Source organism: Nevskia soli DSM 19509, from assembly GCF_000711955.1.
GTDB lineage: Bacteria > Pseudomonadota > Gammaproteobacteria > Nevskiales > Nevskiaceae > Nevskia > Nevskia soli.
In genome coordinates, this window is sequence record NZ_JONR01000006.1 from 1 (window position 1) to 225,524 (window position 225,524).

General features: G+C 65.9%; 221 protein-coding genes and 3 tRNA genes (1 of these 224 running past the window's edge). 73 read left to right on the top strand and 151 right to left on the bottom strand.

Translation table 11 applies throughout. From position 1 onward, the window contains the following. Window positions 1–184 (bottom strand): hypothetical protein (locus tag BP26_RS30265; RefSeq protein ID WP_211254805.1); only part of this gene is annotated, 184 nt, incomplete at its 3' end. A 173-nt stretch (window positions 185–357) separates the two neighbouring features. Between BP26_RS30265 and BP26_RS0102060 the strand changes: the two genes are divergently transcribed. Beyond that, window positions 358–762, top strand: a complete 405-nt coding sequence (locus tag BP26_RS0102060) for a DUF3052 family protein (RefSeq protein ID WP_029918918.1) — start codon at window positions 358–360, stop codon at window positions 760–762. A gap of 40 nt (window positions 763–802) precedes the next feature. Further along, window positions 803–1,291: a GNAT family N-acetyltransferase gene (locus BP26_RS27240; protein ID WP_051748097.1), complete on the top strand. Its 489-nt coding sequence runs from the start codon at window positions 803–805 to the stop codon at window positions 1,289–1,291. Window positions 1,292–1,388: 97 nt separating this feature from the next. On the opposite strand, the gene BP26_RS0102070 is transcribed toward BP26_RS27240, so the two are convergent. From BP26_RS0102070 to BP26_RS0102100, 7 genes are all read right to left on the bottom strand, one after another. Next, window positions 1,389–2,021 (bottom strand): MarC family protein, encoded by a 633-nt coding sequence (locus tag BP26_RS0102070; protein WP_029918920.1) that lies wholly within the window; start codon window positions 2,019–2,021, stop codon window positions 1,389–1,391. A gap of 202 nt (window positions 2,022–2,223) precedes the next feature. Next, window positions 2,224–2,454: a formate dehydrogenase subunit delta gene (locus BP26_RS0102075; protein ID WP_029918921.1), complete on the bottom strand. Its 231-nt coding sequence runs from the start codon at window positions 2,452–2,454 to the stop codon at window positions 2,224–2,226. After that, window positions 2,451–3,347 (bottom strand): formate dehydrogenase accessory sulfurtransferase FdhD, encoded by an 897-nt coding sequence (gene fdhD, locus BP26_RS0102080; protein ID WP_084182711.1) that lies wholly within the window; start codon window positions 3,345–3,347, stop codon window positions 2,451–2,453. The genes BP26_RS0102075 and fdhD overlap by 4 nt, the downstream gene beginning before the upstream one ends. After that, window positions 3,328–6,186: a formate dehydrogenase subunit alpha gene (gene fdhF / locus BP26_RS0102085; protein WP_029918923.1), complete on the bottom strand. Its 2,859-nt coding sequence runs from the start codon at window positions 6,184–6,186 to the stop codon at window positions 3,328–3,330. Before fdhF ends, fdhD begins: the two co-directional genes overlap by 20 nt. Before the next feature lie 12 nt (window positions 6,187–6,198). Then, window positions 6,199–7,752, bottom strand: a complete 1,554-nt coding sequence (locus BP26_RS0102090; protein ID WP_029918924.1) for a formate dehydrogenase beta subunit — start codon at window positions 7,750–7,752, stop codon at window positions 6,199–6,201. Continuing rightward, window positions 7,749–8,264 (bottom strand): formate dehydrogenase subunit gamma, encoded by a 516-nt coding sequence (locus BP26_RS0102095; protein ID WP_084182712.1) that lies wholly within the window; start codon window positions 8,262–8,264, stop codon window positions 7,749–7,751. Before BP26_RS0102095 ends, BP26_RS0102090 begins: the two co-directional genes overlap by 4 nt. 48 nt (window positions 8,265–8,312) lie before the next feature. Continuing rightward, a complete protein-coding gene (locus tag BP26_RS0102100; RefSeq protein ID WP_051748101.1) occupies window positions 8,313–9,971 on the bottom strand; it encodes an OFA family MFS transporter in 1,659 nt (552 codons plus the stop codon). 196 nt (window positions 9,972–10,167) lie between these two features. On the opposite strand from BP26_RS0102100, the gene BP26_RS0102105 reads away from it, so the two are divergent. Together BP26_RS0102105 and BP26_RS0102110 are read left to right on the top strand one after the other, a co-directional pair. Then, window positions 10,168–11,283 (top strand): substrate-binding domain-containing protein, encoded by a 1,116-nt coding sequence (locus BP26_RS0102105; protein ID WP_245611680.1) that lies wholly within the window; start codon window positions 10,168–10,170, stop codon window positions 11,281–11,283. Window positions 11,284–11,426: 143 nt separating this feature from the next. Then, complete coding sequence (locus BP26_RS0102110) at window positions 11,427–11,771, top strand: hypothetical protein (protein ID WP_157572317.1); 345 nt, start codon at window positions 11,427–11,429, stop codon at window positions 11,769–11,771. A gap of 9 nt (window positions 11,772–11,780) precedes the next feature. On the opposite strand, the gene BP26_RS0102115 is transcribed toward BP26_RS0102110, so the two are convergent. Then, a complete protein-coding gene (locus BP26_RS0102115; RefSeq protein WP_051748104.1) occupies window positions 11,781–12,671 on the bottom strand; it encodes an alpha/beta fold hydrolase in 891 nt (296 codons plus the stop codon). Window positions 12,672–12,826: 155 nt separating this feature from the next. Here BP26_RS0102115 and BP26_RS0102120 point away from each other — a divergent pair, with 155 nt between their 5' ends. Further along, window positions 12,827–13,768: a DUF2167 domain-containing protein gene (locus tag BP26_RS0102120; protein WP_029918930.1), complete on the top strand. Its 942-nt coding sequence runs from the start codon at window positions 12,827–12,829 to the stop codon at window positions 13,766–13,768. A 25-nt stretch (window positions 13,769–13,793) separates the two neighbouring features. Further along, window positions 13,794–13,967: a hypothetical protein gene (locus BP26_RS29145; RefSeq protein WP_157572318.1), complete on the top strand. Its 174-nt coding sequence runs from the start codon at window positions 13,794–13,796 to the stop codon at window positions 13,965–13,967. Between the two features lie 64 nt (window positions 13,968–14,031). Here the strand turns inward: BP26_RS29145 and BP26_RS0102130 are convergent, their stop codons facing one another. Further along, complete coding sequence (locus BP26_RS0102130; RefSeq protein WP_029918931.1) at window positions 14,032–14,235, bottom strand: hypothetical protein; 204 nt, start codon at window positions 14,233–14,235, stop codon at window positions 14,032–14,034. 235 nt (window positions 14,236–14,470) lie between these two features. Continuing rightward, window positions 14,471–15,682 (bottom strand): argininosuccinate synthase, encoded by a 1,212-nt coding sequence (locus tag BP26_RS0102135; RefSeq protein ID WP_029918932.1) that lies wholly within the window; start codon window positions 15,680–15,682, stop codon window positions 14,471–14,473. Window positions 15,683–15,881: 199 nt separating this feature from the next. On the opposite strand from BP26_RS0102135, the gene rnt reads away from it, so the two are divergent. The 7 genes from rnt (at window position 15,882) to BP26_RS0102170 (ending at window position 24,159) form a co-directional block, all read left to right on the top strand. Then, a complete protein-coding gene (gene rnt, locus BP26_RS0102140; protein WP_051748106.1) occupies window positions 15,882–16,538 on the top strand; it encodes a ribonuclease T in 657 nt (218 codons plus the stop codon). A gap of 81 nt (window positions 16,539–16,619) precedes the next feature. Next, the gene (locus tag BP26_RS0102145; RefSeq protein ID WP_029918934.1) at window positions 16,620–18,152 is read left to right on the top strand and encodes a glucan biosynthesis protein G; all 1,533 of its coding nucleotides are present in this window, start codon (window positions 16,620–16,622) and stop codon (window positions 18,150–18,152) included. Between the two features lie 273 nt (window positions 18,153–18,425). Continuing rightward, window positions 18,426–20,924 carry a glucans biosynthesis glucosyltransferase MdoH gene (mdoH, locus tag BP26_RS0102150; RefSeq protein ID WP_029918935.1) on the top strand — a complete coding sequence of 833 codons (2,499 nt, stop codon included), beginning with the start codon at window positions 18,426–18,428 and terminating at the stop codon, window positions 20,922–20,924. Window positions 20,925–21,008: 84 nt separating this feature from the next. Further along, window positions 21,009–21,815 carry a GNAT family N-acetyltransferase gene (locus BP26_RS0102155; RefSeq protein WP_051748108.1) on the top strand — a complete coding sequence of 269 codons (807 nt, stop codon included), beginning with the start codon at window positions 21,009–21,011 and terminating at the stop codon, window positions 21,813–21,815. A gap of 34 nt (window positions 21,816–21,849) precedes the next feature. Further along, window positions 21,850–22,626 (top strand): lysophospholipid acyltransferase family protein, encoded by a 777-nt coding sequence (locus BP26_RS0102160; protein ID WP_051748111.1) that lies wholly within the window; start codon window positions 21,850–21,852, stop codon window positions 22,624–22,626. 68 nt (window positions 22,627–22,694) lie between these two features. Next, window positions 22,695–23,696 carry a lipoyl synthase gene (gene lipA / locus BP26_RS0102165; RefSeq protein WP_084182714.1) on the top strand — a complete coding sequence of 334 codons (1,002 nt, stop codon included), beginning with the start codon at window positions 22,695–22,697 and terminating at the stop codon, window positions 23,694–23,696. Continuing rightward, window positions 23,677–24,159: a GDP-mannose mannosyl hydrolase gene (locus tag BP26_RS0102170; RefSeq protein WP_051748113.1), complete on the top strand. Its 483-nt coding sequence runs from the start codon at window positions 23,677–23,679 to the stop codon at window positions 24,157–24,159. Before lipA ends, BP26_RS0102170 begins: the two co-directional genes overlap by 20 nt. A 186-nt stretch (window positions 24,160–24,345) precedes the next feature. Here the strand turns inward: BP26_RS0102170 and BP26_RS26340 are convergent, their stop codons facing one another. Genes BP26_RS26340 through BP26_RS30475 form a run of 3 tightly spaced genes read right to left on the bottom strand, consistent with a single transcriptional unit; the run spans window position 24,346 to window position 26,448 of the window. After that, window positions 24,346–24,738, bottom strand: coding sequence for an OsmC family protein (locus tag BP26_RS26340; RefSeq protein ID WP_036515949.1), 393 nt, complete (start codon window positions 24,736–24,738; stop codon window positions 24,346–24,348). Next, a complete protein-coding gene (gene murU / locus BP26_RS0102180; protein ID WP_029918941.1) occupies window positions 24,735–25,415 on the bottom strand; it encodes an N-acetylmuramate alpha-1-phosphate uridylyltransferase MurU in 681 nt (226 codons plus the stop codon). The genes BP26_RS26340 and murU overlap by 4 nt, the downstream gene beginning before the upstream one ends. A gap of 13 nt (window positions 25,416–25,428) precedes the next feature. After that, window positions 25,429–26,448 (bottom strand): aminoglycoside phosphotransferase family protein, encoded by a 1,020-nt coding sequence (locus BP26_RS30475; RefSeq protein ID WP_051748116.1) that lies wholly within the window; start codon window positions 26,446–26,448, stop codon window positions 25,429–25,431. Window positions 26,449–26,615: 167 nt separating this feature from the next. On the opposite strand from BP26_RS30475, the gene BP26_RS0102190 reads away from it, so the two are divergent. The 4 genes from BP26_RS0102190 (at window position 26,616) to rsmA (ending at window position 32,175) form a co-directional block, all read left to right on the top strand. Next, complete coding sequence (locus BP26_RS0102190) at window positions 26,616–28,862, top strand: LPS-assembly protein LptD (protein WP_051748117.1); 2,247 nt, start codon at window positions 26,616–26,618, stop codon at window positions 28,860–28,862. Window positions 28,863–29,045: 183 nt separating this feature from the next. Next, complete coding sequence (locus BP26_RS0102195) at window positions 29,046–30,383, top strand: peptidylprolyl isomerase (protein ID WP_245611681.1); 1,338 nt, start codon at window positions 29,046–29,048, stop codon at window positions 30,381–30,383. A 20-nt stretch (window positions 30,384–30,403) separates the two neighbouring features. After that, window positions 30,404–31,387 carry a 4-hydroxythreonine-4-phosphate dehydrogenase PdxA gene (pdxA, locus tag BP26_RS0102200; protein ID WP_029918945.1) on the top strand — a complete coding sequence of 328 codons (984 nt, stop codon included), beginning with the start codon at window positions 30,404–30,406 and terminating at the stop codon, window positions 31,385–31,387. After that, a complete protein-coding gene (gene rsmA / locus BP26_RS0102205; RefSeq protein ID WP_029918946.1) occupies window positions 31,384–32,175 on the top strand; it encodes a 16S rRNA (adenine(1518)-N(6)/adenine(1519)-N(6))-dimethyltransferase RsmA in 792 nt (263 codons plus the stop codon). Before pdxA ends, rsmA begins: the two co-directional genes overlap by 4 nt. 115 nt (window positions 32,176–32,290) lie before the next feature. Here the strand turns inward: rsmA and BP26_RS28210 are convergent, their stop codons facing one another. From BP26_RS28210 to BP26_RS28215, 11 genes are all read right to left on the bottom strand, one after another. Further along, entirely contained in the window at window positions 32,291–32,641 is a 351-nt protein-coding gene (locus tag BP26_RS28210) for a DUF3613 domain-containing protein (RefSeq protein ID WP_084182716.1), read from the bottom strand. A 17-nt stretch (window positions 32,642–32,658) separates the two neighbouring features. Next, a complete protein-coding gene (locus tag BP26_RS0102215) occupies window positions 32,659–33,321 on the bottom strand; it encodes a tetratricopeptide repeat protein (RefSeq protein WP_169740627.1) in 663 nt (220 codons plus the stop codon). A gap of 23 nt (window positions 33,322–33,344) precedes the next feature. Further along, window positions 33,345–34,286: a type II secretion system F family protein gene (locus tag BP26_RS0102220; protein ID WP_029918949.1), complete on the bottom strand. Its 942-nt coding sequence runs from the start codon at window positions 34,284–34,286 to the stop codon at window positions 33,345–33,347. Beyond that, entirely contained in the window at window positions 34,286–35,212 is a 927-nt protein-coding gene (locus BP26_RS0102225) for a type II secretion system F family protein (protein WP_029918950.1), read from the bottom strand. Before BP26_RS0102225 ends, BP26_RS0102220 begins: the two co-directional genes overlap by 1 nt. Continuing rightward, on the bottom strand, window positions 35,209–36,426 hold the full coding sequence (locus BP26_RS0102230; RefSeq protein ID WP_029918951.1) for a TadA family conjugal transfer-associated ATPase: 1,218 nt from the start codon (window positions 36,424–36,426) through the stop codon (window positions 35,209–35,211). The genes BP26_RS0102225 and BP26_RS0102230 overlap by 4 nt, the downstream gene beginning before the upstream one ends. 10 nt (window positions 36,427–36,436) lie before the next feature. After that, window positions 36,437–37,636 carry a CpaE/TadZ family protein gene (locus BP26_RS0102235; RefSeq protein ID WP_029918952.1) on the bottom strand — a complete coding sequence of 400 codons (1,200 nt, stop codon included), beginning with the start codon at window positions 37,634–37,636 and terminating at the stop codon, window positions 36,437–36,439. 29 nt (window positions 37,637–37,665) lie between these two features. After that, entirely contained in the window at window positions 37,666–38,955 is a 1,290-nt protein-coding gene (locus BP26_RS0102240) for a type II and III secretion system protein family protein (RefSeq protein WP_036515953.1), read from the bottom strand. A gap of 158 nt (window positions 38,956–39,113) precedes the next feature. After that, on the bottom strand, window positions 39,114–40,106 hold the full coding sequence (gene cpaB / locus BP26_RS0102245) for a Flp pilus assembly protein CpaB (RefSeq protein WP_084182718.1): 993 nt from the start codon (window positions 40,104–40,106) through the stop codon (window positions 39,114–39,116). A 100-nt stretch (window positions 40,107–40,206) separates the two neighbouring features. Next, window positions 40,207–40,686 (bottom strand): TadE/TadG family type IV pilus assembly protein, encoded by a 480-nt coding sequence (locus tag BP26_RS27245; RefSeq protein WP_084182719.1) that lies wholly within the window; start codon window positions 40,684–40,686, stop codon window positions 40,207–40,209. Further along, entirely contained in the window at window positions 40,683–41,147 is a 465-nt protein-coding gene (locus BP26_RS27250; protein ID WP_051748128.1) for a prepilin peptidase, read from the bottom strand. The genes BP26_RS27245 and BP26_RS27250 overlap by 4 nt, the downstream gene beginning before the upstream one ends. Window positions 41,148–41,176: 29 nt before the next feature. Then, on the bottom strand, window positions 41,177–41,338 hold the full coding sequence (locus BP26_RS28215) for a Flp family type IVb pilin (RefSeq protein WP_084182721.1): 162 nt from the start codon (window positions 41,336–41,338) through the stop codon (window positions 41,177–41,179). Window positions 41,339–41,487: 149 nt separating this feature from the next. Here BP26_RS28215 and BP26_RS0102265 point away from each other — a divergent pair, with 149 nt between their 5' ends. Beyond that, entirely contained in the window at window positions 41,488–42,315 is an 828-nt protein-coding gene (locus tag BP26_RS0102265; RefSeq protein WP_029918957.1) for a symmetrical bis(5'-nucleosyl)-tetraphosphatase, read from the top strand. On the opposite strand, the gene BP26_RS0102270 is transcribed toward BP26_RS0102265, so the two are convergent. Continuing rightward, the gene (locus BP26_RS0102270) at window positions 42,271–43,560 is read right to left on the bottom strand and encodes a glycosyltransferase family 87 protein (protein ID WP_169740628.1); all 1,290 of its coding nucleotides are present in this window, start codon (window positions 43,558–43,560) and stop codon (window positions 42,271–42,273) included. The two genes, BP26_RS0102265 and BP26_RS0102270, sit on opposite strands and share 45 nt — an antisense overlap. A gap of 183 nt (window positions 43,561–43,743) precedes the next feature. Here BP26_RS0102270 and BP26_RS0102275 point away from each other — a divergent pair, with 183 nt between their 5' ends. Then, window positions 43,744–44,913: a glycosyltransferase family 87 protein gene (locus BP26_RS0102275; protein ID WP_029918959.1), complete on the top strand. Its 1,170-nt coding sequence runs from the start codon at window positions 43,744–43,746 to the stop codon at window positions 44,911–44,913. Here the strand turns inward: BP26_RS0102275 and BP26_RS0102280 are convergent. The 6 genes from BP26_RS0102280 to rluD all read right to left on the bottom strand — a co-directional run bounded on the left by BP26_RS0102280 (window position 44,910) and on the right by rluD (window position 53,735). Beyond that, window positions 44,910–46,166, bottom strand: coding sequence for a glycosyltransferase family 87 protein (locus tag BP26_RS0102280; protein WP_051748131.1), 1,257 nt, complete (start codon window positions 46,164–46,166; stop codon window positions 44,910–44,912). The two genes, BP26_RS0102275 and BP26_RS0102280, sit on opposite strands and share 4 nt — an antisense overlap. Before the next feature lie 54 nt (window positions 46,167–46,220). After that, the gene (locus tag BP26_RS0102285; protein WP_051748133.1) at window positions 46,221–47,570 is read right to left on the bottom strand and encodes a glycosyltransferase family 87 protein; all 1,350 of its coding nucleotides are present in this window, start codon (window positions 47,568–47,570) and stop codon (window positions 46,221–46,223) included. 199 nt (window positions 47,571–47,769) lie between these two features. Beyond that, a complete protein-coding gene (locus BP26_RS0102290; RefSeq protein ID WP_029918962.1) occupies window positions 47,770–50,655 on the bottom strand; it encodes an efflux RND transporter permease subunit in 2,886 nt (961 codons plus the stop codon). 40 nt (window positions 50,656–50,695) lie between these two features. Then, window positions 50,696–51,712, bottom strand: a complete 1,017-nt coding sequence (locus BP26_RS0102295) for a WD40/YVTN/BNR-like repeat-containing protein (protein WP_051748135.1) — start codon at window positions 51,710–51,712, stop codon at window positions 50,696–50,698. Between the two features lie 290 nt (window positions 51,713–52,002). After that, window positions 52,003–52,770, bottom strand: coding sequence for a peptidoglycan editing factor PgeF (pgeF, locus tag BP26_RS0102300; RefSeq protein ID WP_029918964.1), 768 nt, complete (start codon window positions 52,768–52,770; stop codon window positions 52,003–52,005). Continuing rightward, the gene (gene rluD, locus BP26_RS0102305; RefSeq protein ID WP_029918965.1) at window positions 52,767–53,735 is read right to left on the bottom strand and encodes a 23S rRNA pseudouridine(1911/1915/1917) synthase RluD; all 969 of its coding nucleotides are present in this window, start codon (window positions 53,733–53,735) and stop codon (window positions 52,767–52,769) included. The genes pgeF and rluD overlap by 4 nt, the downstream gene beginning before the upstream one ends. A gap of 131 nt (window positions 53,736–53,866) precedes the next feature. Between rluD and BP26_RS27255 the strand changes: the two genes are divergently transcribed. Continuing rightward, window positions 53,867–55,222 (top strand): outer membrane protein assembly factor BamD, encoded by a 1,356-nt coding sequence (locus BP26_RS27255; protein WP_051748137.1) that lies wholly within the window; start codon window positions 53,867–53,869, stop codon window positions 55,220–55,222. Window positions 55,223–55,288: 66 nt separating this feature from the next. Here BP26_RS27255 and BP26_RS0102315 read toward each other — a convergent pair whose 3' ends face one another. The 3 genes from BP26_RS0102315 to sucC all read right to left on the bottom strand — a co-directional run bounded on the left by BP26_RS0102315 (window position 55,289) and on the right by sucC (window position 59,035). After that, a complete protein-coding gene (locus tag BP26_RS0102315; RefSeq protein WP_029918967.1) occupies window positions 55,289–56,911 on the bottom strand; it encodes an NAD+ synthase in 1,623 nt (540 codons plus the stop codon). A 64-nt stretch (window positions 56,912–56,975) separates the two neighbouring features. Further along, on the bottom strand, window positions 56,976–57,854 hold the full coding sequence (gene sucD, locus BP26_RS0102320; RefSeq protein ID WP_029918968.1) for a succinate--CoA ligase subunit alpha: 879 nt from the start codon (window positions 57,852–57,854) through the stop codon (window positions 56,976–56,978). Window positions 57,855–57,868: 14 nt separating this feature from the next. Then, window positions 57,869–59,035: an ADP-forming succinate--CoA ligase subunit beta gene (gene sucC, locus BP26_RS0102325; RefSeq protein ID WP_029918969.1), complete on the bottom strand. Its 1,167-nt coding sequence runs from the start codon at window positions 59,033–59,035 to the stop codon at window positions 57,869–57,871. A gap of 209 nt (window positions 59,036–59,244) precedes the next feature. On the opposite strand from sucC, the gene BP26_RS0102330 reads away from it, so the two are divergent. Genes BP26_RS0102330 through BP26_RS0102340 form a run of 3 tightly spaced genes read left to right on the top strand, consistent with a single transcriptional unit; the run spans window position 59,245 to window position 62,458 of the window. Continuing rightward, window positions 59,245–59,463, top strand: a complete 219-nt coding sequence (locus tag BP26_RS0102330; RefSeq protein ID WP_029918970.1) for a hypothetical protein — start codon at window positions 59,245–59,247, stop codon at window positions 59,461–59,463. Next, the gene (locus tag BP26_RS0102335) at window positions 59,463–61,079 is read left to right on the top strand and encodes a sensor histidine kinase (RefSeq protein WP_051748139.1); all 1,617 of its coding nucleotides are present in this window, start codon (window positions 59,463–59,465) and stop codon (window positions 61,077–61,079) included. Before BP26_RS0102330 ends, BP26_RS0102335 begins: the two co-directional genes overlap by 1 nt. Beyond that, window positions 61,076–62,458, top strand: a complete 1,383-nt coding sequence (locus tag BP26_RS0102340) for a sigma-54-dependent transcriptional regulator (protein WP_029918972.1) — start codon at window positions 61,076–61,078, stop codon at window positions 62,456–62,458. The genes BP26_RS0102335 and BP26_RS0102340 overlap by 4 nt, the downstream gene beginning before the upstream one ends. 119 nt (window positions 62,459–62,577) lie before the next feature. Here BP26_RS0102340 and BP26_RS0102345 read toward each other — a convergent pair whose 3' ends face one another. From BP26_RS0102345 to uvrA, 4 genes are all read right to left on the bottom strand, one after another. Continuing rightward, a complete protein-coding gene (locus BP26_RS0102345; RefSeq protein ID WP_084182724.1) occupies window positions 62,578–64,209 on the bottom strand; it encodes a S53 family peptidase in 1,632 nt (543 codons plus the stop codon). Window positions 64,210–64,367: 158 nt separating this feature from the next. Beyond that, window positions 64,368–65,234: a bifunctional transcriptional activator/DNA repair enzyme AdaA gene (locus BP26_RS0102350; protein WP_051748143.1), complete on the bottom strand. Its 867-nt coding sequence runs from the start codon at window positions 65,232–65,234 to the stop codon at window positions 64,368–64,370. A 19-nt stretch (window positions 65,235–65,253) separates the two neighbouring features. Further along, window positions 65,254–65,895, bottom strand: a complete 642-nt coding sequence (locus BP26_RS0102355) for a glutathione S-transferase family protein (protein ID WP_029918975.1) — start codon at window positions 65,893–65,895, stop codon at window positions 65,254–65,256. 588 nt (window positions 65,896–66,483) lie between these two features. Further along, on the bottom strand, window positions 66,484–69,345 hold the full coding sequence (gene uvrA, locus BP26_RS0102360) for an excinuclease ABC subunit UvrA (protein WP_029918976.1): 2,862 nt from the start codon (window positions 69,343–69,345) through the stop codon (window positions 66,484–66,486). A 314-nt stretch (window positions 69,346–69,659) separates the two neighbouring features. On the opposite strand from uvrA, the gene BP26_RS0102365 reads away from it, so the two are divergent. The 3 genes from BP26_RS0102365 (at window position 69,660) to ssb (ending at window position 72,039) form a co-directional block, all read left to right on the top strand. Continuing rightward, on the top strand, window positions 69,660–70,850 hold the full coding sequence (locus tag BP26_RS0102365; RefSeq protein ID WP_051748145.1) for an MFS transporter: 1,191 nt from the start codon (window positions 69,660–69,662) through the stop codon (window positions 70,848–70,850). A 156-nt stretch (window positions 70,851–71,006) separates the two neighbouring features. Then, window positions 71,007–71,246 (top strand): antitoxin, encoded by a 240-nt coding sequence (locus tag BP26_RS29150; RefSeq protein ID WP_157572320.1) that lies wholly within the window; start codon window positions 71,007–71,009, stop codon window positions 71,244–71,246. 289 nt (window positions 71,247–71,535) lie between these two features. Continuing rightward, complete coding sequence (gene ssb, locus BP26_RS0102370; RefSeq protein WP_029918978.1) at window positions 71,536–72,039, top strand: single-stranded DNA-binding protein; 504 nt, start codon at window positions 71,536–71,538, stop codon at window positions 72,037–72,039. A gap of 71 nt (window positions 72,040–72,110) precedes the next feature. Here ssb and BP26_RS0102375 read toward each other — a convergent pair whose 3' ends face one another. The 12 genes from BP26_RS0102375 to BP26_RS0102420 all read right to left on the bottom strand — a co-directional run bounded on the left by BP26_RS0102375 (window position 72,111) and on the right by BP26_RS0102420 (window position 85,674). Further along, on the bottom strand, window positions 72,111–72,482 hold the full coding sequence (locus BP26_RS0102375; protein ID WP_029918979.1) for a response regulator transcription factor: 372 nt from the start codon (window positions 72,480–72,482) through the stop codon (window positions 72,111–72,113). Between the two features lie 181 nt (window positions 72,483–72,663). Beyond that, the gene (locus tag BP26_RS0102380) at window positions 72,664–74,154 is read right to left on the bottom strand and encodes a PAS domain S-box protein (RefSeq protein ID WP_084182725.1); all 1,491 of its coding nucleotides are present in this window, start codon (window positions 74,152–74,154) and stop codon (window positions 72,664–72,666) included. Between the two features lie 243 nt (window positions 74,155–74,397). Beyond that, a complete protein-coding gene (locus BP26_RS0102385; RefSeq protein ID WP_084182726.1) occupies window positions 74,398–76,323 on the bottom strand; it encodes an AI-2E family transporter in 1,926 nt (641 codons plus the stop codon). Between the two features lie 310 nt (window positions 76,324–76,633). Further along, the gene (locus BP26_RS28220) at window positions 76,634–77,290 is read right to left on the bottom strand and encodes a uracil-DNA glycosylase (RefSeq protein ID WP_084182727.1); all 657 of its coding nucleotides are present in this window, start codon (window positions 77,288–77,290) and stop codon (window positions 76,634–76,636) included. Continuing rightward, window positions 77,287–78,426, bottom strand: coding sequence for a nucleoside triphosphate pyrophosphohydrolase family protein (locus tag BP26_RS0102390; protein ID WP_245611683.1), 1,140 nt, complete (start codon window positions 78,424–78,426; stop codon window positions 77,287–77,289). The genes BP26_RS28220 and BP26_RS0102390 overlap by 4 nt, the downstream gene beginning before the upstream one ends. Continuing rightward, the gene (locus tag BP26_RS30035) at window positions 78,398–79,045 is read right to left on the bottom strand and encodes an Nmad2 family putative nucleotide modification protein (RefSeq protein WP_084182728.1); all 648 of its coding nucleotides are present in this window, start codon (window positions 79,043–79,045) and stop codon (window positions 78,398–78,400) included. The genes BP26_RS0102390 and BP26_RS30035 overlap by 29 nt, the downstream gene beginning before the upstream one ends. Beyond that, the gene (locus BP26_RS28230) at window positions 79,045–79,512 is read right to left on the bottom strand and encodes a TIR domain-containing protein (RefSeq protein ID WP_084182729.1); all 468 of its coding nucleotides are present in this window, start codon (window positions 79,510–79,512) and stop codon (window positions 79,045–79,047) included. The genes BP26_RS30035 and BP26_RS28230 overlap by 1 nt, the downstream gene beginning before the upstream one ends. A gap of 95 nt (window positions 79,513–79,607) precedes the next feature. Further along, complete coding sequence (locus BP26_RS28235) at window positions 79,608–80,156, bottom strand: toll/interleukin-1 receptor domain-containing protein (protein WP_084182730.1); 549 nt, start codon at window positions 80,154–80,156, stop codon at window positions 79,608–79,610. A gap of 11 nt (window positions 80,157–80,167) precedes the next feature. After that, window positions 80,168–81,613, bottom strand: a complete 1,446-nt coding sequence (locus BP26_RS28240; protein ID WP_084182731.1) for an SIR2 family protein — start codon at window positions 81,611–81,613, stop codon at window positions 80,168–80,170. A 320-nt stretch (window positions 81,614–81,933) separates the two neighbouring features. Next, window positions 81,934–82,830 (bottom strand): LysR family transcriptional regulator, encoded by an 897-nt coding sequence (locus BP26_RS0102410; protein ID WP_029918983.1) that lies wholly within the window; start codon window positions 82,828–82,830, stop codon window positions 81,934–81,936. A 98-nt stretch (window positions 82,831–82,928) separates the two neighbouring features. Further along, window positions 82,929–85,001 (bottom strand): pyridoxamine 5'-phosphate oxidase family protein, encoded by a 2,073-nt coding sequence (locus BP26_RS30820; protein WP_029918984.1) that lies wholly within the window; start codon window positions 84,999–85,001, stop codon window positions 82,929–82,931. Window positions 85,002–85,056: 55 nt separating this feature from the next. Beyond that, window positions 85,057–85,674 (bottom strand): glutathione S-transferase family protein, encoded by a 618-nt coding sequence (locus BP26_RS0102420; RefSeq protein WP_029918985.1) that lies wholly within the window; start codon window positions 85,672–85,674, stop codon window positions 85,057–85,059. Between the two features lie 220 nt (window positions 85,675–85,894). Here BP26_RS0102420 and BP26_RS28245 point away from each other — a divergent pair, with 220 nt between their 5' ends. Both BP26_RS28245 and BP26_RS0102425 read left to right on the top strand, forming a co-directional pair. Then, window positions 85,895–86,185, top strand: a complete 291-nt coding sequence (locus BP26_RS28245; RefSeq protein WP_084182758.1) for a YlcI/YnfO family protein — start codon at window positions 85,895–85,897, stop codon at window positions 86,183–86,185. Window positions 86,186–86,338: 153 nt separating this feature from the next. Then, complete coding sequence (locus BP26_RS0102425; RefSeq protein ID WP_036515957.1) at window positions 86,339–87,262, top strand: DMT family transporter; 924 nt, start codon at window positions 86,339–86,341, stop codon at window positions 87,260–87,262. Between the two features lie 136 nt (window positions 87,263–87,398). Here the strand turns inward: BP26_RS0102425 and BP26_RS0102430 are convergent, their stop codons facing one another. The 7 genes from BP26_RS0102430 to BP26_RS0102460 are packed head-to-tail and all read right to left on the bottom strand — an operon-like array spanning window position 87,399 to window position 94,484. Further along, window positions 87,399–89,144 (bottom strand): BatD family protein, encoded by a 1,746-nt coding sequence (locus tag BP26_RS0102430; RefSeq protein ID WP_051748152.1) that lies wholly within the window; start codon window positions 89,142–89,144, stop codon window positions 87,399–87,401. After that, a complete protein-coding gene (locus tag BP26_RS30270; protein WP_157572321.1) occupies window positions 89,141–90,118 on the bottom strand; it encodes a tetratricopeptide repeat protein in 978 nt (325 codons plus the stop codon). The genes BP26_RS0102430 and BP26_RS30270 overlap by 4 nt, the downstream gene beginning before the upstream one ends. Next, on the bottom strand, window positions 90,115–91,119 hold the full coding sequence (locus BP26_RS0102440; protein WP_029918989.1) for a vWA domain-containing protein: 1,005 nt from the start codon (window positions 91,117–91,119) through the stop codon (window positions 90,115–90,117). Before BP26_RS0102440 ends, BP26_RS30270 begins: the two co-directional genes overlap by 4 nt. Continuing rightward, window positions 91,110–92,126 carry a VWA domain-containing protein gene (locus tag BP26_RS0102445; RefSeq protein WP_029918990.1) on the bottom strand — a complete coding sequence of 339 codons (1,017 nt, stop codon included), beginning with the start codon at window positions 92,124–92,126 and terminating at the stop codon, window positions 91,110–91,112. The genes BP26_RS0102440 and BP26_RS0102445 overlap by 10 nt, the downstream gene beginning before the upstream one ends. Then, window positions 92,123–92,602, bottom strand: a complete 480-nt coding sequence (locus BP26_RS0102450; protein WP_029918991.1) for a DUF4381 domain-containing protein — start codon at window positions 92,600–92,602, stop codon at window positions 92,123–92,125. Before BP26_RS0102450 ends, BP26_RS0102445 begins: the two co-directional genes overlap by 4 nt. Beyond that, window positions 92,590–93,489: a DUF58 domain-containing protein gene (locus BP26_RS0102455; RefSeq protein ID WP_029918992.1), complete on the bottom strand. Its 900-nt coding sequence runs from the start codon at window positions 93,487–93,489 to the stop codon at window positions 92,590–92,592. Before BP26_RS0102455 ends, BP26_RS0102450 begins: the two co-directional genes overlap by 13 nt. Next, on the bottom strand, window positions 93,486–94,484 hold the full coding sequence (locus BP26_RS0102460) for an AAA family ATPase (RefSeq protein WP_029918993.1): 999 nt from the start codon (window positions 94,482–94,484) through the stop codon (window positions 93,486–93,488). The genes BP26_RS0102455 and BP26_RS0102460 overlap by 4 nt, the downstream gene beginning before the upstream one ends. 304 nt (window positions 94,485–94,788) lie before the next feature. Here BP26_RS0102460 and ahpC point away from each other — a divergent pair, with 304 nt between their 5' ends. Beyond that, on the top strand, window positions 94,789–95,352 hold the full coding sequence (gene ahpC / locus BP26_RS0102465; protein ID WP_029918994.1) for an alkyl hydroperoxide reductase subunit C: 564 nt from the start codon (window positions 94,789–94,791) through the stop codon (window positions 95,350–95,352). Between the two features lie 118 nt (window positions 95,353–95,470). Next, complete coding sequence (gene ahpF, locus BP26_RS0102470; RefSeq protein WP_029918995.1) at window positions 95,471–97,054, top strand: alkyl hydroperoxide reductase subunit F; 1,584 nt, start codon at window positions 95,471–95,473, stop codon at window positions 97,052–97,054. Window positions 97,055–97,160: 106 nt separating this feature from the next. On the opposite strand, the gene BP26_RS0102475 is transcribed toward ahpF, so the two are convergent. Further along, entirely contained in the window at window positions 97,161–98,423 is a 1,263-nt protein-coding gene (locus tag BP26_RS0102475; protein WP_029918996.1) for an NADH:flavin oxidoreductase/NADH oxidase family protein, read from the bottom strand. 113 nt (window positions 98,424–98,536) lie between these two features. Between BP26_RS0102475 and BP26_RS0102480 the strand changes: the two genes are divergently transcribed. The 5 genes from BP26_RS0102480 (at window position 98,537) to BP26_RS0102500 (ending at window position 103,293) form a co-directional block, all read left to right on the top strand. Then, window positions 98,537–98,848: an ArsR/SmtB family transcription factor gene (locus BP26_RS0102480; protein ID WP_029918997.1), complete on the top strand. Its 312-nt coding sequence runs from the start codon at window positions 98,537–98,539 to the stop codon at window positions 98,846–98,848. Between the two features lie 164 nt (window positions 98,849–99,012). Then, window positions 99,013–99,297, top strand: a complete 285-nt coding sequence (locus BP26_RS30040) for a hypothetical protein (RefSeq protein WP_029918998.1) — start codon at window positions 99,013–99,015, stop codon at window positions 99,295–99,297. Between the two features lie 73 nt (window positions 99,298–99,370). Continuing rightward, complete coding sequence (locus BP26_RS0102490; RefSeq protein ID WP_084182759.1) at window positions 99,371–101,932, top strand: TonB-dependent receptor; 2,562 nt, start codon at window positions 99,371–99,373, stop codon at window positions 101,930–101,932. A gap of 20 nt (window positions 101,933–101,952) precedes the next feature. Next, window positions 101,953–102,579 carry a M23 family metallopeptidase gene (locus BP26_RS0102495; protein ID WP_029919000.1) on the top strand — a complete coding sequence of 209 codons (627 nt, stop codon included), beginning with the start codon at window positions 101,953–101,955 and terminating at the stop codon, window positions 102,577–102,579. 48 nt (window positions 102,580–102,627) lie between these two features. Continuing rightward, a complete protein-coding gene (locus tag BP26_RS0102500; protein ID WP_157572323.1) occupies window positions 102,628–103,293 on the top strand; it encodes a hypothetical protein in 666 nt (221 codons plus the stop codon). Between the two features lie 47 nt (window positions 103,294–103,340). Here the strand turns inward: BP26_RS0102500 and BP26_RS0102505 are convergent, their stop codons facing one another. The 10 genes from BP26_RS0102505 to BP26_RS0102550 are packed head-to-tail and all read right to left on the bottom strand — an operon-like array spanning window position 103,341 to window position 112,690. Then, window positions 103,341–104,018, bottom strand: coding sequence for a 4'-phosphopantetheinyl transferase family protein (locus BP26_RS0102505; RefSeq protein WP_051748158.1), 678 nt, complete (start codon window positions 104,016–104,018; stop codon window positions 103,341–103,343). A gap of 2 nt (window positions 104,019–104,020) precedes the next feature. Further along, entirely contained in the window at window positions 104,021–104,764 is a 744-nt protein-coding gene (fabG, locus tag BP26_RS0102510; RefSeq protein ID WP_029919003.1) for a 3-oxoacyl-ACP reductase FabG, read from the bottom strand. Continuing rightward, window positions 104,761–105,318 (bottom strand): DUF3261 domain-containing protein, encoded by a 558-nt coding sequence (locus BP26_RS0102515; RefSeq protein WP_029919004.1) that lies wholly within the window; start codon window positions 105,316–105,318, stop codon window positions 104,761–104,763. Before BP26_RS0102515 ends, fabG begins: the two co-directional genes overlap by 4 nt. Beyond that, complete coding sequence (locus tag BP26_RS0102520; protein WP_051748160.1) at window positions 105,293–106,561, bottom strand: NAD(P)/FAD-dependent oxidoreductase; 1,269 nt, start codon at window positions 106,559–106,561, stop codon at window positions 105,293–105,295. The genes BP26_RS0102515 and BP26_RS0102520 overlap by 26 nt, the downstream gene beginning before the upstream one ends. A gap of 13 nt (window positions 106,562–106,574) precedes the next feature. Next, on the bottom strand, window positions 106,575–108,950 hold the full coding sequence (locus BP26_RS30485; RefSeq protein ID WP_029919006.1) for an MMPL family transporter: 2,376 nt from the start codon (window positions 108,948–108,950) through the stop codon (window positions 106,575–106,577). Next, window positions 108,947–109,615: an outer membrane lipoprotein carrier protein LolA gene (locus BP26_RS0102530; protein WP_051748162.1), complete on the bottom strand. Its 669-nt coding sequence runs from the start codon at window positions 109,613–109,615 to the stop codon at window positions 108,947–108,949. The genes BP26_RS30485 and BP26_RS0102530 overlap by 4 nt, the downstream gene beginning before the upstream one ends. After that, on the bottom strand, window positions 109,615–110,076 hold the full coding sequence (locus tag BP26_RS0102535; RefSeq protein ID WP_051748164.1) for an acyl-CoA thioesterase: 462 nt from the start codon (window positions 110,074–110,076) through the stop codon (window positions 109,615–109,617). The genes BP26_RS0102530 and BP26_RS0102535 overlap by 1 nt, the downstream gene beginning before the upstream one ends. Continuing rightward, window positions 110,073–110,837, bottom strand: a complete 765-nt coding sequence (locus BP26_RS0102540) for a glycosyltransferase family 2 protein (protein ID WP_029919009.1) — start codon at window positions 110,835–110,837, stop codon at window positions 110,073–110,075. The genes BP26_RS0102535 and BP26_RS0102540 overlap by 4 nt, the downstream gene beginning before the upstream one ends. Before the next feature lie 21 nt (window positions 110,838–110,858). Continuing rightward, window positions 110,859–111,656 (bottom strand): lysophospholipid acyltransferase family protein, encoded by a 798-nt coding sequence (locus BP26_RS0102545; RefSeq protein WP_051748166.1) that lies wholly within the window; start codon window positions 111,654–111,656, stop codon window positions 110,859–110,861. Further along, entirely contained in the window at window positions 111,653–112,690 is a 1,038-nt protein-coding gene (locus BP26_RS0102550; RefSeq protein WP_051748168.1) for a chorismate transformation FkbO/Hyg5 family protein, read from the bottom strand. Before BP26_RS0102550 ends, BP26_RS0102545 begins: the two co-directional genes overlap by 4 nt. 244 nt (window positions 112,691–112,934) lie before the next feature. On the opposite strand from BP26_RS0102550, the gene BP26_RS0102555 reads away from it, so the two are divergent. The 10 genes from BP26_RS0102555 (at window position 112,935) to BP26_RS0102600 (ending at window position 120,575) form a co-directional block, all read left to right on the top strand. After that, the gene (locus BP26_RS0102555) at window positions 112,935–113,705 is read left to right on the top strand and encodes a class I SAM-dependent methyltransferase (protein ID WP_211254807.1); all 771 of its coding nucleotides are present in this window, start codon (window positions 112,935–112,937) and stop codon (window positions 113,703–113,705) included. Continuing rightward, the gene (locus BP26_RS0102560; protein ID WP_029919013.1) at window positions 113,702–113,974 is read left to right on the top strand and encodes a phosphopantetheine-binding protein; all 273 of its coding nucleotides are present in this window, start codon (window positions 113,702–113,704) and stop codon (window positions 113,972–113,974) included. The genes BP26_RS0102555 and BP26_RS0102560 overlap by 4 nt, the downstream gene beginning before the upstream one ends. Before the next feature lie 16 nt (window positions 113,975–113,990). Beyond that, complete coding sequence (locus tag BP26_RS30045; RefSeq protein WP_029919014.1) at window positions 113,991–114,587, top strand: COG4648 family protein; 597 nt, start codon at window positions 113,991–113,993, stop codon at window positions 114,585–114,587. Continuing rightward, complete coding sequence (locus tag BP26_RS0102570) at window positions 114,584–115,891, top strand: AMP-binding protein (protein ID WP_029919015.1); 1,308 nt, start codon at window positions 114,584–114,586, stop codon at window positions 115,889–115,891. The genes BP26_RS30045 and BP26_RS0102570 overlap by 4 nt, the downstream gene beginning before the upstream one ends. 7 nt (window positions 115,892–115,898) lie before the next feature. Beyond that, a complete protein-coding gene (locus BP26_RS0102575; RefSeq protein ID WP_157572325.1) occupies window positions 115,899–116,189 on the top strand; it encodes an ApeI family dehydratase in 291 nt (96 codons plus the stop codon). A gap of 2 nt (window positions 116,190–116,191) precedes the next feature. Continuing rightward, the gene (locus tag BP26_RS0102580) at window positions 116,192–117,112 is read left to right on the top strand and encodes a lysophospholipid acyltransferase family protein (RefSeq protein ID WP_029919017.1); all 921 of its coding nucleotides are present in this window, start codon (window positions 116,192–116,194) and stop codon (window positions 117,110–117,112) included. A gap of 7 nt (window positions 117,113–117,119) precedes the next feature. Further along, entirely contained in the window at window positions 117,120–118,265 is a 1,146-nt protein-coding gene (locus BP26_RS0102585; RefSeq protein WP_245611684.1) for a beta-ketoacyl-[acyl-carrier-protein] synthase family protein, read from the top strand. Further along, window positions 118,262–119,056, top strand: a complete 795-nt coding sequence (locus tag BP26_RS0102590; RefSeq protein ID WP_029919019.1) for a beta-ketoacyl synthase chain length factor — start codon at window positions 118,262–118,264, stop codon at window positions 119,054–119,056. The genes BP26_RS0102585 and BP26_RS0102590 overlap by 4 nt, the downstream gene beginning before the upstream one ends. Next, window positions 119,053–119,490, top strand: coding sequence for a hotdog family protein (locus BP26_RS0102595; RefSeq protein ID WP_029919020.1), 438 nt, complete (start codon window positions 119,053–119,055; stop codon window positions 119,488–119,490). The genes BP26_RS0102590 and BP26_RS0102595 overlap by 4 nt, the downstream gene beginning before the upstream one ends. A gap of 110 nt (window positions 119,491–119,600) precedes the next feature. Further along, complete coding sequence (locus BP26_RS0102600) at window positions 119,601–120,575, top strand: NADPH:quinone oxidoreductase family protein (RefSeq protein ID WP_029919021.1); 975 nt, start codon at window positions 119,601–119,603, stop codon at window positions 120,573–120,575. 83 nt (window positions 120,576–120,658) lie between these two features. On the opposite strand, the gene BP26_RS0102605 is transcribed toward BP26_RS0102600, so the two are convergent. Beyond that, window positions 120,659–120,880: a hypothetical protein gene (locus BP26_RS0102605; protein WP_157572326.1), complete on the bottom strand. Its 222-nt coding sequence runs from the start codon at window positions 120,878–120,880 to the stop codon at window positions 120,659–120,661. A 199-nt stretch (window positions 120,881–121,079) separates the two neighbouring features. On the opposite strand from BP26_RS0102605, the gene miaB reads away from it, so the two are divergent. The 6 genes from miaB (at window position 121,080) to BP26_RS0102635 (ending at window position 126,870) form a co-directional block, all read left to right on the top strand. Continuing rightward, window positions 121,080–122,411 (top strand): tRNA (N6-isopentenyl adenosine(37)-C2)-methylthiotransferase MiaB, encoded by a 1,332-nt coding sequence (miaB, locus tag BP26_RS0102610; RefSeq protein WP_036515962.1) that lies wholly within the window; start codon window positions 121,080–121,082, stop codon window positions 122,409–122,411. Further along, a complete protein-coding gene (locus BP26_RS0102615; protein ID WP_029919024.1) occupies window positions 122,408–123,409 on the top strand; it encodes a PhoH family protein in 1,002 nt (333 codons plus the stop codon). Before miaB ends, BP26_RS0102615 begins: the two co-directional genes overlap by 4 nt. Before the next feature lie 9 nt (window positions 123,410–123,418). Continuing rightward, window positions 123,419–123,865, top strand: coding sequence for an rRNA maturation RNase YbeY (gene ybeY / locus BP26_RS0102620; RefSeq protein ID WP_036515965.1), 447 nt, complete (start codon window positions 123,419–123,421; stop codon window positions 123,863–123,865). Between the two features lie 174 nt (window positions 123,866–124,039). Continuing rightward, window positions 124,040–124,909, top strand: coding sequence for a CorC family transporter (locus tag BP26_RS0102625; protein ID WP_029919026.1), 870 nt, complete (start codon window positions 124,040–124,042; stop codon window positions 124,907–124,909). Between the two features lie 293 nt (window positions 124,910–125,202). Beyond that, window positions 125,203–126,438 carry an Lnb N-terminal periplasmic domain-containing protein gene (locus BP26_RS0102630; RefSeq protein WP_169740630.1) on the top strand — a complete coding sequence of 412 codons (1,236 nt, stop codon included), beginning with the start codon at window positions 125,203–125,205 and terminating at the stop codon, window positions 126,436–126,438. Between the two features lie 51 nt (window positions 126,439–126,489). After that, window positions 126,490–126,870, top strand: a complete 381-nt coding sequence (locus BP26_RS0102635; RefSeq protein WP_051748171.1) for an MmcQ/YjbR family DNA-binding protein — start codon at window positions 126,490–126,492, stop codon at window positions 126,868–126,870. Between the two features lie 151 nt (window positions 126,871–127,021). On the opposite strand, the gene BP26_RS0102640 is transcribed toward BP26_RS0102635, so the two are convergent. The 7 genes from BP26_RS0102640 to BP26_RS0102670 form a co-directional block, all read right to left on the bottom strand. Beyond that, window positions 127,022–128,878: an alkaline phosphatase family protein gene (locus BP26_RS0102640; protein WP_051748173.1), complete on the bottom strand. Its 1,857-nt coding sequence runs from the start codon at window positions 128,876–128,878 to the stop codon at window positions 127,022–127,024. 94 nt (window positions 128,879–128,972) lie between these two features. Beyond that, window positions 128,973–129,542 carry a histidine phosphatase family protein gene (locus tag BP26_RS0102645; RefSeq protein ID WP_029919030.1) on the bottom strand — a complete coding sequence of 190 codons (570 nt, stop codon included), beginning with the start codon at window positions 129,540–129,542 and terminating at the stop codon, window positions 128,973–128,975. Between the two features lie 76 nt (window positions 129,543–129,618). Next, window positions 129,619–130,905: a hypothetical protein gene (locus BP26_RS0102650; protein WP_157572327.1), complete on the bottom strand. Its 1,287-nt coding sequence runs from the start codon at window positions 130,903–130,905 to the stop codon at window positions 129,619–129,621. Window positions 130,906–131,061: 156 nt separating this feature from the next. Then, the gene (locus tag BP26_RS0102655; RefSeq protein WP_029919032.1) at window positions 131,062–132,549 is read right to left on the bottom strand and encodes an efflux transporter outer membrane subunit; all 1,488 of its coding nucleotides are present in this window, start codon (window positions 132,547–132,549) and stop codon (window positions 131,062–131,064) included. Window positions 132,550–132,557: 8 nt separating this feature from the next. Continuing rightward, on the bottom strand, window positions 132,558–135,707 hold the full coding sequence (locus BP26_RS0102660; RefSeq protein WP_051748175.1) for an efflux RND transporter permease subunit: 3,150 nt from the start codon (window positions 135,705–135,707) through the stop codon (window positions 132,558–132,560). 9 nt (window positions 135,708–135,716) lie between these two features. Next, the gene (locus tag BP26_RS0102665; protein ID WP_084182739.1) at window positions 135,717–136,877 is read right to left on the bottom strand and encodes an efflux RND transporter periplasmic adaptor subunit; all 1,161 of its coding nucleotides are present in this window, start codon (window positions 136,875–136,877) and stop codon (window positions 135,717–135,719) included. Between the two features lie 176 nt (window positions 136,878–137,053). Continuing rightward, a complete protein-coding gene (locus BP26_RS0102670) occupies window positions 137,054–137,683 on the bottom strand; it encodes a TetR/AcrR family transcriptional regulator (protein ID WP_169740631.1) in 630 nt (209 codons plus the stop codon). Window positions 137,684–138,017: 334 nt separating this feature from the next. Between BP26_RS0102670 and BP26_RS0102675 the strand changes: the two genes are divergently transcribed. The 6 genes from BP26_RS0102675 to BP26_RS0102700 all read left to right on the top strand — a co-directional run bounded on the left by BP26_RS0102675 (window position 138,018) and on the right by BP26_RS0102700 (window position 143,557). Further along, the gene (locus BP26_RS0102675) at window positions 138,018–140,246 is read left to right on the top strand and encodes a TonB-dependent receptor (RefSeq protein ID WP_029919036.1); all 2,229 of its coding nucleotides are present in this window, start codon (window positions 138,018–138,020) and stop codon (window positions 140,244–140,246) included. Between the two features lie 16 nt (window positions 140,247–140,262). Continuing rightward, entirely contained in the window at window positions 140,263–140,949 is a 687-nt protein-coding gene (locus tag BP26_RS0102680; RefSeq protein ID WP_029919037.1) for a Fe2+-dependent dioxygenase, read from the top strand. A gap of 81 nt (window positions 140,950–141,030) precedes the next feature. Next, complete coding sequence (locus BP26_RS0102685) at window positions 141,031–141,708, top strand: PepSY-associated TM helix domain-containing protein (protein ID WP_084182740.1); 678 nt, start codon at window positions 141,031–141,033, stop codon at window positions 141,706–141,708. An 11-nt stretch (window positions 141,709–141,719) separates the two neighbouring features. Continuing rightward, window positions 141,720–142,400 carry an energy transducer TonB gene (locus BP26_RS0102690; protein ID WP_051748177.1) on the top strand — a complete coding sequence of 227 codons (681 nt, stop codon included), beginning with the start codon at window positions 141,720–141,722 and terminating at the stop codon, window positions 142,398–142,400. A 2-nt stretch (window positions 142,401–142,402) separates the two neighbouring features. Next, window positions 142,403–143,134, top strand: a complete 732-nt coding sequence (locus tag BP26_RS0102695; RefSeq protein WP_036515968.1) for a MotA/TolQ/ExbB proton channel family protein — start codon at window positions 142,403–142,405, stop codon at window positions 143,132–143,134. A 3-nt stretch (window positions 143,135–143,137) separates the two neighbouring features. Beyond that, entirely contained in the window at window positions 143,138–143,557 is a 420-nt protein-coding gene (locus BP26_RS0102700) for an ExbD/TolR family protein (RefSeq protein WP_029919041.1), read from the top strand. 681 nt (window positions 143,558–144,238) lie between these two features. Here BP26_RS0102700 and BP26_RS0102705 read toward each other — a convergent pair. From BP26_RS0102705 to BP26_RS0102715, 3 genes are read right to left on the bottom strand one after another with little or no spacing between them, the layout of a single operon-like run. After that, complete coding sequence (locus BP26_RS0102705; protein WP_029919042.1) at window positions 144,239–146,116, bottom strand: MFS transporter; 1,878 nt, start codon at window positions 146,114–146,116, stop codon at window positions 144,239–144,241. Between the two features lie 28 nt (window positions 146,117–146,144). Further along, window positions 146,145–147,068 (bottom strand): alpha/beta fold hydrolase, encoded by a 924-nt coding sequence (locus BP26_RS0102710; protein WP_029919043.1) that lies wholly within the window; start codon window positions 147,066–147,068, stop codon window positions 146,145–146,147. Between the two features lie 46 nt (window positions 147,069–147,114). Next, a complete protein-coding gene (locus BP26_RS0102715) occupies window positions 147,115–148,017 on the bottom strand; it encodes an alpha/beta fold hydrolase (RefSeq protein ID WP_029919044.1) in 903 nt (300 codons plus the stop codon). A gap of 61 nt (window positions 148,018–148,078) precedes the next feature. On the opposite strand from BP26_RS0102715, the gene BP26_RS0102720 reads away from it, so the two are divergent. Beyond that, window positions 148,079–148,819 carry a DUF2461 domain-containing protein gene (locus BP26_RS0102720; protein WP_029919045.1) on the top strand — a complete coding sequence of 247 codons (741 nt, stop codon included), beginning with the start codon at window positions 148,079–148,081 and terminating at the stop codon, window positions 148,817–148,819. A gap of 52 nt (window positions 148,820–148,871) precedes the next feature. Here the strand turns inward: BP26_RS0102720 and BP26_RS0102725 are convergent, their stop codons facing one another. After that, entirely contained in the window at window positions 148,872–149,378 is a 507-nt protein-coding gene (locus BP26_RS0102725; protein WP_029919046.1) for a DUF1993 domain-containing protein, read from the bottom strand. 114 nt (window positions 149,379–149,492) lie between these two features. Between BP26_RS0102725 and BP26_RS0102730 the strand changes: the two genes are divergently transcribed. After that, window positions 149,493–149,912 (top strand): winged helix-turn-helix transcriptional regulator, encoded by a 420-nt coding sequence (locus tag BP26_RS0102730; protein WP_036515971.1) that lies wholly within the window; start codon window positions 149,493–149,495, stop codon window positions 149,910–149,912. A gap of 191 nt (window positions 149,913–150,103) precedes the next feature. Here the strand turns inward: BP26_RS0102730 and BP26_RS0102735 are convergent, their stop codons facing one another. Beyond that, window positions 150,104–151,408 carry an MFS transporter gene (locus tag BP26_RS0102735; protein WP_051748179.1) on the bottom strand — a complete coding sequence of 435 codons (1,305 nt, stop codon included), beginning with the start codon at window positions 151,406–151,408 and terminating at the stop codon, window positions 150,104–150,106. Window positions 151,409–151,429: 21 nt separating this feature from the next. After that, window positions 151,430–152,353 (bottom strand): 16S rRNA (cytidine(1402)-2'-O)-methyltransferase, encoded by a 924-nt coding sequence (gene rsmI / locus BP26_RS0102740; RefSeq protein WP_084182742.1) that lies wholly within the window; start codon window positions 152,351–152,353, stop codon window positions 151,430–151,432. 15 nt (window positions 152,354–152,368) lie between these two features. On the opposite strand from rsmI, the gene BP26_RS0102745 reads away from it, so the two are divergent. The 3 genes from BP26_RS0102745 (at window position 152,369) to BP26_RS0102755 (ending at window position 155,499) form a co-directional block, all read left to right on the top strand. After that, entirely contained in the window at window positions 152,369–154,282 is a 1,914-nt protein-coding gene (locus tag BP26_RS0102745) for a penicillin-binding protein activator (protein WP_084182743.1), read from the top strand. Between the two features lie 2 nt (window positions 154,283–154,284). After that, window positions 154,285–154,641 (top strand): YraN family protein, encoded by a 357-nt coding sequence (locus BP26_RS0102750; RefSeq protein ID WP_029919051.1) that lies wholly within the window; start codon window positions 154,285–154,287, stop codon window positions 154,639–154,641. A 276-nt stretch (window positions 154,642–154,917) separates the two neighbouring features. Continuing rightward, the gene (locus tag BP26_RS0102755) at window positions 154,918–155,499 is read left to right on the top strand and encodes a phosphoheptose isomerase (RefSeq protein ID WP_366518031.1); all 582 of its coding nucleotides are present in this window, start codon (window positions 154,918–154,920) and stop codon (window positions 155,497–155,499) included. Between the two features lie 149 nt (window positions 155,500–155,648). On the opposite strand, the gene BP26_RS0102760 is transcribed toward BP26_RS0102755, so the two are convergent. From BP26_RS0102760 to BP26_RS0103035, 55 genes are all read right to left on the bottom strand, one after another. Beyond that, window positions 155,649–156,068 (bottom strand): ClpXP protease specificity-enhancing factor, encoded by a 420-nt coding sequence (locus BP26_RS0102760; RefSeq protein ID WP_029919053.1) that lies wholly within the window; start codon window positions 156,066–156,068, stop codon window positions 155,649–155,651. 4 nt (window positions 156,069–156,072) lie between these two features. Beyond that, a complete protein-coding gene (locus BP26_RS0102765) occupies window positions 156,073–156,735 on the bottom strand; it encodes a glutathione S-transferase N-terminal domain-containing protein (RefSeq protein ID WP_051748180.1) in 663 nt (220 codons plus the stop codon). 16 nt (window positions 156,736–156,751) lie between these two features. Continuing rightward, the gene (locus tag BP26_RS0102770; protein WP_245611685.1) at window positions 156,752–157,507 is read right to left on the bottom strand and encodes a cytochrome c1; all 756 of its coding nucleotides are present in this window, start codon (window positions 157,505–157,507) and stop codon (window positions 156,752–156,754) included. After that, a complete protein-coding gene (locus BP26_RS0102775; protein ID WP_029919056.1) occupies window positions 157,504–158,757 on the bottom strand; it encodes a cytochrome b in 1,254 nt (417 codons plus the stop codon). Before BP26_RS0102775 ends, BP26_RS0102770 begins: the two co-directional genes overlap by 4 nt. Window positions 158,758–158,767: 10 nt before the next feature. Next, window positions 158,768–159,358, bottom strand: a complete 591-nt coding sequence (gene petA, locus BP26_RS0102780; RefSeq protein WP_029919057.1) for a ubiquinol-cytochrome c reductase iron-sulfur subunit — start codon at window positions 159,356–159,358, stop codon at window positions 158,768–158,770. A 177-nt stretch (window positions 159,359–159,535) separates the two neighbouring features. Further along, entirely contained in the window at window positions 159,536–162,181 is a 2,646-nt protein-coding gene (locus BP26_RS0102785; RefSeq protein WP_169740632.1) for a DUF1302 domain-containing protein, read from the bottom strand. Between the two features lie 223 nt (window positions 162,182–162,404). Further along, on the bottom strand, window positions 162,405–164,831 hold the full coding sequence (locus BP26_RS0102790; RefSeq protein WP_051748183.1) for a DUF1302 domain-containing protein: 2,427 nt from the start codon (window positions 164,829–164,831) through the stop codon (window positions 162,405–162,407). Window positions 164,832–164,970: 139 nt separating this feature from the next. Then, window positions 164,971–165,942, bottom strand: a complete 972-nt coding sequence (locus BP26_RS0102795) for an ABC transporter ATP-binding protein (RefSeq protein WP_051748186.1) — start codon at window positions 165,940–165,942, stop codon at window positions 164,971–164,973. Between the two features lies 1 nt (window position 165,943). Beyond that, entirely contained in the window at window positions 165,944–166,789 is an 846-nt protein-coding gene (locus BP26_RS0102800) for an ABC transporter permease subunit (protein ID WP_051748187.1), read from the bottom strand. Between the two features lie 3 nt (window positions 166,790–166,792). Next, the gene (locus BP26_RS0102805) at window positions 166,793–167,206 is read right to left on the bottom strand and encodes an endonuclease domain-containing protein (protein ID WP_245611686.1); all 414 of its coding nucleotides are present in this window, start codon (window positions 167,204–167,206) and stop codon (window positions 166,793–166,795) included. A 38-nt stretch (window positions 167,207–167,244) separates the two neighbouring features. Continuing rightward, window positions 167,245–168,168: an oligopeptide ABC transporter permease OppB gene (gene oppB / locus BP26_RS0102810; RefSeq protein WP_029919063.1), complete on the bottom strand. Its 924-nt coding sequence runs from the start codon at window positions 168,166–168,168 to the stop codon at window positions 167,245–167,247. Window positions 168,169–168,175: 7 nt separating this feature from the next. Further along, window positions 168,176–169,801 (bottom strand): peptide ABC transporter substrate-binding protein, encoded by a 1,626-nt coding sequence (locus BP26_RS0102815; RefSeq protein ID WP_029919064.1) that lies wholly within the window; start codon window positions 169,799–169,801, stop codon window positions 168,176–168,178. Between the two features lie 183 nt (window positions 169,802–169,984). After that, window positions 169,985–170,272 carry a hypothetical protein gene (locus BP26_RS0102820; RefSeq protein ID WP_157572329.1) on the bottom strand — a complete coding sequence of 96 codons (288 nt, stop codon included), beginning with the start codon at window positions 170,270–170,272 and terminating at the stop codon, window positions 169,985–169,987. A 112-nt stretch (window positions 170,273–170,384) separates the two neighbouring features. Continuing rightward, complete coding sequence (locus tag BP26_RS27260; RefSeq protein ID WP_051748189.1) at window positions 170,385–172,271, bottom strand: sulfotransferase; 1,887 nt, start codon at window positions 172,269–172,271, stop codon at window positions 170,385–170,387. A gap of 26 nt (window positions 172,272–172,297) precedes the next feature. Beyond that, entirely contained in the window at window positions 172,298–172,915 is a 618-nt protein-coding gene (locus BP26_RS30490; RefSeq protein WP_245611687.1) for a hypothetical protein, read from the bottom strand. A 21-nt stretch (window positions 172,916–172,936) separates the two neighbouring features. Continuing rightward, window positions 172,937–174,130 (bottom strand): aspartyl/asparaginyl beta-hydroxylase domain-containing protein, encoded by a 1,194-nt coding sequence (locus tag BP26_RS0102840; RefSeq protein ID WP_029919067.1) that lies wholly within the window; start codon window positions 174,128–174,130, stop codon window positions 172,937–172,939. A 49-nt stretch (window positions 174,131–174,179) separates the two neighbouring features. Further along, entirely contained in the window at window positions 174,180–175,259 is a 1,080-nt protein-coding gene (locus BP26_RS0102845) for a 2OG-Fe(II) oxygenase (protein WP_029919068.1), read from the bottom strand. Window positions 175,260–175,461: 202 nt separating this feature from the next. Beyond that, the gene (locus BP26_RS0102850; RefSeq protein WP_084182748.1) at window positions 175,462–176,652 is read right to left on the bottom strand and encodes an aspartyl/asparaginyl beta-hydroxylase domain-containing protein; all 1,191 of its coding nucleotides are present in this window, start codon (window positions 176,650–176,652) and stop codon (window positions 175,462–175,464) included. A gap of 47 nt (window positions 176,653–176,699) precedes the next feature. Then, entirely contained in the window at window positions 176,700–178,415 is a 1,716-nt protein-coding gene (locus BP26_RS27265) for a tetratricopeptide repeat protein (RefSeq protein ID WP_169740633.1), read from the bottom strand. A gap of 378 nt (window positions 178,416–178,793) precedes the next feature. Then, window positions 178,794–181,871 carry a TonB-dependent receptor domain-containing protein gene (locus tag BP26_RS0102860; RefSeq protein WP_084182749.1) on the bottom strand — a complete coding sequence of 1,026 codons (3,078 nt, stop codon included), beginning with the start codon at window positions 181,869–181,871 and terminating at the stop codon, window positions 178,794–178,796. A gap of 325 nt (window positions 181,872–182,196) precedes the next feature. Further along, window positions 182,197–183,597: a TIGR03032 family protein gene (locus BP26_RS0102865; RefSeq protein WP_157572330.1), complete on the bottom strand. Its 1,401-nt coding sequence runs from the start codon at window positions 183,595–183,597 to the stop codon at window positions 182,197–182,199. Continuing rightward, window positions 183,594–184,361: a hypothetical protein gene (locus tag BP26_RS0102870; protein ID WP_029919073.1), complete on the bottom strand. Its 768-nt coding sequence runs from the start codon at window positions 184,359–184,361 to the stop codon at window positions 183,594–183,596. The genes BP26_RS0102865 and BP26_RS0102870 overlap by 4 nt, the downstream gene beginning before the upstream one ends. Next, window positions 184,358–185,002 carry an aspartyl/asparaginyl beta-hydroxylase domain-containing protein gene (locus BP26_RS0102875; protein WP_029919074.1) on the bottom strand — a complete coding sequence of 215 codons (645 nt, stop codon included), beginning with the start codon at window positions 185,000–185,002 and terminating at the stop codon, window positions 184,358–184,360. Before BP26_RS0102875 ends, BP26_RS0102870 begins: the two co-directional genes overlap by 4 nt. A 204-nt stretch (window positions 185,003–185,206) precedes the next feature. Then, window positions 185,207–185,596 carry a 50S ribosomal protein L17 gene (gene rplQ / locus BP26_RS0102880; protein ID WP_029919075.1) on the bottom strand — a complete coding sequence of 130 codons (390 nt, stop codon included), beginning with the start codon at window positions 185,594–185,596 and terminating at the stop codon, window positions 185,207–185,209. Between the two features lie 21 nt (window positions 185,597–185,617). Next, complete coding sequence (locus tag BP26_RS0102885; protein ID WP_029919076.1) at window positions 185,618–186,601, bottom strand: DNA-directed RNA polymerase subunit alpha; 984 nt, start codon at window positions 186,599–186,601, stop codon at window positions 185,618–185,620. 109 nt (window positions 186,602–186,710) lie between these two features. Beyond that, entirely contained in the window at window positions 186,711–187,331 is a 621-nt protein-coding gene (rpsD, locus tag BP26_RS0102890) for a 30S ribosomal protein S4 (protein ID WP_029919077.1), read from the bottom strand. Between the two features lie 17 nt (window positions 187,332–187,348). Then, window positions 187,349–187,744 carry a 30S ribosomal protein S11 gene (gene rpsK / locus BP26_RS0102895; protein ID WP_029919078.1) on the bottom strand — a complete coding sequence of 132 codons (396 nt, stop codon included), beginning with the start codon at window positions 187,742–187,744 and terminating at the stop codon, window positions 187,349–187,351. 22 nt (window positions 187,745–187,766) lie between these two features. Continuing rightward, window positions 187,767–188,126: a 30S ribosomal protein S13 gene (rpsM, locus tag BP26_RS0102900; protein ID WP_029919079.1), complete on the bottom strand. Its 360-nt coding sequence runs from the start codon at window positions 188,124–188,126 to the stop codon at window positions 187,767–187,769. A 128-nt stretch (window positions 188,127–188,254) separates the two neighbouring features. Further along, window positions 188,255–188,368, bottom strand: a complete 114-nt coding sequence (gene rpmJ / locus BP26_RS0102905; protein WP_029919080.1) for a 50S ribosomal protein L36 — start codon at window positions 188,366–188,368, stop codon at window positions 188,255–188,257. Window positions 188,369–188,415: 47 nt separating this feature from the next. Further along, window positions 188,416–189,759 carry a preprotein translocase subunit SecY gene (gene secY / locus BP26_RS0102910; protein WP_029919081.1) on the bottom strand — a complete coding sequence of 448 codons (1,344 nt, stop codon included), beginning with the start codon at window positions 189,757–189,759 and terminating at the stop codon, window positions 188,416–188,418. A gap of 33 nt (window positions 189,760–189,792) precedes the next feature. Further along, the gene (gene rplO / locus BP26_RS0102915; protein WP_029919082.1) at window positions 189,793–190,236 is read right to left on the bottom strand and encodes a 50S ribosomal protein L15; all 444 of its coding nucleotides are present in this window, start codon (window positions 190,234–190,236) and stop codon (window positions 189,793–189,795) included. Window positions 190,237–190,241: 5 nt separating this feature from the next. Beyond that, the gene (gene rpmD / locus BP26_RS0102920) at window positions 190,242–190,436 is read right to left on the bottom strand and encodes a 50S ribosomal protein L30 (protein WP_029919083.1); all 195 of its coding nucleotides are present in this window, start codon (window positions 190,434–190,436) and stop codon (window positions 190,242–190,244) included. A gap of 14 nt (window positions 190,437–190,450) precedes the next feature. Beyond that, window positions 190,451–190,969 (bottom strand): 30S ribosomal protein S5, encoded by a 519-nt coding sequence (gene rpsE / locus BP26_RS0102925; RefSeq protein WP_029919084.1) that lies wholly within the window; start codon window positions 190,967–190,969, stop codon window positions 190,451–190,453. A gap of 3 nt (window positions 190,970–190,972) precedes the next feature. Then, the gene (rplR, locus tag BP26_RS0102930) at window positions 190,973–191,329 is read right to left on the bottom strand and encodes a 50S ribosomal protein L18 (protein ID WP_029919085.1); all 357 of its coding nucleotides are present in this window, start codon (window positions 191,327–191,329) and stop codon (window positions 190,973–190,975) included. A gap of 4 nt (window positions 191,330–191,333) precedes the next feature. Beyond that, entirely contained in the window at window positions 191,334–191,864 is a 531-nt protein-coding gene (rplF, locus tag BP26_RS0102935) for a 50S ribosomal protein L6 (protein ID WP_029919086.1), read from the bottom strand. A gap of 10 nt (window positions 191,865–191,874) precedes the next feature. Beyond that, a complete protein-coding gene (gene rpsH / locus BP26_RS0102940) occupies window positions 191,875–192,270 on the bottom strand; it encodes a 30S ribosomal protein S8 (RefSeq protein ID WP_029919087.1) in 396 nt (131 codons plus the stop codon). 61 nt (window positions 192,271–192,331) lie between these two features. Then, entirely contained in the window at window positions 192,332–192,637 is a 306-nt protein-coding gene (gene rpsN, locus BP26_RS0102945) for a 30S ribosomal protein S14 (protein ID WP_029919088.1), read from the bottom strand. A gap of 12 nt (window positions 192,638–192,649) precedes the next feature. Beyond that, window positions 192,650–193,189 carry a 50S ribosomal protein L5 gene (gene rplE, locus BP26_RS0102950; RefSeq protein ID WP_029919089.1) on the bottom strand — a complete coding sequence of 180 codons (540 nt, stop codon included), beginning with the start codon at window positions 193,187–193,189 and terminating at the stop codon, window positions 192,650–192,652. A 13-nt stretch (window positions 193,190–193,202) separates the two neighbouring features. Next, window positions 193,203–193,529: a 50S ribosomal protein L24 gene (rplX, locus tag BP26_RS0102955; protein ID WP_029919090.1), complete on the bottom strand. Its 327-nt coding sequence runs from the start codon at window positions 193,527–193,529 to the stop codon at window positions 193,203–193,205. 12 nt (window positions 193,530–193,541) lie between these two features. Beyond that, window positions 193,542–193,907: a 50S ribosomal protein L14 gene (gene rplN, locus BP26_RS0102960; RefSeq protein WP_029919091.1), complete on the bottom strand. Its 366-nt coding sequence runs from the start codon at window positions 193,905–193,907 to the stop codon at window positions 193,542–193,544. 4 nt (window positions 193,908–193,911) lie between these two features. Beyond that, the gene (rpsQ, locus tag BP26_RS0102965; protein WP_029919092.1) at window positions 193,912–194,202 is read right to left on the bottom strand and encodes a 30S ribosomal protein S17; all 291 of its coding nucleotides are present in this window, start codon (window positions 194,200–194,202) and stop codon (window positions 193,912–193,914) included. Next, the gene (gene rpmC, locus BP26_RS0102970; RefSeq protein ID WP_029919093.1) at window positions 194,199–194,414 is read right to left on the bottom strand and encodes a 50S ribosomal protein L29; all 216 of its coding nucleotides are present in this window, start codon (window positions 194,412–194,414) and stop codon (window positions 194,199–194,201) included. Before rpmC ends, rpsQ begins: the two co-directional genes overlap by 4 nt. Next, window positions 194,414–194,827 (bottom strand): 50S ribosomal protein L16, encoded by a 414-nt coding sequence (gene rplP, locus BP26_RS0102975; protein WP_029919094.1) that lies wholly within the window; start codon window positions 194,825–194,827, stop codon window positions 194,414–194,416. The genes rpmC and rplP overlap by 1 nt, the downstream gene beginning before the upstream one ends. Before the next feature lie 50 nt (window positions 194,828–194,877). Next, a complete protein-coding gene (rpsC, locus tag BP26_RS0102980; protein WP_029919095.1) occupies window positions 194,878–195,567 on the bottom strand; it encodes a 30S ribosomal protein S3 in 690 nt (229 codons plus the stop codon). Between the two features lie 12 nt (window positions 195,568–195,579). Then, entirely contained in the window at window positions 195,580–195,933 is a 354-nt protein-coding gene (gene rplV / locus BP26_RS0102985; RefSeq protein WP_029919096.1) for a 50S ribosomal protein L22, read from the bottom strand. Between the two features lie 12 nt (window positions 195,934–195,945). Beyond that, window positions 195,946–196,245, bottom strand: a complete 300-nt coding sequence (gene rpsS / locus BP26_RS0102990; RefSeq protein WP_029919097.1) for a 30S ribosomal protein S19 — start codon at window positions 196,243–196,245, stop codon at window positions 195,946–195,948. Window positions 196,246–196,260: 15 nt separating this feature from the next. After that, entirely contained in the window at window positions 196,261–197,091 is an 831-nt protein-coding gene (rplB, locus tag BP26_RS0102995) for a 50S ribosomal protein L2 (RefSeq protein ID WP_029919098.1), read from the bottom strand. Between the two features lie 15 nt (window positions 197,092–197,106). Next, window positions 197,107–197,424 carry a 50S ribosomal protein L23 gene (gene rplW, locus BP26_RS0103000; RefSeq protein ID WP_029919099.1) on the bottom strand — a complete coding sequence of 106 codons (318 nt, stop codon included), beginning with the start codon at window positions 197,422–197,424 and terminating at the stop codon, window positions 197,107–197,109. Continuing rightward, window positions 197,421–198,026 (bottom strand): 50S ribosomal protein L4, encoded by a 606-nt coding sequence (gene rplD, locus BP26_RS0103005; RefSeq protein ID WP_029919100.1) that lies wholly within the window; start codon window positions 198,024–198,026, stop codon window positions 197,421–197,423. Before rplD ends, rplW begins: the two co-directional genes overlap by 4 nt. An 11-nt stretch (window positions 198,027–198,037) precedes the next feature. Next, entirely contained in the window at window positions 198,038–198,673 is a 636-nt protein-coding gene (gene rplC / locus BP26_RS0103010) for a 50S ribosomal protein L3 (RefSeq protein ID WP_029919101.1), read from the bottom strand. A gap of 20 nt (window positions 198,674–198,693) precedes the next feature. Beyond that, on the bottom strand, window positions 198,694–199,011 hold the full coding sequence (gene rpsJ, locus BP26_RS0103015; RefSeq protein ID WP_029919102.1) for a 30S ribosomal protein S10: 318 nt from the start codon (window positions 199,009–199,011) through the stop codon (window positions 198,694–198,696). A gap of 160 nt (window positions 199,012–199,171) precedes the next feature. After that, window positions 199,172–200,371 (bottom strand): elongation factor Tu, encoded by a 1,200-nt coding sequence (gene tuf / locus BP26_RS0103020; protein WP_029919103.1) that lies wholly within the window; start codon window positions 200,369–200,371, stop codon window positions 199,172–199,174. 257 nt (window positions 200,372–200,628) lie between these two features. Then, window positions 200,629–200,704: transfer RNA gene (locus tag BP26_RS0103025), tRNA-Thr, on the bottom strand. Window positions 200,705–200,776: 72 nt separating this feature from the next. Next, window positions 200,777–200,850 (bottom strand) — tRNA-Gly (locus tag BP26_RS0103030). Between the two features lie 39 nt (window positions 200,851–200,889). Then, window positions 200,890–200,975, bottom strand: a tRNA-Tyr gene (locus BP26_RS0103035). Between the two features lie 210 nt (window positions 200,976–201,185). Here BP26_RS0103035 and BP26_RS0103040 point away from each other — a divergent pair. Together BP26_RS0103040 and BP26_RS0103045 are read left to right on the top strand one after the other, a co-directional pair. After that, on the top strand, window positions 201,186–202,343 hold the full coding sequence (locus BP26_RS0103040) for an alkaline phosphatase family protein (RefSeq protein WP_084182750.1): 1,158 nt from the start codon (window positions 201,186–201,188) through the stop codon (window positions 202,341–202,343). Window positions 202,344–202,436: 93 nt separating this feature from the next. Then, a complete protein-coding gene (locus BP26_RS0103045; RefSeq protein WP_084182751.1) occupies window positions 202,437–204,074 on the top strand; it encodes an Aq_1262 family (lipo)protein in 1,638 nt (545 codons plus the stop codon). A 37-nt stretch (window positions 204,075–204,111) separates the two neighbouring features. Here BP26_RS0103045 and BP26_RS0103050 read toward each other — a convergent pair whose 3' ends face one another. From BP26_RS0103050 to BP26_RS0103080, 7 genes are all read right to left on the bottom strand, one after another. Next, window positions 204,112–205,476: a glycosyltransferase 87 family protein gene (locus BP26_RS0103050; RefSeq protein WP_029919106.1), complete on the bottom strand. Its 1,365-nt coding sequence runs from the start codon at window positions 205,474–205,476 to the stop codon at window positions 204,112–204,114. Between the two features lie 62 nt (window positions 205,477–205,538). Continuing rightward, complete coding sequence (locus BP26_RS0103055) at window positions 205,539–206,069, bottom strand: hypothetical protein (protein ID WP_029919107.1); 531 nt, start codon at window positions 206,067–206,069, stop codon at window positions 205,539–205,541. Continuing rightward, window positions 206,066–206,851: a fatty acid desaturase family protein gene (locus BP26_RS0103060; protein WP_029919108.1), complete on the bottom strand. Its 786-nt coding sequence runs from the start codon at window positions 206,849–206,851 to the stop codon at window positions 206,066–206,068. Before BP26_RS0103060 ends, BP26_RS0103055 begins: the two co-directional genes overlap by 4 nt. A gap of 53 nt (window positions 206,852–206,904) precedes the next feature. Further along, a complete protein-coding gene (locus BP26_RS0103065; protein ID WP_029919109.1) occupies window positions 206,905–207,267 on the bottom strand; it encodes a hypothetical protein in 363 nt (120 codons plus the stop codon). Window positions 207,268–207,351: 84 nt separating this feature from the next. Next, window positions 207,352–207,882 carry a GbsR/MarR family transcriptional regulator gene (locus BP26_RS0103070; RefSeq protein WP_029919110.1) on the bottom strand — a complete coding sequence of 177 codons (531 nt, stop codon included), beginning with the start codon at window positions 207,880–207,882 and terminating at the stop codon, window positions 207,352–207,354. Window positions 207,883–207,943: 61 nt separating this feature from the next. Then, window positions 207,944–210,502, bottom strand: a complete 2,559-nt coding sequence (gene hrpB, locus BP26_RS0103075; protein WP_157572331.1) for an ATP-dependent helicase HrpB — start codon at window positions 210,500–210,502, stop codon at window positions 207,944–207,946. Between the two features lie 121 nt (window positions 210,503–210,623). Continuing rightward, a complete protein-coding gene (locus tag BP26_RS0103080) occupies window positions 210,624–211,310 on the bottom strand; it encodes an MOSC domain-containing protein (protein WP_029919112.1) in 687 nt (228 codons plus the stop codon). Window positions 211,311–211,360: 50 nt separating this feature from the next. Between BP26_RS0103080 and BP26_RS0103085 the strand changes: the two genes are divergently transcribed. Further along, a complete protein-coding gene (locus BP26_RS0103085) occupies window positions 211,361–212,962 on the top strand; it encodes an OpgD/OpgG family glucan biosynthesis protein (protein ID WP_029919113.1) in 1,602 nt (533 codons plus the stop codon). 90 nt (window positions 212,963–213,052) lie between these two features. On the opposite strand, the gene BP26_RS0103090 is transcribed toward BP26_RS0103085, so the two are convergent. After that, the gene (locus BP26_RS0103090; RefSeq protein ID WP_029919114.1) at window positions 213,053–214,648 is read right to left on the bottom strand and encodes a GMC family oxidoreductase; all 1,596 of its coding nucleotides are present in this window, start codon (window positions 214,646–214,648) and stop codon (window positions 213,053–213,055) included. Between the two features lie 8 nt (window positions 214,649–214,656). Next, complete coding sequence (locus BP26_RS0103095; protein ID WP_036515984.1) at window positions 214,657–215,253, bottom strand: hypothetical protein; 597 nt, start codon at window positions 215,251–215,253, stop codon at window positions 214,657–214,659. Window positions 215,254–215,398: 145 nt separating this feature from the next. Between BP26_RS0103095 and BP26_RS0103100 the strand changes: the two genes are divergently transcribed. From BP26_RS0103100 to BP26_RS28250, 4 genes are all read left to right on the top strand, one after another. Beyond that, window positions 215,399–216,274 (top strand): acyl-CoA thioesterase, encoded by an 876-nt coding sequence (locus tag BP26_RS0103100; RefSeq protein ID WP_029919116.1) that lies wholly within the window; start codon window positions 215,399–215,401, stop codon window positions 216,272–216,274. Window positions 216,275–216,434: 160 nt separating this feature from the next. Continuing rightward, window positions 216,435–217,373 carry an alpha/beta fold hydrolase gene (locus BP26_RS0103105; RefSeq protein ID WP_029919117.1) on the top strand — a complete coding sequence of 313 codons (939 nt, stop codon included), beginning with the start codon at window positions 216,435–216,437 and terminating at the stop codon, window positions 217,371–217,373. A gap of 98 nt (window positions 217,374–217,471) precedes the next feature. Beyond that, the gene (locus BP26_RS0103110; RefSeq protein WP_029919118.1) at window positions 217,472–219,355 is read left to right on the top strand and encodes an ATP-binding cassette domain-containing protein; all 1,884 of its coding nucleotides are present in this window, start codon (window positions 217,472–217,474) and stop codon (window positions 219,353–219,355) included. A gap of 132 nt (window positions 219,356–219,487) precedes the next feature. Further along, window positions 219,488–219,838: an endonuclease domain-containing protein gene (locus BP26_RS28250; protein WP_084182762.1), complete on the top strand. Its 351-nt coding sequence runs from the start codon at window positions 219,488–219,490 to the stop codon at window positions 219,836–219,838. Between the two features lie 52 nt (window positions 219,839–219,890). On the opposite strand, the gene BP26_RS0103115 is transcribed toward BP26_RS28250, so the two are convergent. Both BP26_RS0103115 and BP26_RS0103120 read right to left on the bottom strand, forming a co-directional pair. Continuing rightward, window positions 219,891–220,163 carry a YkgJ family cysteine cluster protein gene (locus BP26_RS0103115; protein ID WP_157572332.1) on the bottom strand — a complete coding sequence of 91 codons (273 nt, stop codon included), beginning with the start codon at window positions 220,161–220,163 and terminating at the stop codon, window positions 219,891–219,893. Next, window positions 220,163–221,155, bottom strand: coding sequence for a LysR family transcriptional regulator (locus BP26_RS0103120; RefSeq protein ID WP_084182752.1), 993 nt, complete (start codon window positions 221,153–221,155; stop codon window positions 220,163–220,165). Before BP26_RS0103120 ends, BP26_RS0103115 begins: the two co-directional genes overlap by 1 nt. 120 nt (window positions 221,156–221,275) lie before the next feature. Between BP26_RS0103120 and BP26_RS0103125 the strand changes: the two genes are divergently transcribed. The 3 genes from BP26_RS0103125 to BP26_RS0103135 all read left to right on the top strand — a co-directional run bounded on the left by BP26_RS0103125 (window position 221,276) and on the right by BP26_RS0103135 (window position 223,339). Further along, window positions 221,276–221,881: an FMN-dependent NADH-azoreductase gene (locus tag BP26_RS0103125; protein ID WP_029919121.1), complete on the top strand. Its 606-nt coding sequence runs from the start codon at window positions 221,276–221,278 to the stop codon at window positions 221,879–221,881. A 105-nt stretch (window positions 221,882–221,986) separates the two neighbouring features. Next, a complete protein-coding gene (locus BP26_RS0103130) occupies window positions 221,987–222,385 on the top strand; it encodes a DoxX family protein (RefSeq protein WP_029919122.1) in 399 nt (132 codons plus the stop codon). A gap of 69 nt (window positions 222,386–222,454) precedes the next feature. Continuing rightward, window positions 222,455–223,339 (top strand): pirin family protein, encoded by an 885-nt coding sequence (locus BP26_RS0103135; protein ID WP_051748196.1) that lies wholly within the window; start codon window positions 222,455–222,457, stop codon window positions 223,337–223,339. Window positions 223,340–223,394: 55 nt separating this feature from the next. On the opposite strand, the gene BP26_RS0103140 is transcribed toward BP26_RS0103135, so the two are convergent. Then, window positions 223,395–223,982, bottom strand: coding sequence for a ferritin-like domain-containing protein (locus BP26_RS0103140; RefSeq protein ID WP_029919124.1), 588 nt, complete (start codon window positions 223,980–223,982; stop codon window positions 223,395–223,397). 215 nt (window positions 223,983–224,197) lie between these two features. Here BP26_RS0103140 and BP26_RS0103145 point away from each other — a divergent pair, with 215 nt between their 5' ends. Continuing rightward, the gene (locus BP26_RS0103145) at window positions 224,198–224,992 is read left to right on the top strand and encodes an SDR family NAD(P)-dependent oxidoreductase (protein WP_029919125.1); all 795 of its coding nucleotides are present in this window, start codon (window positions 224,198–224,200) and stop codon (window positions 224,990–224,992) included. A 69-nt stretch (window positions 224,993–225,061) separates the two neighbouring features. Here the strand turns inward: BP26_RS0103145 and BP26_RS0103150 are convergent, their stop codons facing one another. Then, window positions 225,062–225,524, bottom strand: partial view of an MBL fold metallo-hydrolase gene (locus BP26_RS0103150; RefSeq protein WP_029919126.1) — the 3' portion only. The gene runs 191 nt beyond the window's last position; 463 of the gene's 654 nt are visible here — the last part of the coding sequence; its start codon lies beyond the right edge, outside the window; the stop codon is at window positions 225,062–225,064.

Here is a 225,524-nt window from a genome sequence, read left to right on the forward strand (position 1 = left end):
ACCGGCCGCCAGCCTTGGCGGCCTGAACACTCAAACCATTTTCCAGGAGGCTCACCACAGGCAACGCGAAGCGCATGACGCGGCAGGGACCAATGGTCAGACCTGCGCCGGAGAATTCCGAGTAGCCCGATGGCGAGGATTTACGCCTCTCATCCGACAGAGAACCCGGCGCGCGCGAAGTCACCCTGCGGGCCCGAGAGCAAGTCAGCACGCTCTCACCAGAGGCCGGATATACGGATGCAACCTTGCTTCCCCTACCACCGCGCCAGCGCTTGCACTTTGGGAGGAGTCCATATACGGGCTACACTCCCTGGAAAGCTTGCCATCTCGTTCCCCGGCAACCGGAACATTGACTGTATGGCCGGATATTCAGGCACACCACTGGCGAAAAAACTGGGCATCAAACCCGGCAACAAGGTATTGCTCGTCGGTGCGCCGGAAGGCTATCGGTCCCTGCTCGATCCGCTACCGCAGGACGTGGAGTTCGTCGCCCGCCTGAGCGGGGCAACCGACCTCATCCATGTCTTCACCGCCAGCAAGGCCGAGCTGCGGGAACTGCTGAAGAAATATCGCGTCGGATTGAAGCCGGACGGCGTGGTCTGGGTGTCCTGGCCGAAAAAAGCGGCAAAGGTGCCGACGGACATCACGGAAGATACAATCCGGGAGGTGGCGCTTCCCATGGGTTTCGTGGACATCAAGGTATGCGCGGTGAACGGGATATGGTCGGGGCTGAAGCTGGTGGTGCGCAAAGAACTGCGCTGACCACGCGGCGGCCTGCGCCATCCGGCATGAACCACGCATCATGATCACCGACCACAACATCGCCCTCGCCCGCTCCACCGACGCCTCGGCGATCTCCGCCATGTCGCGCGACTACATCGAGCGCGGGCTGGGCTGGGACTGGACGCCGACGCGGGTGCTGCGCAGCATCCGCGACCGCTCGACCAATGTGGCGGTGATGCGCGACGGCGGCCCGCTGCTCGGCTTCGGCATCATGAAGTACGGCGACGACACGGCCCATCTGCACCTGCTGGCGGTGCACCGCTCGATGCGGCGCAAGGGCGTGGGCACTGCGCTGCTGCTGTGGCTGGAACAGACGGCGCGCGCCGCGGCGATCGAGCGGGTGCGGCTGGAAGCGCGCGCCAGCAACGACCTCGCCCGCGCCTTCTACCGCAGCCGCGGCTACCACGAGACGGAACGGCTCAGCGGCTACTACCGCGGCGCGGAAGACGCGGTGCGGCTGGAGAAGCTGCTGTGGACGGATACGGGCACGGGGTTGGTGCCGGAATAGATCGGCTGCAGCGGGAGGAGCTGGGAAAAGCCCCTCTCCCCTGCCCCTCTCCCGCAAGCGGGAGAGGGGAACTGTAGGCCACTACCGCAATTTTTTGCTAGCCGGTCTGGGGGCCCAGACCCGGCAGCAGTGCCTTCAGGCCATTCACGATGAACTCCACCGCCAGGGCCGAGAGGATCAGGCCCATCAGGCGCGTGGTGATGTTGATGCCGGTGCGGCCGATCCAGTTGGCGATGGGATCGGCCAGGCTCAGGGCGATCAAGGTGACCACGCCCAGCGCCGCGCCGATGCCGATCAGGGCGCCGATATCGATCCAGCCGCTGACCTTGCCGGCGTAGATGATCATGGCGCTGATGGTGCCGGGGCCGGCCATCAGGGGAATGGCCAGGGGCACCACGGCGATGTTGTCCTTGGATTCGGCCTCGTCCCTTTCCTCCGTGGTGGAGCGGGTGTTGCCGGCCTGGGCGTTGACCATGGCGATGGCCATCAACAGCATGACGATGCCGCCGCCGACCTGGAGCGAGCCGACGCTGATGCCGAAGAAGTGGATGATGCGCTCGCCGGCGGTGGCCGCGACCGCCAGCACCACGGCCACCGAGAGCGAGGCGACGCGGATGGTGCGGCGCTTCTCCACCCGGCTCTGCGAGGCGGTCAGCCCGAGGAAGAAGGGGATGGCGCCGATGGGGTTGAGCAGCGCCAGCAGCGAAACGAATTCCTTGACCAGGTCCACCGGTGCGCCCTTGGGTGCGAGAGTATGGGGACAGGTTAGCGCAAAATCGCTGGGGGCTATTGTGCTTTGTCATCCCAAGCGCAGCGAAGGATCCGGCCAGATCCTTCGCTACGCTCAGGATGACAAGTAGTTGTAGGGCGGCCTGTGGCCGCTGCTGCCGCGCTGTATGGGAGTGTGCACGGCGGCCATAGGCCACCCCGCCCTACTGTTTCGCTTCCGCGCTCTCCGCCATGCTCTGGACGGCCTGCCGCGGCAGTTCTTCCAGCCCTTCGCCGCCCTCGCGCAGGTGTTCGATGATCTGCGCGCGCATGCGCGGGGTCCAGAATTTCTGGATGTGGTTGACCATGCCCTTGATGCCTTCCTCGCGTACCGGTTCGGCGTGGAAGAAGGCGCCGATGTCGTTGGCCATGTTGGTCAGGTGTTCGATGCTCATGCTGCGCTTCCTTCGGTGCCGGCGCTGCGCGGCCCCACGTCGAGGACGCGGGCGGGGCAGGCGTAGATGACGAAACTGTCGCCGCGGGCGAAGCCGATCAGGGTCAGGCCGGCTTCCTCGGCCACGCGGATGGCGTAGGCGGTGGGTGCGGAGATGGCGGCGAGCAGGGGGATGCCGGCCATGGCCGCCTTCAGCGCCATCTCGTAGCTGGCGCGGCTGGTGACGACGGCGAAGCCGCGGGTGGTGTCGCGGCGTTCGCGCAGCAGGGCGCCGATCAGCTTGTCCAGGGCGTTGTGGCGGCCCACGTCCTCGCGCACCAGCTGCACCGCGCCGTCCGGCGCGGCCCAGGCGGCGGCGTGGGTGGCGCCGGTGAGGCCGTTGAGCGTCTGGCGACGGCGCAGTTCGTCCTGGGCACGGCGCAGGGCGGCGACGGCCACCGGCACGCCGGCGCCGACCCGGCGCGGGCTGCGGATGGCGTCGGCGATGGTCTCGGCGCCGCACAGGCCGCAGCCGGTGCGGCCGTGCAGGTTGCGGCGCCGGCCCAGCAGGACTTCGTGGCGCTGCGCCGGGATGCGCATGCGGATCTCGTAGCTGGGACCGTTCGCGCCCTCGTGCCGGAACACCTCCAGCGACTGCATCTCGGCGGCGTCGGCGATCACGTCCTCGCTGAAGGAGAAGCCCAGGGCGAAGTCTTCCAGGTCGGAGGGCGTGGCCATCATCACCACGTGCGGCTCGCCGTTGTAGACCAGGGCCACCGGGGTTTCCTCGGCGACGCAGTCCTCCACCGCGCTGAGCCTGCCGTCGCGCCAGGCGCGCACCGGCAGGCGCGCGTAGCCGGCGACGTCCGCGTCGCCGGGCTGCGCGCCCATGGGCTTATTTGACGGCAAGGACATCGCTGCCCTGCTTGAGCAGTTCCTGCTGCCGCTCGGAGAACTTGCGGTAGCGCTTCTGCCATTCCGAGGGCTGGCTGACCCGCACCACCTGCACCGCGGTGACCTTGTACTCGGGGCAGTTGGTGGCCCAGTCCGAGTTGTCGGTGGTGATGACGTTGGCGCCGGAGTCCGGGAAGTGGAAGGTGGTGTAGACCAGGCCCGGCTGCACGCGCGGCGTGACCAGGGCGCGCATCACCGTTTCGCCGGCGCGGCTGTGCACGCCGACCCAGTCGCCGTCCTTCACGCCGCGCTCTTCCGCATCGTGCGGATGCAGTTCCAGCCGGTCCTCGTCGTGCCAGGTGTTGTTGGCGGTGCGGCGAGTCTGCGCGCCGACGTTGTATTGCGACAGGATGCGGCCGGTGGTGAGGATCAGCGGATATTTGCCGTTGACCTTCTCGCGCGTCGGCACGTATTCGGTGAGCATGAACCTGCCCTTGCCGCGCACGAATTCGTCGATGTGCATGATCGGCGTGCCTTGCGGCGCGTGGTCGTTGCACGGCCACTGGATGCTGCCCAGCTGGTCCAGGCGCTCGTAGCTGACACCGGTGAAGGTGGGCGTGAGGCTGGCGATCTCGTCCATGATCTCGGACGGATGGCTGTACTTCATCTCGTAGCCCAGCGCCTTGGACAGCAGCATGGTGATTTCCCAGTCGGCGTAGCCGGCCGGCGCCTGGCTCACCTTGCGCACGCGCGAGATGCGGCGCTCGGCGTTGGTGAAGGTGCCGTCCTTCTCCAGGAAGGAGGAGCCGGGCAGGAAGACGTGGGCGAACTTGGCGGTCTCGTTGAGGAACAGGTCCTGCACCACGATGCACTCCATCGCGCTCAGCGCGGCGGTGACGTGCTGGGTGTTGGGATCGGACTGCGCGATGTCCTCGCCCTCGCAGTACAGGCCGAGGAATTCGCCGTCGAGCGCGGACTCGAACATGTTGGGAATGCGCAGGCCCGGATCGGACTGCAGGCTCACGCCCCAGGTCTGCTCGAACAGATGGCGGGTGACGTCGTCGCTGACATGGCGGTAGCCGGGAAACTCGTGCGGGAAGGAGCCCATGTCGCAGGAGCCCTGCACATTGTTCTGGCCGCGCAGCGGGTTCACACCCACGCCTAGCCGGCCGATGTTGCCGGTAGCCATGGCCAGGTTGGCGATGGCCATCACCGTGGTGGAACCCTGGCTGTGCTCGGTGACGCCCAGGCCGTAGTAGATGGCGGCGTTGCCGCCGGTGGCGTAAAGCCGCGCGGCCGCGCGCACTTCGCTGGCCGGCACGCCGGTATCGGCCTCCAGCGCTTCCGGCGAATGGCGCGCCTCGGCGACGAAGGTCTTCCACTTGGCGAAGGCCTCCGGCTCGCAGCGCTCGGCGGCGAAAGCCTCGTTGACCAAACCCTCGGTGACGACGACGTGGGCCAGGCTGTTGAGCAGGGCGACGTTGGTGCCGGGGCGCAACTGGAGGTGATGCTGCGCCTGGATATGCGGCATCCGCACCAGGTCGATGCGGCGCGGGTCGGCGATGATCAGCTTGGCGCCTTCACGCAGGCGCCGCTTCATCTGCGAGCCGAACACCGGATGCGCGTCGGTGGGGTTGGCGCCGATGATGAAGATGACGTCGGCTTCCATTACCGAGTCGAAGGTCTGCGTGCCGGCGGATTCGCCCAGGGTCTGCTTCAGGCCGTAGCCGGTGGGCGAATGGCAGACGCGGGCGCAGGTGTCGACGTTGTTGTTGCCGAAGGCGGCGCGCACCAGCTTCTGCACCAGGTAGGTTTCCTCGTTGGTGCAGCGCGAGGAGGTGATGGCGCCGACGGCGCCCTTGCCGTGCCTGGCCTGGATGCGCTTGAACTCGGAGGCGGCGTAGCCGATGGCTTCTTCCCAGCTCACCTCGCGCCAGGGATCGGTGATCTTGGCGCGGATCATCGGCTTGGTGATGCGGTCCGGATGGGTGGTGTAGCCGATGGCGAAGCGGCCCTTGACGCAGGAGTGGCCGTGGTTGGCGTGGCCATCCTGGTTCGGCACCATGCGCACCAGCTCCTGGCCCTTCATCTCGGCGCGGAAGGAGCAACCCACGCCGCAGTAGGCGCAGGTGGTGATGGTGCTGTGCTCGGCCTGGCCCTTGTCGATCAGGGTCTTTTCCGACAGTGTCGCCGTCGGGCAGGCCTGCACGCAGGCACCGCAGGAGACGCACTCGGAATCGAGGAAGGAATCGTCCTGGCTGGCGGCGATCTTGGAGTCGAAGCCGCGGCCCTGCACGGTCAGGGCCAGTGTGCCCTGCACTTCATCGCAGGCGCGCACGCAGCGCGAGCAGAGAATGCACTTGCTGGCGTCGAAGGTGAAGTACGGATTGCTCTCGTCCTTTTCCAGCTTGAGATGGTTCTCGCCCTCGTAACCGTAGCGCACCTCGCGCAGGCCGACGGCGCCGGCCATGTCCTGCAATTCGCAGTGGCCGTTGGCGGGACAGGTCAGGCAGTCCAGCGGATGATCGGAGATGTACAGCTCCATCACACCGCGGCGCAGTTCGCCGATCTTCTGGTTCTGCGTGGTGACCTTCATGCCGGGCGCCACCAGGGTGGTGCAGGAGGCGGGATAACCCTTCATGCCCTCGATCTGCACCAGACACAGGCGGCAGGAGCCGAAGGCCTCGAGCTGCTCGGTGGCGCAGAGCTTGGGCACGGCGATGCCGCCCAGCGCCGCGGCGCGCATCACCGAGGTGCCGGCCGGCACCGAGACCTCGAAGCCGTCGATGCTCAGCGTGACCAGCTGCTCCGACGGCGCGGGAGCCGGGGTTCCAAAATCCTTTTCTGCGATCGACAGCATGACATGTCTCTCCTAAGCCGCCGCGACGACGCGGGGCCTCTTGAAATCTTCGGGGAAATGATTGAGGGCGCTGAGCACCGGGCTGGGGGTGAGCCCGCCCAGTGCACACAGGGAACCGTGGGTCATGGTCTCGCACAGGTCGCGCAACACGGCTTCCTGCTTCACCGGCTGCTGGCCGGCGACGAGCCGGTCGATGACCTCCACGCCACGGGTGGAGCCGATGCGGCAGGGTGTGCACTTGCCGCAGGATTCGGTGGCGCAGAATTCCATGGCATAGCGCGCCTGCGCCGCCATGTCGACGGTGTCGTCGAACACCACGATGCCGCCGTGGCCGACCATGCCGCCGATCTTGGCGAATTCCTCGTAATCCATCGGCGCGTCGAATTGCGCAGCCGGAATGTAGGCGCCGAGGGGCCCGCCGACCTGCACGGCGCGGATCGGCCGGCCGCTGTAGCTGCCGCCGCCGTAGTCGTAGAGCAGCTCGCGCAAGGTGATGCCGAAGGCCTTCTCGACCAGGCCGCCGTGCTTGATGTTGCCGGTGAGCTGGAACGGCAGGGTGCCGCGCGAGCGGCCGGTACCGTATTCCTTGTAGAACGCCGCGCCGCGATCCATGACGATGGGGACGGAGGCGAAGGTGATGACGTTGTTGATCACCGTGGGCTGACCGAACAGGCCCTTGATCGCCGGCAACGGCGGCTTGGGGCGGATCTGGCCGCGCTTGCCTTCCAGGCTTTCCAGCAGCGAGGTCTCCTCGCCGCAGATGTAAGCGCCGGCGCCGAGCCGCACTTCCAGGTCGAAGCGGCGGCCGCTGCCGAGCACGTCGGCGCCGAGGTGCTTGCTCTCATAAGCGGCGGCGATGGCGGCGTTGAGGGTGCGGTGCGCATGCGGGTATTCGCAGCGCAGGTAGATGTAGCCCTGGGTGGCGCCCACCGCCATGCCGGCGATGGTCATGCCCTCGATCAGGACGAAGGGATCGCCCTCCATGATCATGCGGTCGGAGAAGGTGCCGGAGTCGCCTTCATCCGCATTGCAGACGATGTACTTTTGCGCCGACTCGGTGGCATGCACCGTCTTCCACTTGATGCCGGCCGGGAAGGCCGCGCCACCGCGGCCGCGCAGGCCGGAGTCGGTCACCGCCTGCACGATCTCGGCGCCGGACAGGGCCAGCGCGTTCTTCAGGCCGCGGTAGCCCTCGTGGGCCAGATAATCGTCGAGACTGAGCGGATCGGTGATGCCGACGCGGGCGAAGGTGAGCCGTTCCTGCTGCTTGAGGTAGGGGATTTCGGCGGTGAGGCCGTGACCCAGGGCATGCTTCCCGCCATCGAGGAAGCCGGCGTCGAACAGGCCCGGAATATCCCGGGCCTTGACCGGGCCATAGGCGACGCGGCCGCCCGCTGTTTCCACCTCGACCAGCGGCTCCAGCGAAAACACGCCGCGCGAACCATTGCGCACCAGCTGGATCTGCACGCCGCGGCGTTCCGCTTCCGCGACGATGGCCTTGGCCACCGCGCCTGCGCCGAGGGACAGGGCGATGGCATCCTGCGGCACATAGATGCGCACGCTCATGAGGCGCCTCCCACCAGCTCGTCGAAGCTCTCCGCATCGACACGGCCGTGCAGTTCGCCATCCAGCATCAGCGAGGGGCCGCAGGCGCAGTTGCCCAGGCAGTACACCGGCTCCAGCGTGTAGCGGCCATCCGCGGTGGTGCCATGGAAGTCCACGCCAAGCTTCTGTTTGACGTGCGCCTCCAGCGCGGTGGCGCCGAGCGACTGGCAGGCCTCGGCGCGGCAGAGCTGCAGAACCTGCTTGCCCGGCTTGGTCGAGCGGAAGTAGTGATAGAAGGTGATGACGCCGTGCACCTCGGCGCGCGTCAGGTTCAGTTCCGAGGCGATCAGCGTGACCGCGCCGGGCGGCACATAGCCCAGCGCATCCTGCACGCCGTGCAGCACCGGCAGCAGCGCGCCGGGCAGCGCGCGCAGCCGCACGATCACTTCCAGCACCTTGGCCCGCTCCGCCGCGGCCAGCGGCCTGGCGGCCGGCATGGGACGCAACGGTTGTTCCTGCACCTGCCCTTTCATCACTGACCTCGTCTTCCGTTCATGCCGCCCTTCCACATATCAATCGAATCAATGCACCAGCACCGCGGCCTTCTGCAGCGCGGTCCACAAACCCCAGATGAAGGGGATGCCGACCGCCAGCCAGGCCAGCGCCGTGCCGATGCCAGCGGATCCGCGAGCCGCGGTGTCGGCCCGCGGATCCGCCGTCATCTCGTGGGCGAGGCTGCGTTCGGCCTGCAACTCCGCGTCCGTCATCTGGTATTTCTCCGCCACCGGCTTGACCAGGAAATTGCAGATCAGGCCGCCGAGCAGGAGCAGCGCCAGGATGTACAGCGTGACGTCGTAGACCAGGTTGCCGGGCACGCCCTGCGCCTTCTCGAAATCGCGCAGATTGGCGATCAGCAGGGGACCGATGACGCCGGCGGCGGACCAGGCGGTGAGCAGCCGGCCGTGGATGGCGCCGACCATCTGCGTGCCGAAGATGTCCGCCAGATAGGCCGGCACGGTGGCAAAGCCGCCGCCGTACATCGACAGGATCAGGCAGGCGGTGGCGACGAACAGCAGCACGGCGCCGAGATGGCCGAAGGTGGGCAGCAGGCAATACAGCACGATGCCGAGCAGGAAGAACACGTAGTAGGTGTTCTTGCGGCCGAGCTTGTCGGACAGCGAGGCCCAGAACAGGCGGCCGAGGCTGTTGAACAGGCTGAGCAGACCGACCAGGCCGGCGGCGATCGCCGCGATGGTGACCTTCTGCTCCGGCGTCAGGCCGGCACTGGCGGTATCCACGCCGAGCAGCTTGCCGCCGAACACTTCCTGGAACATCGGCGAGGCCATCGCCAGCACGCCGATGCCGGCGCTGACGTTGAGGCACAGCACGCCCCAGATGGCCCAGAACTGCGGCGTCTTCCAGGCCTTGCTCAGGTGCACGTGGCGGCGCGTGATCATGGCGCTGCCGGCGCTGGTAGGCGGATTCCAGCCGGCCGGCTTCCAGCCGTTGGGCGGCACGCGGTAGCCGAAGGCGCCGCCCATCATGAAGACGAAGTACAGCGCCGCCAGCACCAGGAAGGTCTGCCACACGCCGGGATCGCCGTCGGCGGCGAAGTGCTTCATCAGCATCGCCGCCAGTGGCGCGCCGATCATGGCGCCGCCGCCGAAGCCCATGATGGCGAAGCCGGTGGCCATGCCGCGACGATCAGGGAACCACTTGATCAGGGTCGATACCGGCGAGATGTAGCCCAGGCCCAGGCCGATGCCGCCGAGCACGCCGGTGCCCAGCCAGACGATCCACAGCTGGTGCAGATGTACGCCGATGGCGCCCAGGACGAGGCCGCCGCACCAGCACAGGGCCGAGACCACGCCGGCCTTGCGCGGGCCGGCGCGTTCCAGCCAGCCGCCCCAGAGGGCCGCGGCCAGGCCAAGGCAGACGATGAACAGGGTGAAGGTGAAGGTTTCCGAAGCCACCGACCAGTTGCAGGTGCTGGTGAACAGGTCCGCGGTCCAGCTGCTGCTCTTGGGGCAGGCCGCGTCAGGGGTGGCCAGCAGCTTGGACATCGGCAGCCAGAACACGGAAAAGCCGTAGGCCATGCCGATGCACAGGTGTATGGCCAGCGCGGCCGGCGGCACCAGCCAGCGGTTGAAACCCGGGCCCGCCACGGTCCGCTCTTTATCCAGTATCCCCGTGTCCCGGCCCAGGGCGGGCGGCGGAACAGTGCTTCCAATCGTCGACATATTTTGTGTTCTCCTCGGTTTTCCGCTTTAGTTATATATGCCTAATAGATCATATGAAGGTCAATCACACTATCCGACCATGGTTCAAGCTACCATCATTATTGTCTGCTATAAATAGGATGTCTGATTCCACTTCAATAGGCTTTTTTTAGCCTATTCTCAGGAAGAGCGAAAAGGTAAGGCACGCATGCTCAAGATGTCGATCAAACCGCAGTGGCAGCTGGAACGCGACGACGGGCGCCAGCTCATGCCGCACCTGGTCAGTCTGCTGGCCAAGGTGCACGAAACCCACACCCTGGTCGAAGCCTCGGCGCAGATGGGGCTGTCCTATCGCTACGCCTGGGGCTTGTTGCAGGAGGGCCAGCGCGCCTTCGGCGTGCCGCTGGTGAAGATGGTGCGCGGCCGCGGCGCCATGCTGACGCCGCTGGGCGAGAAGCTGGTGTGGGCCGACCGCCGCATCGCCGCGCGCCTGTCGCCGCTGCTGGACAGCCTGGCCTCCGAACTGGAAGTGGAAGTGGAGCGGGCCCTGTCGCACGCGCAGAGCATCCTGCGCCTGCACGCCAGCCACGGCTTCGCGGTGCAGACCCTGCGCCAGACGCTGCTGCACGAGCAGGTGCCGATCGAGCTCAAATACCGCAACGTGCAGGAGGCGCTGAGTTCCCTCAACGGCGGCGGCTGCGACCTCGCCGGCTTCCATGTGCCCCTGGGCGAGCTGCAGCAACCCGCCCTGCAGCATTACCTGGACGCGCTGCAACCGGACAAGCACCGCCTGCTGCACCTGGCGACGCGGCGCCAGGGCCTGATGGTGGCGCCGCACAACCCCAGGAACATCATGGGCGTGGCCGACCTGGCGCGGCCCGGCGTGAGCTACGTCAACCGCCACGAGGGCTCCGGTACGCGCCTGCTGCTGGACCTGCTGCTGCAGCGGGAGCAGCTCGACGGCCACGCCATCCAGGGCTACGACAACTGCGAATTCACCCACGCCGCGGTGGCGGCCTATGTCGCCAGCGGCATGGCCGACGCGGGCCTCGGCGTGGAACCGGCGGCGCGGCGCTTCGAACTGGATTTCCTGCCGGTGGCGAGCGAGCGCTACTTCCTGATCTGCAACGCCAAGGTGCTCGACACGCCGATGATGCAGCGCATCCTCGACATCCTGCGCAGCCGTGAATTCCAGCGCGCGGTGAACGCCCTGCCCGGCTACGACAGCGACGGTTGCGGCACGGTGCTGAGCGTGGCCGAAGCCTTCGACCTGGCGCCGGCCGTGCCGCGCAAGAAGACCGTCGCCGTTGCCGCGAGTGCATTGAATTATTGATCGCCGCGGCGGCCAGCCGGGGCGCAACATGAGGACCGAACCAGGAACATGATCGGCGGCCGGATTTCCCGGACAATCGGGAACTTTTGCCGCGTTGCACAGGCCTAGAGTGTAAGCGTCGTAGTCTCCAGAGGAGGCTTGCGGTGCAGACGATGGGCAACAAGAAGCACTGTTTGATGGTGATGGTGCGCGAAGGCGAAAGCATCGTGGTATTCGCCTGCGCCGCCCTGCTCACCGCCTGCGCCACCGAGCAGCCGCAGTGGCTGGATCACACCGCGCTGGTGCTCCGTCCCTCCCATCGCCAGGCCATGGTCGCCTTCTCCTTCGGCGCCGAAGCGCCGCCCGAACCAGGCGCACGACTCGCGCCCCGCAACGTCTCCGCCGTCATCGCCGCCGCAGTGGTGGTGCAGGACGATGCGGTGCCGAAGCTGGAGACGGTGGACTTCAAGGGCGGCCGCCTGTTCATCCATTCGCCGCGGACGCGGTGAGTCGCGGCCTCAGCTCGCGGCTTTGAGGAAGCCGATCACCTGTTCAGCGAAGGCATCCGGCGCTTCCAGGTGCATGAAGTGTCCGGCCTTGGGGATCCCGACCAGTTCGTACTTGTCGCCGAACAGGTGTTCCTGGTCGAGGAAGGTCGAGGGCAGGATGCAGGCGTCGTTCTCGCCGTAGATGACCCGCGCCGGCACGTAGATCGGCTTGAGCAGGAACTGCCAGGCCTCACGCTGCAATAACGACAGCGGCAGCGCGCGGTAATAACCCAGCGCCGCCTTCAGCCGTGCCGGATCGGAGAACGCCGCCTTGACCGGGCCGAAGTAGTCCTCGCTCGGCTCCCAGCCGGGCGACCAGCTCCGTGCCAGGTCACGCAGCCAGGCGAAATCGTTTTCGCGGATGCGCCGCTCCGGCCAGCCCGGCAACTGGAACTTGAACATGTAATGCGAGGCGCGCAATTGCTCGCGCGAAGGGCGCAGCAGGAAGCGGCGCGGATGCGGCACGGCGGCGGTCACGATGCGCTTGATGCGGTCCGGCCGCAGCGCGGCGGCGCTGTACGCCGCGAACGCACCCCAGTCGTGCCCGACCACCATCGCGCTCTGGGCGCCGAAATGCTCGGCCAGGGCGATGACGTCGCGGCCCAGGGCCAGGCCGGAGTAGTCGCGGTCTTCCGGCAGCGCGCCGGGCGGGTAGCCGCGCATGAACGGCGCCACGGCGCGGAAGCCGGCGGCGGAGAGCTTGCGCAGCAGCCCCACCATGCTCCAGGCGGTATCCGGGAAGCCGTGCAGGCACAGCACCAGGGGCCCTTCGCCCGCCCCGCCGTCCGCTTCCAGGTAGGCGAACTCCATGCCGTTGGCGCGGATGTAGCGGGGCTGCAGGTCATCGGTATGGGTCATCATGTCCTCGGGAGGGGGGCGTCCTGGTGGGCTCGATTTTATCTCCGCCAGCCGGCCTGTGACGGACTTCACAGAGTCATATGCCGCGGCTGGCGATGATACGGCGCCTGCGGCTATGCTGCCGCCCCTCGATTATCAGAAATTAAAGGGATTTTTCGATGAAATACCCGCGCCTCTGGCTGGCGGCGCTGGCGCTGTGCGCCGCGAACGCCCTGGCCGACCCGGTCCCCGCCACCGACCCCGCGCCGCCGACACCCGAGCAGAGACAGCAGAAAGCCGAGCAGCTGCTGGCCTCGCTCAAGCCGCAGCACGGCACGGTCAAGCTGCCCAACGACATCGCCACGCTGCAGCTCAACGACGATTTCTACTACCTGGCGCCGACCGACGCCGACCGCCTGCTCACCGAGGGCTGGGGCAATCCGCCCGGCTTCAAGACGCTCGGCATGATCCTGCCGCAGTCGATCAGCCCGCTGGCGCGCAACGGCTGGGGCGTGGTCGTGACCTACAACGACGACGGCCACGTCTCGGACGACGACGCCGCCAAAATCGACTACACCGAACTGCTGCAGAAGATGCAGAAAGAGGACGTGGAGATCAACGAGGAGCGCAAGAAGCAGGGCTACGCCGGCCTGCACCTGCTGGGCTGGGCCGAGCCGCCGCATTACGACGCGGCGACCCACAAGATGTACTGGGCAAAGGAGCTGAAGGCCGATGATGCCGACGCCAACACGCTCAACTACAGCATCCGCGTGCTCGGCCGCAAAGGCGTGCTGGAGCTGAACGCGGTGGCCGCGATGAGCGACCTGCCGACCATCAAGCAGGAACTGCCCAAGGTGCTGGCCTTCACCAACTTCAGCGACGGCAACAAGTACACCGACTTCAACGCCAGCACCGACAAGGTCGCCGCCTACGGCCTCGCCGCGCTCGTCGCCGGCGGCATCGCCGCCAAGGCCGGCCTGTTCGCCAAGCTGGGCCTGCTGCTGCTCGCCGCCAAGAAATTCATCATCATCGGGGTGGTGGCCGTGGCCGGCTTCTTCCGCAAGATCTTCGGCGGCAAGCCCAAGGCGCCGCCGCCCGGCCCCATGCCGCCCGCGGCATAACGCTCAGCTCCCGGGAGAAGCCGGCATGTGGAACATCTTGATCGGCATCGTCTTCATCGTCGGCGGCCTCAGCGGCAAGCTGGCGCTGATCGGCACCAATAGCGGCGAGGCCCTGGCCGCGCTCGGTGCCGGCCTGCTGATCTGGGGTGTGGTGCAGATCGTGCGCGCCAGGAAGGCACAGGCGCAGACAGCGAAGTAAGCCCCCCGCTGGGGAATCGGCAAAAGCCGGCAGCGCGTATTCCGCCTGCCGGCTTTTGCCGTTTTCAGCCGGCGGCGACGCCGGCCTGCACATCCGTATGCAGCGCGCAGACCTGTCCGCCGCAAGCCCCTTGATCCAGATACCAGCGCTGGATGTAGGCGGTCAGACGCAAGCGGTATTCCTCCGGCACGTCATAACCCTGGAAAATCTTCGACACGTCGTCCTGCGCCGCGGCCAGGCTGGCTTCGATCCTGCTGTTGTCCTTCATCTCTCATCCCTCGACACTGCCTGCATTCCGTGCAGGCCATCGGCATATGAGACACGAAGCGCTGCAGGCAAACCGCGATGTGGCTCTCAGATCGGCGTCGCCGCGGTGCGTCCAGCGTGGACTGGATCACGTAACGACGGCCGCCAGCCGTAGGGCGGGTCTGCGACCCGCCGTTCACCGCGGCGTGCGAGTGATGCCCGAGACAGGCGGGTCAAAGACCCGCCCTACGGGAATGTCAGCGCTTGTCGCGCTTGGCACCCGTTCTGAGACGCAGGCCGTTGAGGCGGATGAAGCCTTCCGCGTCCTTCTGGTTGTACGCGCCGCGGTCGTCCTCGAAGGTCGACAGGCGCGCGTCGAACAGCGAATCCGGCGAGCGGCGGCCGGCGTTGTAGACGCTGCCCTTGTACAGCTTGAGGCGCACTTCGCCGTTGACGCGGTGCTGGCTGTCGTCGATCAGGGCCTGCAGCATGCGGCGCTCCGGGCTCCACCAGTAGCCGTTGTAGATCAGGCTGGCGTAGCGCGGCATCACCTCGTCTTTCAGGTGGGCTTCTTCGCGGTCCAGGCACAGGCTCTCGATGGCGCGGTGCGCCTTGAGCATGATGGTGCCGCCCGGGGTTTCGTAGCAGCCGCGCGACTTCATGCCGACATAGCGGTTTTCCACGATGTCGAGACGGCCGATGCCGTGCTTGCCGCCGAGCTGGTTGAGACGCTCCAGCATCTGGTAGGGGCTGAGCTTCTCGCCGTCGATGGAGACCGGGTCGCCCTTCTCGTAGCCGATGGTGATGAACTCGGGCTCGTTCGGCGCGTCTTCCGGGTTCCTGGTCCAGCGCCAGATGGAGTCGTCCGGCGTCCACCAGGGATCTTCCAGGCCGCCGCCCTCGTAGCTGATGTGGAGGGCGTTGGCGTCCATCGAATAAGGGCTGCCGCCGTCCTTCTTCTTGGCGATGGGGATGTTGTGCTTGGCGGCGTATGCCAGCAGGGTTTCGCGCGAGGTCAGGTCCCACTCGCGCCAGGGGGCGATGACCTTGGCTTCCGGCCACAGCGCGTAGGCGCCGAGCTCGAAGCGCACCTGGTCGTTGCCCTTGCCGGTGGCGCCGTGGGCGATGGCGTCGCAGCCGGTCTCGCGGGCGCGCTGCACCAGCTGCTTGGCGATCAGCGGACGGGCGATGCTGGTGCCGAGCAGGTATTCGCCTTCGTAGATGGCGTTGGCGCGGAACATGGGGAAGACGAAGTCGCGCGCGAACTCCTCGCGCAGGTCGTCGATGAAGATTTCCTTGACGCCGAGTGCCTGGGCCTTCGGCCGCACCGGCTCCAGCTCCTCGCCCTGGCCGATGTCGGCGGTGAAGGTCACCACTTCGCAGTGGTAGGTGTCCTGCAGCCACTTGAGGATGACTGAGGTATCCAGCCCGCCGGAGTAGGCGAGCGCGACTTTGCGGACTTGGGTCATGGGGGTCTGGAAAGCGAATGGGGCGGGAGGCGGAAAAGCGCGCGAATTATAGCTTTTCGGGAGGCGAGAGGCGGGAGGGGAGTGGCGCAAAAAAACCAATCGGCCACGCGGCGGCGACACACTGCTTTCCACCCCTCTCGCCTCCCGCCTCTCGCCTCCCCCGATGTTATAGTGCTGGACCTCCCGCCGCCGCCTCTCCATGGACCTTCTCCCCCACCCGCCCCGCATGGGCCAGCGTTTTCGCGGCTTTCTGCCCGTGGTGGTGGACGTGGAGACCGGTGGCTTCAATTCCACCACCGACGCGCTGCTGGAAATCGCCGCGGTGCTGATCGGCGTGGACGAGGAGGGCAATCTGGTACGCGGCGAAACCCATGCTGCCCATGTCGAGCCCTTTCCCGGCGCCAATATCGAGCGGGCTTCGCTGGAAGTGAACGGCATCGACCCCTATCACCCCTTGCGCCTGGCCATGCCGGAGCGCGAGGCGCTGGCCAAGGTGTTCAAGCCGGTGCGCCAGGCGGTGTCGGAGCAGGGCTGCACCCGCGCCATCCTGGTCGGCCACAACGCCCATTTCGACCTCGGCTTCCTCAACGCCGCGGTGGCGCGGGCCGACGTCAAACGCAACCCGTTCCATCCGTTTTCGGCCTTCGACACGGTGACGCTGGGTGGTGCCGTGCTGGGCCAGACGGTGCTGGCCCGCGCGCTGGAAGCGGCGGGACTGCCGTTCGACGCCAAGGAGGCCCACTCGGCGATCTACGACGCCGAGCGCACCGCGGACCTGTTCTGCCTGCTGGTGAACCGCATGCGTTCGATCCACGCCAGCTTCACCGGCACCGGCAGCGGCAATGCGGTTGTTTAGTGACAGCCGCATGAATACGGCCACAAATCCGGCTCAGACTGTAAAATCGGGTGTTTACGCCCCGTTTTCCGTGCATTAACAATGAATTTTGAACCCAGAATCAGGCTGGGACGCTGCATCGCGGCCCTTGCGCTGGCCCTCGCCGGCCTGCTGCCGGCCGGCGCCCAGGCTTTCAGCTTCAATGACGTGGCGCAGCGCGCCAAGCAGTTGGCCGCCCAGCCCTATCAGCGGCCGGACACGCGCCTGCCGCAGCAGCTGCAGGATCTGGGCTACGACAAGTACAACGCCATCCATTTCAAGCCGGAGAAGGCCTTCTGGGCCAAGGACAAGCTGCCGTTCGAACTGCAGTTTTTCCATGAAGGCGAGTACTACAACCAGCCGGTGAAGATCAACGAGATCGCGCCCTACGGCGTGCGCGAGATCCACTACAACCCCAATGACTTCGATTTCGGGGGCGCGCAGATCGATCCGGAACAGTTCAAGGGCTTGGGTTTCTCCGGCTTCCGCGTGCACTACGCGCTGAATACGCCGAAGCAGAAGGACGAGATGCTGGTGTTCCGCGGCGCCAGCTACTTCCGCGGCGTCGGCAAGGGCGAGCGTTACGGCCTCTCCGCCCGCGGCCTGGCGCTGGATACCGGCCTGATGTCCGGCGAGGAATTCCCGCGCTTCAGCGAGTTCTGGATCGAGCGGCCCAAGCCGGGCGACAAGGAACTGACCATCTACGCCCTGCTCGACTCGCGGCGCGTCACCGGCGCCTACCGCTTCGTGGTCAAGCCGGGCGACGAAACGGCGATGGAAGTGAAGTCGCGCGTGTTCATGCGCGAGAACGTGAGCAAGCTGGGCCTGGCGCCGCTGACCAGCATGTATCTGTTCGGGGAGAACCAGCATCCGGCCACCGACGATTACCGCAACGAGGTGCACGACAGCGACGGTCTGTCGATGCATTCCGGCACCGGCGAGTGGATCTGGCGGCCGATGATCAACCCGAAGCGCCTGCAGGTCACCTCCTTCGGCATGACCAATCCGCAGGGTTTCGGCCTGATGCAGCGCGACCGCTATTTCCACGACTACGAGGACATCGACCTGCGCTACGAGCTGCGGCCGAGCCTGTGGGTGGAACCGCAGGGCCAGTGGGGCGCCGGCCGGGTCGAGTTGGTCAACATCCCCTCGCCCGACGAAACCAACGACAACGTCGTGGCCTATTGGGTGCCGGACAATACGCCGCAGGGCGGCCAGTCGATCGACCTCGACTACATCCTGCATTGGCAGGGCGAGAAGGACACCAAGCCGCCGCTGTCCTGGGTGATGCAGACGCGCCGCGGCCGCGGCTTCACCCGCAACCCGGACAACAGCATCAGCTACGTCATCGACTTCGTCGGCCCGGCGCTGGACAAGCTCAAGGCCGACGCCAAGGTGGAAGGCATCGTGTCGCTCGGCCCCAACGGCGAGCTGCTGGAGCGCAACACCGTGCATAACGAGGTCACCAACGGCTGGCGCCTGACCCTGCGCTTCCGCCGCATCGACGACGACAAGCCGCTGGAACTGCGCGCCTACCTGCGCAGCGAGGACAGCACCCTGTCGGAAACCTGGAGCTACATCCTGGCACCGGGGTGAGGGGTTGCGCGAGTGGCGTTCGGCATAACGCATAACGGGGACTGACATTGAGCCAGTCCCCGCCGAGGGCCAAACGCTGTCACTCGCGTGACCCCGAACGCCCGGCCATGGATGGCCGGGCGTTCCCAATGCGACCAAGTCGCGCCATGGACGGCAAAGTGAACGACACGACCGAGACCTGTCGGACAAGCAGTACGAACCCTGGCCAGCGGTTGTGGCGGCAACCGCTGACAAGGTGCCAATCGAAGCCGCGATGCCCCTTACAATAAGCTTATGGATCAGCCCGCAGCCCCTCGCCCCGCCCTCGACGCCTACCTCGGCCAGCTGCCGCTGCCGCCGGAGCGGCGCGAGCAATTGGAGCAGACCGCGGCCGGCAGCCTGGAACGCCTGCAGCAGTCGCTGGCGGCGACCGCGCCGCCGGGCAGCGGCGAGGCCGCGGTCGATCCCGGCAACCCGGCCTACAGCTCGATCCTGGCGCGCCTGAAGCTGGCGTTCGCGCCGCCGCCGCGGCGCGGCGATGCGGCCGCCGACAGCATCCACACCACCGACCTGCGCGGCGAAACCCGCCTGGTCACCACGCCGCCCTTGAAGCGTGCCTCGATGGTGCCGCTGCCATGGGAAACCAATCCCCTGCGGCGCCTGTTCCGCCGCATGAGCCTGGCGGGCGGCCACACGCCGCTGGCGCCGACCGGCGAGGACGATGCGGTGAAGCCGGACTCGCCTGACTCGCTGGGCAGCTGGCACGGCGTCGCGTTCCTGCGGCGCATGGTGCTGCTCGGCCTGACCGTGGCGCAAACCATCGTCGCCACCTATTACATGACGGCGGTGCTGCCCTACCACGGCCGGCACATCCTGGAGATGGCCATCCTGGTGCTGTACGTGATCCTGTTCGGCTGGGTCTCGATGGGCTTCTGGACCGCGATGATGGGCTTCATGGTGCTGCTGACCCGCGGCGACCGCTACGCCATCTCCGCCACCGCCGCGGCGGACGCGCCGATCGAGGACAAGGCGCGCACCGCCATCCTGATGCCGATCTGCAACGAGAACGTGCCGCGCGTCCTCGCCGGGCTGCGCGCCACCTACGAGTCGGTGGCCAAGGCGGGGCAGCTGCACTTGTTCGATTTCTACCTGCTCAGCGACAGCGGCGACCCCGATGTGCGCGTGGCGGAACTGGACGGCTGGCTCAAGCTGTGCCGCGAGGTGGACGGCTTCGGCCGCATCTTCTACCGCCGCCGCATCCACCGCATCAAGCGCAAGAGCGGCAACATCGCCGACTTCTGCCGCCGCTGGGGCAGCAATTACCGCTACATGGTGATCCTGGATGCCGACAGCGTGATGTCCGGGACCTGCCTGAAGCGGCTGGTGCAGCTGATGGAGGCCAACCCGAACGCCGGCATCATCCAGAGCGCGCCCAAGGCCGCCGGCCGCGAGACCCTGTATGCGCGCATGCAGCAGTTCGCCACCCGCGTCTACGGCCCGCTGTTCACCGCCGGCCTGCATTTCTGGCAGCTGGGCGAATCGCACTACTGGGGCCACAACGCCATCATCCGCGTGGCGCCCTTCATCCGGCACTGCGCCCTCGGCCGCCTGCCCGGCAAGGGCGCGCTGGCCGGCGAGATCCTGTCGCATGACTTCGTCGAGGCGGCGCTGATGCGCCGCGCCGGCTGGGCGGTGTGGATCGCCTACGACCTGCCCGGCAGCTACGAGGAGATGCCGCCCAACCTGCTCGACGAGCTCAAGCGCGACCGCCGCTGGTGCCAGGGCAACCTGATGAATTTCCGGCTGTTCCTGGCCCAGGGCCTGCACCCGGCGCACCGCGCGGTGTTCATGACCGGAGTGATGGCCTACCTGTCGGCGCCGCTGTGGTTCATCTCGCTGCTGCTCTCCACCGGCCTGCTGGCGGTGCAGACGCTGAAGGAGCCGCAATACTTCCTGGAGCCGTATCAGCTGTTCCCGGTATGGCCGGAGTGGCACCCGGAATGGGCCCTGGCCCTGTTCAGCGCCACCGCCACCCTGCTGTTCCTGCCCAAGATCCTCAGCGTGGTGCTGATCTGGGTGCAGGGCGCCAAGAGCTACGGCGGCGGTTTCCACCTGTTGCTGAGCATGCTGGCCGAGCTGGTGTTCTCGGCCATGCTGGCGCCGATCCGCATGCTGTTCCATACCCAGTTCGTCATCAGCCCCCTGCTCGGGTTGGGCACCAGCTGGAAGTCGCCGCCGCGCGAGGACTCGCAGACCGGCTGGGGCGAGGCCCTGCTGCGCCATGGCTTCCAGACCGTGCTGGGCACCGTGTGGGCGGCCGGCGTGTACTGGCTCAACCCGGCTTTCCTGTGGTGGCTGCTGCCGGTGGTGGGGGCGCTGATGCTGTCGATCCCGCTGTCGGTCTATTCCAGCCGGGTTTCCATCGGGCAGACCATGCGCAAATGGCGCTACTTCCTGATCCCGGAAGAAGCCATCCCGCCGCGCGAGCTGCGCAGCACCCAGGCCGGCTTCCGCCGCGCCAAGACGCCCCCCGGCTTCGTCCAGGCAGTGACCCATCCGGTGACCAATGCCCTGGCCTGCGCCGCCGGTGTGGCGCGCCCGCGCCAGTCGGAAGAGACCCGCAAATCACGCCTCAATTTGGTGCATGACGCCCTGGTCCAGGGGCCCGAAACCCTGACGCCGATCCAGAAAAATACCCTGTTAGGCGATCCTATCCTATTGTCCCAGCTGCATTTTCAGGTGTGGAACTCGAACCAGGCGAGTGCCGGCTGGGACCTGCCGACCCAGTCATAAATCTTTCATCACGAAGTCATCACCTTTCAACGGTGCTTTCATAGAGTGTTACCATGTCATCTGGAGCTACAAGTGCCCGCGAACATGGATAAGAACTCGCCCCGGCCGGCCCCGCGTTTCGAGGTCCGCTTTGCTGAGAGTCCCGCGGAAATTCTCGAAACCCAACGTCTGCGCTACCGGATTTTCGCAGGCGAACTGGGTGCCACCATCGACGGTGGCGACGCGCAGATCGACGCCGACCAATACGATGCCTACTGTCGCCACTTAACAGTGCGCGAGGCAGGCACCGGCAGACTGGTGGCCTGCACCCGCATCCTTACCGACGATCAGGCTGCCCTGGCGGGCGGCTTCTACTCGTCCGGCGAATTCGACCTGAAAATGATCGATTCGCTGCCCGGCCGCGTCATGGAAGTGGGCCGCACCTGTGTCGATGCCGAATACCGCAGCGGCGCGGTCATCGCCGTGCTGTGGTCCGGCCTGGCCGATTTCATCATCAGCCAGGGCTTCGATTACCTGTTCGGCTGCGCCAGCATCGGCCTGGAAGACGGCGGCGCCACCGCCCACGCCCTGCTGGAGCAGGTCAAGGCCAAGCATCTCGCCCCGCACTGGCAACATGTGCGTCCACTGATTCCGCTGCCGGCCGCCGATGCCCGCCCGACGCAGAAGGTGCGCATGCCGCCCCTGCTCAAGGCCTATTTCAGCCTCGGCGCCAAGGCCTGCGGCGAGCCTTATTGGGACCGCGATTTCAACTGTGCCGACGTGTTCGTGCTGGTCAACGTCAGCGACATGCATTCGCGTTACGCCCGCCACTTCATGGCCAGCCGCCCGAGCGAAACGGAAGCGGCGGACAGCCAGGCCATCCTGGTCGCCCACCCGCCCAAGCCGGCCTGATCGCCCGCCAACCGCCCCCTCCCGGAGACCGCTCTTGCGAGCCATTTTCAGAGGTGCGCGGCTGATTTCGCATCTTTTCACCGGGATCGCACTGGTCCTGCTGGTCACCCTGGACCCCACCCGACGCATTGCGCGGGAGCCGCTGACGCGCTGGTGGAACAGCCGCCTGCTGAAAATCCTCAACATCCGGCTGCGCGTGCACGGCCAACGCCTGGACGGGGCGCAGCTGATCGTCTGCAACCACATTTCCTGGGTCGACATCCCCGTGATCGCCGCCAGCGAGCTGACCCGCTTCGTCTCCAAGGTGGAAGTCGCCAGCTGGCCGATCGCCGGCTGGCTGTCCAATGCCGCGGGCTCGTTCTACATCCGTCGCGGCGCCGGCGGCACCAAGCAGCTGATCCAGGCCCTGGCCGCGCATCTTCGCGGCGGCGGCTCGGCCACGGTATTCCCGGAAGGCACCACCACCGAGGGCGACCGCATGCTCAAGTTCCAGCCGCGCCTGTTCGCAGCCGCCATCGACAGCGGCTGCCCGGTGCAGCCGATCGCCCTGTGCTACAGCCGCGCCGCCAATGGCGAAAACATCGCCGCCTTCGTCGGCGAGCAGACCCTGACCAACAATCTGAACCGCCTGCTGAAAGAGCGCGAGATGACGGTGGAGTTGATCTACTGCGCGCCGATCCGGCCCCAGGCGGGCCAGGATCGCGCGGCGCTGGCCCAGGCTGCGCATGCCGCCATCTGCGCCGTGGTCGCTCCAGACAGCTTGCCGTCGTCGCAGCAGGAAGCCGAACAGCGCGAATCCCTGGCGGCGTAGAGGAGGCTGTCCAGGTCGTTTCAGGGGGCAATCAGCCAGGGAGGCGGGCAAAGGCGTAAAATACGCCCATGTCCGAGCCAACCTCCGCTGTAGCGTCCGCTCCCGTCGTCCCTGCCGCCTCGCCGGCCCCGGTCACCAGCGGCGTCAAGCTGCGCGGCGCCGAGAAGATGGCGCGCATCCCGATCAAGATCGAAGCCACCACCGAGCCGCTGCGCAAGCCGAGCTGGATCCGCGCCAAGACCCAGGGCACGCCGGAAGTGGCGCGCATCAAGGCGGCGCTGCGGGCCAACAACCTGCACACGGTCTGCGAGGAAGCCGCCTGCCCCAATCTGGGTGAATGCTTCGGCAAGGGCACCGCCACCTTCATGATCATGGGCGACATCTGCACCCGCCGTTGCCCCTTCTGCGACGTCGCCCACGGCCGCCCCAAGCCGCTGGATGCGAACGAGCCGGCCAACCTGGCCCGCACCATCCGCGACATGGCGCTGCGTTACGTGGTCATCACCTCGGTCGACCGCGATGACCTGCGCGACGGCGGCGCCACCCACTTCGCCGCCTGCATCAGCGAATCGCGCGCCCTGTCGCCGAAGCTGACCATCGAAGTGCTGGTGCCGGATTTCCGCGGCCGCATGGACCCGGCGCTGACCATCTTCAAAGACAACCCGCCGGACGTGTTCAACCACAACCTGGAAACGGTGCCGCGCCTGTACAAGCAGGCCCGCCCGGGTTCGGACTACGACTGGAGCCTGGACCTGCTGGAGCGCTTCAAGGCCATGCACCCCGAGGTCCCGACCAAGTCCGGCCTGATGCTCGGCCTGGGCGAGGAGATCGAGGAAATCGAGCAGGTGATGCGCGACCTGCGCGCACACAACGTCAACATGCTGACCCTGGGCCAGTACCTGCAGCCGAGCCGGCACCACCTGCCGGTGGCGCGTTACGTCCACCCGGACGAGTTCGAGCGCCTGCGCGTGATCGGCGAGCAGATGGGCTTTTCGCATGTGGCCAGCGGGCCGATGGTGCGTTCCAGCTATCACGCCGACCAGCAGGCGCATGGCGTCCTCGGCGGCTGAGGGCCCGCCGGCGGCGCGACTGCCGCTCCACGAATTCCTGGAGGTCGTCGTCCGGGTACCGCTGGTATCGATCGACCTGATCGTGCGCGATACCGAGGGCCGCGTCCTGCTCGGCCTGCGGCGCAATGCCCCGGCGCGCGGTTACTGGTTCATTCCGGGCGGCTGCATTCGCAAAAACGAAACGCTGGACGTTGCCTTTGGCCGCATCAGCCTGGATGAGTTGGGCGTGACGGTGCAACGGGGCGATGCCCGCCTGCTCGGAGTTTTTGATCATCTCTACGACGAGAATGCGGGCGACCTGCCCGGCTTTGGGACGCACTACGTGGTGCTGGCCCACGTACTCCCCGAAGGCATCGCCGTTACACCGCCGCCGGAACAGCACAGCGAATACCAGTGGCTGTCAGTTGAGGCCCTGTTGGCGAATCCGCAAGTGCATGAGTACACGAAGGCTTACTTTCGCTGAGCGCCCCTCTCTGAAACCTTGGCGTACGCGCCTGCTGCAGCTTCAAAATAATCCCGGTCGGATCTTCCGCGGCCCCGGCAGCGAATCCAGGGCAATTGCATCTGCAATCCAGCGCCGATCTTTTACCGGCGCCAGCTGGAGACAGCCATCGATGTTCCTGAGACCCGCCGGCCCAGGTCAGGCCGCTCACGCCACCAGCGAACTCTCGACCTCGAACTTCTTGTGTAGCGCCTTGTGAATCGGGCACTTGTTGGCGATGCCCATCAGGTAGGTCCGCTGCTCCTCGGTCAGCGCGCCGACCAGCTCGATCTTGCGCAGCATCTTGTAGTTGGCCTCGTCTTCCTCGTGGGTGATCTCCACCCGCACATCTTGCAGCGGCCACTGCTTGCGCTGCGCCACCATCATCACCGTCATGGCGGTGCAGACACCCAGGGAGGCATCGAGCAGATCGTGGGGATTGGGCCCTTCGCCGTTGCCGATCGGCTCGGGCTCGTCGGCGAAAAAGGAATTGGCGTTGACCTGGACCAGCTGCTTGATCTTGCCCTCGGCCTTGCGCACCTTGATGACGTTGCTGCTCATGTTTTCTCCAGGCTTTGTTCCAATGTCTGCAAGCGCTGCGGCGTACCCACATCCGACCAGCGCCCGTCGTAAACCTCGCCGCTCACCTGACCACGAATCGATGCCTCACGCAACAGCGGCCACAGCGGGAAGGCGCCGCCTTCCGCCTGGGCAAACAGTGAGGGCCGCAGCACCGACAGGCCGCCGAAGGTATGCGTCTCGGCGCAGGCCGGCACCACGCGGCCGCCGGCCAGGGTGCAGTCGCCGCGCGGGTGATGGGGTGGATTGGGCACCAGCACCATGTGCGCCAGGTCATGCTCCGGCAACTCCGCGGCGCGCCGGACCAGATCGGGCAACGGATAGTCGGTCCAGACGTCGGCATTGAGCAGCAGGAACGGCGCTGGCCCGAGCAGAGGCAAGGCATGGAATACACCACCGCCGGTCTCCAGACAGGGCCAGCCTTCGCGCGACCAGGCAATGGTCACGCCATAGCGCGCACCGTCGCCAAGCCGGGCTTCGATGCTGCCGCCGAGCCAACCCAGGTTGATCACCGCCTGCGTGACGCCAGCGGCAGCGAGGCGCCGCAGGTGCCGCTCGATCAGTACTTCGCCACGCACCGGGATCAGGGGCTTGGGCAGGGTGTCGGTGAGCGGGCGGAAGCGCTCGCCGCGCCCGGCGGCCAGAATCATGGCCTTCATGGAAACGCGCCCGTCATGCGCCGGCGTCGACCCGCGGCACGACATGCCGCTCGAACAGCTCGGCCAGCGGTTTCAGTTCCACGTGATAAGGCAACACATCCATCACGTAGCGAACGAAGCGCGGCGTGTCGGCGAGATACTTGGGCTTGCCGTCGCGCAGGGTCAGGCGGGCAAAGATGCCGAGGATCTTGAGGTGACGCTGCAGCCCGATCCAGTCGCAGTCGCGGCGGAACTGCGGCCAAGGCGGCACCGGCAGGCCGGCCACTTCGGCGCGGGTGTGATAGGTCCGCAGGCCCCATTCCACCCGCGAGGCTGGCCAGCTGAGGAAGGCGTCCTTGAACAGGCTGATGGGGTCGTAGGCCAGCGGGCCGTAGACGGCGTCCTGGAAGTCCAGCACACCCGGGTTGGGGCGGCTGAACATCAGGTTGCGCGGCATGTAGTCGCGGTGCACGTAGACCGCGGGCTGCGCCAGCGCGCCTTCGACCAGTTGCCGGAATACACCATCCAGGGCCTCACGCTCCGCCGCGTCCAGGGCCACGCCGAGGTGCCGGCCGAGATACCAGTCCGGAAACAGGTTGAGTTCGCGCAGCAGCAGAGTCTCGTCGTACGGCGGCAGCACTTGCGGCCGGCTGGCGCGCTGCCAGACGATGAGGGCGTCGATGGCGTCGCCGAACAGGGCGTCGGCATTGCCCTCGTCGATGACGTCGAGCAGGGTCTGCGTGCCGAGGTCGGACAACAGCAGGAAGCCGTTGTCGAAATCCTGCGCCAGGATCGCCGGCACATGCACTCCGGCGTCCTGCAACAGGCCGGCGATGCGCACGAACGGGCGACAGTCCTCGTGCTGCGGCGGAGCGTCCATCACGATCCAGCTCTGCGCGCCGGCGCGGATGCGGAAATAGCGGCGGAAGCTGGCGTCGGCGGAGGCCGGCGCGAACGAGGCCTGGGCCAGGCCGAGCACGCCGCAGGCCCAGGCATGGGCCTGGGTGGCGCGCGGATCGGCGTCGGCGGAAGACTGTAAGGAGGAGCCGGTCAAAATGGTTTTGGACTTATGGGTTGGCGGTTCGCTAGGATAACCTAGGGTTTGTTCGCCGTAAGTCGACCGGGATGGTCGGCAGGCGGAAAACCCGGGGTGGAATGTTTCGCCATTTGCACCGCTCCGGCGCAAAAACCATACTTGCACGAATGCTCCGGAAACTCCGCTTGCGCCCTGCCCTTTCGTCGACTCTGCGCCTGACCCTGGCTGCCCTGGGTGTGTGCTGCTGCGCGCCGGCACTGGCCCAGTACACCCGCACCACGCCGGCATCCTGCCCGCAGATCGATTACTCGCGCGAGCTGCCGCCGATCGCGGCGGACTCGCGGCTGGTGCTCAATGCCGATCACGTGGAACTGAAGCAGGAGGGGCTGTCGCGCCTGACCGGCTCGGTGCTGATCAGCCAGAATGCGCGTGAATTCTCGGCGCAGCAGGTGGACTACAGTGATGCGGATAAGCGCCTGCATGTCAATTCGCAGTCCCTGTTCCGCGATCCCAGCCTGATCATCAAAAGCCAGAGCCTGGATTACGACCTGACTGCCGAGCAGGGCATCTTCAATCAGGCCAGCTACACCCTGATTCCCCTGGCGGCCCGCGGTCAGTCCGACCGCATCGAGGTGGCGCGGGAAGGCTGGGCCACGCTGGATCACGTGAGCTATACCACCTGCGCGCCGGACGCCGAATCCTGGCTGCTCAAGGCGAGAGCGCTGCGGCTGGACCAGGATACCGGCATGGGCTATGCGCACGACGCCACGCTGTGGTTCCAGCATGTGCCGGTGCTGTGGCTGCCCTACTTCCAGTTCCCCATCGACGGCGAGCGTCACACCGGCTTCCTGCCGCCGATCATCGGCCGCTCGGACAATACCGGCTTCGACTTCCGCGTCCCGTTCTATCTCAACCTGGCGCCGAACGTCGACGCCACCCTGATCCCGCGCGAGATGACCGAGCGCGGCCCCCAGCTCGGGGCCAAACTGCGCTATCTGTTTCCCAGGGCGCAGGGCACGCTGTACGGCGAATACATGAGCTATGACGAGGACACCCGCTCTTCGCGCAGCTACGTCAACTTCTCCCACGAGGGCCTGATCAACCAGCGGCTCGGCGTGGAGGCCCAGTACGCCGAGGTCAGCGACCGCAACTACTTCGAGGATCTGGGCGGCAACGTCGACCTCACGTCCACGTCGTTCCTGGCACAGGGCGCCAAGCTGACCTACGCCTCGCCGGCCTCCTACACCATCACCGCGCTGGTGCAGGGTTACCAGCCGGTGGCCACCCCCATCACCACCAACGACAACCCATACCAGCGACTGCCGCAGGTCAATCTGGACGCGCTCAGCCGCAACAGCTACCTCGACACCAAGGTCGGTTTCCAGGGTCAGATCACCAACTTCGCGCGCGCCAATTCGGTGGAAGGCCAGCGCCTGATCACCCAGCCCTATCTGCGCTGGGAGCAGGACCACAGCGCCTGGTACAGCGCTGCCCAGACCGACCTCAATTACACCTACTACAACCTGACCGGCACCGCCCCGGGCCAGCCGGCGCAGCAGCAACGCACCCTGCCGGTGACCAGCCTGGAAAGCGGCCTGCATTTCGAACGCATCACCGACGGCGGCAAGCTGCAGACCCTGGAGCCCAAGCTGTTCTACCTGTACGTGCCCTTCCACGCCCAGGATCGCCTGCCCTTGTTCGACTCGAGCCAGCCGGACTTCGATTTTCCGGAACTGTTCGCACGCAACCGCTACACCGGCGCGGATCGCATCGCCGATGCCAACCAGCTGACCACCGCGATGACCACGCGCCTGATCGACCCGGAAGCGGGGCTGGTACGGCTCACCGCCAGCCTCGGCGAAATCTACCGTTTCACCCCTCCACGGGTGCAGCTGCCCGGCCTGGACAATCCCAGTGTCGGCAGCTCGGACTACATCGGTTCGGTCGAATACCAGCTGACCCAGCGCTGGGCGGCTGCGGCCATCGCCGAGTGGACCGCCGAATTCGACCGCTTCCAGCGCACCGAGGTGGACCTGCGCTATCGCGAACCGGAAAACGGCTTGTACGGCCGCCGCCTGGATCTCGCGTACCGCTTCTTCGACGGCATCCTGCAGCAGGCCGACGTGTCCTTTTCCACCCCCATCGTCGACCGCTGGCGTGCGGCGGCGCGGATGCGCTACTCCCTGCAGACCGACCAGGTGCAGGAATCCTTCCTGGGCCTGGAATACCAGACCTGCTGCTGGGCGGTGCGCGGCACCTTCCGCCGTTACATTTCCGGCACCAACGGCAGTTTCAACACCGGCGTCTACTTCCAGATCGACCTGAAGGGCTTCAGCCAGCTCGGCACCGGCTTCGACGAGCTGCTGCCGGCAAGCGATCCGAATGCCCCGATTCGCGGGCGCAATGCGGCGTCCACGCCTGCATTGCCCTGAAGGGCGGCCTCCGGCGGGTTAAAGTGCCGGAGCCCCGGCCGGCAGCGCATCCTGGCCGGCAAGCCCCCTGCCGGCCGCCCGTCCGGCAAGCCGCATGGTTACGCTTCGCAAACGCCTGGCCGAGCCATGCCCGGGCGTTCGGTGGTACCCTAGGGGCTTCGTAGACTGCATAAGCAAATCCCGATGAAGCTGCTGTCCCGGCTGGCCTTTGCCGCCCTGCTGTTTTCCCTCTCCTTCGCCGCCGGTGCCGCCGCATCTTCCGGCACGAGCCAATCCCTCGATCGCATCATCGCGGTGGTGAACGACAACGTCATCCTGCAAAGCGAGCTGGAACAGGCGATCGCGATCGCCCAGGGCGAGATGAAGGATCGCGGCATCACGCCGCCGCCGTTGGACGCCGTGCGCAGCCAGGTGCTGGAGCGCCTGATCCTGATGCGGCTGCAGACCGACCGCGCCAAGGAAGCCGGCATCAAGGTCGACGACCGCGAGTTGAACGACGTCATCAACAATATCGCCGCGCAGAACAAGATGAGCGTGAGCCAGTTCGCCGCCCAGGTGAAGTCCGAAGGCCTGGACTTCACCGCACTGCGCGAACAGATTCGCGAACAGGTGCTGGCCAACCGCGTGCGGCAGAAGGAAGTGGACGCGCGCATCGTGGTCACCGACCAGGATATCGACCAGTACCTCGCCGCCAACGGCAGCGAGGATCAGAGCGAATATCACCTGGCTCATATCCTGGTGGCGATTCCCGATGCGGCCACGCCGGAAGTGCGTGAGAAAGCCCATGCCAAGGCCGAGGGCGTGCTCAAGCGCCTGCGCGCCGGCGAGGACTTCGCCCAGCTGGCGATCGCCAATTCGGATAGCCCGCAGGCCCTGCAGGGCGGCGATCTGGGCTGGCGCAAGAACGGCACGCTGCCCACCGTCTTCGCCAACATCGTACCCAAGCTGGCAGTGGGCGATGTCAGCAATGTGATCGAGGCCAGCAACGGCTACAACATCATCAAACTGGTCGAAAAGCGCGATGCCGGCGGCCGCCAGACCGTGGATGAAACCAAGGCCCGCCACATCCTGCTGACGCCCAACGCCATCCGCAACGAGGACGCCACCCGCGCCCAGGCCTACGAGCTCTACGAACGCCTGAAGAAAGGCGGCGACTTCGCCGAACTGGCGAAGAAGTATTCCGATGACCCGGGATCCAAGAACAGCGGGGGCGATCTGGGCTGGCAGCCGCCGGGCGTCTTCGCCCCCGAATTCCAGCAGCAGATCGATACGCTCAAGGTTGGCGATATGAGCCAGCCCTTCCACAGCCAGTTCGGCTGGCACATCGCCCGGGTCGAGGAACGCCGTACGCGCGACATCACCAATGAGGCGCGCCGCGGCCGTGCCCGCCAGTCGATCATGCAGCGCAAGGATGCCGAGGAATACGAGGCCTGGCTGCGCCGCCTGCGCCAGGAAGCCTACGTCGAATACCGCCTCGGTGGCGACGGCTCATCCGCCAGCAAGGCGCCTTCGGCATCCTGAGCACCGTTCCCGGTGGCACCATGCCGCGCCTGCTGCTGACGCCGGGCGAGCCGGCGGGCATCGGCCCGGACCTCGCCATCGTCCTGGCGCAGCAGCCGCTGCAGGCGGCGCTTGCCGCCGTCGCCGATCCCGCGCTGCTGCTGGCGCGGGCGCGCCAGCTCGGCCTGCCGCTGCGCATCCGCACGCTTGCTCCCGGCGCATCGCCGCAGCCGCACCAAGCCGGTGAACTGCAAGTGCTGCCGGTGGAACTGTCCGCGGCGGTGACCGCAGGGCAGCTCGACCCGCGCAACGCCCCCTATGTGCTGGAAACATTGCGCCTGGCGGCGACGCAGGTATTGGCCGGCAGCGCGGACGCGCTGGTGACGGCACCGGTGCACAAGGGTGTGATCAACGATGCGGGCGTACCTTTTACCGGCCACACGGAGTTCCTTGCGGAACTGTGCGGCGCGCCGACCCCGGTGATGATGCTGGTTGCGAACAGTTTGCGCGTGGCTCTCGCCACCACCCACCTGGCCTTGCGCGACGTGCCTGCTGCCATCACCCGCGACGGCCTGGAAGCGGTGCTGCGGGTACTGCATCACGATCTGCGGGAGCGCTTCGCCCTCGCCGTCCCACGCATCCTGGTGTGCGGCCTCAACCCCCACGCCGGCGAAGGCGGGCACCTGGGCCGGGAGGAGATCGAAGTGATCGGGCCGGTGCTCGACCGCCTGCGCGCCGAAGGCATGCACCTGACCGGCCCGTTGCCGGCGGATACGCTGTTCACCCCCCGGCAGCTTGCCGAGGGCGATGCGGTACTGGCCATGTATCACGACCAGGGACTGCCGGTGCTCAAGCACGCCGGCTTCGGCGAGGCGGTGAACGTCACCCTGGGCCTGCCCATCATCCGTACCTCGGTGGACCATGGCACCGCGCTGGACCTGGCCGGCAGCGGCCGCGCCGAAGCGGGCAGCCTGGAAGCCGCCGTGCAACTGGCGCTGCAGCTGGCGCGCGGAGCCGGCGCATGAGCCAGGATCACAACGCCAAGAAACGCTTCGGCCAGCATTTTCTGCACGATCCACAGGTGATCGATCGCATCGTGCGCAGCATCAACCCGCAGCCGGGCGAGGTGGTGGTGGAAATCGGCCCCGGCCTGGGCGCCCTGACGGTACCTTTGCTGCGGCGGCTGGAGCGGCTGCACGTGGTGGAGATCGACCGCGACGTGGTGCCGCATCTGCTCGCCGTGTGCGGCGAAGCACCGGGCCTGCAATTGCACATGGCCGATGCGCTGAAATTCGACTACGGCAGCCTGGCCCCGGCGGGCACGCAGTTACGGCTGGTCGGCAACCTGCCCTACAACATCTCTACGCCGCTGCTGTTCCACCTGCTGCAATTCGCACCGCAGGTGCGCGACATGCACTTCATGCTGCAGAAGGAAGTGGTGGACCGCCTCACTGCCGTGCCCGATACGGACGACTACGGCCGCCTCACCGTCACCGTGGCGGCACGGGCCCAGGCCGACTACCTGTTCGGCGTCGGCCCCGGCGCCTTCAATCCACCGCCCCGGGTGGACTCGGCCGTGGTACGCATCACCCCGCGTCCGCCGCCGTTCGCCATCGACGACCTGCGCTGCTACGACGAACTGGTCACCGCCTCGTTCTCGGCACGGCGCAAGACCCTGGCCAACGGCCTGCGCAGACTGCTGCCGGCCGAGGAAATCAGCGCCTTGGGGATCGACCCGCGGATCCGCGGGGAAACACTCTCGCCGGCGCAGTTCGCGCTGCTGGCCAATCGCTGCCACGCACTGCGCGGCTAGAACGCTGCGCCGCAGCCGATCGAAGAACTGCTCGCCGACAAGAAATAAGCACCCAAACAAAAGCCCGCACAGCAGTGCTGTGCGGGCTTCCTGGACCTGATCGAACCGCTTGTCGTTATTTGCTGGTGCCGCCGCCGCCACCGGAGACGCTGAAGCTGTCCGATTCGTACCGCTCCGGAATCGGATGGGTGAAACTGGTCAGGTAGCGCTGATAGACCAAGGTGGCAGCCTCGCCCGGCATCGGCCGTTCTTCGGTGACCGCAGACACGCCGCTGGTCTGGGTGGCAAGCCAGAAACGGGTTTGCGAACCGAAACCCTGTCCTTGCACCGGTGCCGCCGCGGACGTGGCAGCGGGAGCAGGCGCCGAGGTGTCGGCAGAAGGCGTAGTGGCCTCGGACTGGGCCGAGGCAGAAAATGACGCCGCGAACGGCAAAGTGCAGGCTGCAACCATCATCCATCCACGCATATCGCTCTCCTTTCCCTCTAGCCGGCAGCCTTGGCTGCCTTGGCATTCTGTTTGGCCCGAATCGACTGCGCGGAATCGCGCAACTGCTGCATCTTTTCCGGCGTCACGCCCGTTTTCTGCCTCAACCGCTCTGCCGCCCCCTCATTGCCCATCAGCATCATCAGCTCGATGAGGTTGTAGCGACTCTTCAACTGAGTCGGCGCCAATTCGGCAGCTGTGGACAGCTGCGGCACAGCTTCAGTATAGCGTCCCGCCTCCATCAAGGCATAGCCTAGATCGTTACGGAAATCAACATCGGTCGGGGCCCGCTCAACGGCACTGCGCAGGTTACGGATGGCGCCGTCCAAGTCGGTCGCCACGTACAGCAGGCCCAGCCCGTGGTAAGCCTGCCCGGCATAGCGGGTGTTCAGCAGCTTGCGATACAGCGCGTCCGCCTGGGGCTGCTGCCCCAGGTGGCTGCGGGCGTCCGCCTCCAGCAGGCTCAGTTCATCGTTGGTGCCGCTGCGCTTCTGGTCCTCGATATGCGCGAGAGCCGCGTAATACTGCCCCTTGTCCAACATCTGCTTGATCAGGTCCGCGTGGATCGCGTTTTGATCGAGATGGGGCGCTTCCTGGTTGTCCAGCTTGTCCGCCGAGGCGGAGCCGCCGTGGACCGTAGTGCAGGCCGCCAGCAAGAACACCGGCGGCAGAACCCAGAAACACCTCATAATCCCTTGAGGGCCTTGATGATCGAAACGAAGGCCGGCCCGGCGACGAACAGCATCAAGCCCGGGAAGAAGAACGTGATCATCACTACGGTCATGCGCCCCGAAAGAATATTGACCCGCTCGCGCAGATCCAGCGCCTGCCGTTCTTCGATCACCTTCAGCGCATCGTGCAGGGGTTCGCGGATTTCACCGCCGTAACGATCCACCTGGCGCATCACGCCGAGGATGGAGGTAAGGTCATCCACCTTCAGCGTTTCACTGAGCGTATGGAGGGATTCGGAACTGTCGGCTCCCGCCTCGATTTGCCGCAGGACCACCTGGACCTCGCGCCCAAGCTCCGGCAATACACCTCCGCCCTCGCGTACCAGGCTGGCGAATGCCTGACGAGTGGAGAGACCAGCGTCGTAGAGCATGACCAGCAAGTGCACGAACAAGGGCACTTCCTTGCGGATGCGCTGGCAGCGTGCGTTCGCGATGCTGCGCAATATCATGCGCGGGATCAGCATCGACAGCACCACGGCGCCGGCGATTACGACGTAAACCCAGGGCGGCTCGAAATATTCATTCTTGACGAACAGCCAACCGGCAATCGCCAACCCGACCAATACCACAGGCACCAGCGCCTGCAGCACGTAGTAACCCACACGCGATTGCGTATCCCGCCAACCGGCCTGGATCAACAGGCGGGTGGATTCGCTGCCCTCGCTGTCCACGAACTGATCGATCGCCCGCCCGCGCCGGGCGATGCCCTGCAGCACGGGCCGGGTGCCGGCATTGGCGAAGTCATCCTCCGCCGGCGAGACGTCGCCGCCTTCGAGGCGGCGCTGGATGCGGCGCTCGCTCTGCGAGGAGAAAATCAGCAGGATCACGCCCAGTACGGCAATGATGCCGAGAAAAATTGCGAGCGCCACTACCGTGGCGTAGACATTGGCACTCATCAGTCGTCATCTCCGATCGAGTTGACCATGCGCCACAGGACGATCATGCCTATGACCACCCAGATGACGCCGCCGATCAGCACTTTCTTGCCGGTCGCATCGTGCCACATCGCATCGTAGAACTGCGGATTGGTCAGGTAGATATACGTCGTCAGGCCCACCGGCACGAAGGCCAGCACCATTGCCGAAAAGCGGGTTTCGGCGGTCAGGGCACGCAGTTCCCTGGCCGCGGTGCCGCGCTGGCGGATCGCGAGGATCAGGCTCTTCAGCACGCCGCGCAGGCTGCCGCCGTAGCGACGATTGACGCTCGCGGCGAGCGACAGCACCTTGACGTCGCGCAGGTTGTACAGTCCGCCCGCTTCGGCCAGCACCTGGTCCACCGGCGCACCGAGCTTGATCTGCCGGCCGACACTGACGAACAGCGGGCGCAGGGGATCGTCACTCTCGCGCGCCGCGAGAACCAGCGCTTCTTCCAGGGAGTTACCGGCTGACATGACGCGGATCATGTTTTCCAGAAATCCGGGCAACTGCTCGATGATCTTGGAGCGCCGCCGGGCCGCACGCTGCACCAGCACCAGATAGATCACCAGCAGCGTGCCGATGTTGATCGGCAAGCCCACAACAGGGCCAGCGACCATGAAGACAAGCACCAGGAATACGAGCAATCCGAGCAGCACCAGGACTATTCCACGGGGCTGGATCTCGGAACCGCCGCGCCACAGCAAACGACTGACCCAGCGCACGCCGGGGATGGCCATTTCGGGGCTGTCGCCGGCGGAAAGTGTCGTCGGCCGCTCGGTGCCCGCCTGCAAACGGGTCAGTACTTCTTCCGAACGCTCCTGGCCCCGCGCCATGGAAAAAAGCCAGGTTGCCACGCCGAGAAAGGCCAGCGCCACCGCCACCACGACGATCAAACTGATACTCATGCGGCCTCCCGGAGATCGACATGCCGACCGCTGTCCGCTTCATAGCGGAACAGGTCGCGCATCACCAGCTCGCGCCCCTGTAGTCCCAGCACTTCGGTGATTGAAAGAACCTTGCGCTGCCCGCTCGGCAGGCGCGATACCTGCACCATCAGATGGATGGCGGCGGCAATCTGTCCGCGCAACGTGGTTTCGCCGCCGGTATAGCCGGCGAACCCGGCCAGCAGCTCGATACGATGCATGGCGTCGCGCACGCTATTGGCATGCAGCGTGGTCATGGAACCGTCATGGCCGGTATTCATCGCCTGGAGCATGTCCAGCACTTCATCGCCGCGCACTTCGCCGACGATGATGCGGTCCGGTCGCATTCGCAGGGCGTTGCGTACCAGGTCGCGGGCGCTGACGGCGCGCTGCCCCTCCAGATTGGGAGGCCGGGTTTCCAGGCGCACCACGTGGCCATGCTGCAAGCGCAACTCCGCTGCGTCCTCCACCGTGACGATGCGTTCGCCCTGCGGAATCCATTGACTGAGAAGGTTGAGAAAGGTGGTCTTGCCCGAACCGGTGCCGCCGACCACGATGAGGTTGGTCCGCCCTTCCACCCGCTTGCGCAGGTACTCCAGTTCGACCGCGGTAATGGTGCCCATTTTGAGCATGTCATCCGCGGTCAACGGAATCTTGCGGAATTTGCGAATCGATAGGCAGGGGCCATCCAGCGCGATGGGCGGGATGATGGCGTTCACACGCGAACCATCCGGCAGTCGCGCATCGACCATGGGGGTCGATTCGTCGACGCGGCGCCCCAACGGCGCCAGGATGCGTTGGATGACACGGATGACGTGATTGTCGTCGTTGAACCGCACCGGCGCCGAATACAGCTTGCCGGCACGCTCGATGAAGATGTTCTGTGGGCCGTTGACCACGATATCGTTGACGCTATCGTCCTCGATCAGTTGCTGGATCGGCCCATACCCCATCAATTCATTGCGGGCATCGGCCACCAGGGCCTCGGTCTCGCGCTGACTCACCGGCAGCCGCTCGTCGATGACGAAGCGCTTGACCTGTTCCGCAACGAAACGGTCCAGCCTGTCCGCCGGCCAGGTATAGATATCGAGGTTTCGTTCCTCGATCTGGACGATCAGATGCCGATGCACGCTGGACTTCAGCGTCTGATACTGGTCGGAAAGCCGGAAACGCTCGATTTGATCGGAGTTGCTCATGCGCGAGGCCCTAGCCGCCTCTCAACCGGTCCAGGAAACCCTGCTGGGGCACCGCGATCGGCTGGCCCGAAAGCACGGAAGCCGCCAGCTTTTTCACACCGACGGCATAGGGATCCTTGCGCGCCAGTGTAAAAAGAGGCTCGCCTGAATTCATCGACACGGCGCGATTGGACGGATCGCTTTGCAGCGCCGCAAACAGCGGCAATTCGAACAACTCGGCCAGATTCGTCGGTTCGAGGCCGAGGCGACGACGGTAATCGTCGACGACCAGGCCGGCACGGTCCAGCGAACAGCCTTCAAGGCGCAATGCGCGCAACAGATGCTTGTTGTGCCGGGAGCGGAGAATCGATTGATCCGAAAGCAACAGCAGGCGTTCGGCGTCATTGGCCACACCGACCAAGGCCGACAGCGGCAGATGCCCATCGATCGCCACCACGACATGGCTGAACAGGCTGCGGAACACCTGCAGCAATTTGAGCAACTCGCCGGAATCGATGCTGGGCTGGCCGAGGAGATCCTCGGGCATGCTCAATACATACAGGCCGCTGCTGTGCTTGGCGAAAGCCGTGTCCACCAGGCTCTGATCGCAACGATAGGCATCGTTGATGGCCTCGAGGGCGCTGTATGTCGCGTTGATGTTGAGGAAGATCGCCGCCGCACCGGCCGGGGCCGCGATATCGAACAGCAGCACCCGCTCGGTCGGCCCCACCAGTTCGAGCATGGCCAGCGCCAGATGCTCGGCCAGGAAGGCGATGCTCTCGCCGGGATGGGCCGACAGCACACCGTACAGTTTCCCGGTTTTCTGCACTGCCGCCTGATTGGCCGCGCCGGGCACGCTGCTGCGCCGCAGCAGACGTCCGATCTGCACGCTCAGGGTGGCATCGTCCCGACGCAGGACGAAGAAGTCTCGCGCGCCGGACCGCATCGCCGCCAGGACCCATTGCGGATTATCGTCCGCGCCCAGACCGACCACCGGAATTTGCCAGTGCCGTTCGAGAAAGCGCTCGACCAGGGCGGCGCGCTGCGCAACCTCCTGGCTGTCGAACTCGACGAAAAGTACGTCGACGCGCCCGCGCGCTTCGATCAGCGCCACCACGTCCTGGCCACCGGTGGGCGACAGCAGCGCCACATCCATGGTGGCACCTGCTGCGTTCTGCAACCAGACCTGGTAGACCGGATCGCTGGATACGACGACCGCTTGCGTTTTCATCGCGGCTCCCCGCGTCGTCGTAGGGGCAATCAGCGGCTATACCCCTGGATGGTGTCGGGCTGCCCGAACTTGCCGGTCTCCATGAACATGGTGTGTGCGAAGCTGGGGTTGTACTGCTCCAGAGAGGTGCCCGGAAGCTCCGGCAGCGGGGCATCCTTGACCATCGGACGAACCAGATGCGGCGTGACCACCATGATCAATTCGCGATCGTTGCGGCTGACGCTGGTGTTGCGGAAGAAGGCGCCGATGACCGGCACGTCGCCGATCCAGGGAACCTTGCTGACGCTGTTCTTCAGCGTATTGCTGACCAGGCCGCTGATGACGAAGGTCTCGCCGTCGCCCAGTTCAACCATGGTATCGGTACGCCGCACATTCAGGCCGGGGACGGTGATGCCGTTGATGCTGATGCCGTTGGTGTAGTCCAGTTCGCTGACTTCAGGCGCGACTTTCAGGGCGATGCGGTTGCGCGCCAGCACGGTCGGCGTCAGGTTCAGCCGAATGCCGAATTCCTTGAAGATGATGGTGATGGAGTTGCCGCCGGTGCCACCGCCGTTCTGCACGGTAGGGAACGGAAATTCGCCGCCGGCCAGGAAACTGGCTGTCTGCCCGCTCATTGCGGTCAGGCTGGGCTCGGCCAACGTGCGCGCCAGGCCTTTGCTCTCCAGAACGCTGATGGCGCCGAGATACTGGTTGCTGGCATAGACGAAGTTGAATGCGCTGGCGATGGGCAGAAAGCCAGTCCCACTGACGATCTGGTTTCCCGAGGTTGAGGAGTTACCACTGGCGGCCGATCCAATGCTGCTCAGGCCGCCAGGTGTGAATGCGCCCATGACTCCGGTCGAATTGGCATGCGCGAAGTTGATGCCGAACTCCTGCAGCGCGGTGCGGCTGATATCGACAATCTTGACCTGGCTCAACACCTGGGTGTCCACCGCCACCGTAGTGTGATCCGCCACCACCTGCGCAGTTCCCTTGCCGTCACCGGAAGTAGTGGTGCCGACTCCTGCCGCCAGCACCGCATCGCGATGCGCCAGCAGATCCGCGGTGCTGCCGCTGATGCTGCGGCTGGAAACCTGCACCTTATAGGTGAGCGGCTGCGCCTTGGCATCGCGACTCCAGATGATCAGGCTGGTGACGCCATTGACCTTGCCGTTGAGCAACAGCTCGCGGCTGTTGATGACGCTGACATCGGCGATTTCCGGATTGGCCACGGCCACACGCCGGATCGGCTGCTTTTGACGCAGCAGCTGCTGCGTCCCCACATCGATCACCACGGTGTTCTCAACCGTCTGGGCCGCCGGAGTCTGGGCCGAAGCCATTCCCGGGGTGCCACAAATCGTTACCGTCAGGGCCAGGAGCCCTGCCTTGAAGACGTATCCGACGCTTTGCGGCAATCGCATTATCGTTTCCCTTTGCTGCGTCTGTTTCCGGGCTTCGCCTACCGACACACCGCACTCCCCGACATAGGCTTTGGCTTTCATGGGTACACCGTCGAGGCTTTCGAGCCGTGATAGATCACGATGCCCTGCGGAGCGCCCTTGGCGGGATGCGGCGGCTTGAGCCGCGCCAATTCGGCCGAGGTATAGGGTTGGTCCGGCAGCGGCTGGTCAATACCCGGTTTGACCGCGGCCACCGCGGCAGGCGCCGCTTGCGGCAGGCTGCCCCCGGAAACCGGCGTCGGTGCCGCGGCGGTGGTATCGGGTTGCGGCCCCGCCGGCGCTTGCGCGGCGGCGGCCTGGGTCTGCTCCGTAACCTGGCCGTGCAAGGCCAGGCGCACTTCGCCCATGCTCGCACCCAGCATGACGCGCGTCACTTCCTGGTCCGGCACGGCCACTACCACCGTACGCTCGCGGCGCTGCTGTTGTTGCTGTTGCTGCTGCTGGCTCTTGGTGTCCGCGCCCGCCGGGGGCGTCACGATATGGTCGTCGGAAGCCAGCACCAGGGCATCCTTGAGCAGGATGCGCGCCTGCGCCGGGTCGACCTTGTTGCTTTGATCGTTGCGCAGGTAGATCAGCACGTCGACGATATCGCCCGGCCGCACAAAACCACCGACGCCGATGACATCGCTGAGTACCAGCGACACTGCCTTGGAGCCAGCCGGGACGATCTTCGCCAATTGATTGTTTTCTTTGAACAATCTTGGAGTGATTGGCGTGCCGGCGTCGATGTCGATCAGGGGTGTGCGCCCTGCCACGTCGTCGAGGTTGGCGTAATAATCCTTGGGTGCCACGTCCGCGCTCACCACCTTCAGCGAGCCCCGATCGATCGGCAACCCGGCCAGCAGGGGCTGCGTGGCAACCACGACCTGGATTTGGGGGTTGACGGCCCCCTGCACCTGGGCCTGGACCTGCTGGGTCGCCTTGTTGGCGCTATCCGCATACTCGTGGCTCATGCGGTAACCGACGATAGCCAGGATGACCGCCAATACGACAAAGACGGCCGCTATGATTTTAATCAGATTACTGCTCATCCCCTAGCTTCTCCCTTACCCTTAAACCACAAGACCGCGTGTAATTAACTGTAATTACATCGATTTAAGCACACATGTTCAACTGAAGCCACGCAATTACTTACGTATATGCCACAGCGCAGGCGAGCAGGGCCGGCGGCATGTAGGGAAAACTCGGCAGGCCGGGCAAGTTGAGCGCCGCAAAAAGACCTGCAGTGGTGAAATTGACCTGCACCGCGAAAGTCCCTGCGGGAACGACGCATCCCGGGGCGGCGCTCGGAATGCTGAGACGCCCCTTCTGCGCCGGCGGCAACCAGCCCAGAGCGTTATTGACTGCCAGTGTGGCATTGGCCAACTTCGCCGCGGTGGTTGCCCCCGCCGGGTCGGTTCCGGTGGTGATCGGAATCGTCGCCACAGCGGCTTGCGCACCCTGCTGCGCGGCGAAATTGAGCGATTGCTGCAGGACGTAAATATAGGAATAAACGATGCCGCCATAAACGATGGCGAGCATGATCGGAAACACCAAAGCGAATTCGACAGCGGCCGCACCGCTTTGCCCGGAAAACGGGCGAGTCAAACGTAACCCCGAAAACCTGTTCATAAGCCCCAGCCCGGCAATAGGTAACTACCTGAGATCACCCAGAGGAATCCTACAACAAGCGCAACTGCTGCGGGAAGGCGTGAAGCGTGAACCGGGTCTGATTTGCGCAACGCGAACAGCGCTGCGATCAGTCCCAAGGCAAACGCCCCGACCACAAATGCCTTGAAAGCGCCTCCAGCTCCCAGCAAGAAACCCAGCAGCCCCGACAGCTTGACGTCTCCTGCCCCTACCTTGCCGAGCATGTACCCCGGCAGATAAGGCAGGGCGCCGATACCGAACCCGATCAGACTTTGTTCGATACCGACGCCCAGCAAACCATGCCGAACCACTGGAAACACCATGATCGCCGGCACAGCCACCAACACCAGGAGCGTATTGGGAACGCGCCGTTGCCTCAAATCAAAAGCGGCAACGGCGAGTGCCCAGACCGCGAGCAGACCTGCGATCCAAGGCTCTATCAAGATGGATCGCTTGGCCTGTTACGGGGGTATTAGACGTCCGCGCCGACGGAGGTGAACAGGGCGCTCAGATCGCTGCCGAGCAGCTTGGCGCCGACGACCATGATCAGTGCAACGAAGACGATAATGAGGGCATACTCGGTGGCAGAAACACCCTCTTCCTTACGCAGAAACGAAACCATTTTGTTCAGCATGACAAGCACTCCTGATTAGTGAAAACGAGTCCGCACGACTCGTGAATTAAAGTATGTCACCCCAGGGTGGGTGTCAAAGTGACTCGCAGGTGCCATTTGTACCGCTCGTCGGTTTATGCAACCTGATTCACCATTACCGGAAATGCAGCATGTCCACCTACGTGATCGGCGACCTGCAAGGTTGCTACGACCCTCTGCGCCGCCTTCTCGATCTCTTGCATTTCAACCCCGCGGAGGATCGCCTGTGGTTCGCCGGCGATCTGGTCAACCGGGGCCCCCAATCGCTGTTGACCCTGCGCTACGTCCGCGGACTCGGATCCGCCGCACTGACGGTTCTCGGCAATCACGATCTGCACCTGCTGGCGGTAGCCAATGGCGGCCGCAAAGGCAAACGCGACACGCTCGAAGAGGTGCTGACAGCGCCGGATCGCGACGAGCTGCTCGATTGGCTGCGCCGGCAGCCCTTGCTGCAGGAAAGCGGGGATGGAAACACGGCATTGCTGCACGCCGGACTTCCCCCGCAATGGGATCTGGCCACGGCGCGTGCCTGCGCGCGCGAAGTCGAAGCCGTGCTGCGCAGCGACGATTATCTCGAACTTCTCAAGCACATGTATGGCGACGAGCCGCTCACGTGGGACGCGAGCCTGAGCGGGATCCGGCGCCTGCGGTTCATCGTCAACTGCTACACCCGGCTCCGTTACTGCGATCGGGAGGGTCGTGCCGATTTCGGCCCCAAGGGCGCTCCAGGAACCCAGGGCGAGGGCCTGTTACCGTGGTTCGCGATACCGCAACGCCGCAGCCGCGGCACCACGCTGCTGTTCGGCCACTGGTCGACGCTGGGGCGCATATATTGGCCTGACGACGATGTCTATGGCCTGGATACCGGCGCAGTCTGGGGAGGAAAGCTCACTGCGCTGCGTCTGGAGGATCGCTCACTGTCCGCCGTCGAGTCTCCCCGTTACAGCGATATCGAGTGAGCCGGAAGGGGCAGATGCGCCTGTTTCCGCGTGCACCCTGCGTAGCAACATGAGCAGGAAGGCCAGCATGATGAAGGGAGCAAACTGCAGCCCCAGGATCGAATGAATCGGCACCAGCAGGATCGGTAGCAGCCAGAGCAGCACCAGGGTTTCGCGCTCCCATGCACGCCAGCCATGACGGGCCGCGTAGCCGCAAAACCAGGCCAGCGCCAGCGCCAGCCAGGCCAGATCGTAGTCCACGATATAAGGGCTGATGAGCAGCGAGCCCACAACCAGCACTGCCGCGCGCAGCGAAAATTCTCCGCATTTCCGCCAGGTCCAGACAACCGAAGCCGCCACCGCCAATGCTGCCAATCCATGCAGTGCAAGGGCCGGAGCGTACGGCACTCCCAGCAACCGCAGGAAAGAGAAGATGGTAGGCGTTACCGTCAACAGATCCGTAGCCTGCGCAGCCCAGGCCGAGAACACAGGCAAGCCATGTAGGAAAGCCCGTAGCGAGTCGATGCCCAAGACAGCCGTGCTCAGGCCCAGGAAAACGATCGCCGTGACGGTTGCCGCGCCCAAGGCGCGCCATTCGCGACCGCAAATCAGGGCAATCGGCAACAACACGCCGAGCTGGGGCTTGATGGTCAGCAAGCCCACGAACATCCCTGCCCACAGCGGACGCCGCTGCTGCAGGAGCAGTAATGCGGCGCCCATGAGGGCAACCGTCAGCAATCCGTTCTGTCCCTTGAACAGATTCACCGCCACCGCGGGAAATCCCAGCAAGAGCAGCCAACTGCCCGGCGTGACAAGGCGTTGCGTCAGCAATATTCCATGAACCGCGGTGAGATAGCCGAGCAAGGTCACGGCCATGAACAGCAGATAGGACGGCAACAGAGACAGCAGCGCCAGCGGCAACACCAGCAGATAAAAAGTCGGAGGGTAAATCCATCGGCATACCCCCTTGTATCCAGGCAAAGCCGTGCGCTCTGCTTCCACGATGGATTCCAGTTCATAGGCCTTCGCTGCGTCTCCCGTCAGCGCTATATGCGAAGCTCCCCAGAAGGCTAGGAAATCAGGGCGCAGCGAATGCCCCGTGGAATCGGTGCCATGAGGGTAATGCACCACCGCGAACACACCGAGCATCAGGTAGATCGCCAGGAAAGCTGCGGCATACAGGCTCAGCCGCGCCGGCCGCAGCCAATGACTTTGCCCGGCCCATCCGCTACCCTGCTGATCGTTGTTTTTCAGTTTGGTGGCCATGGGTCCCATCACGTTTCAATCCAAGCGAAACCGGCAACGATGATCCGAAGCAAAATCATTGCTTCATTCCCGAATGACATCGACGCTCACGCAGGCACTCCGCAGCCAATAGTTACTGCCAGACTAGCACGCCTCCACTTGAACACAGTCCACACAAAACCATAACGCGGACCGGAACCCGGCATGGCCCCGCAAACACGCCCTCTGATCATCTTGTCCGGTATCGTCCTTGCGCTGTCCGCCGCAATGTCGGGGGCATATCTCTATTTTCTGGCCCACGCTGGCAATACCTTCAACGACTTCTTCGTATTCTGGGCAGCGGCCCGACAACTGCAGCAAGGCACCTTACCGGATGTATACAACGCCTTCGGCTTCCAGACCTTCATGCAGAGCCTGACCCCGGAGACATTGACACCCCACCCGTTCGTCTATCCTCCCTATACGGCACTGCTGTTTTGGCCATTCGCGGTGTTGCCGTTTCATACCGGCCTGCTTGTCTGGAACGGGCTTTCACTTTTGCTTTACCTGCTCGCGGTGCGGCATGCGTTACGGCCGCAAACAGCCTTCGCCTGGGCCGTGCTGATCGCCCCCGCAACCATGGTCAATCTGACCTTCGGCCAGACCGGCCTGCTGACCAGCGCCCTGACCATTTTCGGATTCAGCCTGCTGAACCGGCGTCCTGCAATTGCAGGCTGTGCATTGGGCCTGCTGGCGATCAAACCACAACTTGCGTTTCTACCGCTGCTCGTACTCCTCACTACGCGCAACCGCAAGGCCGTTACCATCGCTGCCATTACCGTATCGCTCATGACAGCCGCAAGCCTCGCCGTCTTCGGAACGGAGGCCTGGTCGGCATGGCTGCTGTCGCTGGACAGGTTCTCCGGCAACCTCCCCGACTCAAGCAGTCATCACCAGAATGGCGTGACCATTTATTTTGCACTGATCACCCTGGGGACAAACCGGCATGTAGCCATGGCTGGACAGGTTGCCGTCCTTGCAGCGGTGCTGTGGGCCGTGACTCGCGCGCTGCGAAAGACTCCCAATGATCCCGCTGCTACGATGGCCGCATTGATCAGCCCTTTATTGGCCACACCCTACGCCCTGATTTACGACCTACCCGTACTCAGCGTCGTGTGTCTCATGCTCATTCGCGAAAGGCCGGGCGCTGGATTCAGCAACTGCCAACTGCTGGCCATGACAGCCGCGTGGTGTCTTCCATTGGTCGTGTTCGTAGCCCGCACCCAGGCCGGAATTGTCGCCCCCGCGGTAATGGCCACCCTGTTCGTTCTTGTCTTGAATACCCTTCGCACGAATTCAAAACCAAGGCTCGAAGAGAATCCGAAGAATATTTAATCCCCAGCCGCTACCTGGGTCGGGGGCACGCATGCCGCATGGGCGAAGACCCTGCGCAGAATCGTCAAAAACAGGCCCAGCAAAAGAAATGCAGCCAGCTGCACATGGCAAAGCCTGTAAACCGCAACCAGACACATCGGCAACAACCAGGCTGCCACGAGCATTTCCCGCTCTCCACGCAACCAGCCGTATCGCAAGCCATGTACAGCCATCCAAGTGATCGGCAAAGCCAGCCATACCAGATCGTAGTCCAGCAAATAGGGACTGGCCAGCAGGGAGCCGGTCACCAGCGCTGCCGAGCGCAACCCCTGATCGGGGCACCGCAACCATATCCAGCCCACAGCCACAGCAACACCGGCGGCCACCGTTCCGTGCACGGCATAGGCAATCCAGGCCGGCGCGCCGAGCAGATGAGCAAGGGAAAAGAAGCTGGGGATCTTGATCATCAGATCAGGGTCCCCGACTGCCAGATCTGAAAACCTCTGCATGCCTGCAAGAAAAGCACTCAGGGTGTCGGTGCCAAGTACTGCAACGCTAACTGCCAGCAACAACAGCGAAGTCAAAGTCGCATAACACAGGACCCGCCAGTGGCGTCCGCAGATCAACGCTATCGGCAGCAACAAACCCAGATGTGGTTTGATGGTCAGCAATCCAATCAATACTCCCGCCCAAACAGGGCGCGAAGTCAGCAGCAGCAGGGCTCCTCCGATCAACGCGGCTGTCAAAAAGCCATTTTGGCCCTGTACGAAATTGATGAACCCACCTGGAAAGGCCAGCAACAACGCCAGACTGCCGGGTACGGCGATGATCTTGCGCACCACACCGATATAAGCCGCGAAAGTCGCCCCGAGGAATGCGAAATAAGACAGGAAGTACGGGAGTAGCGACAGCGGAAGGATCAGCAGATAAAACGTCGGAGGATACAGCCAGGGATTCACCGAACGGATTCCCGGCATGACCGCCCGCTCTTCCCGCACGATCGAAGGCAGGTCATAGGCAGCAGCCGGATCTCCGGAAAGCGCCAGATGCGAAGCCGACCAGAAGGTGATGAAATCGTAACCCAGGGGTTTCCGGTAGTGGTCTATCCCATTGTGGGACATGGACACCCATATGACTGCACCGATCAGATACAGCGCGATGAATATGCGCGGGTAGGCGGCAAGTCGACCCTTGTTCAGCCAATGCTGCTGCACGGCAACCTCGCAGAGGAAATCACAGTCCTGGATGCCCGGCCGGATTTCACCGGCATGCAACTCGATGGCATATGCCCTGGGTGCGAGCCGACAACAAGCATGAGGACGGACGGCTCAGTCACGTCGCGCCCAGGCTACCGGGTGGAGAACGGCGCGGCGACACCCCCGAAAACACGATACGGCATCGGCATATCGTCGCGCCTGAAAGCGAACAGACTGGGCGGGAAAGCGCCACTCAAACTCTGCCGGACCGCCTTCACCTCGCCAATGGTCATACCTAAGATCTTCGCGGCCCCTGCGCAACAGCAATAGGAAAAATGCCAGTAACAGTAACGGGGCAAACTGCTGGTGAGACAGATAATGTAGGGGAATCATCGCCCCGGGCAAGAGCCAGACCGCGACCGCGAGTTCTCTTTCTCCACGTCGCCAGCCCCGCTGCAAGGTGTAATCGACGAACCAGGCCAGCGCCGGCACCAGCCACATGAGGTCGTAGTCGAACAGGTATGGACTCATTAACAGAGTCCCCACGAGCGCGGCGGCAGCGCACAGGGCCGGATTCGCGCGCCGCCACCACATCCAGGCCACGGCCGCCGCCACGGCAACAGCTACCGCACCATGCGCAACATAGGCAAGCGACTGAGGAACGCCCAGCGTGAAGAAAAAAGCGTAGAACGTAGGCATCTTGTGCAAAGGCAGAGACCCATTGCCCAGTCCAGCCGCGACCACCGGCAATCTCGCCAGAAAAGCCGGCAGCGTGTCGAAACCAAGCACGGCCAGACTGAGGCCGAGAAACAGGACCGCAGTGAGGACGGCAAAGAACAACGCGCGCCAATGCCGCCCACACAGCAGGATCACCGGCATCAACAGGCCCAGGTGCGGCTTGATGGTCAGCAAGCCGATCAACACGCCGGCCAGCGCCGGGCGTCGCCTCAATTGCAGCAGGGCACCGGTGGCCAGGGCGGCTGTCAGAAAGCCGTTCTGCCCCCCGCCCACGTTGACGAAAACACCGGGAAAGGCCAGCAACGGCAGCAAGGCCTCTCGTCGATGCAGAATCTGCCCGACAAATCCCAGGTAAAGCCCGAATGTAGCGATCAGGAACACAGCGAGAGAGAGGAAATAAGGCAGCAGCGCCAGTGGCAGTATCAGTAGGAAGAACGTGGGCGGATATACCCAGGGGCTAGGCGCTGAAAAGCCGGAATCCGGCAACGCGGCTTTTTCGGCCTGGAAGTTCAGAAGTGGATCGTAGGCGTCGACCGCGTGGCCGGAAAGGGCCAGATGGGAAGCGCCCCAGTACTGCATGAAATCACAGCCGAAGGGAAAACCCCGAGGGTCGATGCCGTGGGGCATCTTGAATACCACATAGATTCCCAGGAACAGGTACACCACCAGCAGGGCCGTAGAGTAAACAACCAGCCTTTTTCCGTTCAGCCAATGTCGTTCCATAAATCCCTGGACCCGCAGCATCGGATAAGGCCGCAGCTCAATCGCAACATGGGAACCATGCCGTGAGCTTCGGCCGCCACCACAACATGGCGGCCGAATATGCACAACATCGCTCGCAGGACAGTTCGGTCTGGAACATCCCTTACCGCATCATTGGCCGACCACCATCCGGACCGAAGAGTGCCGCGCGATCACCGGTCCGGACTGCCGCATGCCTAACCTAGTGCCGCGACACCATCACCGGCTTCTCCCCCGGCGCCAGCTTGCGCGGCGTCAGCAGGAACGAGGCAATGGCAGGCAGGATCAGGATCGCGCCGAACATGTTGGCGGTGAACATGAATACCAGCAGTTTGCCCATGTCGCGCTGGAACTGCAGGCCGGAGAACAGCCAGGTGGCGACGCCGAAGCCCAGGGTGATGCCGGTGAACACCACCGCCTTGCCGGTCATCTTCAGGGTCTTGAAGTAGCCTTCCTTGAGCGAGTAGCCGCCAGCGCAGGCATCGGCCAGCGTGGCGTAGACGTAAATGCCGTAGTCCACGCCGATACCCACCGCGAGGGCCACAACCGGCAGGGTGGCGATCTTCATGCCGATGCCGAGCACCGCCATCACCGCGTAGGCCAGCCAGGACACCAGGGCCAGCGGCAGCATGATGCTGACCAGGCTCTGCCACTCGAAGAACGACAGGTAGACGCAGACGATGATGGCGAGGTAGACGTAGAGCAGGATGCGCTTCTCCAGCTGCTCCACCAGCTCGTTGGTCGCCGCCATCACGCCGACGTTGCCGCTGGCCAGGGCGAAGTTGACCGGGCACTCCTTGTCCATGCCCTTGAGCTTGTCGTCGGCGTCGCTCAACTTCTTCTGCTGGTCGGCGATGCCCGAGTCGGCATTGACCTGTTCGTCGCCCAGGCCCCTCTTGTGCAGCAGCTCGGTCATGTGCTGCAGCTTCATCTTCTGCGTGCCCAGGTCGCGGCGGGCCTCGTTCTTGGCGTCGCAGTACTTGGCGTCGACGTCCTTGTGCGTCTCGAAGAACTCCTTCGAATTTTCCGCGTTGAACGCCGTCACCTGGTCCACCACCCGGTTGATGGTGGTGGCGCGGTGATCGCCCAAGAAGGTCCAGATCGGCATCGCCGAGCAGGACTCGTTGAGCATGCCGGTGGGCGGCGAGATCGGCTTGATCGCCTGCCCCAGCGCGTCCTTGTTGCGCGCCAGCACGTAGAACTTGGGACTGCCCTCGACGAAGATGCTGTAGACCAGCCGCGACAGTTCCGGCAGCGACAGGGTCGACTGCACGCCCTGGGTGTTGTCCAGCTTCCACGACAGGCCGTAGATCTGGTCCATCACGTCGGCCTTGATGCAGGCGTCGGCATCGGTCTCGGCGATGACCTTGATCAGGTCGGTGCCCAGCGCGAAGTTGGAGACGATGGCGGCATTGTCGTTGTTGTAGCGCGAATCCGGCACCAGTTCCGGCACGCCTTTCTGGCTGTCGCCGATCTGCAGGTCCTTGCCCTTCCACAGGCCCCAGCCCAGCAGCACGGCGCAGATCACCAGCGCGGTGACGGCCGGCTTCGGATTGGTCATGTTCGAAAGCAGGCGCCAGAAGCCGTCGAAAATGCTGTCGCGACGGTCCTGCTTGGCCTTGAACGCCTTGGGATCGCCGACGCCGACCCAGGTCAGCCAGATCGGCATCATCACCTTGTTGGTGATGATGATGGCGGCCATGCCGAGGCAGGCGTTGAGCGCCATCTCCTGGATGATGCCCACCGGGATCAGGCCGATCATGGCGAAGCCCGCCACGTCGGTCATGATCGCCATGGTGCCGTAGATGGCCAGGCGCCGCCAGGTGAACAGCGAGGCGTCGAAACTGTTGCGGCCGTTGTCGGCGATCTCGCCGACCCAGGCGTTGACGTACTGCACGCCGTGCGACACCGACACCGCCAGGATCAGGAACGGCACCAGGATGGCGAACGGATCCAGGCCCTTGCCGAGGAGGTGCAGCAGGCCGAATTCCCAGATCACCGCGGTGATCGAGCACACCAGCGGCAGCACTGCCAGCTTGAAGTTGCCGACGTACAGCCACAGCAGGATCATGGTCATCACCAGCGTCAGCAGGAAGAACAGCACCACTTCCTGCGTCGCGTCGATGACGTCGCCCACCACCTTGGCGAAGCCGACGATGTGGATCTCGATGTCCGGCGTGTAATCGTCGTTCTTCACCTGCTCCACGTCGAGCAGGCGGCCGTGGATCTGCACGTCCACGGCGGAGCCGTCGTCCAGGTGCTTGGCCGCGGTGAAATCGGTGATCCAGCGCTTGTATCCCGAATACGGCACGTAGCCTTCGGTGACCACCTCGCCCTGCTTGAACAGCACATCGCCGTCCTTGAACGGGCTGTTCACTTTGCGCTTGTAGTCGCTGCCGACGACGATGTCGTGCTTGGCCTTGTAGATGAACTTGTCGGGGCTGGCGAAATGCCCGCGCACCTTGTCCTCGATCAGATTGGCCACCTGGCCGTAGTCCAGCTTCTCGCCGGTGACCGGGTCGATTTCCAGCAGGTCGGCCTGGACGATGGCGCCGTGCTGGTTGTTGGAAACCAGGCGGCCGATGATGTTGGCCTTGCCGACATGGTCCTTGACCTTGGCCAGCATCTCCGGCGTGGCGTCGGCTTCCGCCGGGTAATCCGCCGGAATCACGTTGGTGCCGAAGAAGCCGCCCTCGACCACTTCGATATAGGTGACGTTGGGAGTGAACAGCGACTGCACCTGCGAACGGTCGATATGCGGCAGGAAGAACACCGCGTCGGTGACCTGCTTCAGGCGGTGCAGGAACTTGCTGTTGTAGATGTCCCCGTCCTTCTGCATCAGCGCCACCAGGATGGTGTTGGCGCCGCCGAACGACTCCTGGTACTGCTTGTACACCTGCATGTAGGGATGCTTCAGCGGGATCGACTTGTCGAACCCGGCGTCCGGCTGGATCAGCGCCGCTTCCCACAGGAAGAAGGCGGTGATCACCAGCAGGATGCCCATGGTGAGCTTGCGCCGCGCATAGATCAGCGGCTCGATGGCGCGCAGGATCTTGTGGGCGCGGGACTCGGGTGCGGAATCGCTCATAGGTGGGTCTCCCCGGCTTCCAGTTGGTCTTGTTATGGGCTTATTGCAGGCTGTCGAGGTGCTGGATGCCGGATTCGCCCACCAGCACCAGTCCGCCCTTGAACGGCACCACGTCGGAGTAAGGGGTGTCGCCCGGGCTCTTCAGGTTGCGCGCCTTGCCGGTGGCGGTATCGACGATCTGGATGATGCCGTTGAGGCCCACCATCGCCACCGTGGTGGCGTCCACCGATTCGCAGCCGAACAGCGAGGTCTGCGCGGTGGTGTCGATCTTCTGCCACTTGCCGCCGCGCACGTCGGTCGTGAGGTAGGCATTGCCGCGCAGGCCGCACAACAGCGCGCCCTTGGGCCCCACCGGCACCGCGCCGAAGAAGGTGCCCTCGTAGGGCGACTTGGGCTTGGTCCAGGTCTTGCCGCCGTCGGTGGACAGGCCCAGCATGCCCTGCTCGCCGACGACGAACAGGTCGCCGTTATTGAGCTTGCGGATGCTGTACAGGTGCAGTTCGTCGCCGCGCACCGCCGGCGCCGTCACTTCACCCCAGGTGCCGCCGCCGTCCTCGGTCTTGTAAAACAGGCCGTAGGCGCCGACCGCGTAAGCGTGGTCCTTGTCGATGGCCAGCACGCTGAGGAAGGGCTTCTCCAGTTCGGGCTGGAAGTTCTGCAGGGTCCAGGTCTTGCCGCCGTCGCCCGTGTGCAGCACCACCGCATCGTGGCCCACCACCCAGCCGTTCTGCTTGTCGGCGAAGGACACCGCGCTCAGCGGCGAGCGCACCGGCACCTCCAGCTGCGCCCAGTTGCGGCCGTCGTTGGAGGCGAGGATCTCGCCGTGGTCGCCCACCGCGATCAGGTGCTCGCCGGTGTTGGCCACGCCCATGATCAGGGCCTGCGCGGCGCGGGGCATGATCTCCGCCGGCCGCGGCTTCACCGACACCGGCACCGTGGCGGGGGCATCGGCGGCGGCACCCTGGCCGGCAGGCTTGTCCTGCGCCGACGCGGCAAGGGTGAACGCCGCGCATGCGGCAAAGCCCAACGCGCCCAGCAAGCTGGTCTCGGTTTTCATTCTTCTCGCACCTCTAGGGCCAGTGGTCAGTCCGGTCTTTTGACGTCCCCGCCGCACTGCAAGGTGCGGCGTGCGCGGGTTGGCGCCAGACGATGCACTCATTGCCGGACGCTGAGCGCAATCGCGCAGATGTATCAAACCCATCTGCACCCGGCAAGGGAAACATCAGGAAAATCGGCTGCGGCACCACGCGCGCTAATGGTGATCACGTTCGATTATTGGCCGGCAATAGTCAATGGCCGCGATGATAAATATTGCCCGATCCCGCGCCTGATTACCCGCCGGAAGCGTCATGAAGGCGCGCCCGGTTCCAGCCAGATCAATGCCGCCATGCGGCCGGTGACCCCGTCGCGGCGATACGAGTAGAAGCGCGCCGGATCGGCGTGCGTGCTGAGGCCGCCGCCGGAGACCTGGCTCACCCCGACTTGCGCCAGGCGCATCCGCGCCAGCGCGAAGAGGTCGGCGTAGTGCTTCCCCGCCACGGCGCCCGCGCGGAATGCTCCGGCCGCCGCGGCATCGGCCGTGACGAAAGCCTCGCGCACTTCCTCGCCCACCTCGAACGCCTCCGGTCCGATCGCCGGGCCGAGCCAGGCCAGCAACTGTCCCGGCGGAACGCCCATGGCGGCCACGGTGCGCTCCAGCACGCCGCCGGCCAATCCGCGCCAGCCGGCATGGGCCGCGGCCACCACCGTGCCGGCGCGATCGCAGAACAGCACCGGCATGCAGTCCGCCGCCTGCACCGCGCAGACCACACCGGGCTCGAAGGTAAAGCTGGCGTCGGCCTCCGGATCCGGCGCCGCTTGCGGCATCTGCACCGCCCGCACGCCGTGCACCTGCCGGATCCAGCAGGGCTCCGCCGGCAGGCCCAGGGCCTGGCGCACACGGCGGCGGTTCTCGCTCACCGCGGCGGAGTCGTCGCCGCTGCGTCCCAGGTTGAGACTGGCGTAGACGCCCTGGCTGACGCCACCCAGGCGCGTGGTGCAGGCCGCGCGCACCCGCGCCGGCGCGGGCCACTCGGGAAACAGCAGGTCGAGTGAACCGGCCGCTGGATCGCTCATGGCTTGCGCTCGGCGGCGCGCAGGCGCGCCAGCAATTCCTGTATGTCCGCCGGCGGCTCCGCCAGGAAGTGCCGCTCGCTGCCGTCTTCCGGATGCTGCAGGGTCAGCTCTCGCGCATGCAGGGCCTGGCGCGGGAACACGCGCAGCGCGGCGCGCAGTCCTTCATCCATGCCGACGCCGCGCACCACCTGGCCGCCGTAGACGCTGTCGCCGACCACCGGGTGGCGCAGGCTCGCCATGTGCACGCGGATCTGATGGGTGCGCCCGGTTTCCAGCCGCACCCGCAGCAGGGTGTGGAAGCGGAAACGCTCCTGCACCCGGTAATGGGTGACGGCGCGGCGGCCATCGTCGACCACCGCCATGCGCACCCGGTTGTGCGGATCGCGGCCGATGGGGGCGTCGACGGTGGCGCCGGAGACCACTTCGCCGTTGACCAGGGCGTCGTACTCCCGCTTGATCTGGCGTGCCGCCATCGCCGCCACCAGGCGGGTATGCGCCGGCAGGGTCAGCGCCACCACCAGCAGGCCGGAAGTGTCCTTGTCGAGACGGTGCACCAGCCCGGCGCGTGGCACCGTGGCGGTCTGCGGAAAACGGTGCAGCAGGGCGTTCTGCAAGGTGCCGTCCGGCGCCCCGGCGCCGGGGTGTGCGATCAGGCCCGGGGGCTTGTTGATGATCGCCAGCGCCGCATCGGCGTAGACGACATCCAGGGTGATTGCCTGCGCTTCCGCGGATCCATTGGCGTCCGGCGCTATCGGCCTCAGCTGCAGCTGGTCGCCGCCGCGCACCAGTTCACGCGTACGCGCCGCAACGGCGCCGTTGCGGGTCAGCAGGCCCTGCTCGATCCAGCCCTGCAGGCGCCCCCGCGAATACAGCGGAAACAGCTTGGCGGCCGCGGCGTCGAGGCGCGCGCCGTCCAGTTCCGCCGGTACTTCGGCGTTCTGCGGGGCACTTTCCCGATCGGCAATGGTCACAAATCAATTCGCCTTAACAGAAAGGGGCCGAAACCTTGGGCTATACTCGGGATTGCTTTCACCGCTTGCTCTTATCCATCAGAATGACAATCCTTCTTTCCTCGCCCTCTTTTGGGCGGCTGGCGTTGCTGGCCGCGATTGGCCTGTTCGTCGCCGGCTGCAGCTCCAATCCCGACAAATCCGACCGTCCGGAAAATCCGTTCAAGACGGCCCAGGAAGGTCCCGGCGGGACGAAATCGCCGCTGTCCGACCGCGAACTGCGGCAGCAGGCGGAGGAATTGTATCGTCATGCGCGCGAAGCCCTGAACAATTCGGACTACGGCATCGCCATCACGCGCTACGACGCGCTGATCGCACGCTACCCCTTCTCCGACTATTCCACCCAGGCGGAGATGGAGAAGATTTACGCGCAGTACAAGAGCTACAAGTCGGATGAGGCCATCACCGCGGCGGACCGTTTCCTGCGTGCGCATCCGCGCCATCCGTCCGCCGACTACATCATGTACCTGAAGGGCGTCACCGATTTCGAGCGCGACCAGAGCGTGCTCGAAAACCTGATGCCGAACAGCTCCAAGCGCGACATCGGCAACGAGCGCCGCGCCTTCGAGGATTTCGCCCTGCTCGTGCAGCGCTACCCCAACAGCAAATACATCGGCGATGCCCGCCGCCGCATGATGTATTCGCGCAACCGCATCGCCGACCATGAGCTGTCGGTGGCGGAATTCTATGTCACCCGCGGCGCCTATGTCGCCGCCGCCAAGCGCGCCACCGACATCATCACCGAGTATCCCGGCGCTCCGGCCACCGCCGATGCCCTGAAGATCCTGCAGCGCAGCTACGCCAGGATCGGCCTGGACCAGGAAGCCAAGGACACCGCCGCCGTCATCGCGATGAATTCGGACAAGGTGGATTTCACCAACGCGCCGAAACCCGGCACCGTAACCGCAGTTGAAGCGCCGGCGCCCAAGGCCCAGAGCGCCGGCCAGGCCGGTGTTGCAGCGGACGATCAGCAGCCGGCCCCCAGCCACGGCTTCATGTCCCGCTTCGCCAGCATCTTCGGCATCCTCGATACCACCAAGCCGGAACACCAGCGCACCTATGTCATCGGCGGCGATACCGCCGCCGCGCCGGCCGATGCGAACGCTGCGGCCGGCGGCACAACTGCGGCGGGTACCGCGGCGGCAGGCACGGCCGCCGCCGCCAAGCCGACCACCATCACCAGCAACGTCAGCCTGACCGTCGAATATCCTCCGGCGGCGACCGACGACACGACCCAGGCCAAGCCCAAGGATGCGCCCGCCAAACCGGCCGAGCAGGCCCAGCAGGCGGCCCCGCAGCAGGAAAAGCCGGGCTTCCTCACCTGGTTCGCCGGCCTGTTCTCCTTCCTGGATTTCGGCAAGCACGACGAACCCGCGCCCGCGCCGCAGCAGCCGACCGACGCCAAGTCCGGCGCCACCACCAACGCCGACACCGGCAAGTGATTAGTGGCTAGTGGCTAGTGGCTGGTAAAAGCCTTCCAACCAGCCACTGAACACTAATCACTGCTTCTAGAGGTCGCCGTAGACGGCGGTGAGCGGATACCGCCGCTCGCGGCCGAAGGCGCGCCGGGTCACCTTGGGGCCCGGCGGCGCCTGGCGGCGCTTGTACTCCGAACGCCGCACCAGGGCCGCGACCCGCTGCACCGTGGCTTGGTCATAGCCCATCGCCACGATCTCGGCGATCGAGCGGCTGTCCTCGACATAGGCTTCGAGGATCGGGTCCAGCACCTCGTAAGGCGGCAATGAGTCGGAATCCTTCTGATCCGGCCGCAACTCGGCCGAAGGCGGCCGCGTGATCACCCGCTCCGGAATCACTTCGCCGTCGCCCAGGGAATTACGGTAGCGCGCGAGGCGGTAGACCAGGGTCTTGTACACATCCTTGATCGGCGCGAAACCACCGCACATATCGCCATAGAGCGTGGCGTAACCCACCGCCATCTCGCTCTTGTTGCCGGTGGTCAGCACCACCTGGCCGAACTTGTTGGACAGCGCCATCAGCAGCACGCCGCGGCAGCGCGACTGCAGGTTTTCCTCGGTGATATCGGCCTCGCGCCCGGCGAAGGTGTCCGCCAGGGTCTGATTGAACGCACTGAACGCAGTCTCGATCGGCAGCACCGAATAGCGCAAGCCCAGGCGCTCGGCCTGGAGACGCGCGTCGGTATTCGACATGTCGGCGGTGTAGCGCGAGGGCAGCGATACCGTCCAGACCTTTTCCGGCCCAAGTGCGTCGGCGGCGATCGCCGCCACCAGCGCGGAATCGATGCCGCCGGACAGGCCGATCAGCGCACCGGGAAAGCCATTGCGCTGGACATAGTCGCGGGTGGCCCGCACCAGCCCCTTGTAGACCGCCGCCTCTTCCGGCTCTTCCGCGGCGATCTGCCCGACGAAGCGGCCGTTGAAGCCGGCGACGTAGACGCCGTCCTCGAACACCGGGGCGCGGAACGCGACGGCGCCGTCGCCGTTGACGCCGAGCGAGCCACCGTCGAACACCAGGTCGTCCTGGCCGCCAACCATGTTGACGTAGAGGATCGGCAGGCCGGTTTCGGCCGCGCGCGCGCGCAGCACTTCGACGCGATCCCGGTGCTTGGACAGGTCGTAGGGGGAGGCGTTGATGTTGATCAGCAGCCTGGCGCCGGCCGCCTTGGCCGCAGCGGCCGGTTCCGGGCCCCACACGTCCTCGCAGACGCAGACGCCGACCGGCACGCCGCGCAGGTCGAACACGGCCGCGGTGCCGTCGCCGGCGAGGAAGTGGCGCTTCTCGTCGAACACGCCGTAATTGGGCAACAACTGTTTGCGATAGCGCGCGATGACGGCGCCGTCGCGGATCACCCAGGCGGCGTTGTAGCGCCCCTCGGGTGCGAATTCAGGGAGACCCACCACCAGGGTGATGCCATGCACTTCGCGCAGCAGCCGTGCCACGCCGTCCTCGATGGCGCGCGGCAGCGCCGTGCGCAGCAGCAGGTCGTCGGGGGGATAACCGAGCATCGACAGCTCGGGACAGGCGACCAGATCGGCCTTCAGCTCGTCGCGGGCATGCCGCGCGGCCTCGATGATCCTGCCGACATTGCCTTCGATGTCGCCGACCCAGAGGTTGATCTGGGCGGCGGCGAGGCGCAGGGGAGCGAATGTCACGTCGATCTCATGCGAACCGGCGCGGCACTGCGTGAACCGCAGCGCCGCGCCAGGCTTTGCATCATCAGAGCTTCAGCGCCTTCAGCATGGCGGCGCCGAGGTCGGCCGGCGAACGCACCGTGACCACGCCCGCCGCTTCCAGCGCGGCGAACTTCTCGTCCGCCGTGCCCTTGCCGCCGGAGATGATGGCGCCGGCATGGCCCATGCGCTTGCCCGCCGGAGCGGTGACGCCGGCGATGTAGGCGATGACCGGCTTCTTCACGTGGTGCTTGATGTAGTCGGCCGCCTCTTCCTCGGAGGAGCCGCCGATCTCGCCGACCATGATGATGCCTTCGGTCTGCGGGTCCTTCTCGAACAGCGCCAGGGTGTCGATGAAGCCGTAACCGCGCACCGGGTCGCCGCCGATGCCGACGCAGGTGCTCTGGCCCAGGCCGTTGGCCGTGGTCTGGTGCACCGTTTCGTAAGTCAGCGTGCCGGAGCGCGAGATGATGCCGATCTTGCCGGCCTTGTGGATGTGGCCCGGCATGATGCCGATCTTGCACTCGCCCGGGGTGATCACGCCGGGGCAGTTCGGGCCGACCAGCACGGTGTCCGGGTAGTTGGCGCGCAGCGTCGCCTTGACCTTGACCATGTCGTTGACCGGGATGCCCTCGGTGATGCAGATCACCACCTTGACGCCGGCATCGGCAGCTTCCAGCACCGCGTCGGCGGCGAACGGCGCCGGCACGTAGATCATGGTGGCTTCGGCGCCGGTGGCCTTCACCGCGTCGTGGCAGGTGTCGAACACCGGCAGGTTGAGGTGCGAGGAGCCGCCGCGGCCCGGGGTGACGCCGCCGACCATGCGGGTGCCGTACGCGATGCACTGCTCGGAATGGAAGGTGCCCTGCTTGCCGGTGAAGCCCTGGCAGATGACCTTGGTGGCCTTGTTGATGAGGATGCTCATGATTGTTCCGTTCCTTATTTCGACTTGGCGGCGGCGACGACAGCCTTGGCCGCTTCGGTAAGATCGGACACCGGAGTGATCTTGAGGCCGGAGGACTTCAGCATTTCCTGGCCCTTCTCCATGTTGGTGCCCTGCAGGCGCGCCACCACCGGCACCTTGAGGCCGACCTGCTTCACCGCCTCGATGATGCCCTCGGCGATGAGGTCGCAGCGGACGATGCCGCCGAAGATGTTGACCAGGATCGCCTTCACGTCCGGGCTGGAGGTGATCAGCTTGAACGCGTTGGTGACGCGCTCCGCCGTGGCGCCGCCGCCGACGTCGAGGAAGTTGGCCGGCTGGCCGCCATGCAGCTTGATGATGTCCATGGTCGCCATGGCCAGGCCCGCGCCGTTGACCATGCAGCCGATGTCGCCTTCGAGGCTGACGTAGTTGAGGTCGTACTGCAGGGCGACGCGCTCGCGCTCGTCTTCCTGGGTCGGATCGCGCATGTCGGCGATCGCCTTCTGGCGGTACAGGGCGTTGTCGTCGAAGTTGAGCTTGGCGTCGAGCGCGAAGACATTGCCTTCGGCGGTGACGATCAGCGGGTTGATCTCGATCAGGCTGGCGTCCAGATCGGTGCAGATACGGTACAGGCCCATCATGATCTTGGTGAACTGGTCGACCTGTTCCTTGGTCAGGCCCATGAAGAAGCCCAGCTCGCGCGCCTGGTAGGGCTGCAGGCCGCAGGACGGGTTGACCGTCACGCTCTTGATCTTCTCCGGGGTGTGCTCGGCGACTTCCTCGATGTCCATGCCGCCGGCGGGGGAGGCCATGAACACCAGGCGCTCGCGCGAACGGTCGACCACGGCGGAGACGTACAGCTCGCGCGCGATGGCGGAGGGCTTTTCGACCCAGACCGAATTCACCGGCAGGCCCTTGGCGTCGGTCTGCTTGGTCACCAGGCGGGTGCCGAGCATTTTCTTGGCTGCTTCCTCGACCGCTTCGTATCCCTCGACCAGCTTGACGCCGCCGACTTTGCCGCGGCCGCCGGCGTGGACCTGCGCCTTGACCACGAACTTGTCGCCGCCAATCTGCTTGGCCGCCGCGCGGGCCGCTTCAGGGCTCGCCGCAAGGGCGCCCTGGGGCACCGGGATACCGTAACGGGCGAAGATCTCCTTCGCCTGATATTCATGGAGATTCATGCGTCCCTCGGAGGGTTGGAAAAATTTCAATTACTGGAGCGGCGGGCATTCTCACCTAAACGCGCCGCTCAGGCAAAAAAAACGCGCGTAAAGTGCATTGGCCGCGGCGACAACATCCGCACCAAAAGCGGTCGGGGCGGGTAAACTTCCCGTCACGACAGGGCCGGCAGCCGGCCCCTCCCGAACGCCGCGCGAGCCTGCAACCTGCAATGAACCTGTTCCGCCTTGTCATCCTGGGCCTGTTGGCCTGGTTCGTCTACAAAGTCCTGCGCAGCTGGAGCAGCGACGGCGCCCCCACCAAGCCGCGCCCGCGCAGCACCCCGGAACAGTTCGAAATGATGGCGCGCTGCCTGCGCTGCGGCGTATTCGTGCCGCGCGACTCGCTCAGCGACCGCGGCCGCTGCCGCAACTGCGAGAAAAGCGCCTGATGGAGCGGGCGGTCGGCGGCGCCAACGTCGAAGAGGTGACGCCGGAAGACTGGCGCCTGCTGCGCACCCTGTCCTACTACCGCCTGCTGCTGGTGGTCGGGCTGGCGATCCTCTGCGCCAAGGGCTACGGCCCCTTCATGTTCGAGCGCATCGACCGCATCGCCTTCTACCGGGCCACCCTCGCCTACGGCATCGCCGCGCTGCTGCTGCTGCCCGCCGTGTGGTACCGCAAGCCCGGACTGGTAACCCAGTCCCTGCTGCACTTCTTCGTCGACGGCGCCGGCATCTGCCTGCTGGTCTACAACGCCCACGGCCTGGCCAGCGGCCTGGGCGTGCTGCTGCTGACGCCGGCGGTGGGCTGCAGCTCGGTGCTGGGCACGCGCATGGCGCTGCTGCTGGCCTCGATCGGCACCCTGTTCGTGTTCGGCGAAGAGATCTTCCGGCTGTCGGAAAGCGACCTGCCGCTGAGCAACATGTCCGGCGCCGGCCTGCTCGGCCTGATCCTGTTCGGCACCACCATCGCCGCCAGTACCGTGGCGCAGCGCGCGCGGCGCAGCGAGGCCCTGGCGGCGCAGGTCGGCAGCGATTTCGCCAGCCTGTCGCAGCTCAATGACCGCATCATCGACAACATGGGCACCGGGGTGCTGGTGGTCGATGCCGACCAGCGCGTGCGCCTGCTCAACGCCGCTGCGCAGCGCCTGCTCGGCACCGGCCCACTGGCGGAAGGCAGCTCGCTGGTGGAGCAGGTGCCGGAACTGGCGGCGGCGCTGCAGAACTGGCAGCGCCATCCCGGCCGCGAGGCCGCGCCGGTGGCGCTGTGGTCCAGCACCGCCGAGGTGGCGCCGCGCTTCATGAGCCTGGGCGGCGGTCCCGCGGCGCAGGTGCTGATCCTGCTCGACGACGCGGTGCGCCTGCGCGAACAGGCGCAGCAGATGAAGCTGGCCGCACTTGGGCGTCTCTCCGCCAGCATCGCCCACGAGATCCGCAACCCGCTGTCGGCGATCCACCACGCCGGCCAGCTGCTGGCAGAATCGCCGCGCCAGGACCCGGAGGAGCGGCGACTGCTGGACATGATCCAGCGCCACACCACGCGCATCGACAAGATCGTCAGCGACGTGCTCAACCTGTCGCGCCGCGAGGCTGCGACGCCGAGCACGATCACCCTGCGGCCCTTCCTGGAGCGAACCGTCGCCATCTACCGCGAAGGCCACCCCAAGCGGGCCTGCCATATCGACCTGGACGGCGTGGCAGCGGACCTGACGGTGCGCTTCGATCCCAACCACCTGCAGCAGATCCTGCTCAACCTGTGGGACAACAGCTTCGAGCACGGCGCCGCCGGCGCCGGCGGCCGCGAGGCGGTGCGCATCACCTTGAGCAGCGGCCACCAGGCGGCGCTGGGACACAGCTTCCTGGACGTCGCCGACAACGGCGGCGGCATCGCCGCGGAGATGCGCGACCGCGTGTTCGAACCGTTCTTCACCACCGCCCACAAGGGCACCGGCCTGGGGCTGTACCTGGCGCGCGAGATGTGCGAATACAATCAGGCGCGGCTGTTGCTGCTGCACAGCGAACCGGGCGTATGTTTCCGCCTGATTTTCCAGGAACAGGGAACATGACCAAGGCCCACGCCCTCATCGTCGACGACGAAGCCGACATCCGCGAACTGCTGGAGATCACGCTCTCCCGCATGGGCCTGCGCACCCACGGCGCCAGTACCGTGGCCGAGGCGCGGCAGCTGCTGGGCGAGCACCAGTTCGACCTGTGCTTCACCGACATGCGCCTGCCGGACGGCGACGGCATCGCCATCCTGCAGCACATCCAGCGCGAGCAGCCGGGCCTGCCGGTGGCGGTGATCACCGCCTATGGCAACGCCCAGGGCGCGGTGGAGAGCCTCAAGGCCGGCGCCTTCGACTTCGTCTCCAAGCCGGTCGACCTGCAGGCGCTGCGCAAGCTGGTGGACGCGGCGCTGAAGCTGCGCAACCCCGCCGCCGAGCCGGCGCCGGACGATGGCGGCCTGCTCGGCCAGGCGCCCGGCATCGACGATCTGCGCGCCATGATCGAGCGCCTGGCGCGCAGCCAGGCGCCGGTGCACATCGCCGGCGAGTCCGGCACCGGCAAGGAACTGGTGGCGCGCCTGATCCACAGCCGCAGCCCGCGCAGCGCGGCGCCGTTCGTGCCGGTGAACTGCGGCGCCATTCCCTCGGAACTGATGGAAAGCGAATTCTTCGGCCACCTGCGCGGCAGCTTCACCGGCGCCAGCCGCGACAAGATCGGCCTGTTCCAGGCGGCCGAGGGCGGCACCCTGTTCCTCGACGAGGTGGGCGACCTGCCGCTGCACATGCAGGTCAAGATGCTGCGCGCCCTGCAGGAACGCGCGGTGCGGCCGGTGGGCGGCGAAACCGAAATCCCGGTCAACGTGCGCGTCATCTCCGCCACCCACAAGGACCTGGGCAAGCTGCTGGCGCAGGGCAGCTTCCGCCAGGATCTGTACTACCGCCTCAATGTCATCGAAATCCGCACGCCGCCGCTGCGCGAACACGCCGAGGACATCCCGCTGCTGGCGCAGGCCATCCTGGCGAAGCTGGCGCGCGCCAACGGCCTGCCGGCGACGCCGGAGCTGACGGGCGAAGCGCTGCGCCGGCTGCAGGCCTACAGCTTCCCCGGCAATGTGCGCGAACTGGAGAACGTGCTGGAGCGCGCCGTGACCCTCAGCGACGGCAAGCGCATCGCCGCCGGCGAGTTGCAGCTGCGCGGCGATGCCGCCGCCATTGGCGGCGGGCCGCCCGCGGTGCAGGTGCCGGCCCCGGGCGCCGCCGCGCCTGGCGAACCCGCAAAAACCGGCGCCGCGTTCGAAGACCAGATGGAAGAGATCGAGCGCCGCGCCATCCGCGAGGCGCTGGAGAAGGCCCGCTACAACAAGACCAAGGCGGCGGCGCTGCTCGGCATGTCGTTCCGCTCGCTGCGCTATCGCATCAAGAAGCTGGGCATCGAGTAGGTTTTTGCAGGCACTCCGGCCGGAACGGAAAAGCCCCGCGGACGCAGCGTCCGCGGGGCCTGTCGAGGGAAGGCGCCTGCTTGGTCCCGGACCATTCGCGATGCGGGATCGCCAGGGACCTAGTGGCCGACCACCGTGTTGAAGCTGGCGATGTCGAAGGTGCCCCAGCCGGTGGTTTCGTCGAAGCCAGCCTTGGCGCTGTAGCCGCCGAGCAGGGGCAGGCCGTTGTTGCCGGAGGTGACGTCGTGATACGGCGCCGGGGTCTTGCCCGCGGCGGCGTAGAGCAGCGGCGCGGCGAAGCCCAGGCTGTTGCCGTGCGAGGACTGGACCCGCGCCCAGGTGCCGGTGCTCAGCGGCGCCGACAGGCTGGTGCCGCCGATCTGGGCGGAAGCGCCGTTGACGATCACCAGCGCGCCGGAGTTCGGATCGGCGTCCATCGCCACGTCCGGCACTTCGCGCTTGGCCGAACCGGTCACGCTCTGCTGATAGGGCTGCGCCGTCTCGTAGACGCTGACACCGCCGCCGCCGCTTTTCCAGGCGGTCTCGCCGGCCCAGACGTTGCCGCTGGTGCTGAGCGTGGTGCCGCCCACCGCCACCACGTAGGGCGAGCTGGCCGGATAGCTGACCGCCTTGACCAGGCCGGTGTGGCCGGAGCAGCCGGTCTTGTAGCCGCCGTCGCCGGAGGAGACGAAGAAGGTGATGCCGAGAGCCGAGGCCGACTTGAAGATGAGATCGTCGGTGGCCATTTCGCCGCTGCTGTTGGAGCTCTTCTCGCAGATGCCGAGCGAGACGTTGACCGCCTTCACCTTGTTGTCGCTCACCGCCAGGTTGTAGGCGGCGGTCAGGTCGGCGTCGCCGAGGGAGGCGGCGTTGTAGAAATAGATGTCCTTGACCGTGCCGGCGATGCCGGTGGAGCTCTGGCTGTCGAGGTCCCACTCGTCGAGGCCGCTGGTGTCGGTGCCGTTGATCTCGGCGGGACGGAACACCAGGTTCACCGGCGTCAGGCCGTTCTGGCTCTCGAAGGTGCGCAGATCGGCCACGGTCTGGGTCAGGTTGCCGTCGGTGACGATGCCGATGTCGGTGGCGCTGCCGGTGGCCACGCTGGTGGCGTTGTAGATGGCGGCGAACGCCGTGGGAACATGGCCCGCGGTGCTCGCCTGGGTGGCGGCGGCGGGATACTCGATCATCGGCTGGGCCAGGTCGGCGTTCTGCAGGCCGAGCACGGCGGTGACCAGGCCATTCAGGGCGTCCGGAATCGACACGTCGGCCTTGTTGGCGAACACCTGCCGGTTGCCCAGCTTGAACTGCGCCAGCCTGGTGTTGAAGGCGGCTTCGATCTGCGACGGACGCGCATCGGCGGTGATCAGCAGGCGATTGGCCGCCACGGTGACGTTCTGGAAGCCGGCGCGGACCAGGTAGTCCACGACGGTCTGCGCCTGCCGCGGCGTTACCGCGTAGGTGCCGGTGAATTCCTCGCTGGAGAGGGCGGTGCCGTAGTCGCGGAAGCCGAGCGTGTGCTGGCGAACCAGGAACGCGTCCAGCGCGGCCTCGTTCTGCAGCTTCAGGCCGATGGCCACATGCAGGGTGCGGGATGCCGGAAGGGCACCCAGTTCCACGGCGTTTTCAAGGACGTGAGCCTTGCTGCTGGTGGCGTGCCAGGCAGCCTGCGCGGAAGCGCCGCAGGACAGTGCGGCAATGCCGATTGCCAAAGCGATAGCCGGGCGCGAGCGCCCAAAGCGAGTTGCGGTCATACGGAAATCCCCTTGCCTGATAAGCCCTTCTATGCCGAGGGCAGTGAGACGAGCTTAACAGGAGATTTGAAGCGGCCGTCACCCCGCCGATGCGGGGGGTTCGGACCTACCCGAAATGAGGGGAAAAGGGGGTTGAATCATCGGCGCGAATCAAGCCTTCACTGTGCTTTGGTTGCCGATTCCCGTTGCAGCAAGGCCGCCTTGCGCTCGGGGCCCCAGCGGTAGCCGGAGAGCCTGCCGTCGGCGCCGACCACGCGGTGGCAGGGGATGAGCATGGCGATGCGGTTGCTGGCGCAGGCGGAGGCCACGGCGCGGCTGGCCCTGGGCTCGCCCAGTTTTGCCGCCACCGCGCCGTAGCTCAACGTTCCGCCCAGTGGAATCTCGCGCAAGGCGCGCCACACGCGCGACTGGAAGGCGGTGCCCTGGATGTCCAGCGGCAGATCCAGCGCCTCGCGCGGCAGCAGCACGAAGTCGCGCACCTGTTCGAACCAGCCGTAGAGCCGCGCCTCGTCGTTGTGCAGGCGCGCCTTGGGGAAAGCGGCGCGCAGATCTTCCAGCAGGGCGCCCGGTTGCTCGCCGAAGGCCAGCCAGCAGACGCCGCGCCCGGTGGCGGCCAGCAGCATCCAGCCCAGGTCCGACAGGCCCATCCACCAGCCGATGGCGAGCGCGCCGCGCAACTGGCCTGGCGCGGCGCCGAGGGCGGCGCTGGCGTTGGCATAGGCCGCCGCACTGGACTCGTAGCCGGCGTTGAATACCGCGTCGAGGGCGGTGCCGTCCTGGCGCAGGTTCTGGGTCAGGCGGTGCAGGGCCAGGGCCTGGGCGTAGGCCTTGGGGCTGACACCGAGGCGGCGGGTGAACTGGCGCTGCAACTCGGAGGCGCTGACGCCGGCCTGCGTGGCGAGTTGCGTCAGCCTGGGCATGCCTTCATCGCGCTCGATGTGGCGGCACACCGCCATCAGCACCTGCGGCCAGTCGGTATGTCCCTGGGCTTTCTTCATGGGGTCCATTGTCGCCTTGGTGTTCATGATTTGCTCCTTGCGGCTTTCAGGGCAGCTCGCCGCTGGAATGGGGATCGATCGAATACGGGTGGACTTCGTCGAGGAAGCCGGGCTGGGCGCGAACCCGGGCGATCCAGGCGCGCACGCCCGGGTAGGGTTCCAGCGAGACGTCCGCCTCCCCTGCCCGGCTGATGTAGGCGAACATCGAGATGTCGGCCACGGTATAGCCGCTGTCGGTGAGGAAGGGATGTTCCGCCAAACGCTGTTCCAGGATGCCCAGCGTCTTCAGGCTGCCGGCGCGCTTCGCGGCGATCACTTCCGGCATGCGGCGGGCCAGCTTGCCGGTCATGGTCCAGTGGCGCAGCGAGGCCAGGCCGTTCTGCACGTGGTCTTCCTCGAAGAACATCCAGCGCAGCACCTGGGCGCGTTGCCAGGGGCCGAGCGGCAGGTAGGGCGTGCCTTCGGCGAGGTAGAACAGGATGGCGTTGGATTCGGCCAGGGTGCGGCCGTCCTCCAGTTCCAGCACCGGCACGGCACCGACCGGGTTGAGGGCCTGGAATGCAGGGCTCCTGCCCTCGCCTTCGAAGATGCTGACCAGCCTGGTGCGATAGGGGCGTTCGAGGTGGCTGAGCAGCAGGCGGACCTTGTAGCCGTTTTGCGAAGGGAGGTAGTCGTGCAGCGTCAGCATGGCGGGGCTCCGGGGTTTCATGGAGCGCACTTTAGGGGGTGGCCCGCATGAGTTCTTCCGGATTCTTGCGCGGGGAAGACTGTGGCTGTTGAAGGGCTGCGTTTCGCTCCATTCGCCCTGTTTTTCAGGGGGAAATCATTTCCGGTTTTCGGGGCGAAAAACATCATGCGTGCCATGCGTGCCAAGGGTTTTTGTTGGCACGCATGCGGCGAGCAGTGAATTTTCAGGGGGCGGAATTGCCGGGATTTGAGGGACTCATCCCGGCCTGCGGGTTTCAGTCCCCCCTCCCCACGAATGCGGGGAGGGGGTTAGGGTGAGGGGCGGGTAGCGGAGTGCAGCACTACGGCCCCTGGATTCCGGCTTTCGCCGGAATGACGATGGGGGATGGGTCCGCGCTTGGCCCCTCCCTCGGTACAAATCGCTTCGCGATTCACTCGGGACATTCGGAAAAACACACCCGCTACGCGGGCACTCGGGGCGAACGGAGATTGGTGCTCGGTCAGGTGAAAAGCGCCCCCTCACGCTAACCCGCTCCCCATCATGGGGAGCGGGGGGGGGGAACAGCAGGTGGCGCCGCTTCTTCTGGGGCTACTTCTTCGGCTGCGTCTTGAGCAGGGGCTTGAGGAAGCGGCCGGTGTGGGACCTGGCGTTTTTGGCCACGTCTTCCGGGGTGCCGGTGGCGATGATTTCGCCGCCGCCGCTGCCGCCTTCGGGGCCGAGGTCGATGAGCCAGTCGGCGCGTTTGATGACGTCGAGGTTGTGCTCGATGACGACGATGGTGTTGCCGGCGTCGCGCAGGCGCTCCAGCACCTTGAGCAGCTGGGCGACGTCGTGGAAGTGCAGGCCGGTGGTGGGTTCGTCGAGGATGTAGAGGGTCTGGCCGGTGTCGCGCCTGGATAATTCCTTGGCCAGCTTGATGCGCTGGGCTTCGCCGCCCGACAAGGTGGTCGCGTTCTGGCCGAGGGTGATGTAGCTGAGGCCCACGTCCATCAGGGTTTCGAGCTTGCGGCGGATGGCGGGGACGGGCTTGAAGAAGGTCATGCCTTCTTCCACCGTCATGTTCAGCACCTCGTCGACGCTCTTGCCCTTGTACTTCACTTCCAGGGTTTCGCGGTTGTAGCGGCGGCCCTTGCAGGTGTCGCAGGTGACGTAGACGTCCGGCAGGAAGTGCATCTCCACCTTGATCAGGCCGTCGCCCTCGCAGGTCTCGCAGCGGCCGCCCTTGACGTTGAAGCTGAAGCGGCCGGCCTCGTAGCCGCGCGCGCGCGACTCCGGCACCTGGGCGAACAGCTCGCGGATCGGGGTGAACAGGCCGGTGTACGTGGCCGGGTTGGAGCGCGGGGTGCGGCCGATCGGCGACTGGTCGATGTCGATGACCTTGTCCAGGTGCTCGAGGCCCTCGATGGCGTCGCAGGCGGCGTGGCGGGTGCCGGCGTTGTTGAGGGCGCGGGCGGCGTAGCCGAGCAGGGTGTCGTTGATCAGGGTGGACTTGCCGGAGCCGGAGACGCCGGTGACGCAGGTGAGCAGGCCCACCGGGATTTCGGCGGTGACGTTTTTCAGGTTGTTGCCGCGGGCGCCGCGCAGGGTCACGGACTTGGCCGGATCGCGCGGGTGGCGCTGCTTCGGCACTTCCACTTCCGCCGCGCCGGACAGGTATTGGCCGGTGAGCGATTCCTTGTTGCGCTCGATCTGCCTGGGCGTGCCCTGGGCGACGATGTGGCCGCCGTGGACGCCGGCGCCAGGGCCGATGTCGACGACGTGGTCGGCGGCGCGGATGGCTTCCTCGTCATGCTCGACCACGATGACGGTGTTGCCGAGATCGCGCAGGTGCACCAGGGTCTTGAGCAGGCGTTCGTTGTCGCGCTGGTGCAGGCCGATGCTGGGCTCGTCCAGCACGTACATGACGCCGACCAGGCCGGCGCCGATCTGCGAGGCCAGGCGGATGCGCTGGGCTTCGCCGCCGGACAGGGTTTCGGCGGAGCGCGACAGGGTCAGGTAATCCAGGCCGACGTTGTTGAGGAAGCCGAGGCGGGCGCCGATCTCCTTGAGGATCTTCTCGGCGATCTCGCCCTTGTGGCCGGGCAGCTTCATCTGCAGGAAGAAAGCTTCGGCGTCGCGCACCGACAGGGCGCTGATCTGCGGCAGGCTGCGGTCGGCGACGAAGACGTGGCGCGCGGCGCGGTTGAGGCGCTCGCCGCCGCAGTCCGGGCAGGCCTTGTCCGACAGGTACTTGGACAGCTCCTCGCGCACCGCCACCGACTCGGTTTCCTTGTAGCGGCGCTCGAGGTTGGGCAGCACGCCTTCGAAGCGGTGCTGGCGGGTGATCTTGCGGCCGTTCTCGTCCGGGTATTCGAAGCTGACCTTTTCCTCGCCGCTGCCGTAGAGCACGATCTTGCGCGCCTTCTCCGGCAGGGCCTGGAACGGCTTGTCGGTGGCGAACTTGAAATGCTTGGCCAGCGAGGACATCAGCGCCCAGTAGTAGGGATTGCGCTTGTCCCAGCCGCGGATGGCGCCATCGGCGAGGGAATTCTCCGGGTGGGTGACGACGCGCTCGGCGTCGAACACCTGCAGGTTGCCGAGGCCGTCGCAGCTGGAGCAGGCGCCGGTGGGGCTGTTGAAGGAGAACAGGCGCGGTTCCAGCTCTTCCAGCGAGTAGCCGCAGTGCGGGCAGGCCATGCGCGCCGAGAAGGGGATGTCCTTGGGCGCTTCCTTGGCTGCCGCGCCGGCCTTGGGCTCGCCGTGCGGGGCCACCATGGCCAGGCCGTCGGACAGGCGCAGGGCGGTTTCGAAGGACTCGGCCAGGCGCTGCTTGGCGTCGGGCTTGACCTTGAAGCGGTCCACCACGATATCGATATCGTGCTTGAGCTTGCGGTTGAGGGTGGGCACCTCGTCCAGTTCGTAGACCTTGCCGTCGACGCGGGCGCGGACGAAGCCCTGCTGGCGCATCTGGTCGAACCACTCGGCGTGCTCGCCCTTGCGCTCGCGCACCACCGGGGCCAGCAGCATCCAGGCGGAGTTTTCCGGCAGGGCCAGCACATGATCGACCATCTGGCTGACGCTCTGCGCTTCCAGGGTGACGCCGTGGTCCGGGCAGCGGGCGGTGCCGACGCGGGCGTAGAGCAGGCGCAGGTAATCGTAGATTTCGGTGACGGTGCCGACGGTGGAGCGCGGGTTGTGCGAGGTGGACTTCTGCTCGATCGAGATGGCCGGCGACAGGCCCTCGATGGAATCCACGTCCGGCTTCTGCATCATCGACAGGAACTGCCGGGCGTAGGCCGACAGCGACTCGACATAGCGCCGCTGGCCCTCGGCGTAGAGGGTGTCGAAGGCCAGGCTGGACTTGCCCGAACCGGACAGGCCGGTGATGACGATCAGTTTGTCGCGCGGCAGGTCGAGCGAGACATTCTTCAGGTTATGCGTGCGCGCACCGCGTATATGGATCGTATCCATGGGGCAGTAGAGTTTTCGGCCACGCGAGGCGCGGCGGGGAATGGGGCAATCGGGTACTATACTTCCCTTAATTGCTGCAGTGCACCCTGTTTTCAATGCCTGCAGTGATGCGCGACAACGGCGTCTGCGCCAACCGGCCCGGAATCTGCATCGGTTCCCGGCCAAAATGGCCCAAAACTTATCGTTTCCGCCTGACCGATGAGCCCCAAACAAGCTAAAAGCATTTTCGGACCAGCCACCGTCCCTGCCCCGCACGCGCCCGGCAGCTTCGCGGCGCTGCTGCGGATCGTCTTCAACCCGGACAGCATCGCCTCATGAACGCTCTGGAATGGCGCTCCACCATCGCCCTGGGCTCGGTCTACGCCCTGCGCATGGTCGGCATGTTCATGATCCTGCCGGTCTTCGCGCTTTACGCGAGCACCCTGCCGGGCGGCGTGACGCCGCTGGAGGAAGGCTTCACCCTGGGCCTGTACGGGCTGGTGCAGGCCTTCCTGCAGATTCCCTTCGGCATCGCCTCCGACCGCTGGGGGCGCAAGCCGGTGATCGTCATCGGCATGCTGCTGTTCGCCCTGGGCAGCTTCATCGCCGGCAGCACCCACCAGATCGGCTGGATCATGCTCGGCCGCGCGGTGCAGGGCGCCGGCGCGGTCTCCGCCGCCGTCTCCGCCCTGGTGGCCGACACTACCCGCGCCGAAGTGCGCACCACCGCCATGGCGATTCTCGGCGCCGGCATGGGCGTGTCCTTCATCCTGGCGATGGTGCTGGGGCCGGTGTTCGAGGGCTGGATCGGCGTCAACGGCATCTTCCACATGACCGGCGTGCTGGCGCTGCTGTCGATTCCGCTGGTGCTGTTCGTGGTGCCGAACGCGCCGCCGGCCGAAAAGCGCGTCGCCAACATGGAAGCCGCGATTGCCGACACGCAACTGCTGCGGCTGGACGGCGGCGTCTTCCTGCTGCACCTACTGATGGCCGGACTGTTCCAGGCGGCGCCTTACGCCATCGTGCGGACCCTGGGCCTGCCGGTGGCGAAACACTGGCAGGTGTACCTGCCGGTGCTGATCTTCTCCATCATCCCGGTGTTCCCGCTGATCCGCTGGGCGGAAAAGCGCGGCAAGACCAAGCCGGTATTCATGGGCGCGGTGGCGACGCTGGGCGTGGCGCTGCTGCTGGCCGCGGCGGGCTACACCATCGCCATCGGCCTGTGGGCGGCGATGCTGGTGTTCTTCGTCGCCTTCAACTACCTGGAAGGCTCCCTGCCCTCGATGATCTCGCGCCGCGCGCCGGCTTCGCAGAAAGGCGCGGCGCTGGGCGTGTTCTCCACCGCGCAGGTGCTGGGCGGCGCCATCGGCGCGCCGCTGGGCGGCTACCTGTACGAGCACGGCGGCCTGACCCTGGCTTTCGCCGGGCCGGCGCTGCTGACGGCGCTGTGGCTGAGCTTCGCCGCCGGGCAGACGCCGGTGGATGCCACCCACGCCGGGCCGGAGCCGGCACGGCCTGGTGCATAAACGGCCGTAATTTTTCTGGCCGGATTACGTCTGGGGGCTTGTCGGTTCCGCGCACTGACGTGCGCTTGAACCGACCTACGGTGCGGATATCTTGAGCAGCACGACACCCGGCTTTGCAGCTACGATAGCTTTCGCATCCGTTCAAAAGAGCGTCCCGTGACAACGGTGAAACTACTCCAGCTCGGTAAATCGCAAGTGCTTCGTATACCGGCGCGCTACCGTATGAACGCGCAGGAAGTGGAAGTGTTCCAGCGTGACGGCGAACTGGTATTACGTCCCAAACCGCGCACTGTCGCTGATCTGTTTGCACAGGCACGCAGCCTTGCAGATGACATGTCCGACTGGGAGCGCCCAGAGCAAGGCAAAGTCAGACAGCCAAAAGAAACACTGCCGTAACAAGCCATTACATCCCACTCTTCAAGCAAGCGCCGCGATGACACGCAAGCGGCGGCGGCCCTGGTGTATTCTGTTATCCGTGAGGGTGTGCCGGACCTTACGACTATTCCCGGCGCATGAACGAGGACACCAGATGAAACCATCCATCGATGATTTTTTCGCCCCTGTGGCGTGTGTCCGCCCTCCGCTGCAAAGCCCGACCCTGCAACGCTCCAGCCCTGCCCCCGGCAGCGGCGCGGGCGCGCGTGCGGGCCGGGCTGTCCATTCCATTTAGTTAGAGGAGGCGCACATGGCTCGTGGAGTCAATAAAGTCATTCTGATCGGCAACCTGGGCAAGGATCCGGAACTGAAATCCTTCCCCAACGGCGACGCATACTGCAACCTCACGCTGGCGACGTCCGAGTCCTGGACGGACAAGACCTCCGGCGAGAAGAAAGAGCGCACCGAGTGGCACAACCTGGTCTTCACCCGCAAGCTGGCGGAGATCGTCGGCCAGTACCTGAAGAAGGGCGCGAAGATCTACGTCGAAGGCTCCCTGCGCACCCGCAAGTGGCAGGACAAGGACGGCCACGACCGCTATACCACCGAGATCCAGGTCAACGACATGCAGATGCTCGACGGCAAGGGCGGCGGTGGCGGCGGCGACGAGTACGGCGGGGGTTCCAGCAGCTACGGCGGCGGCTCCAGCGCCCGCAGCAGCGCACCGCCGCGTGAGCGGGCCCCGGCCCGCGCGGCGCCGGCTGCGCCGCAGGGCGGGGACGGCGGATTCGAGGACGACGACATTCCGTTCTGAAGCCGATTTCCTTGCTGCAAACAAAAGCCCGTCAGATGCTCATCTGACGGGCCTTTTATCAATGACCGCCGCTACGCCGCGGCGAGCACGCGATCGACGGACGCTTTCAATTCCTTTTCGTGGAACGGCTTGTCCAGCACATCGCGCGCGCCGGCCTTGCGCGCCCGGGCGATCAGTTGCGCATCGCGCATGCCGGTGATGACGATCACAGGAAGCGCCGATTGCTTTACGGCGAGCTTTTCCAGAAGCTCGGCGCCGTTCATTCCCGGCATGTTGAGATCGAGCAGCAAGCAGTCGGGGGCGCTCCCCAGCTTCAAGGTCTCAAGGAACTGCTCGGCCGAGGCAAAGGCGCGCGCGCGCCAGCCGTAGCTGCTCAGCAAGAGGAATGTCGCCGAACGGACCGCTTCGTCGTCATCAACAATATCAATCACTGGCTGTTTCATATCAATGCAATTCGCTGACGCTCGATCACGGGTTGTTTCAATCCGGGCGGCTAGGCAGGTGCTACTCCTTCTAGGCTGGGTCTTTCAAGCGTATTAGACCCGAGGGCCGCACCCCCGGCTATGATGTGGGTCAATACAGGTAGAAGCCGCAGATCGTTCCGTCATGCAGGCAGCGCGGGCGTCAGGCGGCGCCGCGAATCTCGTGCACGCCAGCCCCTCCCGGCGGCGGCAGCGGCAGCCAGAGGCTGAATGCGGCGCCGCCCGGCTGATTTCGCTCGGCCCAGATACGGCCGCCATGCGCTTCGACGATGCGACGGCAGATCGACAATCCCTGGCCCAGGCCATCTTTCTTGGTGGTGAAGAACGGCGCGAACAACTGATCCGGCGGATTGCCGCCGAAACCCGGACCGTTGTCCCGCACGGTCACGCTCACGCCCACGGGCGCATCCGAGACGGCGCCTTCGATCTGCAATTCCGGGGCTGAAACCCGCGCTTCGACCATGGCCTGGACGGCATTGCGGACGAGATTGACCAGCACCTGCTCGATCTGGACGCGGTCCAGCAGCAACTGCGGCAGCGCGTCAGGCACCTTCGTCAATACGCGCACACTGTTGACTTTCAATTCATGCTGGAGCAGCTCCAGCACCTCGTGCACGCTGGCGCCGAGGTCGCTCGGCTGCTGCTCGATCTCGCCTTTCTCGACGTATTTGCGCAGGCGGCGGATCACTTCGGCGGCGCGTTCGCCCTGGCGCGCGATCTGCTGCATCGAATCGCGCAACAGCGCCATATCGGCGGTGCCGGCATCGATCATGCGCGAACAGGCGCCGGAGAAGCCGAGAATGGCGGTCAGCGGCTGGTTGATCTCATGCGCCAGGCCCGCCGCCAGATCGCCCATGGAATGCACTCGGGCCATATGCGCCAGTTCGTCCTGGCGGCGGCGCGCTTCCTGCTCGATCTGCTTGCGGTCGGTGATGTCGCGGATGATGCCGGTGAATACGCGCTGCCCCGACACCACCACTTCGCCCACGGAGAGGTCCAGCGGGAATACGGTGCCGTCCTTGCGCAAACCCTCCACCTCCCGACCGAGGCCGATGATCTTCTTGCGCCGGGTGGTCAGGTAGTTGTGGAGATAACCGTCATGCTCGGCGCGGTAGGGCTGGGGCATCAGCATGGAGACGTTGCGCCCCAGCACTTCCACTGCGCGGTAGCCGAAAATGCGCTCGGCAGCGCGATTGAAAGACTGAACCCGCCCGGCGCCATCGATGGTGAGAATGCCGTCGACCGCGGTATCCAGAATCGCCTGATGCCGATCGAGCGCCTCGGACAACTCGGCCTGCATGCGATCGGCGACCCGCATGTCGGCGCCGGTCACCACCACGCCCTGGGTCTGGCCATCGGCATCGCGCAGGCCGGAGTACCCCCAGTGCACGGCGAACCGCTTGCCGTCCCTTGCCTGCCAGCTGCCGTGCTGATCCGGCACATCCTCGCCGGCCGCGGCGCGCAAGAAGCCCTCGCGCATGGTCTCGGCGTGTTCCGGCGCCGCCAGCCGCTGCCACACCGGCTGACCCCGGCACTCGGCCAAGGCCAAACCCGTCGCTGCTTCGCAATGGTGATTCAGCTGACGAATATCGCCATTGGGAGCGCCGATGGCGACGAGTATTCTTCCGGGCATTGGTCTATTCCTCGAACCATCAATTGGTTTACACAACCGGAGGTTCGTCACCCTTTCTTTATTGATTGAAGCGTTTCGCGGTCGCCTGTAAAAGCGCCTTAATGATGTGCCGAAAACGGCCCCACAGGCAAGAAAAATTTGCCGGTACGGTACCGTACATTGCCGCAGAAATTGTGCTTGCAATCACGCCCGCATCCGGGCAGGCGGCTACCGACAGGCTTTTTGTGCAGTGGCAGCCTGCCGTCACGGTGCAGCGGGCTTCACCACGCCGAGACAGCTCTTCATGGTTTCCTCGTAGGAGTGCACGGTCAGGTCGATGCCCTTCAGGGCCTGGTCGAGCACTTCGCAGTCTTCATACGGGCTTTGCAGGATGAGGGCCACGATTTTCGCGCCGGGCATGTGGAGGCGGATAGCGGCGGCCAGGGACTCGATACGCGCCTGTTCCCGGCACGGCTGGAGGCTGACCAGGCAGACCGCCGCCACGCTCTCCGGGTTGACGCCGTGCAGCGCCGGATTGCCCAGGTCTTCCACCAGCAGGTGCTGGCCGACGAGGCCATCGCCCAGCACCCGCACCAGGATTTCCGCGGCCAGCTCGTTGAAGGTGGAGTCCACCCCCACGCACAGCACCAGCGAGCCGGCGGGCACTTCGACGGAGCCGCGCTGCCCGCTCAGCAGCTCGCGCCGGTCGCGCAGCTGCCGGCCGAGATTGACGTCCGCAAGCAGGGAAATGCGCTGCCGCTTCCTCCACCACTTGCGCGGGCCGCTGAGCGCTTCGATGACTTCGGCCACCGCGCCGCGGAAGCGGACCTGCTCCGCCCTGGTGATGGAGCCCGAGGTGAAGTCCAGGCGCGCCAGGTGCATGGCCGGCATCAGCACCGAATCGCAGTAGGCGGCGAAGGACTTGCTCTTGAGGATGGTGCGGGCGCGCTGGATGACGGAGCCGGCGTCGCCGGAGAGCGCGCGCTGGTAGAAATTCTGCGGCAGGGTCAGCGCCGGCACTTCGCCGAAGAGGATCTCCAGCGCGTTGAGCGCCCTGACGTAGCGCCCGGCCACCACCAGGCACAGGGTCAGCGGCGTGGACACCACCAGCCCCACCGGCCCCCAGATCCAGCCCCAGAAGATCGCCGCGATCACCACGGACAGGGGCGACAGGCCAGTGGTGTGGCCATACAGGAAGGGCTCGACCAGCTGCGAGACCACCGTCTCCACCACCACGAACAGGCCCAGCGTCATGAGGGCCAGGGACCAGCCGGACTCGACCGCCGCGGCGAACAGCGTGGCGCAGCCCGCCGCGATCCACACGCCCACATACGGCACGAAGCGCAGCAGCGCCGCCATCGTCGCCCACAGCAGGGCCTGGGAATGGCCGAGCAGCGCCAGGCCCGCCCAGATGACCACGCCGACGGAGAAATTCACCGCGAACTGGTTGGCGAAGAAGTGCGCCAGGCGCTCGCCGGCATCATTGACGGCGATGGTGGTGGCGCGCAGATCGCCGCCGCCGGCCAGGCGGATGAAGCGGTCCCGCAAGGCCTCCTGCTCCAGCAGGACGAAGATCAGCACCACGATGACGATGCCCGCGGACGAGAGCGGCCCCCAGACAGAGCCGAGAATCCGGCTCAGCATCTTCAGCGGCCCCAGCGGCGGCTGGTGCAATTCCACCTGGAGCGGACGCGCCGCCGGTGCGGGCGCGGACAGCGCGCCGGAGGCGGTACCGGGCTTGGCATTCGGAGCGCTCACGCCCTCCTCCGACACGCGGTCGATCACGCGCTGTACCGGGTCGATCACCACGCCGAGCTTGCCCAGCGTCATCTGGTCCAGGGCGGCCAGCTTGCCGCGCATGGTCTCCTCGTACTGCGGCATGCTGGCCCCCATGCGCAGCATCTGCGAGCCGATGACCGTGGCGATGGCCGACAGCACCAGAACCAGGACCAGCACCACCGTCCAGACCGACGCGGTCTGGCCCAGGCCGACCCGCCGCAGCGCGTGAATCATGGGAGCGACCAACAGGCTCAGCATCACCGCCAGGGTGATCGGAATCAGCACCTCGCGCCCGAAGTAGAGCAGCGCCAGCACCGCGCCCGTCCCGAGGATGCCGATCACCCGGCTCTGGACCGTCTGGGCTTGCGCATGGCCAGGGATCGGGAACTGGGGGCTGGGCTTTGCAGCCATTGGGGACTCCGTACACCGTGCGGGATGATCAGCTTAGGTGAATCGCGGCTGGCCGGGTATGAGGTCCGGAACCAACTACTTCAGGCAAACTGGAGATCTGGGATCGTCAAGCAATACTAAAAAGCTCGAGAATCCGCGTCGAAAGCTCTTGAACACCCACTAGTGGCAGGCCGAGCACGGCCAAGGACATAACGCCACCGAGAACCAAGTCAAAGCATACAGATTCTCGACACCCCTAGCGGTGTTGCTTCCGAAAAAGCTCTAGTCGACAAGCCAAAGCAGGTGCATATGAAATTAGTCCGGCTCACGTTCAAAACAGGCTTCGAGTCCGCGGGGCGATTTCGTAGAGCTCTATCATTTGGCGAAGAAACTGCGCTTGCCCGCCGTAACTGGGATGTCGCACGCATACCACGGGTACGGAGTCAGTAATGCGCTTCGCCGCGTTTGCAGCATCATTGCCGATCGCGAGGATTCGGCGCGGCCGAAGCAATCCAACGAGCATCGCCAGAATCGCTTCACCCGCCGCTCGCTCCAGCGAGTTGTGCTGGCGATTGGTGAAAGGTTCACCGACTTCATGTGGGTGCAGCGGAAACACATTCCATAGAAACACCCGCGCGTCTACTTGGTCGAGAATGCTCCAAATGACGGCTGCTGTACGCTCAGCAACAACCACCCCCAGGGTCGGTCGTTCTACTTCCAAATTCCAACGTTTGGCGTGGCGTCCCATGTGCACATCGTCCGTCAGGGCCATTCCGGTACGGCGGCCACCACGATACCCAAGATCGCGCCCAACCCAAATAGCATCAATAGGAACCTCGGCAGCGCGTCGCACCATAGCCGACAGCACCTTGGCACGACGGATCGGCGCGTCAATTCGGTCGTGTATAGGGCACCTGTCCGTGTAGGGATTGAAAGCATTGGAAAAGCGCAGGCCAGATACATCCACGACAAAAGGATGGAGCTTCACAACTTGGCCTCCAGCGGCCGGTACTCAATAGTGCGTCGTACTCGGCTGCCGACCACCCAACCGCCCTCGCCGTCCCGAATCTGACGAAAGACGCGGTAGCCATCGAGGATGGCGCGCTCCCACAGTCGAAGCGGGCACTTCTCGACCTCGTAGCCGTCTACGAATTCACGAACGGTTTTTAGTATACCCAGCGAAACACGGGTCTGCCCCTCAAAATAGTCTAATTCTTTTGCACGAGAGAAAAGCCAAGCAGTGAGTCCTTCTTCAACAACTATCGCACGCCCACTATCTTCCTCCTCATCGAGCCTGGGCTGACTCTTGCGCTTGTGTTTAATAAGCGCCCGCATAACGGGAGACCAATGCAAGATTGCGGCATACGCAAAATGAAATACATCATGAAAACGGTATCCGTCCCGATCCCCGATGTTGTCAGTCAATGGATCGCCAACAAATACTCCACGCCATCGGAGATAGCTTTTCCCGCTTGGCCGCTGATTAATGCGAATCTTAAAAAACCGCGGTAGCTGCTCTTCCGACCCAAGCCCCGCGTCGAAGTCCACTAGACTTGCTGGAGCAGGATCAAGAAACGCTCCTCGTACCTTGCTCACATTTGTGTGGGCCACCTCGGCGAACGACAGACCTGACACATGTAGAGCATTCAGATAATAAAAGGCGAAAGCTTCGACAGCCTTCACTTCTGGGCGGTCACCGAGCAGAGCTGCAGCACCCCTACCTAGATCAAATAGCGCAGAATCAAGGGAAATGTCTTTTCGCGGTACAGCAATTTGGGCAATCGCACCCGACAGATCACTTGCCGCAATGAGATGTTGATAACCACCTTGCTCGGCCGCTCGGACAAATAGATCGTCAAGGCGCAGATCCATACGCCTTGACAGCGCAGCGAGGTACCAAAGCGTATCTCCAAACTCCTCGACCGCCGACAATTTGGCACGAGGATAAGCGTTTCCTTCCCGAACGTGCTTCTTGGCGGTTGACATAATGCCCCCCACTTCGCCAAAGAGCCCCTGCAGGATTGGCTTGAAGTCTGCAGGATCAATGATGTCCGTCGGCGCGACAGCGCCTGCATATTCAGAGAGCAAAAGGGATTTAGAGATGTCTGGGATTAGACTTTGCACGGAGGGATATCCATTCAAACGGTGAACCCTGAAATCCGCGGATCCTTAACGATCTAATCCATTCTATGAACCGATCACGGCTTCGGGCGTCATCGATGCATGAATAACCTATTCCAGAATGAATGATAGTTCGCCCGTCGGGCCGAGTTAGTGTGTCGGGAATTAGCGGCCCTTCACCGCCAAAATAAACAAAGTCATCGCCAATCAGAACTCGATTCACTCCAGTATCAATCCGCACGTGCTCAGCGTGTATAGAGCCGTCATTATTTGTGTGAAAAGAGTCTCGTTGCCCCCAATCATTTTCCGCAGCATCCCAGTAGTAAATGTTGTCCCCACAACTCTGCTTTCGGCTACCGCGACGGTATGGCTTTTTATCCTCAAAATTCGGGTTCGCGTCATACTCTTGGAAACTTAAAATACTCGCGACTCGCATCGCGTAAACCAAATACCCAGCCCTTCGAACTGTTCGGTCGCCACTGCCAGTCCCCACAATCCAATCACCTATCTCCGCCCCCTTACGGATCGGCGGCTTACATGTGGCGAGCGTGCAGAATCCGTAGAAGGGATTTGGAGCAAACCCACTGTCGTACCGAACAACGTAGGAGTAGAGTCGCGACATCAGCAAGGATGACGCCGAAGGGGTACTGGATCGAAAAGTGATCCATCGGCGTGTTCCCAACGGTCTTTGCCGTCGATAGCATTTACGATGGCGTTTCCATTCCAGCTAACTATGGAATCGGCATGATCCTTCAGAGCGTCGGGCAACTCACAACCCTGATTCCCGTACGACCAAATCCCAATAATGTGCTTGCCTTGCTTGGCAGCATATTCAACTTCCCAATTCACCCACTCACTATCCCGCGTCTGAGGTGATATTACGCATATGAACGTCCCTGCCCAATCGATAAGAGGACTCAATATCCCGTACTTGATGTAGTCAGGGTCCTTCGCTTCGTTGAACTTTCCTTTATGGATCGAGGAGTCACGGATAGTCACTCCTTTAGTCGCCAGCAGGTCTTTAAGTTTCCCCAAGCTGGTATCATCTTCATGAATGTGACTGATAAAGACATTTCTGATGTCTGCCATTTCATTCCCTCCCCGACTAAAGATCTCAGAAAAACGAACAACTTCGCGGACTGAGTGTTTGGGCTTTGCTTTCAGACCCGATGTACTGGCGCAGATCAACCCGTAAGCCAATCTCGCAGAGGCGTCCCAGTATTGCGCTTTGTATCTAACACCATCCATAAAGAGCCCTGGCGGCCCCGTATTTCTCCCCATACAATTTTTCGATAGAGTCCTAAATACTCCCAAGACGCCCAATCTTCGGATTGACTGTCGACGGCAGGAAATAGCGCGATGCCTCGCGTGCCCTTGTATCCATCTGCAATCCCAAGCTCCCACGGAACCCAACGACTTTCCTTACTATTGGCACTCGCCAGCAGCACAAAACGTTTCGAATGCTGAATACGACTTTTCAATAGCTCCGCCGTCTCTTCTGTCGTGTAGGGCGGCATAGATGGATCAACTTCATCGATGTAAACATTCGCTCCATGATTTCTCAGAACCTTTATAGCTCCGACGACTAAATCGTCATCTTTACTGGAGTGCGAAAGGAAAGTTGATGTCGTAGTACTATCTAAAGTTAATGACTTTCGAATTTGCGCCTGCTCGATAATGGTCGACTGGGCCGCAATATTGCGCAATTCAGATTTTGTTACGTATTGAACCACTGTCTTGATCTCTATTGAGCGGCCTTGTCGATCCGCTTCAAGATCGCCATGGCCACTGACACCAATGAATCAACATCTGCATCCGGATTGGAAAGCGCGCGCAATTCGTCGTCAGTGGGTCTAGCGGCATTATTTCCATGCGCCGGTAGTGTCGACCCAAAGAGATCTTCAGTTATCTTTTGGGCTGCACCTCCACTTGCCCCTATTGGCAAAAGGAATGCGCCAGATGCTTGCGCTATTCGAGCCTCTTCTATAACCCCGTCTGCAATCACGATCGATGGATTGATCTCCTTAGCTCCTCCTACAAAAACCACAACGCCAGAAATTCTTGCAAGCTCTTGCCGCAGATCTGCCCATTGACGATCATGATTCGCGTGCTCAAGAAGCGCCTGGGGAAATGGCCGAACAATCAATCTTCGATCAATATCCCAACCGCCGCCTCCACGTAAAGAGTCGAGAAATCCGGCAAGCGCTGCTGAACCGACAACCAGTCCACCGCCACTCACTAGAGATTTTCCAGATTCGCCTATAGCACGGCCAATTTCCTCCGCGACTTTGTACGCCTTTGCCATTCCCCTACTTGGCTCGATAGGCCAACTACCGCTCACCCAGACGCGTTTTCTGGCAACACGTCGCTCAATTTGATGGAGAAGACCCTGAACCTCTGAATATTCATCGATATCAACGGCAATGAGGCCGTAACGCCTCAGATCCTTGGCCCACAACGAATGCTGAGCGGCCCGTGCCTTGTATTCGGTATCCGATCTGAAATCATCCTTGTGTGGCGGCCTGACGATTGCAAAGTGTTCAGGGGGTGCCTCAGTAAAGCTCTCTCGTATTAGTGAAAGTACGTGCCTAATATTTGGGTCGGTGAGGCTGAGGCCAACAAACAGCATTGACATGCTGGTCAGCTGAGCTTGAAGTAATGGCAGATATGCACCACGTTTTGATCTATACAGTTCATAGTCGTCTGTAGAGATAACAACATCATCGAGGCGATCGACGGAGCCGTGCATTTTGTATAGACGCGTTGCCCCTGGGGTGGCTTTGAGGGAAAGATCCTTCGGCGATGACAGCAAATCTAACGGCCGGCCAATAGCTTCAAATGCACGCTCGATAAGGCGGTCATAGTTCGTTGTCCAGATGTGACGAACAGGCAGTCGAGCTATCACGGCCAACGAATCAGGTACTGGATAAAGCGGTCCAAGTTTTTCGCGGATGACGCTTCGCACCCGTGTCGCGCTCCCCGTTTCTTGGATACTCCATTGGGCCAACGCCGCTAAATCATGGATATCGCTTGAACTTACACCCAGTTCCTCCCCAATTTCATGTAGTAGATTTGACCAAGATGGATATCCGGCCCCCATCGAGACGCCAGCTCCAACGAATAAGGCTGCGTTTCCGCTTTCGAGGGCCTCAGGGAAGTCCTTTAGAAACCTAGTCCTAGCCATGTTCATCCCGTTGTCCTTTTGACTTTAGTTTGGGCGCACAGGTACATCTATGATGCGACCTGAACTTGCCTTAAAACATCATCGGCTAAAGCCCGACTCGGGAGGCCAACCTAAATTACTCTGCGATACGCCTTTTAGTCACCCACGGAAGGCTAACCAACTGCTAACTTCTTTAAATGTTCAGCCAATCAACCACTTGGAGATGTGCAAAACATCTAAGGCTTAGTCCAACTCTCGAAAAGGGCGGGAATGCGATCACTGAGCTTGCGATTTAGCTGAAGAGACTGGGCGCGTATATCCCGCGAAACAGGATCGCCAGAAAACGCCTAGTTAATCATCCGATTCGCCCGCAACTTCTCCACCGCAAACTCGACAAACGCCCGCACCTTCGCCGAAGCGCGCCGACCTTCCGGATACACCACGTGGACCGGCAGCGGTTCTTCCTCGAACCCGGAGAGGATGGTCTGCAAGCGCCCTTCGACCAGTTCCGAGCCGATCTGGTAAGACAGGACGCGGGTGATGCCCCAGCCGTCCGTGGCGGCGCGGATGGCGGCTTCGTTGGTGCTGCAAAACAGCCGGGGGTGGACGTGGATGCCGATCTCGCGCTGGCGGCCGAAGCGCCATTCGAGCGAGGCCCAGGCGGCGGTGGAGGCGACGATGGTGTGGTTGGCGAGGTCGGCGGGGACCTTGGGGGTGCCGTGCTTTTCGAAGTAGGCGGGTGAGCCGCAGACGACGCGGCGGACGGAGCCGACGGGGATGGCGCGGTATTCGGAGTCCGGCAGGTGGCCGATGCGGATGGCCACGTCCACGCCTTCTTCGACGATGTTGACGATGCGGTCCAGGAACAGGGCGCGGCCGGTCATGGTGGGATGCTGCGTCAGAAACTCGGTGATGATCGGCAGCACATGCAGCTTGCCGAACTGGACCGAGGCGGTGACGATCAGGGTGCCGGTGGGCTTGGCGTGGGAGCCGGCGGCGGCGGCTTCGGACTCGGCGATGTCGTTGAGGATGCGGCGGCAGTCTTCGGCGTAGCGGGCGCCGGCATCGGTGACCTTGGTGGTGCGGGTGGTGCGGATCAGCAGGCGGGCGCCGATGGCTTCTTCGAGCGCGGCGACGGCGCGCGTGACGGCGGGCGGGCTCATGTGGAGCTGGCGCGAGGCTTCGCTGAAGCCGCCGGTTTCCACCACCTTGAGAAAGACCTTCATCGCCTGCAGGTGATCCATCTGCGCTTCCCGTGGTGCGTTCGCGATCCGGCGCAGGGGCATTGCCGTGGTGTCCATTCTAGCGGACGGTGATGCGGCCCTCTCCGCCGTGGCGGCTTTCACAGGTCGAGCTGGACGCTGTTGCGGCCGTCCGGGCTGGCAGCCGGCACGGCGCAGCAGATGAGCACTTCGCCCGGGCCGATCTCGGCCGTGGGGGCCTTGGTATAGGCGACGGTGCCGGCGAGCAGGCGCGTACGGCAACTGCCGCAGCTGCCGCCGCGGCAACTGAACTCCGGCGCGAGGCCGCGGGCTTCGGCCAGCTCGAGCAGGGAGCCGCCGCCGGGTGTCCAGCGGGCTTCCTTGGCGGACTTGAGGAAGGCCACCGGCACCGGCTGCTGCGCCGGGGTGCCGAGGTCCACGGCGGGGGCGCCGGCATCGGCGGTGCGCTGGATGCCGGCGGGGCCGAAGGCTTCGGCGTGGATGCGGGTGTCGGCGATATGGAGTCCGCGCAGGCCTTCGTAGCTGCCCTGCATGAAGGACGGCGGGCCGCAGAGGTAGAAGTCGTAGTCGTCGAACGGCAGGGTCTTTTTCAGCAGCGCCATGTCGATGCGGCCGGCGGCTTCGTAGTCGCGGCCCTGGGTGGCGCCATCGGTCTGGCTCAGCACGCGGACCAGGGTGATGGCGCCGGCGGCGCGATCAACCAGGACGGAAAGCTCGCGCTCGAAGGCGCGCTCGGCGGCGGTGCGCGCGGCGTAGAACACCCAGGTGGGCCGGACGCGGCGGGTGCGCAGGCCTTCGTAGACGAGGTGGCGCAGCATGGAGAGGATGGGGGTGATGCCGATGCCGGCGGCGAGCAGCACGGCGGGGCGGCGCTCGGCGGCGTCGATGGTGAAGGCGCCGGCGGGGGCGCGGGCTTCGATCAGGTCACCGGCATGCAGGCTGTGCAGGTGCTTCGACGCCCTGCCCTCGCGTTTGACGCTGATGCGGTAGATACCGTCCGAAGGGGCGGTGGAGAGGGTGTAGGTGCGCAGTACCGGCGCCGCGGCACCGGGGAGCGTGAGGCGGATCGGCAGGTGCTGACCGGCGGCATGGGGGATGAGGCCGGCGCCGTCGGCGGGTTCCAGCTGGAAGGAGCGGATGCCGGCGCTCTCGTCCACGATCTGCGCGATGCGGAAGGGACGCCAGGCGCTGGCGAGTTGGGCGGCCTTGAGGCGCTCGGCGGCCTGGCTCCAGTCGCCGGTCATGAGGGAGTTGGGCGACCAGCCGGCCTGCTCGAAGGCCCAGCGCAGCGGCAGGGCGTCCGCGCGATAGACGATGCGGCGGGGGGTGAAGCGCCACAGGCGCTCGGCGCCCTGGAAGGCGGCGATCTCCGGCGAGTCGGTCAGCACTTCGGCGGTGCCGGAGAGTTGCAGCAGGTCGCCGCTGGCGAAGTCGACGAAGACCAGGCCGGCGCGGGGATTGAGCAGGAGGTTGCCGAGGGTGTTGAAGAACAGGTTGCCGGCGAAGTCCGGAATGGTGAGCACGCCGTCCTCGCCCAGGCGCACGAAGCCGGCCTTGCCGCCGCGGTGGGAGACATCCACTTGGCGCGTGCCGTTTTCGGCATCGACGTAGGTGGCGACGAAGAAGGTGTCGGCGCCGGTGATGAGGGCGCGGGCGCGCTCGTCCAGGCTTTGCAGTTCCTCCGGCGGCGTGCTTGCAGGCGCGGCGGGCTCGCGGGCGAAGCGGTAGTCGCGCAGCTGGATGTATTGCGGGCAGTTGCCGTAGCTCTGCTGGACCTGGATGTCGAAGCCTTCAGCGGCGCCGCGGCGGATGGTGCCGTTGAGACGATTGCGGCGGCGGGTTTGCAGCTCGATGCCGAGCAGGGCGATGGCCTTGCCGTCTTCCATGCCGCTGTCCGCGGGATCGGCTTCATCACGCGCCAGGGCGGCGTGCAGCACCTGCGGGTCCGGCGAGTGGAGGAAGCCGGGCGCGCCGGCACGCAGGGTGGCCCAGGCATCGCCCTGCGCATCCACCGCTCCGAGGGCCACGAAGGGCAGCAATGGGTAGAACTGGCGGTGTTGGTCGATCAGGTGGTTGCGGATGACGCGGCGGCCGACATCGGCCATGCGCTCGGCGGCGCCCACGGTGCGCTGCATGGCGATCTCGCCGGCGTGCCAGGGCGATGCGTCTAGCCAGTTGGCTGGTGGGGGCATGGGAGTCTCCGCGACGGGCTTGCGGGGCGGCATCTACCGCCCCGCGTGTGCCGGATCAGCGCTTGGCGGACAGGCCGACGGCGGTCTGCTGGAACGGGACGAAGCCGGGCAGCGCTTCGATGCGGGCCAGCCAGGCCGTGACGTTGGGATAGGCCGAGAGGTCCACATTGCCCTCCGGGGCGCGGGCGATGTAGCTGTAGAGGGCCAGGTCGGCGAGCGTGGGGCGCGGAGCGGCGAGCCATTCGCGGTCCGTCAACGCGGCTTCGATGCGCTTGAGCAGGACGTGGGCGCGGGCGATCACTTCGTCGGCATTGAAGGCGGCGCCGAATACGGTGATGAGGCGCGCGGCGGCCGGGCCGTAGGCCACGTCGCCCGCCGCGACGGAGAGCCATTTCTGCACGGCGGCGGCCGCGGCGGGCTCTTCCGGCAGCCAGCCGGTCTTGTCGTACTTCTTCGCCAGGTAGACGAGGATGGCGTTGGAATCGACGACGACCGTGCCCTGGTCGTCGATCACCGGCACCTGGCCGAAGGGGTTGAGCTTGAGAAACTCGGGCGTCTTCTGCTCGCGCTTGGTCAGATCGACCACGATCTGCTCGTGCTCGATGCCGAGCAGGGAGAGGAACAGGCGGACGCGGTGGGAGTGTCCGGACAGCGGATGGAAGTAGAGCTTCATGGTCATTCTCCTGGGGTGAGGTGGCCGGGAAGGACTCCCGTTCACGCAGGAGCAGGTTATTGGCCACGGCGCCCAGGCAGAAGATGGTTTGTCAGGAAGGGACTATTTCATTGGGAGGAATAGTGCGGTCGGCGGGGCATCAAACCTCAACCAGCCTCTTGCGCTTATTTCCGCGCCCCATGATCCTGCAATGCAAATACGACGTACGGAGCGCCCTCAAGTGAAGTCCGCGACGATTCCATCTTTGCGTATAGCGCCCGAGGTATGGGAAGCAGCTGAAAGCGTCCTGCGCGAGGGCGAAACCTTGTCCAGCTTCGTCGAGCAATCGGTGAAGGCCAACATCCTGCGGCGACGGGTGGAAAGGGCATTCGTGGAAAAAGGCCTGGCCTCGGCACAAGAGGCACGTGGTTCCGGTGAATATGTAAGCGCGGACGCAGTGCTTGAGGAACTCAGTTCAATGCTGAAATCCGCCGGGCGTGCAAATGTGGACTTGCAACAGGGTGGCGGATAACTCCGACGAGCCACAGGCCGCCTCTTGAGGGCGAAATCCGCCGCGCCCGTTCAGATGATTCCTGCGAAAATGGCGTCTCTCCGAACCCCTGGATACCGGCTTGCGCCGGTATGACGCCGTTGCTTTGGCATCGAACCCGAGTCAAGGACATTGATGAGCCGCTTCAAAGCCGACCTGCTGCTCCTGCTGTGCGCCTTCATCTGGGGCACGGCCTTTGTCGCGCAGAAGGATCTGCACGCCGCGGCGTGGCCGGTGTTGTTCGTGGCTTCGCGCTTCCTGTTGTCGGCGCTGCTGCTGGCGCCGCTGGCGCTGTTCGAGGGCCGCAGGCCGGCGGCGCCGCCGGTGCGGGGGCGCGACCTGGGGCTGGGTGTGCTGATCGGCGCCTGCCTGTGCACCGGGGCGACGATGCAGCAGTGGGCGCTGACCAGCACCACGGCGACCAATGGCGGCTTCCTCACGGCGGTGTATGTGGCCTTCGTGCCCTTCGTGGTGTGGGCGATTGCGGGCACCCGGCCGCGGCCGATGGTGTTGCTGGCCTGCGCCATCGCGGTGCTCGGGGCCTGGCTATTGGCGGACCATGGGCACGGCCAGGGCTGGTCCACCGGCGACCTGGTGCTGCTGGCCGCGGACCTGCTGTGGGCGCTGCACATCACGCTGATCGCGAAATTCCTCGGGCAGTTGAACCGGCCGTTCCTGCTGTGCTTCATCCAGTACGCGGTGACCGCGGTCGGCGCGGGGATCTTCAGCTTCTGCACCGAGCATGCGGTGTGGGCGGATTTCCAGTCGGGGTTGCCGGCGATCGCCTATGCGGGCATCGCCTCGGGCGGCATCGCCTACACCTTGCAGATCGTGGCGCAGCGGCATGCGCCCGCGGCGGAGGCGGCGCTGATCCTGTCGCTGGAGAGCGTGTTCGCGGCGATTGCCGGGGCGCTGGTGCTGCATGAGCGGCTGAGCACGGTGGCGACCATCGGCTGCCTGCTGATCCTGGCGGGGGCGGTGACGGTGGACCTGGCGCCGGCGGTGCACCGGGGATTGATGCGGGTGGTGCGTGGCGCGGCGAAGGCGCCGCCGGGTTAGTTGAAATCCGAACCTATCAAGAAGCGTCATTCCGGCTAAGCCGGAGTCATTGAAGCGCTGGACCCCGGCTTTCGCCGGGGTGACGTTTTGATTTGAACTTCATTGAAATATTTTCGGCTTTTGCCGAACACCGCAATCAGGGATAGAGGTCGGCCAGCTTGCGCGTCGTCGTGCCCCGAGCCGAAGCCTTGGGCAAGGAGGTGAGGGCCGCGGCCAGTTCCGCGCCGCGCCAGGCGCCGGCGGCGTAGCAGGCGCGGTCCAGCTCGCGCAGCAATCCGCCGAGGGCGGGATCGCCCAGGCGCTGGGCCAGGGCATTGAGGCCGGTCATGCGCTCATCGGGCCAGGTGGCGCGTACCCAATCCAGCAGGTGCTTACGCGCGGCCTGCGCATCATCGGCGGCGCAAGCCTGCTGGAACGCCTTGCGGGCGGGGCCGGCATTCAGATTCGTACTTTCAGGTACCGAATTTCCGACCGGCACCGGATTGCGCTGCGCATTGCGGAGCTGGAACCACCACGCGGCAAGCGTGCCGATCCAGAGCAGGCAGAGCACAAGGCTGAGCCAGGGCCACCAGGATTGCAGCGCGGGCTTTGCCGCAAGCGGCGGAGACGGGGGCAGATCCACGCTCGGCGCAGGCCCGGGTGCGGCGGCGGCACCGGGCGGCGGCGCGGCGGATGCGGGCGCGGCGGGCGCAGGCTCGCCACCGGCTGCGGGCAGGATCTCCAGGGTGCGCTCCGGCATCACGGCTTCGCGCTGCGTGTCCTGCGCGGTGTCCCACCAGGACAGGCGCAAGGCGGGAAGCTGGTAGCGGCCCGGGCGGCTGGCGATGAGGGCGATGTCCTGCTCGCGGGTGCCGACAACGTCGCTGTCCTGCAAGGTGTCGTCGAGCTTGGGCTGGTCGGGATAGGCCTTGATGCCTTCCGGCAGGGACAGGCTGGCGCCGAGGTCCGGCAGTTGCGCGGCGGTGAGGCCGCGGGCGCGCAGGCGCAGGTGCAGGGTGATCGGCTCGCCGACGTGCACCGCGGCGCCGTCCGGGCGCCAGGCTTCTTCCAGGGTGACCTGCCGGGCGGGCAGCCAGTCGTGCCCGCTGGCGGCGGCGGGACGCGGACGCACTTCGAGCTTGATGGCTTCGCCGTGCAGGCGCAGCGGACGGGTGGTCTGCATCATGGCGCCGAAGGGGCCGCCATTGCTCGCGTCGAAGACCTGGGCGTCGAGTACCGGGCCGTCGAGGGTGAGGCTCCCGCTGCGCTGCGGCAGCAGCAGGTACTGGCGTTCGATCACGTCATAGGAGTGGCCATTGCGCGTCTCGGTGGTCCGGCGGTCCTGGCCCGGCATCTGCTGCACCGACACGTCGTTGCTGCCGGTCAGATCGAGGCTGGCCTGGTAGAAGCGCTTGTCGGTGTGCAGCCGCACCGTCAGCACCACGGCGGCCTGCACGTAGGGCTTGTTCTGGTCGAGCGTGGTGGTGAGGAAGACGTGCGGCGCGCTGGCGCCGACCGTGCCGGCCTGATCCTCGGACGGCTGGTCGGAAACGGTGAGCGTGAGCGCGGCGGTCTGCTGGCCGTCCCAGCTCAGCGGGGGAATCTGCAACTTGCCGGCGTGCTTCGGCGCAAGGGTGAGGCTCAGCACGCGCTGCGACGACAGGTCGCCGTTGACCAGCTGGAAGCTGGAGCTGCTGTTGCGCTCCAGCACGTCGAAGTCCTTGTTCAGCGGCGCGAGGTCCGGATCGCCGCCGCCGCGGCCTTCGTGCTGCAGGCTGAGCTGCACGGTTTCGCCGGAGGCGATCTGGTCGCGGTCCAGCGAGGCGCTGATGGCCCCGGCCAGCGCCGGCAGGCTCAGGCCGCAGGCCAGCAGGGCGGTGACGATGAAGAGGATCTTTTTCACGGCTGCGTGCCCTGCTCGTCCCGCTGCTGATTCTGCCTCTGCTGACTCTTCTCTCTCATCATGTGCTCGATCATGAACTTGCGCCGCAACAGGCCGCCCGGATCGTCCGGGATGCGCCGCAGCCATTGCTCCTGCGCCAGCTGCTGCTCGGTGGCGGGTTTGGCCGCCACGGGATTGCTCTTCTCATCGCCGCGCGCGCCGTCGCCGGCTTTCTGCTCCTGCGCGGCCTGGCCGGCGGGCTGCTTCTGCGGTTGCTGGGCGAGGCTGTCGGCGGCGTCGCGGCGCGCCTGCTCCGCTTCCCTGGCCTTGTCCTGGTCCTTCTGCTCGCCCTGCCCGGTCTGGTTTTGCGGCTGTTGGGCCGAGGGGTTCTGCTGGTCCTGCTTGCCGTTGCGCGCGTCGGCTTGCTGGCTCTGCTGATTCTGCTGCTGGTTCTGGGGCTGGCCTTGCTGGTCCTTCTGGGCTTCCTTCTGCTCGCCGTCCTTGCCGGACTGCGGCTGGCCGTTGCCCTGCTGTTGTTGCTGGTCCTGCTTCTGCTGGTCTTTCTGCTGGTCCTTCTGTTGCTGGCCGGAGGACGATTGCTGTTTCGATTTCTGCTGCTTCAGGGCCTGCTCGACCAGGTCGCGATTGTGCCGCGCATCGCGATTGTCCGGGTTGCGCGCCAGCGCGGTGTCGTAGGCCTTGAGCGCGTCCTGCAACTGGCCGGCGTGGACCAGGGCGTTGCCGCGGTTGTAGTGGGCGTCGCTGTCGTCGAAGCCGCTGAAGTCCTTGGCCGCGGTGTCATAGTCGCCGGCCTGGAGTTCGGCGTAGGCCTTGTGGCGCGGGTCGTTGTAGGTCTTTGCCGCCGCGGCGGCGTCGCCTTGCCGCATCAGCTGTTCGCCGCGCTGGTCCGGCGTATGCCACAGGCCGGACCAGAAGTCGGCATGCACGGCGGACGCGATCAGCAGGCCCGTCATCAGGATCAATGCGCGCTTCATAGCCAGCCCCGGCGCGACAGGAACGCGCCCAGCAACAGCAGCACCGGCAGCAGCCAGATGCCGCCGTCGCGCCAGTGCTCGATGCGGATGTCCTGCCTGGCGGTGGCGCCCTCGGCGCGCTCGCCGTGCGTTTGCAGGCTGGCGATCAGCTTGGGCAGTTCGGCCAGCGTGACGTAGTCGCCGCCGCCGGCCGCCGCCAGCTCCTTCAGCCGGCCTTCATCGAGATGCGTCATCACCAGGCCGCCGCGCATGTCCTGGGCGAAGCCGCCGCCGGCCTGGCTCAACGGCGCGCCGCCGCTGGTGCCGACACCGATGACGCTGAGCGTGGCGCCGCCCGCCTTCAGTTGCTGCGCCGCCGAGAAGGCGGCGGCCGGATCGGTGAAGCCGTCGCTGACCACGATGACGCGCTGTTCGCGCGCGCCGGCGCGGCTGAGCAGTTGCGCCGCCTGTTGCAGCGCGGGCGCCATGTTGTCGCCGCCGGCGGGCATGATGTCCGGTGTCAACGGCGGCAGCAGCGCGCGCACCGTGGCGACGTCGTCGGTCAGCGGCGCGACGGTGTAGGGCTCGCCGCTGAATGCCACCAGGCCGACGCGCGCGTCGCGCGCCGCGCCGAGGATGTCGTCGAGCGCATAGCGCGCGCGGGTGGCGCGGTCGGGCAACACATCGGAGGCGGACATCGAGGGCGACAGGTCCAGCACCAGCACCCAGGCGGCGGGCGCGCGGAAGCCGGTGGAGACGTCGTGCTGCCAGCTCGGGCCGGCCAGGGCCAGCGTGGCCGCGGTCCAGGCCAGGGCCAGCCAGGGCCAGGGCGAGAGGCCGCCGGCCGCGGCCGCGCCTTCCAGGCGCAGGCTGGCGAACAGCTCCGGGTCGATCAGCCGCGCCCAGCCGCCCTCGCCGCCGCGGCGACGCGCCAGCCACAGCGCCAGGCCCAGCAGCAGCGGCAGGGCCAGCAGCCAGGCCGGGCGCAGGAAATGGAAGTCGTGCAGCGCGCTCAGGTCCATGCGCGCTCCCGCAGCAGCACCGCCGGCAGGCTCAGCAGCAGGGCCAGGGCCAGCGGCCATGGATACCATTCGGTACTCGGCCGGTACCACTGGTCGCGGCCGGCGCTGGGCTCCAGCTTGTCGATGCGCGCATAGACCTGCTGCAGCGCGCCGGCATCGGTGGCGCGGAAGTAGGCGCCGCCGGTGGTGTCGGCGATGGCCTTGAGGGTGTCCTCGTCGAGATCGTCGTTGCCGCTGTTGAAGCCGAAGAAGCCTTCGTGCACCGCCGCGCCGACGCCGATGGTGTAGATGCGCAGGCCGGCGTCGGCGGCGAGCTTGGCCGCTTGCAGCGGCGGCATGGCGCCGGCGTTGCTGCTGCCATCGGTGAGCAGGATCAGCACGGTGTCGCCCTTGGCCGTCTGCGCGTCGTCGCCTTTGTCGTCACCGCTGCCGCCGTCGCCAGTCCTGGCATCGCCCGCGCGCAGGCGCTTGATGGCGAGACCGATGGCGTCGCCGATCGCGGTCTGCGTGCCGGCCACGCCGATCATCGCTTCGTCGAGGAACTGGTGCACCGTGGCCAGGTCGGCGGTGAGCGGCGCCTGTATATAAGGCCGCGTGCCGAACAGGATCAGGCCGACCTGGTCGCCGTGGCGGCGCTGGATGAAATCGCCCGCCACCTTCTGCACCACCTGCAGGCGGGTGTAGTTGCCGGCCATGTCCGGCGTCTGCATCGAGCCGGATACGTCCACCGCCAGCAGCAGGCGCCGCCCGGTGGTCGGCACCGGCTGCGGCTCGCCCAGCCACTGCGGACGCAGCGCGGCACCGAGCAGCAGCAGCCAGATCAGCGCCAGCAGGATCTTGCGCCCGCGCGGCCCGATGCCCAGTGCCGGCACCACCTCGTCGCCGACGCTGGCGGCGAAGGGCAGGAACAGGGCCGCGCCGCGCGGGCGCACCGCCGGCAGCAGGCGCGCCAGCAGCCAGGGCAGCGGCAGGAACAGCAGCATCCAGGGCCAGGCGAGATGGATCATGGGCGTCGCTTGCCCCGGCCCTTGAGGAAACTGCGCGCGCCGCTCAGCCATTGCTCGCGTGGCACCTCAATCCCGCTCTTGCCGCCGTAGGCTGCGCGCAGCAGTTCGCGCCCCGGCGTGCCGGCCAGCGCGGCACCGCCGTGCGCGGCGACGAAGTCGATCCAGCGCTCGCCGCTCAAGCGCGCCACCGGCTCGCGGCCGAAACGGGCCACGGCGTAACGGCGCAGCAGGTGTTCGAGATTTTGCGCGAATGCCGCATCGTCGGCGCCGGCACGTTCCAGCTGTTTCAGTTCGCCCAGGGCGAGCAGGCGCAGGCGCCGCATCGGGCTGCGCAGCCACAGCACCACGGCCACGATTAGAGCAAGGCCCAGCACCAGCAGCAGCCACCAGCCCGGCGCCGGCGGCCACCAGCCGAAGGCGGGCGGCGCGTGCGCAGCGGCGAGCTGCGCCAGCAGTTGTTTGTCTACGCCGCCCATGTCGGCTCCCGCAGCAGGGGCGGCACCGCCGTGGCGGCATCGTTGGGTGTATGCAGGCGCGTCAGCGGCAGGTTGAGGCGGCGCGCCGTATCGCGCAGGCCCTGCTCGCGCAAGGCCCAGGCGGCGCGCCAGGGCGCGCGGCTGCGCTCGCCGCTGAGCCACCACAGACGGCCCGGCAGGCCGACGCGGAAGTCGCCCGCCGGCAGACCGGCGGATTCCAGCGGATCGACGATCCACAGCAGGCGGCAGTCACAATTGGCCGCCAGGGCGGCGAGCCCGGACTGCGCCGCTTCGTCGAGCCCGCTGAAGTCGCTGAGGATGAAGACCAGGCTGCCCGGCTTGGCCAGGCGGCGCAGGGTGGTGAGGGCGCCGGCCAGCGCCGCCGGCTCCGGCGCGCCGGGCGCGCGCGGCTGCGTTTCCACCAGGGCCTGCAATACCGGCAGCACGCCGGCCTGGCGCGCGCGCGGCGGCAGGATGCGCGGGCGACCGCCGCCGGCCAGCACCGCGCCGAGACGATCCCCGCCGAGTACCGCGGTCCAGCCGAGGATCGCCGCCGCCCGCAGCAGCAAGGCCGATTTGAGCTGGCGCTTGCTGCCGAAGAACAGGCCGGGATGCAGGTCCGCCAGCAGCCACACCGGGCGCTCGCGGTCTTCGCGGAACATCTTGGTATGCGGCCGGCCGCGGCGGGCGGTGACGCGCCAGTCGATGCTGCGCGCGTCGTCGCCCGGCGCGTACAGGCGCACTTCCTCGAACTCCAGGCCGCGGCCGCGCTGCGCGCTGCGCTGCGCCCCTTGCAGGCGGGCCAGCGGCGGGCGATGCGCGCGCAGGTTGAGCCCCACGGCGGCCCCGCGCAGGGCCACCAGCTCGGCCAGGTCCGGCAGGATCATGGGGCCGGGACTTGGCTCAGCAGTTCTTCCACGCAGGCCTGGGCGCTGATGCCGCGCGCCTGCGCGGTGTAGTCCAGCAGCAGGCGATGGCGCAGGGCGTCCGGGGCGATGGCCTGGACGTCCTCCGGACTCACATAGTCGCGCCCGTGCAGCCAGGCGAAGGCACGCGCGCCGCGCTCGATGGAGATGGCGGCGCGCGGGCTGGCACCCCAGCGCAGCCACTCGGCCAGCTTGGCGCTGTAAGGTGCCGGGCGGCGGGTGGCTTCGACCAGGGCGGCGATGTACTCGGCCACGGCGTCGGACAGGGTCAGGCCCAGCGCCTCGCCGCGCGCGGCGAACACGGTGGCCTGCGGCAGCGGCTTGGCCGGCGGCGGCAGTTCCTCGGCGGTCTGCGCCTCGCGCCGCGCCAGCTCCATGATGCGCAGGGTGGTGGCGCGATCCGGGTAATCGACCAGGGTGTGCAGCATGAAGCGGTCGAGCTGCGCTTCGGGCAGGGGATAGGTGCCTTCATGCTCGAGCGGATTCTGCGTGGCCATCACCAGGAACAGGCGCGGCAGCTGGTAGGTGGCGCTGCCGACGCTGATCTGCCGCTCGCCCATGGCCTCGAGCAGGGCGGACTGCACCTTGGCCGGGGCGCGGTTGACCTCGTCGGCCAGGATCAGGTTGTGGAACAGGGGGCCGCGCTGGAACTGGAAGCCGCCCGCCTCCGGCCGGTAGATGTCCGAGCCGGTAAGGTCGGCCGGCAGCATGTCCGGGGTGAACTGGACGCGCTGGAAGTCGCACTCCAGGCCGCTGGCCAGGGCCTTGATGGCGCGGGTCTTGGCCAGGCCCGGCGGGCCTTCGACCAGCAGGTGCCCGTCGGCCAGCAGGGCCACCAGCAGGCGTTCGACCAGGTTTTCCTGGCCGAGGATCTGGGAATTGAGATAGCCGCGGAGGGCTTCGAATGCGGGGAGCGCGGTGCCGGAAGCGGCGCCGGGGTTGCTGCGGTCATCCATCTAGAAGTGTTCTCTGAGTCGCGCTACGGTATGGCTGCGTCGGGACTGCATTGGAGCAGCTGTAGAAATTTCCACTTTAAAATAGTTCCACGGCGGCGGCGCCTTGCGGTGCGCAGCCTTGAAATACCCGCCTGACTGCCTATTTTCCCACCGTCGGGTGTCATTTTCGCGCGCTTTCGGCGCGCGGCGGTCGAGGGCGGCCACGATTAACTTTCTTAAACGCCCTGATACAAATAATTCATTTTCCCTATCAGCGCGTCGCGGTTAGGATGTTGGCTCAATCCACTGAGCGAGCGTTCTGCACATGTCTCTGATCAACACCAGTGTCAAACCCTTCAAGGCCACCGCTTTCCACAACGGCAAGTTCGTCGAGGTTTCCGACGCCTCGCTGAAGGGCAAGTGGTCCGTGGTGGTGTTCTATCCGGCCGACTTCACCTTCGTCTGCCCGACGGAGCTGGAAGACCTCGCCGACACCTACGCCGAATTCAAGAAGCTCGGCGTGGAAGTCTACGGTGTTTCCACCGACACGCATTTCGCCCACAAGGCCTGGCACGACACCTCCGAAGCCATCAAGAAGGTGCAGTACCCGCTGGTCGGCGACCCCACCGGCGCCATCACCCGCAACTTCGAAGTGATGATCGAGGAAGAAGGCCTGGCCCTTCGCGGCACCTTCGTCATCAACCCGGATGGCCAGATCAAGCTCTGCGAGATCCACGACAACGGCATCGGCCGTGACGCCAAGGAACTCCTGCGCAAGGTCAAGGCTGCCCAGTACGTCGCCTCCCACCCGGGCGAAGTCTGCCCCGCCAAGTGGCAGGAAGGCGAGAAGACCCTGAAGCCCTCGCTGGAACTGGTCGGCAAGATCTGATCCCGCGGTCGGCGGACCGGCATCGCGCCGGTCCGCGGACTCAGGTTGCGGAAACAATCCGGCGCCCCCGCGCCGGAGTGGTACTGCTGCACCCCGAATTCAACAAGGAGCACCCGTCATGCTGGACACCGAACTCAAATCGCAGCTCAAGGGCTACCTGGAGCGCGTGACGCGCCCGATCGCGATCGAGGCCAGCGTCGATGATGGCGAGAAGTCGCAGGAAATGCTGGCGCTGCTGCACGACTTGGTCCTGCTCTCCGACAAGATCAGCCTGACCGAGCACCGCGGCCAGGCCGTGCGCACGCCGTCCTTCAGCCTCAGCACCCCGGGCCAGGATATCAGCCTGCGCTTCGCCGGCATCCCCATGGGCCACGAGTTCACCTCGCTGGTGCTGGCGCTGCTGCAGGTCGGCGGCCATCCGTCCAAGCTGGCCCAGGACGTGATCGAGCAGATCAGGAACCTGAAGGGCGAGTACAGCTTCGAGACCTATTTCTCGCTGTCCTGCCAGAACTGCCCGGACGTGGTCCAGGCGCTGAACCTGATGGCGGTGCTGAACCCGAACATCAAGCATGTGGCCATCGACGGCGCGCTGTTCCAGGCCGAGGTCGACGAGCGCCAGGTCATGTCGGTGCCGACCATCTACCTCAACGGCGAGAGCTTCGGCCAGGGCCGCATGGGCGTCGAGGAAATCCTCGCCAAGATCGACACCGGTAGCGCCGCGCGTGAAGCCGAGAAGATCAAGGGCAAGGCGCCCTTCGACGTGCTGGTCATCGGCGGCGGTCCCGCCGGTGCCGCGGCGGCGATCTATGCCGCGCGCAAGGGCATCCGCACCGGCGTGGCGGCCGAGCGTTTCGGCGGCCAGGTGCTGGATACCATGGGCATCGAGAACTTCATTTCGGTGAAGGAAACCGAAGGCCCGAAGATGGCGATGGCGCTGGAGGAGCACGTCAGGCAATACGACGTGGACATCATGAACCTGCAGCGCGCCGAGAAGCTGATCCCGGGCAAGGATCTGATCGAGGTGCAGCTCGCGGGCGGCGCCTCGCTCAAGGCCAAGACCGTGATCCTCTCCACCGGCGCGCGCTGGAGGCAGATGAACGTGCCGGGCGAGAACGAGTACCGCAACAAGGGCGTGGCCTACTGCCCGCACTGCGATGGCCCGCTGTTCAAGGGCAAGCGCACCGCGGTGATCGGCGGCGGCAACTCCGGCGTGGAAGCGGCGATCGACCTCGCCGGCATCGTCAGCCACGTCACGCTGATCGAGTTCGACGCGCAGCTGCGCGCCGACGCGGTGCTGCAGCGCAAGTTGTACAGCCTGCCGAACGTGAAGGTCATCACCTCGGCGCAGACCACCGAGGTCACCGGCGACGGCCAGAAGGTCAACGGGCTGGTCTACAAGAACCGCCTCACCGGCGAAAGCCACAAGGTGGAACTGGAAGGCATCTTCGTGCAGATCGGCCTGCTGCCGAACAGCGAATGGCTCAAGGGCACGGTGGCGCTGTCGCCGCGCGGCGAGATCGAAGTGGATGCGCGCGGGCAGACCTCGGTGCCGGGCGTGTTCGCCGCCGGCGACGTCACCACGGTGCCGTACAAGCAGATCGTCATCGCCATGGGCGAAGGCTCCAAGGCCGCACTCAGCGCCTTCGACTACCTGATCCGCAGCTCGGCGCCGGAGATGGCGCAGGAGAAGGTCGCGGCGTAAGCGGGAACCGAAGCGACAAAAGGCCGGGTGCGGCTCTTCACGGAGCCGCACCCGGCCTTTTTTGTCGGCGGCGCAAAAGCGTTGCGCCAGCTGCCGCCTTCCCGCTCTAGGACGCGCGCAGGCGCCGCGTGCGGAACGTGCCCCAGCCGCTCGCCGCCACCGTGCCGAGCAGGGCCCACAGACCGCTTTCGTTCGGATTCTGCTTCTTGCCGTTGGCGATGCGGTGCAGCTGCCGCGCGTACCAGGCCACTTCCATCAGGGCCATGCGGTCGACCGCCTTGATGCCGGTGGTGATGGTGCGCACCTGGTAGGGGCTGTCCGCGCCGCGCAGCAGGGCGGCGGGGGCGTCCGGGTCCAGCGCCAGCAGGCGGCCGAGGCCGACCAGGTCGAGCGCGCCGCCGCGCAGCGCCGCGTTCATGCCGGCGCAACTGCGGAAGCCGCCGGTGACCATCAGCGGCGTGGAGACGGCGGCCCGGGCCTTCTCGGCGAAGCCGAGGAAGTAGGCTTCACGCGCCGCGGTCGAGGCCTTCTGCGTCTGCGTGGTGCCGGTCATGGCCGGCGCCTCGTAGGTGCCGCCGGAGATTTCCACCAGGTCGATGCCCGCCTGCGCCAGGGCGCGGATGGTTTCCATCGACTCCTCTTCGGTGAAGCCGCCCTTCTGGAAATCGGCGGAGTTGAGCTTGATGCCGATGGGAAAGTCCGGGCCGGTCTGGCGGCGGATTTCCGCGTATACCGCCAGCACGAAGCGACGGCGCTTCTCCGCGCTGCCGCCCCACTCGTCGCTGCGCTGGTTGTGGTGCGCCGACAGGAACTGGCTGACCAGGTAGCCGTGCGCGCCGTGGATCTGCACGCCGCTGAAGCCGGCCTTGCGGGCCAGCGCGGCGGCGCGGCCGAAGCGGGCGATGATGTCCTCGATCTGCGCCGGCGTGGCCTCGCGCGGCGCGTCGAAGAAGCCGGCCAGTTCCTTGCCGAAGGGGATGGCCGAGGGCGCCAGGTTGAAGGCGTTGAGGCCCTTGGGCGACTGCTTGCCCGGGTGGTTGAGCTGCATCCAGATCTGCGCGCCCTGCGCGGTGGCGGACTCGGCCCACTGGCGCAGCAGCGGCAGGTCCGACTCGTCCTCCAACGCCACGTTGCCGGGCTCGCCCAGGGCGCGGCGGTCGATCATGACGTTGCCGGTGATGAGCAGGCCGATGCCGGAGGCGGCCCAGCGGCGGTACAGGCGCGGCAGCAGCGGCGTGACGTGGTTGTCATAGGAAGCGAGCGCCTCGCTCATCGCCGATTTGGCGAGGCGGTTGCGCAGCACGCTGCCGTTGGGCAGGCGCAGCGGCTGGGCCAGGAGGTTGTCTTGGACTGCGGCGGCGTCGGCCATGGGGCATGCTCTTGCGGACAAATGGTGCGCAGCAGGCTATTCATCAATTCGATGATTGTCAAACTGACGAATTGTGTCAGACTATCAGGCATGGCGATGCGAGGCGGCGGCGCGTGAACCCCAAAAAGAGCGATGCGGACGTGACCGACCTGGCCCTGGCCTTCAAGGCCCTGTCCAATCCCAATCGCCTGGCCGCTTACCTGGAGCTGCTGCGCAACCGCGGCGCCAGCGTCAAGACCTGCGCCATGCAGGACCTGATGGGCCTGCTCAAGATCGGCGCCCCCACCTTGTCGCACCACATCAAGGAAATGGTCAACGCCGGCCTGATCGAGGTGGAGCGCGACGGCAAGTTCATCCGCTGCCAGGTCAACGAGACCACGCGCCAACGCCTGGCGCGCTTCTTCGCCGCCAGGACCGGGCGCTGAAAGCGAAAGGCCGGGGCCGCACCCACCGGGTTCGGCCAGGCACGGGCGCCGGCATGGGATGATGGAGCGGATGGCAACTGAACAGTGCTTTTAAAGCACTTTGAAGGGGACTTTCAGGGGTTCGCCGCTTTCCAGCCATGGCGCGTTCGTGGTATTTAAGCACCATGCGTTTCCCGGTAATCTCCCGTTTCCTCATTGCGCTCGGCTTTCTGGTCATCCAGACGGCCGCGGTGGTGCACGCCACCAGCCATGAGCTGAAGCAGGAAACCAACTCCAGTTGCGAAGTCTGCGCCCTGGCCCATGCGGCCGGCGGCACGCCGCTGGTGGTGGACGCATCCGGCATCGTCGTGCCCCGCGGCATCGGGCCGGCGCTGCCGCTGGTGGCAGCCGCGCCGCTGCGCACCATCGCGCGCCCCAACAGCCGCGGACCTCCCCTCATCCTCGTTTGATCCGGCGGTCGCTGTATCGCGCACACCCTTGAGCGGTTGCGCCTGTTTTTCCATCAACGAGGATGACCAATTCATGCTTTCCTTTGCGCCGGCTGCGCGGCTTCGCACGCGCCGCTATCTGATTGCCGCATTTCTGGGTTTCGCCAGCAGCACCCTTCCCACCCACGCCTTCGCCGCCGACGCGCAACTGCTCGCGGCCTCCACCAGCGAAGGCACCATCCAGGGCATCGTCGTCGGCGGCGACGGCAAGCCGCTGGGTTCCGCCAAGATCCAGTTGCTCAATGCCTCGGGCAAGGTGGTGGCGCAGGCGCAGAGCGATGCGCACGGCATTTTCACCATCAACGGCATCGCCGCCGGCACCTATACGGTGAACGCGGCCAGGGGCAGCGACTTCAACAGCGTCGACGTGCAGGTCAGCTCCGGCCAGACCAGCAAGGCCGAACTGGCGCTGGGCACCAAGGAGTTGAATACCGTCACCGTCACCGCCAGGCGCTTCGAGCGGGCGCGCAACAGCCTGTCGCCCTCCACCGGCAGCAGCCAGTACACCTTCGACGCGAAGACCATCGCGCAGCTGCCCGAAGGCGACAACACCCAGTTCAACCATGTGCTGCTGCAGGCGCCGGGCGTGGCCAACGACAACCAGGGCCAGCTGCACATCCGCGGCGACCACAACGACATCCAGTACCGCATCAACGGCATCATCCTGCCGGACGGCGTCAGCGGCTTCGGCCAGGTGCTGGACACCCGTTTCGCCAAGAGCATCACCCTGAACACCGGCGCCCTGCCCGCGCAGTACGGCCTGCGCACCGCCGGCGTCATCGACATCGTCACCAAGGACCGCTACGACGGCGGCGAAGTCGAGATGTACGGCGGCAGCCACGACACGGTCAACCCGAGCTTCGAGCTGGGCAAGACCGTCGGCAACTTCACCGGCTACGTCACCGGCCAGTACCTGACCAACAACCTGGGCATCGAGAACACCACCGATTCCAGCAACGCCATCCACGACCGCACCCGGCAGGGCAAGGGCTTCGCCTACCTGTCCTACCTGCTCGACAGCAACACCAAGATCAGCGCGCTCTACGCCGCCTCCGCCACGCGCTTCGAAATCCCCAACAATCCGGACCAGCCGGTGGACTGCGACTTCGTCAACCAGCTCAACGGCAACGGCGCCTGCGATGGCGGCACCAACCCGACTTCCGCAGCGGTGGGCGGCGCGAACATCGACTCGCGCGGCCTCAACGAACGGCAGTTCGAGCGCAACCAGTTCGGCATCCTGGCGCTGCAAGGCGTCGGCGCCGACGACCTGACCTACCAGGTGGCGGCGTTCCAGCGCGTCAGCACGGTGTCCTTCTCGGCCGATCCGGTGGGTGACCTGGTGTTCAACGGCACCGCCTCCGACATCAAGCGCAAGGCCTCGGTGCTGGGCCTGCAGGGCGACCTGAGCTATCCGCTGACCGATTCGCACACCATCACCACCGGCTTTTCGGCCAGCACCGAGGACGACCGCGCCGACAACCGCTCAACCGTATTCACCCTGAATGCGACCTCGCCCGGCCCTTCCTGCGTCTCCGGCACCACCCTCGGCACGGACTCGAACGGCAACCCGACCTGCTTCGGCGGCCCGACCACCATCGTCGACAACAACCCGAAGAACGGCAACACCACGGCCAGCATCTACGTCCAGGACAAGTGGGAGGTCACCAAGAGCCTGATCGTCAACTACGGCCTGCGCTACGACCACGTCAGCGCCTTCGTCACCGGGCAACAGCTCAGCCCGCGCATCGGCATGATCGACTACCTGACGCCGCGCACCACCATCCACGCCGGCTACTCGCGCTACTTCACGCCGCCGCCGAGCGAGCTCGTCTCCAACTCGACCGTCGACAAGTTCGCCAACACCACCCTGGCCTCGGCGACCCAGCCGGGCTGCACGCCGACCCCGGGCAACAACTGCGTCCTCAACAGCCCGGTGCAGCCGGAACGCTCGCACTACTTCGACCTGGGCGTGCTGCACCAGCTGACCTCGTCCTACACCGTCGGCCTGGACGCGTACTACCGCTATGCGCGCAACCTGATCGACGAAGGCCAGTTCGGCACGGCGCTGATCTTCACGCCGTTCAATTACGCGCAAGGCCACGTCTACGGCCTGGAATTCACCAACGCCTACCATCAGGGCAACCTGTCGGCCTACCTGAACTTCGCCAAGTCGGTGGCGCAGGCGACCAACAACGTCTCGGCGCAGTCCGTCGCCTTCCCCGACCCGGCCGAGTTCGCCTACGTCAGCCAGCACTACATCTATCTCGACCACAACCAGGCCCTGACCATTTCCGGCGGCGCCTCCTACGTGCTGTGGCGCACCACCTTCGGCATCGAAGGCACCTACGAGGACGGCCTGCGCGCGGGCTTCGCCAACACCGCGAAGCTCAAGCCGAACGTGCAGTTCGACCTGTCGGCGAGCCGCTCGGTGCAGATCAGCGACGCGCTGGGCAAGGTCGACCTGCGCATGGCGGTGATCAACGTGCTGGACCGCAGGAACGAGATCCGCGACGGCTCCGGCATCGGCGTCGGCGCCCCGGCCTGGGGCCCGCGCGCGGCGCTGTACTTCGGCATCGCCAAGCCGTTCAACATCTGAAATCCTCAAGGAGCGAGGTCATGCAAAACGTGATTCCATCCGCATGCGCCGCTGGGGCGCGTCCACCCCGGGGCCTGCCGGTCCTGGCCCTGCTGATGATCGCGGCGAGCGCCGGAGCGAATGCTCCGGCGGCTTCGCCGCCGGCGCTCGCCACCGCCGGCGGCGAAGCACTGCCCGGAACACACCTGGTCACGCTGGACACGCCGGTCGAGGACGAGCACATCACCTCGCCCTTCGGCTGGCGCGTGCATCCGATCCTGAAGCGGCGCCGCTTCCACAAGGGCGTGGACTTCGGCGCGCCGGAAGGCACGCCGGTGCATGCCGCCGAGGACGGGGTGATCGAGGCCATCGGCCGCCGCGGACACTACGGCCTGTATCTGCGCATCCGCCACTGCGCCACGGTGGAGACGGCCTATGCGCACCTGGCCTCGTTCACGCCGGGCCTGGAAGTGGGCTCGACGGTGAGCCGCGGACAGGTCATCGCCGAAGTCGGCCGCACCGGCTGGGCCACCGGCCCGCACCTGTATTACGAGGTGATCGTCAACGGTCACCGCATCAATCCGAACAAGCCGGGCCTGCAGGTGCCGGTGGATTTGCCGGTGATGCAGAAACCTGCGCTGCAGGCGGATGCGGGCGGCACTTCCTAGGGTGCCGCGAGACCCGCAGCCGGCACGGCGAAGCCCAGGCCGGTTAGGATGGACGGACGCGGCACCACGCCGCGATCCGGAGCGGAAATGAAATTTCAGGGAATCGTGCTGTTTCTGGCGGGCATGACGCTCCTCACCGGCTGCGCCTCATACGACTATGACGCTTCCCGGGCCAATCTCAGCTACAGCGGACAGCGCCGCGTCGCGGTTGCCACCTGGGATCAGCGCGAATACGTCGTGTCCGGCGACAAGGACCCTGATTTCGTCGGCCTGCAGCGGACCAAGATGGGTATCCCGTTCAATGTCACAACCACCTCCCAGCAACCGCTGGCGACGGAAATGACCAACTCCCTGATCCTGTCGCTGGCCGGCGCCGGCTTCACCGCTGCGCCGGTGACCCTGACGCCGCAGGCCACCGAGGGCAGCGCGGTATTTGCGCTGCTGCACGACAAGCCGGCGCGGGCACTGCTGCTGAAGGTGAACGAGTGGAAAAGCGACACCTTGATGAAGCCGACCGTTTACTACGATCTGACGCTGAACGTCTACGACGGAGTCGGGCGCAAGCTCGGCAGCAAAACCGTGAAAGGCGATGAGGATCTGGAGGGCAGGGTCTTCAACCCCTCCGGCAAGGCGAAGAAGACCGTGCCCGAAGCGTTCCGCCTGAAAATCGAACAGCTGCTCAATTCCCCCGAGATCGTGACCGCGCTGAAGTAGCCACGGCGGGAATGGGCCGGCCGCCCCCTTCCGCAACGGCGTCCGCTTCAGGCGCCGAAGGCCATGCCGCTGATCACCAGATCATCTCCGAAGCGGCAGCGGCCGGACCAGGGCGCCGGCAGGATTTTCTCGAGCTTCAAGGGCACCAGCGGGCGCACCGCGAAGCGTCCCGACTGCAAGCCGGCGTCGAGCGGCTCCAGCGCCACGTCCTGGAAACCCACCCATGATTCGGTGAGACCGTACTGGCATTTGTAGAAGGCTTCCTTGCCGCTGAAGATCAGCGCGCCGGCACGGGCCTGTTCCGCTTCGGGCAGCCCCTCCAGCCAGATCAGCTCGCCGGCGGTGCAGATCTTGGGCCACAGATTCCGCCCGACCCGCCCGACCCGTTCGGCGTCGACGCCGATGGCGTGGTATTGGTCGCTCCGTGCCGCCACCGCGGCATAGTAGCCATGGGTGTGGGTAATGCTGCCGACAATGCCAGCCGGCCACTGTGGCCGCCGGTCTTCACGCACCAGCAGGGGAAAGCCGGTGACCCCGAGTTGCTCCAGCACCCGGCGCGCACAGAGGCGGCCGGCGGCGAATTCACCGGCGCGCTTGGCAATGGCCTTGCCCAGGTGCCGCGCCTCTTCCGGATAGAGCAATGCCGCATCACCCGGTTCCGTCCTGGACGCCGTCGCCACCGCAGCCGGAAACAGGGTGTCGAGCAGAAGCGCGGCTTCGCTCACGGCTAAATCAGGCCGCCGTTGACGCTGATCACCTGGCGCGTGATGTAGGCCGCGGTGTCGGAACAGAGAAAGGCGATCAACGCCGCCACTTCCTGCGGCTGGCCGACGCGGCCGGCCGGGATCGCCTTGAGCAGCTCCTCCCGCGGCGCCTGTTCGATCATGTCGGTTTCGATCAGGCCCGGGGTTACGCAGTTCACCGTGATGTTGCGGCTGGCCATCTCCAGCGCCAGTGCCTTGGCGGCGCCGATCAGGCCGGCCTTGGCGGCGCTGTAATTGACCTGGCCGCGATTGCCGATGAGGCCGGCCACCGAGGACAGCACGACGATGCGCCCGCCCTTGCGCAGGCGCACCATCGGCATCAGCAGCGGATGCAGCACGTTGTAGAAGCCGTCCAGGTTGGCATGCACCACCTTGTCCCAGCTCGCGCCGGACATGCCGGCGAAGACGCCGTCCTGGTTCAGGCCGGCATTGCACACCACGCCGTAGTAGGCGCCGTGCGCGGCGATATCGGCCTCGATGCCTGCGGCGCAGGCGGCGCGATCGGCGATATCGAAGGCCAGCATGCGCGCGCTGCCGCCGGCGGCCTCGATCTCCGCGCACAGTGGCGCCAGACGCTCCGGCTGCGCCCTGCAATGCGCCGCGACATTGAAGCCCGCCTGCGCCAACGCCAGCGCGGCGGCGCGGCCAATGCCGCGGCTCGCGCCCGTGACCAGGATCCAGCGACGTTGCGCAGCCCTGTCGTTCATGGATTCTGCGGCTCGATGTCGATCGAATACTTCAAGGGAATGTTCCGCAGCGTGATGCGGGCCTGCCAGGGATCGGGTGCGCTGTAGCTTACGCGGCTCACCAGTTCGCCCCGGAAATACAACTCGCGCACACCGGCGGACGGCTCGGCGATCTTCCAGTCGCCGCCTTCCAGCTTTTCCTGCCATGCCGGCAAAGGCCACATCGCCAGCTGCACATCGGACAGCACCCGCTCCGGCGGCAGGCCCTGCGGCGCATAGGGACTGACCTGCGCATCGAGCTTGCCGCCGGCATAGTGCAGGCTGAAGGCGCGCTGGCCCAGCGGGCCGAGGGCGATCAGGGTCACGGCGTCGCGGTCGGCCTGAAGGGCGCATTGCAGGATGAAGGTGCGATCGCCGTTGGCGACGTGCAGCACCTGGCTCGCGGCATGCGCCCCGCCGAGCGAGGCCGGCGCGAGCAAGGGCGGCACCGGCGGCACTTCCTGCCTGAACGGCAGGAGGCCGCAGTCCCCCAGCACCAGCGCGGCGGCGCTAGCGAACAGGAGGCGCCTGATCACTGGCCTCCCGGTTGCGCAGCGTCTGCGCCAGCGCGCGCAGGCGCCGGCCGGATTTGCCGACATAGGGGTTCTCGGTGTCCCAGGCGTAGCCGGCGAGCACGCTGCACAGCAATTCGTAGACCCGCGGCGGCCGGTTGTCGCTGAACATGACCGTCTGCAAGGCCCCCTCGTACCAGGTTTCGACATAGCCCTTGAAGGTGTCCACCCCCAGCATCAGCGGCTCGGCGAACTCCTTCTCCCAATCCACGGTTCCGCCCTGCAGCTGGCGGTGCGCGAGCGGCGCTGCCAGCGAGGCGGACTTGAGGGCGATGGTGACGCCGGACGAGAACACCGGATCGAGGAACTTGCCGGCATTGCCGAGCAGGGCGAAGTTGCGGCCGTGCAAGGAGGAGACCGCCGTGGCATAGCCACGGATCTCGCGTGCCGAGGGCCAGATCGGCTTGGCGTTGCGCAGCATGCGCTTCATGCCGGGCTCTTCCGCCACCAGCGCCATCAGCCGCTCGGTGAGGTCGCCGGGATATTTCTGCAGGAAGGCGTCCTCGGCCACCACGCCGATCGAGGCGCGGCCTTCCGAGAACGGGATCAGCCAGTACCATACATCGCCGTGCACCGGATGCACCGCGACGCGGATCTTGTTGCGGTCGAACGCCGCATCCTCGATATGATCCTCGACGTGGATGAACAGCGAGGCACGCACCGGGAAATCGGCCGGCGCGTCGAGCTGGAGCAGGCGTGGCAGGATGCGTCCGAAGCCGCTGGCGTCGAAAACGAAGCGCGCGCTGTGACGGCTTTCCCGCCCCGCCGCATCGCGCGCGGTGAGCAGCGCCGTGTCGCCGGAAAAGTCGGCGGCGATGATGTCCTGCTCGTAGCGCACTTCGGCGCCCTGCCGCTCCGCTTCGTTCGCCAGGATATGGTCGAAGTCGGCGCGCGTCACCTGATAGGCATAGGGGTGGCCGGCGCAGGTCTTCATCGAAAAAACGAAATCGACCTTGCGGTCCTCGCGCACGATCTGCGCGCCATCCTTGAACTGGAAGCCGGCCTTTTCCACCGCCTCCAGCATGCCCGCCTCCTCCAGCAGGGTCAGACTTTGCGGCAGCATGCTCTCGCCGATGGAAAAACGCGGGAAGCGGGTCTTCTCCAGCACCCGCACCGACAGGCCGTTGCGGCGCGACAATGCCGCCGCCATGGCGCCGGCGGGGCCGGCACCGATGACCAGAACATCAACCGGTGCTTCTGTATTCACTGGGGGCTCCTGATCAATCCGTCGAAATGGAACGCGACCGTGCCGGGATTGTGCCCAATGCAGCCGAGCAGGCAAAGCCGAGCAGCACGCCGATCGACACGGTGAGACCGATGCTGTGGATGAACGGCGTGGTGCTGAACGCCAGCAGGCCGAAGGCAACCAGGGCCAGCAGCGCGGCCAGCGTCGCCGACAGCAGGGTCGAAGGACCGCGCAATTCAGGCAACTGCAACAGGATCGCATACTCCATCGACAGACCCAGCACCAGGTGCAGCGCGACCACATGGAAGAAGGTCACCGCCACGCCGCACAGGCCCAGCACCGCCAGCGCGCCCAGCACCGCCGCCACCGGCGCCAGCATCAGGCGCACGCCGCGCCGCAGGCCGTACGGTACGGCCAGCAGCAGGGCGGAGGCGAACACCGACGCGGCGACGATCCACAGGGCGATGCTGCGGTAACGCCGCAGGATCTCGGTGACGTTGGCGACGCGGTCGATCAGGCTCACCTGCGGCAGGCCGTCGGCCGCCGTGCGCAGCAGGGCGGTATCGCCGGCTCCGGACAGCGTCACCACGCTGGCGAAGATGCCGCCGCCGATGTCGCCCAGCCACAGGTGCCGGTAAGGCTCGGCGGCCGGGGTGGCCAGCCAGGCATCGGCGGTCAGCGGCGCGACGCCCTTGCCGAAAGCGGCGAGGCGCTCGGCGATGGCCGCCGGCGCAAAGCCGAGCTCGCGCATGAAGCGCGGCAAAAGGCCGCTGTCGGAGAAGACGCTGCCGGCGAGCAGCTCATGGTTCTGCGCCTGGCGCTGCGCCGAGGGCAGCGCACGGGACACGGCATTGTAGGATTTGAGCTGGCCCTGGGCCCGCAGGGAATCGAGGCGCTGGCTCAGCTGTTCCTCGGCTTGCAGCAGTGCCTCGGCGCTGGCGGCGCGCACCAGGAAGAAGCGACTATCGACGCTGTCGCCGAGCTGGTCACGCACTTCCTTCTCCTGCTGCGCCAGCTGCGGCGTATCCGGCTGCAGAACGCGCACGTCGTCCTGCACCTGCACTCGCCACAACCCCGCCGCGGTGAGCGCGATCAGGGCCAGCCAGAACCAGCGGGTACGCGTCGTGACGAGCCGCTCGCGCAAGGCCTGGGCCCGGCCGAAAAAACGGCTCAGGCGCTCGGCCACTGCCGGCGCAGCCGGCCGCACCCAGCGCGGGAACCAGGCGATGACGCAGCCGTAGGCCCCCAGCAGACCGATGCAGCAGAACAAGGCGATCTGGCGCAAACCCGGAAACGGCGCGACCGCCAACAGGGCGTAGCTCATCAGTGAGACCAGGCAGCTCATGCCGATGGCGGGCCCGATGAAGGGCAGCGCATCGGCGGCGCGCCAGCGGCCCGGTGTGCGGAACTGGTCGGCGCAGTAGTAAATCGAATAATCGATGGCGATGCCGGCAAGGTTGCTGCAGAACACCAGGGTCAGCACATGGACCCGGCCGAACAGGTAGTGGCAGACGGTCAATGCGGCGATGACCCCGACGCCGAGGGCGGCGGCGGACAGCAGCAACACGCGGCCGGAGCGGAACACCCACAGCAGGATGGCGACCAGGCCCAGCAGCTGCACACTGCCGAACAGCTTCACCTCATGCTGCCCGAGGCGCGAAGCGGCGACGGCATGCTGGATCAGGCCGGAACCGCTGACGCTGGCGCCGGCGGCATGCGCGGCGGCGAAGGCGGCGTCCAGCGCCGGCGCGGCCGCGTCCTCCTCGGCGGTGGAAAAGGCATTGGCGGACAGTACGGCGCGTACCAGCACATACTGGATCGCGTCCGCACCGCCGCTGGCGACGTTGAGCACGCCGTCGCGCAGCGTCAGGTTGCCGCCGACCGGCGAGGTGTCGGCCAGGAAGTCGCCGAACAGGTTGAGCGGGTCGGCGCCAGCGCCGCTGCGCCGCATGAACGCGGCCGGCGTATAGAGGGCCTGGCGCGCCTGCGCCAGCAGAGCGGCGTCGTTGCCGCCGAGCAGCCAGCCGCGGGCGCGCGCGGACAGCAGGCCATCGCGATACGGCCGGTAGATGTCGGCGACTTTCTCCGGCCACGCGGCGTCGACCTCCAGCGTCACCTCGGCGAAGGCCGGCGAGCTGCGCAGGGTATCGGCAAAGCGCCGCGCCGCGCCGCGGGCGGTGGCGAAATCATTCGCGCCGACCAGGAACACCGCGTTGCGGCCGAGTTGATCGGCGAAGCGGTCGAGGGCGCGCGCCGCGTCGGCATCGCGGGTATCGCGCGGCAGCAAGGCCAGAATGTCGGTTTCAAATTGCAGCCGTGGCGCAAGCTGGACCGCGAACAGGGTCAGCAACAGCGCAACCGCGGCGGTCCAGATCCAGAAGCGGGCGGCGACGGCCTTGGCGGGCGTCACTTGAAGTGCTTGCGCTCGGCCTCGGACAGGGTGCCGAGGGCGGTCTGCCGTGTAAAAGTGATTTCGGTGCGATCGCCGCCGGTTTCGTGGAGGAGTATGCGCTGCGGCTGCTCACTACCGCTGATGACTATGCTGTCGATCATTTTCGCCAGGGCCGCGTCGCGCGGCTTGAGGCCAAGCGTCCAGCCCTCCTTGCCGCGCAGGCCGTAGAGCGTGAAGCGTTCGGCCAGTTTCGGCGTGTCGAGCGCGAACAGCGCATCGAACACCTGCTCCACCGCGCCCAGGCCGGGTTGCGTCGCTGCATCGGCGCGCATGGCCTCGGCGCCGCCGTCGCGCTGCACCATGGCCTGCGGCGTCAGCACCAAGTCGGAATCGAACGGCACCCGGGTATGCCAGTCGATGCCGATGCCGCGCGCCACCAGGAAATCGCCGGAGGAAACCAGCGGCTGCGGCAGTTCGTGCAGGGACTTGCGCTGGCTGAACTCGCCACGCACGGCCGCGGCACCGGCCAGGGCGCGCGCCGCGGGCCCGAGCAGGGCATCCAGTTCCTTGGCTTCCGCGGGGTGGGCGAAGACCGGATCGGCCGCCGCATCCGGCGACGGCGAAGCCGGAGCGGCGGCAGCGATGGCGGAAACCAGCAGCAACAGGCTCGCCGCGATGCGCATCAGTCCATCCCCAGCCGTTCGCGCAGCCGCTGCCGCAGCGCCGGCGGCGAAGCGATCTGCATCTCGCCGTTGTCGATCCGCACCGCCACCTGCACGGTATGGCCCTTGCACAGCCGCGCGCCGCTGCCGGCATCGGTGATCAGGTAGGCCACCTTGAGACGGAATTCCCACTCGCACAACCACGCCCTGACGATGGCCTGCTGTCCGAAATGCAGCGGCTTGACGTGCCGGGCCCAGAAATCGATCAGCGGCCAGTTGTAGCCCGACTCGGCCATCCGCGCATAGCCGTAATCGATCTGCCCAAGCAGCGCACAGCGCGCCTGGTCGAAATACTTGGCGTAGTTGCCGTGCCAGACGATGCCGGCGGGATCGCAATCGTAAAACGGCACCTGCAGCGGCACGGTCGCCTCGAGCAGCGGCGCCTTGGCAGCATTGAGCAGGGCGGCAGCCGGAACGGTCATGTGGACGCGTCCGGCGCCGGACGGCCCAGCAGGCGCCGGCCCGCCAGCAGGGGCAGGCGCAGCAACATGCCCAGCAACAGGCGCAAGTGCAGACGCACCATGCGCAGGTTGTCGCTGAGGTAATGGAAGTGCGACACGCCGTCGGCGGGATAGGTCACATGCGTCGGCACGCTGTAGACGCGGACGCCGGCCCAGTGCAGGCGCACCAGGATGCTGGTGTCGAAATCCATGCGGTGGCCCACCGCGCCGCCGCGCCACAGGGCGAGCGCCGATTGCAGCGGATAGACGCGAAAGCCGCACATCGAATCGACGATCTCGAACGACAGGGTGTGCAGCCACACCAGCACGTGCGTCAGATAGCGGCCATAGAAACGGACTTTCGGCACCGACTGGTCGTAGACCGGGATGCCGCTGACCACCGCCAGCGGATGCCGGCGCGCCACCTCGAGCAGCTTCGGCAGGTCGCCGGTATCGTGCTGGCCGTCGGCATCGATCTGCACGGCGTGGGTGAATCCTTCCGCCGCCGCAGCGGCGCAGCCGCTCATCACCGCCACACCCTTGCCGCGGTTTTCCGGCAGCACCAGCAGACGCAGCCACCCGTTCTCGGCGGCGGCCAGCGCCCGCACCACGGCGGCGGCTTCACCACCGCTGCCGTCGTCGACGATCCAGCAGGGCAGATCGAACGGACGCAGACGCTCGACCAGCGCACCGATGGCGCGTTCGTGCCGGAAATACGGAATGACGATGCAGGGACGGAACATGCTCGGCGGCGGCACAACGGCTTATTGCAGGGAGTAGATCGGCACCGCCGCGGTGGCGGACCTGGCCTCGACGTTGAGCACGGCTTCGAATTGCGCGGTCAACCGGCGCACCGCCATGCTGGGCGAATCGCCCTCGCGGCAGCTGTGTTCGGGGCGCATCGGCGCGGCGGCGATGAAGGTGTAGTGCGGCGGCTGCTCCGGCACCTGATACCACTTCGAACCCTTGGTCAGGGTGATCGGCTCGCAGCGGATGCGCAGCGGCACGATGTCGGCGCCCGAACGCAGGGCGATATGTGCGGCTCCGCGTCGGAACACGCTGCGCCGCCCCGGCACCGAGCGGGTACCTTCCGGAAACACGATCAGGCTGCGGCCGGCCTGCAGCGAAGCGGTACAGCTTTCGATCAGGCCGTCAGGGGAGGCGTTGCCGATGTAGCCGGCCCAGCCCACCGCGCGGCGCAGGAAAGGGTTGTGCCACAGGTCCTGCTTGACGATGCAGTCCAGCTGCGGCATCCAGGCGAGCAGAAAGACCACGTCGATCAGGCTGGGATGGTTGGCCACGATCAGCCGCCCCGGCACCTGCAAGTGTTCGCGGCCGTGCAACTCGTAGGTGATCAGGCCAAGGCTCTTCATCAGCCAGATGAACCAGCGGCAGCCGTAGTGGATGACGCGCTGCACCCGGCGCCGCGCGGCATCGATGTCCGCGGCACTGACCGCCACCAGGGGCAGCACGGTCAACGACAGCAGCAGCGAGACCAGGCCGAACACCGAGAAGGCAAACCCGGTGGCGACGACGCGCCAGGCCCGTCCGAGCAGGTTCATGCCGTCCGCTCCCGGGGCATGCGGTACATGGCTTCGACTTCGATCAGCAGTTCGCGCCGGCAGATGTCCCCGGCCAGCAGCTGCAGCGGCGTGTCGCCGAACAGTTCATGCAGCAACGGCTGCACCAGCGGCAGATCTTCCTTGTGGCGCAGGTAGACGCAATAGGACTCGGCCTTGAATTCACGGGGGTCGCGGCCGGGCAACTGGGTCAGCACGGCATGCGCCAGCAAGGCCTGCAGATTGGCCGCTGTCTGCCGCAGCTGGCCCACCGTGTCGCCGGCGCAGGCGGTGGCATGGCCGACGATGCTGGCGGTGCCGGACACCAGCAGCTGTGCGCCATCCGCCCAGGGCAACAGGGTGGCGCGGGAAAAACTGGGGCTGCGCAGGCCGTAGGAACGCGGATAACGGAAAGCGCTGACCTGGCGGGGATTTTCCACTTGCCGGCCGGGCTGTTTGCCGGCAACCGCAATCAGGGTCAATCCGCCGCCGCGCGAACCGATGGCGCTGGCCGCCGGCAAGCGCATCTCGAAACCGGCATGGTCGTCCAGCGCGCGATAACGCCCCACGCAAAACTGGCGATAACGTTCGGCGTCGCCTTCACCTTCGTTGATCTCGCCCAGGTAGTGCCAGACGCGCCACAACTCGGGATAGCCACGCGCGGCGACAAACTCGCCGATACGGCGATAGGCGCTGTAGACCTTGTCCTCGATGGGTGTCAGCGCGGCCTCGTCCAGGCGCAACTGCACGATCAGCGTCTCACCGTTTTCGCTGTAGCCCAGATCGCCGTCCCAGCCGTGGCTGACCGGCAGATCGCTCAGCCATAACTCACACTGCCCCGTGCCCATGAGAGGCAGCAACGGCACGGCCAGCAGGCGCGGGTCGGCGCCGCCGGAAACCACGCCGTAGCGGAATCCGCAGAGGACATCCGCCGGAAGCGGGCCAGCCAGCGCAGACGCCTCCGCCGCCACCATGCGGTGCGAACAGGCGGGCCATGCGGCGCCCTTCCCAGCGGCCTTGGTTTCGGCATTCGTCATCGGTGAAGTATCTCGCAAACCCAGGCAGGAATGGCAACCCCGCAAAAGGGCAGGCATCCTTTATAATTCAATACTTAGGTAGAGCGCGCTGGGCCGGTTCTGGGGGCAAAATCCGGCAAACAGGGCTTCAATTCGCAGCAGGGCCCATTTTATCCAGTTTTGCCGTCCACTTGTGCCAACCGGTCCACAAACCATGCGCGCCATTCCACCCACCACCGCTTCGACACCGGCAACGGGGGTTTTGTTGCCTCCCCACCCTGTGTTGAGCGACTACTACACCGACGAAGCCGGCCGCCTGGTGCAGGTGCGGCGCTGGTTCGACGACACCGCCGTTCACTACGACTGGGTCAACGGTTTGATGAGCTTCGGTTCCGGCGTTTATTACCGCACCGAGGCCCTGCGCCGCTTCGGCCTTGTACCGGGCGAACGGCTCCTCGACTGCGGCAGCGGCACGGGCGTGATCGCCGCCATCGCCCAGCGCATCGTCGGCCCTTCCGGCCTGGTGGTGGCGCTCGATCCCAGTTCCGGCATGCTGGCCCAGGCCCGCGGCCGCGGCGTGCGCAACCTGGTGCCCGGGCGGGCCGAACGCCTGCCTTTCGCCGATGCCAGCTTCGACCGTCTGAGCATGGGCTATGCGCTGCGGCATGTCGCCGACCTTGGCGTCACCTTCCGCGAATACCTGCGCGTGCTGGAGCCCGGCGGCAGTCTGCTGCTCCTGGAAATCACCCGGCCGCGCAGCCTTGTCGGAACCGCCGCGTTGCGGGCCTACATGCGCACCCTGGTGCCGCTTGCCACGCGCTGGCTTCACCACGGCCGCGACACGGCGGCCTTAATGAGATACTACTGGGACACAATAGAACACTGCGTGCCGCCGGAGACGATCCTCGAGGCGCTGCGCGCCGCGGGCTTCGAGCAGGTGCGGCGCCAGACCCAACTGGGAATTTTCAGCGAGTACACCGCGGTCCGGCCGACGCGAGTGCAAAATGATCAAAGATTGGAAATGGAGCAGCAATGAGGGACAGTGAACGGGAACTGGCGACGCTGTTGATCGCAGCGCTCAACCTGGAAGGCAAACAGATCGACGAGATCGATCCTTCGGCGCCGCTGTTCGGCGACGCCGGTAGCGGCTGGGGGCTGGATTCGATCGATGCGTTGGAAATCGCCCTGGCAATCCAGCAGAAATACGGCGTCGAGCTGCGCGCCGAGGATGAAGCCACCCGGCAGGCCTTCGCCTCGCTGACCGCCTTGGTCGATTACGTTGCGCAGAGGCGCGCGGGCGCTTAGATCTCGTGAACCGGCCGTGATCAGGGTCCTGCTGTTCCTGGCCTATGCCCTGTGCGGACACCTGTCGGTGCTGCGTTCGGCGCCGGCCCTCGAATGGGCCTCGCTGTCGGCGCTGGCAGGGGGCCTGCTCTACCCGCGGCTGCGCGCCGGCTCCTGGCGCGCCTGGCTGGGAATGGCCGTGGCGGTGGCGGCGAGCGGCGTGCTGAGCCGCATCGCCGGGGGGCGCTACGTCATGTACCTGCCTTCGGTGGCGCTCCCGGCGGTGACCCTGTTCGGCTTTGCCGGATCGCTGCTGCCGGGCCGCACCGCTCTGGTTACGCGCATCGCCGCCAGCGCGCAGGAGCACCTGCCACTGCCACTCGTCGGCTACACGCGCCAGGTGACTTGGTTGTGGACCATGGTGATCGCCGCGGTACTGCTGTTCGACCTCTACCTGATCTTCGCCGGTTCGCGCGAGCGCTGGTCGGAATTCGCCAACATCTATATCTACGGCATCCTCAGCCTGGTCTTCCTCGGCGAATACCTGTACCGGCGCATCCGCTTCCGCGGTGTGGAACAGCCCGGCTTCGTCGACTACCTGCGCCTGCTGTCGAAACGCCCGGATATCGCATGAGCAACGCCTGGATGCCGCTGCTGGATCTGGCCGAACCGGACGTGCCGCTGTTCATGCAGCGCGACGGCCTCATCGGCCGCGGCCAGTTCGCAGGCGCGGTGGAGGCGCTCGCCAAGCGTCTGCCGCAACAACCCTATGCGCTGAATCTGTGCGAAAGCCGCTACGCCTTCAGCATGGTCCTGTGCGCGCTGGCGCTACGCGGCCAGACCGGCCTGCTGCCGTCGAGCGGCGCAGCCGGCATGATGGACCAACTGGCACAGGCCTATCCGGGCGCCGTTGTGCTGAGCGAAACCGCCGGGGCGACCACCTTCACGGTGGACAGTCGCGGCGGCCGCGTTTCCCTTGGACGCCTCCCGCCGGTCGACAGCGATGCCGCCGTCGCGATCGCCTTCACCTCCGGCAGCACCGGGCAGCCGCAGCCCCAGTCCAAGACCTGGCGCGCGCTGCACCATGTCGGCGCGGTGCTGTCGCGGCGCCTGCTCGCCGGCCTGGAACGCTGCTCGATCGTGGCCACGGTACCGGCGCAGCACATGTACGGCCTGGAAGCCTCGATCATGCTGCCCCTGGCCGGCGGCCATTGTGTCTGGAGCGGTCGACCGGCGTTTCCGGATGACATGCGCGCGGCCTTGCTGGCGATGCCCGCGCCGCGCGTGTTGGTGACCACGCCGATCCACGTGCGCGCCCTGCTGCTGTCCGGGACCCGGCTGCCGGAACTGGCCTGTCTGATCTCGGCGACCGCGCCGCTACCACCGGAAATGGCGCAACAGGCCGAACAGGTCTTCTCCGCCCCGGTGCTCGAAGTGTACGGCTGCTCCGAGGCCGGCACCGTCGCCACCCGGCGCACCGTCGCCGGCGATCTCTGGCAGCCGCTCGACGGCATTCGCGTGGAAACGCGCGACAGTCTGAGCCTGGTGCACGGCATGCATCTGGCCGGGCCGGTGCCCCTGCAGGACGTCCTGGAAATCGAGGGCAACGACTTCCGCCTGCTCGGCCGCGCCAGCGACATGCTCAAGGTGGCCGGCAAGCGCGCCTCGCTGGCCGACCTGACGCGGCAGCTGCTGTCGATTCCGGGCGTGGTCGACGGTGTGGTGTTTCAGCCCGAGACCGGAGACGACATGCTGCAGCGGCCGGCAGCCCTGGTGGTGGCGCCGCATTTGAGCGAGAGCGAAATCCTCGGGGCGCTCGGCCGCCTGATCGACCCGGTTTTCCTGCCGCGGCCGCTACGCAAGATCGAGGGCCTGCCGCGCAACACCGTCGGCAAGCTGCCGCGCAGCACATTACAGCGGCTGCTGGCCGATGCTTGAGTTCCGCGTGACCGTCACGGTCCCTGCCGATCATCCCTGCCTCGCCGGACACTTCCCCGGGCGGCCGGTGGTGCCCGCCGTATTGCTGCTCGAACTGGCCGCTGCGGCACTGCGCGAACGGCTCGGGCCTCTGCGCATCAACGGCGCCCCCGGCGCCAAGTTCCTGTTGCCGGTGCTGCCGGAGCAGCCGCTGCTCCTCACGCTCAGCGCCGATCCGGCGCGCGGCCGGGCGGGCTTCCGTTGCGAAAGCGGCGGCAGCCTGGCAGCCCATGGCGAACTGAGCTTCGACCGGCCCTGACGATGTCCGATCCGCGGGACTGGAAACAGCACAAGGAACGCAGTTCGCCGGCGACGCTGGCCCTGATCGTATGGATCGCCCTGCACCTCGGCCGCGGCTTCGCCCGCGCCCTGCTGCCGCCGATCGTCGCCTACTTCTTCCTCACCGCCGGCGCCGCGCGGCGCGCCTCGTACCAGTTCCTGCAGCGCGCCGGGGCGCCGCAGCAGGGCGTGCGCGGCGTACTGCGCCACATCCACACCTTCGCCGCCTGCGCGCTGGACCGCGTGTTCCTGCTGTCCGGCCGCCATCGCAAGGTGCAGGTCACGGTGCACGACCCGGATGGCCTGCTGCCCTACTTCGACAAACACGGCGGCGCCCTGGTGCCGACCGCGCACCTGGGCAGCTTCGATGCGCTGCGCGTGATCGGGGTGGACCTCAAGGGCATCCGCTTCCGCATCGTCATGGATCGTGGCCACGGCAGCATGATCAGCCGTGTGCTGGACCGGCTCAATCCGCAACTCGCCGCCGAAATCATCGACGCCGGCCAGGGCGGCCCGGAAATGGGGTTGGCACTGAAAGAGGCGCTGCAACAGGGCTGCATCGTCGGCCTGATGGCCGACCGCCTTACCGGCAACGATCCCGGCGTGACGGTGCGCTTCATGGGAGGCACGGCGCGCTTGCCGGTCAGCCCCTGGCGCCTGGCGGCCGTGCTCGGTGCGCCGGTGATCCTGTGCTTCTGCCTTTATCGCGGCGGCTCGCAATACGAACTGCATTTCGAGAAATTCCTCGATGGCGCCGTGGTGCCCCGCCAGACACGCGCCGCCTTCACGCAGGAATGCGCCCAGCGCTACGCTGAGCGGGTGGAGCACTATGCTCGGAGCGCTCCTTACAATTGGTTCAATTTCTACGACTTCTGGGCAGATGAAACCCCTCGCAATCACTAGCTATACCGTGACTACCGCACTCGGCCGCGGCCTCGACGCGCAGGCAGCCGCCCTGCGCGAGGAACGCTGCGGCCTGCACGACCGGGGCTTCGAAACCAGCACCTTGCAGACCTGGATCGGCGAAGTCGCCGGCCTCGATCAGCCGTTGCCGGCCGCCTGGGCGGACTGGGACTGCCGCAACAATCGCCTGGCCGATATCGGCCTGCAGCAGGACGGCTTCGACGCCGCGGTGGCTGCCGCGCGTGAACGCCATGGCGCCGCCCGCGTCGGCGTCTTCATGGGCACCAGCACCGCCGGCGTGCAGCAAACCGAACTGGCTTACCGGGTGCTCGAGGATGGCCGCCTGCCGCACTGGTTCAACCACCGCACCTCCCAGAACGTTTACGCCGTGGCCGACTACGTGCGCCTGCGGCTGGGCCTTGGCGGCGTATGCAGCGCCATTTCCACCGCCTGCTCCTCCAGCGCCAAGGTTTTCGCCTCGGCCAGCCGCGCCATCGCCACCGGGCAGTGCGACGCCGCCGTGGTCGGCGGCATCGACAGCCTGTGCCTGACCACACTGTACGGCTTCAACGCGCTGCAACTGATTTCCCCCGAGGTGTGCCGGCCGGCCGACGCCCATCGCACCGGCCTGTCCATCGGCGAGGCGGCGGGCTTCGCCCTGCTCGAACCCGATCGCGGCCAGGCGCCGTTGCGCCTCGAGGGCTATGGCGAAAGCAGCGATGCCCACCACATGTCCTCACCCGATCCCGACGGCCGCGGCGCGGCCGCGGCGATGGGCGATGCCCTGCGGCGAGCCGGCGCAACGCCCGACAGCATCGGCTACATCAACCTGCATGGCACCGGCACGCAGGCCAATGACCTGGCCGAGGACAAGGCCGTCTGCGCCCTGTTCGGCCGCAACATGCCGTGCAGTTCCACCAAGGGCTGGACCGGCCACACGCTCGGCGCCGCCGGCATCGTCGAAGCGGTGTTCTCCCTGCTGTGCCTGCGCGATGGCTTCCTGCCGCGCAGCCTCAACACGCGCCAGGTCGATCCGCTCATCGAAAGCGCGATCGTGCTCGAATCCAGGCGGCAACCGCTGCGCCGGGTCATCACCAACTCCTTCGGCTTCGGCGGCAGCAACTGCAGCCTGGTATTCGGGACCGCGGCATGAAGCAGACCATGTACGTGTGCTCGGTGGGCATCGCGGCACCGGGCCTGCCGGACTGGGCGACGGCGCAAGCCGTGCTGCGCGGCGAGGCGCCGTACAGCGGCGCCGAGCTGCCGCCCTATCAACCGCAGCTGCTGCCGCCCAACGAGCGCCGCCGCGCGCCGCCGGCGGTGCGCCAGGCGTTTCGCGCAGCCGAGGACGCGGTATCGCGCTCGCCGCGACCGCCAGCGGAACTGGCCACCGTGTTCGCCTCGTCCGAAGCGGATATGGGCATCATCCACCGCATCTGCACCGCCCTCAATCAGCCGGCGCGGGTCATCTCGCCCACCGATTTCCACAACACCGTGCATAACGCCGCCGCCGGCTACTGGAGCATCGCGGTGGGCGCGCGCGGCCCCTCGAACACCCTCTGCGGCCACGACGTCACCCTCGCCGTCGCCCTGCTCGAAACCGCCGCGCAGGTGACCACGGACGACTGCGACGTGCTGCTGGTGCTGTACGACGTGCCGCCACCGCCGCCGCTCTACCAGGAGCGGCCGATCAGCAGCAGCAGCAGCGTGGCGCTGGTGCTGACCAGGCAACGCGAGCCCGGCTGCCTCGGCGAACTGTCATTGGACGTGGTGCCGCATGCGCCGGACAGCACCATGAGCGACGCGGCGCTGGAAGCGCTGCGGCTGTCCAACCCCGCCACGCGCGCCCTGCCGCTGCTGCAGCTGCTCGCGGCCGGCGGCGCGGGTACGGTGTACGTCCAGCATGGCGATGGCCAGACCCTGCGCATCCAGCTGTCGCCATGATCGGCGCAGAGGAAATCCGTCGGCTGATTCCGCACGGCGGCAGCATGTGCCTGATCGACGAAGTGGTGCGGTGGGATCTCCGGACCATCCACTGCCGCACCCGCACCCACCTCGACCCCGCCCACCCGCTGCGACGCGACGGTGCGCTCGGCGCACTCCACCTGGTCGAATACGGCGCCCAGGCCATGGCCATCCATGGCGGCCTGGAAGCACGCAGCCGCGGCGTCACCGCGGCGCCGGGTCTGCTGGCCTCGGTGCGCGACCTGCGGCTGCACGTGCAGCACATCCACGATCTGGATGGCCCACTCGAGCTGCACGCCGAGCAACAACTGGCCAGCGTCAGCGGCTGGCTTTATCTCTTCCGCGCGCTCTGCGGCGAGCGCCTGCTCGGCAGCGGCCGCATCGCGGTGATGACGGATCACAATTCCCGGTAAGGGCCATTTCCAGTTGCATGGGAATCCGGGACGGCGGAGTTTGCTTTTGATTCTCCGGAACCCCGAAACTGGAAGCCGAAAATTTTTCCAAAGATCGAGGAGAACGAAGCATGAAGGCGATCATCTGCCGCGAGCTGGGACCACCGGAAAAACTGGTGTTCGACGAAGTGAAGGAAGCGCCGATGGGCCCGGGCGAGGTGCGCATCGCGGTCAAGGGCGCCGGCGTCAATTTCCCCGACACGCTGATCATCCAGGGCAAGTACCAGATGAAGGCGGCGCCGCCCTTCACCCCCGGCGCGGAAGTGGCCGGCACCGTGCTCGCCGTCGGCGAGAAGGTGAAGCACGTCAAGGTGGGCGACCCGGTCGCCGCCATCGTGCCGGTGGGCGGCTACGCCGAGCAGGTGGTGGCGTCGGGCGACAGCGTCATGCCGCTGCCGCCGGGCATGGACCTGGTCGCCGCCGCCGGCTTCCCGCTGGCCTACGGCACCACCCTGCACGCGCTGAAACAGCGCGGCCAGCTCAAGGCCGGTGAAACCCTGCTGGTGCTGGGCGCCGCCGGCGGTGTCGGCCTGTCGGCGGTGCAGGTGGGCAAACTGATGGGCGCGCGCGTCATCGCCGCCGCCTCCAGCCCCGAGAAGCTGGCGCTGTGCAAGCAGCAGGGCGCCGACGAAGTCATCGACTATTCCAAGGAAAGCCTGAAGGAAGCGGTGAAGAAGCTGACCCGCAGCCAGGGCGCGGACGTGATCTACGATCCGGTCGGCGGCGAGCTGGCGCAGGACTGCCTGTCGGCCATCAACTGGAACGGGCGCTACCTGGTGATCGGCTTCGCCGCCGGCACCATTCCGGAAATCGCCACCAACCGCCTGCTGCTCAAGGGCGCATCCGCGGTGGGGGTGTTCTGGGGCGCCTTCGTGGCGCGCGAGCCGAAGGCCAGCCTGGAAAACTTCCAGCAGCTGTTCGGCTGGGTCGCCTCGGGCCAGCTCAAACCCTACGTCTCGAAGACCTACCCGATGCGGGAAGCCGGGCAGGCGCTGCGCGACATGCAGGACCGCAAGGTGACCGGAAAAATCGTACTGGTGAACTGAACCGGTACTGCAGCAACTCCGGACCGGCCTGCCGGCGCTGCAGCGCCGGCGGTGCCGGAACGGCTACCGCCTTCGCGTCCGGCTCAGCCCTTGTCGCAAATCCTGCGCAGGGCGCTGGAAGCGTCGGCATACATGACCACGCCGCTGCCGTACCAGGCGTCGTAGATGCGCTGGCCGTGGGTCGTGGCATTGCCCATCACCATGCCGAAAGCGGCATTGACGGTCAGGGCCAGGCCCATCGCCACCACCATCACCGGAAAGCCGCGTTTCGCCTTGTAGCCCTGTGCCGTCTTCATTCTGTCCATGACATCCTCTCCAAGTCTGCTTTTTGCTGAATCACCGGCAATTTCGCCAGTACCACTTGGATGCCCCTCGCCGCGGATTTGGATTAAGCGCCTTGCAAATATTCCGGAACAATCCCGCCTACCGTTCGTCGGCTGGCCGGGGCAGGCCTTTAAACCCTGCTCCGGTATAATGGGCGTTTAAACGCGGTAATCGCCTTAGATGTCGAAGCTTTTCATCAAGACCTTCGGCTGCCAGATGAACGAGTACGACTCGTCGAAGATGGCGGACGTGCTGAAGGCCTCCCACGGCTATGAAGTGACCTCCGACCCGGAGGCCGCCGACCTGCTGCTGTTCAACACCTGCTCGGTGCGCGAAAAAGCGCAGGAAAAGGTGTTTTCCGAACTGGGCAAGTGGAAGGAGTGGAAGGAAGCCAAACCCGGCCGGGTCATCGGCGTGGGCGGCTGCGTCGCCAGCCAGGAAGGCGAGGCGCTGGCCAAGCGCGCCCGCATCGTCGACCTCGTGTTCGGCCCGCAGACCCTGCACCGCCTGCCGCAGCTGCTGGAGCAGACCCGCAGCACGCACCGGCCCGCGGTGGACATCCGCTTCCCCGAGATCGAGAAGTTCGACAACCTGCCGGAGCCGCGCGCCGAAGGCCCCAGCGCCTTCGTCTCGATCATGGAAGGCTGCAGCAAGTACTGCACTTTCTGCATCGTGCCCTACACCCGCGGCGAGGAGATGAGCCGGCCGCTGGACGACGTGCTGGCCGAGGTGTCCTCCCTGCTCGACCAGGGCGTGCGTGAAATCACCCTGCTGGGGCAGAACGTCAACGCCTATCGCGGCGCCATGGCCGGTGACGGCGGCACCTGCGACCTGGCCCTGCTGATCCACATCCTGGCGCGCTTCGAAACCCTGGGCCGCATCCGCTTCACCACCTCGCACCCGGCGGAATTCAGCGATTCCCTGATCGAGGCCTACGCCGTGGAGCCCAAGCTGGCCAGCGGCGTGCACCTGCCGGTGCAGTCCGGTTCCGACCGCATCCTCGGCATGATGAAGCGCGGCTACACCCAGGCGCAGTACCTGGACAAGATCCGCCGCCTGCGCCAGGCGCGGCCGGACCTGGCCCTGTCCTCGGACTTCATCATCGGCTTCCCCTCGGAGACCGAAGAGGACTTCGAGCAGACCATGGCGATGATCGACGCAGCGCGGGTCGACGCCGCCTATTCCTTCATCTACAGCGCGCGCCCCGGCACCCCGGCGGCGAACCTGCGCGACAACATCTCCCTGGATGTGAAGCAGCAGCGGCTGGAACGCCTGCAGACGCGCATCCGCCAGATCGGCGACGAATACGCCCGCGGCCTGATCGGCACCACGCAGAAGGTGCTGGTGGAAAAGACCGCCCGCAACCCCGGCCAGCTCAGCGGCAAGACGCCCTGCAACCGCCCGCTCAACTTCGACGGCCCCGCCTCCCTCATCGGACAATTCGTGAACATCCAGGTCGCCGAAGTGCTGACCAACTCGCTGCGCGGCCGCCTGCTGGGGCCCGCGGAATGAGCACCACAGCCCCGCAACACATCCGCCTCGACCTGGTGCTGGAACCGGACGACGGCGCCCGCCTGGCCAACCTCAGCGGCCCCTTCGACGCGCACCTGCGCGCCATCGAGCTGGGCCTGGGCGTGGAGATCCGCAACCGCGGCAACCGCTTCCGCCTGGTCGGCCCGCGCGACGAGATCGAGCGCGCCGAAGACGTGCTGCGCGACCTCTTCGCCCTGGCGGAAAACGGCGTGGTCACGCCCGAGACGGTGCACCTGTCCCTGGTCGAGCACGGCTCCGAGCAGGTCGCCGCGGAAGCCGGCGCCGGCGATGCCGCCGAGGGCGACATCAGCGTGCGCACCAAGCGCGGCGTGGTGCGCGGCCGCGGCGTGATGCAGAAATCCTACCTGCGCAACATCGCCACCCACGACCTCAGCTTCGGCATCGGGCCGGCCGGCACCGGCAAGACCTACCTGGCCGTGGCCAGCGCGGTGCAGGCGCTGGAGCGCGACCGCGTGCGCCGCCTGGTGCTGGTGCGCCCGGCGGTGGAAGCCGGCGAAAAGCTCGGCTTCCTGCCCGGCGACATGGCGCAGAAGATCGACCCCTACCTGCGCCCGCTCTACGACGCCCTCTACGAAATGCTCGGCTTCGACCGCGTGGCGCGGCTGGCCGAGCGCAGCGTCATCGAAGTGGCGCCGCTGGCCTTCATGCGCGGCCGCACCCTCAACGAGTCCTTCATCATCCTCGACGAGGCGCAGAACACCACGGTCGAGCAGATGAAGATGTTCCTCACCCGCATCGGCTTCGGCTCGGTGGCGGTGGTGACCGGCGACGTCACCCAGATCGACCTGCCCAAGAACATGACCAGCGGCCTCAAGCACGCCATGCAGGTGCTCGACGGCGTACCCAGCATCAGCTTCACCCATTTCCGTAATGAAGACGTGGTAAGACATCCGCTGGTGCAGGCCATCGTCCGCGCCTACGACGCGCACGAAGGCAGAAACAAAGATGCCGGCTGAATATTCCGCATGAGTGCAAACCCGATGATCAACGTGCAGCGGCGCGTCACCGCTGCCGGCATACCCGCGCCGTCCTCCCTGCGCGCCTGGGCCATGGCGGCGCTGGAAGGCGCCACCCCCGGCGAAATCACCATCCGCGTGGTGGCCGAGGAAGAGAGCGCGGCGCTGAACGGCAAGTTCCGCCACAAGCCCTACCCCACCAACGTGCTGTCCTTCCCCTACGAGGCGGAGGCACCGAGCGAGCAGGTGCTGGGCGACCTGGTGATCTGCGCCCCGGTGGTGGCGCGCGAAGCGGTGGAACAGAACAAGGAGCCGAACGCCCACTGGGCGCACATGGTGGTGCACGGCGTGCTGCACCTGCTGGGGCACGACCACATCCAGGAAGAGGAGGCCGAGCGCATGGAAGCGAAAGAGCGGCAGATTCTGGCGCGCCTGGGGTTTCCGGACCCGTATTGAGCGCAGCCGGACCCGCCCGGCACGGCAGCCGGGGCGGTTTTAACCCTCCGGCCATGGACCGCTGCTATCCTGTAGTGGCCGTGCACCCCGAGCAAAATAAAAACCTCCTGACTTTCCAAATAGTTACCTCGCCGCGGTCGCGCGCGGGGCACGATTTTTGGTAGATCAATACAAATGAACGATGGCCCTAGTAGCAGCTCCTCCGCCAAGCAAAGCCCCGGCAGCGCCGGCTGGTGGCGCCGACTGACCCAGCGCATGGCGCGCAGCCCGCAGTCCCGCGAGGACCTGATGGGGCTGCTGCAGGCGGCGCGCGAGGACAATCTGCTCGATTCCGACGCGGCGGACATGATCCGCGGCGTGTTCGACACCAGCCAGTTGCAGGTACGCGACATCATGGTGCCGCGCGCCCAGATGATCGTGCTGGAACAGACCTGGTCGCTGGACCGCCTGCTGCGCGAAGTGGTGGAAGCCGGCCACTCCCGCTTCCCGGTGATCGGCGACTCCAAGGACGAGGTGGTCGGCATCCTGCTGGCCAAGGACCTGATCAAGTTCACCGCCAACGTCCCCGGCTTCGAGGTCGGCACCTACGACCTGCGCCGCTGGCTGCGCCCCGCTGTGTTCGTGCCCGAGTCCAAGCGCGTCAACGTGCTGCTCAAGGATTTCCGCAAGGGCCACAACCACATGGCCATCGTCGCCGACGAGTACGGCGGCGTCGCCGGCCTGGTGACCATCGAGGACGTGCTGGAGCAGATCGTCGGCCAGATCGACGACGAGTTCGACGAATCCGAGAGCGCCCACATCCTCAAGCAGGACGACCGCCACTACCTGGTCAACGGCCTGACCCCGGTGGGCGAGTTCAACAGATACTTCAACGCCGACTTCTCCGACGAGGAATTCGACACCGTCGCCGGCCTGGTCATGCACGGCTTCGGCCACATGCCGCGCCGCGGCGAAAGCCTGCGCATCGACCGCTTCCAGTTCAACGTGCAGCGCGCCGACAGCCGCCGGGTGCACCTGCTGCAAGTGGCACTGTCCCAGACATGAGTCTGGGACAGTGCCATCCCCGCGCAGGCGGGGATCCAGTTTTCGGTCGTTCCGCAGACGTGAAGCAGGCACAGCAGAGCCGTCCCCGGCATCGTCATTCCCGCGCAGGGTGAGGGGCAGCGTGAATGACTCAACGTCATTCACGCTGCCCCGAACGCCCGGCCAAGGATGGCCGGGCGGGGCTTTCCGACAGTCGCCACCGTCTCGCCAGGGATGGCAAGGATGAAACATTCAAATTAGGGCGGGTCAATGAAATGCAGCGTTCCGATCAACTTATAAAACGAATTTCATCGTTGGTCTCGCTGCTCCTGCTGCTCACCCTCTTCACCACCCTCCCCGCCAGCGCCCAGGAACTCATCCCCGCCTCCGGCAACTCCGGCGAGGCCCTGGATATCAGCGTTCTCACCTTCGGCCCCGGCACCATCTACTGGGAGCGCTTCGGCCACGACGCCATCCTGGTGCGCGACCACGAGCGCGGCACCGCGGTGGCCTACAACTACGGCATGTTCGACTTCAACCAGAAGAACTTCATGCTCAACTTCGCCCGCGGCTACATGCGCTACCGCATGGGCGCGGACCGGCTCGAGGACGACCTCGACCTGTACCAGTACGAAGGCCGCTGGGTGCAGGAGCAGAAGCTCAACCTGACGCCGGCGCAGCGCGTCGCCCTGAGCGACTTCCTGCGCTGGAACGCGCGCCCGGAAAACCGGCAGTACCGCTACGACTACTTCCTCTCCAACTGCTCGACCAAGGTGCGCGACGCCCTGGACCGCGTGCTCGGCGGCGCCCTCAACCGCCAGCTCGAAGCCACACCCACGACGACCAGCTACCGCTTCGAAGCGGTGCGCCTGATCTCGCCCGACCTGCTGGCCGGCACCAGCATGGACCTCGCGCTCAGCCCCATCGCCGACCGGCCGATGAATGCCTTGCAGCAGAGCTTCGTGCCGATGGTGCTGATGCAGCAGCTGCGGCAGATCAAGGTCAAGGACGTTGACGGCAAGGAACAGCCCCTGGTGCGCGAGGAAGTGCGCCTGCTCGAAGGCCATGTGCCGGAAGACCCCAAGCAGCCGCCGGACTGGCGCCTGCCCTTCCTGCTGATCGGCCTGGGCCTCGCCGCCCTGCTGGTGCTGCTCAACCGCCTGCGCGCCAACCTCGCCGCGCGCATCGGCTTCGCCACCCTGGCCACCGCCTGGTCGCTGACCTGCGGCGTCTGCGGCCTGATCCTGGCCGCGGCCTGGGCCGTGACCCAGCACTGGGCCATCTGGCACAACGAGAACCTGCTGCTGACCAACCCGCTGTGCCTGCTCCTGCTGCCGACCTGGATCCTGTCCGCGCGCCGGCAGTGGTGGCCGAGCCTGTGGGCGCATCGCCTCAACTGGCTCATCGCCGGCCTGGCGCTGGCGGCCGTGCTGCTGCGCCTGCTGCCGGGCTGCTACCAGGGCAACCTGCCGTGGATCCTGCTGGTGCTGCCGCCGCACCTCGCCCTGCTCCACAGCTCCCGCACCTCGCTCAAGTCACGGATGGCCTGAAGCGCCGCCGCGCTGCCAGGCTGAAGCCACCATCGCCAGGGGATCGCCGGCATGAGCGCCAAGGCCAGCAGCAAAACCCGCGGCAAATCCGCGCCAGTCACATTCGGCACCGCGCGCGGCATCGCCCTGGCCCTGCCCGGCGTGGAGGAATACACCTGCTACGGCACGCCCGCCTTCCGCGTCGGCAGGAAACTGATGGCGCGCCTGCGCGAGGACGGCGACACCCTGGTGATGAAGATCGAGGACTCGCGCCGCGAACTGCTGCTCCAGGTCGATCCCGAAACGTACTTCATGGAAGACCACTACCGCGGCTACCCGGTGGTGCTGCTGCGCCTGTCGCGGATCAAGGCCGATTCACTGACCCGGCTGTTCGAGGACGCCTGGCGCAGGCTGGCGCCGAAGCGCCTGCTCGCCATGCGGCCGCAGGACTAAAGCATTTTTCGATTCAGCTGCGTACACATCATGAGCCGCCGAAAAGCGGCTCATCGCCTCTCCCTGCGCGACCGAAGGGAGAGGGGAAAAACTTCGCCGCAATGACGATATTCGAATTGTTCAGGGCTGCGCTGGATCGACAGCCTATCCGCTACTTCGCGCCCAATCCCACCGTGCGCCCGGGAAACCCGGCAGCATCGCTGTACACCGTCTCCCCCACCACCTGCTGCTTCAGCACCGTCTTCAACCCGTTCGCCGCCGGCGCCGAAGCCAGCGTGCGCATGCGCACCTTGCCGCCCGCACCACCCACCAGGCTCTCACCCAGCACGCGCCCGGTCAGCCTGCCCTTGGCCGGAATATCCAGTTGCAGCAGGTGCGCCAGCGTCATGCCGATATCGGCATTGCTGGCCGGCAGCTTGTCGACATAGCCCTTGCGGAAATCCGGGCCGGCGGCGGCCATGAAATTCCAGGTATCGGCGCGGCTGAAGCTGCCGTGCATGCCCTGCCCCTGCTGCAAGGGCGTATCCGCCACCTCGGCGGCGCAAAGCGCCGGCTCTGGAAAGTGGCAGCCGGCGACGACAGACGAAGCGAAGTTCACCACGATGGCCGGCACCGGCGTCAACGCCGAACCCTTCAGGCCGATGGCGCTCAATGGCAGCGCACCGGGAACACTACCCAGCCGCTCTTCGTCCACGAACAGCCCGCTGACGTAATCCTGCGCCAGCAGCGCCCGCACCACCCGCGCGCCCAGTTCCCGCGCGTTGTCCTTCGGCAGGTAGACCAGGTCGGAGCCGCCGTTGGCCGCCACCACCACATCCGGCGCCGCCGCGTCGCTGCCGATCAGACCACTGCCGCCCTTGAGATACTCGCTGTTCCAGTCCACCGCCTTCTTGCTCACCGGATCGAACAGCTTGAGCTGTGCATCGTCCTGGCTCAGCGCCCGCGCCAGATCCATGGCGAGAAAGCCCGGCGGCAATTCGCCGGCAACGATATCCGCATAACCGCCCTTGGCCGCCGGACTGCTCCTGCTCGCCTTGGAAATGGTGGAGAAGCCATGGTCGGCGGCCACCACGATATCCGTGGTCTGGTCCAGGCCCAGGGCCTTGAGGCTCTGGCGCAGCGCCGCCAGCGCGCTGTCGGCGGCGCGGATGGCGGACAGCGAGGTGGGCCCGTTGATGCCGGGCGTGAGCTGGTCGAGGCTGTCGCCCTGGTTGTGCTGGCTGCCGTCCGGATCGCGCGACCAGTACACCAGCATGAAGGGCTTCTGCGCCGCCTTGAAGCGCGGCAGCACCACCTTGATGGCGACCTCCAGGAAATACTGCTGCTGCGCGTAGTTCGGAATCCAGGTGCCCGGCGTCCTGCTGTTGCCGCTGCTGCCGTTGTCGCCGCGCCCCGGCGTCTCGGCCTTGAGCTTGGCGGCGGCAATGGCGTCCTGCCATTCCTGCGGCAGCGCCAGCACGCCCTTCGGGCCGGTGTTGTCGTCGAGGATCAGGGTCCCGCCGTCCTTCATCGCGCCGAGATTCTGGATCGCCGCCGGCCCCACCTTGCCGATCGCCGCCGTCGAATAGCCCAGCTTCTGCGCCGCGGCCAGGACCGATTCCTCGTTGAGGTAGTTGCCGGCGTAACGCTCGTCGCCGTCGATCTCCTGCAGTACCGCATTGCTCTCCAGGAACGGCGCCAGGCTGTCGCCTGCGGCCTTCACCGCGAAGCCGACGTTGACCGTGTTGCTGAAGTCGCCGGTATCGCCCAACTGGTGCCCGGTGGCGAAGGCCGAGGCGTTGGCGGTGGTGAAGGTGGGGAACAGCGAGTGGCTGTTGCGGAAGTTCACGCCCTCGTCGCGCAGCGCGGCCATCGCCGGCGCCGTCTCCTTGCCGACGATGGCGGCGCGCAGACCGTCCGGCACGAACAGGATGACGTTGTGCGGCGTGCTGTCCGCGCCGGCAAAACCGGGCAGCGACCACGCCACGGCAGCAAGACACAGCGCGACTTTCCGCGATTCGAGTTTCATGATCCTTCTCCCCGGTGAATGTCCAATGATGAAACCGCCCCGTGACGGATTGAGGAAAGCCGGCGGCGGCGCCCGGCCTGGAGTGCTCAGTTCTTCAAAGCACCCGTGTCTGCACCTCGCGCCCGCGGTCGACCAGCCGGATGCCCCCGGCCGAGACCTCCACCACCGTCACCGAACCATTGTCGGGCCGGAAACAGCAGACGCTGTCCTGCCCCAGCGCCAGGCCGACGATGACGTTGATCGGCACGAAGTGGGTGAAGATCACCGTATCGCCGCCGCGGGCCAGGATCGCTTCGCGCACACCCCGCCGCCAGGCCGCGACCGCCGCGCCGTTGTCCCCTTCATCCGCCTGCGTCCAGTCGGCGGCGAGCAGATGCTTCAGCCATTGCTCCCGCTGCAGTCCCGGCTGCCGCGGCGCCGGCACCTCGATGACGCGGGGCTCCACCACCGGCGTCGCCTGCCACAGCTCCGCCAGCGGCGCGGCGGTCTGCCGGCAGCGCCGCATCGGGCTGCTCAGAATGGGTAATGGATGCGGCAGGCGCGCATGCAGCCCCCGCGCCGCGGCCCTGGCCTGCTCCAGGCCTTGCTCCCCCAGTTCAGGGTCCAGCGGATCGGCGGGGACATCGGCGATGCGCCCGTGGCGCACGAGATAGATCAGGGGCATGGGCTTTCAGGACAGGCGGAAGCGATAGCGGATTATCCGCCCTGCATCGACGCCACGACATCAGCCGGCCGAAGTTTTACGCGAGTCCGCGGCTGACCTGCGACAGCGCCGAGGTGATGGCCCGCGCGTTGACGATCAGCGCGCCGATCAGTGCGCCGCCGGCTGCCGCGAGCGCGCCATAGCCGCTGACGCCGAGGGCGCAGACCAGCACGGCGGCCACGGCTCCCGAAACGACCGCGACGCTGATGCGTTTCGTGTCCCATTCCACCACCGCGTGCCGCACGCCGGGACGGCCGACGCCGTTGGCCCATTGCACGCTCAGCAGCAGGGCATAGACCGTCAGCTGCGCGGTATACGGCTCGCCGTACAGGGCCAGAGTCAGTGGCGCGGCCAGCAGCATCGCGGCGACGAGAATCGAGCTGTACAGCAACGCCGCGCCGAGCTGCCGCAGCAGGGCCTTGCGCTGGCACTGCGCCGGCGTGGAAGCGGGCAGGATGTCGGGAGTGCCGGCCAGGTTCAGCGCCGGCAGGAAGAAATCGACGATCAGTGCGGTGCGCGCGGCCACGGCGTAGGTGGCCATCTGCACCGCCGGGGCCCATACCGCCAGCACGCCCAGAGGCCCCCACACCAGCAGGCCTCGGGCCAGGCCGATCAGCGCCCGCTGGTCCACCGCCTCCAGCACCTCGCGGCAGATCGGCTGCGCCGCATCCGCCAGCTTCACCGGGAAGGCGCGCCAGGCCAGGGCCGCCGCGAGCAGGGCCGCGGCGATGCTGCCGGCGAGGAAGGCCCAGGTGTAAAGCGTCAGCGGCGCGTCCGGCGGGGCCAGCGCCACGGCGAGCAGGATCGACAGGTTGAGGGCATAGGCCGCCACCATCATGCCGAACAGGGTGCGGTTGGCGGCGCGCAGGGTTTCGCCGATGAAGGTGGAGAGGCTGACGAAGGGGATGGCCAGCACGAACGGCAGATAGGTCTCCAGCACCGGCTGGAAGCGCGGCTCCTGGATGTCGAGGTCGGTGGTGATCACCAGCAGGGCGCCGCAGACCAGGCTGGAGCGCAGCAGCACGCGCCGGCCGAGCTGGATCAGCAGCACGCCATCGGCGATGCCGGTGATGGCGGCACGCCGGCCGATCAGGTGGTGGGCCATGTACAGCTCATACTTGGAGCGCAGCAGCGCCGCCAGGCCGCAGGCGATGACGAAGCCGCGGAAGTACACGCCGGCTTCTTCGGGCGCCAGGGCATGCACCACCGCCCAGGTCGCCAGCAGCTGCAACAGGGCGCCGACCAGGCGCAGCAGCAGCTCGCCCAAGCCCGAATGGCTCGCCGCCGCCTCAGTCCCGTGTCCGGCCGTTGCCGTACCCGCCATGCCAGTCTCCTCCGTATGGCCTAGCGTACGCCTGCGGAGGGTGCGGCAACTAACCTTTTTGGACGAGGCCGGCGGACGCCAGGCGCCGTCCGGCGGCCTGGCGGATATCGGCGGGGACCGGCGCAGCATCCCCGCCTGGCAGCGACAACACTTTCGCTACGACGGACTGCCCGGCGCGGCGTCCGCCGGAGCGGCCGGCTGCGCCGCCGTGTGCTCCTGCAACCCGCCGCCCAGCGCCTTGTACAGCGTCACCAGGTTCTGCAGGCGCGTCAGGCGCACGTTCTGCAACTCCTGCTGGGCGCTATAGAGCGTGCGCTGCGCATCGAGCACGCTGAGGTAGCTGTCCACACCGCCGCGGAAGCGCATATCGGCCAGGCGGAACGCGTCCTGCGAGGCGGTGACGAGGGCCTGCTGCGAGGCCTGCTGGTCGTTCAGCGCGCCGCGCGCCGCCAGGGCGTCGGCCACCTCGCGGAAGGCGCTCTGGATCGCCTTCTCGTACTGCGCCACCGCGGTGTCGCGTTGCAGCTTGGCGGCGTCGAGGTTGGCGAGGTTGGCGCCGCCGGCGAAGATCGGCACGCTGATCTGCGGCGAGAAGGTCCAGGCCTGGGAGTGGTCCTTGAACAGGCCGGACAGCTGCGTGCTCTCGGTGCCGAAGTTGCCGGTGAGCGAGATGGAGGGGAAGAACGCCGCCCGCGCCGCGCCGATGTCGGCGTTGGCCGACAGCAGCTGGTGTTCCGCCGCCAGCACGTCCGGCCGCCGCACCAGCACGTCCGAGGGAATGCCTTCCTCCAGTTCCGCCACCGCCGGACCGCGGTCGAGGCCGCCGGAGAAATCGATGCCGTCCGGAATCGGCGCGCCCAGCAGCAGTTGCAGCGCGTCGCGATCCTGCGCCAGCTGGCGCGTGTACAGCGCCAGGTTGGCGCGGGCGGTATCCACCGTGCTCTCCGCCTGGCGCAGCGCCAGCTGGGTGGTGGCGCCGCCATCGAACAGCTTTTTGGTCAGGTCGTAGGAATCGCTCTGGCTCTTCAGCGTGTCGCTGGTCAGCTTGTACAGGGTCTCGTCGGCCAGCACCAGCAGATAGGCCTCCGCCACTTCCGCCACCAGTGTCAGCTGCGCGCTGCGCTGCGTCTCCTGCGTGCCGAAATACTGCTGCAGGGCGGCGTGGTTGAGGCTGCGGATGCGGCCGAAGAAATCCAGCTCGTAGTTGGTGAAGCCGATGCCGACGTTGTAGGTGCGCACGATCGCGCCGTTCGGAACGGAGGTGCCGCCCGCGGCGCCGCCGTTCTGCGCGGCGAGCACGCTGCCGGGGTAGCGCTGCACATTCTCGCTGCCGGTGGCGGCGATGGTGGGGAACAGGTCGGCGCGCTGGATGCGGTACTGCGCCTGCGCCGACTGCACGTTCAGCGCCGCCACCCGCAGATCGCGGTTGTTGGCCAGGGCCAGGGCGATCAGCTGCTGCAGCTGCGGGTCGGTGAAGAACTCGCGCCAGCCGATGTCCGCCGCGGCGGTTCCCGCTTGAGGCGGTGCGCCGTTGAAGTCCGCCGGCACCGGCGCCGCCGGACGCTGGTAGGCCGGCTCCATGGTGCAGGCCGCCAGCAGGCCGGCGAACGCAGCGGTGGCCAGGGCGAGGGAGGTTTTGCGCATGCTCATGTTCAGGCCTCCGTCGCCGGTTTCGGTTGATGCGGTACATGCGTCTCGTCGCGCCCGCCCTTGAAGATCGAGCGCACCTTGACGAAGAACACCGGCACCAGGAATACCGCCAGCAGGGTCGCCGTGATCATGCCGCCGATCACGCCGGTGCCGATGGCGATACGGCCGCCGGCGCCGGCGCCGCTGGCGATGGCCAGCGGCATCACGCCGAGGATGAAGGCCAGAGAGGTCATCAGGATCGGACGCAGGCGCTGCCGCGCCGCCGTCACCGTGGCTTCGATCAGGTCCATGCCCTGGTCGTAGTTCTCCTTGGCGAACTCCACGATCAGGATCGCATTCTTGGCCGACAACCCTACCGTGGTCAGCAGGCCCACCTGGAAGAACACGTCGTTGCCGAGGCCGCGCCACAGGGTGGCGCCGACCGTGCCGATGATGCCCAGCGGCACCACCAGCATCACCGCGAACGGGATCGACCAGCTTTCATACAGCGCCGCCAGGCACAGGAACACGATGGTCAGCGAGATGGCGTACAGCGCCGGCGCCTGCGAACCGGACAGGCGTTCCTCGTAGGACAGTCCGGTCCATTCGAAGCCGATGCCCTTGGGCAGCTTGGCGGTCGCCGCCTCCATCGCCGTCAGCGCGTCGCCGGTGCTCTTGCCCGGCGCCGGAGCGCCGAGGAATTCCAGCGCGGGCGCGCCGTTGTAGCGCTCCAGCTTGGGCGAACCGGTGCTCCAGCGCGCGGTGGAGAAGGCCGAGAACGGCACCATCTGTCCGGCGGCGTTGCGCACGTACCACTTGTCCATGTCCTGCGGCAGCATGCGCGACTCCGGCTCGCCCTGGATGAAGACGCGCTTGACGCGGCCGCGGTCGACGAACTGGTTGACGTAGGCCGAGCCCCAGCCGGCGCCCAGGGTCTGGCTGATGTCGGCGATGGACAGGCCCAGCGCGCTGGCCTTCTCCCAGTCGATATCGAGCTTGTACTGCGGCTCGTCGGCCAGGCCGTTGGGGCGCAGCATGCCGATCGCCGGGTCCTTGGCGGCGATGCCCATCAGCTGGCCGCGCGCTTCCATCAGTGCGGCATGGCCGATGTTGCCGAGATCCTGCAGCTCGAAGTCGAAACCGGAGGCATTGCCCAGTTCCAGCGCCGCCGGCGGGGCGAACGCCGCCACTTGCGCGCCGCGGATCTGCTGGAAGCGCTTGTTGGCGCGCCCGGCCAGGGCGAACACGGTGTTCTTGTCGCCGGACCGCTGCGCCCAGTCCTTCAGGCGCACGAAAGCCAGGCCCGAGTTCTGGCCGCGGCCGCCGAAGCTGAAGCCGTTGACGGTGAACACCGCGCTGACGATGTCCTTCTCGTCGTTGAGGAAGTAGTCGCGCATCTGGTCCAGCGTCTGTTGCGTCAGCTCGCTGGCCGTGCCGGGCGGCTCCACCACCTGCACGAACAGGACGCCCTGGTCCTCGTCCGGCAGGAACGACTTGGGCACCCGCACGAACAGCAGGCCCATCGCCAGCACGATCACCAGGTAGACGATCAGATAACGCCCGGTGCGCCCGGTGACATGGCCGACGCTGCGCTCGTAGCCCTTGTTCATGCGCTCGAAGCCGCGATTGAACCAGCCGAAGAAGCCGCGCCTGCGCTCGTGCGAATCCGCATCCGGCTTTTTCAGCAGGGTGGCGCAGAGCGAGGGGGTGAAGACCATCGCCACCATCACCGACAGCGCCATCGCCGAAATGATGGTGATGGAAAACTGGCGGTAGATCACGCCGGTGGAGCCGGAGAAGAAGGCCATCGGCAGGAACACCGCCGACAGCACCAGGGCGATGCCGACCAGGGCGCCGGTGATCTGGCTCATCGACTTGCGCACCGCCTCCTTCGGCGACAAGCCGTCCTCCTCCATCACGCGCTCGACGTTCTCCACCACCACGATGGCGTCATCGACCAGCAGGCCGATGGCCAGCACCATGCCGAACATGGTCAGGGTGTTGATCGAGTAGCCGGCTGCGGAAAGGATGCCGAAGGTGCCGAGCAGCACCACCGGCACCGCGATGGTCGGGATCAGCGTGGCGCGGAAGTTCTGCAGGAACAGGTACATCACCAGGAACACCAGTACGATCGCCTCGAACAGCGTCTTCACCACTTCCTCGATGGAGACGCGCACGAACGGCGTGGTGTCGTACGGGTAGACCGCCTGCAGGCCCGGCGGGAAGAACGGCGCCAGCTTGTCCATCGTCGCGTGCACCGCCTTGGCGGTATCCAGCGCGTTGGCGCCGGTGGCGAGCTTGATGGCGAGGCCGGCGGCCGGGTGGCCGTTGTACTCGGTATTGATCGAATAGCTCTCGCCGCCCAGCGTCACCTGCGAGACGTCCTTGAGCCGCACCTGCGAACCGTCCTGGTTGACCTTGAGCAGGATCTTGCCGAACTCGTCGGCATTGGTCAGGCGCTGCGGGCCGACGATGGTGGCGTTGAGGCGCTGCCCCTTGGCGGCGGGCAGGCCGCCCAGTTCGCCGGAAGGCACCTGGATGTTCTGCGCCAGCAGGGCGTTGCTCACGTCCACCGGCGTCAGGCCGAAGTTGTTGAGCTTGGCCGGGTCGAGCCAGATGCGCATGGCGTACTGCGTGCCGAACAGCTGGTAGTCGCCCACGCCCGGCGTGCGGCTGATCGGATCCTGCACGTTGGAGGCGATGTAGTCGCTGACGTCGGTGCCGTTCATGCTGCCGTCGCTGGAGTAAAAGCCCACCACCAGCAGGAAGTTCCTGGTCGCCTTGGCCACGCGCAGGCCCTGCGCCTGCACATCGGTGGGCAGCAGCGGCGTGGCCAGCTGCAGCTTGTTCTGCACCTGCACCTGGGCGATGTCCGGGTTGGTGCCCTGCTCGAAGTACAGGGTGATGGTCATGGTCCCGTCCTTGTCGCTCTCGGACGAGAAATACAGCAGATGGTCGATGCCGCTCATCTGCTGCTCGATGACCTGCGTCACCGTGTTCTGCACGGTCTCCGCCGAGGCACCGGGATAGGTCGCCGTGATCGAGATGGCCGGCGGGGCGATGCTCGGATACTGCGCCACCGGCAGGGTGGTCACCGCCAGGCCGCCGACCATCATCACCACGATGGCCAGCACCCAGGCGAAGATCGGACGGTCGATGAAGAAATTGACCATGGCCGGCCCCTACTGCTTCGGCTGGGCGGATGCATCACCCTGCGGCGCGCCCTGCGCCGTCTTGTTGGTTTCGGGTTGCGGCTGGTACTCGGCGGGGTCCACCGGCGCGCCGGGCTTCACCGACTGCAGGCCTTCGACGATGACGCGGTCGCCGGCCTTCAGGCCGGAAGTCACCAGCCACTGGTCGCCGATGGCGCGGTCCGCCACCAGCTGGCGCAGCTCGGCCTTGTTGCCGTCGCCGATCACCAGCGCGGTGGGCTGGCCCTTCTGGTCGTGCGTCACGCCCTGCTGAGGCACCAGCACCGCGTCCTGGCGCACGCCTTCCTGGATCTGCTCGCGCACGAACATGCCCGGCAGCAGGGTGCGGTCCGGGTTGGGAAACAGCGCGCGCAGGGTCACCGAACCGGTGCCCTCGTCCACCGTCACCTCGGAGAACTGCATCGAGCCGGCCTGCTCGTAGTCGCTGCCGTCTTCCAGCCGCAGCTTCACTTGCGCCTGGCCGTCGCCGCCCTGCTTGAGCTGGCCCGCCGCCGCTTCGCGCTTGAGGCGCAGCAGCACGCCGCTGGGCTGGGTCACGTCGACGTAAGTCGGATCGAGTTGCTGCACCGTGGCCAGCGCGGTGGCCTGGTTCGCCGTCACCAGCGCGCCCTCGGTGATGGAGGAGCGGCCGATGCGTCCGGAGATCGGCGACAGCACCCTGGTGTAGACCAGGTTGATGCGCGCCGTTTCCACGTTGGCCCGCGCCTGAAGGTCCGCGGCGACCGCGTTGTCGTAGTCCTGCTTGCTCACCGCATTGGCTTCCGCCAGCGGCTTGTAGCGCTCCGCCTGGGCCCTGGCCGAGACCGCGGCGGCGGCGGCGCTGTCGTAGGCCGCCTGGTAGGGCGCCGCGTCGATCTGGTAGAGCTGCTGGCCGGCCTTGACCTCGCTGCCCTCGGTGAACAGGCGCTTCAGCACGATGCCGTTGACCTGCGGCCGCACCTCGGCCACGCGATAGGCCACCACGCGCCCCGGCAATTCGGTGGTGAGCGGCACCGCCTGCGTCTTCAGCGTCACCACCGAGACCTTGGGCGGCGGCGGCGCCGCGGGCGGCGCCTTGTGGCCGCAGCCCTGCAGCAGGACGGCCGCGCCGAGGAGGGTGCCGCAGGTGAGGGTCTTGCCGAAGGTACTCATACGTACGTTCCTTGTGCGAAGTGTGCCGGGGAATCGAGGCCGACTTCCCGCGTTGTTTTGTCATACAGCAGCGTGTAGCGACGATGCAGCGGAAGCGATGCGTCTCTTTCCTGCCGTTGGTCCCTCGTGCGCCCCCAAGCGGCGCGCAGATTCGTACAGCGCGGCCACGCCGGCCGTCAGGCCGTCGCAGCCTTGGCGCAGCGCCTCTGGCGCTCCGCCTCGATCAGCGTCCACCCGGCGTCCGCCAGATGGGATGCGATGCGGTTCAACCAGTGCGTCCCTTCCATCACGCCCGGCAGGGCCGCGGCGATGCTGCGTCGCTTCACCACGTAAACCGTGGAAGCGCCCAGCAGCGTCGTCATCAGCCTCTGCAACGGTGCATCCAGTTTGCTCACGCCCAGTTCCCTGCGCAGCAGGGTGCCGAGCAATTCCACCTGCAATTTCATGCCGCGCGGCAGCAGGTCGTCAACCAGGCCGGAGGGCTGGAATTCCTCGCGCAGATACAGATAGACCTGCCGCGCCAGTTCCGGGTTCTCCGCCAGGGGCCGCAACTGGGCCTGGTAATAGGCCAGCAGCGCCGCGCGCCCGCTCAGCCGGTCCATGCCGCAGCCGCGCATGCGCTGCTCGAACTCGTCCAGCAGCCGCACGAACAGTTCGCGGTAGAGCGCGGCCTTGTCGCCGAAGTGGTAGTGGATCGAAGCATTGCCGATGCCGGCCGCCGCGCAGACATCGCGGGTGGAGGCGCCCTCATACCCCTGCGTGGCGAAAATCTCCAGGGCGGAGCAGAGCAGTCGCTCGCGGGTCACGTCGGCATTCATCTGGGCGCAGGATAGTATCGCAATGCACAAAAATCAAGCGATCGCTTCAAGCAATTGCTTGATTGCACGGCGATCGCGGTAGCGCGGGAAGACGCGATAATCCGGCCCCTGCCTCCCCTCTCGAACGGCTTTGCATTCCATTGTTCATCATGCAAGAATGATAATGCTTCTCATTTAGTTTCAATAGTAGCCGCGTGCCACGACGTTCCAGCCAGGCGATCCGCTGCCAGAACGATTCCGCACCCGGTTCTTCAGGCCGCAACCACTCAAGACAGGGAAAAAGATGAAGCACACCGGATCGCCGCGCGCCCGCGGAACTGCCATGCAGTTCCGCCGAAACCCATTCGCCATCGCCATGCTGATGCTGTCCTCGCTGCCGTTGGGCGCGATGGCGCAGGAAGCGGCCGCCACACCGGCGGCATCGGCCAGCGACGCCCCGCAGGCGCAGGGCCCCGCCTCCCGGCTTTCGGAGGTGAACGTGAAGGGCACCGGCATCGGCGATGACGACTACAAGCCGGACGTGTCCACCGTCGGCGGCAAGGGACCGACGGCGATCCGCGACATCCCGCAGCAGGTCACCGTGATCGACCGCGCGGTGATGCAAGCCCAGGGCGCCACCTCGATCCAGGATGCGCTGCGCTACGTGCCGGGCATCACCTTCACCGCCGCCGAGGGCGGCACCATCGGCAACAACATCAACCTGCGCGGCTTCTCCGCCCGCACCGACATCTACCTCGACGGCTTCCGCGACCGCGGCCAGTACTACCGCGACGTGTTCTCGCTGGAGTCGGTCGAGGTGTTGCAGGGCCCGTCCTCGATGCTGTTCGGCCGCGGCTCCACCGGCGGCATCATCAACCAGGTCAGCAAGACGCCGACGCGCACGCCGCACGACGAACTGAGCGCCCAGATCGGCACCAGCAACCAGTACCGCGTCACCGGCGACTTCGACCACACCCTCTCCCCCGACGCGGCATTCCGCGTCGCGGCGATGGCGCAGACCCTGCACTCGACCCGCGACGTGATGCACAACCAGGACTACGGCCTGGCGCCCTCGCTCACCCTCAGGCTGAGCCCGAAGACCGAGCTGACCCTCACCGGCCTGGCCGAGCACAACCACGACATGGCGGACTACGGCCTGCCGCCGCTCAACGGCAAGCCGGCCCCTGTGCCGCGGCGGAATTTCTACGGCCTCACCGACGATTTCACCACCCAGGACGTGCAGGTCGCCGGGGCGCGCCTGAAATACGAGATCCTGCCCGGGCTGACCCTGCGCAACCAGTTGCAGTACAGCCGCTACCGCATCAACGCCCACGAAACCGCGGCGAACTCGGTGGGCACCTGCACCACCAATCCCTGCACCAACGCCGGCTTCGTGGTGCTGCCGACCAAGACCACCGGCAATACTACCAACCTGCCGCTGGACCAGCTGTACATCCAGCTCGGCAGCCACGCGCGCGACATCAGGGACACCTCGGCCTTCAACCAGACCGACATCCTGTGGAACATCGAGACCGGCCCGCTCAAGCACGAGCTGGTCGCCGGCGCCGAAGTCGGCCGCGACACCTACAGCAACCAGAGCATCACTTTCAACAACCTGCCGGTCCTGACGCTGGTCAACCCGGTGTACCAGTCGGGCGCCTCCGCCGGCGTCACCTCCACGCCCGGCAACCGGGCTTCGAGCAGCGCCGTCACCGAGGCGGCCTACGCCAACGATACGATGTCGATCGGCCGCCACTGGAAAGTGGTCGGCGGCGTGCGCTGGGACCGCTACGATGCCGAGCTCGACAACACCGTGACTTCGACGCGCGCCCTGCCGCACGTGGAGCAGACGGTGTACTACGACAGCGTGCGCGGCGGCGTGCTGTACCAGCCGACCGACACGCAGACCTACTACGCCTCCTACGGCACCTCCTTCAATCCTTCGCTGGAGCAGCTCACCGTCACCGTCGGCCAGCAGAACCTGCCGCCGGAGAAGAACCGCTCCTACGAGGTCGGCAGCAAGTGGGACCTGCTCGACAGCAACCTGTCGCTGACCTCGGCCCTGTTCCAGGTGCAGAAGACCAATGCACGCTCGCAGGTCGAGACCGGCGTGTACGAACTCGACGGCAAGGTCCGCGTCAACGGCGCCGCGCTCAACGCCGCGGGCCGCCTCACCAAGAAGTGGCAGGTGTTCGGCGGCTATACCTGGCTAGACGCCAAGGTACTGGACGCTTCCGGCATCGACGGCACCGCGGGCCGGACGCCGACCAACGTGCCGCGCAACAACGCCACGCTGTGGACCACCTACCTGCCGACGCACGACTGGGAAGGCGGCACCGGCCTGGTCTACACCTCCTCGCGCTACGTCACCGCCAACAACGCGGTATCGGTGGACGGCTACGTGCGCTGGGATGCGACCGTGGCCTACCACCAGAAGCAATATGACGTGCGCCTGAACCTGTTCAACCTGACCAACAAGCGCTACTACGACTCGGTGATCCAGTCCGACGGCGGCCGTTCGGTGCCGGGCGCCACGCGCAGCGCCCTGGTCAGTTTCATCTACCGTCTCTGAACCGGAAAGCTCCGCCATGCTGCTGAAGATCCCGGGAGTGTTGAACGCCGAACAGCTGCGCATGGTCCGCGCGCGGCTGCTGGCGGCCGATGCGCCCTGGGTCGACGGCCGCGTCACCGCGGGCTACCAGGGGGCGCCGGTCAAGCGCAACCAGCAGATCGACGAGAACTCGCGCACCGCGCTGGAACTCGGCGATCTCATCCTGGGTGCGCTGGAGCGCAATCCCCTGTTCATCAGCGCGGCGCTGCCGAACCGGGTCTATCCGCCGATGTTCAACCGCTACGAAGGCGGCATGCACTTCGGCAACCACGTCGACGGCGCCGTGCGGCTGATCCCGGGCAGCGGCATCAAGCTGCGCACGGACATCTCGGCCACGCTGTTCCTGGAGCCGCCGGAAAACTACGACGGCGGCGAGCTGCTGGTGGAGGACACCTACGGCGAGCATGTACTCAAGCTGTGCGCGGGCGACCTCGCGGTCTACCCCGCCACCAGCCGGCATCGCGTCACCCCGGTGACGCGCGGCGCGCGCCTGGCCTGCTTCTTCTGGGTGCAGAGCCTGGTGCGCGACGACAGCCAGCGGCGCCTGCTGCTGGACCTGGACCAGGCGGTGCAGAAGCTCGGCGCCACCGGCGCAGACGCCCAGGCCCTGCTGCAACTGACCGGCAGTTATCACAACCTTCTGCGCATGTGGAGCGAGACGTGAAGCTGCTCCGCTTGCCTCTTTTTTCCCCTCGCCCCTCCCCTCTCTCCTAACGGGCCTGGGGGCTTTCTTTTCAATATTGATATGTCGACCACCGAAGCCATCAGAGGTACATCGACCAGTACCGCCACCGCGAGCAGCCGCTGGAACCGCATCAACGCCATCCGCTGGCTGCGCAAGATGCACGGCTGGATCGGCCTGTGGGGCGCCACCCTGGGCCTGCTGTTCGGCACCAGCGGCATCCTGCTCAACCACCGCGCCGTGATGAAGATCCCGGCGGCGCAGGCGCAGGAGAGCACCGTGCAATTGCCCCTGCCGCAACCCGCGCCGGAAAACGCCAGGGCGATGCTGGACTGGCTGCAGGGCGAGCTGAAGTTCGACCACCCCAACCTGCGCTCGCGCGAGGAGCCGGCTCACGGCGTGGCCTGGGGCGACAAGTCGCTGACTCAGCCGGCTCATTGGCAGATGTCGCTGACCACGCCGCGCGTCAACGTGCAGGCCGACTGGTGGGTGGGCAACAGCTTCGTCACCCTGAAGCGATCGGACAACAACTTCTTCGCCGTGCTGACCAACCTGCACAAGGGCGTGGGCATGGGCGTGGCCTGGGTGCTGCTGGCCGACACGCTCGCCGGCAGCATCGTCCTGCTGTCGCTAAGCGGCGTGCTGCTGTGGACCCAGCTCAATCGCCGGCGCCTGGTCGGCGCCGCCATCGGCGTCAGCGGCCTGACGCTGACCGTGCTCCTCGCGCTGCGGCTGGTCTGAGAACACAAGCCATGTCAGCGCAGTCCAGCGCCCCGCTTCCCCGTCGCCCCGCCGCCGGCTGGCACCATCAGCGCCGCGGCGGACGCTGGCCAGCCATCGCCGCCATCGTCGCTCTGCATGGTCTCGGCCTCTACGCCGCCCTGCAGATCGGCGCCGTGCGCGAAACCATCGAGGAAGCCGCGCCGCTGTTCGTCAGCTTCATCGCCGCGCCGCCGGCGCCCGAGGTCAAGGCGCCGCCGCCCACGCCGGAACCGCTCAAGCCGAAACACGAGCCGCGCCTGATCTCGACACCGCAGCCCAGCGCCTCGCCGATGCAGACGCCGCCGCAGCCGGTGCACGAGGAGCCGGTGGCGGAAGTCACGCCGCCCACGCCGCCGGCGCCTCCCGCGCCCGCGCCGGCCGCACCGATCACCCCGCCCAACTTCGTCGCCGCCTACCTGGACAACCCGACGCCGGAGTATCCGCGCCTGTCGCGCCGCATGAAGGAAAGCGGCACGGTGCTGCTGCGCGTACGCGTCAGTCCCGAAGGGCGCAGCGCCCAGGTCGAACTGAACCAGAGCAGCGGTTACGAGCGGCTCGACCAGGCCGCCGTCGAAGCCGTGCGCAGGTGGCGCTTCGCCCCGGCCAGGCAGGGCGAGCAGGCGGTCAGCGCCTGGGTGCTGGTCCCGATCAATTTCCAACTGGAACAGTGAACATGCAAGCAGAACAAGCTATGGGCTTCGGCCATTTCCTCACCAACGCCGACGGCCTGGCCAAGGGCATCCTGGTCCTGATGTTGCTGGCCTCCATCGCCAGCTGGTACCTGATCCTGACCAAGGCCGTATCGAATCTGCTGTCGCAGCGGCGCAGCGCCCGCTTCCTCGATTTCTTCTGGAACGCGCCCTCGCTCAACGCCGTGGCGGTGCGCCTGGAAGAGCGGCACCCGGACGAGCCGTTCTCGCACCTGGCTTACCACGGCATCGCCGCCAGCCATCACCACGAGCGGCACGGCATCAACCGCCTCAACGAGGCCGGCAGCTCCGGCGACTTCGTCACGCGCACGCTGCGCAAGACCATCGATGAGGAAACCGCGCGCATGGAATCCGGCCTGACCATCCTCGCTTCGGTCGGCGCCACCGCGCCCTTCGTCGGCCTGCTCGGCACCGTGTGGGGCATCTACCACGCCCTCATCGCCATCGGCATGAGCGGCGCCGGCACCCTGGACAAGGTCGCCGGTCCGGTGGGCGAGGCCCTGATCATGACCGCCATCGGCCTCACCGTCGCCATCCCCGCCGTGCTGGGCTACAACTTCCTGGTCCGTTCCAACCGCATGACCCTGGCCAGGCTCGACGCCTTCGCCCACGACCTGTTCGCCTTCCTCGCCACCGGCGTCAAGATCGAGGCGCAGGCGCCGTCCAACGTCACCCACTTCAAGGCAGCGAGCTGAGCCATGGCCTTCGGCAATCCCCGTGCGACGGGCGCCAGCGCGCCCATGACCGAGATCAACATCATTCCCCTGGTGGACGTGATGCTGGTGCTGCTGGTGATCTTCATCATCACCGCGCCGCTGCTCACCAACGCCGTCAAGATCGACCTGCCGCAGGCGAGCAGCGCGCCCAATCTGACCAAGCCGGACAACATCCAGCTCGCCATCGATGCCGGCGGCCAGATCTACTGGAACGGCGAAGCGGTGGAACAGGCCGCGCTCGACCAGCGCCTGCGCGAGGCCGGGCAGCGCAACCCGGCGCCGGAACTGCATGTGCATGCCGATAAGGCGACGCGCTACGAGATCCTGGCCGAGGTGATGAGCGAGGCCAGCAAGGATGGCGTGACCCGCATCGGCTTCGTCACCGATCCGCGTACGCCGTAATCTTCCGCGTCGCCTTTTGTCATCCTGAGCGCAACGAAAGATCTGTCCACATATCCCCATCGTCATCCCCGCGAAAGCGGGGATCCAGGCTTCGGTGAATTGGATTTCGGATGAACCTGCCTTGGTCGCTGAACCAAGGCTTTACCGCGCGCTCTGAAACTTTGGGGTACGCGCTTGCGCGCGGCTCCTTGCCTGCGCTGCCTGAAACCCTGGTTCCGCCCTGATGGCGGGTTACTTTTCTTTGGGTTTCGCCCAAAGAAAAGTAACCAAAAGAAATGCGACCCGATGTCTGCGCCCATCAATCACCTTTGGTGATTGATGGGTCCCCTGCGCTTCTCGGCCAAGGTGGGTGTTTTAGACAGGCCATCCCTGGCCTGTCTAAAACAGCTTCGGCATCCTGCCTCGCCCGCGTCTACGCGCGGCTGATCCACCTTGGCCTGCGATGCTCGGCGCAGCCAGACGGGGAGGTACGTCAAAAGCCACGTCAAAAGCGCAAAGCAACGTCAAAAGCCGAAACGTCGCTCTTGAGCGCTCCCTATCCCTCTTCGTCATCCCCGCGCAGGCGGGGATCCAGTCCTGCCGACCCCGCGATGCACGTTCGCTCGCAGCATGCGTGCCAACAAAATACCTTGGCACGCATGGCACCCATGGTTAAAAACCCCGAAATTCACCATGCACGACTCAAGGCCGATCCCCGCGCAACTCCCGCACCCGCGCTTCCAGCGTCGCCACCGTGACCTGCTCCGCCGGCATCGGCGCCCCGGCGATCAATTCGATATTCGCCCGGAACCGCCGCGGCAGGCGCATACGCCGCATGGCCGAATCGCGCCGCGACCACATGCTGGCCCATAACCCGCGCACGGCCATCGGCACCACCGGCACGGGCGTGCGCTTGATGATGCGCTCGATGCCGGCCTTGAACGGCTTGATCTCGCCGTCCGGCGACAGGCCGCCTTCGGGGAAGATGCAGACCAGCTCGCCCTCGCGCAGGGCGTGGTCGATCGCCTCATAGGCTGCGTTGAGCAGCTTCTCGTTTTCCTTGGCCGGCGCGATGGGAATGGCCTTGGCGGTGCGGAAGATGAAGTTCAGCACCGGGATCTTGAAGATGGTGTGGTACATGACGAAGCGCACCGGCCGCCGCACGCTGCCGCCGAGGATCACGGCATCGACGAAGCTGACGTGGTTGCAGGCGATGACCGCCGCGCCCTCGTCGGGAATGTTCTCCAGCCCGCGCTTGTCGATGCGATACAGCAGGCTGATCAGCATCCACACCAGGAAGCGCATCAGGAACTCGGGCACCAGCGAGTAGATGAACAGCGTCACCGCCGCGTTCATCAGCGCCGTCACCAGCAGCAATTGCGGAATGTTGAGACCGGCCTTGAGCAGGCCGATGGCGACCAGGGCCGAGGCCACCATGAACAGCGCGTTGAGGATGTTGTTGCCGGCGATGATGCGCGAGCGGTGCGTGTCCGCCGAGCGCGTCTGGATCAGGGCATAGAGCGGCACGATGTAGAAGCCGGCGAAGGCGCCGATCAGCAGCAGGTCGAGCATCACGCGGTGACTGCGCAGCTGGTGCATGAACTGCGTGACGCCGAGGTCGTGCACCGCCGCGAGGTCCGGCTGGGCGAAGTACAGATCGATGCCGAACAAGGTCATGCCGATCGAGCCGAACGGCACCAGGCCGATTTCCACCTTGTGCCCGGACAGGCGCTCGCACAGCAGCGAACCGATGCCGGTGCCGACGCAGAAGATGCCGAGCAGCAGGGTGAAGACGTGGTCGTTGCCGCCGAGGTAGGCCTGGGTGTAGTGCGGCAACTGGGTGATGAAGGTGGCGCCGTAGAACCAGAACCAGGAGACCCCCAGCACCGACAGGAACACGGTGCGGTTGCCGCGCATGAACTGGATGTTGCGCCAGGTTTCGGTGAAGGGATTCCAGTTGACCTCCAGATCCGGCGAACCCGGCGGAGCCGCCGGAATGGCACGCGACACCAGGTAGCCGAGCCCGGCCGCCAGTAGCACCGCGATGCTGACCAGGGTGGTGCCGGCGTGCAGGCCCATGAGGATGCCGCCGACCATCAGGCCGAGCAGGATGGCCAGGGAAGTGGCGCTTTCCACCAGGGCGTTGCCGCCGACCAGCTCGTCCTGGCGCAGGGTCTGCGGCAGGATCGAGTATTTCACCGGGCCGAACAAGGTGGCCTGCAATCCAAGCCCGAACAGCACCGCCAGCAGGAACGGCATGCTGCGCAGGTACAGGCCGATCGCGGCGGTGACGGCGATGGCGACTTCGAGCAGCTTGATGCCGCGGATCAGCCGCGACTTCTCGTATTTCTCCGCGATCTGGCCGGAGGTGGCCGAGAACAGGAAGAACGGCAGGATGAACACCACGCCGGCGATGTTCTGGTAGAAATCGACCTGCGAAGACGTCAGGTTCATGGCGCCGAAGGTGACCAGCACGCCCAGCGCGTTCTTGAACACGTTGTCGTTGAACGCACCGAGCAACTGCGTCACGAAGAACGGCGCGAAACGGCGCTGCTTCAGCAGGCCAAACTGACTGCTCATCCCTTCCCCCTGTCGTTCTTTACAGCATTCAGCCGCGGCCGCTGACCCGTTGCTGGAATTCCATATAGGCCTGCAGCAGCTCCGCCGGCGCTTCGAGCTGCGGGTAATGACCGACGCCCTGCAGCACCACCACATCCGGTTTCGGCACCAGTTGGCGGTAACGCCCCACCATGCGCGGCCCCGTCACCGGATCGAGCTTGCCGCAGATGAAGCGCAGCGGCACCTTGGTCCGTTGCAGGGCCTCGACCCAGCGCTCGCGGTGCAGCTCGCGCTCCTTCAGGTAGCGCATCTGCTTGTAGGCCAGGTCCGCACCGCCGTTGTAGGCGATGAGCTGCCAGAACTCGGCCAGTTCGTCGAAAGTCGGCTGGGTGTTGGGTCCGAACACGCCGCTGAAGCTGGTGCGGAAGCCATGCTCGGTCATCAGCTTGCTGACCAGCATGCCGACGCGCGACAGCAGCAGCTTCTGCAGGAGGGTCGGCCGGAACGACTCCGGGAACAGGCCGCCGTTGAGCAGGCAGACGGAATCGAGCTTCAGCCCGGAACGGGAACCGCGCGGCCGCTCTTCCTGCCGCGCCAGCAGTTCCTGCGCCACGGTATCGCCGTAGCCGTGGCCGATGACATGGCAGCGCTTCACGTCGAGCGAGGCGAGCAGGCCCTGCTGCAGATCGGCCTGGTCGGCGATGGTGTAGTCGTAGTCGCGCGGCTTGGCCGAATAACCGAAGCCGATCATGTCGGCGGCAACCACCCGCGAGAAGTGCCGGCACAGCGCCGGCCACTGGTGATGCCAGTCCCAGGAGGACGTCGGGGAGCCATGCAGCAGCAACAGCACCGGACCGTCGCCGCCGGTGCCGCCGGTCTGATAGAACACGGTATGACCGCGATGCGCATAGTGCTGGCCGCTCTCATACCAACGCCTGAAAGTAACCGGTTCTTCGACGGGCTGGACGCTCATGCGCCCAGTTTACGCAATGCGCTCCGCCGCATCAGCCCCCACCGCATCAAGCGGTCTTTGCCAGGCGCCGGTGGAAGGCCAGGAAGGCCCGCAGCGTGCCCTGCGGATCCTCCACCTGCGGGTAGTGGCCGATGCCCGGCAGCAGCACCGTGTCCGGATTCGGCACCAGTTCGCGGTAGCGCTCCACCATGTGGGCACCGGAGATCGGGTCCACCGGCCCGTCGATGACCCGCAGCGGCACCGCGGTCTTCCGCAGCGCGCCGACCCAGCGCTCGCGGTTGGCGCGCCGCTCAGGGATGTAGCGGATCAGCCTGTGGGTGATGCGGTTGCCGCCCCGGTGCGCCAGCAGCTGCCAGAACTGGTGCAACTCGGCCGCATCCGGCCGCGTTTCCTTGCCGAACACCGCGGCGAAGCTGCGGGCAAAGGCGTGCTCGTTCATCAGCAAGCCGAGCAGCGGACCCAGCGGCGTCAGCAGCAGCTTCTGCACCCGCGCCGCGCGATGCGTCTCCGGAAACAGTCCGCCGTTGAGCAGGCATACCGATTGCACCACCAGGCTGTCGTCGCCGGCCGCGCGCCGCTCCTCGTGCCGCGCCAGCAGTTCCTGCGCCACGGTGTCGCCGTAGTCGTGGGCCAGGATGTGATAGCGGCTCACGCCCTCGGCGCGCAGCAAGGCCTCGTGCAGGTCGGCCTGGTCGAAGATCGAGTAGCGGTAGAAGCGCGGCTTGTCCGACCAGCCGAAGCCGATCATGTCCGGCGCGATGACGCGAGCGAAATTGCGGCATAGCTGCGGCCACAGCGCCTGCCAGTCCCAGGAGGCGGTGGGGAAGCCGTGGATGCAGACCAGCGTGCGCTCACCCTCACCGCTGCCGCCGGCCTGCCAGAAAATGGAGTGGCCGCGATGCGCGAAACGCCGCCCACTCTCGCGCCAGGACTCGAACGTCGTTGTCATGACCGGCCCTTTCCCTGTGGTTGTAAGCTAACGCCTTGCAATCCGTCTCGGGTGATTTCGCATGGCGCAGCAGAACACGGTCTACTTTACACCGGCCAGCTTCAAATTCATGCGCGGGCTGGCGCGCAACAACAACCGCGAGTGGTTTGCCGCGCACAAGCAGGACTACGAGGACCACCTGCGCCAGCCCTTCCTGCGCCTGATCGGCGACCTGGCCGAGCCGCTGCGCCAGCTCAACCCGCACTACGTCGCCAGCCCCAAGCCGGTCGGCGGCTCGCTGTTCCGCATCTACCGCGATACGCGTTTCTCCGGCGACAAGGCGCCCTACAAGCCCTGGAGCGGCGCCAGCTTCTACCACGAGGCGACCAAGGCCCTGGCGCGCGGCACCGACGGCAATACCGGCATGATGGGCCGGCTCGACGCGCCGGTGTTCTACCTGCATGTGCAGCCGGGCGAATGCTTCCTCGGCGGCGGCCTCTGGCACCCGATGCCGGAGACGCTCAAGCGCGTGCGCAACTACATGGTCAACAACCCGGCGAGCTGGAAGAAGGCGACGCGCTCGCCCGCCTTCAAGCGGGTCTATGGCGAACTCGGCGGCGATGCGCTGAGCCGTCCGCCGCGCGGTTACGATCCCGAACACGAGCTGATCGTGGATCTGAAGCGCAAGGATTACGTGTGCAGCGCGCAGCTCGACGACGCGGTGCTGTGCGCGCCCGGCCTGGTCAAGGTGCTGATCCGCCACTACACCACCGCCCTGCCGGTGATCGACTGGCTGTGCGGGGCGCTGGACCTGGACTTCTGAAAATCCCGGGCGGCGCGGCCGCAGGTCCGCGTTGCCCGGGTCAACCGGATGCCTAAGGGGTGCCGAGGTAATCGGCCTTGGCCAGCTCCACGCCGTTATGGCGCAGGATGCCGTAGGCGGTGGTGACGTGGAACAGGAAGTTGGGCAGCACGAACTGCGTCAGGTAGGGCAGCCCGTTCAGCGTCACCGGACCGCTGGCGGTCTTGACGTTGATCGGGCGCTGCTCCGAGCCGTCGATCTGCTCGATCTTGAAACTCTTGAGATGCGCCACCGTCTTGTCGATGCGCCCCAGCAGCTGGGGAAAGGTCGACTCCGTATCCTCGAACTTCGGCGGCTCCACGCCGGCGAGCCGCGAGGGCGCGCTCTTGGCCATGTCCGAGGCGAGCTGGATCTGGCGCGACAGCGGCGCCATGTCCGGATACAGCCGGGAGCCGACCAAGATCGCCGGGTCGATCTTCTTCGCCTCGGCGTGGCTCGCCGCCTTTTCCAGGATCGCCCTGAGATTGCCGAGGTAACGGATGAAAACGGGCACGGATGCCTGGTACATCGAGATATTCATGAATCCTCCGGGACTGCGTTGGTTGCGGTTTTTTACTTGCTTATTGCAAGTGATTCTATCAGTTCACTTGCGATTTGCAAGTTGAATCATTAGGCTCGGCGAGTGAATAAAGAAGTGAATAAAGATCTGCCCACCAGACGGTCCAACTGCTCCGTCAGCTACGCGCTCGACTACATCGGCGACAAGTGGACCCTGCTGGTGCTGCGGGATCTCTTGTTCAACGGCAAACGTCATTTCCGCGACTTCCTGGCCTCGGACGAGAACATTGCCTCGAACATCCTGACGCAGCGGCTGAAACAGCTGGTGGCCGCGGAACTGGTGCTGCGCCGGCCCGATCCGGACAGCCGCCGCAGCGTCATCTACGAGCCCACCGCCAAGGCCGTGGACCTGATCCCGGTGCTGCTGGAGCTGATACGCTGGAGCGGAAAATACGATCCGCAGTTCCGGATGACGGCCAAGCTGGCCCGCCGCATCGAGGAGGACCGCGACGCGGTGGTCGCGGAAGTGGTGGCGCGCCTGGGCGCGAAAAACTGAAGCGGCATCACTCCACTTCCGATGCCGTTGACGGCAGGACTCCGGCAATAAAAAGGCCCGCCGGGCAGGCGGGCCAAGTGAAGCCTCGGAGGAGTAATACGACCTCAAATTAACGCCGCGCCGTCCTGCCCGGAAGCCCTTTTCGCTTCTTTCACTAGATCGAATTGATTCAGTCGGCCCGTCTGATACGACTAGGCCAGCTTCACCGCGAACAGCTGCTTGGAACGGCGCCAGACATAGAGCACGGTCAGCAGGGTCATGGTGCCGCCGAAGATCACCGAGGGCACTGTGCCCATCAGGCGCGCGGCGAGGCCGGACTCGAAGGCACCCAGCTCGTTGGAAGCGGCGAGGAAGATGCCGTTGACCGAGACCACGCGGCCGCGCAGGTGGTCCGGCGGCATGATCTGCAGGATGGTGCCCCGGATCACCACGCTGACGCTGTCGAAGGCGCCGGTGAGGAACAGCGCCGTCACCGACAGCCAGAAGCTGCGCGAAAGTCCGAACAGCAGGATGGTCAGGCCGAAACCCGCCACCACCACCAGCAGGTTGCGCCAGGCATGGCGGGTCGGTGGAAAGCGGGTGCAGAGCAGCAGGGTGACCATGGCGCCGATGGCCGGCGCCGCGCGCAGCACGCCCAGGCCCTCGGGGCCAACCGACAGGATGTCGGTGGCGAAGATCGGCAGGATCGCCATGGCGCCGCCGAACAGCACCGAGAACAGGTCCAGCGAAATCGAGTAGAGGATGATCGGCGTCTTGAAGACGAAGTCGATGCCCTCGCGCAGGCTCTCCCAGATGTTGGCTTCGGCCACCCCGTCCTGGCGCGGCTGCGGCGGCCGCGGCTTGAGGCCGGTGAACAGCAGCAACGCGCCCAGGATCAGGGCGATGACCACCGCCAGCGTGCCGGTAAGGCCCAGTACGGCGAAGAGGAAGCCGGCGCACATCGGCCCGACGATGGAGCCGCCCTGCCAGCCGCTGCTGCGCCAGGCGGCGGCGTTGGCGTAGATCTCGCGCGGCACGATGAAGGCGGTGAGCGAACTCGCCGCCGGCGAGAAGAAGCCGCGCGCCAACCCCAGCGCCGCGATGACGCCGTAGATGGTGATGAGCAGGGTGTTCTGCGAAACGTGCGCCAGCGTCGAAGGCAGGGTCACCCACAGCAACACCGCCGAACCAAGGGCAACAAAGGCCACCGCCGCCAGCATGATGCGGCGCCGGTCGCCGCGGTCGGCCAGGTGCCCGCCGAACAGGGCCAGGGCGATGAACGGCACCGCCTCGGCCAGGCCGGTGAAGCCCAGCACCAGCGGATCGTGCGTCATGGTGTAGAGCTGGTAACCCAGCACCACTTCCTGCGCCAGGATGGCGACGGTGAAGAGGAACACGCCCAGGGTGAGATTGCGGAACTCGGGGTAGCGCAACGCGGCCAGGGCGTCGTGCGGCGCCGGCTCGGGCGCGGTGGCGGCCGCGAGCTCTTCGGGCGGCGGGGTCAGCGATTCGGTCATGCGAGGGGGAAGCGGCGCGACTCAGTCGGGGTCGCCATTGTCCTTGTTTTCGCCGTTTTCGCCAGCGAGCCGCAGGGCCACCGCGTAGAGCGCCTTGCGCGGCGCCCCGGTGATTTCTGCCGCCAGCCGCGCCGCGCCGGACGGCGGCAGCTCGCGCAGCAGCAGGCGCAGCACCCGCTCGCCCTCGGCCAGGTCCGCGGTCTGCCCGGCGCTGCCGATCAGCAGCACGAACTCGCCGCGGCCGCGGTTGGCGTCCGCCGCCTGCCAGGCCTGCAGGCCGGCAGCGGTGCCGCTGTAGCTCTCCTCGAAGCGCTTGCTCAATTCGCGCGACAGCGCCACCGGCCGCTGCGGCCCGAGCACGGCGGCGAGGTCGGCCAGGGTGTCGGCGATGCGGTGCGAGGATTCGTAGACGATGACGGTGCGCGGCTCGCGCCCCAGCTGTTCCAGCTTGGCCCGCCGCGCCGCCTGCTTGGGCGGCAGGAAGCCGGCGAAGAGGAAAGCGTCGCTGGGCAGGCCGGACACCGACAGCGCCGCCACCGCGGCGCAGGGACCGGGCACGGCATAGGCCGGCACGCCGGCGGCGCGTGCGGCGCGCACCAGGGCGAAGCCGGGGTCGGAGATCAGCGGCGTGCCGGCGTCGGAGATCAGGGCCAGGGACTGCCCGGCCTGCAACTGCCGCACCAGTTCGGCGGCAATGCGATCCTCATTGTGCTCGTGCAGGGCCACCAGCGGCCGCTGGATGCCGAAATGCGCCAGCAGCAGGCCGCTGGTGCGGGTGTCCTCGGCGGCGATGCGATCCACTCCGGCGAGGATGCGGCAGGCTCGCGGCGACAGATCGCCGAGGTTGCCGATGGGGGTGGCGACGACGTACAGGGCGCCCGCCACGACAGTGTGATCTACGTCTTCCGGCGGGGCCGGCGCGGCAGCGGATCGTTCGGTGGTCATGTCATACTTTAGCGGATGACGCCCCGCCGACTGACACCCATCGCCGCCCTCATGCTGGCCGCGCTCGCCGGATGCGCCGCCGGATCCGGCCTGCCGTCCTATACCTCGTCCTCCTACGAGTCTTCCGCCTCGCCCCTGGACGACGCGCAGAAAGCGCTGATGCACAACGACTATTTCCGCGCCTCGCGGGCCTTCGAGCAGGCCGCGGCGCAGACCGCACCGCCGCAGAGCAACGAGTACCACCTGCGCGCCGCCGAAACCGCCACCGACGGCAACGATTACAGCTATGCCGGCACCATCCTCGACACCCTGCCGCTGGCGGCGCTCGACCCGCAGCAGCAGCTGCGCTGGCGCCTGCTGCGTGCGCGGGCCCTGCTGGCCCGCAACGACGCCGCCGGGGCGCTGCGCATGCTGCCCGAGAACACAGCCAATTCACCGCTGGCCGAACGCGTGCTGCTGCTGCGCGGCCGCGCCCTGTTCCGCCTCAACGATCCGGTGGGCGCGACCCAGACCCTGGTGCAGCGCGAACGCCTGCTCGGCGTCCCGGCCATGGTCAGCGAGAACCGCGACGCCATCTGGTCCGGCCTCGGCGCCGCGCCGCTCGACGCGTCCGCCCTGGCCCGCGCCGGCAATACCGATCCGGTGACGCGCGGCTGGATCGAGCTGGCCAACCTGTCCCATCGCAACGCCTCGCTGGAAATGTACGACGGCTGGCGCCAGCGCTATCCGGGCCACCCGGCGCAGGACCGCCTGGCCAGCGTGATGATGCCGACGGCGCCGCCGCAACCCCCGATCAACCAGGCCGGTCCCGCGCCGGCCTACGTCACGCCGCCGCCCGGCGCGACGCCCCCGGCTTTCAACGGCGTCCCGGCGCGTCCCGGCTTCTACGCCCTGCTGCTGCCGCAAAGCGGCGGCCTGGCGGCCTATGCGGACAGCGTGCACGCGGGCTTTGCCGCGGCCGCGGCGCGGGCGGGCAACCCCGCCGACGTGCGCGTCTACGACGCCAGCAATCCGGCCGCGGCGGTCAGCGCCTACAGCCAGGCCATCAGCGAAGGCGCCGGCGTGGTGGTGGGTCCGCTGCTCAAGGCCAATGTCACCGCGCTGAGCCAGGCCGGCAGCCCGCGCACGCCGGTGCTGGCGCTGAATTACCTGGATGCCGGCCATGTCGCGCCGGCCGGTTTCTACCAGTTCGGCCTCGCGCCCGAGGATGAAGCACGCGCCGCCGCCGAGGACGCCGCCGCGCGCGGCCTGCGCCGCGCCCTGGTGCTGGTGCCCGCCAACGAGCGGGGCGCCCGTGTGCAGGCGGCGTTCAGCCAGCGGCTGAGCGAGCTGGGCGGTGAAGTGCGCGACTCGCGCAGCTACTCCGGCGAGTTCAAGGACTGGGCCACGCCGATCAGCAGCCTGCTGCATTACCACGCGGTGGACGACAAGAAGAAACTGGCCGAGATGCGCGCCAGTGCGGCCCCTGGCGTCGATCCGCAGCGGCGCAACGATTTCGATTTCATCTTCATCGACGCCGGCGCCAACCAGGCGCGGCAGCTGTGGCCGCTGTTCCGCTACTACCATGCTGAACGCGTGGCAATCTACGACACCGCCACCGTCAACGAGGGCCATGGCGACCAGGACCTCGCCGGCATCCGTTTCTGCGACGCGCCCTGGATGCTCGACAACGGCGGCACCTGGGCTTCGCTGCGCGGCGATGCGCTGAACGGCCGCAACGCCGAACTGGCGCGTTTCTACGCCCTCGGCGACGACGCCTTCCTGCTGGCCCTGCGCCTGAGCCAGAACAGCCTGCATCCGCTGGACGAGCTGCCCGGGGGCACCGGCACCCTGCGCGTCGGCGACGACGGCACGGTGCACCGCGGCCTGGTCTGCGCGCAGACCACCGAAGGCCAGCCGCGCCTGCTCGAAGCGGCGGGCGCGCAGTAGCGATGAACACGCAGCTGCGCGGCGCCGAGGCCGAGGCGCGGGCGCAGCGCCACCTGGAGCAGCATGGCCTGAAGCTGGTGACGCGCAACTGGCGCTGCCCCGGCGGCGAGCTGGACCTGGTGATGCGCGACAAGGACACCCTGGTACTGGTGGAAGTGCGCAAGCGCAGCCGCAGCGACTACGGCGACGCCTTCGCCTCGGTGCACGGGCGCAAGCGCGGGCGCCTGGTCCACGCGGCAAAATCGTTCCTGGCGGCGCATCCGCAGTACTCGCGCAGCCCGGTGCGTTTCGATGTGGTGGCGGTGGACGGCAGCGATGCCGTGGAATGGCTCACAGCGGCTTTCGACGCAGAGGAATAAGGGCCTGCTGACTGTCATTTGGTCGCTGCGTTGTCCCCAAAATCGCGCCATGCGCCCCTCCCGCACCCACCTCGCTGCGCTCGGGCACCGTGTCGGGGCCGCATGACGCGATTTTGGGGACAACCCTCCGGGACGGGGGCAATTTTCGCGCATTGCGTCGTCTCTCCTCGCTCATGTACTTTCAGTACACTTCGCTCGTCGTTCCTAGCACTGCACAAAAATTACCCCCGTCGCAGCGATCAAATGACAGCCAGCAGGCCCTAAATGGCAGCAAATCTGGAAGCACGCATCCGGTCCCACTTCGAGGCCAGCATCGAGACCAAGCAGCGCACCCTGGCGACGATGCTGCCGGCGATCCTCGGCGCGGCCCAGCACATGGCCGCGGTGCTGAAGGCCGGCAACAAGGTGCTGGCCTGTGGCAACGGCGGCTCCGCCGCGGACGCGCAGCATTTCGCCGCCGAGCTGACCGGCCGCTATGAGCGCGAACGCCCAGGCCTAGCCGGCATCGCGCTGACCACCGACACCTCGGCGCTCACCGCCATCGCCAACGACTACAGCTACGAGCAGGTGTTCTCCAAACAGGTGCAGGCGCTGGTGCGGCCGGGCGACCTGCTGCTGGGGATTTCCACCTCCGGCAATTCGGCCAACGTGATCCGCGCCATCGAGGCCGCGCACCAGGGCGGCGCCAGCGTCATCGCCCTCACCGGCAAGGATGGCGGCAGGATGGCGGCGATGCTGAAGGCCGGCGACTTCGAACTGCGTTCGGCCAGCAATGTCACCGCGCGCGTGCAGGAAACGCACCTGGTGTTCCTGCATTGCCTGTGCGATCTGACGGACGAGATCCTGTTTCCGGCGTAGGTCGGATCAAGCGAAGCGAATCCGACAGCACACTGTCGAACGGCGCATGTCGGTTCCGGGCGCTGCGCGCCCTTGAACCGACCTACCTTCATTCCCGCGCCGGTGTAAAAAAAAGGGCGGCCCGTGGCCGCCCTGCGATTTCAACTTGTCTACTTCACGACCCTGAGCTTGGGACGCCCGCTCGGCCGCGGCGTTTCCGGCGGCGGCTCGTCCTCGCCCGGCGGGCGTACGGCGGGGGCTTCCGGATCGATCGGCTCGGGTTCGCCGAACAGGATGCCGTCGCCGTTCTCGCGCGCGTAGATCGCCAGCACGGCGCCGCTGGGCACGACGATGTCGAAGGGCGAGCCGCCGAAGCGGGCCGAGAAGAAGATCGGCTCATTCTCGAGATTGAGTTCGCGCACCGCCATCGGGCTGAGGTCGAGGGCGATGCGGCCTTCCTTGACGAAAGCCTTGGGCACGCTGACGCCGGGATAGTCGGCGGCGACCAGCAGGTGCGGGGTGTAGCCGTTGTCCAGCGCCCAGGCGTGGATGGCGCGGATCAGGTAGGGACGGCGTGAACGTGAGCTCATAAGGTTAAGGCTTCCTGCCCGGTTCCTTGTTGAAACAGCGCTGATAGGCCGGGCGTGCAAACAGGCGCGCGGCGTAGCGGCGCAGCGGTTCGGCCTGCGCCGGCAATTCGATGGCGAGCTGGCCCAGGCGGCGCAGCAGCACGGCCCAGCCGCTGTCGACCAGGGTGTAGTCGCGGCCGAGGATGTAGCCCTGGGCGGCGAAGTGGCGGCCGCCGGCCAGCAGGCGCTCCAGCAATTCGCCGCGGGCCGCCGCGGCGCCGCGCGCGCCGACGGCCGGCAGGGCCTCGATCCGCGGCAGCAATTCGTGCTCCAGGCCTTGCAGCGCCATGCGCACGCGCGCACGCGCGGCGGGCGACAGCGGCATCAGCGGCGGATGCGGATAGCGCTCGTCGAGGTATTCGACGATGACCCGCGCGCCGGTGATGACGCCTTCGCGGTCGGCCAGGGTCGGCAGCGACTGTGAGGGATTGAGGACCAGGAAATCCTCGTTGATGGCGCTGCCCGACCGGATGGTCTGGATCTGCGCGCTGTCGACGTCCTTCTCGGCCAGCACCAGGCGCGCCCAGTCGCAGGACAGCGAATCCTCGGCAATGAAAAGCATCAAGCCCGCGTTGGGCGCGGGCTTGATGGTGGACTGCGCCGTCTTGTGTCGGGTGCGCAGGGTCATGCGGCTCCGTGCGTGATCAATGAACGTCGCGCCAGAATTCCTTTTTCAGGAAATAGGTCAGCGGCAGCAACAGGAAGATCAGGTAGAACATCACGTTCCAGCCGGTGGAGACGCGGTCCTTGGCGTTGGGCTCCGCGGCATACACCATGAAATTGGTAAGGTCGGTGACGAAGGCCTGGTACTCTTCCGGCGTCATGCTGCCCGGCTGCGCCAGCTTCAGCGGCAGGCCCTCCTGATGCTCGCCCTTGCCCTCTTCGACCTTGACCTGCCAGCCCTGCAGCTCGCCCAGCACCGCGGGCATCGCCACATTGGCCAGATACAGGTTGTTGACGCCGAACGGCCGGCTGCTGTCGAGGTAGAAGCCCATCAGGTAGGAATAGACCCACTCCGGGCTGCGCGCCTTGGTTTCCAGGCTCAGGTCCGGCGGGACGCGGCCGAACCAGTCCTCGGCGGACTTGGCGGGGATGGCGCTGACGATCGGCTCGCCGACCTTGACGCCGCTGAAGATCAGGTTCTGCTTGAGCAGGTCGTCGGAGATGCCCAGGTCCTGGCCGATGCGGTTGTAGCGCAGATACTTGAGCGAATGGCAGCCCGAGCAGTAGGCCATGAAGTCGCGGGCGCCGCGCTGCACCGAGACGGTGTTGCCGGCGTTGTCGGCGAACGGCAGGGTCTTGACCTCATCCTCCGCGTACGCGGCGGGGGCAGCGAGCAGCAGGCCGGTCAGGACGAGGGCGACACCCTTGATATTGCGCATAGTCTTCTTGGGGCTCATGCGGTCACCCGTTCCGGTTCCGGCTTGGTCTTGTCGATCCGGGTGTAGATGGGCATACCCAGGAAGAACAGGAAGTAATAGAAGGTACCGAAGCGCGCCATCGCGGTGAACAGGGGGCTCGGCTTGTGCATGCCCAGGTAGCTGAGCATGAGGAAGTCCAGGGCGAAGATCACCACGGCGACCTTGAAGATCGGGCCCTTGTAGCGGATCGACTTGACCGGGCTGCGGTCGAGCCAGGGCAGGAAGAACAGGATCAGCACCGCCGCGAACATGACGATGACGCCCCAGATCTGCGTGCCGAAGGCCGAGGGGACGGCGCGCAACATGGCGTAGAACACGCAGAAGTACCAGGACGGGGCGATCTCGTCCGGGGTGACCTGCGGGTTGGCCGGCATGAAGTTCGGCTTTTCCAGCACGTAGCCGCCGCCCTCGGGGGCGAAGAAGATCACCGCGCTGAACAGGATCAGGAACACGGTCACGCCGACGATGTCCTTCACCGTGTAGTACGGGTGGAACGGGATGCCGTCGAGCGGGATGTGGGTGGTCGGATCCTTCTTCTTCTTGATCTCGATGCCGTCGGGGTTGTTGGAACCGACTTCATGCAGGGCGATCAGATGCGCGATCACCAGGCCCACCAGCACGAACGGCAGGGCCACCACGTGCAGGGAGAACAGGCGGTTGATGGTGGCGTCGGCCGGGGTGTAGTCGCCCTGGATCCAGACCTGCAGGCCATGTCCGATGTAGGGGATGGTGCCGAACAGCGACAGGATCACCTGGGCGCCCCAGTAGGACATGTTGCCCCAGGGCAGGACGTAGCCGCAGAAGCCTTCCGCCATCAGCACCAGGAAGATCAGGGCGCCGAAGATCCACACCAGCTCGCGCGGCTTGCGGTGCGAGCCGTAGAGGATGCCGCGGAACATGTGCAGGTAGACGACCAGGAAGAAGGCCGACGCGCCCGCCGCGTGGAGGTAGCGGATCAGCCAGCCCCAGGAGACGTCGCGCATGATGTACTGCACGGAGTCGAACGAGGTTTCGGCGCCGGGCTTGTAGGCCATCGCCAGCACGATGCCGGTGATCAGCTGGTTGACCAGCACCAGCAGGGCCAGCGAGCCGAAGTAGTACCAGAAGTTGAAGTTCTTCGGCGCGTAGTACTCGGACAGATGATCCTTCCACAGCTTGGTGGCCGGGAAACGGTCGTCGATCCAGCCGAGGAAGCCGGTGGTCTTGTGCGGGTTGGGGATAATCGCCATGTCGGTCGTCCTAAGCCTTCTGGTCTTCGCCGATGATCACCAGCGAATCGCTGGCGTACCGGTGGGGCGGCACCAGCATGTTCAGCGGTGCGGGCTGGCCCTGGAAGACGCGGCCGGAAAGATCGTACTTGGAGCCGTGGCAGTGGCAGTAGTAGCCGCCTTCCCAGTTGGCGTCGACGGTGGGATCCGGATGGTCGGGGGTCAGCTTCGGCGAGCAGCCCAGGTGGGTGCACTTGCCGTTCATGATCAGGAATTCGGGCTTGATCGAGCGGTGCTCGTTCTTGCAGTACTCCGGCTGGGTCGACGCCTCGCTCTTCGGGTCGGCCAGGCGCGGGGTAACCTTCGGCAGGCTGTCGAGCATGTCCTTGGAACGCCGCAGCACCCAGATGTTGAGACCCTGCCAGACGAAGGTGACCTGCTGGCCCTCCTCGAGCTTGGCGATATCGGCTTCGACCGGAGCGCCGGCCGCCAGGGCCTTGGCGCTGGGTTTCAGCGAAGCGAGAAAGGGCCACACGACGGCCGCGGCGCCAGCGGCGCCCACGACGCTCGTGGCAGCGGTGAGGAAGCGGCGGCGGCCGCCGTCCACGCCTTCGTTGCTCATTGCTTGAAAACCTCTGGAGGTACGGATCATGAATCTGAAATGCCCCGCGCATGGAGCCACGCGCGCGGAACCGCCCGGCTTATTCACTGATTATAACGGCGGCGGCGGGGCCAAGTCATCGTTTTGTGTAGTGAAAAACCGGCGGCCCCCGGGTAGGGGCCGCCGGCGGACAGCCGTTTAGAACTGGTATTTGACCGCGAACTGGGCGAAATCGCGGTCGGACAATACATTGTAGGCGCCGCCGCCCCAGTACCAGGTGTAGCCCGCGGTGAAGGACAGCGCCTGCTTGAGCTGCACCTCGAACAGGGCATCGAATTCCTTGCTGCCCTTGACGAAGTTGCCGCCCGGACCGGGCGAGATGCCGCCGATATCCTGCTTCCATACGAAGAAGGGGCGCAGGTTTACATTGGGCAGGATGCTCTCGTAGCGCGGCAGCACCAGCAGGCGGTAGCCGTAGGACAAGGCGGTCGGATAACCCGCCGCGTCCTGCTGGTGCGGATTGAAGCGCAGGCCGTCGGGGCCCTTGACGCAGTCGGCCACACCGGCGCAGGAACGCTGGCCGCCGTCCGCACCGGAGCCGTCGGCGCCGGCGGTGGGGCCGTAGTTGGTGTTCGGGCCCTGCAACACCAGGCGGTTGAGGTCCGGCAGGTAGGGCACGTACTCGGCGCCGAACTCGCCCAGCACGAGGATCTGGCTGGCGCCGAAGGGATTGTCGGTGGCGCCCAGCACGCGGGTGAAGCCCATGTTGAACTGGTACACCTGGAAGCGCTCGTAGCCGCGGATGTAGCAGGGGCTGCTGGTGTCGTAGGCGTAGTAGGGATGGCTGAACTTGTTGAAGCCGTAGGCGGAGTCCTGCGCGGTGCCCGCCTGCGGGAAGCAGGGCGTGTTCTGGCCGACGGTGCCGCCGCGGTAGGGAATGATGAAGTTGGGGAAGGAGCGGGCCGAGCCGTCGATGTTGCCGATGGCCAGGTCGAAGGTGTCCTTCTGGCCAAGCAGGCCGCCGATGTCGCTCGGACCATACAGGGTGGTGCCGCCGGTCTGGGTGTAGCCGATACCGGCATGGGAGCCGAGGCAGCCGGCGTGCGCCGGGCCGCTGCTGAAGTCGCTGCAATTGGTCAGGGTCGGGCCGAAAGCGGCGAAGGCCAGGTCATGCGTGTCGACCTGCAGGGGCAGATCCGGACGGTAGGCCACTTCGCCCTGGATCGACCAGGCGCCGACGGTGGTGTTGAAGCTGGCGCCGATCAGGTTGATGCCGTTGGGATACTCCAGCATGAACTTGGCGGTATCGATGCCCAGGGTGTCGGAGGTGGCGTTCTGCGCCTCCGGGCTGCCGGGATTGAGGATGCTGTGCAGCAGCGGGATGTCCGGGCAGTCGGCAAGGAAGGTAACCGGGCCGGTGGCGTCGACGTGCAGCGCATTGCCGGCGGAACGGGCGCAGCTGGGATAGGCGGAATAGAAGCTCGCGTACGGCAGGCGCGAGTTGTAACGCATGTAGTACAACGAAATATCGGTGCCGTTGTTGAGGGCGTCGGCGTAGTAGTCCAGCTTGATGCCGAACTGGCCGCTGGTGCGGGCCTCCCGGTCGGCCAGGCGCTGGATGGTCGAGGTGCTGTTGGTGATGCCGGCCAGCGGATTGTCCTGCGGCGTGCCGAGGTTGTTGGGGTCCAGCGCCGCCTGGCCGAAGCTGGCGTTGATGAACTTGCCGACGTTGTTGGTGCCCACCGGCAGGCTGGAGAAATAGGTGCCCGGCGTCTGCACTTCGAGCGGCTGCCATTCGAGCTGGTAGAAGCCTTCCACCGTCGCGTTCTCGAACGGCTCGAAGCTGAGGTCGATCATGTTGATCGGGGTGAAGAATTCCTCCACCTGGCCGCCGATGCGGAACACGTTGTTGGCGTTGACCGGATTGGCCTGGTTGATGCTGTTGATCACCAGGGTGGTGCTTTCACCCCAGTTCACCAGCTGGCGGCCGATCTTGAAGGAGATGTTCTTGTCTTCGGTGAAGGGGATCGGCAGCTTGCCGTAGAAGTAGGTATCGAGATACTGCAGGTTGGTGCCGGCCTGGGCCAGGGTTTCGCCGTCGGTGCGTTTGCTGCGCACGTAGCCGCCAGGGCCGTACACGACGAAATTGCCGTTGCCGTCGGGCTGGCCGTAGCCGCGGTTGTTGATCAGGGCTTCCTGGGCCGGGCACAGCACGCCGCTGAGCACGCCGCCGATCAGGTTGCCGCCGGCAGCGGCATTGCCCAGGCAGGTCACCAGGTTCGGCACGCTGAGCACGCCGGCGGCGCCGGGCGCATGGCGGCCGACCTGAAGGCGGTTCTGCGGCGTGATTTCGTTGGGATGGGTTTCGGTGAAGTCGTTGTTGACGAAGTCGTAGAAGTACAGGCCGCGGGCGAAGATGCCGAAGCTGCCCCAGGTCAGGGTCAGGTCGGATGTGACCTTGGCCGGAGCCTGGAACAGGTGATATTTGGAGTAGTTGAGATCGCCCTGGTCGCCGTTGACCGAGGCCGCGCCGGGGGCGGCGACGAGCACCTGCGAGGGATAGATCTGGTCCTTGAACAGGCCCTGGCAGATCTGGTAGGCGCCGTTGGGGCCGCCGCAGACATTGGGATTGATGTTGCCCTTGCCGACCAGGTTTTCGCTGCGTCCCTGCATGCGCACGCCGATGCCGGCGGTGAAGGTGGTGTTGAGCACCCCTTTCACGCCGTCGTCGCTGCCGAACGTCGGAATGGTGAAATCAATGGCCTGCGCCGCGCCCAGGGGCAACAAGCCCATGGCGGCAAGCAGGACACCCCGTACAACCCCCAAGCGCAGAACGCTTTGCATCGTTCTCTCCCTCCGCTCCAGGCCCGGTAGCGGGCCTGTTTTCATAATTCTTGTCGCGGCTCGTGGATAGCGCCGCTTTATTGGAGGGTAGTAAAGCGCAGCGCGCCGCGGGTTGCAATAGAAAAAATGCGGGAAAAATAAAGCCGATCACGGATTTATGCCCGTGACCGGCTGGTTTACGCGAAGTCCGGACCGAATCGGAACGGGGCCCGGAATCGGGGGATCAGAACTGGTATTTGACGTAGAACTGGGCGAAATCGCGGTCGGACAGGGTGTTGTAGACGCCGCCGCCCCAGTACCAGGTGTAGCCGACATCGAACGACAGGGCCTGCTGGTAACGCATCTCCACCAGGGTGTTGACCTGCTTGCGGCCGGCGACGAAGTTGCCGCCCGGACCGGGAGAAGTGCCCTGTACGTCCTGCGAGTAAAAAATGGTGGGCTGGAGGCCGATGCCGGGCAGCACGTTCTCGTACTTGAAGATGCCGATCAGGCGGTAGCCCCAGGAGATCTTGTCGGGGTAGCCGGTGGGATCCTGCTGGTGCGGATTGAAGCGCAGGCCGTCGGGGCCGACGTTGCAGTCCTGCGTGGTGGAGCAGGCCATGCGCGAACCATTGGCGCCGGAGCCGTCGGCGCCGGCGCTGGCGGCGTAGTTGGTGCCCGGCGCTTCGAGTTGGAGGCGGTCCAGCGACGGCAGGTAGGGCACGTAGGTGGCGCCCAGCTCGCCCACGATCAGCACCTGATCGGCGCCGAAGGGATTGTCGGTGGCGCCGAGCACGCGCGTGGTGCCGAGGTTGAACTGGTACACCTGGAAGCGCTCGAAGCCGCGGATGTAGCTGTTCGCCGGATTCTGGCCGATGGTGCCGCCGCGATAGGGAATGATGAAGTTGGGGAAGGCGCGGGCCACGCCCGGCAGGGAGCCTTCGATGACGTTGATGGTGTCGGTGTAGGGATTCTTGCCGGCGGCGTTGAGGAAGTCGCTGGGACCGTAGCCGACGACCGCGCCCTTCTCGTTGTAGCCGACGCCGCCGGACAAGGCGTCCACCAGGTGGCTGCAACCGACCTTGGGGTCGCTGCAACTGGTCAGGGTCGGGCCGAAGGCGGCGAAGGCCAGGTCCTGCTCGTCCACCTGCAGCGGCAGGTCGGGGCGGTAGGCCACCTCGCCCTGGATCGAGTAGCTGCCGACGGTGGTGTTGAAGCTGGCGCCGATCAGGTTGATGCCGTTGGGGTATTCGAGGAATACCGTGGGCGAGTCCAGCGCCGCCACGCTGCTGGTGGCCTTGGACGGATCGGCCGGGTGCAGCAGGGGAATGCCCGGGCAGTCGGCGAGGAAGCTGACCAGGTTGGTGGCATCGTTGTGCTGCGCGTTGCCGGCGGCGCGGGCGCAGCTGGCGTCGGCGGAAATGAAGCTGGCATACGGCAGGCGCGAGTTGTAGCGCATGTAGTACAGCGACAGGTCGGTGCCGTTGTTGAGCCAGTCGGCGTAGTAGTCCAGCTTGATGCCGAACTGGCCGCTGGTGCGCGCGTCACGGTCCGGATCGCGCTTGGCCGTCAGGGTGGTATTGGTGAGCAGGGCCAGCGGGTTGTACTGCAGCGAGCCGACCTGGTCCGGATCGTAGGCCGAGGTGCCGAAGCTGACGTTGATGGTGCGGCCGGCGTTGTTGGTGCCGAGGTCGACGTCGGAGAAATAACTGCCGGGCGCGGCGATTTCCACCGGCTTCCATTCCAGCTGGTAGAACGCTTCGAAGGTGGTGTTCTCCAGGGGCTCGAAGCTCAGGTCGATCATGTTGACCGGGACGAAATCCTCTTCGACCTGGTTGCCGACGCGGTTGAAGTTGTTGGCGTTGACCGGATTGGCCTGGTTGAGGCTGTTGATGACGATGGTGGTGCTCTCGCCCCAGTTCACCGTCTGCCGGCCGATCTTGAAGCTGAGCTTCTTGTCGTCACCCCAGGGCAGCGGCAGCTTGCCGTAGAAATAGCTGTCAAGGTATTGCAGGTGGGTGCCAACCTGCTGCAGCACCTCGCCGTCGGTGCGCTTCTGGCGCACCTGCTTGCCCGGGCCGTAGGTCTTGCCGCCCGGATAGGGCAGCAGCAGCGGGGTCGGGGTGTTGACGCCGACGTCGGCGTCGTTCTTGTTCTGCGGGGTGAGTTCGTTGGGCTGGGTCTGGGTGAAGTCGTTGTTGACGAAATCGTAGAAGTACAGGGAGCGGGCGAAGATGCCGAAGTCCTTGTAGGAGATGGTCAGGTCTTCGGTGGCCTTGGCCACGCCCTGGAACAGGTGGTACTTGCCGTAGTTGAGGTCGCCGTCGTCGCCGTTGATGGAGGCGGCGCCGGACGAGCGCGCCAGCTGCTGTGCCGGGAAGATCTGGTCCTTGAACACGCCCTGGCAGGACTGGTAGGGCGGCGCGCAGACGTTGCGGTTGAGGTCGCCCTTGCCGATCAGGTTGACGCTGGGCGATTGCATGCGGATGCCGCCGCCGGCGGTGAAGGTGTTGTTCAACACCATCTTCACCTGGTCATCGCCGAGGTTGAAGGATTCGCTGATGGCGTGCGCCGCGCCGGCACAGCCCAGCATCGCCGCCAGCAGCAACCCACGGAGCGCCTTTCCGGCCCCGCCCTGCCCCGCCCACGCCCCGCCGATGAAACGCCCCATGACCTTGTTCTCCCTGGGCGGCCGCAGGCGGCCGCGATAAACCCCATACGGCGGCGCACGGCGCCGCGCAAGCGCGCAGCTTACCGGGTATGCCGGGAGAATCAACCGCAATGCAGCATTTTTGCCGCCGGAGGGCGGTTCAGCCCGGCAATGGTGCGTGGCAGGCGCAGGCCCGGCCCGCTTCCAGCGTTCGCAACGCCGGAACCTCGCTGGCACAAACCGGCAAGGCCGCGGGGCAGCGCGGCCGGAAGGCGCAGCCCGATGGCAGGCGCGCGGGATCCGGCGGTTGGCCCGGTATCGGCCGCAAGGGTTCCCCCAGCGGCGCATCGAGGCGCGGCCGCGAGGCCAGCAGGCCGGCCGTGTAGGGGTGCCGGGGCGCGGTCAACAGGCGCGCCGCCGCTCCCGACTCGACGGCGCGGCCGGCGTACATCACCAGCACCCGCTCGCACACCTCGGCCACCACATCCAGGTCATGCGAGATGAGCAACAGGGCCAGGCCCAGGTCTTCCTGCAACTGCCGCAGCAGGGCGAGGATCTCCGCCTGCACCGTCACGTCGAGGGCGGTGGTGGGCTCGTCGGCGATGAGCAGCGAGGGGCGGCACAGCAGGGCGCTGGCGATCAGCACGCGCTGGCGCATGCCGCCGGAGAATTCGTGCGGATACTGCCGCAGGCGCGCAGCGGCATCGGCGATGCGCACAGCGTCGAGCATGCGGGCGCACTCGGCCAGCGCGGCGGCCTGGCCGAGGCCGCGATGCTGCACCAGCACCTCGGCCATCTGCGCGCCGATGCTCAGATAGGGATTGAGGCTGGTCATCGGATCCTGGAATACCAGGCCGATGCGGTTGCCGCGCACCTTGTTCCATTCCCGTTCGCCCAGGCCCAGCAGTTCGCGCCCTTCGAAACGCACGCTGCCGCCGATCCGCGCCTGTCGGGCTTGCAGGCCGAGCAGGGCCAGGGCGGTCTGGCTCTTGCCGGAACCGGATTCGCCGACGATGCCGAGGGTCTGCCCCGCCTCCAGTTCGAAGCCGAGTCCGCGCACCGCCCTCGCCTCGCCTTGCGCCGTGGCGAAGCCGACTTCCAGGTCACGCACCTGCAACAGGGGCTCGGCCATGTCAGCCACTTTTCGGATCCAGGGCATCGCGCAGGGCGTCGCCGAGGAAGTTGAGGCACAGCAGGGTCAGCGCCAGGAAAGTAGCCGGCACCACCAGCGCCCAGGGCGTGGTTTCCATGGCGTGGGCGCCATCGCTGACCAGAGCGCCCCAGCTGGTGGCCGGCTCCTGCACGCCGAGGCCGAGGAAGCTGAGAAAGGATTCGACCAGGATCACCTGCGGCACGCTGAGCGTGGCGTAGACCACCACCACGCCGAGCAGATTGGGCACGATGTGGCGGCGGATGATGGCCGCGGTGCCGGCGCCGGAGACGATGGCGGCATCGACGAATTCGCGCCGGCGCAGGCTCATGGTCTGGCCGCGCACGATGCGCGCCATGTCGAGCCAGTTGACCGCGCCGATGGCGAGGAAGATGAGCAGGATGTGACGGCCGAAGAACACCGTCAGCAGGATGACGAAGAACATGAAGGGCAGCGCATACAGCACGTCGACCGCGCGCATCATCAGGGCATCCAGGCGCCCCCCGATATAACCCGCCACGGCGCCGTAAGCGACGCCGATCAGCAGCGACACCAGGGTTGCCGCCAGGCCCACCAGCAGGGAGATGCGGCCGCCGTAGCAGCTGCGCGCGAACAGGTCGCGGCCCAGCTCGTCGGTGCCGAGCCAGTGGCCGCCGGCCAGGCCGGGGGCGGCACCCCAGTCGCTGTCGAAATCGATGACGTCGTAAGGCCAGGGGCTGAGCCAGGGGCCGGCGATGGCCAGCAGTACGATCAGCGTCAGCACGCCGGCGGCGGCCACGGCGGCGCGGTCGCGGCGCAGGCGCTGCGGCAGTGAACTGGAATCAGGCACGTGTCAGCCCCCCTCTCCCGCCTGCGGGAGAGGGGTTGGGGGAGAGGGCCGCCCGGCTTCCACTACCTGGTGGATTCTCTCTAAAACAGAGTCGGTGTTACGCAGCACCTCATCATTCCAGAACCGCAGAACCATCAATCCTTGCGCTTCGAGCCAACAATCTCGTAGCCGGTCCGATTCCAGCTTCTGATCATTGTGCTGACTGCCATCCACTTCGATCACCAGACGATGCTCCATACAAATAAAATCTACGACATAGGGCCCTAATGGTTTCTGGCGTTTGAACTTCAGGCCGAGGAATCGGTGTGCGCGCAGGTGGTACCACAATCGTTGCTCAGCCTCGGTCTGAGCCTTGCGCAGGCGCTTGGCCTGCTTCGTTTTCTTGATGCGCTCTTCGATAGAGATTGATATCGTCACAGCCCCTCTCCCGCAAGCGGGAGAGGGGAACGTCACTATCATCCTAGCCGCATTCTTGGGTCCAGCGTGCCGTACAGCAGGTCGACCAGGAAGTTGAACAGGATGATCAGGGCGCCGTAGAAGATCACGACGCCCAGCACCAGGGTGTAGTCGCGGTTCAGCGCCGCCTGCACGAAGTAGCGGCCGATGCCGGGAATGCCGAAGACCTGTTCGATCACCACCGAGCCGGTGACGATGCCGGCCGCGGCGGGGCCGAGGTAGGACAGCACCGGCAGGGCCGCCGGCCGGAGTGCGTGGCGCCAGACGATGAGATGCATGGGCAGGCCCTTGGCGCGGGCGGTGCGAATGAAGTTGGCGCTCAGCGTTTCGATCATCGAGGCGCGCATCAGCCGGGCGATGACGGCGATCTGCGGCAAGGCCAGGGCGAGCACCGGCAGCCCCGCGTCGCCGATGCCGTGGCTGCTCCAGCCGCCGGCCGGCAGCCAGCCGAGGCAGATGGCGAAGAGCAGGATCAGCAGCGGCGCCACCACGTAGTTCGGCACCGAGATACCGAGCATGGCCAGGGCCATCAGGGCACGGTCGAAGGCGCTGTTGCGGCGCAGGGCGGCGAGGCAGCCGAGCAGGCCGCCGAGCAGCACCGCCAGGATCATGGCGCTGGCGCCAAGCCGGAACGAGACCGGCGCGCCGCTGGCGATCAGTTCGGCGACGCTGAAGCCGGTGTACTGGAACGAGGGGCCGAGATCGCCGTGAGCCAGGCCGCCGAGGTAGCCGAGGTACTGGCGCCACAGCGGCTGGTCGAGATGGTAGTCGGCCTGCAACGCCGCTTCGATCTGCGGCGGCAGGGCGCGCTCGCGGTCGAACGGGCCGCCCGGCGCGGCGCGCATCAGGAAGAACGCCAGGGTGATCAGCAGCAGCAGCGTCGGCACCGCGCCGAGCAGGCGTTTGAATGCGTGATTCAGCACGGTGGACTCAATGCGGCAACACCTTGAGGTCCTTGCTGTAGTGGACGTCCAGGGGATTGTCGGTCCAGCCGGCAACGTAAGGCTTCACCAGATGCTTCGACGCGTAGTAATAGATCGGCAGGACCGGCATGTCGTCGAGCATCAGGCGTTCGGCCTGTTCCAGCAAGCCGCGCCGCAGGGCCGCGTCCGGCTGCTGCTGGGCCTGAGCCAGCAAGGCGTCGTAGCCAGCGCTGGCGTAGGCCTCATCGTTCTTGCCGTCAGTGCTGCGCAAGATGTCGAGGAAGGCACTGGCGTCGTCGTAGTCGCCGATCCAGGCGCCGCGGAACACCTGGGTCTGAATGCGCTGGCGGCGATTCTGCAGGAACACTTTCCACTCTTCGTTGACCAGCCGGGTCTGCACGCCCAGTCCCTGTTTCCACATGGCGGCGATGACGGTGGCGATGCGGCGGTGGTCTTCCTGGGTGTTGTAGCGCAGTTCCAGCTGCAGGGGGTGCTCCGCCGAATAGCCCGCCGCGGCGTAGAGCCTGCGCGCTTCGGCCAGGCGCCATTCGCTTGGCCATGCCGCCCAGGGCGGGGCCTGCGGTGTGTAATTCCAGGTGCCGGGGGGAACGTAGCCATAGGCCGGCAGGGCCGCGCCCTGCAGCAGCTTGCCGGCGATGACGTCGCGGTCGATGGCCATGCTCAGGGCCTGGCGCAATTGGGGGCTGTCCTTGAACGGCGGCCGCGACAGGTTGTAGCCGTACCAGTAGGCGCCCAGGTAGGGCGCCAGATGCAGTTCGGCGCCGAACAGGCCGCGCACCCAGCGCGCCTGGCTCATCGGGATGGCATAGGTGCAGTCCAGTTCGCCGGCGCGGTAGCGCTTCAGCTCCGAGGACAGGTCTTCGGTGGGCACGTAGATCACCGTGCCGATCGAAGTGCGGGCGTCGTCCCAGTAGTAGGGGTTGCGCACCAGGCTGACCCGCGACTGCACCACCCAGTCATGCAACTGGTAGGCACCGTTGCTCACCAGCCGCCCCGGCCGGGCGAAATCGCGGCCGTAGCGCTCCAGACCAGGACGATAGACCGGAAAGGTGGCCGGATGCGCCAGCAGGCCGGGGAAATACGGCGTGGGGCCTTGCAGGTGGATATGCAGGGTGCGAGCGTCCAGGGCTTCCACGCCCAGCCGCTCGGAAGGCAGGTGCCCTGCGCTGACTGCCGCGGCGTTGTCGATCGGCGACAGGATCTGGGCGTACTTGGAGCCGGTGGCGGGATCGGCGCTGCGGCGCAGGCCGGCGACGAAGTCGTCGGCGGTAAGCGCTTCGCCGTTGGACCAGCGCAGCCTGTCACGCAGGTGGAAGGTGTAGTCGAGGCCATCCGCGCTGACTTCCCAGCTGGCGGCGGCGGCGGGAATGACGCTGCCGTCGGGCGCGAGCCCGGTAAGGCCTTCGTAGAGGTCGCGCAGGATGTTGGCGGTGCTGACGCCTTCGCCGCGATGCGGGTCCAGCGTTTCCGGTTCGGGGCCGTTGCCGATGCGCAGAACCTCGGCGCCGGACTCAGCTTCCGCCGCCGCGACGCCGACAAGGACCGCCATCCCGCTCAGGCTCAGCAGGGCGATACCAAGGGCGAAACCGAGCCGGCGCAGTGATCGGGGCATAGCGCCTGATCTTAGGCGAATCGAGGAGATTCAGGCGCAGTAGTGGAGGATGGCGTGGAGCAGGCGCCGGATCAGTACCAAATTCCGGATGGAACCCGACGCTGGCGCCGCTACGAGCGGCGCTGCGAAAAACAGGAGCGGGCGTAGCCGGCTGCCGTCAAAACAGCGGGAAGAGCCTCCCGCTCAGTTGGTCGTGATCGTAGGGTCCATGCGCCGCAAGCCGTCCCCGGTATTGATGGAGCCGGTGCTGCGCAACTCCTCGCTGCCATAGGTACGCCCGGCGGTCGACAGGCAATCGCCCGGCTTGCGCTGGATGTGGGAGCCGGTATCTTGCGGGCAAACCTGATCGGTCGCGGGCGAGGCCTCCTCCGCTGAGGTTCCTTGTGCGACAGAAACCGCCGCGCCGCTGTCATCGGCGAGCGCCGCTCCCCAAACGCCCAGAAGAACGAAAGCCAGAATGCTTCGACGCATGGTCTTACCCTCCATCGCACAAGGCCGTACTTCCAGTGTTGCAGACCTACCCTAGCGGCGTAGACCACAGGCGGGGGGTTGGTGGCTGTTTGGGACGGGCGGGGGCCGCGCCTCAGACGAGCCCACCCGGAGCCTGAGCGGGGTCCAGCGCGGCCAGCCGTGCCAGCAAGGGTTGCAAGCGCGGCATCACCCGGGCGATCGCCGCCTCGTTCCTGCGCCATTTTTCCCGGTCGGGCGGCGTCAGGGTATGCGCCGACAGCGGCAGCGGGCGGCCCAGGTAGGTGGCCAGCCTTTGGTCGAAGTCCAGTTCTGCGAAATCGCAGATGCGGCGTGTCACGGCGGCCGGATCGGCCAGCAGAGCCGCGTAGCTCAACGACATCCAGCGCTGACGCGGCAGACATGCCAGATCGTCCAGCATGATTTCGTTGGTGCGGTGCCACTGAAATGCCGCCACCTCTTCCAGCGGCTGGCCACGCAGGGCCTCGTAACCTGGGGGCACCAGCATTGACCATGGCCCGTCCCAGCCGGCCAGCGACGGATAGGTGCGCCAACCACCGGCGCGCCAGGCCTGCATGATGCTGGAAATGTTCTCGCGCGGATCGCGCCACAGGAAAACAAAACGGGCGTCGGGGAACAGGGCATTGAAAAACGGAATGCGCAAGGCATTCTTCGGCGTCTTTTCCAGGAAGCACACGACACTCGCGCCCGGCATGCGGCCATCGCGGTCGCGCAGCTTAGCGTTCAACTCTCTGTGCACGTGCGCGCGTACCGCATCGTCGACATGGGCCTCAGTCAGGCGATTGGAGCCGACGCCCTCGGCGCCCGGACGCAACTGCGGCAACCCCTCGACCAGTTCATGCGCTTCGCCGCCGAAGGTGTAGAGACCGCCGGCCTGGGCAAGGGTCTCGAATAGCAGAGTGCTGCCGGAACGTGGGACGCCGACGATGAATACCGGCTTGCTGAACTTTTCCGGCGCGGCAGGCACAACCGTCATCCTCACCGGCATGGAGCCGACTTGAGCCTGTTTCACGGCAGACTGGGCGGAACCCGGGTGAAAGGCGTAATGCAGCACGCGCCGGCGAAACATATCCGTTGCCGGTTGCGTGTTGCCGGCGCAGATCAGCGTGGAAGGAAGGCTGTCCTGTTCGCGCAAAACGGCGTCGCGCAACCGGCTGAAATGCGGCCAGCCTTCGGCGTTGTCGGCGTACAGCGACCACAGGGCGCGCCAATCCTGGCAAAAGCCGGAGGCCAGGGCGGTGAAACGGTCGAATACGCGCTGCTGTTCCGTACTCTGCGGCGGGTTCAGCCCCGCCAGCAGATCATCGGTGAGTTGCTCGACCTCGGCCGGCGGCATCACCACGGCAAGGTTGTAACGCTCGAACTGCAGCGGCGCGTCGGCATCCGCATGAAACGGCACCGGCGTGACGGGCCAGCCGGCATCGTTGTGGAAATCATCGTGCTGGCTGGCCCTGACCATGTTCCAGAACGCGGCGTTACCGGTGGTGTCGGCAACCAGGTGGATGCGTTCCCGCGCGCTGCCGTTATGGACGCTATGGGTGCGCAGGTTGTCGAAAACCCAGGCCTCCCCTGCCGCCATGTGCACCTTCTGCCCGTCGCAGGTGAAGCTCACGCCGGGCCCGGTAACGACCGGGATGTGGATGCGCACGCGGTGAAACCAGTGGTAATCGGTGTCGCAGTGTTCCGGCACACCCGCTCCCGGCGCCAGCCGCATCAGCCGCGAACGGCTCCAGACCACGCCGAAGCGGTTCAGGGCCTGCTGGATGTAGGGGCTGCGCAGCAACTGCGGAGTCGGTCCCATGGCGCCGGCGAAAGCATCGTTGTCGCCGGCATTGACCGTGATCAGACGCACCGCACTATTGCCGGAAAAGCCCCGGGGGTGACGCTGCCATTCGGACTCCGCGAACTGCGCCACTTCCGCCTGCAGCCGCTCCACGTCGAAACGCAGCGGCAGGCGGTAGAACGGATGGGGGAGCTTCATGAGATAGGGGCGTTTGATGGCGCCGTTTACTGGACGCGGCTCACCCGCACATTGAATTTGCTGTTTTCCAGGCGCATCCAGTAGCTGCCGGCGAAATTGCGATTGATCGTGAGCGCGGGCTTGTCGCCCTCGTACATGTAATCGTGATCGTCGATGCTCTCCCATATCTGGCCGTTGTCGAGGCGCAGTTCGGTACCCTTCTTGATGCCGTCGATATCGCCGACCAAGTGCGCGCTGAGGCTGTTGACGCCTTCCTGGTCGTACGCTTTTTTCACCGTTTCCGCGCCGAATTCGATCTTGGCGGGCGTCACCTCGGGAACGCCTGAAGCACCGGATACCACTACGCCGCTTGCGTTACTCGTCGCCAGCGGTGCTGTCGGCGGCGGTGATGCCGGCGCTGGTGCCGGTACTGCAACTACGGCAGCGGATGGAGCGGCGGCCTTGTCCTGTGCCAGGCCGTCATAGCAGGCGAGCCGCTTGGCATTGTCAACGATCAGCCGGCAAACAGCCGGGGCGTCCGGTACAGCGGCGCGGGCGAAGCCAGCGACGGTCAGGGCCAGAACGCCCAGCACCAGGGCATGGCAGCTGCGGCGCAGGGTGCCGGCCTGCAGCGAAACATTGGAGAAACGATGGGGTTGTAACATGGTCCTGCACACCTCGTGATATTACAAATCTGCGGTGGGACTTGCGTCGTTGAAAGCGTCGATGGCGGTGATGGCGCTACTGATCAGCTCGCGCTCCACCGGGCTCAGACGCGGGTTCCAGATGTCGCAAATCATGATGATGCGGGGCTCCGCGCTGTCGTTCCAGGCTTCATGCTCAATGGTATCGTCGAATACCCACGCCTGCCCTTCACGCCACGGCCGCGTCTGGTTGCCGACGCGGAAACCGCAGCCCTCCGGCACGATCAGCGGCAGATGTACCACCAGGCGGGTGTTGGCCACGCCGGTGTGCGGCGGAATGCGCGTCTTCGGCTGCAGTGCGGAAAACATCGCCGCGGGGGAGCGCTGCGGCACCTGCGGTTGCGGCAGCTGCGCCAACACCTCCATGGTCCGTGGACAGCGGCTGCAGTTCTGCTCCACCCGCTCGCCGTAAAGCAGCAGGTGCAAGGCGCCCCAGCGCCGCGAGTGATTCAGCTCTGCCCACTGGTCGATCGGCACGCCGTCCGGATAGGCCACGTAGGGCACGAAGTCGCGGAAGTCGTCGCGCAGGACCTGCAGCAGCTCCTCGCGAATGGCGGCCGTGGCAGCCTCCAGCCCGCGCAGCCAGGGGAAATCCTCGCGTTCGTGGAATTCCAGCGCCGGCAGGCCGGGGTAGAAGAAATCGGTCGGTTCCTGGCGGAAATTGCGCTTGCGGCCGGTGGCGAGGTCGATGAAGGCATTGATGCGAACCGCCTCGGCGCTGCTGCCCTTTTCTCTGGCCGGGCCGATGCGATGACCGATGAATTCCGCCAGCTCGTCCGCATAGCGATCGCTGACCTGACGGGCATGGCGCAAGGCCTGCAGCGTGGCCGCGTCCAGCTGGCTTTCCGGCGGGGTCAGGCCGATGGCGGGACGGTAGATGCGGGCGGCCTGCCTGACCTGACCCTGGCGCTCCAGCAGGGAACCTTTCATCAGCAGCGCCATGAACGAGCGCGGGCTGACGCGCAGAGCCTGTTCCACTGCCGTCATAGCGCCCGCGATGTCGCCCTGGACCCGCAGGCAACCGGCCAGGTTCAGCCACAGGGCGACATCGTTGCCGTTGCTGGCCAGGGCCTGCCGCAGCATCACCCGCGCCGTGGCGAAATCGCCGGCCGCCATGGCACGCATCGCCGCCGCGTTCAGCTCGCGTGCCGAGCCCGTGGAGTGCTCAGCCGTCATTACCAAAGCCCCTCGCAGCGTTGCCGGCGTGGCCGGTATGAACCGCGCATCAGCCTGCGCTCCCGAAGGTGCGGTCCTGGATCCATTGCGAAAATATGAACTTCTCGCCGCGCGTGACGGGCAGCGCCGCATGCAGGCTCTGCTTGTCCGGCGCGCCGGCGGCATCGACATTGGCGAAATAGACCGCATCGCCCTTCCTGCCGCGGGTGCGCAGGCCGACCTTGCAGAATTCGAGTTCGCCTCCTTCGTAGTCGTCGTTCAGGTACAGCAGCAGGGTGGCGATGCGCTCCGCTTCGTAGCCGCCCTCGGCGCGCACATGATCGTAGTGCGGCTTGATTTCCTGGCCCACCGCATAGTGGAAGATCTGCGGCGGTTCCATGGCGAAGATCGGCAGCTTGACCAGCGCCGAAGTGCGCTCACGCACCAGCACCAGCACCAGATCCGCGTCGATGATGTCGAAACAGAAGTCGCTATTGTTGCGCGATGCCGAAAAAGCCGGCCGGTTGCCGTCGAACATCAGGGCCGGCTTGAACTTGCCGAGCGAGCGCTGCACCAGCCAGTCGCACACTTCGGCCGAGGTGAAGGCTTCGGCGAAGCGGATGCGCGGCGCCTCGCACAGGGAACGGCGCGGCGGCGGCTGCCGCCATGCTTCGATATCGATGCTTTCCCGCAGCCCCTGCCAGCATCCCGGCGGCGGCACTGCGGCGTCGCGGGTCTGCTGCACCAGCGTCCGGTCGCCGGCCAGCAGCAGCAGCTGGCCGCGCGCATTCGCCGAGCCGCGTTCCGCAGCCAGCTGCAGATGGCGCAGCGCAGCCGGCCAATCCTGCGGCATCCAGGCTCCGGACGCAGCCAGGGTTGCCATCTGCGCCGTGGCGTCGGCATCGCCGCGCTCGGCAGCCTCTCCCAGCAGGATGGTGGCTTCCTGCGGCGACTGTGGTGCGTTGCGGCCGATCAGCAGGCGCAGGCCGAGCTGGCACATCGCAGCTGCATCGCCGCTACGAGCCTCCCGCCGCAGGATCTCCACGGCCTCTTCATGCCGGCCCTGGCGATCGAGCTCGCCCGCCTGCGCCAGCACCTCGCCGCCGGCGGGCGGTGCGCCCGGGGCGCGAGTGGTGGGTTGCGGGTTCATCGGGTTCCTGTCCGCAGACGACTTGCCCGTACGTTCAAATCGGCTAGATGATGGCGCCGCCGGCTGCATTGCTCAAGGCACAGCGGCTCAGCTGCCAGCCCGACCCAACAGCCGGCCCTGGCGGATGCCATTGCACTCCATGTCCCTTGCAGCTGTCGTATCAGCGCCACGGCCGAACGATGCGGTTCGCGATGACGGAGATTCAAAGACCGGCCTCCACATTGAAGCCGTTGAACTGGTCCATGGCATGCACCAGACCGGTGATCATGTCGCGTTCGGCCTGAGCCAGATGCGGGTGCCAGATATCGCAAATCAGGATGACACGAGGCCGCTCGCTGTCGTTCCAGGCCTCATGCTCGATGGTATCGTCGAACACCCAGGCCTCACCTTCGCGCCAGGCACGCGTTTCATTGCCGACCCGGAAACCGCACCGCTCCGGCACGATCAGCGGCAGGTGCACGATCAGGCGGGTGTTGGCGACGCCGCTGTGTGGCGGAATGCGTGTTTTCGGCTGCAGCACGGAAAACAGCGCGGACGGCGAGCGACCCGGCATATCTGGCTGCGGCAGGGCCGCCAGGGCCGCCAGCGTTTGTGGACAGCGGCGGCTGTTTTCTTCCACCGCACTACCGGCGAGAGACAGATGCAGCGCCCCCCAGCGCCGTGAGCGGTTGAGTTCGGCCCATTGTTTCAGCGGGACGCCATCAGGATGGGCGATATACGGCACGAAATCCCTGAAATCATCGCGCAATATCTGCAACAGTTCGGCCCGGATGACGCCTGTCGCCTGCTCCAGATCCTCCAGCCAGGGAAATTCCTCGCGCTCGTAGAATTCGATGGTGGGCAGACCGGGATAGTAAAAATCCGATGGTTCCTGGCGGTAGATGTTGGCGCGGCGCAGGGTGAAATCCATGAACTTGTTCATGCGCCGGGATTCCGCGCTGCTGCCCCGTTCGCGCGCCGGACCGATCCTGGCGGTAACGAAGTCGACCAGCTCTTCGACATAGCGCCCATTGACTTTCCGGGCATGATCCAGTGCTTTGGCAGTGGCGGCATCGAGGGTGTCTTGCGGCGGCTCCAGGGCGATCGCGAAACCGTAAATTCTGGCCGCTTCCCTGACCTTGCCCTGCCGTTCGAGCAGCGACCCTTTCATCAACAGCGCCATGAAGGACCAGGGATCGGTCTTGAGGGCGCGGTCGACCGCCGTCAACGCACCGGGGAGGTCGGAAAGCGCGCGGCAGCAGGCGGCGAGATTCAACCACAGGGCGGTGTTGTCGGCCGCAAGGCGCAGGGCTTTATGCAGGATCTCCCGTGCGGCCGCGAAATCACCCGCGCCCATGGCCCGCAAGGCGGCAGCATGGGATTCACGGACAAAGTCGCCAGCCGGTTGGGTCATCCTCTCACCTTGCGCTGCAACGACAGCCTGGCAGCCGGCAAGGGCAGTCAGGCCGAAGCATTGCCGCCGCCCGGACCGGAGCCGGCAGTGGGAACAACGTCGAATGCAATGCTCAGGCGGTCGTGACTGTCGTTGAACGGCATGGTGCCGTGCCAGTAGAAGGACGGGAACAGCACCAGGCGCCCGACTTCCGGTTGGACGAAGGAGTCCGGCCGATCACGCTCGTTCAGCGCCATATTGGATTCGCCGAACTTGAGCCAGCCCTGCCGGTGGGAAGCGTCATCGATGCCTTCCGGCAATCGGACGTAGTAGGCGGAACTGATCCAGCCCATGGGATGCACATGGTTCGTATGGAATCCCTGGGAACGCAGGCGGCAGGACCAGGAGCCGCTGAAATCGAACTGCTCCAGACCCACCCGGCGCTGGCTCATCGGATGCAGGGCATCCGGCGGCAGATCACGGGCGTAGTCCGCGACTGCCTCGCGAATGGCATCGCGTACTTCACGGATCAGCGGGGTGTCGGCCACGGCAAACAGATTGCCGGCGGTCTGGGTGCCGCCGCGCAGGGTCTGGTCAATCGGCTCGACCCGCGTCGTGTGCAGGCTATCGAGTTCCTGCGCCAGGGCCTCGTTGAAAGCACGGGCATCGGCGAAGCCGGAGGGCGGCTTGATATCGTAGATCTTGACGTAGCGGGAGTGATCCACCAGGGATTGGTAACGGCTGTCGCCCAGTTCGCGGTAACTGAGGGCCAGCCCCGACAACAGCAGTTGGTTGTGCGGATCGATCGCCCTGGCCTGCTCGAACACCTGGAGTGCCTCACCTGCCTGCTGGTCGCGCAAAAGAGCGGAAGCGAACTCGAAACGATGCATGATCGAAGCTGGCTCCGCCGCCACCGCCTGCTCGAAGAAGGCATAGGCTTCCTCGAATTTGCCCTGCCAGGCCATCGCGCGCGCCAGCATGCCAAGTATGTCGCCGCGCTCCGGAGCACGGGCGCGGGCACGCCAGAGCAGGTCTTCTGCACGCGCGTACTGGTCGCGTCGCATATGGAAAGCAGCCTCCAGTAACATCAGACCGGGATCGAGGCCAATCCGCGTTCTGGCATATTCAAACGAGCGCAGGTAAAGATCGCTCCGGCCGGTGGACCAGGCCAGGCGATTGAGCTGCTCATGCGTCCCACTGTCTCCGGGCCACAGTTCCACAGCTCGCCAGTAGGCGTTCAGAGCCTCCTCATGGCGCTGTGCATCGCGCAAGGCATTGCCCACGGCGAGATTCACCGCGTGGCCTTCCGGGCGCAGGAAATGAGCGTGTTCCAGCGCCGACAGCGCTTCATCATGACGTTGCAGGCCAGACAGCAGCAAGCCGCGGTAATAGTGGGCATCGAAGAACTTCGGTCCGACGGCGACGGCCTGGTCGAAATGGCTCAGAGCCTCTTCAGCGGCGCCCTGCTCGCTGAGGATAGCTCCGATGCGGGTCAGGGCGCGCGCATAGCGCGGTTGTGCCGCGACGGCGGCGCGAAAGGCGCCCAAAGCTTCAGAATTGCGGCCAGCTTCTTCCAGCAAGACCCCGAGGTTGTAATGCGCTTCGGCGTATCCGGGCAGCAATTCGAGCGCCCGTCGATAGCAGACCTCCGCATCGTCGCGGCACTCTGCCGTATGCAGCACCGCACCGAGATTGTTGTACAGCTCGGCGCTACTGGGCATCAAGGCCAGGGCACGCCGCAGCAGAACTTGCGCTTCAAGCAATTCGCCGCGCTCGCGCAGCAACAGGGCCAGATTCTGTAACGGTGCGGCCTGTTGCGGATACGCCAGCACCAGGCTGCGATAAAGCTGCTCCGCCTCGGCAATCTTGCCGGCCACTTCGAGGGCGCCCGCGCGCTGCAGGGTGCCCGCAAGATCGGGGCGCGGGTTGGCGTCTGCGGATTTCGGCAGAACCGAATCAGTGGCTGGTTCAGATAGATCGTTCATAAGTGGAAGCTGATCACGGCCATCCTACACCTGGATCCGGATGAGAGGGGAATCGTCAGGGGGCAGATGCCCGAAACCCGGCAGACATGTCTCGCCATGCGCCCATAACGGCGAATGGCCCAAAAAAGAACGGCGGCTCCGAAGAGCCGCCGTCAGGTTACAGACTTGCAGTGCGGCTTAGAAGTCCGCGGTCACGCCAACAAACATCACGCGGCCCAGAGCGTCATAGACGTTCGGGAAGGTGTTGCCGTTGCCGAAGGGCGGTGACGAAATGGCGAACGGTGCATTGCTCGAAACCGTCGGCGGATTCTGACCGAACACATTGCTGACGCCGAAACGGAACAGGATGCTCTCGGACTGCAGCGGCAAACGGTAGGTGCCGGACAGATCAACATACTGCTTGTTGCCGATACGGCCATCGATCGAGTCGTGTTTGCCGGCCAGGTTCGGGTCGGCCGTGTTCTGGTCGAGATGCACGCCACCGATGAAGCGGTAGTTGGCGGACAGGCTCAGGCCAAACGGCGAATCCCAGGTGAAACGGGCCTTCTGCTTCAGGCGCGGGTTCGGACCGTTCGAGGTGCCGTTACAGGTCGTGCCAAAGAGGCCGGCGCAATTGTAAAGGCCCAGACCGGGCGCATTCTCCAGTGAGTAGTCAAGAATGTAGGTCGATACATAGTTGAATATGAACTGGCCATTGTTGCCCAGACCCATATCGCGGAGACGGATGCGGTAGTCGGCCTCGAAGTCGATACCCTTGGTGCGCAACGAACCCGTGTTGGCGAACAGATTGTCGACGTAGTTGGTGCCGGTCGAAGTATCGCCGGAAATCTTGCCTGTCGTCGGGTTGCGGTGGAAGCCGTTGCAGAACGCCGTGTTGCCGGCGAAGCAGCTGGCGAACAGCGAAGGGATGGACTGCACGCCGATGGCGCCATCAATGTAGATATCGAAGTAATCCACCGTGATCGCCAGATTCTTCACCTGCGACGGGGTGATGACGATACCCAGCGAACGGGTGATCGACAGCTCGGACTTCAGCGCCGTGTTGCCGCCACCCTTGACGTTGCACTGACCAGCCTGACAGTCGCCAACGCTGCCGTACTGCGCAGCGGTCACACCGGTCAGAGCGCACTGAGCAGCCGACGCGGTAGGCGTGGCTCCAGCGCAGGGGTCGGAACCGCCACTCAGACCGAAGGCCTGCGGCGTATACAGCTCGTTGACCGAAGGTGCACGCGTGGCGCGCTGGAAGCTTGCGCGCAGGGTCACGTCCTGGATCGGCGAGTACTTCAGTCCGGTTTTCCAGCTGTGCGTGTCGTTGGCGGTGCTGTAATTGGACCAGCGGTAGGCGCCGTCGATCTGCAGCAGCTTGGCGCCCGGAGCGTTCTCGATCAGCGGAGCCTGGACCTCGCCGAAGAACTCCGGCACCAGGAACTCGCCCGAAGTCGCCGGGCTCGGACCGCCCACACCGCCGAGGCTGCCGGCGGCGAGGAGCGAATCGGGACGGTAGTCCAGGGATTCACGGCGGAATTCCCAGCCGCCGGCAACGCCAACGCCATTCTTGGCGAACGGGCTCTGCACCTGGTACTTGCCCAAATCGGCGGAGACGGTGGCGTTGACCACGTCTTCGATCTGGGTTGCCTGGGCGTAGCCGTTGGCCTTGATGTAGTTCACCGCTTCCGGCGTGACGCCGCCGGCCGTGAACAGATTCAAGGGCACGCAAGCGGGATCGGTGCCGTCATAAACCGATTGACATTCCTGCTTGCCGGCATTCGGGTTCGCAGTCTTGCCATCCGCCAAGAAGGCCGGGCCAGTGATGACGTTGAGCGCCTTCAGGGAGTTGGCGGTGTTGAGATAATTCAGCGTGCCGCTGGCGAAAATCACTGCGCCGTGCTGAGCCGAAACATCATAGGTAATGCCATTGACGATGTCCCCGCGCGAACCGACCACGATACGGTAGTCGGTGTGGCGCAGATCCGAAATACGTGGCCCCAGTTCGACCAGTCGCTTGAGAACGGCGACATTGGCCATGCCGGTGCCGCCGGTCAGATCGTCCGGATAGACGTTGGTACCGCCAGGACCATCGTGCGGATTGTTGTCGCCGCACAAATCTGCCACCTGCCCGGTATTGATACCGCCCGGGCCCGCGTGATAGCCCGACAGCATCGGGTTGGTACAGGCGATGTTGGTGACGTTGCCGAACAGACCGGTCGGCGCCACATTGGCGACCGTGTGGTTGTCCATGAACATGGCGCTGCCGTACAGATCGACATGGCTGTTGATCTGGTCGTGGGCGAAACCGCCCAGGTGGTAGCGGCTGTCCGGACGCTGGATGTAGTTGTAGGGCGCAAAATTGAACGTCCGCCCGTCGTTCGGGATGAAGGTATTGTTGGCCTGGGTGATGAAGTAAGGCGCCAGGTACTTGGGGTTGTCCGGCGTGAGCTTGTGCGCCTGGTTGTAGTTGAAGCGATCGTAACTTTCAAACTTGCCTTCGGCGATGACGCCCGAGCCGGAGCAGGTGCGCGCGGTACCGGCCGAGTTGGTCTTCAGCGAGCAGGTGGAATAGCCGCGCTTGTCCTGGGTGATGCCGTCGGCCTTGGTATAGCCGGCGTACAGCGTGACGTTGCCCTTGCCGCCGGAGAAGTTGTTGCCCCAGATCAGCGTGGTGTCGTAGCTGGTGCCGTCGCTGTGATCGGTGCGGGACGCCTGGGAATCGACGCGGAAGCCCTGGAAATCCTTCTTCATGATGAAGTTGACGACGCCGGCCACGGCGTCCGAACCATACACGGCCGAAGCGCCGCCGGAGAGGACGTCGATACGGTCGATCAGGGCCGCCGGGATGAAGTTCAAGTCGGCCGAAGGCGGAGCCTGCAGCGGATCGCCCGGCATCAGGCGCTTGCCGTCGATCATCACCAGGGTTTCCTGGGGGCCAAGACCGCGCAGATTGACCGTGGCGGTACCGGTGGCACCGTTGGAATCGGCCGAGCTGAAGCCGGCGAATGCCTGCGGCATACTGTTGATCAGGGTTTCCACGTTGGTGGTGCCCTGGTACTGCAGTTCCTTATCGGAAATGACCGTCATGGAACTGGAACTGGTCAGATTGGCCTGCTTGATACGCGAACCGGTGACCTGCACGCCCTGCAATATCGTGGACTGCCCCGCAGAGTCCTGCGCGTAGGCACTGTCTGCGACGGTACCTACACCTGCTATAAACGCCAACTGCACGGCAAGACGAAGCTTGCCTTCGGCACTGAGTTTCATTGTTTCTCCCTAGTTCAGATTCAAGGCGCCAACAACAATTATTGAACGATTTGGCAAATTGCGGGTCTGGCGCCCGATTACGTTCCGAGAATAGCGACGCGGTTGACAGGCGTCAAGCACTTGTTGCAAGCGTGTGACGAGTGCCAAATACCCCTATTGCACTGCACACTTACAGAGCAATTCCGCTCCATTTAACGGCACCGAAACGGCCACAAAGGCAGCCGCTTGCTCTACTCCGGGGCGCTGCGGTTGCCGCTCGGCCAGGGACCTGATACACCGCTTCACGCCCGAACAGCACCCTCGAATCGACCGCGCTTCGATCCGGCTACTGCGCCGGCGGCGCTTCCAGGATCACATCCTTCGGCAGAAAGTAGGTGCCCAACGCCAGGTCGTCGTATTTCGCCAGCAGTTCTGGGAAGTGCAGGCCGGGCAACGCCTGCACGGCGAAGATTTCCTCGACACCTTGGGTAAAGCGCAGGATACCCACCAGGCTGCCGTCAGTGATGTCGATGACCCACACGCCGCAAATGCGTTCGTCCGCGCTGTCCGCGATAGGGATGCCGCTGAACATGGCCGATTCACGGATCTGCGACAGGCCGACGAACGCCAGGGGGCCGTGGAAATCGACCCCGCGGGTAAAGCCCGGGAACTCGAAGAACGGCGTGACTTCACCCGAAACTGGATTCACCTTGGACAAGGTACCCTTGCCGGATTCACAGACCCATAGCTGACCGGCATACCAGCGCGGAGAATGCGGCATGGAAAGCCCGCGGCAGATGGTACGGCCGCTGACGATGTCGATGAGCACCCCGCCATCGGCTTTGCGATCGCGCCAGCCACGGGCAACGTCGCTTTCGCCCAGAGCGGTGACGTAGCGCGGCTGGCCGTCGACCATGGCCAGGCCGTTCAGATGGCAGCGGTCCTCGGAGGCAAAGCCGGTGATGAACGGCGGCCGCCATACCGGCTGGAAACTGTTGGAGCCGTGAATCGTGCACAAGGTCGAAAAGCGCGTGTTGATAAACCAGATGCGGCCTTCGCGATCGAACGCCATCTCGTGCACATCGATATCTCCGGTGAGATGACCGTAGCGCTGCACGAAGCAGGCATCGTGCTTGCCCGCAGGTTCCAGCTTGGCGCAGTTGTCCGGCACGTTTTCGTAAAACAGGATCTCGCCCATGGCACCGACCGCGATCTGGCCGTTGCCGACCGCGATGCCCATCGGCTTGACCGCATCACGGTAAAGGGTATTGACCAGCCCTTCGCCATCGTTGCGGACCACGATGAGCTTGCCGGCCTGATAGGTGCTGACCAGCAGCGACACTCCCACTTCGCCGAGGATGCGGCCCAGCTCCGGAGTCTGCGTGCTTTCGAGCTCGATATCCTTCAGCGGTACTGGCGCCGTCGCGGGAGCTGTCGGCTGTGGGTCGTTTTGGGGAGGGAGGGTCTGATAGGACATAAATAAATTGGAAGTCGGTGGACAGTTGGGTGGCATGATCAGGATGCTGCCGGCATCACCCGCCGTTGTCTTCGGCGGAGCATCGTACATCGCGACCGTCAGGCCTTTGGGGTACTTTACCGAAAGCGAGAGCCTGTTTGGCCGTGGGGACAGTTGCAGCGCCGATGCCCGATTGGAGATATCGGCACTCCTGCCGCTCCGCTTGGGGGGAAATGCAGCGTGCAAAACCATCGGCGGGAGCCTGAAAATAAAGGCCGCCTGTGCAGTCACACAATTCGCGGTTCGGCAACTGCACCCAGCACGGAGGCCAGCGCTGGGACTGCACGCGCCGGCATGGCTTGTTCAAAGCTGTACCCATAAGCGTGGATCAACTCGCCATCCCGTTGAGCCACCAGCTGGCGCAATTCGTCGTCATAGTACAAGCGATAGTCGCCGTGAACCGAACGGTTCCGCGCCAGGCCCACCTCGATGTGATGTGACATCGCTTCGGGCGGCACGTAGCGTATTTTCCCGAAAAAGGCCGCCAGATCCTGCCGCAGCGACTCCGTGCGACCAATATGCAGCACCCGGCCTGCGCCGCTGCCATACATATGCCGGTACAAGTGGCTGTAGAAGCCACGGCCGCTGCCGCGAATGGGCTCAAGCGCTTGCCGCGGCAGGTTCAGTCCGCGATTGACATAAACCTCGGGCAGGCCCTGCAAGACCTGCGACAACAAAGCCGGATCGCTCTCCAGACTGAGCAGCCGTCGGATGGTGTCCTTGAATCCAAGGGAGTTGTCCCGGCTGACGCAGCGGAACAGGTGATTCTGCTGCGGCAGGCCGCGCTGAAAACTGAACCAGGAAACATAGTAGGTCCACGGATTGCGCACGAAACCCAGCACCGGCAGATCGAGCGCCTCCTGTGGGATGCTCGACACCGGCAAATGGTAGCCGACCACCAGGGCTTCGGGCACGTGGCGCACCAGGGCTTCGTTGATGAAGGTGCCACCGGACTTGTGCAGATGCACGTAGACGAAATGCGGCGTGACGATCATGGATGGGCGGGTCGCGCCAGACGCCGTTCTACGACTGCATCGACCTGTCCCAGGTCGGACTCGCCCTGCCGGATCAATTCGAGCAAGGGCGCCGAAGGCAGGAAATCGCAGATCAGGTGGGTCCGCGCCTGTTCGGGGTGGGCATTCCAGACGCCGTGGCGGTTGGAGTTGTTGAGCGCCCATATTTCACTCGACCGCATCCGGTAAACCCTGCCACCGCAATACATCAGCATCCGCTCGTTGGTGACGATGGGAATATGCAGGCGCAGGGTCTTGTTGAAATAGTCGGCACGGTCGATGTGCGTCGCGATTACCGCACCGGCAGGCAGCTTGGCCAGCAGGCAGCGCATCGGCTGCGCCGGAATCAGGGCACCGATGATCTCGCGGATATATGGCAGCCACTGCAGCGGCGGCCGGTCCTCGATCGGCAGATCTCCCTCCGCCGGAGCGTGGCCGCGCAGAAAAACCGCTTCGGCGGCGCTGTGCACGCCGATGCGGCCGCCGCGGCCGCCCCAAAGCTGCGCGGGCAGTCCCGCAAGCTCGGCCTCCAGGCGTGGCGCATCGACAGCGAGCGGCAAGCGAACACAGGCCCCGATCAGGGCCAGCTTGTCGATCGCCGGCTCAGCGGGCAACGTCAGCATGGTGGCGGCCGTGAAGAAATGACGGGGCTCCGATTACTGGAAGGAGCGCCCGGTCCGGCCGGATCGCGGCGGCTCCCGCAAAATGTTCATGCCGTTTTATACCGCGTATCGCCTTGCCTTGCATCCCGCCATCGACGACGGAAAAACAGCCCAGGCAACAAAACGGGCGCCGAAGCGCCCGTTTATTTTGCCGCTGCTAAAAGCTCAGGCAGCCGCAGTCTCCGCATCCTCACCCACCGGACGGTCAACCAGTTCGACATAGGCCATCGGCGCACTGTCGCCGGGGCGGAAGCCGCAGCGCAGAATGCGCAGGTAGCCGCCGGGGCGCTTGGTGTAGCGCGGGCCCAGCTCGTTGAACAGCTTCTGCACCGCATCGCGATCACGCAGGCGGTTGAACACCAGGCGGCGGTTGGCGACGCTGTCTTCCTTGGCGCGGGTGATCAGCGGCTCGGCGACGCGGCGCAGTTCCTTGGCCTTCGGCACCGTGGTGCGGATCAGCTCGTGCTGGATCAGCGACACGGCCATGTTCTGCATGGTGGCCTTGCGGTGGCTGGTGGTACGGCCGAGGCGGCGGCCGGCTACTTTGTGGCGCATCTTCTAGCTCCTGGGACTTCTTTAAGCAGCCACTTTCGGCGACGACCAGTTGTCGAGCTTCATGCCGAGCTCGAGGTCGTGGGCCTTAAGGGCTTCCTTGATTTCGTTGAGGGACTTCTTGCCCAGGTTCGGGGTCTTCATCAGCTCGGTCTCGGTGCGCTGCACCAGATCGCCGATGTAATAGACGTTTTCGGCCTTGAGGCAATTGGTCGAACGCACACCCAGTTCGAGGTCGTCGATCGGACGGAACAGGATCGGGTTGAGATCCTTCTTGCTGCCGACGGCGACGGACTCTTCCTCGCCTTCCAGGTCGACGAACACCGACAACTGGTCGCGCAGGATGCGGGCGGCCAGGCGGACGCCTTCAGCGGCGTCGATGCCGCCGTTGGTGTCGACGTCCAGGATCAGCTTGTCCAGGTCGGTGCGCTGCTCGACGCGGGCGCGCTCGACGCTGTAGCTGACCCGGCGCACCGGGCTGTAGGAGGCGTCGAGCTGCAGCACGCCGATCGACAGGCCTTCTTCCTCGTTGACCTGGGCGCGGGCGGCGGCGGGCTGGTAGCCGCGGCCGCGGGTGGCCTTCAGGGTCATGCTGAGCTTGCCGCCGGTCAGGTTGGCGATGACCAGTTCCGGGTTGACGATTTCGACGTCATGGTCGAGCTGGATGTCGCCGGCGGTGACCGGACCCTTGCCGGACTTGACCAGCTTCAGGGTGGCCGACTCGCGGGCGCTCATGCGCAGCGCGACGTTCTTGATGTTGAGCAGGATGTCGATGACGTCTTCCTGCACGCCTTCAATGGCGCTGTACTCGTGCACCACACCCTCGATCTGGGCCTCGGTGATGGCGGCGCCGGGGATGGAGGACAGCAGGATGCGACGCAGGGCGTTGCCCAGCGTGTGACCGAAACCGCGTTCCAGCGGCTCCAGGGTGATGCGCGCGCGCTGCGCGGAGACCTGTTCGACCTCGACCACGCGAGGCTTCAGGAAATCGGAGACAGAACCCTGCATAGGAATTACCTCAGTTGCTAAACCGGCCAATGGCCAGTGATTAGTGGCTAGTGACTAGTGAAAAGCGTCTGGACCGACCACTAATCACCAATCACTGACCACTAAAAAATTACTTGGAGTACAGCTCGACCACCAGGTTCTCGTTGATGTCCGGCACGATCTGCTCGCGTTCCGGCAGCGACTTGAAGGTGCCCTTGAAGGCCTTCTCGCTGACTTCGACCCAGTCCGGGAAGCCGATCTGGGCGGCGATGGACAGGGCGGAGGCGATGCGGGTCTGGTTGCGCGACTTCTCGCGTACTTCGACCACGTCGCCGACCTGGACGCGGTAGGACGGGATGTTCACGCCCTTGCCGTTGACCACGATGCCCTTGTGGCTGACCAGCTGGCGCGCTTCGGCGCGGGTGGCGGCGAAGCCCATGCGGTACACCACGTTATCCAGGCGCTGTTCCAGCAGACGCAGCAGGTTCAGGCCGGTGGCGCCCTTGGACTTGGTCGCCTTGACGTAGTAATTGTGGAACTGGCGCTCGAGCAGACCGTACATCTGCTTCAGCTTCTGCTTCTCACGCAACTGCAGGGCGTAATCCGACAGACGCGGCTTGCGGGCACCATGCTGGCCGGGGGGCGTATCCAGCTTGCACTTGGTTTCCAGCGAGCGGCCGCGGCTCTTGAGGAGCAGGTCCACGCCGACGCGGCGCGAGAGCTTGCACTTGGGACCGATGTAACGAGCCATGTTGCTAGATCCTCTACTTAGACGCGACGGCGCTTGGACGGACGGCAGCCGTTATGCGGAATCGGCGTGACATCGGTGATATTGGTGACCTTGAACCCGGCGGCGTTGAGCGAACGCACCGCGGACTCGCGACCCGGGCCGGGTCCCTTGATGCGGACTTCCAGATTCTTCACGCCATGCTCGGCGGCGGCAGTGGCGGCGCGCTCGGCGGCGACCTGCGCGGCGAACGGCGTGCTCTTGCGCGAGCCCTTGAAACCGCAGGAGCCGGCAGTCGACCAGGACAGGGCGTTGCCCTGGCGGTCGGTGATGATGACGATGGTGTTGTTGAACGAGGCATGGACGTGGGCAACGGCGTCGCTCACGTTCTTCTTGACTCGCTTGCGCTGCTTGGCAGCGGTATTCGGTTCGGCCATGGGGCTTCTTCTGCTCTAACTATCAGGTCTTGCGGATGGCTTTGCGCGGGCCCTTGCGGGTACGGGCATTGGTACGGGTACGCTGACCACGAACCGGCAGGCCGCGGCGATGACGCTGGCCACGGTAGCAGCCCATGTCCATCAGGCGCTTGATGCTCATCGACACTTCGCGGCGCAGGTCACCCTCGACGGTGTACTTGCCCACTTCGGTGCGGAGCACATCCAGTTCACCCTCGGTCAGCGACTTGATCGGGGTGTTCGGAGCGATCTTGGCGCCATCGCAGATCTTGCGGGCGCGGGTTGCTCCAATGCCGTAGATCGCCCGTAAGGCGATGACGACATGCTTGTTGGCCGGGACGTTGACGCCCGCGATACGTGCCATAGCTAAGCTCTCTCAAAGTGCTGCGCGGGCGAAGCTGCGCAGTATAACGGAAAATAGATGTTTCTTACAAATCAAAACGTTTGGCGGTCAAACCGCCCGGCATCCGCCTCGGCGGCGCCCGGGGCTTATCAGCCCTGGCGCTGCTTGTGGCGCAGGTCGGTGCACAGCACGCGGACCACGCCCTTGCGACGGACAACCTTGCAGTTACGGCAAATCTTCTTGACGGAAGCGCGGACTTTCATGACTCAGGCCTCTACTCTAAAAACGGATGACTACGACGAATTAAGGTTCAGCGACCGGCGGACCGGCCACCCGCGCTGTTCAACGACTTGAGATTGGCCTTTTTCAGCAGGCCCTCGTACTGGTGCGACATCAGGTGCGCCTGCAGCTGCGCCATGAAGTCCATGATCACCACTACCGTGATCATCAGCGAGGTGCCGCCGAACGAGAACGGCACATGCCAGTAGTCGATGAAGATTTCCGGCAGCAGGCACACTGCCGTCACATACAGGGCGCCGATCACGGTCAGACGGGTCAGCACCTGGTCGATGTACTTGCCGGTCATCAGGCCCGGACGCACGCCCGGAATGAAAGCGCCGGACTTCTTCAGGTTCTCCGAGGTCTCGCGGGAATCGAACACCAGCGCGGTGTAGAAGAAGCAGAAGAAAATGATCAGACCGGCATACAGCAGGGTGTACAGCGGCTGGCCGGGCGACAGCGCATTGGCCACGCCCTGCAGGAAGCCGCCGTTGCCGGCATCACCGAACATCTTCACGGCGGTGGCCGGGAACAGGATGATCGAGGAGGCGAAAATCGGCGGGATCACGCCCGACATGTTGAGCTTGAGCGGCAGGTGCTGCTGCTTGGCGGCATACTGCAGGCGGCCCTGCTGCTGGCGGGCGTGGTGGATCGGGATGCGGCGCTGGGCGCGCTCCACGAAGACCACGAACCAGGTCACGCCGGCGACCACGATCGCCACCACCGGCACCAGCCATCCGCTGAGCGAGCCTTCGCTCACCAGCTGCGTGGTCGAGGCAATGGCGCTGGGGAAGCGGGTGACGATGCCGGCGAAGATGATCATCGACATGCCGTTGCCGATGCCGCGCTCGGTGATCTGCTCACCCAGCCACATCAGGAACATGGTGCCAGTGACCAGGGCGATCGCCGCGGTGAAGATGAAGGAGAAGCCCGGGTTCATCGCCACGCCGTTCTTTTCCAGCGTCACGGCGGCGGCGACGGACTGGAAGATGGCCAGGCCGAGGGTGCCGTAGCGGGTGAACTTGGTCAGCTTGCGCCGGCCGGACTCGCCTTCCTTGCGCAGCTCCTTCAGGCTCGGCAGGACCGAGCTCATCAGCTGCACGATGATCGAGGCCGAGATGTAGGGCATCACGCCCAGGGCGAAGATCGACAGGCGCTGCAGGGCGCCGCCCGAGAACATGTTGAACATGTCCAGGATGGTGCCCTTCTGCTGCGCGAACAGCTGGCTCAGCTTGGCCGGGTCGATGCCCGGAACCGGGATGAACGAACCGATGCGGTACACCACCAGGGCCGCGAGCAGGAACAGCAGGCGATTGCGCACCTCACCGATCTTGCTCAGATCGGGCATCATTCCGCCACTGGTGCCGTTTGCCATGGTCCTGTCCGCCAGCCTGTCAGTTCAATCCGATTACGCGGCCACTTCGGCGATGCTGCCGCCGGCGGCGAGCACCGCTTCGCGCGCGCCCTTGGTCACGCCCAGGCCGCTCAGTTCCAGCTTGCGGGTGAGCTTGCCGGACTTGATCAGCTTGGCCTGCTTGGTATGCGCCGGAACCACGCCCGCGTTCTTCAGCACACCCAGATCGATGGCGGTTTCCTTCAGCTTTTCAAGGTCGGACAGACGCACTTCGGCGCTGAACTTGGCCATGGCGGAGTTGAAGCCGCGCTTCGGCAGGCGACGCTGGATCGGCATCTGGCCGCCCTCGAAGCCGATCTTGCCGCGGCCGCCCTTACGGGCGCGCTGGCCTTTGTGGCCACGGCCGGCGGTCTTGCCCATGCCGGAACCGATGCCGCGGCCGACGCGGACGCGGACCGTCTTGGAGCCGGCGGCCGGCTTGATGGTATTGAGCTTCATGTTCGTTAAACCTCTTCAACCTTCAGCATGAATCCGGCTTTGCGCACCATTCCCATGTTTTCCGGGGTGGCGGCAACCTGCACCGTCTGGTGCATGCGCGACAAGCCGAGGCCGCGCACGCAGGCGCGATGCATCTGCAAGCGGCCGAACGGGCTCTTGATCAGGGTGACCTTGATCTGTTTGGTATCGGTAGCGGTCATGGTCGTCTGCACCTTTAGCCGAGGATTTCTTCGACCGTCTTGCCGCGCTTGGCGGCAATATCGGACGGCATGTTCATGCGGCTCAGCGCATCCATGGTGGCGCGCACCACGTTCATCGAGTTGCGCGAACCGTAGGACTTGGCCAGCACGTTCTGCACGCCGGCGACTTCGAACACCGCGCGCATCGCGCCACCGGCAATGACGCCGGTACCGTCGGACGCCGGGCGCATGAACACGCGCGTCGCGCCGTGCTCGCCCCAGATCTCGTGTTGCAGGGTCAGACCCTTGAGCGGCACGCTGACCATGTTCTTGCGCGCCTTCTCCATCGCCTTCTGGATCGCGACCGGCACTTCACGCGCCTTGCCGTAACCGAAGCCGACGCGGCCGGCGCCATCGCCGACCACGGTCAGGGCGGTAAAGCCGAACTGACGTCCGCCCTTGACCACCTTGGCGACGCGGTTGACGGTAACCAGCTTCTCTTTGAGATCGCCGCCGGACTGGTCGTTGTCGTAACTGATATTGGGATTTGCCATGTCTTAGAACTCCAGCCCGCCTTCACGTGCGGCGTCGGCCAGCGCCTTGATGCGGCCGTGGTATTTGTAACCGGAACGATCGAACGCAACCTTGGTGATGCCGGCGGCCTTGGCGCGCTCGGCAATCAAGGCGCCAACCTTCTTGGCGGCGTCGACGTTACTGGTGCCTTTCAGATCGGCCACGACAACCTTTTCGATCGTCGAAGCTGCGGCCACGGTGTGGCCGGCGTCGCCGGCGATGATCTGGGCGTAGATGTGCTGCGCGGTGCGATGCACCGACAGACGATGGACGCCGAGTTCACGGATCTTGGCGCGGGTACGGCGCGCGCGGCGCAGACGGGTATCATTCTTCGCGGTCATGGCATTACTTCTTCTTGGCTTCCTTGAGGGAAACCTTTTCGTTGGAATAGCGAACGCCCTTGCCCTTGTAAGGCTCCGGCGGACGGTAGGCGCGGATCTTGGCGGCGGCAAGGCCGACCGCCTGCTTGTCCGCACCCTTGATGACGATTTCGGTCTGGCTCGGCGTTTCCACCGTGAGGCCTTCCGGAATGGCGTATTCCACCGGGTGGGAGAAGCCGAGCGACAGGTTCAGCTTACGGCCCTGCACCGCGGCGCGATAACCCACGCCGACCAGGGTCAGCTTCTCTTCGTAGCCCTTGGTGACGCCGCCGACCATATTGGCCAGCAGGGCGCGCACGGTACCGGACATCGCGGCGTTGATCTTGATCGATTCGGCGGTGACGTGGGCCTCGCCATCCTTGATCTCCAGTTCCACCAGCTTCGGCAGGGACAGGGACAGGCTGGTCTTGGCGCCCTTCACGGTGACAACGCCACCGGCGGCACTGATCTGGACACCGGCCGGAATCTTCACCGGCATTCTTGCGACTCGTGACATGGCGGTATCCTCAGGCGACCAGGCAGATGATTTCGCCGCCGTGACCGGCCGCGCGGGCCTGGCGGTCGCTGACCACGCCGGACGGGGTGGAGATGATGGCGATACCGAGACCGCCCAGGACCTTCGGCAGCTCGTCCTTGCCCTTGTAGATGCGCAAGGAAGGCTTGCTGACGCGGTCGATGCGGTCGATGACCGGCTTGCCGTCGAAATACTTCAGGGCGACGGTGATGAATTTCTTGTTGCCCTCGGCCTTGACCGAATAGTCGCCGATATAGCCTTCCTGCTTGAGGACGGCGGCGACAGCCTCGCGCTGCTTCGACGAGGGGGACGTGATTTGCTTCTTGCGAGCCTGCTGACCGTTACGGATACGGGTCAGAAAGTCGCCGATAGGATCGTTGATGCTCATACTTGCCTCAAATCTTCTTCGGTGGTCGACGCTACAGCTTTTGAATCTCTAGCCGCTGGCTTTACCAGCTGGCCTTCTTCAGACCGGGCACTTCACCGCGGGTCGCCGCTTCACGCAGCTTGGTGCGGGCCAGGCCGAACTTGCGGTACACACCGCGCGAACGGCCGGTGATGCTGCAACGGTTGCGCTGGCGGGTCGGGCTGGAATCACGCGGCAGCTTCTGCAGCTTGTCCACCGCGGCGGCGCGCTCTTCGTAGCTCGCCTCTTCATTGATGATCGTCGCCTTGAGTTCGGCGCGCTTCTTGGCGTACTTCTTCGCCAGAGCGCTGCGCTTCTTCTCGCGCATGATCATGTTGGTCTTGGCCATGGTCTGTTCGCCTTACTTGCGGAACGGGAAGCTGAAGGCGTCGAGCAGCGCGCGTCCTTCCTCATCCGTCTTCGCGGTGGTGGTGATGGTGATGTTCATGCCGCGGATCTGGTCGACCTTGTCGTAGTCGATTTCCGGGAAGATGATCTGCTCGGTGATGCCGAAGTTGTAGTTGCCCTGGCCGTCGAAGCCGCTGGCCTTGAGGCCGCGGAAGTCGCGGATGCGGGGCAGCGCGATCGACACCAGGCGCTCCAGGAACTCGTACATGCGCTCGGAACGCAGCGTCACCTTGACGCCGACCGGGAAGTTCTCGCGAACCTTGAAGCCGGCGATGGACAGACGCGACTTCGTCACCACCGGCTTCTGGCCGGCGAGCGCCGTCATGTCGGCAACGGCGTGCTCGATGACCTTGCGGTCGGAAGTCGCCTCGCCCACGCCCATGTTGAGCGTGATCTTGGTGATCTTCGGCACGGCCATCGCGTTACAGCCGAGCTTCTTCTGCAGCTCCGGCGCGACAGTCTTCTGATAATAGGTGTGCAGGTTGGCAGACATGACCATTACTCGCTTACGCGTCCACCATTTCCTGGTTGGACTTGAAAAAACGCACTTTCTTGCGGTTCTCGCCTTCGCCGACGAACTTGATGCCGACGCGGTCACCCTTGCCGGTGGCCGGGTTGAACAGCATCACGTTCGACGCGTCGATCGGCATTTCCTTCTCGACGATGCCGCCGGCGACGCCCGCATTGGGGTTGCCCTTCTGATGCTTCTTGGCGACATTGATGCCTTCGACGATCAGATGGCCATCGTCACGCACGGCGCTGACCTTGCCGCGACGACCCTTGTCCTTACCGGTGATGACGACGACTTCGTCGCCCTTCTTGATCTTGCGCATGAGCCTTCTACCTCAGAGCACTTCGGGAGCCAGCGAGATGATGCGCATGAAGCGTTCGCGCAGCTCGCGGGTGACCGGTCCGAAGATACGGGTGCCGACCGGCTCCAGCTTGGTGGTAATCAACACGGCCGCGTTGCTGTCGAAACGGATGGTGGATCCGTCCGGACGGCGCACGCCGTGCTTGGTGCGCACGACGACGGCATCGTGCACTTCGCCCTTCTTGACCTTGCCGCGCGGGATCGCGTCTTTCACCGTGACCTTGATGATGTCGCCGATGCCGGCGTAACGACGATGCGTGCTGCCCTTGACCTGGATCACCTGCACCAGCTTGGCGCCGCTGTTGTCGGCGGCCACCAGCATTGATTCCTGCTGAACCATGGTCTTAGGCTCCCTTGCCGGCGCCGGTGGCGCTTTCAATGATCTCGACCAGGCGGAAATGCTTGCTCGCCGACAGCGGACGGGTCTCGACGACGGCGACCAGGTCGCCCTCGTGGCACTCGTTCTTCTCGTCGTGGGCATGCAGCTTGGTGGTCTTGCGCAGCAGCTTGCCGTAAAGCGGGTGCTTCACGGTGCGCTCGACCGAGACGGTGATGGTCTTGTCCATCTTGTTGCTGACCACGCGGCCGACGATGCGGCGCTTGGCCTTGGTTTCAGTGCTTGCCTGTTCGCTCATGACGCCTTCCCGCTCTTGGCCTGTTGCTGCACGATGGTCTTGACCCGCGCGATCTTCTTGCGCACGTTGTGCACCAGATTCGACTGGGTCAGCTGGCCAACCGCCGCCTGCATGCGCAGGTTGAACTGCTCTTTGCGCAGCGCGGCCAGCTCGGTCTTCAATTCGGTCTCGGACTTGCCACGCAAGTCCTTGATGTAGTCTGCGGTCTTCATTACAGAATCGTCCGGAACACGAAGGTGGTCTTCACCGGCAGCTTGGCAGCGGCGAGCTTGAACGCTTCGCGTGCCTCGGCTTCGGTGATGCCTTCCATTTCATACAGCATCTTGCCGGGCTGGATCTTGGCGACCCAATACTCGACGTTACCCTTGCCCGAGCCCATACGCACTTCCAAAGGCTTCTTGGTCACCGGAACATCCGGGAAAATGCGGATCCAGAGCTTGCCGCCGCGCTTCACGTAACGCGTGATGACGCGACGAGCGGCCTCGATCTGGCGGGCAGTAATGGCGCCGCGCTCGGTCGACTTCAGGCCGAATTCGCCGAAGCTGACCTTGTTGCCGTTCTGCGCCAGGCCGCGGTTACGGCCTTTTTGCTGCTTTCTGTACTTGGTGCGCTTGGGCTGCATCATGGCAGCACACTCCTAAATTTCTGGGCGTAAATATTCGAAAAGTCCGGACCTTAAGCAGCCGCAGCCTCGGCGCCTTCGTCCTTCTTGCCGCCGTGGTGCTCAGCCTCGAACACCTCGCCGTTGAACACCCACACCTTGACGCCGATGACGCCGTAATTCGTCCGCGCTTCGGCGGTGGCGTAATCGACCATGGCGCGCAGGGTGTGCAGGGGCACGCGGCCTTCGCGGTACCACTCCGAGCGGGCGATTTCAGCACCGTTGAGACGGCCACCGACCTGGATCTTGATGCCGCCCGCGCCGAGGCGCATGGCGTTGGTCACGGCGCGCTTCATGGCGCGACGGAACATAATGCGGCGCTCGAGCTGCTGCGCGACGCTTTCGGCGATCAGCTTGGCGTCCAGCTCCGGCTTGCGGATTTCCTCGACGGAAATGTGCACGGAGTCGGGCTTGAGGCCCATGATCTTGGACACTTCCTGCCGCAGCTTCTCGATGTCCTCGCCCTTCTTGCCGATGACGATGCCGGGACGCGCGGTGTGGATGGTGACGCGCGCGGACTTGGCCGGGCGGTCGATCTGCACACGCGACACCGAGGCCTGCGCCAGCTTCTTCAGCAGGAACGCGCGGACCTGCATGTCCTTGGCGAGGTTATCGCCATAGGCGCCGCGCTCGGCGTACCAGTTCGACGTCCACTTGGTCGTGATGCCCAGGCGGAAGAGGTTCGGATTGACTTTATGACCCATGATTCTTCGCCCTTACGCTTTGCCGGCGACGGCACGGCCGTCGGAGACCTTGATCGTGATGTGGCTGGTGCGCTTGAGGATGCGGTCGGCGCGGCCTTTGGCGCGCGGACGGATGCGCTTCATCGTCGGACCTTCGTCGACGTAGATCGCGGCAACCTTCAGCTCATCGACATCGGCACCGTCGTTGTTCTCGGCGTTGGCGATGGCCGACTCGAGCACCTTGCGGATGATGCCGGCCGCGCGCTGGCGCGAGAACTTGAGGGTGTTGAGCGCTTCGCCCACCGGCTTGCCGCGCACCAGGTCGGCGAGCAGGCGGCCTTTCTGGGGCGAGAGGCGGACAAATTTGAGTACGGCTTGAGTCTGCATGGCACTCATTCCTTACGCGGCTTTCGCGGCGGGTGCGCCGGGCGCGGTCTTCTTGTCGCCGCCGTGGCCCTTGAAATTACGGGTCGGCGCGAACTCGCCCAACTTGTGGCTGACCATGTTCTCGGTGATGAACACCGGGATGTGCTGACGGCCGTTATGCACCTGCAGGGTCAGACCGACCATGTCGGGGGTGACCATCGAACGGCGCGACCAGGTCTTGATCGGCTTCTTGACGCGGCTCGCCTGCGCATCGGACACCTTCTTCGCCAGATGGTGATCGACAAACGGGCCTTTCTTGACTGAACGCGGCATGGCTCTATTCCAGGCTTACTTCTTGTGACGGCTGCGTACGATGAACTTATCCGTACGCTTGTTCTTGCGGGTCTTGAGACCCTTGGCCTTCTGGCCCCACGGCGACACCGGGTGCGGGTTGCCCTGACCGGACTTGCCCTCACCGCCGCCGTGCGGATGGTCCACCGGGTTCATGACGACGCCGCGCACGGTCGGGCGGATGCCCTTCCAGCGACGGGCGCCAGCCTTGCCCCAGTGGCGCAGGTTGTGCTCGTTGTTGCTGACTTCGCCCATCACCGCGCGGCACTCGCTGTGCACCTTGCGCATCTCGCCGGAACGCAGGCGGATGGTGGCGTACTCGCCTTCGCGGGCGACCAGCTGCACGGCGGCGCCGGCGGAGCGCGCCAGCTGGGCGCCCTTGCCATGACGCAGCTCGATGCAATGCACGGTCGAACCGATCGGGATGTTGCGCAGCGGCAGGGCATTGCCCGGCTTGATCGGCGCGTCGAAACCGGACTGCAGCACATCGCCTTCCACCACGCCGCGGGGGGCGATGATGTAGCGGCGCTCGCCGTCCTTGTACAGCAGCAGGGCGATGTGCGCGCTGCGGTTCGGATCGTATTCCAGGCGTTCAACCGTGGCCGGGATCGAGTCCTTGTCGCGCTTGAAGTCGATGATGCGGTACTGCTGCTTGTGACCACCGCCCTGGTGACGGGTGGTGATGCGGCCGTGGTTGTTGCGGCCGCCGGTCGAGCTCTTGCTCTCCAGCAGCGGGGCATGCGGACGGCCTTTATGCAGACCCTTGACCTTGACCGCCACCACATGGCGGCGTCCGGGCGAGGTCGGCTTCATCTTCTGTAAAGACATGGCTCTATCTACCGATTAATTGCTGGCGCCGGACAGGAAATCGATTTCCTGGCCCTCGGCGAGCGTGACGTAGGCCTTCTTCCAGTCGGAACGGACGCCGGAGAAGGCGCCGAAACGCTTGGACTTGCCCTTGACGTTGAGGGTACGGACGCCCTCGACCTTGACGTTGAACAGCTTTTCCACGGCCTGCTTGATCTCGGGCTTGCGCGCATCGCGCAGCACCTTGAACACGGCCTGGTTGGCCTTCTCAGCGGCGCGGGTGCTCTTCTCGGAGACGACCGGGGCCAGGATGATCTTGTGCAGGCGCTCGCCCGCAATGCTGATTTTGCTCATGACAGCCAGGCCTCCAGCTTCTTCACCGCCGGCGCCGTCAGCAGCACCTTCTTGAACGACAACAGCGCCACCGGATTGATCGCTTCGACATCGATCACGTCGACGGTGTGCAGGTTGCGGGCGGACAGGTACAGATTCTTGTCCAGGGTGTCGGTGATGATCAGGATGTCGCTGGCCTCAATCTTGTTGAGCTTTTCCAGCAGACTCTGCGTCTTCGCCGCTTCCACGGTGAAGCTGTCGGCGATCAGCAGCTGACCCTGGCGGTTCAGTTCGGAGATGATCGAGCGCAGCGCGCCGCGATACATCTTCTTGTTCACTTTCTGGCTGTGGTCGCGCGGCACGGCGGCATGCGCCTTGCCACCACCACGCCACAACGGGCTGCGGATGGAGCCGACGCGCGCACGGCCGGTACCCTTCTGCTTCCACGGCTTCTTGCCGCCGCCGCGGACTTCACCCTTGGTCTTCTGCTTGGCGGTGCCGGAGCGGCCGCCAGCCAGATACGCCGTCACCACCTGGTGAACCAGGGGCTCGTTGAAGTCGACGCCGAACACGGCATCGGCCACGTCCAGTTTGTCTTTGCTCTGATGGAGTTGCAGTTCCATGGCCTAATTTCTCACTTCACCGTCGGACGCACGACAACGTCGGCGCCCTTGTGGCCGGGCACTGCGCCCTTGACCAGCAGGAGATTGCGCTCGAGGTCGATCTTCACGACGTCGAGATTGAGTGCGGTAATGTTGCGGTCACCCATGTGGCCGGCCATTTTCATGCCCTTCCACACCTTGCCCGGGCTCTGGCGCTGGCCGATGGAGCCGGGCCGGCGGTGAGACAGGGAGTTACCGTGACTGGCGCGACCGCCGCCGAAGTTCCAGCGCTTCTGCCAGCCGGCGAAACCCTTGCCCAGGCTGATGCCGCTGACGTCGACCGCCTTGATGCCTTCGAGCACGGAGACCTTGATCTCGGCGCCGGGGGCGAAGTCGGTGCCCTCGCCGTCCTGCAGGCGGAACTCCCACAGGCCGTCGCCGGCGGCTACGCCGGCCTTCTTGTAATGGCCGGTGAGCGCCTTGTTGACGCGGCTGGGTTTTTTCTCGCCCATGGTGACCTGCACGGCGCGATAGCCGTCGGTTTCCACAGTCTTGACTTGGGTGATGCGATTGGGGCTGCACTCGATCACGGTGACGGGGATGGACTCGCCGCCTTCCGTGAACACGCGGGTCATGCCCGCTTTACGCCCTACGATGCCGATGGTCATGATGTGATCTCCTTCGGCTCTTAGTTGACGCGGATCTGGACTTCGACGCCGGCCGGGAGATCGAGCTTGGACAGGGCGTCCACGGTCTTCTCGGTCGGATCGATGATCTGCATCAGGCGCTTGTGGGTGCGGATTTCGTACTGGTCGCGCGCGTCCTTGTCGGCGTGCGGCGACACCAGGACGGTGTAGCGCTCCTTGCGGGTCGGCAGCGGGATGGGCCCGCGCACGACGGCGCCGGTACGCTTGGCAGTCTCCACGATCTCGCGGGCTGATTTGTCAATCAGGCGATGATCGAAGGCTTTGAGCCGAATGCGAATCGATTGGCTGGTAGCGGCCATGCTCTCACTCAAGTCTTAAAGAACGGTTCCCGGGCAACAGAAAGTGGACCGGGGATGAAACAGAAGGGCGCGAATTATAGCCGTGCCCCGCGGGGACTGCAATACCCTGCGGCGCGAATGTTCGCGTCGCAGGGGCGCAGTTGAATCTGAACTTCGTCTTTTACTTCAGGATCTTGGTGACGACGCCAGCGCCGACGGTACGACCGCCCTCGCGGATGGCGAAACGCACCTGCTCTTCCATCGCGATCGGCACGATCAGTTCGACCTTGACCTTGATGTTGTCGCCCGGCATCACCATTTCGGTGCCTTCCGGCAGTTCCACCGAGCCCGTCACGTCCGTCGTGCGGAAGTAGAACTGCGGACGGTAGCCCTTGAAGAACGGGGTGTGGCGGCCGCCTTCTTCCTTGGTCAGGACGTAGACTTCGCCTTCGAAGTTGGTATGCGGGGTGATGGAACCCGGCTTGCACAATACCTGGCCGCGCTCGATGTCTTCGCGCTTGGTGCCGCGCAGCAGCAGGCCGACGTTGTCGCCCGCACGGCCTTCGTCGAGGAGCTTACGGAACATTTCGACGCCGGTGATGATGGTCTTGACGGTGTCCTTCAGGCCCACGATCTCGACTTCTTCGCCAACCTTGACGATGCCGCGCTCGATGCGGCCGGTGGCCACGGTGCCGCGACCGGAAATGGAGAAGACGTCTTCGACCGGCAGGAGGAAGGGCTTGTCGATTTCGCGCTGGGGCTCGGGGATGTAGGTGTCGAGAGCGTCGTACAGGTCTTCGATCTTCTGCACCCACTCGGCTTCGCCGGCGATGGCCTTGGTGGCCGAGCCGCGGATGATGGGGGTGTCGTCGCCCGGGAAGTTGTACTTGTTGAGCAGGTCGCGGACTTCCATTTCAACCAGGTCGAGCAGTTCGGCGTCTTCCACCAGGTCGCACTTGTTGAGCCAGACGACGATGCGGGGGACGTTGACCTGCTTGGCCAGCAGGACGTGTTCGCGGGTCTGCGGCATGGGGCCGTCGGTGGCGGACACGACCAGGATGGCGCCGTCCATCTGGGCGGCTCCGGTGATCATGTTCTTGACGTAGTCGGCGTGCCCGGGGCAGTCGACGTGGGCGTAGTGGCGCGCCTTGGTCGAGTATTCGACGTGGCTGGTGGCGATGGTCAGGATCTTGGTGCTGTCGCGGCGACCCTGGCTCTCGGAGGCCTTCGCCACCTGGTCGTACGGCACGTACGTCGCCCAGCCCTTGTCCGCCGACACCTTGGTCAGCGCAGCCGTCGTGGTCGTCTTGCCGTGGTCCACGTGGCCAATCGTGCCTACGTTGACGTGCGGCTTTACTCGCGCAAATTTCTCTTTGGCCATCGCTGATCTCCGTGCCTTCTATGAACCAACCGAACACAAATACTTGGGACTGTTGCCGCCAAATACAATCAAAAAAACAACAAAAACAGCACCGCCGACGGGCAGTGCCTGGAAAAAATCTGGTGCCCACCACAGGAATCGAACTTGTGTCGGCTCACGCCGACGTAAGGCGACCCGTTATTCGCCGAGGTCGCAGGTTCGATTCTCGAACTCAGCCCTCCTCAAACCGCGCGACACCACCGTACCGCTTCAAAATATGGTGCCCACCACAGGAATCGAACCTGCGACCTCACCCTTACCAAGGGTGTGCTCTACCGACTGAGCTAGGTGGGCGAAAACCGAAAACTGCCGACTGCTTGCCAACAACCTCTACCGCGGGGACAACCTTCCATCTGGTCCATAAACTGGAGCGGGTGATGGGAATCGAACCCACGCTATCAGCTTGGAAGGCTGAAGTTCTACCATTGAACTACACCCGCCTGCTTCAACCGCTTTGCAGCCTTTACCACGATCCTCAGTGGTGGAGGGGGTAGGATTCGAACCTACGTAGGCGTTAGCCAGCAGATTTACAGTCTGCCCTCGTTGGCCGCTTGAGTACCCCTCCCGAGAATGTTTGTTCGCGTGAGCTGAGCCACATATTGTTTTGGACGGGGGCTGCGCTGTCAAGCAAAACCGGCGCCGGGCGGGCCGATATCGCCAGAAAATTTCGGCCGGAGCACGCCCGGACCCGGCTCATTCATTCAGCGCAATGACGCTTCAACAAAATGCAATAAGCTTGCAATATCTTTATCGATCATCAACCAGAATAAACAACATGCTCGCCCAGGGAAAACGTTTCGGTCTGATGCTGTGCACGGCGCTGCTGGCCGCCTCGATCACCAGCTGCGGCAGCAGCAGCGACAGCGGCTCCAACGGCCTGCCCGCCTCCTCCCGCATCGGCCACGTCTTCGTGCTGATCCTGGAAAACGAGGACTACGACAATTCCTTCGGCGCCAGCTCGCCGGCGCCCTACCTCGCGCAAACCCTGCCCGCCAAGGGCGCCCTGGCGCAGAACTACTACGGCATCGGCCACAACAGCCTGGACAACTACATCTCCATGATCAGCGGGCAAGGCCCCAACCTGGTTACCCAGCTCGACTGCCAGACCTACAGCGACTTCACCGGCACCACCCTGGGCGCCAACGGCCAGGCGATCGGCCAGGGCTGCATCTACCCGACCAGCGTCGCCAGCCTGCCGGACCAGCTGAGCAAGGCCGGCCTGAGCTGGAAGGGCTACATGGAGGACATGGGCGCCGATCCTACGCGGGAAGCCGCCACCTGCGGCCACCCGAAAATCGGCTCCAAGGACGGCACCCAGGCCGCCAGCGCCACCGACCAATACGCCACCCGCCACAACCCCTTCATGTACTTCCACAGCGTCATCGACGACCAGGCCAGCTGCGACAGCCACGTCGTCAACCTGGACAAGCTGCCGGCCGACCTCGGCAGCGTCGACAGCACCGCCAACTACACCTTCATCACCCCCAGCCTGTGCCACGACGGCCACGATTCGCCCTGCGCCAACGGCGAACCCGGCGGCCTGACCTCGATCAACACCTTCCTGCAGCAATGGGTGCCGCAGATCCTGGCCTCGCCCGCCTTCCAGAAGGACGGCCTGCTGATCATCACCTTCGACGAATCCAACGGCGTGACTTCGGACTCCTCCGCCTGCTGCGGCGAGGGCCCGGGCCCCAACACCCTGCTGCCCGGCCTGCTCGGCCCCGGCGGCGGCAAGGTCGGCGCGGTCTTGCTGTCGCCCTTCATCAAGGCCGGCACCGTCACCGCCACCGCCTACAACCACTACTCGATGCTGCGCAGCGTGCAGGACATCTTCGGCCTGGCCTACCTGGGCTATGCCGGCGCCAGCGGCCAAGCCGGCTTCGGCAGCGACGTCTACACCCAGGTGATGCCCGAGTTTCCGGCGAAGCAATAAACTCGCGGGATGCCAATCCCGCGCCCTCGCCCGCGCCGATCCCCGCGCTCCTCCGCGGCGCTTCCGCGGCGTGCGCCGCGGCTGTGGCCGGCATTGCTCCTCGCCGTCGCGTCGCCGCTGGCTCCGGCGCAGACACCGCCCGCATCACCGGCCGGCGCCGCCGCTTACGACCCCTTCTCGGCCGCCGCGGCCGAGAAGCTGATCGGCAACGTCGAAGCCGGCGTACCGCCGCAGTGCTACACCCGCACCGGCGCGAATTCCAATCCCTGCTGGACCTGCCACACCAGCCGCAACGGCCGTAACCAGACCGACGACTGGCGCCTGCAGCAGCGCTACGACTTCAGTGACCTGGGCCGCACCAACCACTGGACCAACCTGTTCCAGGACCGCCGCGCCGCCATCGCCGGCATCGGCGACGCCGAGGCCCTCGCCTACATCCGCCAGGACAACTACGCCGCCCTGCGCCCCGCCCTGCTGGCGCAAGCCGGCTACCAGGGCTGGGTGCCGGACCTCGACTACCGCCAGGGCTTCGACGCGGAAGGTTTCGCCCGCGACGGCTCCGACTGGCGCGCCTTCCGCTACAAACCCTTCCCCGGCACCTTCTGGCCCACCAACGGCTCCACCGACGACGTGCTGATCCGCCTGCCCGCGCGCTTCCGCACCGACGCCGCCGGCCATCCCTCCCGCGCCGTCTACAAGGCCAATCTCGCCATCCTCGAAGCCGCCATGGCCGTGCCGGATACCGTGCCCGACGCCAGGCTGAGCCGCGGCATCGAGCCCATCGACGAAGCCGCCGCCGGCATCGACCTCGACGGCGACGGCCGCATCGGCGGCAGCGTGAGCCGCATCCGCGGCCTCCCCGCCCACTACGCCGGCGGCGGCGCCGGCGAGGCCGTGCTGCGCTACGACTACCCCCAAGGCACCGAATTCCTGCATACCGTGCGTTACATCGATCCCGACGCGCCGGAACTGATGTCCGCCCGCTTCAAGGAAGTGCGCTACGCCATCAAGCGCTTCCGGCTCAACGAACAGACGCGGCAGTGGCGCTACGACGAGGAAGCGCAGGAACGCGACATCGGCGGCCTGCCCCACTACAGCGGCACCTCCTACAGCGGCCAGACCAATGCCTTCGGCTGGCGCCTGCAGGGCTACATCGAGGACGCCGCCGGCCGCCTGCGCCTGCAGAGCCGCGAAGAGCAGATCTACTGCATGGGCTGCCACACCGGCATCGGCGTCACCGTCGACCAGACCTTCAGCCTGCCGCGCAAGGTGCCCGGCGCCGCCGGCTGGGGACCGCAGAGCCTGGCCGGCATCCAGGACGTGCCGCAGGCCGGCTCGAAGGAGCCGGAAATCCTGCGCTACCTGCGCCGCGTCGGCGGCGGCGACGAATTCCGCGCCAACGCCGAAATGCTCGAACGCTACTTCCCGCGCGGCAAACTCGACACCGCCAAAGTGCGCCGCGCCGCCCCCGGCGGCAAGGGCGACATCCGCGACCTCATCACCCCCTCGCGCAGCCGCGCCCTGCAACTGGACAAGGCCTACATGCTGATCGTGCGCGAACAAAGCTTCATCCATGGCCGCGACGCCCTGCTCGCCCCCGCCGCCAATGTGCACGCGCAACTCGACAACACCGATACCGCACTGAAAGCCAGCGATCGAGTCTATCGCGATGGCAAGTTATGGCTCGATTGGGATGCCTTGCGAACCAACACTCAACGCGCAGGGCACTGAACGCCGGCAACCCCCGCTCGCCCACGGCAGACGCGATTCACTCACTGCGCACCGCTACACATTTGATCCGCTCCCGCTCCTGGAGATGGCACACCGTAATCATCCCCACCCACAGCAGCAGCCAGCTGAACCCATGGCAGGCTTCGATCAGGATCCAGGGAACGCCTGCCAGGAGGTAAATGCGCCGGGGCAGGTCGGCCATCAACAGCAGCGCCAGCCAGCCTGCGATGCGCGGTAGTCGGTTCCTTGTGCCCTGGTTCCAGCATAGCCACAGAGCCGGAATGATCCCCAGGACCTGATAATGGGACCACACCAGCGGCGACAACGCGAATGACACCACCACGCCGAATGCGATGCACAAATAGGGGTCGACCAAGCCGTTCCTGATCACGGCCAGGTAATCCCTTCCGGCCTTGGATGTCGTCGCGCAAACCGAGACGATCGGCCATAGCAAGGACACCAGAAGAAAGGTACCGACCAACGCCATTGCGGCAGCGATGGAAATGCCGAGTCGGCTGGAGAGTAGGCCGACGCCCGAGTAATTGCCGTCGCCCCCGGCATAAGCCAGCCGGTCCACCGAAGAGAATGTTCCGCTCCACCAATCCGCCCAAACGGACGCGGAATTGAACAGCATGCAGGGCAAGGCGTACAGCAAAGCGCATACCGCCCCCGCCGTGACGGCGATGATGGTGCGGACGCGCCGCTCAGTCTTCCGGTAGAGACACAGTCCAGCCAGTGCCGTCGCGGCGGCAATACTCGGCTTGACCAGTGTCAGCAGAACCAGCACGACAGTGACCAGCAAAGCCTGAGCCAAACCGATGCGAACATTGCTGGCGCCGCCTTGCTCCAGCAGACCGGCCACCAGCACCAAACCGAGCAGTTGGAAAGAGCTTAGGTTGCCCACCGCCATATCGAGCAACAGAGGATCAAAAGCGGCCGCGAGCGCCACGGCAAAGGTCAGGGCCGAGACCGGGCCGGATGTGAGCCGCCGGACAAGGAGGAACGCAGCCAGCGCGAAGGCGACAAACTGCGCCGTGCGGAAGCTCCACAACGCCACCGTGTATTTCTGCGGAAGCATTCCGAGAAGGTAGTAGAGCAACGGTGATCCGGTCAGATCCGGCTGCTCCCGCTTGCCCACCGCAGCAACGAGTTCCGCATCCCCTTCAACCGCGGCCAGCTTCAGCAACTGTTGCTGATATCCGGCAGGATTTCGATAAGGGCTCCCCAGACGAAAGCCACTGCTCTGCTGACTCTTGGCGATGCCCCAGAACTGGTAGAAATCGACGCCCAGCTGATTAGGCAGATCACTCCAGAAACGGAACGATGCTGTCGCCATCAGAATCATGACGATGATGATTGCGAGGACCAGCCCCTGCGAACGGAAGCGTTGAAAATCGATCATTGCATATTCTATTCACCCCACTGCGGGAAATGCCCGCTTCCGTGACGGCAATGCGGCCGCACCTATCGGGACGGACGGCTGTGGCTCGACTGGGACGCGCAGCAAAAAGCCCGGCCATAAAGCCGCTTGCGCCAGACGGCAAAAAATACCAAAGCGCTGATAAGCCCGTAAAACCCGAGCCGGAGCAGGCCGTCGGCGAAGCTTAGCCATTCGTACAGAGTAGGAACACCGGAGACGTAGAACTCGACCTGGCGGCCAAACCAGTTGCCGCCCGATGAAGTCATCCCCTGCTGCGAGGGCCACGACAGAATTGCCAATGGCATGGCAGCGACGAAAAAACCGGTCAGCCCCGCTGCAAGAAACGTAGGTTGACCAAGACGAAGCAGCAGCAGGAAAGAAGGCACACCGAGCAGGATGACGAAGACGCTCGCCACTACCAGCACGCAGGCCAGCAGCGCCAGCACCTCTTGCCACGACACTTCCGTGCCGCTGAGCACCACCGGCAGCAGGGGCCAGATACAGAAGACGATGGGCTGGACAGCAACGGCCGCAAGGGCGGCATGAACCAGGGCCCGCACCGGAAAGCCGCTCACAGTACAGACCTCCAGGCATAACCCGGCGCCGCTTCATCAAGCCGCCGCGCCAATGTTTCCAGGTGACAGGTCGGCACCCGCGGAAACAGGTGATGCTCCAGGTGAAAGAACATGCCGTAGGCCAGCCAGCTCTGCCAGCGGCTACGCAGGCTGCGCGCGATCGGGGCGCCGTCTTCGCAGCCGTGGTGCACCGTCCACACCGCGAAGAACGCCGTGAGGCACTCGCCGATGGTCATGGCGATGACGTGGTAGCGCAGCGCCGCGACGTCCCAGACCCCGAACACCAACGCCACCCATACTGCATTGGCCAGCAGTTCCGCCACGATCCAGCGCTTCTCGGCCGGGCTTCCCACCTGAAGCGCCTTGCCATGCAATCGCAGCGGAAACCACGGCCCGATCAGGATCGCTTGCCAGCCGCTGAGCCGCACGCTCATGGCTTCCACGTCCTCTTCGGTCATGCAGTAACGGTGATGCCGCAGATGGTTCACCTTCACCGCATGCATCGAACACTGCATCACCACGCTCATCACGAACATCACCCACTCCGTGGCGGGACGCGACAGGCCAACGGCGTAGTGATAGGCGTTGTGCACCAGCCGCAGGCCGGTGAGGAACAGCATGAAGGAGCAAACCCAGGCCAAGGGCCACGCGCCCCAGCCAGCCGCGGCCAGCGAGGCCGCGAGCCAGGGCAGCGGCAACGCCAGTTCCTTCAACACCTCGGCGCGCGACACCTTCACCAGATCGCGCCATTCGACTTTTCCCGCAATGGTTTCAGCTTGCATGGCCTGCCTCCCGCTACTGTGGTCGGTATTCGGTCCTGTAATGGCGGCGGCAATCAGTTGAGGGGCGGCACCGCTGATGCAGCGGGCGTCGACCGCCACTGCGGCTGGAGAAAGCCCCAGATGGTCCGACCGACGATGGCCAGGGAGATGAACTGTCCGATCAGCACCAGCAGCAAGGCGCGGCGCAACACCGCGAAGCCGCTGCCTTGATCGACGCCGAACAGCATCATCAGGATCACCGGCGCGATCAGCATCATCATGTCGAGCAGGCGCACCCAGAATTCAGCGCGCTGCGGCTGCCGGTCGCAAATCTCCAGCAGCATGCTGCGCAGGATGCCGCGCAGATAGGCGATCACGCCCAGGCTGATGGCCGCGGCCAACCCGACTTCACTCAGAAACAGCAGTTCTTCGTTCATCGCACACCTCCTTGACATGGACTTCAAATGAACTTCTTTACAGTTATTTCTGTTAATACAGAAATATATAGACAAAAAAATACCTCACCCAGGCTTCGGCTTGCTCATCATCGCGCCCTGCATCTGCTGCGCCATCTTCATCAGCTGCAACAGCGCCTGCGGCGGAATCTGCTTCACCTGCTCATAACCCTCCAGCATCACATCGAGGAAATCGAGCATGGCGCGCACCTTGTCCTTCGCAGGATCGCCGCTGGCCTCGGCCTCCTTGGCACACTCGCGCATCACGCTCACGGTGGGGTCGATCTCGCGCTTGCGGCGGCCTTCGAGAATCAGCAGGAAAATCTCCCACACGTCCTGGATGCCGATGAAATGATCACGGCGGTCGCCCATGGTGTGGACGATTTTTACCAGCCCCCAGCCCTGCAGTTCCTTCAGGCTGTTGCTGACGTTTGAGCGCGCCACGCTGAGCGTCTCGGCGATCTCCTCGGCATTGAGCGGCCGGTCGGCCAGGTACAACAGCGCATGGATCTGCCCCTGGGTGCGGTTGACGCCCCAGCGGGCGCCCATCTCACCCCAGTGCAGCACGAACTTCTCGCTGGCAGGACTCAGTTTCATAAGACTCGATATTTCTGTCTGTACAGAAATTACAGATATTCGCCGGGATTTGCAAGCCCACTCAAATCCGGCGCTTGGCCCTTGCGGTGGGCGGCGCCGTGAGCGGATCGTCCGGCCAGGGATGGCGGGGATAACGCCCCTTCAGCTCCTTCTTCACCTCGGCGTAGGTGCGCGCCCAGAAGCCGGCCAGGTCCTGCGTCACCTGGATCGGCCGGCGGCCGGGTGAGAGCAGGTGCAGCGAGACGCGGTTGCGGCCCTCGTTCACCGTCGGCGTCTGGGTCAGGCCGAACAGTTCCTGCAGCTTCACCGCCAGCACCGGCGGCGCGCCGTCCGTCTGGTACTCGATGGCGACGTGCGAACCGCTCGGCACCTCCAGGCGGGTCGGCGCCAGGCGCGCGAGTTGCTGCTGCCGGGCGTAGTCCAACAGCGCATTGAGGATCGACACCAGGTCCAGCTTCGCCAGGTGATCGCGGCGCGTCACGCCGTCCAGGTAGGCCGGCAGCCATTGCTCCAGCGTGGCCTCGAGGGCAGCATCGGAAACATCCGGCCAGCCGTCCTGAGGCCGCCAGGCCCGCAGGCTGGACACGCGCGCCTGCCACTGCCGCGCATCCTCTGACCACGGCAATGCGCCGATGCCCAGGCTGCGCACACCTTCCAGCATGGCTGCGCGCACCGCCTCGCCCGCCCCTTCGCGCAGCGGCTTGCGCTCCAGCACGATGGCGCCGAGCCGGCGTTGCCGCTCGGCCACCACGGTTTCGCTCTGCGCATCCCAGCGGACTTCGTTGTGGGCGACGATGCGCGGCTGCAGGTCGCGCTGCACCTCGGCCTCGCTGAGCGAGGCGGCAAGGCGGATGCGGCGCGGCACGCCCGGGTCCCAGTGCGCCACCGCCAGCCACTCGGCCTGGGCCAGCGCATCGTGCTGCGGCAAGCGCGCCTCGCCGCCGTCGGCGCAGAGGAAGATGGCATCGCGTCCGCCGCGCAACGCCGGGTTCTGCTCGGCGCGGCGGCGGGCGATGCGCTCGGGAAAAGCCAGCGCCACCAATCGGCCCACCGCGGCGTCCGCGCTTTCGGCCCGCTCTTCCTCGACCCCCGCGATGCGCAGGAACTGCCGCACCGCCTCGCGCACGCGCCGCTGCGCGCCGGGTTCGGCACGGCCGCCATGGAACATCTTCACCGCCTGCTCCAGGTCGGTGCTGGTTTCACGCTCGTCCAGCACCGCCGCCAGCCAGGCGGCGGACCCGGCAAGCCGCAGAGTCTTCGCCGCCAGCAGCATGTGGCCGAGGCGCGGTGCAGTGGGCAGGCGACCCAGTTCGCGGCCATGTGCGCTGATGCGGCCATCGCCATCAACGGCGCCCAGCGCCAGCAACAGCTCGCGGGCATAGCTCCACGACGAGGCCGCCGGTGGATCGAGCAGCGCCAGTTGGGTGACGTCCGCACCCCAGGCCGCCACTTCCAGCGCGAACCGCGATAGGTCGGCGGCGAGGATTTCCGGCGTATCGTGCGCCGGCATCTGCGCCTGCTGATCGCGGCTCCACAGGCGATAGGCCACGCCGGGGCCGAGACGGCCGGCACGGCCGGCGCGCTGGTCCGCGCTGGCGCGGGAGATGCGCTGCGTCTCCAGGCGGTTGGCGCCGGCGCCGAGATCGAAGCGCGCCACGCGCACATAGCCGCCATCCACCACTGTGCGCACGCCTTCCACGGTGAGGCTGGTCTGCGCGATGTTGGTGGCGAGGATGATCTTGCGGCGGCCGTCTGTGGACGGTTGCAGGGCCGCATCCTGCTCGGCGCTGGAAAGATCCCCGAACAGCGGGAACAAATGCACCTTCCCCGCCAGCCGCGATTCCAGCGCGCGTTGCGCCCCGCGAATCTCTCGCCCGCCGGGCAGGAAGGCGAGGATGTCGCCCTCGGTTTCGGACAGGGCCCGGATCGAGGCGTCCGCTATCGCCACGTCGAGATCGGTGCCTGCACGCGGCGGCGCATAGCGCACATCGACCGGAAATAATTTTCCGCCGCTCTCGATGATCTGCGCACCTGAGACATCCCTGTCACTGGATCCCCGCCAATCCCTGGCGGGGATGACGCTGTGGCCGCTGGCGCGGGTCAATAATTCCGATACGCGCTGCGTATCCAACGTGGCCGACATCACCAGCAGGCGCAGCCCGGGGTTGAGATTGGCCCGTGCGTCGAGGGTCAGCGCCAGGGCCAGGTCAGCGTCCAGGCTGCGCTCATGGAATTCGTCGAAGATCACCAGGCCCACACCGGGCAGCTCCGGGTCCGCCTGCAGGCGCCGCGTCAGCAGGCCCTCGGTGATCACCTCGATGCGGGTGGCGGCCGATACCTTCTTCTCGAAGCGGATCTGGTAGCCGACGGTCTCGCCGACCTTCTCGCCCAACAGCCAGGCCATGCGCGCCGCGCTGGCGCGGGCGGCAATCCGCCGCGGCTCCAGCATCAGGATCCGTTTGCCGGCCAGCCAGGGCTCGTCCAGCAGGGCCAGCGGCACCAGGGTGGTCTTGCCCGAGCCGGGCGGCGCGGCCAGCACCGCCTGGCCGGAAGCGGCCAGGGCGGCGCGCAAAGCCGGCAGGGCCTCCGCGACGGGCAGGTCGGGTAAAGAGGGTTTCACGGTCTTTTTTTCAAACCTGGCATTGCCGTCCCTGGCGAGACGGCATCGAGGTTTCCCACCCTCCGCCCGGCCATCCTTGGCCGGGCCTCCGATCCAACAGACGATGACGTCTAGTCATCGTCTAAGCGTTGGCTCTCAGCCATTCAACCCGCTGCCGCAGCTTCTGCCGCCAGGCTTCGGTCAATCCGGGCGTATCGGCAATGCGCTGCAAATCTTCCAGTGCGGGCCGCCGTGTCCGCGAAGCCTCCCAGAACTGCGCCAGCGATACCGCATCCTCGTTGCGCTCCAGCAGGGTGAATGCATCGCCGGCCTGCGCCTCGCCCGGCGCCAGCACGCGGTAATACCAGCCGGAGATGCCTTGCTCCGCGACATAGGCGCTGATGCCCTCGCGGCCGAACTTGCTGTCGATCTTCCAGCACGGCGTGCGCGGCTGGCTGACCTGGATGCGGGCGCTGCCGCAGGCGTAAACATCGCCAAGGCAGATCGAGGCTTCGTCGTAGCCCTCGGTGGAGATGTTTTCGCCGATGGCGCCGGCCACGAACTGCTCCGCCAGCTCGGGAAACTGCCGCGCCAGCCGCCGGTGGTTCTCCAGCGGATAGTGGTGCAGCGCCTTCTCGGTGCCGCCGTGGTGGCGGCGGTCGGCCTGCACGTCGACCTCCATGCCGTCCCAGGCGATGCGCACCCGCTCCATCACCGGCTGCTTGAAGATGGCGGTAGGCCGGCCGTCGCCCGGCATCGGACGAATCCGCCCGGCATAAAGGCCCAGGATCGAAACACTTGGAGAGGAAGCCCGGGGTGAACTCTTCATGCGGGTATTATGTCTGCTCAGGGTCCACACCGACCAATATCGACACCTATATGCAGAGACGCGAAGTCCTACAGTCCGCCGTGGCTTTCGCCGCCCTCGGTCTTACCGCGCCGTCTCTCCTGCTCAGCCTCCCCGCCGAAGCGGACCTGCGCAAGCTGGGTCAGCCGCAGCCGTTCGACTACGCCTGGCTCAAAGGCCAGGCGCGCGCGCTGGGCAAGCAGCCGTTCCAGCCCAGGGCCGGGCAGGTGCCGGACAAGCTGGGGCAGATGACCTGGGATCAATGGCAGGCGATCCAGTTCAAGGACGAACATTCACTGTGGCGTGAGCAGGGCCTGCACGCGCAGGTGCGCTTCTTCCACCTCGGCTGGCACATGGTCACGCCGGTGCTGATCCACGAAGTGGTCGACGGCCGCGCGCAGGAACTGGCCTACGACCCGGCCATGTTCGACTATGGCAAGAGCGGCATCCGCGGCGGCACGCTGCCGCCCGACCTGGGCTTCGCCGGCTTCCGCGTGCTGTTCCATACCGACTGGGTGCGCGACGTCGCCGCCTTCCAGGGCGCCAGCTATTTCCGCGCGGTGGACGGCGACATGCAATACGGCCAGTCGGCGCGCGGCCTGGCGGTGGACTCCGGCCTCGACCCGGAGGAATTCCCCACCTTCACCAGCTGGTGGCTGGAACGGCCGGCACCGGGTTCGGACAGCTTCTACGTCTACGGCCTGCTCGACTCGAAAAGCGTCACCGGCGCCTACCGCTTCCTGGTATCGCTGGGCGACACCCTGGTGATGGACGTCGATGCCGCCCTGTATCCGCGCCGGACCATCGAGCGCGTCGGCATCGCGCCGCTGACCAGCATGTACCAGTTCGGCGAAAACGATAAACGCCGCGGCGACGACTGGCGCCCGGAGATCCACGATGCCGACGGCCTGCAGCTATGGACCGGCAGCGGCGAATGGATCTGGCGCCCCCTGGTCAATCCGACCGGTGTGCACACCAATTCCTTCTACGATGAAAACCCGCGCGGCTTCGGCCTGCTGCAACGCGACCGCAACTTCGACCACTACCAGGACGACGGCGTGTTCTACGACAAGCGCCCGAGCCTGTGGGTGGAGCCCCGCGTCGGTCCCGGCGGCGCCGGCTGGGGCAAGGGCGCGGTGATGCTGGTGGAGTTGCCCACCGACGACGAGACCAACGACAACGTCGTCGCCTTCTGGAATCCGGTGGAAAAGCCGCAGGCCGGGCAGGAGCTGCTGTTCGGCTACAAACTGCACTGGTGCCGCACCCCGCCGGTGACCCCGCATCTGGCCACGGTACGGGCCACCCGCGACGGCATCGGCGGCGTCATCGGCCAGGCGCGCAGCTACTTCTCCCGGCGCTTCGCCGTGGATTTCGCCGGCGGCAACCTGGCCATGCTCGGCCCCAACACCAAGGTCGAGGCGGTGATCGAAGCCTCGCGCGGCACGGTGGAAATCACCTCGGCAAGGCCGCTGGCCTCGATCAAGGGCTGGCGCGCGATGTTCGACATCCGCCCCACGGACGACAGCCTCGACCCGATCAACCTGCGCATGTACCTGAAGAGCGACGGGCAGCCGCTGAGCGAAACCTGGATCTACCAGTGGACGCCGCCGGCGCCGGGCGACCGGAAGTTCTGAAGCTCAGGTAGCCCGGGAAGCGCGTAGCGCTACCCGGGGTCGGCGCAAAGGTGCATTCCCGGGTAGCGCTGCGCGCTTCCCGGGCTACCTTCAAGCCTTCAACACCCCTGCCAGCTTCGTCGCGTTCTTGCAGGCGAAGCCATAGATCGACAGCTGCGGATTGGCGCCGATGCTGGTCGGGAAAATCGAGCCGTCGATGATCGACAGGTTGTCGGCGTGGCGGAAGCGCGCATCGCTGTCCACCACCGTCAGCTTCTCGTCCTCGCCCATGGCGCAACCACCCATCAGGTGTGCGGTGAAGACCGGCACGCGCTGCTTGCGGTATTGCAAGCCGCCGATCGCCGTCCTGGTCTGCTCCCAGCTCTCGTAAGGCCGTGAATCCAGGTGCAGGGGCATCACCTGCTTCGCCCCGGCGGCGAACTGCAGTTCCGCCATGCTCAGGTAGGCGCGGCGGAAGCCGTCCCACATGTAGTCGCTGAAGTCGTAGTGCAGCACCGGGGCGCCGCTGTCGTCGATTTCGACGCTGCCGCCGGGGCTCTGTTCATCGAAGCCGTCGCGCAGCAGGGCCAGCATCGACTGCATGTTCGGCAGCTGCGCCATGCCGGTCTTCAACTCCTCGCCGTAGCGGCCGAAGATCACGCTGCCGAGCAGCGGCTGCATCGGCGCCACTTCGATCTTGTAACCGGCCGGCCCGGTGGCGCCGTGCTTCCACTGGTATTCGTCGGAATACACCGACTGCGGCGCGCCGTAATAGCCTTCCACCTTCTCCGGCATCATCGCCAGCGACAGGTTCACCGGGTGGATGCAGGTGCGCTTGCCGATGCGCTGGTGCGGATCGGGGGCGTTGGAGCGCAGCAGCAGCGCCGGGTTGTTGATGGCGCCGCCGGCCAGCACGTAGTGCCGCGCCTTCACCGTGATGTTCACGCCGCTGCGCTTGACGCCATCCGGGCCCAGCGCTTCGGCGCTGAGGCCGCTGACCTTGCCGCCGCTGAACTGCAGCTTGCGCACCGAGACGTGGTGCACCAGCTGCGCGCCGTTCTTCAGCGCGGACGGAATGGTGGTGACCAGCATCGACTGCTTGGCGTTGGTCGGGCAGCCGAGGCCGCAGTAGCCCAGGTTCCAGCAGCCGCGCACATTGCGCGGGATGACATGGGCGGCCCAGCCGAGCTTGTCCGCACCGCGCTTGAGCGCATCGTTGTTGGCGTTCGGCGGCACCGCCCAGGGCGAGATGCCGAGCCGCTCTTCCATCTGCGCGAACCACGGCGCCATGTCCGCCTCGCCGCCGCCCTTGAGGGCGAAGGTGTCGGCCCAGTATTGCAGCGTCTGCGGCGGGGTGCGGAAGCTGGAGGTCCAGTTCACCGTGGTCGTGCCGCCGACCGAACGCCCCTGCAGGATGGCGACGGCGCCGTCCGAGGTGGCGCGACCCGCACCCTCCTGGTACAACTCGCCGTAGGCGCGGGCATCGTTCATGTCCTTGAAGTTTGCCGCGGTCTGCAGCGGCCCCTCTTCCAGGATCAGCACTTTCAGCCCGGCGGCGCTGAGGATTTCAGCGGCGGTGCCGCCGCCTGCGCCGCTGCCGATGATGGCGACATCGGCCTCATAGGTCTGGTCCTGCTTCAGGGTCGAGGCGTCGACGACCTTCCAGCCGTCGGCAATGCCCTTGGTGTAGATATCGTCAATGGCCATGGGGGTTGTTAGCTGTTGAACACCTGATAGGGACCCGGCGGCGGACCGGGATAGTTGGCCGCTGCCCAGCCGGCCGGCGTGCCGTAGAACGAGCCGGCCACCAGTTTGATCAGCGCGCGATAGCCGGTATTGAGCACGGCGAAGGAACTGCCGCGCCAGCGTTCGAGGAAGGCCTGCACCTGCGCCGGAGTGGATTCTTCCCAGGGACCGATGCCGGCCATCAGGCGGCGCGTCAGGCGCATGTTGAGCAGGTCGAACAGCTGCGCCAGGGCCTTCTGCGAAGGCAGGCCGAGGCGATAGCCGCTCAGGTCGATGCGGTGCAGCAGATCGTCCAGCAGGCGGTCACGCTCCATGCCAGCGGCGGGCAGCAGCGAGCCGAGCACGCCCGGCAGCAGGGCGCGCAGGAACGGCAGGTCGGCATCGCGCAGGAACTTGTAGCCGGCGGCGGTGGCCTCGGTGCGCCCGGTGCAGCCGCTCAGGGTCGCCGTGGCGCCGGCCGCGCCAAGCAGCAACGAGCCGAACAGGCCCGTTTGCAGCAGCGTACGGCGGGTAGCGTCGACCGTCTCCGGCCCTGCTCCGGCCTCGGAGCTCGGAAGATTCCGCATCTGTTCTCCCCGGTTGCGGGATAATGTAATCCGGCGCAGGTGTTCTGCCGGTCGCGGATGATAATCAGGCTCGTCGCCAAAAGCGATTGCCCGGAAAGCCCGCTTACCGGCGCGCCGGCCATACAACCCAAGTGAAGGACCAGCGATGAACCGCGTGCTCGAGGACCTCGTCAACCTGCTCGACCTCGAAGCCCTGGAAGACAATATGTTCCGCGGCCAGTCGCGCGATCTCGGCGGCAAGAGCGTGTTCGGCGGCCAGGTCATCGGCCAGGCCCTGGTGGCAGCCGGTCGCACCGTGGCAGGCTCGGTGGTGCATTCCCTGCATGCCTACTTCCTGCGCCCCGGCGACATGGCCCTGCCGATCGTCTATGAAGTGGATCGGGTGCGCGACGGCCGCAGTTTCACCGCGCGCCGGGTGCAGGCGATCCAGCACGGCCAGCCGATCCTGTCGATGATCGCCTCGTTCCACCGGCCGGAGGAGGGCGTCGAGCACCAGATGCCGATGCCGCAGGTACCGCCGCCCGAATCGCTGCGCCCGCAGCGCGAGCTGGCAGAGGAATGGATCCTGGCGCGACCGGATATCCATCCGCGCGCCAAAGACGCGATGCTGCGCACCCTGGCCATCGAGTTCCGCCCGGTGACGCCGTGGAATCCCCTGCAGCCGGAAGTCGGCGGCCTGACGCAGAACCTGTGGTTCCGCGCCGCCGGCCAGTTGCCGGACGACCCCATGCTGCACCGCTGCGTACTGGCCTATGCCTCGGACTTCAACCTGCTGTCCACCGCGCTGCGGCCGCACGCCATGTCCTTTCTCGATCCCGCCAACGCCGTCGCCAGCATCGACCACGCCCTCTGGTTCCATCGCGACGTGCGTGCCGACGACTGGTTGCTCTACGCCATGGACTCGCCCTCGGCGCAGGGCTCCCGCGGCCTGTCGCGCGGCCTGATCTACGACCGCGGCGGCCGCCTGGTGGCCAGCGTGGTGCAGGAAAACCTGATGCGGCGGATGCAGCCCGGCGGCTGAGGCCGCCGGTCCCGGTCTTTGGCCGGACGCAGCCTGACATTGTCTCCGCGGCAAATGCCAGCAGCCCCCGGCCTGTACAGAATCGCGGCCAAATAAAACCGGCTGCCTCGGCAGCCGTGGTCCGTGGTCCGTGGTCCGTGGTCCTGGGGAGAAGCTCGTGATGCGCAAGGCATTGAAGCTGGTATTACTGCTGCTGGCGATTTTTGTCGTGGTCTACGGCGTCTTCGACTTCTTCCTCCCGGCCCGCTTCGCCGAAGCCGCGCTGGGCGCCGAGCGCAGCGCCGCCGGCTTGCAGCGCAAGGAAGCCAATATCCCCGGCTTCAACGTCGCCTACCTCGAAGGCGGCCAGGGCCAGCCCTTGCTGCTGCTCCATGGTTTCGGCGCGGACAAGGACAACTGGACCCGCGTGGCCCGCTATCTGACTCCGCATTTCCATGTCTACGCCATCGACCTGCCAGGCTATGGGGAAAGCACCAAGCCGTCGCCGGAGCAGAGCCGCATCGGGGACCAGGTGGTCTACGTCAGCCAGATCGCCGCGGCCCTGGGCCTGGACCATTTCAACCTGGGCGGCAACTCGATGGGCGGCTGGATCGCCGGCGCCTACGCCGCCGCGCATCCGGAACAGGTCGACAGCCTGTGGCTGCTGGCCCCGGCGGGAGTCTCCACCGCGCAGGACAGCGATCTGGTCACGATCGTCAAGAAGGGCGGGCATGTGCCGCTGATTGCGCGGACCCCGGAGGAATACCAGGAACTGCTGGACTTCGTCTTCGTGCATCGCCCCTACGTGCCGCATGCGCTGATCACCGTCCTGGCGCAACACGCGGCGGAAAGTTACGACTTCAACCAGAAAGTCTTCGCCGAACTGGTCAAGGATGCGCCGCTGGAGCCGCAGGTGAAGAACCTGGCCACGCCGACCCTGATCGTATGGGGCGATCACGACCGCGCCCTGCACTACTCCGGCGCCGAAATCCTGCACCGGCTCCTGCCCAATTCCCAGGTCGTCATCCTGCCGGACATGGGGCATCTGCCGATGCTCGAAGCGCCGGCGCAGGTGGCGGCCGACTACATCAAATTCCACGATTCGCTGGCCAGGCACTAAAACCGCGGCGCCCGCGATCAAGGCGGCTTCCGGGATCGCCCGGGAGCCGCTTTTTGTTGCTCCGCACAATAGCAGCCCCGGCAAGCTAAAATGCGCGAATGATCTCCCTGACCCAAGCCACGCTGCGGCGCGGCGCGCGTACCCTGCTGGAAAGCGCCACTTTCACCATTCACCCGGGTTGGCGCACCGGCGTGGTCGGCCGCAATGGAACGGGTAAATCGACCCTGTTCGCCGCCATTCTGGGCGAATTGCATGCCGATAAGGGCAATGTTTCGGTTCTGAAGAACCTGGCCATTGCCACCGTGGCGCAGGAAACCCCGGCCCTGCCGGACGCCGCCATCGAGTTCGCGCTGGATGGCGATTTCGAGCTGCGCGACCTGGAACGGCGCCTGGTCATCGCCGAAGATGCGCACGACGCCGACAAGATCGGCTCGATCCACGAGCGGCTCGGCACCATCGGCGGCTACGCCGCGCGCTCCCGCGCCGCCCGCCTGCTGCACGGCCTGGGCTTCTCGGCCGAGGCGCAGGAGCGCGCCGTCGCCGACTTCTCCGGCGGCTGGCGCATGCGCCTCAACCTGGCGCGCGCGCTGATGTGCCGCTCCGACCTGCTGCTGCTCGACGAACCGACCAACCATCTGGACCTGGACGCGGTGATCTGGCTGCAGGACTGGCTGGTGGAATACCCCGGCACCCTGCTGGTGATCTCGCATGACCGCGAGTTCCTCGACGCGGTGACCACCCACACGCTGCACCTGGAAGGCACCAGCGCCACCCTCTACACCGGCAACTATTCGCAATTCGAGCGCATCCGCGCCGAGAAGATGGCGCTGCAGACCGCCACCCACGCCAAGCAGCAGCGCCAGGTGGCGCACCTGCAGAAATTCATCAACCGCTTCAAGGCCCAGGCCACCAAGGCCACCCAGGCGCAGAGCCGCATCAAGCAGCTGGAGCGCATGGAGCTGGTCGCCCCGGCCCACGCCGATTCCGAATTCTCCTTCGAATTCCCCACCCCGGACCGCCTGCCCTCGCCGCTGATCCGCTTCGACGAAGTCGACGCCGGCTACCCCGGCAAGACCATCCTGCACAAGCTGCGCATGCTCGTCGCCCCCGGCGAACGCATCGGCCTGCTCGGTCCCAACGGCGCCGGCAAGTCGACCCTGGTGCGCACCCTGGCGGGCGAGCTGGAAGCGCAGGTCGGCAAGATCATGCGCGACCCGTACCTGCGCATCGGCTACTTCGCCCAGCACCAGCTGGAACAGCTCGACCCCAAGGCCTCGGCGGTCCTGCACCTGCGCCGCCTCGACCCGAAGGCCAGCGAGCAGTCGCTGCGCGACTTCCTCGGCGGCTTCAACTTCCGCGGCGACCGCGCCTTCGAGGCCATCGCCCCGTTCTCCGGCGGCGAGAAGGCGCGCCTGGCCCTGGCGATGGTGGTGTTCCAGAAGCCCAACCTGCTGCTGCTCGACGAGCCGACCAACCATCTCGATCTGGACATGCGCCATGCGCTGGAAACCGCGCTGATGGACTACGCCGGCGCCGTGGTGCTGGTCTCGCATGACCGCCACCTGCTCTCCAGCACCTGCGACTCGCTCTGGCTGGTGGCCGACGGCCGCTGCCAGGAATTCGAAGGCGACCTCACCGACTACGCCCGCTGGCTCGGCACGCGCGACACCACCAAGGACAGTTCGCCGAAGAACAGCAACCGCACCTCGGCCAAGGACGAGCGCCGCGCCGCCGCCGACCAGCGCGTGGCGGTGCGCAATCACAAGGACGCCATCAAGAAGCTCGACACGCAGATGGCCCGCATGCAGAAAGACCTGGCCGCGCTCGACGCCCGCCTCGCCGATCCCGTCATGTACGAAGCCAGCCGCAGCGCCGAAGTGGCGAAACTGCTCAAGGAGCAGGGCGAGCTGAAGAAGAAGCTGGCGAAGATGGAAGAGGAATGGCTGGCGGCTTCGGAGCAGCTGGCCACGCTGGAAGCGTAGCGCCCCATCAAGCAGCTTGGCTGCGACAATCTTTCAACGATCGTAAAAGCGGTGGCATAGTAACTCTACGTCCCCTCTCCCCACGCACGTGGGGAGAGGGTTAGGGTGAGGGGCTCCGCCGCCAGATCGAGCATGCGCAATCATCGTACGCCGCTAACTTCTCTCGCCCGCAACCTACGCAGCAACTCCACCGACGCTGAGCGCCTGATCTGGCGCTCGCTACGCAACCGCACCTTGTTCAGTTGCAAGTTCCGCCGCCAATATCCGATCGGCCCTTACATTGCGGATTTTGCATGCGTCGAGAAACGGCTGATCGTCGAACTAGATGGCGGCCAACATGCAGATAATGTGATTCAGGACGAAGCTCGTACGGCTTTTCTTCAAACCCAGGGCTATCGGGTTCTCAGGTTCTGGAACAACGATGTACTGTCCCAAACTGCAGCCGTACTTGAAGCGATACACGGAGCAGTAAACGGCGAGTGAGCCGCCCCTCACCCCGGCCCTCTCCCCATCTTCGATGGGGAGAGGGAGAAAACTAGTCAGGCCGCGTCGCCAGTTCCAGCCTGTCCAGATAAGCCAGTGCGAACTCGCGTCCCGCCAGGCCTTTCTCGGCGCCGCACATCTCGGTACGCGCCTTGAGCCCGCCGCAGACGAGTGGCCGGCGCGGATCATTGAAAATCATGCAGCGAAAATCCTCGGCCAGCTGCACGCAGCGCACGCCTGCCGGCTTGCCGTCCGGCATGCCGGGGATCGCCGACGAGATGGAGGGCGCGATGCAGCAGGCGCCGCAGCTTGCACGACACTCCATCAACATCCGCCGCGCCTGGTATCGGCCCACTCCGGCTGAGGCCTGGCGACCCCGCCATTCACAGGCAGATCCACCGCGGCCTGCTCACCCCGGGCTTTGCGGCACTCGCCGCTCACCTGCTCGCGGATGATTTCCGCCAGGCGCAGGGCACCGGGCCCGGCGTAGTCGCGATCGGCGAAGACGAGGTAGAGATCACCCCAGCGCTCGCCGCCCTCGCGCAACGGCAGGGGTTTGAGCAGGCCGTGCTCCAGTTCGTTGCGCACGGTTTCCTCGGGATACCAGGCGAAGCCCATGCCCATGCAGGCGGCGTGGATCGAAGTGGCTTTCTGACTCACGGTCCAGCTCTGTTCGGCGCCGACCCAGCTGCCGCTGCGGCGTTGGCTGCCGGTGTCGCGGATCACCAGATGGCGATGCTTGCGCAGGTCCTGCATGGTCAGTTCGCGGCCGAGTTGATGCAGGGGATGATCCGGATGCGCGGCGGCGATGAAGCGTATCCGCATCAGCGGATCGCCGGCGAAGCCAGGTGGGATCTGCGAGGTAATGGCGAGGTCGACCTTGCGCTGCAGCAGGGCCTCTTCGGTGCCGCTGATCACCGTCTCGTACAGTTCGATGCGCGTCTGCGGCCGCTCCTTGGCGAAGCGCTCGAAGCACTGCAGCAGCACCCAGGTCGGAAAAATGATCTCCATTGCCAGCCGCAGTTCCGGCTCCCAGCCGGCGGCAAGGCTGCCGGCGGCATTTTCCAGCACGCTGGCTTCCTCCAGCAGGGCCTTGGCGCGGCGGTACAGCACCTCGCCGGTCGGAGTCAGGTGCGCCTTGCGGCCGACCACCTCGAACACCTTCACTGCGAGCAGGGATTCGAGTTTCTGCACGGCGTAAGTCACCGCCGACTGGCTTTTATGCAGGACTTCCGCCGCTTGGGCGTAGCCGCCGGCGTCCACCACGGCCAGGAGGGCGCGCCATTGTTCCAGTGAAATCCGTGGGTTAGCGGTCATTATCTAATGGATAGATAAGTAGGCCCTAAATTTTGTGCTTTTCTATCTAATCAATCAATACTTAAATGGCGCCACTCCGGAACGGAACCGTTCCATCACCGATTCAAGAGGAGATGCGCCATGACCACCCTTCTTCAGATCAACGCCAGCATCAACAACGGCAACGGCCAGTCCAGCCAGCTCGCCAGGCAATTCGTCGCCGCCTTCCAGGAGCGCCACCCCGATGCAAAAGTGGTGGTGCGCGACGTCGCCGCCGCCGACCCGGTGCCGCACCTGACCGCCGAGCGCTTCGGCGCCTTCATCACCAAGCCGGAAGAGCGCACCCCGGGGCAGCACGCCGTGGTCGAGTATTCCGACGCCCTGATCAACGAACTGAAGCAGGCCGATATCGTCGTGCTGGGCCTGCCCATGTACAACTTCGGCGTGCCGTCGCAGCTCAAGGCCTATTTCGACCACATCGCCCGCGCCGGCATCACCTTCAAGTACACCGAGAAAGGCCCGGTCGGCCAGCTCACCGGCAAGAAGGTCTACGTCTTCGCCGCCCGCGGCGGCATGTATGTCGGCACGCCGATGGACACGCAGACCAGCTACGTACGCGACTTCCTGCGCTTCCTCGGCATGAACGACGTGGAATTCGTCTACGCTGAAGGCTTGGCAATCAGCCCGCAGAGCAGGGAAGAGAGCCTCGCCAAGGCTAGCGACGAGGCGAAACGCCTGGCGGTGTGACGTCCTGTCTTGATTGACGTCCTGTCCACGAACCGCGCCATCCATGGCGCGGACTGTTGAAACAAGCGACACATTAACCAGCATCATCCATTCAGGGGTACTGCAATGAACAAATTCTTCGACACCACCAAGCCTTATTCCGACCTCGTCGGCCGCGTGCTGATCGCCGCACTCTTCGTTCTCTCGGGCTGGGGCAAGATCAGCGCCTATGCCGCGACCCAGGGCTACATGCAGTCGGCCGGCGTACCCGGCGCGCTGCTGCCGCTGGTGATCCTGACCGAACTCGGCGGCGGCCTCGCCATCGTCTTCGGCCTGTACACCCGCGTCGTGGCGCTGCTGCTGGCCGGCTTCGCCATCATCACCGGCTTTGTGTTCCACGGCGGTTCCGACCAGGTTTCGCAGATCATGCTGCTGAAGAACATCGGCCTCGCCGGCGGCTTCCTCTTCCTGGTCGCCAACGGCGCCGGCAAGCTGAGCCTGGATGGGTTGTTCAGCAAGAAGTAAAGAACGTATCGCAAGCTGCCGCAGTCCCCGCCGGCGCAAGCCGGCGGGTTTTCCTTCAAGGAGCGAATCATGAACACCACAACCCCGCGGACCATGGTCCATGTCATCGAGTCGCAGCCGACTTCCGATGGCGCCGGCGTGAAGCTGCGCCGCAGCCTCGGCAGCCAGCGCGGCATGCACGTGGATCCGTTCCTGATGCTGGACGAGTTCTATTCCGACGATCCCAACGACTACCTCGCCGGCTTCCCCTCGCACCCCCATCGCGGCTTCGAGACCGTCACCTACATGCTCGACGGCCACATGCGCCACGAGGATCACCTCGGCAACCGCGGCGATCTCGCCCCGGGCAGCGTGCAGTGGATGACCGCCGCGCGCGGCATCATCCACTCCGAGATGCCGCAGCAGAGCGAAGGGCGCATGCGCGGCTTCCAGCTGTGGATCAACCTGCCGTCGAAGGAGAAGATGAAGCCGGCTGGCTACCGCGACATTCCCGCCACCGAAATTCCGGTGGTGGAGCTGGCCAACGGCGGCCGGGTCAAGATCATCGCCGGCACCTTCGCCAATGGCGGCAAGGACATCAGCGGTCCGGTCAACGGCAGCCGGAAGCTGTCCACCGATCCGCTCTATCTCGATGTGCATCTGCCGGCCGGCGCGGAATTCAATGCGCCGCTGACCGTCGGCCACAACGCCTTCCTCTATGCCTACGAGGGCAGCGCCAAGGTCGGTACCGGGGAAAAAGCCAGGCAGCTGCCGCATCGCGCCGCCGGCGTGCTGTCGGACGGCGACAGCGTGCAGGTGCAGGCCGGACCGGAAGGCGTGCGCTTCCTGCTGCTGGCGGCGAAGCCGCTGCGCGAGCCGGTGGTGCAGTACGGGCCGTTCGTGATGAACACGCGCGAGGAAATCGAGCAGGCACTGGCCGATTACCGCGACGGCAAACTGGCCGCTGCGGCCTGAGCATTGATGAGTCTGATCCCCTCTCCCACTTACGGGAGAGGGGAATGCTGTTGACCTAGGCGTGCGCCTTGGCCTTCTTCAGCGGCTCCGCATTCGGTTCGCCCTTCTGGCCCAGCTGCTCCAGCAGGGTGCCCAGGTCTTCGGCGTGTTCCTCTTCCTTCGCCAGGATTTCTTCCATCATGCGGCGGGTGGTCGGATCGTCGTTGCCCAGGTACTGGATGATTTCACGGTAGCTGTCGATGGCGATGCGTTCGGCGACGAGGTCTTCCTCGATCATCTCGACCACATCATGGCCTTCGACGTATTCGGAATGGCTGCGCGAGAGCAGGCCTTCCGGCGAGAGGTTGGGCTTGCCGTCGAGCTGGGTGATGCGCTGCGCGATCTGGTCGGCGTGGGTCTGTTCCTCGTTGGCGTGTTCCAGGAACTCGGCGGCGACGCCCTTGGAGTGAATGCCGGAGGCCATGTAATAGTGGTACTTGTAGCGCAGCACGCAGACCAGTTCGGTCGCCAGTGCCTCGTTGAGGATCTTGATGACGGTACCGCGGTCCGCCTTGTAGCCCTCGGTCACCGCCCCTTTCCTGATGTGCTCGCGCGCGCGTTCACGGATCGCTTTGATGTCTGAAACAAAAGGCTTCGCTGCCATGGTGCATCTCCTTGTTGTCGAGCGGCCGATTGAAACGGGGACCAAAGGCCCAATTGAAAGCCCATGCAGAAACCAGCGGGACATGTCCCTGTCTAATGCCGAACTAGTGGACAGCGGCGCTATGCCGATGTTCCGGGCGGCTCGTGGTTGAGCGTCTGCACCGGTCTGATTCCCAAGGAATTTCAGTTTTTCCCTTCACCTAGCAAGGAGTTCACATGCAGATTCAACTCAAGGGCCGGCGTGCCCTGGTCAGCGGCTCCACCGCCGGCATCGGCTACGCCGTAGCCAAGGGCCTGGCCGAGGCCGGCGCCACCGTGATCGTCAACGGCCGGACCGAGGAGCGCGTCTCCGCCGCCATCGAGAGCATCCGCAAGGCGGTGCCGGGCGCGCAGCTGCTGGGCTTCGCCGGCGACCTCTCCAACGCCGCGGTGGCCGCGCAGCTGCACCAGTCGCGTCCCGAGCTGGACATCCTGGTCAACAATCTCGGCATCTTCGAGCCCAAGGGCTACTTCGACATTCCCGACGCCGACTGGGAGCGCTTCTTCAACGTCAACGTGCTCAGCGGCGTGCGCCTGGCGCGGCTGTATGGCCAGGGCATGGCGCAGCGCGGCTGGGGCCGCATCGTCTTCATCTCCAGCGAGTCCGGCCTGCAGATTCCGGCCGAGATGGTGCATTACGGCATGACCAAGACCGCCCAGCTCGCCGTGGCGCGCGGCCTGGCGGAAACGCTGATCGGAACGGGCGTCACCGTCAACAGCGTGCTGCCGGGACCGACGCGCTCGGAAGGCGTGGAAGGCTTCGTCGCCGACCTGGCGCGCGGCCAGGGCACGACGGAGAAGCAGGTGGAGCAGGAGTTCTTCAAGAGCGTGCGGCCGAGTTCGCTGATCCAGCGCTTCATCACGGTCGAGGAAGTGGCGAACCTGGTGGTGTATACCTGCTCGGAGCAGGCCTCGGCGACGACGGGAACGGCGCTGCGGGTGGATGGGGGCGTGGTCAGGTCGATTGCGTAAGTAGCGCACCGCTCGTCTTCAGGCAACGTCATTCCCGCGCAAGCGGGAATGACGTTTGTTGAGGAAGAACTAATCCTTCACCGCGGCATCCGAGACATACGGATTGCTCTTGCGCTCCTGCCCGAAGGTCGACATCGGTCCATGTCCGGGCACGAAGCGGTTGTCGTCGCCCAGGGGGAACAGCCGGTTGCGGATGGCGTCGATGAGATGGGCGTGGTTGCCGCGCGGGAAGTCGGTGCGGCCGATGGAGCCCTGGAACAGGACGTCGCCGACGAAGGCCACGCGCGAAGGCGCATGGTGGAACACGACGTGGCCGGGGGTGTGTCCCGGGCAATGCAGGACGTCGAACGTGAGCGAGCCGACGGTCACGGTGTCGCCGTGACGGAGCCAGCGGTCCGGGGTGAAGCTGCGCGCCGGCGGGAAGCCGTATTGTTTCGCCGCCTGCGGCAGGCCCTCGATCCAGAACAGGTCATCCTCGTGCGGCCCCTCGATCGGCAGCTGGAGCCGCTCGGCCAGATCCTGCACGCCGCTG

Coding starts and splice junctions, on each gene's coding strand:
- BP26_RS0102060 (WP_029918918.1), top strand. CDS start 358: ATGGCCGGATATTCAGGCACACCACTGGCGAAAAAACTGGGCATCAAA.
- BP26_RS27240 (WP_051748097.1), top strand. CDS start 803: ATGATCACCGACCACAACATCGCCCTCGCCCGCTCCACCGACGCCTCG.
- BP26_RS0102075 (WP_029918921.1), bottom strand. CDS start 2,454: ATGAGCATCGAACACCTGACCAACATGGCCAACGACATCGGCGCCTTC.
- fdhD (WP_084182711.1), bottom strand. CDS start 3,347: ATGTCCTTGCCGTCAAATAAGCCCATGGGCGCGCAGCCCGGCGACGCG.
- fdhF (WP_029918923.1), bottom strand. CDS start 6,186: ATGCTGTCGATCGCAGAAAAGGATTTTGGAACCCCGGCTCCCGCGCCG.
- BP26_RS0102090 (WP_029918924.1), bottom strand. CDS start 7,752: ATGAGCGTGCGCATCTATGTGCCGCAGGATGCCATCGCCCTGTCCCTC.
- BP26_RS0102095 (WP_084182712.1), bottom strand. CDS start 8,264: ATGAAAGGGCAGGTGCAGGAACAACCGTTGCGTCCCATGCCGGCCGCC.
- BP26_RS0102100 (WP_051748101.1), bottom strand. CDS start 9,971: ATGTCGACGATTGGAAGCACTGTTCCGCCGCCCGCCCTGGGCCGGGAC.
- BP26_RS0102105 (WP_245611680.1), top strand. CDS start 10,168: ATGTCGATCAAACCGCAGTGGCAGCTGGAACGCGACGACGGGCGCCAG.
- BP26_RS0102115 (WP_051748104.1), bottom strand. CDS start 12,671: ATGATGACCCATACCGATGACCTGCAGCCCCGCTACATCCGCGCCAAC.
- BP26_RS0102120 (WP_029918930.1), top strand. CDS start 12,827: ATGAAATACCCGCGCCTCTGGCTGGCGGCGCTGGCGCTGTGCGCCGCG.
- BP26_RS29145 (WP_157572318.1), top strand. CDS start 13,794: ATGTGGAACATCTTGATCGGCATCGTCTTCATCGTCGGCGGCCTCAGC.
- BP26_RS0102130 (WP_029918931.1), bottom strand. CDS start 14,235: ATGAAGGACAACAGCAGGATCGAAGCCAGCCTGGCCGCGGCGCAGGAC.
- BP26_RS0102135 (WP_029918932.1), bottom strand. CDS start 15,682: ATGACCCAAGTCCGCAAAGTCGCGCTCGCCTACTCCGGCGGGCTGGAT.
- rnt (WP_051748106.1), top strand. CDS start 15,882: ATGGACCTTCTCCCCCACCCGCCCCGCATGGGCCAGCGTTTTCGCGGC.
- BP26_RS0102145 (WP_029918934.1), top strand. CDS start 16,620: ATGAATTTTGAACCCAGAATCAGGCTGGGACGCTGCATCGCGGCCCTT.
- mdoH (WP_029918935.1), top strand. CDS start 18,426: ATGGATCAGCCCGCAGCCCCTCGCCCCGCCCTCGACGCCTACCTCGGC.
- BP26_RS0102155 (WP_051748108.1), top strand. CDS start 21,009: ATGGATAAGAACTCGCCCCGGCCGGCCCCGCGTTTCGAGGTCCGCTTT.
- lipA (WP_084182714.1), top strand. CDS start 22,695: ATGTCCGAGCCAACCTCCGCTGTAGCGTCCGCTCCCGTCGTCCCTGCC.
- BP26_RS0102170 (WP_051748113.1), top strand. CDS start 23,677: ATGGCGTCCTCGGCGGCTGAGGGCCCGCCGGCGGCGCGACTGCCGCTC.
- BP26_RS26340 (WP_036515949.1), bottom strand. CDS start 24,738: ATGAGCAGCAACGTCATCAAGGTGCGCAAGGCCGAGGGCAAGATCAAG.
- murU (WP_029918941.1), bottom strand. CDS start 25,415: ATGAAGGCCATGATTCTGGCCGCCGGGCGCGGCGAGCGCTTCCGCCCG.
- BP26_RS0102195 (WP_245611681.1), top strand. CDS start 29,046: ATGAAGCTGCTGTCCCGGCTGGCCTTTGCCGCCCTGCTGTTTTCCCTC.
- pdxA (WP_029918945.1), top strand. CDS start 30,404: ATGCCGCGCCTGCTGCTGACGCCGGGCGAGCCGGCGGGCATCGGCCCG.
- rsmA (WP_029918946.1), top strand. CDS start 31,384: ATGAGCCAGGATCACAACGCCAAGAAACGCTTCGGCCAGCATTTTCTG.
- BP26_RS28210 (WP_084182716.1), bottom strand. CDS start 32,641: ATGCGTGGATGGATGATGGTTGCAGCCTGCACTTTGCCGTTCGCGGCG.
- BP26_RS0102220 (WP_029918949.1), bottom strand. CDS start 34,286: ATGAGTGCCAATGTCTACGCCACGGTAGTGGCGCTCGCAATTTTTCTC.
- BP26_RS0102225 (WP_029918950.1), bottom strand. CDS start 35,212: ATGAGTATCAGTTTGATCGTCGTGGTGGCGGTGGCGCTGGCCTTTCTC.
- BP26_RS0102230 (WP_029918951.1), bottom strand. CDS start 36,426: ATGAGCAACTCCGATCAAATCGAGCGTTTCCGGCTTTCCGACCAGTAT.
- BP26_RS0102235 (WP_029918952.1), bottom strand. CDS start 37,636: ATGAAAACGCAAGCGGTCGTCGTATCCAGCGATCCGGTCTACCAGGTC.
- BP26_RS0102240 (WP_036515953.1), bottom strand. CDS start 38,955: ATGGCTTCGGCCCAGACTCCGGCGGCCCAGACGGTTGAGAACACCGTG.
- cpaB (WP_084182718.1), bottom strand. CDS start 40,106: ATGAGCAGTAATCTGATTAAAATCATAGCGGCCGTCTTTGTCGTATTG.
- BP26_RS27245 (WP_084182719.1), bottom strand. CDS start 40,686: ATGAACAGGTTTTCGGGGTTACGTTTGACTCGCCCGTTTTCCGGGCAA.
- BP26_RS28215 (WP_084182721.1), bottom strand. CDS start 41,338: ATGCTGAACAAAATGGTTTCGTTTCTGCGTAAGGAAGAGGGTGTTTCT.
- BP26_RS0102265 (WP_029918957.1), top strand. CDS start 41,488: ATGTCCACCTACGTGATCGGCGACCTGCAAGGTTGCTACGACCCTCTG.
- BP26_RS0102270 (WP_169740628.1), bottom strand. CDS start 43,560: ATGGCCACCAAACTGAAAAACAACGATCAGCAGGGTAGCGGATGGGCC.
- BP26_RS0102275 (WP_029918959.1), top strand. CDS start 43,744: ATGGCCCCGCAAACACGCCCTCTGATCATCTTGTCCGGTATCGTCCTT.
- BP26_RS0102285 (WP_051748133.1), bottom strand. CDS start 47,570: ATGCTGCGGGTCCAGGGATTTATGGAACGACATTGGCTGAACGGAAAA.
- BP26_RS0102290 (WP_029918962.1), bottom strand. CDS start 50,655: ATGAGCGATTCCGCACCCGAGTCCCGCGCCCACAAGATCCTGCGCGCC.
- BP26_RS0102295 (WP_051748135.1), bottom strand. CDS start 51,712: ATGAAAACCGAGACCAGCTTGCTGGGCGCGTTGGGCTTTGCCGCATGC.
- pgeF (WP_029918964.1), bottom strand. CDS start 52,770: ATGAGCGATCCAGCGGCCGGTTCACTCGACCTGCTGTTTCCCGAGTGG.
- sucD (WP_029918968.1), bottom strand. CDS start 57,854: ATGAGCATCCTCATCAACAAGGCCACCAAGGTCATCTGCCAGGGCTTC.
- sucC (WP_029918969.1), bottom strand. CDS start 59,035: ATGAATCTCCATGAATATCAGGCGAAGGAGATCTTCGCCCGTTACGGT.
- BP26_RS0102330 (WP_029918970.1), top strand. CDS start 59,245: ATGAACCTGTTCCGCCTTGTCATCCTGGGCCTGTTGGCCTGGTTCGTC.
- BP26_RS0102335 (WP_051748139.1), top strand. CDS start 59,463: ATGGAGCGGGCGGTCGGCGGCGCCAACGTCGAAGAGGTGACGCCGGAA.
- BP26_RS0102340 (WP_029918972.1), top strand. CDS start 61,076: ATGACCAAGGCCCACGCCCTCATCGTCGACGACGAAGCCGACATCCGC.
- BP26_RS0102345 (WP_084182724.1), bottom strand. CDS start 64,209: ATGACCGCAACTCGCTTTGGGCGCTCGCGCCCGGCTATCGCTTTGGCA.
- BP26_RS0102350 (WP_051748143.1), bottom strand. CDS start 65,234: ATGAACACCAAGGCGACAATGGACCCCATGAAGAAAGCCCAGGGACAT.
- BP26_RS0102355 (WP_029918975.1), bottom strand. CDS start 65,895: ATGCTGACGCTGCACGACTACCTCCCTTCGCAAAACGGCTACAAGGTC.
- uvrA (WP_029918976.1), bottom strand. CDS start 69,345: ATGGATACGATCCATATACGCGGTGCGCGCACGCATAACCTGAAGAAT.
- BP26_RS0102365 (WP_051748145.1), top strand. CDS start 69,660: ATGAACGCTCTGGAATGGCGCTCCACCATCGCCCTGGGCTCGGTCTAC.
- ssb (WP_029918978.1), top strand. CDS start 71,536: ATGGCTCGTGGAGTCAATAAAGTCATTCTGATCGGCAACCTGGGCAAG.
- BP26_RS0102375 (WP_029918979.1), bottom strand. CDS start 72,482: ATGAAACAGCCAGTGATTGATATTGTTGATGACGACGAAGCGGTCCGT.
- BP26_RS0102380 (WP_084182725.1), bottom strand. CDS start 74,154: ATGCCCGGAAGAATACTCGTCGCCATCGGCGCTCCCAATGGCGATATT.
- BP26_RS0102385 (WP_084182726.1), bottom strand. CDS start 76,323: ATGGCTGCAAAGCCCAGCCCCCAGTTCCCGATCCCTGGCCATGCGCAA.
- BP26_RS30035 (WP_084182728.1), bottom strand. CDS start 79,045: ATGTCGCGACTCTACTCCTACGTTGTTCGGTACGACAGTGGGTTTGCT.
- BP26_RS28230 (WP_084182729.1), bottom strand. CDS start 79,512: ATGGCAGACATCAGAAATGTCTTTATCAGTCACATTCATGAAGATGAT.
- BP26_RS28240 (WP_084182731.1), bottom strand. CDS start 81,613: ATGAACATGGCTAGGACTAGGTTTCTAAAGGACTTCCCTGAGGCCCTC.
- BP26_RS0102410 (WP_029918983.1), bottom strand. CDS start 82,830: ATGGATCACCTGCAGGCGATGAAGGTCTTTCTCAAGGTGGTGGAAACC.
- BP26_RS30820 (WP_029918984.1), bottom strand. CDS start 85,001: ATGCCCCCACCAGCCAACTGGCTAGACGCATCGCCCTGGCACGCCGGC.
- BP26_RS0102420 (WP_029918985.1), bottom strand. CDS start 85,674: ATGAAGCTCTACTTCCATCCGCTGTCCGGACACTCCCACCGCGTCCGC.
- BP26_RS0102425 (WP_036515957.1), top strand. CDS start 86,339: ATGAGCCGCTTCAAAGCCGACCTGCTGCTCCTGCTGTGCGCCTTCATC.
- BP26_RS30270 (WP_157572321.1), bottom strand. CDS start 90,118: ATGAAGCGCGCATTGATCCTGATGACGGGCCTGCTGATCGCGTCCGCC.
- BP26_RS0102440 (WP_029918989.1), bottom strand. CDS start 91,119: ATGGACCTGAGCGCGCTGCACGACTTCCATTTCCTGCGCCCGGCCTGG.
- BP26_RS0102445 (WP_029918990.1), bottom strand. CDS start 92,126: ATGATCCATCTCGCCTGGCCCTGGATGCTGCTGTTCCTGCCGCTGCCC.
- BP26_RS0102450 (WP_029918991.1), bottom strand. CDS start 92,602: ATGGGCGGCGTAGACAAACAACTGCTGGCGCAGCTCGCCGCTGCGCAC.
- BP26_RS0102455 (WP_029918992.1), bottom strand. CDS start 93,489: ATGATCCTGCCGGACCTGGCCGAGCTGGTGGCCCTGCGCGGGGCCGCC.
- BP26_RS0102460 (WP_029918993.1), bottom strand. CDS start 94,484: ATGGATGACCGCAGCAACCCCGGCGCCGCTTCCGGCACCGCGCTCCCC.
- ahpC (WP_029918994.1), top strand. CDS start 94,789: ATGTCTCTGATCAACACCAGTGTCAAACCCTTCAAGGCCACCGCTTTC.
- ahpF (WP_029918995.1), top strand. CDS start 95,471: ATGCTGGACACCGAACTCAAATCGCAGCTCAAGGGCTACCTGGAGCGC.
- BP26_RS0102475 (WP_029918996.1), bottom strand. CDS start 98,423: ATGGCCGACGCCGCCGCAGTCCAAGACAACCTCCTGGCCCAGCCGCTG.
- BP26_RS30040 (WP_029918998.1), top strand. CDS start 99,013: ATGCGTTTCCCGGTAATCTCCCGTTTCCTCATTGCGCTCGGCTTTCTG.
- BP26_RS0102490 (WP_084182759.1), top strand. CDS start 99,371: ATGCTTTCCTTTGCGCCGGCTGCGCGGCTTCGCACGCGCCGCTATCTG.
- BP26_RS0102495 (WP_029919000.1), top strand. CDS start 101,953: ATGCAAAACGTGATTCCATCCGCATGCGCCGCTGGGGCGCGTCCACCC.
- BP26_RS0102500 (WP_157572323.1), top strand. CDS start 102,628: ATGGACGGACGCGGCACCACGCCGCGATCCGGAGCGGAAATGAAATTT.
- fabG (WP_029919003.1), bottom strand. CDS start 104,764: ATGAACGACAGGGCTGCGCAACGTCGCTGGATCCTGGTCACGGGCGCG.
- BP26_RS0102530 (WP_051748162.1), bottom strand. CDS start 109,615: ATGCGCATCGCGGCGAGCCTGTTGCTGCTGGTTTCCGCCATCGCTGCC.
- BP26_RS0102535 (WP_051748164.1), bottom strand. CDS start 110,076: ATGACCGTTCCGGCTGCCGCCCTGCTCAATGCTGCCAAGGCGCCGCTG.
- BP26_RS0102540 (WP_029919009.1), bottom strand. CDS start 110,837: ATGTTCCGTCCCTGCATCGTCATTCCGTATTTCCGGCACGAACGCGCC.
- BP26_RS0102545 (WP_051748166.1), bottom strand. CDS start 111,656: ATGAACCTGCTCGGACGGGCCTGGCGCGTCGTCGCCACCGGGTTTGCC.
- BP26_RS0102550 (WP_051748168.1), bottom strand. CDS start 112,690: ATGACGAATGCCGAAACCAAGGCCGCTGGGAAGGGCGCCGCATGGCCC.
- BP26_RS0102560 (WP_029919013.1), top strand. CDS start 113,702: ATGAGGGACAGTGAACGGGAACTGGCGACGCTGTTGATCGCAGCGCTC.
- BP26_RS0102570 (WP_029919015.1), top strand. CDS start 114,584: ATGAGCAACGCCTGGATGCCGCTGCTGGATCTGGCCGAACCGGACGTG.
- BP26_RS0102580 (WP_029919017.1), top strand. CDS start 116,192: ATGTCCGATCCGCGGGACTGGAAACAGCACAAGGAACGCAGTTCGCCG.
- BP26_RS0102590 (WP_029919019.1), top strand. CDS start 118,262: ATGAAGCAGACCATGTACGTGTGCTCGGTGGGCATCGCGGCACCGGGC.
- BP26_RS0102595 (WP_029919020.1), top strand. CDS start 119,053: ATGATCGGCGCAGAGGAAATCCGTCGGCTGATTCCGCACGGCGGCAGC.
- BP26_RS0102600 (WP_029919021.1), top strand. CDS start 119,601: ATGAAGGCGATCATCTGCCGCGAGCTGGGACCACCGGAAAAACTGGTG.
- BP26_RS0102605 (WP_157572326.1), bottom strand. CDS start 120,880: ATGGACAGAATGAAGACGGCACAGGGCTACAAGGCGAAACGCGGCTTT.
- miaB (WP_036515962.1), top strand. CDS start 121,080: ATGTCGAAGCTTTTCATCAAGACCTTCGGCTGCCAGATGAACGAGTAC.
- BP26_RS0102615 (WP_029919024.1), top strand. CDS start 122,408: ATGAGCACCACAGCCCCGCAACACATCCGCCTCGACCTGGTGCTGGAA.
- ybeY (WP_036515965.1), top strand. CDS start 123,419: ATGAGTGCAAACCCGATGATCAACGTGCAGCGGCGCGTCACCGCTGCC.
- BP26_RS0102625 (WP_029919026.1), top strand. CDS start 124,040: ATGAACGATGGCCCTAGTAGCAGCTCCTCCGCCAAGCAAAGCCCCGGC.
- BP26_RS0102635 (WP_051748171.1), top strand. CDS start 126,490: ATGAGCGCCAAGGCCAGCAGCAAAACCCGCGGCAAATCCGCGCCAGTC.
- BP26_RS0102640 (WP_051748173.1), bottom strand. CDS start 128,878: ATGAAACTCGAATCGCGGAAAGTCGCGCTGTGTCTTGCTGCCGTGGCG.
- BP26_RS0102645 (WP_029919030.1), bottom strand. CDS start 129,542: ATGCCCCTGATCTATCTCGTGCGCCACGGGCGCATCGCCGATGTCCCC.
- BP26_RS0102650 (WP_157572327.1), bottom strand. CDS start 130,905: ATGGCGGGTACGGCAACGGCCGGACACGGGACTGAGGCGGCGGCGAGC.
- BP26_RS0102655 (WP_029919032.1), bottom strand. CDS start 132,549: ATGCGCAAAACCTCCCTCGCCCTGGCCACCGCTGCGTTCGCCGGCCTG.
- BP26_RS0102660 (WP_051748175.1), bottom strand. CDS start 135,707: ATGGTCAATTTCTTCATCGACCGTCCGATCTTCGCCTGGGTGCTGGCC.
- BP26_RS0102665 (WP_084182739.1), bottom strand. CDS start 136,877: ATGAGTACCTTCGGCAAGACCCTCACCTGCGGCACCCTCCTCGGCGCG.
- BP26_RS0102675 (WP_029919036.1), top strand. CDS start 138,018: ATGCAGTTCCGCCGAAACCCATTCGCCATCGCCATGCTGATGCTGTCC.
- BP26_RS0102680 (WP_029919037.1), top strand. CDS start 140,263: ATGCTGCTGAAGATCCCGGGAGTGTTGAACGCCGAACAGCTGCGCATG.
- BP26_RS0102685 (WP_084182740.1), top strand. CDS start 141,031: ATGTCGACCACCGAAGCCATCAGAGGTACATCGACCAGTACCGCCACC.
- BP26_RS0102690 (WP_051748177.1), top strand. CDS start 141,720: ATGTCAGCGCAGTCCAGCGCCCCGCTTCCCCGTCGCCCCGCCGCCGGC.
- BP26_RS0102695 (WP_036515968.1), top strand. CDS start 142,403: ATGCAAGCAGAACAAGCTATGGGCTTCGGCCATTTCCTCACCAACGCC.
- BP26_RS0102700 (WP_029919041.1), top strand. CDS start 143,138: ATGGCCTTCGGCAATCCCCGTGCGACGGGCGCCAGCGCGCCCATGACC.
- BP26_RS0102705 (WP_029919042.1), bottom strand. CDS start 146,116: ATGAGCAGTCAGTTTGGCCTGCTGAAGCAGCGCCGTTTCGCGCCGTTC.
- BP26_RS0102710 (WP_029919043.1), bottom strand. CDS start 147,068: ATGAGCGTCCAGCCCGTCGAAGAACCGGTTACTTTCAGGCGTTGGTAT.
- BP26_RS0102715 (WP_029919044.1), bottom strand. CDS start 148,017: ATGACAACGACGTTCGAGTCCTGGCGCGAGAGTGGGCGGCGTTTCGCG.
- BP26_RS0102720 (WP_029919045.1), top strand. CDS start 148,079: ATGGCGCAGCAGAACACGGTCTACTTTACACCGGCCAGCTTCAAATTC.
- BP26_RS0102725 (WP_029919046.1), bottom strand. CDS start 149,378: ATGAATATCTCGATGTACCAGGCATCCGTGCCCGTTTTCATCCGTTAC.
- BP26_RS0102735 (WP_051748179.1), bottom strand. CDS start 151,408: ATGACCGAATCGCTGACCCCGCCGCCCGAAGAGCTCGCGGCCGCCACC.
- rsmI (WP_084182742.1), bottom strand. CDS start 152,353: ATGACCACCGAACGATCCGCTGCCGCGCCGGCCCCGCCGGAAGACGTA.
- BP26_RS0102745 (WP_084182743.1), top strand. CDS start 152,369: ATGACGCCCCGCCGACTGACACCCATCGCCGCCCTCATGCTGGCCGCG.
- BP26_RS0102750 (WP_029919051.1), top strand. CDS start 154,285: ATGAACACGCAGCTGCGCGGCGCCGAGGCCGAGGCGCGGGCGCAGCGC.
- BP26_RS0102760 (WP_029919053.1), bottom strand. CDS start 156,068: ATGAGCTCACGTTCACGCCGTCCCTACCTGATCCGCGCCATCCACGCC.
- BP26_RS0102765 (WP_051748180.1), bottom strand. CDS start 156,735: ATGACCCTGCGCACCCGACACAAGACGGCGCAGTCCACCATCAAGCCC.
- BP26_RS0102770 (WP_245611685.1), bottom strand. CDS start 157,507: ATGAGCCCCAAGAAGACTATGCGCAATATCAAGGGTGTCGCCCTCGTC.
- BP26_RS0102775 (WP_029919056.1), bottom strand. CDS start 158,757: ATGGCGATTATCCCCAACCCGCACAAGACCACCGGCTTCCTCGGCTGG.
- petA (WP_029919057.1), bottom strand. CDS start 159,358: ATGAGCAACGAAGGCGTGGACGGCGGCCGCCGCCGCTTCCTCACCGCT.
- BP26_RS0102785 (WP_169740632.1), bottom strand. CDS start 162,181: ATGCAAAGCGTTCTGCGCTTGGGGGTTGTACGGGGTGTCCTGCTTGCC.
- BP26_RS0102790 (WP_051748183.1), bottom strand. CDS start 164,831: ATGGGGCGTTTCATCGGCGGGGCGTGGGCGGGGCAGGGCGGGGCCGGA.
- BP26_RS0102795 (WP_051748186.1), bottom strand. CDS start 165,942: ATGGCCGAGCCCCTGTTGCAGGTGCGTGACCTGGAAGTCGGCTTCGCC.
- BP26_RS0102815 (WP_029919064.1), bottom strand. CDS start 169,801: ATGCCCCGATCACTGCGCCGGCTCGGTTTCGCCCTTGGTATCGCCCTG.
- BP26_RS0102820 (WP_157572329.1), bottom strand. CDS start 170,272: ATGCGTCGAAGCATTCTGGCTTTCGTTCTTCTGGGCGTTTGGGGAGCG.
- BP26_RS27260 (WP_051748189.1), bottom strand. CDS start 172,271: ATGAAGCTCCCCCATCCGTTCTACCGCCTGCCGCTGCGTTTCGACGTG.
- BP26_RS30490 (WP_245611687.1), bottom strand. CDS start 172,915: ATGTTACAACCCCATCGTTTCTCCAATGTTTCGCTGCAGGCCGGCACC.
- BP26_RS0102840 (WP_029919067.1), bottom strand. CDS start 174,130: ATGACGGCTGAGCACTCCACGGGCTCGGCACGCGAGCTGAACGCGGCG.
- BP26_RS0102845 (WP_029919068.1), bottom strand. CDS start 175,259: ATGAACCCGCAACCCACCACTCGCGCCCCGGGCGCACCGCCCGCCGGC.
- BP26_RS0102850 (WP_084182748.1), bottom strand. CDS start 176,652: ATGACCCAACCGGCTGGCGACTTTGTCCGTGAATCCCATGCTGCCGCC.
- BP26_RS0102860 (WP_084182749.1), bottom strand. CDS start 181,871: ATGAAACTCAGTGCCGAAGGCAAGCTTCGTCTTGCCGTGCAGTTGGCG.
- BP26_RS0102870 (WP_029919073.1), bottom strand. CDS start 184,361: ATGATCGTCACGCCGCATTTCGTCTACGTGCATCTGCACAAGTCCGGT.
- BP26_RS0102875 (WP_029919074.1), bottom strand. CDS start 185,002: ATGCTGACGTTGCCCGCTGAGCCGGCGATCGACAAGCTGGCCCTGATC.
- rplQ (WP_029919075.1), bottom strand. CDS start 185,596: ATGCGCCACAAAGTAGCCGGCCGCCGCCTCGGCCGTACCACCAGCCAC.
- BP26_RS0102885 (WP_029919076.1), bottom strand. CDS start 186,601: ATGCAGGGTTCTGTCTCCGATTTCCTGAAGCCTCGCGTGGTCGAGGTC.
- rpsD (WP_029919077.1), bottom strand. CDS start 187,331: ATGGCTCGTTACATCGGTCCCAAGTGCAAGCTCTCGCGCCGCGTCGGC.
- rpsK (WP_029919078.1), bottom strand. CDS start 187,744: ATGGCCGAACCGAATACCGCTGCCAAGCAGCGCAAGCGAGTCAAGAAG.
- rpsM (WP_029919079.1), bottom strand. CDS start 188,126: ATGGCACGTATCGCGGGCGTCAACGTCCCGGCCAACAAGCATGTCGTC.
- rpmJ (WP_029919080.1), bottom strand. CDS start 188,368: ATGAAAGTCCGCGCTTCCGTCAAGAAGATTTGCCGTAACTGCAAGGTT.
- secY (WP_029919081.1), bottom strand. CDS start 189,759: ATGGCAAACGGCACCAGTGGCGGAATGATGCCCGATCTGAGCAAGATC.
- rplO (WP_029919082.1), bottom strand. CDS start 190,236: ATGAAGCTCAATACCATCAAGCCGGCCGCCGGCTCCAAGACGGTCCGC.
- rpmD (WP_029919083.1), bottom strand. CDS start 190,436: ATGACCGCTACCGATACCAAACAGATCAAGGTCACCCTGATCAAGAGC.
- rpsE (WP_029919084.1), bottom strand. CDS start 190,969: ATGGCAAATCCCAATATCAGTTACGACAACGACCAGTCCGGCGGCGAT.
- rplR (WP_029919085.1), bottom strand. CDS start 191,329: ATGACCGCGAAGAATGATACCCGTCTGCGCCGCGCGCGCCGTACCCGC.
- rplF (WP_029919086.1), bottom strand. CDS start 191,864: ATGTCACGAGTCGCAAGAATGCCGGTGAAGATTCCGGCCGGTGTCCAG.
- rpsH (WP_029919087.1), bottom strand. CDS start 192,270: ATGAGCATCAACGATCCTATCGGCGACTTTCTGACCCGTATCCGTAAC.
- rpsN (WP_029919088.1), bottom strand. CDS start 192,637: ATGGCCAAGACCAACATGATCATGCGCGAGAAGAAGCGCAGCGCTCTG.
- rplE (WP_029919089.1), bottom strand. CDS start 193,189: ATGTCTGCCAACCTGCACACCTATTATCAGAAGACTGTCGCGCCGGAG.
- rplX (WP_029919090.1), bottom strand. CDS start 193,529: ATGCGCAAGATCAAGAAGGGCGACGAAGTCGTCGTCATCACCGGTAAG.
- rplN (WP_029919091.1), bottom strand. CDS start 193,907: ATGGTTCAGCAGGAATCAATGCTGGTGGCCGCCGACAACAGCGGCGCC.
- rpsQ (WP_029919092.1), bottom strand. CDS start 194,202: ATGAGCGAACAGGCAAGCACTGAAACCAAGGCCAAGCGCCGCATCGTC.
- rpmC (WP_029919093.1), bottom strand. CDS start 194,414: ATGAAGACCGCAGACTACATCAAGGACTTGCGTGGCAAGTCCGAGACC.
- rplP (WP_029919094.1), bottom strand. CDS start 194,827: ATGATGCAGCCCAAGCGCACCAAGTACAGAAAGCAGCAAAAAGGCCGT.
- rpsC (WP_029919095.1), bottom strand. CDS start 195,567: ATGGGTCATAAAGTCAATCCGAACCTCTTCCGCCTGGGCATCACGACC.
- rplV (WP_029919096.1), bottom strand. CDS start 195,933: ATGCAGACTCAAGCCGTACTCAAATTTGTCCGCCTCTCGCCCCAGAAA.
- rpsS (WP_029919097.1), bottom strand. CDS start 196,245: ATGCCGCGTTCAGTCAAGAAAGGCCCGTTTGTCGATCACCATCTGGCG.
- rplB (WP_029919098.1), bottom strand. CDS start 197,091: ATGTCTTTACAGAAGATGAAGCCGACCTCGCCCGGACGCCGCCATGTG.
- rplW (WP_029919099.1), bottom strand. CDS start 197,424: ATGAGCAAAATCAGCATTGCGGGCGAGCGCCTGCACAAGATCATCCTG.
- rplD (WP_029919100.1), bottom strand. CDS start 198,026: ATGGAACTGCAACTCCATCAGAGCAAAGACAAACTGGACGTGGCCGAT.
- rplC (WP_029919101.1), bottom strand. CDS start 198,673: ATGACCATCGGCATCGTAGGGCGTAAAGCGGGCATGACCCGCGTGTTC.
- rpsJ (WP_029919102.1), bottom strand. CDS start 199,011: ATGGCCGCTACCAGCCAATCGATTCGCATTCGGCTCAAAGCCTTCGAT.
- tuf (WP_029919103.1), bottom strand. CDS start 200,371: ATGGCCAAAGAGAAATTTGCGCGAGTAAAGCCGCACGTCAACGTAGGC.
- BP26_RS0103040 (WP_084182750.1), top strand. CDS start 201,186: ATGCTCGCCCAGGGAAAACGTTTCGGTCTGATGCTGTGCACGGCGCTG.
- BP26_RS0103050 (WP_029919106.1), bottom strand. CDS start 205,476: ATGATCGATTTTCAACGCTTCCGTTCGCAGGGGCTGGTCCTCGCAATC.
- BP26_RS0103060 (WP_029919108.1), bottom strand. CDS start 206,851: ATGCAAGCTGAAACCATTGCGGGAAAAGTCGAATGGCGCGATCTGGTG.
- BP26_RS0103065 (WP_029919109.1), bottom strand. CDS start 207,267: ATGAACGAAGAACTGCTGTTTCTGAGTGAAGTCGGGTTGGCCGCGGCC.
- BP26_RS0103070 (WP_029919110.1), bottom strand. CDS start 207,882: ATGAAACTGAGTCCTGCCAGCGAGAAGTTCGTGCTGCACTGGGGTGAG.
- BP26_RS0103080 (WP_029919112.1), bottom strand. CDS start 211,310: ATGAAGAGTTCACCCCGGGCTTCCTCTCCAAGTGTTTCGATCCTGGGC.
- BP26_RS0103085 (WP_029919113.1), top strand. CDS start 211,361: ATGCAGAGACGCGAAGTCCTACAGTCCGCCGTGGCTTTCGCCGCCCTC.
- BP26_RS0103090 (WP_029919114.1), bottom strand. CDS start 214,648: ATGGCCATTGACGATATCTACACCAAGGGCATTGCCGACGGCTGGAAG.
- BP26_RS0103095 (WP_036515984.1), bottom strand. CDS start 215,253: ATGCGGAATCTTCCGAGCTCCGAGGCCGGAGCAGGGCCGGAGACGGTC.
- BP26_RS0103100 (WP_029919116.1), top strand. CDS start 215,399: ATGAACCGCGTGCTCGAGGACCTCGTCAACCTGCTCGACCTCGAAGCC.
- BP26_RS0103105 (WP_029919117.1), top strand. CDS start 216,435: ATGCGCAAGGCATTGAAGCTGGTATTACTGCTGCTGGCGATTTTTGTC.
- BP26_RS0103110 (WP_029919118.1), top strand. CDS start 217,472: ATGATCTCCCTGACCCAAGCCACGCTGCGGCGCGGCGCGCGTACCCTG.
- BP26_RS28250 (WP_084182762.1), top strand. CDS start 219,488: ATGCGCAATCATCGTACGCCGCTAACTTCTCTCGCCCGCAACCTACGC.
- BP26_RS0103115 (WP_157572332.1), bottom strand. CDS start 220,163: ATGGAGTGTCGTGCAAGCTGCGGCGCCTGCTGCATCGCGCCCTCCATC.
- BP26_RS0103120 (WP_084182752.1), bottom strand. CDS start 221,155: ATGACCGCTAACCCACGGATTTCACTGGAACAATGGCGCGCCCTCCTG.
- BP26_RS0103125 (WP_029919121.1), top strand. CDS start 221,276: ATGACCACCCTTCTTCAGATCAACGCCAGCATCAACAACGGCAACGGC.
- BP26_RS0103130 (WP_029919122.1), top strand. CDS start 221,987: ATGAACAAATTCTTCGACACCACCAAGCCTTATTCCGACCTCGTCGGC.
- BP26_RS0103135 (WP_051748196.1), top strand. CDS start 222,455: ATGAACACCACAACCCCGCGGACCATGGTCCATGTCATCGAGTCGCAG.
- BP26_RS0103140 (WP_029919124.1), bottom strand. CDS start 223,982: ATGGCAGCGAAGCCTTTTGTTTCAGACATCAAAGCGATCCGTGAACGC.
- BP26_RS0103145 (WP_029919125.1), top strand. CDS start 224,198: ATGCAGATTCAACTCAAGGGCCGGCGTGCCCTGGTCAGCGGCTCCACC.